This is a genomic window from Streptomyces sp. NPDC031497, assembly GCF_055580905.1.
This window is the reverse complement of the sequence record NZ_JBVIKO010000004.1, coordinates 358,891-581,415: the sequence shown is the minus strand read 5'-3', so window position 1 is coordinate 581,415 and position 222,525 is coordinate 358,891. Positions and strand designations below refer to the sequence as shown.

Genomic DNA, 222,525 nt, shown 5'->3' with positions numbered 1-222,525 from the left:
GGTTCTCCGAGAGGCGGCCGGATGAGCGGGGGCGTGGACTTCGCGCTCGACGGGCGTACGGCCCTGGTGACCGGCTCCGTGCGCGGACTGGGCCTGGAGATGGCCCGGGGACTGGCGGGCGCCGGCGCGCGGGTGATCCTCAACGGCCGTGACCCGGCGACGCTGGAGGCGGCGGCCGGGGCGCTCCGCGACGAGGGGCTCGACGTGGTGGGCGCGGCGTTCGACGTGACCGACCGGGAGGCCGCCGAGGCCGCGGTGACCGGCCTCGGCGCGATCGACATCCTGGTCAACAACGTGGGCCAGCGCGACCGGCGCGGGGTCCACGAGATGACTCCGGACGAGCTGTCCGCGCTGCTCGACGTCCACCTGACCTCGGCGTACGCGCTGAGCCAGACGGTCGCCCGGGGCCTGGCGGCCCGTGACACCCCGGGCCGCATCGTCAACGTCTCGTCGGTCGTCGGCCAGTTGGGCCGCACCGGGGACGTCGCCTACGCCACGGCGAAGGCGGGCCTGGACGGTCTGACCCGGGCCCTGGCGGCCGACCTCGGACCCAGCGGCACGACGGTGAACTCGGTGGCCCCGGGCACGTTCGCGACGGACGTCAACGCGGAGCCGGCCGAGGACCCGGAGTGGGCGCGATGGCTGCGTACCCGCACGGCCCTGGGGCGCTGGGGCCGCCCCGCCGAGATCGCCGGCATCGTCGTCTTCCTGGCGAGCGACGCGGCGTCCTTCATCACGGGCCAGACGATCGCGGTGGACGGCGGGATGACCACGACGTTCTGAGCGGGGTGAGGTGAGCGCGGTTCACAGAGAAATCTCAGTTAAGTGGGGAACCGTTTCTCACCTTTGTGGGACACAGTGGAGCCCGATGAAGCGCACCTCACGCATCTCTTCAGCCTCGCGCCGTGTCGCGCTCGGCGTGGCGGTCGTGCTTGCCGCCACCTCGGCCTCCGTGGCGGCCGCCGATGACGGGCCCGGCCCGTTCGGGGTGACCGCGGTGGTCGGACCGACCGCGGAGAGCGCGCGGGTCGGGGCGCTGTTCACCGCCGACGAGGCCGGGAGCCTGGCCGGCCACCACTTCTGCACCGCCTCCGTCGTGCACAGCCCGCGGCGGGACCTGATCGTCAGCGCCGCGCACTGCGTCGACGGGGACGACGCCACGGGGCTCGTCTTCGTGCCGGGGTACCGGGACGGGCAGGCGCCGTACGGGGTGTGGAAGGTGGGGAGGCGGTATCTGCCCGACGGGTGGGCGAAGGGGCAGGACGAGGACAGCGATGTCGCCTTCGCCGTCGTGGACGAACTGGGCGGCAAGCGGGTCGAGGAGGTGACCGGCGCCAACCGGTTCGTCAGTGGCGTGGCCACCGGGGCCACCGCCGTCACCGTCACCGGGTATCCCGACTCCCGTGAGGTTCCCATCAGTTGCACCAACAAGCCCGTCGCCCACAGCGCCACTCAGCAGCGGATCGACTGCCCCGAGTTCACGGGGGGCACCAGCGGGAGCCCCTGGGTGAACGGGGACCATCAGGTGGTCGGGGTGCTGGGCGGCCACGAGCAGGGCGGTTCGACCGCCGACACGTCCTACAGTGTCGTGCTCGGGAGCGAGGCCGGCGAGCTGTACAAGGACGCCGTACGCGGTTGAGACGGCGTCATGTGCGCCGTCCTGCTGTGAAATAGCGCCACTCTCGGCCGAAATGGCGTTGAACAGCCCTGACATGGGGGAGGGTTGGGGCGTGCGGAAAGTATGGGTGATCGGCGGTGCGGCGGTCGGGCTCGGGCTGAGCTTCGTCATGCTGCTCGTCGTCGGGGTGTACGTCGTCGCCGGGAACCTGCTGGGCGGCGCCGGCGGTGCCGGCAAGGCACTGGCCAAGGGAGCCGTGCCGGCCGCCTACTCCACACTCGTGCAGAAGTGGGGCAATCTCTGCTCCGCCATCAACCCCGCCCTGCTCGCCGCGCAGCTGTACCAGGAGAGCGGGTTCAACCCGAAGGCGCAGAGCGCGGCGGCCGCGCAGGGGATAGCTCAGTTCATCCCGGGGACCTGGGCCACCCACGGCATCGACGGCGACGGCGACGGGGACCGCGACGTCTGGGACCCGAATGACGCGATTCCGTCGGCCGCCTCCTACGACTGCCAGCTCGCCTCGTACGTCAAGGACGTTCCCGGCGACATCTCCGACAACATGCTCGCCGCCTACAACGCGGGCGCGTACGCGGTCATCAAGTACAAGGGTGTGCCGCCGTACAAGGAGACCCAGAACTACGTCAGGACGATCACCACTCTCGAGGACAGCTTCGCCGCGCCCGTCAGCCGGCTCTCCCCGACCAAGCAGGCCGCCGGCGCCATCGAGTACGCCCAGACCAAGCTCGGCACCCCCTACCTCTGGGGCGGTAACGGCACAGCTCAGGAGGGCGGCCGGTTCGACTGCTCGGGGCTGACCAAGGCGGCGTACGCGCATGTGGGGATCACGCTGCCGCGCGTCGCCAACGATCAGTACAACGCCGGTCCGCACCCCTCGCGCAAGGAACTGCTCCCCGGAGACCTCGTCTTCTTCTCCACCGACCTCTCCAACTCCCGCGCCATCCACCACGTGGGGATCTATGTCGGCGGCGGGTACATGATCGACGCGCCGTACACCGGGGCGGTCATCCGGTTCGACCCCATCGACAGCGCCGACTACTTCGGGGCCACCCGGGTCACCGAGGATGGCGCGAAAGCGCTGCCCACCTCGGTGTGAACGGAGCGTATAACCCACCCCCTGAGCTGGGGCTTTGTGTCTCTCTTCGATAACGTCTGCGTGATCATTCGGTGGAACCTGGAACGTAGTGATGGGGACCGTGCGTTCCTGTTGACGAAGCCGACCACGGGGGTGGCAGCGAGCGGCGCACACGAGGTGCGTCCGGGACGACGACGAAGGGGCCGCAGGCACGATGGCTGTACTCGCCGAATCCGGATCCAACCCCGACGTCGACCTGCTCTACGACATCAACGGCCTGGCCAAGGACGCACCGCACTGGTTCGACCGCGGCATGGAGTTCGTCGGTGAGTACGGGCTGCTGGTCGCGATGGTGCTGCTGGTGGTGTGGTGCTGGTGGTCCGTGCGGCGCCGAGGGGACGAGGACGCCGCGGCCACGACGGCCGCGCTGGTGTGGACGCCGCTCGCCGCCGCGATCGCCGTCCTCGTGAACATCCCCATCCGTGGGTTCGTCGAGCGGCCCCGGCCGTTCCTCACCCACCAGGGGCTCGACGTCCTGGTCTCCGGCAAGACCGACTACTCGTTCGTGAGCGACCACGCGACGATCACCATGGCCCTGGGCGTCGGACTCTTCATCGCGAACCGCAGGTTCGGGCTGGTGGGCATCGGGCTGGCGCTGGTGGAGGGGTTCTGCCGGGTGTACATGGGCGTGCACTACCCGACGGACGTGGTGGGCGGCTTCGCGCTGGGCACGGCGGTCGTCCTGCTCCTCTCCCCGCTGGCCACGGCTGTGCTGACGCCGGTGATGAAGGCGGTGGAGGGGTCGCCGAGGGTGGGATGGATCGTGCGGAGGCGGTCGGTGACGGTGGGGTTGGTGCCGGGAGCTCGTACGCCGATGGACCCTGAGGAACGGGACCTGGCGGCGTAGCCGGGACGCGGGGAACTGCGTGATCAGCCCCCACGCTCCCGCGCACTGAAACGACTCCCTACAACCCCTGCGGAGAAGAGAAGAACCGATTCGGGTCGTACTGCTTCTTCACCTTGCCCAGCTTCGTCACGGCGTCGCCGAAGTACGCCTTCTTCCAGTCCGTGAGCGTCGGGTCCGTGTAGTTCTGGTAGGCCGCGCCGGAGGCGTACGGCTTCATCGCCGTGTGCGCCCCGTTCAGCCACGTCTGGCCCGTACCGCCGGAGGCACCCGCTCCCCACGACACGATGTACTGCGCCAGCATCCGCGACCGCCGGTGCACGAACGCCGTCGCCGTCGGCGAGACCCGGTTCACCGCGCCGCCGAGCGCCGTGAAGGCGATGCTCCCCGCGCCGCCGCGCACCGCGCCGATCTGCCGCAGGGCCGTCTGGATGCCGGCCGCCGAGAGCGAGCGGTCGAAGAAGTCGGAGCGGGCCGCATAGGTCTCCCGGCCCAGCTTGCCCGCCGTGGAGCGGCCCGGCGTGGACCCGGGCAGGTGGCACTGGGGCTCGGTGGCGAAGGAGGAGCAGCCGGCGTAGCTCTCCATCGCCTCCTCGTAGCCGTGGCGGCGCAGCGAGACGGAGGAGGCGTTGGCGCCCGCCTTGTGGGCGAGGGCGTCCACCGCGTTCTGGAGTTCGCCGTACGTGCCCATCGAGAAGCAGGCGACGGAGACGCGCGGGCCGCTGCCCGAGTTCTCCAGGTGCAGGGAGGACCAGATCTCGTCCGGCTGGGAGGGGCCCCACTCCTGCCAGGCCTTGAGGACCTGGGCCGCCTTCGACCAGGGCCAGGTCAGGTACGCGGTCACGGCCTGCGGGGTGGGGTGGGTCTTGAACTGGAGTTCGGTCACGACGCCGAAGTTGCCGTTGCCGGCTCCGCGCAGTGCCCAGAAGAGGTCCTTGTTGGTGCTCGCGTTGGCGACCACCTGCGTGCCGTCCGCCGTGATCAGCGTCGCCTGGGTGAGGCTGTCGCAGGTCAGGCCGTACGCGCGGGACGCCACCCCGTGGCCGCCGCCGAGGACCAGGCCGGAGACACCGACCGTGGGGCAGGAGCCCGCCGGGATGGTCACGCCCTTGGCCGCGAGGCCGCGGTAGACGTCGATCAGCTTGGAGCCGGCGCCGACGACCGCCGTGCCGCCGCTGACCCGGATGCGGTTGAGCTTGGAGACGTCGAGGATCAGGCGGCCGTCGCCCGAGGAGTAGCCCGCGTAGGAGTGGCCGCCGTTGCGGATCGAGATCTTCAGCCCGTGGGCCTGGGCGTACGACAGTGTGGTGCGGATGTCGTCCGCGTGGGCCACGTACGCCACCGCGGACGGCTTCAGTCCGTCGAAGCGGGTGTTGTAGAGCTGGTGGGCCGTCGTCCAGTTCGCGTCGCCGGGGCGGACCAGGGTGCCGTCCAGGGTGTGGGCGAGGGCGGTCCAGCCGGCCGGGGCCGCTGCGCTGGTGGTCTTCAGCGCCGTACGAAAGGATGTGGACGCGAGCGGCGCGCCGGTCGTGTGGGACGCGGTGGCGCCGCCGGTGCTGCACCCCGTCAGTGCGGTCGCCGCGAGGGCGGCCGCCCCGCCAGATATGAAGGTACGCCGTTCCATGCCCGTGCCTTTCGTCGGCTTTCGTGGGACGAGACGGCGTCCGTCGCACACGGGTTCCCGTGCGGTGTAACGAACGCTGTGACGTCGTAACGACTGCGATGGCGAACGGCGAATAAATGTTCGCGCAACCCGGCGGTCGGAACCGACGCGTGCCCTCACCGTGAGCATTCCGTGACCTAACCGGGTCGACGGCAGGGGTTCACCCTCCGTTTACCTATGGCCATCGGCGGCTTCACCTGTTCTGCCTAATTTCGGCCGTACCCGATGCGGTGAGCGGTCCTAAATGCCCAGTCAGGAGGCCCTCACCCCATCACGACTACTTCGCACGCCGCCGAAGGTGGCGCCTCTGGAAGGAACCCCCGAAAGTGAAGCTTCAGCGCAAGAACCGGCTGCGCGCCCTGTCTCTCGGTGCTGTCGCTGTCTCCGGCGCCCTGGCCCTGACGGCGTGCGGCTCGGACGACAACGGTGGCGCCAGCGGTTCGAGCACCTCCTCGGCCTCCGCGAACGCCAGCTCCATCAAGTGCGACGACGCCAAGGGCCAGCTGCTCGCCGACGGCTCCTCCGCGCAGAAGAACGCGATCGACGCCTGGGTGAAGGCCTTCTCGCAGGCCTGTGGCGTGCAGATCAACTACAAGGGCTCCGGCTCCGGCGCCGGTGTGACCGCCTTCACGCAGGGCCAGGTCGCCTTCGCCGGTTCCGACTCCGCGCTGAAGCCGGAAGAGGTCACCGCCTCCAAGAAGATCTGCTCCGGCGGCCAGGGCATCGACCTCCCGATGGTCGGCGGCCCGATCGCCCTCGGTTACAACGTCCCGGGTGTCGACAACCTGGTCCTGGACGCGCCGACGATCGCGAAGATCTTCGACAGCAAGATCACCAAGTGGAACGACGCCGCGATCAAGAAGCTGAACCCCGACGCGACGCTCCCCGACCTCAAGATCCAGGCGTTCCACCGCTCGGACGAGTCGGGTACGACGGACAACTTCACCAAGTACCTGATCGCCGCCACCCCGGACAACTGGAAGTACTCCGGCGGTAAGGCCTGGCAGGCCAAGGGCGGCCAGTCCGCTCCGCAGTCCGCGGGTGTCGCCCAGCAGGTCAAGCAGACCTCCGGCGCCATCGGCTACTTCGAGCTCTCCTACGTCGCGGACGGCGTCAAGGCCGTCTCCATCGACACGGGCGCCAGCAAGCCGGTCGCCCCGTCCACCGAGTCCGCCACCGCCGACATCGCGGCCGCCAAGATCGTCGGCACCGGCAAGGACCTGGCGCTGCAGCTGGACTACAAGACCAAGGCCGAGGGTGCGTACCCGATGACCCTGGTCACGTACGAGATCGTCTGCGACAAGGGCAACAAGGCCGACACCCTCCCGGCGACCAAGGCGTTCCTGCGCTACATCGCCTCCGAGGACGGCCAGAAGGTCCTCTCCACGATCGACTACGCCCCCGTCCCCGACGACATCATCGCCAAGGTCCGCACCACCATCGAGGGCCTGAGCTAAAGATCCGCGAGTGCGGCCGAGCTCCGTAAGGAGCCCGGCCGCACCGTCCGGTGCACCGCCGCCCGGAGCCGTACGCCCACAAGCCGGGGTGTACGGCTCCTCCGAGCCGCCCCTCAGGACGGCTCCGCAGACCGGAGAACCCGATGGACATATCCACGCAGACGACAGACGCATCTCCCCCCACCCCACAGCCAGGCACGGCCGAGCAGAAGCGCAACGCCCGCGGTGCCACCCGGGCGGGTGACCGGGTCTTCCTCGGTCTCTCCCGCGGATCCGGCATCCTGCTGCTGGTGATCATGGCCGCGATCGCGGTCTTCCTCACCTACCGTGCCGCCCTCGCGATCAACCGCGACCACGGCAACTTCCTCACCACGTTCGAGTGGAACACCAACCTCATCCCGCCGACCTTCGGCATCGCGGTCCTGGCCTTCGGCACGGTCGTCTCCTCGATCATCGCCATGGCCATCGCCGTCCCGATCGCCGTCGCGATCGCGCTGTTCATCACGCACTACTCGCCGCGCAGGCTCGGCGGCACCATCGGCTTCGTGATCGACCTGCTCGCCGCGGTGCCGTCCATCGTGTACGGCCTGTGGGGCGCGCTGGTCCTGGTACCGCACATGACCGGCCTGTTCGGCTGGCTCGACAAGTACTTCGGCTGGACCGGGATCTTCTCCTGGGACGGCGGTGCCCCCCGCTCGATGCTGACCGTCGGCGTCCTGCTCGCGATCATGATCCTGCCGATCATCACCAACGTGAGCCGCGAGGTCTTCCGCCAGGTCCCGCAGATGCACGAGGAAGCGGCACTCGCTCTCGGCGCCACGCGCTGGGAGGTCATCCGCATGTCGGTGCTGCCCTTCGGCCGCTCCGGCGTGATCTCCGCCTCGATGCTCGGCCTCGGCCGCGCGCTCGGCGAGACGATGGCCGTCGCCACCGTGCTCTCCCCGGACTTCTCGATCCACGCCAGCCTGCTCAACCCGGGCGGCGGCACCTTCGCCCAGAACATCGCCAGCAAGTTCAGCGAGGCGACCGCGGACGGCCGTGACGCGCTGATCGCGTCGGGTCTGGTCCTGTTCGTCATCACCCTGCTGGTCAACGGCGCGGCCCGCGTGATCATCCAGCGCCGCGCGGAGTACTCGGGGGCCAACGCATGAGCACCGCAGCAGTCAAGCGCCCCAGCACCCTGCAAGGCGCCACCCTCCCCAAGTGGTCCCCCTACGCCATCGTCGGCGGGTCCATCGTCCTCGGCGTGGTCATCGGCCTCGTCGGCGGCCTGGACAGCAAGATCCAGTGGGGCCTGATCGCCGCCCTCCTCTACGTCCTCGGCACCTACGGCATCGCCGCCCGGGTCGAGGGCCGCCGCCAGGCGAAGGACCGGGTCGCGACCTCGCTGGTCTGGGTCGCCTTCATCGTCGCCGTCGTCCCGCTGGTCTCCCTGATCTGGGTGACCGTCTCGCGCGGTGTGAAGGTCCTGGACTTCTACTTCCTCAGCCACTCCATGGGTGTGGTCGCCGACGCCCAGCCCGGCGGTGGTGCCTACGCGGCCATCATCGGCTCCCTGGAGCAGGTCGGCCTCGCCACCCTGATCGGCGCTCCGATCGGCATCCTCACCGCGGTCTACCTCGTCGAGTACGGCCGCGGCCGGCTCGCCAAGGCGGTCACCTTCTTCGTGGACGTGATGACGGGTATCCCGTCGATCGTCGCGGGTCTGTTCATCCTCAGCCTCATGCTGATCTTCGACATGCAGCCCTTCGGCTTCGCCGGATCGCTCGCCCTGGCCATCCTGATGATGCCGGTCGTGGTCCGCTCCACCGAGGAGATGCTCAAGCTCGTCCCCAACGAGCTGCGCGAGGCCTCGCTGGCCCTGGGCGTGCCGAAGTGGCGCACCATCCTGAAGGTGGTCCTGCCGACCTCCATCGGCGGTATCACCACCGGTGTCATGCTGGCCATCGCCCGTATCGCGGGTGAGACGGCGCCGGTGCTGCTGCTGGTGTTCGGCAACCCGTTCATCAACAACAACCCCTTCGAGGGTGCGCAGTCGTCGCTGCCGCTGTTCATCTACCAGCAGTACGCGAACAGTGCCGGTGCCAGCGCAGGCTACGACCGTGCCTGGGCGGCCTCGCTCACGCTGATCGCCTTTGTGATGATCCTGAACCTGGTGGCTCGCGGCATCGCCCGCTGGAAGGCCCCGAAGACCGGTCGCTGACCGGCCTGCAGCGACCGACTCCCTGGAAGTGAAGAAGTAATGTCCAAGCGAATCGACGTAAGCGGGCTCACCGCCTACTACGGCTCCCACAAGGCCATCGAAGACATCTCGATGAACATCGAGCCGCGCACCGTCACGGCGTTCATCGGCCCCTCCGGCTGCGGCAAGTCGACGTTCCTGCGCACGCTCAACCGCATGCACGAGGTCACCCCCGGCGGCCGCGTCGAGGGCAAGGTCCTCCTCGACGACGAGAACCTCTACGGCGCCGGTATCGACCCCGTGTCGGTGCGCCGTGAGATCGGCATGGTGTTCCAGCGTCCGAACCCCTTCCCCACCATGTCGATCTTCGACAACGTGGCCGCGGGTCTGAAGCTGAACGGCAACTACAAGAAGAGCCAGCTCAACGACATCGTCGAGAAGTCGCTCAAGGGCGCGAACCTCTGGAACGAGGTCAAGGACCGCCTGAACAAGCCGGGCTCCGGCCTCTCCGGTGGTCAGCAGCAGCGTCTGTGCATCGCCCGCGCGATCGCGGTCGAGCCGAAGGTGCTGCTCATGGACGAGCCCTGCTCCGCCCTCGACCCGATCTCCACCCTCGCCATCGAGGACCTGATCGGTGAGCTCAAGGAGCGCTTCACGATCGTCATCGTGACGCACAACATGCAGCAGGCCGCGCGTGTCTCCGACCGCACCGCCTTCTTCAACCTGGCCGCCGTCGGCCAGCCCGGCCGGCTGATCGAGATCGACGACACGGAGCGCATCTTCTCCAACCCGTCGGTCCAGGCGACCGAGGACTACATCTCCGGCCGCTTCGGCTAAGCCCTTCGGCCGAGCCGGAACCGACCCCTCGCGGTGCTGCATGGCGGTGCCACCGCGAGGACGCAAAAGGGCCCGCCCCTGGCTCCCGGGGGCGGGCCCGTATGCGTGTTCCGGCGGCGTCCGGCGGCGGGCGTTCACACCGTTGTTCACACCCTGTGGACGGGGAAGGCGACCGGTTCCGCTCCCGACGCCAGCATCTTGTCCACGGCCTGTTCGACCGCCCGGGGGCCGGTCAGCCCCATGGTCTGCGCCAGCCGCCGCCAGGTCACCGCGTCCGGGCGGCCGCCGGTTCCGCCCCGGTACGGTCGTCCGGGCGCCGGCTCGGCGGCGCACTCGTGCGGCACCAGGGCGAGGGGCTCGTCCGCCGCGGCGAACCGCACCACCGAGGCCGCGCTCCGGTCCACGGGCACGATCTCCCCGTCCGGAAAGGTCGCCACGTCCCCCTCGAAGCCCAGCGCCCCCGCGCAGACCAGCGCCAGGGCGTCCGAGCAGTCGTGCACGACACACGTGCCGAACTCCCGGGCGACGTCCTCCTCGATCCGCGTCCCCTCGGCCGAGGTCAGCCCGGACACGAACGCCCAGTAGTCCCCGGCCGACCCGCACCCCACCAGACAGACGGTGAAGTGCCGCAGCGGTGCGAACAGCGCCTGCACGCCGTCCCCGGCGGGGCCGGGCGGCAGCAACCGCACCGCCGACCCGCAGGAACACCGGAACGGTCCGCCGACGGACACCACCTCGACCACCGGCTCGCCGAGCTCCCGCCGGAGCCCGGCCAGCATGTCGAGGACGGCCGCGGTCGGCAGCTCCTGATCCACCAGCACCAGCTCGACGGGCGCCGCGTACGCTGCCCGGACCCAGTCCAGGTCCTGCGGGAGCGCGCCGAGCAGAGCGGGGGTGAGGCGTACGACACCCTCCTCGCCGCCGGCCGCCTCGCGCACGGCCCGGCCCTCGTCGCCGACGAGCACGACGGTCGACACCCGCTCCGCAGCGCCCGGCCGCCGCGCCATCGCCGCGGCAACGAAGTCCCCGAGGCCGTTGCCGGCCATGACATGAATCGTCCCTGCCCTCAGACCCACCGAAGCCTCACTGGTCCGTTCCGAAGCCGCACAGGCCGCACGACTTCCCACCAGCCATGATCACACCGAACCCCGGAGGAGAGGCCCACGACGGGGCAAGGGTGCGGGTCGGAGGTTCGGGGGCGGGGTCGTGGTGGGTGCTGCCGTTACAGGAACGCCAGGTCCACGAGGCCGAATGCCGCTGCTGCCACCAGCGCCGCCGCCGGCATCGTGATGAACCAGCCCAGGACGATGTTCTTGGCCACCCCCCAGCGGACCGCGTTCACGCGCTTCGTCGCACCGACGCCCATGATGGCCGAGGTGATGACGTGGGTCGTGGAGACCGGCGCCTTGAAGAGGTACGCCGTGGTGAACATGATCGAGGCCCCCGTCGCCTCGGCCGCGAAGCCCTGCGGGGGGTCCAGCTCGATGATCTTGCGGCCCAGTGTGCGCATGATGCGCCAGCCGCCGGCGTAGGTGCCGAGGGAGAGCATCACGGCGCAGGCGATCTTGACCCAGGCCGGGATCGGGTCGCCGTACGTCTCATGGCCGGAAATCACCAGTGCCATGACGACGACGCCCATCGTCTTCTGGGCGTCCTGGAGGCCGTGGCCGAGGGCCATGCCGGCCGCGGAGACGGTCTGGGCGATACGGAAGCCGCGCTTGGCCTTGTGCGGGTTGGCGCGGCGGAAGATCCACATGATGGCCGTCATGACCAGGTAGCCGAGGACCAGGCCGACGACCGGCGACAGGAACATCGGGATGATGACCTTGTCGACGACGCCGTTCCAGAGGACCTCCGTGCCGCCCGCCAGGGCCGCGCCCACCAGACCGCCGAACAGGGCGTGCGAGGAGGACGAGGGCAGACCGAAGTACCAGGTGACGAGGTTCCAGACGATCGCGCCGACCAGCGCGGCGAAGAGGATGCCCATGCCCCTGGAGCCCTCGGGCGTCTCGATCAGGCCCTCGCTGACGGTCTTGGCGACCCCGGTGCCGAAGAACGCGCCGGCCATGTTCATCACCGCGGCCATGGCGAGCGCCGCCCGCGGGGTGAGCGCGCGCGTCGACACGGACGTCGCGATCGCGTTCGCCGAGTCGTGGAAGCCGTTCGTGTACGTGAAGAAGAGCGCGACCAGAATGGTCACGACGAGCGCGAAGGTGTCCATCGACGCCTCAGGACTCCTTGACGGCGATGGTCTCCACCGTGTTCGCCACGTGCTCGAACGCGTCCGCCGCCTCTTCCAGGACGTCCACGATCTGCTTGAGCTTCAGCACCTCGATCGCGTCGTACTTGCCGTTGAAGAGGTGGGCGAGAAGTTTGCGGTGGATCTGGTCGGCCTGGTTCTCCAGGCGGTTGACCTCGATCCAGTACTCGGTGAGGTTCTCCATCGTGCGCAGGTTGGGCATCGCCTCGGCGGTCAGGTCGGCGGCCCGTGCCAGCACCTCGATCTGCTGCTCGACGCCCTTCGGCAGCTCCTCGACGTTGTAGAGGACGACCAGGTCGACGGCCTCCTCCATGAAGTCCATGATGTCGTCGAGGGAGGACGCGAGGGAGTAGATGTCCTCGCGGTCGAAGGGCGTGATGAACGAGGAGTTCAGCTGGTGGAAGATCGCGTGCGTGGCGTCGTCACCCGCGTGTTCCGCTGCCCGCATACGCTCTGCGATCTCGGCCCGGGCAGACGCGTCCGCCCCGAGCAGTTCCATCAGGAGTTTCGAGCCCGTGACGATGTTGTCCGCGGACGCGGCGAACATGTCGTAGAAGCTCGTCTCCCTGGGGGTCAGACGAAAGCGCACGTGGGGTCCTCGGTATGCATGGGTTTCGGTCAGGCTGATGCTAGGCGCATCATCCGGCCACGGCTAATGGGCCGTCCTCCAGTGTCGCCCATCGGGCTTGGTGATCAGTACGGGGGCGTCCCGAGGGCCCTATACCCAGCAAAGTTCGTTACCATATACCCACTAGGGGTATATGTATCGGCAATGCGGAGGACGCGATGACGACCACCGAGGCCGGCGCCACGAAGCCCTCCGGGAACGGGGCTCCGGCGACCACGCACGGCTACCACAAGCAGAAGGACGAACACCTCAAACGGCTGCGCCGGATCGAGGGCCAGATCCGCGGGCTGCAGCGCATGGTCGACGAGGACACCTACTGCATCGACATACTCACCCAGGTCTCCGCCTCCACCAAGGCCCTGCAGTCGTTCGCCCTGCAACTCCTTGAGGAACACCTGCGGCACTGCGTCGCCGACGCTGCCGTCAAGGGTGGTACGGAGATCGACGCGAAGGTGGAAGAGGCCACCCAGGCCATCGCCCGCCTCCTCCGCACCTGAACCGGCGCACCTGAACCGGCGGATCAGAACCGGCGGATCAGAACCGGCCGACCCGAACCTGCGGACCTGACCTGCGGGCCTGGCCGAAGTCAGCTGTCCTCGCGCTCCTCGGCCACGCGCAGCACCTCGTCGATGCTCTCCAGACTGAGCCGATCCTCGGCGGCCGACGCCGCGATGATCAGCTCCCCGCACAGCTCGATCTCGGCGAGGGCCACGTGGTCCTGAACTGCCGTACCGCCGACCGGAGCCACGTGCATCACCTCTTCTCTGCCGTCACCGACTTCCTAGAGTAGGGAGCGGTCTACACAACGCGCATGGCACGGACGGGCTAGTTCACAGGTTGTACAGAGCCGGTCCCGGACTAGTGCGCTGGCTGGTTTTCGGCGATCCGGCCCGCGTAGATGTCCCGGGAACGCGGCAACTTTACGTCCACCGGAGTACCGAAGTCGTACAGCAGGGTCGTCGAGGCGACCGCGACCGTGCCCTTGCTGCTGTCGTTGACGAAGCTGAACCGCTGCCGCAGCTTGCGGATCCGGCCCTGGTCGTCGAGGTACGCGTCGAACGGAACCTCGGCCGTGGCGAACCCTTTCGCTGCGGCGGCGAGGGCCGGCCGGTTGCCGGCGGAGGCGGCGCGGGCCGCGGCCGCGAGGTCGGCGGTGCCCCGGTAGTGCCGGACCTCGGCCCCGGCGACCTCGGTCCTGCCCAGGTAGGTCGCGGTGCGGGTGCCGAGGAGCAGCTCGGCCGCGGCGAACGGGTCGGTCGCGCCGCCGGTGACCAGGTTGCCGTCGGAGAGGCTCGCGGTCTCCACGCGGACCCATTTGTCGGCGGGTACCCCGGCGCCCCTGTTCTTCATGAACAGCGCGCCCGGGGCGAGGAGTTCGGTGATCGGCCGGTGCTCGGCGGTGCCGGCGGGGTCCTGCGGGAGCACGACCGTGAGTTCGCCGAGCTGGTTGCGGTAGTCGTAGCGGCCCTTGCCGCGGATGGTGACCCGGGTGCCGCCGGTCGCCATCTCCATCGACGTCGTCGCTCTGGAGGTGGCGGCGGCGCGCAGGGTGTCCGCCGCGCGCTTCAGGACGGTGACCGTGTTGTCGCCGGGGCCGCCGCCCGCGCCTTCGGCGGTGGCGCCGCCGCAGGCGGTGGCGCATGCGCCGAGGCCGACCATGAGCCCTACGGTGACGGCCGTCTTTCCAGCGCGCCTGTGCTGCCGCCGATCCATCGCCTGCCTACCCCCAGCCGGTACGTCCGTCACGGGCCCCCTGTCGTTCCGCTTAACGAGGGGTAAGTGGGGCCGTCACGCACACCGGCTCTTTACCGAGCGTGGGTAACGTTGTCGGAGTGGCGGAAAAGGACGGTTCCGGGTGGGGCGTGCAGGGGCAGCGGCACGATACGAGGCTGGTCGAGCACGGGCCGTTCTGTTACGCCCGGTGTACGTGTGGGTGGCGGGGGCCGGCGCGCAGGGCTCGGAGCCTTGCGCGTACGGATGGGGCAGGACACAGAGCCGAGGGGTGAGTGGCAGTCGTACGGTGACTGCGGGCCGGTCGGGGCTGGTCGCGCCCGCGCGGCGGTAGCCGCACATGGACACAGCCCCGCGCCCCTGAGGGGGCGCGTTTCCCCTACGGCGTGTGCAGCGAGGTCAGCAGTTCGTCCACCAACTCGGCGTCTCTCGGCTGGGTAAGCCGTTGCCGGGCGTCCGGCGGGCGGAGCCACAGGATCCTGTCCACCTCGTGGTTCGGGGTGAAGTGGCCCTCTGTTGCTTCTCCGGACCAGTAACGGACCTGCTTGGGGCGGTCGTTGGCGTAGTAGAGGGCCGTGGAGAGTTCGTTGCCGGGCAGGGCCGTGTAGCCGGTCTCCTCGGCCACCTCGCGCAGGGCGCCCGTGATCGCGTCCTCGCCGCGCTTGAGCTTGCCCTTCGGGTGGGACCAGTCGTCGTACTTGGGGCGGTGGACGAGGCAGACCTCCAGGTCCCCGTCCACCGGGGAGCGGCGCCACAGGACGCAGCCGGCCGCCAGGACCGGGGTGTCGTTCACACCGCCTCCAGCCGCTGCTTCTGCCACGCCTGCTGGAACGCGAACCGGGCCGCCTCCACCTCGTGCCGCTGGTCGGCGTGGAGGACGCCGAGGGCGTAGGCGGTCGCCGGGGCGATCCGCGGGGTGCGGGCGGCGGACGCGGCGGCCGCCGCCGCTTCGGAGGCGTCGCGGTGCCGGTTCAGGGCCTGGCCCGCCGAGAACAGCCGTACGTCCACGGGCGCGCCCGCGCCGCACAGCACCTCACGGGCGTAGCGGTGCAGGCGCAGCAGGAGGCGGACCTGGTGCCAGGGGCCGTCCTGGGGGTGCGGGGCCGGGTCCGGGGACAGGCCGTGGACCAGGGCCTCCGCGTTGTAGGGGTGGCCGGCGGTGACCAGCGGGAGGGCCGCGATGGCGTCGGTGAGGCGTTCCTCGGCCGCCGCGGCGAGCGGGCGCAGGCCGGTGGTGGGCGCCGCGGGGGTGAGCGGGACCTCGCTGGCCAGCACCGCGACCTTGTCGGCGACCGCGTGGAAGCGGGAGGAGCCGAGCGCCTGGAGGGCGGTGGAGTGGGCCCTGGTGCGGGCGAGGGTGAGCTGGCGGTCGAGCAGGGCGCCCGCCTTGGCGGCGCCGACGGTGAGGTTGCCGCGCTCGGCCGTGGCCTCCGAAGTGGCCTGACCCGGCAGGGTCGTCGAGCCGGAGAGCCGGTGGAGGGCCAGCAACAGGCGCTCCAGTCTTGCCTCGTAGGCGTGCTCAAGTCCCAACGTGCCCGACAGCCAGGCCAGTTCGGGGCGGATCTCCTCCGACCAGTCGGCCTCGAGCAGGGGGCGGAAGGTGTGCAGGCTGCCGCTGATGCGCCGGGCCGAGCGGCGCAGCGCGCGGGCCGCGTCGACGGACTCCTCCGCCGCGCTCGCCGTCCCGGTCTCCCGGTGCAGACGCAGCGCGCGGAGGAACTCCGTGGCCTGGGCGCGCAGGTAGCCCGCGAGGGCGTCCCCGGTCACCACCAGGGCCGTCGGGTCCGTCGGTTCAAGGTGTTGCTGTGCCACGCCGGCGCCTCCGGGCGTCTATGAGCATCTCCTGGATGTTGCGCAGGGGCTGTCCGTCCGCGTCGGTCGCGTGCCGGGTCCACTCGCCGTCCGCACCCAGGTGCCAGGAGGAGGTGGAGTCGGACATACCGGTTTCGAAGAGCCGGGTGAGCGCGGCCCGGTGGGCCGGGTCGGTGACCCGGACCAAGGCCTCTATCCGGCGGTCGAGGTTGCGGTGCATCATGTCGGCGCTGCCTATCCACACCTCGGGCTCGCCGCCGTTGCCGAAGGCGAAGACCCGGGAGTGTTCCAGGAAGCGGCCGAGGATCGAGCGGACCCGGACGTTCTCCGACAGGCCCGTGACGCCCGGCCGGATCGCGCAGATGCCGCGGACCCAGATGTCGACCGGTACGCCCGCCATGGACGCGCGGTACAGGGCGTCGATGATCGCCTCGTCGACCATCGAGTTGACCTTGATGCGGATGAACGCGGGACGGCCGGCCCGGTGGTGCTGTACTTCCTTGTTGATCCGCGCGATCAGTCCGTCGCGCAGCGACTTGGGTGCCACCAGCAGGCGGCGGTAGGTCTCCCGGCGCGAGTAGCCGGAGAGCCGGTTGAACAGGTCGGACAGGTCCGCGCCGACCTGGGTGTCGGCGGTCAGCAGGCCGAGGTCCTCGTAGAGCCGCGCCGTCTTCGGGTGGTAGTTGCCGGTGCCGACATGGCTGTAGCGGCGGAGCGTCTCGCCCTCCTGGCGGACCACCAGGGACAGCTTGCAGTGCGTCTTCAGGCCGACCAGGCCGTAGACGACGTGGCAGCCGGCCTCTTCCAGGCGCTTGGCCCACTTGATGTTGGCGTGCTCGTCGAAGCGGGCCTTGATCTCGACCAGGACGAGGACCTGCTTGCCGGCCTCGGCGGCGTCGACGAGCGCGTTGACGATCGGGGAGTCGCCGGAGGTGCGGTACAGGGTCTGCTTGATGGCGAGGACGTCCGGGTCCTCGGCGGCCTGCTCGATGAAGGCCTGCACGGAGGTGGAGAAGCTGTCGTAGGGGTGGTGCAGCAGGACGTCCCGCTCGCGCAGGGCCGCGAAGATGTCGGGCGCGGACGCCGACTCGACCTCGGCGAGATCACGGTGGGTGCCCGCGATGAACTTGCGGTACTTCAGCTCCGGCCGGTCGAGACCGTGGATGCGGAAGAGCCCGGTCAGGTCGAGCGGGCCGGGCAGCGGGTAGACCTCGGCCTCGGACACCTTCAGCTCGCGGACCAGCAGGTCGAGGACCTCGCGGTCGATGGACTCCTCGACCTCCAGGCGCACCGGCGGCCCGAAGCGGCGCCGCATGAGTTCCTTCTCCAGGGCCTGGAGCAGGTTCTCGGCGTCGTCCTCCTCGACCTCCAGGTCCTCGTTCCGGGTGAGGCGGAAGGCGTGGTGCTCCACGACCTCCATGCCCGGGAACAGCTCCTCCAGGTGGGCGCCGATGACGTCCTCGATGGGGACGTACCGGCCCGGGCTGCTCTCCAGGAAGCGGGACAGCGACGGCGGCACCTTGACCCGGGCGAAGTGCTTGTGGCCGCTCACCGGGTTGCGTACGACCACGGCCAGGTTCAGGGAGAGGCCGGAGATGTACGGGAAGGGGTGCGCCGGGTCGACCGCCAGCGGGGTCAGGACCGGGAAGATCTGGTGCCGGAAGAGCGTGAAGAGCCGCGCCTGCTCCTTCTCGGTCAGCTCGGCCCAGCGGACCAGGTGGATGCCCTCCTCCGCGAGCGCGGGGGCGATGTCCTCGTGGTAGCAGGCGGCGTGCCGGGCCATCAGCTCACGGGAGCGGGCCCAGATCATCTCCAGCACCTCGCGGGGCTGCAGCCCGGAGGCGGACCGGGTGGCCACGCCCGTCGCTATCCGGCGCTTCAGGCCTGCCACCCGGACCATGAAGAACTCGTCCAGGTTGCTCGCGAAGATCGCCAGGAAGTTGGCCCGCTCCAGCAGCGGCGTGTTCGGGTCCTCGGCGAGTTCGAGCACCCGCTCGTTGAACGCGAGCCAGCTGCGCTCCCGGTCGAGGAAGCGCCCCTGGGGCAGTTGCGGCCCGTCGTACGGTGACTCCTCGTAGGCGTCGAGGTCGGCATCGATGTCGGGTTCGAGGTCGGAGACCGCGGCGGCCACGGTGTGCGGGCGGTGCGCGGCGATGGAGCCTACGGAGGGCTGGGTGTGCTGGACCTCGGCTGCCTGGGCGTTCTGCTGACTCATGACCCCATTGTTCCGCGCCCGGGGCGTGACAAGCGCGTCGGAACGTGCGGGTGGGAGCTGAACGACCCCGTTCCCCGCGGACCCCTGAAGGGGCGGCGAAGGCTCTGGCACGGCGGGCTTCATTGGCTGAGCGTCGCAAGACAGCCTGAACCAATGGTTACGAAGACATGGCGTATGGGATAGCTGCGGGAGGCTCGCGGACGTCGAAGATCAGGCCGCGGCCGCTTTCGGGATCACGAAAGCGACGTTCGTGTACGACCTTCCCAGGGGTCCCGTACGCCTTTCCGCCGACGGGGGGACGCACGGGTCCGACGGTTCCTCAGGGTGTGCGGTGGCGCAAGAGGGAGAACGCGCCGGCGACGGCCGCCGCGGCCAGGGCGAGCACCATGGCGGTGGCCGTGAGGTGGAGGGCCCAGAAGCCGTGCAGGGGGCCGTCCAGCGGCTTCCACGCCGCGCGCAGGTACAGCCTGACCACCAGGGTCACGGCGGCGGCCACGGCGAGCGCGGGCAGGGTGCGGCGCAGGGCGATCCCGGCGAGCGCGCCGACGGCGAGGCCGAGCAGCAGCAGGGCGGGCAGCAGCGGGCCGCGTGGGATGAAGACGCGGTCGTAGGTCCAGTTGGTGACCAGGGCGGCCCGGTCCGAGGTCCACACCCAGCCGTAGGCCAGCGCCAGCACGCCGCCCCCGGCGAGCAGCGGTACGGCGGCGGCGATCAGCTTCCCCGCCAGCCAGCGGGCCGGGGAGACCGACTGGGTCCAGGCCAGCTTGGCGGTGCCGGACTCCAGCTCCCGGCCGATCAGCGCGGCGCCCGCCCAGGCGGCGACGGCGACACAGGAGTAGCTGAGGGCCTCGCCGAGGAAGTTGAAGAGGTTGTTGGCATCCGTGAACGCCGAGTAGGTGCAGATGGGGAGGTTGCCGTCGGCGGAGTAGCGAAAGCCCAGGCAGGCCTGCTCTGCGGGCACCTCGGAGAAGTGCAGCCAGAGCAGCCAGCCCGTCACCAGCAGCCCGAACGCGGTCCAGACGAGCAGTGCCGGGCGGTGCAGCCGGCGCAGGGAGCGCTGGACGGCCGCGGGGCCGGGGGCGGAGGCGGCGGACAGGGCGGTCATCAGGCGGTCGTCTTTCCGGTCAGGCGGCGCAGCGCCAGGAAGCAGCCCAGGGTCAGCAGGGCCGTGACGGCGAGGAGCAGGGCGGTGGTGGTCAGCTGGAGCGGCCAGTAGTGCGAGGCGGGGTGGTAGTCGCCGTAGGGGACGTCGGCGTGCTTGCCCGTCCGCACCGTCCAGGAGCTGTTGGGGAGGGCGAAGAAGGCCTTTCCGGTGCTGGTCCTCGTCGGCCACAGGAGGGGCATGAGCAGCTGGGCGGCCACCCAGACCGCGCCGGTGAGGAGCAGGCCGAGGCCCAGGGCGGGCAGGGTGCGGCGGGACAGCAGGCCCGCCAGCGCGCCCGCCGCCAGGCCGCACAGGGCCAGGGCGACGAGGGTGGGGCCGTTGGTGTGGAAGGTCCAGACGTCGTACCACTGCTTGGCGGTGTCGATACGGCCGTTGCCCGCGGCCCAGGCCAGGTGGTGCAGCCAGACCAGCAGCGCGGTTCCGGCGGCGACGGCGGCGGCCGGTACCGCGAGCCGGACGGCCAGCCAGCGCACGGGGGTGCTGGACTGGGTCCAGGCCAGCCGGGCGGTGCCGGACTCCAGCTCCTTGCCGAACGCGCCGCCCGCCCAGCCGGCCGCCAGGAGGGGCACCGCGGCCACGGCCAGGGTGGCGTAGGTGTACCAGTCCTTGTAGCGCAGGATCGCGTTCTGGTCGTACGAACAGTTCCGCCAGTCCGTGCAGCTGTCGTACTGGCGCCAGGCCTCGGCCGCCGCGTCGGACAGCGGGCCGTACAGGAGCAGGAGCACGGCGGCGGTCACGAGGACGAGGGCCGCCCAGACGGACAGCGCGGGGCGGTGCAGGCGCAGCAGCCAGCGGGTCAGGCGCGGCCGGCCCGGTGCGGTCGGTGCGGTCAGGGCGATGGTGGTCATACGGCGGCCTCCGCGGCGGTCAGGACCGGGGCTTCGGGGTTGCGGAGATGGGCGAGGACCAGCTCCTCCAGGGAGGGGGCGCCGGTGCGCCAGTCGGCGGGCAGCGGGCCCGCCGGGCGGATCAGGGCGCTGAGCTGCCGTCCGGTGGTCCGGGAGTCCACGACGGTGTGCGGGGTGAGGTCGGCGTCGGCGGTGGCGCCGACCCGGGTGTGGGCGGCCAGCAGGTCGTCGATCTCGCCGGCCAGCCGGACCCGGCCGCCGCCGATCAGCAGCAGGTGGTCGCAGGAGTCCTCCAGTTCGGCGACCACGTGCGAGGACATCGCGATGGTGGTGCCGTGCTGGGCGGCCTCCACCATCAGCAGGGCCATCAGCTCGTGCCGGGCCAGCGGGTCGAGGTCGGCCATCGGCTCGTCCAGGAGCAGCAGTTCGGGCCGCTTGCCGAGCGCCAGGGCGAGCGCGACCCGGGTGCGCTGGCCGCCGGAGAGCGAACGGATACGGGACTTCGGGTCCAGACCGCCGCCGGCCACGACGTGCTCGGCGGCGGCCGTGTCCCAGCGCTCCGGGTTGAGGTCGGCGCCCATCCGGAGCGTCTCGGCGACCGTGAGCTGCGGGTACAGCGGCTTGTCCTGGGCGACGTAACCGACCCGGCCGCGCGCCTCGGCCGGGGTGGCACCGAGGACGGTCAGCTCGCCCTCGGTCGGGCCCAGCAGACCGGCGGCGAGGGCGAGGAGCGTGGACTTGCCCGCCCCGTTGGGGCCCACCACGGCACACACCCGGCCGGCCGGCAGCCGGAAGCTGCACTCGCGCAGCGCCCAGCCCCCGCGCCGGCCGAAGCGCTTGCCGAGCGCGGACGCCGCTATCGCGGTGTCGGTCATGAACTCTCTCCTTGCAGGTGCTTCTCGTGTACGGCGAAGTGTGTTTCGAGTACGGCGGTGAAGAGTGCGGCCACGTCGTCCCGGTCCAGGCCGGCCGCACGGGCCCGGACGGCCCAGTCGTCCAGCTCCCCGTGCAGGGGGGACTCGGCCGGGGCGGTGCCCAGGGCGCGTTTGACGAAGGTGCCGAGGCCGCGCCGGGCCTCCACCAGCCCCTCCCGCTCCAGCTCCCGGTAGGCCTTCAGCACGGTGTTGGGGTTGATCGCGGTGGCCTCGACCACCTCGCGGGCGGTGGGCAGCTTGTCCCCCGGCCGCAGATGGCCCAGCCGCAGGGCCTGCTTGGTCTGCTGGACTATCTGGACGTAGGTGGCGACGCCGGAGCGCCGGTCGATGCGGTACTCGACCACCCGTACAACCACCCTTTCACTAATTGAGTAGTGAAAGGGTGGTGCAAGGGTGGGCCGAAAGTCAATCCCGGAAGATTTCCGAACCGGCCCCGGAGTCCGTGAACCGATCGGCCGGGCTCGTGCGATGAGGAGACGTGAGCGGAACGAGAAGCGACGGGGAGCTGCTGCGGGCGATCGCGGCGGACTCCGACCGGCGCGCCTTCGAGGAGCTGTACCGGCGGTACGCGCCGTGGCTGACCGCGCGGCTGCGCGGCCGGTGCGCGGACCCCGCGGTCGTCGACGACGTCGTGCAGGAGACGTTCCTCGCGGTGTGGCGGGGGACCGCCCGCTACCACGAGGAGGGTGACGCCGCCGGCTGGCTGTGGCGGATCGGTTCGCGGCGGCTGGTGGACGCGCTGCGCGGCGACGGCGCCCGGGGCCGGCTGCGGCAGGCGCTGGCGCGGCTGCGGCACCGGGACGAGGCCTCGGCGGAGGAACGCGTGCTCGCGGGGGTGGAGCACGGGGACCTCGCCGGGGCCCTGGTCCGGCTCTCGCCGGAGCTGCGGGCGGTGCTCCAGGCGACGGTGATCGACGGACTGACCACCCGGGAGGCGGCCGTCCTGCTCGGCATCCCGCCGGGGACGGTCAAGACACGGGCGATGCGGGCCCGTAAGCAGCTGCGGGAGGAGTTGGCATGACCTGGCATGTTGCCGAAGAGGATCTGCGGGCCTACGCGCGCGGCGAGCTGGCGGCGCCGCTGCTGTGGTCGGCCGACGCCCACGTCGGCTCCTGCGCACACTGCCGGGAGGTGCTCGCGGCGGTGTCCGACCCGGTCGCGCTGGACGCCGGCTGGGACCGCCTGGACGCCGAACTGGACGCCCCCCGGCCCGGGTCGGGCGAACGGCTGCTGACCCGCCTCGGTGTCGCCGAGCACACCGCACGGCTGCTCACCGCGACCCCGGTGCTGAGCCGCTCCTGGCTGGCGTCGGTCGTGTTCGTGCTGGCGGCGACGGTCGTGGTGGTGCACGAGGTGGACGCCCCGGCCCTGTTCCTGGCACTGGCCCCGCTGCTCCCGCTGGGCGCGGTGGCGCTGTCGTACGGACCGGTCCTCGACCCCACCCACGAGATCGCCGCGGTCGCCCCGACGCACGGCTTCCGGCTGCTGATGATCCGCACGGTCGCCGCGCTGACCGCCTCCCTCGGCCTCAACTGCCTTGCCGCGCTGGCCCTCCCGGGCTACGGGCTGCTCGCCTTCGGCTGGCTGCTGCCCGCCCTCGCGCTCACCGCGGCCGGTCTCGCGCTCTCCGCCCGGCTGGGCCCGCTGCTGGGCCCCGGCCTGGTCGGCGGCGCCTGGACGCTGCTGATGGCGGTGGCCGCGCTGCACCCCGCGGACACGCCGGTCGCGTTCACGACGGCGGGACAGTCGGTGGCCGCGGCACTGGCCGCGCTGGCGACGTTCCTGCTGCACCAGGCGCGCGACCGCTTCGACGCCAAGCCCTTCTGACCTTCTGACCCGCTGATCCTGATCGCTGGAGCCCTTACGTGAACACCACTGTCTCCGCCGCAGGCCTCACCGTGCGCTACGGCGGCACCCGGGCCCTGGACGGCGTCTCGCTGCGCCTGACGGACGGCGTGACGGGCCTGCTGGGCCCGAACGGCGCCGGCAAGACCACCCTGCTGAAGGTCCTGGCCACGGCCGTACCGCCGGACAGCGGCGGCTTCACCGTCCGCGGCGCGGACCCGTCGGCGCAGGCGGGTCGCCTGGCCGTCCGCCGCACGCTCGGCTACCTGCCCCAGACCCCCGGATTCCACCCGGACTTCACGGCCTTCGAGTTCGTCGACTACGTGGCCGTCCTCAAGGAGCTGACCGGCCGGACCGAACGCCACCACGAGGTACGGCGCGTCCTGGACCAGGTCGGGCTCGCGGACGTACGCGCCCGGCGCATCAAGCGGCTGTCCGGCGGGATGCGCCAGCGGGTCGCTCTGGCGGCGGCCCTCGTCGGGGACCCCGGCTTCCTGGTGCTCGACGAGCCGACCGTCCATCTGGACCCCGAACAGCGCATGCGGTTCCGGGAGTTGATCGCGGAGGCGGGGGAGGGCCGCACGGTGCTGCTCTCCACCCACCAGACCGAGGACGTGGCGATGCTCTGCCATCACGTGATCGTCCTGGCGGGCGGCCGGGTCCGCTTCGACGGCACCCCCGCCGAGCTGACGGCGCGGGCGGCCGGCCGGGTGTGGAGCAGTACGGAACGCGCTCCGGGCGCCCGGGCGGGCTGGCGCACCGGCACCGGCACCTTCCGCAACGTGGGCGACCCGCCGACCGGCGCCGACCTGCTCGAACCGACCCTGGAGGACGGCTACCTGCTCGTCCTCGACGACGAATCCACGGAGGTGGCGGCGGCATGACGACGACGCTCGTGAAGCCGGAGGCGCCGGTGGCGCCCGAGAACAGCCGCCGCAGCGCGTCGGTGCTGGCCCTGGCGCTCTTCGAGGCCCGCCAACTGGCCCTGCAGATACCGATGCTGGTCTTCTCCCTCCTCTATCTCGTCTTCGTCGGCTACGAGTTGTTCGGCCGGGACGAGGGCATGGACGCTTACCCGGTCCTGCACGACGCCGACCGGGCCACCCAGGGCGGCCCGGTGCTGCTCTGCATCGCCCTGCTGGTGTGCGTGAACCGGGCCGCGCTGCTGAACCGGCGGCGCGGCCTGGACGAGCAGTTCTCGGTGCTGGTCATGTCGGTGCCGCGGCGCACGCTGGCGCACGCCCTGTCGGTGGTGCCGTTCGCCGCGGGGGTGGCCCTGGTGGTGGGCGTCCAGTTCGGCTGGGCGGCGCTGCGGCCGGGCGCGGTCGGTCACGGCTCGCTCGCCGAACTGGCCGTCGCCCCGCTGACGGCGCTGCTCTCCGGGGCGGTCGGGGTCCTGCTGGCCCGGGTCCTGCCGTATCCGGCGGTCCCGCTGCTGTTCGTGGTCCTCCTGGCGGTCGTGGCCAGCCTCGTCGGCGGGATCACGGGCGGCACGCACGGCGTCCAGTGGCTCTGGCCGACGGTGATGGAGAACGGCGGCACCCCCGTCCCGGGCGAACTGCTGGGCCGCCCGGCGGGCTGGCACGCGCTGTACCTGACCGGTCTGACGGTGCTGGCGGCGGGCGCCGCGGTGCTGGTGGCGGGCGGCCGGACGCGTGCGCTCAAGGCGGTGACGGCCCTGGCCCTGGCCGCCGCGGTGGCCGGCGTGGCCGGGCAGACCCCGGGCGAGTCCGCCGCGCTGCGGGCCGCGCGCACGGCGGAGGCGGACAGCCCGCAGAAGTTCCAGGTGTGCGTCGAGCGCGACGGCTCCCGGTACTGCGCCTACCCCGACTGGAAGGGCTGGACGGCCGACTGGGCGGGAGTGGTGCGCCGGGTGCGGTCGGAGGCGGGCGGCGACGCGGCGACCGCCCGGCTCACCGTCCGCCAGCGCATCGAGGCGGTCACCGACCTGACCACGGACGCCACCCTGCCGTCCAGTTCGACCCGGGGCACGGTGACGGTCGGCACCCAGTGGGGCGGCAACCGGGTCCCCGAGTTCGCGGTCGGGGTCGCCAGGGTCCTGGTCGCGGGCAGCGAACAGGCGTCCTTCGAGATGTGCGACGCCCGAGCGGTCACGACGATGTGGCTGGCCCTGGCCACCGACCCCACCCCGACGGACACCTTCCGCCACCTCCGCATCGGCGACAGCCTCACCGGCCCGGCCGCGGTCCTCACCCCGGACGGCGGCAGCATGAGCGTCTCGGCCCAGGAGACCCAGGTCGTACGCGAACTGCTCCGCGAACCCCACGACACGATCGCGGCGCGGGTGAAGGCCCACTGGGCGGAGCTGACATCACCGGACACGACGGCGACGGAGGCGGCCCGCCTGCTCGGCGTGACGGCTCCGCAGGGGGCGGACGACTGCGGGGAGGGCTGACCGGGGCCCCCTCTCCGACGGCGCTGCCGGGAGGGCTGACGCGGGTCCCCCTCCCCAGCCTTCCCTGCCGGCCTGGCCCGCCTGGCCTGCCGTCAGCCCTGCCCGCCGCTCACGTCTCCGTCCGGTACATCAGGTCCGTCTCGTGGGTCGTGAAGCCCAGGCGCTCGTAGACCGCCACCGCCGCCGTGTTGTCGGCGTCGACGTAGAGCATCGCCGTCGGCAGGCCCCGGTCGGACAGGTGGCGCAGGCCGATGGTGGTGAGGGACTTGCCGAGACCGCCGCCCTGGGCGGTGGGGGAGACGCCGAGCACGTAGACCTCGCCCAGGCGCTCCTGGTCGTGGACCTTGGTCCAGTGGAAGCCGAGCAGCTCACCGTCCCGCTCCGCCAGGAAGAAGCCGGCCGGGTCGAACCAGGGCTGGGACTTGCGGTCGTCCAGGTCGCGCTGGGTGAGCGAGCCCTGTTCGGGGTGGTGGGCGAAGGCGGCCGCGTTCAGGGCGAGCCAGGCCGTGTCGTCCTGGCCGGGGACGAAGGCGCGGACCGTCACGCCCTCGGGGAGCTTCGGGTCGGGCAAATCCAGGTCCGTCAACGGGCGCCGCAGCTGGCGCAGTTCGCGGAACAGCGTGAGACCGAGGACCTGGGCGAGGTGGCGGGCCGCCGAGTGGCCGCCGTGGGCCCAGACGCGCAGCCGCTTGCCGGAGGCCGCGAGGAGGGCGGAGCCGAGGGCGCGGCCGTGGCCGTGGCCCCGGTGGGCGGGGTGCACGACGAGTTCCGCGGCCGGTGCCTCCACCGGGTCGGTGTCCTCCAGCTGGGCGTAGCCCACGAGTTCGTCGCCGACGGTGAGCAGCAGATGGGAGACGCCCTCGCGGGCGCCGCCGCGGATCTGGATACGGCCCTGCTCGGACACCGGCTGCTGGCCGTCGGTACGGGCCGCCTCCGCCAGCAGCCCCAGCACGGCCTCGGCCTGGTCCGGGGCGAGCGCGGAGTAGGTGTCGATGGAGCGGGAGTACATGGGCGGCCGTGCGGTGTCGTCGCTGGTCATGCGTACGAGGGTACGGGTCCTGACGGACAAAGTGGGGGCAAGGGCGAAGGTAAAGGGCGGGGCAAAAGGCAACCAGGATGTAACCATGAACCCCCTGTTGCGCTACGCGCGTTGATCCTAGGCTGCGCCGGACCGGGCCACTTCTCAGCAGACCCACAGGGGGGTTCCATGCAAGCGAAGTCCAGACCGTCCAGACGCCGTGCGTACGCGCTGCTCGCGTCCGCCGCGACGCTCGCCACCGCCGCCGCGCTGGCGAGCGCGCTGCCCGCCGACGCGCACACCGGCAAGGGGCACGGGCACCACGGCCCCAGCCGCTACCAGGACGTCCAGCTCCTCTCCTTCAACGACCTGCACGGCAACCTGGAGCCGCCGTCCGGCTCCTCCGGCCGGGTCACCGAGACCCAGGCCGACGGGACGACCAAGACGATCGACGCGGGCGGTGTCGAGTACCTCGCAACCCACCTGCGCCAGGCCCGCAAGGGCAACCCGTACTCCGTCACGGCCGCCGGCGGTGACATGGTCGGCGCCTCCCCGCTGATCTCCGGGCTCTTCCACGACGAGCCCACCATCGAGGCGCTCAACAAGCTCGACCTGGACGTGACGACGGTCGGCAACCACGAGTTCGACGAGGGCGCCAGGGAACTCGCGCGCCTCCAGAACGGCGGCTGCCACCCCACCGACGGGTGCTACACCGACAAGAAGTTCAAGGGCGCCGACTTCCCCTACCTGGCCGCCAACGTCCTCGACGACAAGACGGACAAGCCGATCCTGAAGCCGTACTGGGTCTGGAAGAAGAAGGACGTCAAGATCGGCTTCATCGGCGTCACCCTGGAGGGCACGCCCGGCATCGTCTCCGCCGACGGTGTGAAGGGGCTGGCCTTCAAGGACGAGGTCGAGACGATCAACAAGTACGCCAAGGTGCTCCAGCGCCAGGGCGTCCAGTCGATCGTGGCGCTGGTGCACGAGGGCGGCTTCCCGGCCTCGTCCAGCTACAACTACGACTGCGACTCCGCGGGCGCCGGCAGTGGCATCTCCGGGCCGATCGTCGACATCGCGAAGAACGTCACCCCGGCCGTGGACGCGCTGGTCACCGGGCACACGCACACCGCGTACGTCTGCACGATCGACGACCCGGCGGGCAACCCCCGCATGGTCACGTCCGCCGCCTCCTTCGGCCGCCTCTACACCGACACCACGCTGACGTACGACCGCCGCACCGGCGACATCGCGCGGACGGCCGTGAAGTCGGCGAACCACGTGGTCACCCGGGACGTCGCCAAGGCGCCCGACATGACCGCGCTGATCGGCAAGTGGAACACCCTCGCCGCCCCGATCGGCAACCGCGCCATCGGCTACATCTCCGCCGACGTCAACAGCACCGGCACCGAGTCCCCGATGGGCGACCTGATCGCCGACGCCCAGTTCGCGTACGGCAAGGAGCTGGACCCGGAGACCGACCTGGCCCTGATGAACCCGGGCGGGGTGCGGGCCGGACTGACGTACACGGCCAAGGGGAGCGAGGGCGACGGCGTGGTGACCTACGCCGAGGGCTTCACGGTCCAGCCGTTCGCCAACACCGTGAACCTCCAGGACTTCACCGGGGCCCAGGTCATCCAGGTGCTCAAGGAGCAGGTGAGCGGCGGCAACGCGGCCGCGCCGAAGATCCTGCTGCCGTCGAAGAACCTCACTTACACCCTGGACCTGACGAAGACCGGCGCGGACCGGGTCGTCACCGACTCCATCCGCCTCAACGGCACCGCCATCGACCCGGCGGCCACCTACCGCGTCGCCACCAACTCCTTCCTCGCGGGCGGCGGCGACGGCTTCACCACCCTCGGCCAGGGCACCGGGGACGTCGTCGGCACCGACGACCTGTCGGCGCTGGCGGAGTACCTGACGGCCAACTCCTCGGCCACGGCCCCGATCGCACCGCCGGCCGCGGACCGGATCACGATCGTGCAGTAGCCACCCCACACCAGCCCTCGGGCCCGGTGCGCGCACCCGCGTGCACCGGGCCCGTTCTGTTTTATAAAACCTGTGTGAAGCGGTGTTTGGTTCCACGTTGCTCCTGAAAATTCATCTCAGCCGCAATTCATCGAGGTCTAAGTGAAAATGGCTTTCTTCGGCTCGCGGATCACGTAATGTTTTCCATGTCGAAAGCGAACGGCGCAGACGACAGAACGAAGGAGAACAGCATGAGCTTCCACAAGATCGCCCCGGTCAAGAAGCACCACAAGCCCGCTCCGGCCCCCAAGAAGCCCGCGCCGAAGAAGCCGGAGCCGAAGCGCCGCCCGGTCGGCGACCAGCGCTGACAAAGAATTTACAGACGTAATTCAAATCAATTCACAGGTCATTGCAGCAGGGCGGTAGAGGAACTGTTGCAGAACCACGACAGAGGCCCCGGCAGAGGCCACGACAGAGAGGAACAGCATCATGAGCTTCCACAAGATCGTCCCCGTCAAGAAGAACCACAAGCCGGCCCCGGCCCCCAAGAAGCCCGCGCCGAAGAAGCCGGCCCCCAAGCGTCGCCCGGTCGGCGACCAGCACTGAGGCACGCGGCGAGGCGGGGTCACCGGTCAAGCGTGGTCGCAACCGGTGGCCCCGCCCGGCCATGTCCGCCCGGACTGGCCCGGTCCCCCCACCGATACCCCTGAAGGGAGTTGTCGACCATGAGAGAAGCCCGGCTGGCCTTCCGCCGCTTCTGGCCGCTGACCCGCGGCGACCGCAGATGGCTCGGCGCGATCATCGCCTGCGTGGTGGTGTCCGCGCTCGCCGAGACCGCCGCGATCCTGCTCTTCGCCGACCTCACCGACAACGCCCTCAAGGCCGGTTCGCTCTCCGCCTTCTGGGGTCCGGCCGGCGCCTGGCTCCTGGTCGCCGCGGTGGGCGCGTTCGTCGGCTACCTCGGCAACTCGCTGGCCACCTGGACCGCCGAGCGATTCGTGCTCCGGCTGCGCGCCAAGGTCTTCCGGCACGTCCAGGACCTGCCCCCGCACTTCTTCCAGCGGCACCGCCAGGGCGACCTGGTGGAGCGCCTCACCGGTGACGTCGAGGCCATCGAGCAGATGGTCGTCTCGGGTGTCGTCGGCACCGTCGCCGCCGCCTTCTCCGCCGTCTTCTACGCGGCCGCCGCCTTCTGGCTGCGCTGGGACCTGGCCCTGGTCACCTTCGTCCTCGCACCCCTGTTCCTGTTCGCCGCCCGCCGCTTCTCCGGCCGGATCAGAACCGCCTCCCAGGACGAGCGGGTCGCCGACGGCGCCATCACCTCCGTGGTCGAGGAGTCCCTGGGCAACGTCGTCCTCACCCAGGCGTACAACCGCCGCCGGGACGAGGAGAAGCGCCTCGACGTCGAGGCCCGCGCCTGGATGCGGGCGAGCGTGCGCGGGGCCCGGCTCAGCGAGATGTACGCGCAGTTCGTCGAGGTCGTCGAGACCCTCTGTGTGCTCGCCGTGATCGGCCTGGGCGTCTGGGAGATCTCCGCCGGCCGCATGACCCTCGGCCAGCTCCTCGCCTTCGCCGCCTTCCTCGGCTACCTCTATCCGCCGATCCGCAACCTCGGCCAGCTCGGCCTCACCCTCACCGCGGCCACCGCGGGCGCGGAGCGCATCGGCGAGATCCTGGACGCCGAACCCGCCGTCACCGACCCCGCCCGGCCGGTCGGCCTCTGGCCGGTGCGCGGCTGGGTCAGCTTCCACAACGTCTCCTTCCGCTACCCGGAGTCCCGCCGCGCCTCCCTCCGCGACGTCGACTTCGCGGCAGGACCCGGCGAACTGGTCCTGGTCACCGGCAAGAGCGGCGCCGGCAAGTCCACCCTCTCCAAGCTCCTCACCCGCTTCTACGACCCCTCGGCCGGCGTGATCTGCCTGGACGGCGTCCCGCTCACCGACGTACCCCTGGAGTTCCTCCGCGAGAACGTCGCCCTGCTCCCGCAGCAGACCCTGATCCTCAACGGCACGGTCCGCGAGAACATCGGGTGCGGACGGCCGGGCGCGACCGACACGGAGATCGAGCAGGCGGCCCGGGACGCCGCCGCCCACGACTTCGTCGCCGCGCTCCCCGAGGGCTACGACACCCACATCGCCCCCGGCACGGCCGCCCTCTCCGGCGGTCAGCTCCAGCGGATCGCCATCGCCCGCGCGATGCTGCGCGCCGCCCCGGTCCTCGTCCTCGACGAGCCGACGGCCGGCCTCGACGCGATCGCCGCCCGCCAGGTGGTGACCCCGCTGCGCAGGCTGATGGCGGGCCGTACGACCATCATGATCACGCACGACCTCACCCTCGCCCCCGACGCCGACCGCATCCTGGTCGTCGACCACGGCCGCCTGGTGGAGGCGGGCACGCACGCCGAACTCCTCGCCCGCAACGGCGCCTACGCCGCCCTGGCCCATCCGCTCCCCGAGGCCATCGCGGCGGCACCGGCGACGGCCCCGGACGAGACGATGATCCTCAGGTGGTAGCAGCGCTCCTGAGCGTGTACCCCGTCCCGCGCACGGTGTGGATGAGCCGCGGTTCGCCGCGGCTCTCCAGTTTCCGCCGCAGGTACATGATGTAGACGTCCAGCGTGTTGGAGGCCGGCTCGAACTCGAACCCCCACACGTCCCGCAGGATCCGCTCCCGGCTGAGCACCCGCCCCGGGTGCCGCAGCAGGAACTCCAGCAGCGCGTACTCGGTCCTGGTCAGATCCAGCGCCCGGTCCCCGCGGCGCACGGTCCGGCTCCGCTGATCCATCGAGACGTCGTCATGGGCGAGGAACCGGTTCCCGGCCGGCACCGTCTCCCGCCGCGGACTGCGCCGCAGCAACGCCCTTACCCGGGCGAGGAGTTCCTCGGGTGCGAAGGGCTTGGCCAGATATCCGTCCGCGCCGTTGTCGAGGGCGACGATGCGGTCCCCCACCGCGTTCCGCCCGGTGATCATCAGAATCGGCACGGTGGACCCGGAGGCCCGGATCCGCCGGGTGGCCGCCAGCCCGTCCAGCTCCGGCATCTCGACGTCCATCAGCACCAGGTCCGGCTCGCACTCCGGGGCCCCGAGGAGATCGAGGGCCACTCTGCCGTCCCCGGCGAGGAGCGTCTCGTACCCCTCGAACCTGAGCAGCCGGCCGATCCCGTCCCGCACGGCCGCGTCGTCGTCGGCCAGCAAAATCTTCCTCGCCAGTTGACTCGCCATCCGACAAAAGTGTGACGAGGCGCTGTGACGGGGCTGGGGGTGGGATGTGGATGGGCTACGGCTGCCGGGCGGGCGGTCACAGCGGGTTCAGGGCGAACACGGCCGCGATGATCAGTGCCACGGTTGCCAGGGTCGTCACCCTGATCCACGTCTTGCGAACCGGTGCGCGGCTGAGGAGAGGATAGGACCGCTCGCTGTGGCGTCAGTCGGGCAGCCGGTGCAGGGAACGCGGCGGCCGGGTGCTCCAGTACCACTGGAGTACGAGGCTCAGCGCGACGCCCGAGGCCAGCGGCACGCACACGATCAGCAGGAAGGGATGGTCCGCCCCGTCCGTGAGCACCAGCGCCAGGGAGACCACGAACATCACCACCATCATGGCGACGGCTCCGTACGTGCCCCACAACCGCGCCTTGCGCCGTACGGCTCCCCGCAGGATCCGCTCCTCGACGTCCGGACGACGCTGCCAGCCGAGGCTGCGCTGCGGGTCGGCGGCCAGGCACAGCTCCGAGACCTCGGCGTAGGGGTCGGCCAGCTGCCAGTCGTCGAGGTACCGGAGCAGGAAGCGGCGGCCGTCGAAGTCGTACAGGTAGGTGAGCCACTGGGGACCGTCCCGGCCGGAGCCTGGCGGGACCGGCTCGACCCGGATGTCGTACACCTCGGACCAGGCCCAGGTACGGGTCCGCAGCGGTCCCCGCGCGGTGATTCCGGCGCTCGTGACCCTGGTGTACGCCCGGTACTGCTCCAGCAGGACCCGCGCCAGTGTCACGGCGATCAGCAGCATGATGAACGGCGGCCCCCACCAGTGCCGGTCGCCGTCGTCGCCGAAGAAACGGCCGGTCTGCAGGAGGGCGTTGAGCAGCACCGCCCCCAGCAGGAAGAAGTACGACCCGGGCGGTCTTCGCCGCTTCCGGTACTCCCTTTCGAACCCGCCCTCGTCCATCTCCCGAGCCCCTCCCCAGACGCACCGAACGAGTGCGCGACTGGGGAGAGGATAGGCCGCCTCGTTGTGCGGTCCCCGTGCAGGCCGGGAAGGGGGTGCGGGGGGTGGGTCGGGTCCGCGGTCGGGGGTGTCCGAGGATCTACACGTCTCCCGACTCGGGTGGCGGTGTCGGTGCCCCCGGCAGACGCACGGTTGCCACCGTGCCGCCGCCGTTCGCGCGGGCCAGGGTGACGTCGCCGCCCGCCTGCTGGACGGTGCGGGCCACGATGGAGAGGCCGAGGCCGGAGCCGGGGAGGGCACGGGCGGACGGTGAACGCCAGAAGCGGTCGAAGACGTGGGGGAGTTCGTCCTCGGGGATGCCGGGGCCGTGGTCGCGGACCGTGAGGACGCCGCGGTCCAGGGCGACGTCGATCGTGCCGCCCTCGGGGCTGAACTTCACCGCGTTGTCGAGGAGGTTGACGATCGCGCGTTCCAGGGCGGAGGGCTCGGCGCGTACGAACCACGGCCGTACGTCCGCCGTGATCTTCAGCTCCGGGCCGCGCAGCTGGGCGCGACGCAGGGCCGCCTCGACCGTGTCCTGGAGGGCGACTACCTGGACGCGTTCGCCGCGCTGGCCCTCCGACCGGGACAGCTCCTGGAGGTCGCCGATCAGCGACGCCAGCTCCGTCATCTGCGCCTTCACCGAGGCGAGCAGCGCCTTGCGGTCGGCCGGGGGGATCGGGCGGCCCGTCTCCTCGCTGCGGGTGAGGAGCTCGATGTTCGTGCGGAGGGAGGTGAGGGGGGTGCGAAGCTCGTGGCCGGCGTCGGCGATGAGCTGTTGCTGGAGCTCTCGGGAGTTCGCCAGGGAGCTGGTCATGCTGTTGAAGGAGCGGGACAGACGGGCGATCTCGTCGTCCGACTCGTCCTCCACCGGGATGCGGATGCTCAGGTCCTCGGTGCGGGCGACGTGTTCGACGGCTTCGGTGAGCTCGTCGACGGGGCGGAGACCGGCGCGGGCGACCGCGAGGCCGGCGGCTCCGGCGCCGATGACTCCGATGCCGGAGACGAGCAGGAGGATCAGGGCGAGGTCTTTGAGGGTGTCCTGGGTGCTCTTCAGGGGAACGGCGGTGATCAGCCCGACGTAGGAACCGCTCTCGGTGGGGAACACCTGGGTCATCACGCGCAGCGGGTTGCCGTCCTTGTCGGTGCCGTTGCGGAAGTAGAGGGTCCCGGTGCTCCCGGCCTTGATGACGTCCTTGTCGGTCTGAGCGACCTTGATCACGCCCGTGGAGTCATGGTCGAGGCAGATCGAGCCGTCGGCCTTGACCACTTGGCCGTAGCTGATCCGAAGGCCGTTGGAGTCCGCAACCGTCGGGGAGCAGTCGAAGAGGATCCGCTGGGCGACGGCCACTTGCGCCTGGGTTGCGTTTTGCACCGGTCCGCGTACCTTCTGCAGGTCCGCCTCCAACTGGCCGTACAGCTTCCCCTGCACGATGAACCAGCAGGTCACCGAGACCGCCGCCACCGCGAACGCCACCGCTGCCGCGACCAGCATCGACAGACGGGCGCGGATCGGGAGGGTGCGGAAGCGGCGGGCGAGCCTGTTCACTCCGCGCCGCCCTGGCGCAGGACGTACCCGACGCCGCGCACGGTGTGGACGAGGCGGGGTTCGCCGCCCGCCTCGGTCTTGCGGCGGAGGTACATGACGTAGACGTCGAGGGAGTTGGAGGAGGGCTCGAAGTCGAAGCCCCAGACGGCCTTGAGGATCTGCTCGCGGGTGAGGACCTGGCGTGGGTGGGCCATGAACATCTCCAGGAGCGTGAACTCGGTGCGGGTCAGCTCCACCTGGCGGCCGGCCCGGGTGACCTCGCGTGTCGCCAGGTCCATGCGCAGGTCGGCGAAGGTGAGCGCCTCGTCCTCCGAGCCCCCGTCGGTCACCGTGCCCGTGTAGGAGCTGCGGCGCAGCAGGGCACGGATGCGGGCGAAGAGTTCGTCGAGTTCGAACGGCTTGACCAGGTAGTCGTCGGCCCCGGCGTCGAGGCCGGTGACGCGGTCGCCGACCGTGTCGCGGGCCGTCAGCATCAGGATCGGGGTCGTGTCGCCCGCCCCGCGGATGCGGCGGGCCGCGGTCATGCCGTCCATCCGTGGCATCTGGATGTCGAGGACGATCAGGTCCGGCTTGTAGGCCGTGGCCTTCTCCAGCGCGTCCGCCCCGTCGACCGCGACCTCGGTCTCGTACCCCTCGAAGGCCAGGCTGCGCTGGAGGGCTTCGCGTACGGCCGGCTCGTCGTCGACGATCAGGATGCGCTGGGGGTCACGGTCGCCTTCGGCGGGGCTCATCGCTCGCGGTTCCTCGGGGTGTGATGGATCGGGGTGCGGTAGTTCGTGGTGGGACGCCTCTCAGCCTCGCATGTTTCCGGGCTGTCGGGTATGCGTGCTGGTGGGGTGGAACACACCCCTAGCCGCGTACCAGGGTCATCCGGCTCAGCGGCACCTTGCGCTGGTGCGGGCGGGCCGCGGACATGCGCAGCCCCATCAGCTCAGGGGCCGGCGCGACCTCCGGGGCGCGCGGGGCCGGGGCCGGGGCCACCGCCGCCTCGGTCGGTGCGTGGAGTTCGTACGCCACGTCGAGGGCCAGACCGAGAGAGGCCGGGCTGGTGCCGGTCGTCTTGTGCGAAACCTGCTTGATCATGACGTACTCCCTTGCGCTCGGTGTGCTCGTGGTGCCGTGCTTCAGCTGGTGGAGCCCGCCCGCAGCTTGGCCAGGTCGGACTTGACGGTGTTGATCGGGATGGCGAAGCCGAGGCCGACGCTGCCCGCGTCCGAGGAGGACGACGAGGAGTCCGAACTGGCCGAGTACATCGCCGAGTTGATGCCGATGATGTCGCCACTGGCGTCGATCAGCGCGCCGCCGGAGTTGCCGGGGTTCAGCGAGGCGTCGGTCTGGATCGCCTTGTAGGTCGTCGTCGACGAGCCGGTGTCGCCGTTGAACTGCTGGCCGCCGAAGGAGAACGGCCACTGGCCGTTGCCGCCGCCCTGGCTCTGCTGGTCCTGGCCCTCGTCGGTGGAGACGGTCACGTCCCGGTTGAGCGAGGAGACGATGCCGCTGGTGACGGTGCCGCTGAGGCCCTCGGGGGAGCCGATCGCGACGACCGTGTCGCCGACCTGGACGCCGTCGGAGTTGCCGAGGGTGGCGGGCTGAAGGCCGGACGCGTCCTGGAGCTTGACGAGGGCGAGGTCCTTGGCACTGTCGGTGCCGACGACCTCGGCGGTGTAGGACTTGCCGGTGCTGGTCGTCGCCTTGATCGACTGGGCGCCGGAGATCACGTGGTTGTTGGTGACGATCTCGCCGTTGCTGCTGATGACGACGCCGGAGCCGGTGGAGGTGCCGTTGCTGAGGGTGGCGGTGATCTCGACGACGCTCGGGCTGACGGCGGCGGCGATCGTGGCGACGTCGCCCTTCTTGCTGGAGGGCACCACGCTGGTGGTGGTGGAGCTGGAGACGACGTCGTTCTTGCCGGTCAGCTCCTGGAAGGCGTACGCCGTGCCGCCGCCGACGGCCGCCGCGACGATCGCGACCGCGGCGAGCAGGGCTATCGGGCCCCGACTGCGCTTCTGCTTCGCGTGGGCCGAGTGCTCCGGGTGCTCCGCCGTGTGCAGCGGCGGCTCCGCCGAGTACTCCGGGAGCTGCGCGGTCTCCGGCCCCATAGTGACCTGCGGGGCGGCCTGCTGCATCGGCTGGTGGGCCGGCGGGGGCGGCCACTCCGGGTTCACGGGGGTGGAGGCGTGCTGCTGCTGGGGGTACGCGCCCTGGTAGGCGTCACCCTGGGGACCCTGGGGGTTCTCGTACTCGCCGCTGCGGCGGAGGCTCTCGGTCATGACAAGTAGCTTGTCCCGTGACCATGAGAGCTACCTGAGGGCCCGCTGAGAACGCCGCGAGAAGCGCGTTTGCCCGATATAAGGAACCTTCTCGCAGGTCGGGCGGGGTTCTCATGAACCGTTCATGAAGGGTTTCCTGTGGGGCCTGTGGGGCCTTGTGGCTCCTACGGCCGCGGCCCCGCGCCCCTTCAGGGGCGCGGGGAACTGCGCGGGCAACCACGACGAGCCCGCGGCCGACGGATCACCGGCACCCGCAGGCAACGAACTACCCGCACCCGCAGGATCCGCGCACCACCAGCCGCGAGGGAAACGTCTTCAGGCGCTCTCTCCGCGACCCCGCCACCCGCAGCCCGTCGTCGAGGACCAGGTCCACCGCCGCCCGTGCCATCGCCGGGCGGTCCGATGCGATCGTTGTCAGCGGCGGGTCCGCCAGCGCCGCCTCCTTGATGTCGTCGAAGCCGGCCACCGCCAGCTCCCCCGGCACGTCGATGCGCAGCTCGCGGGCGGCCCGCAGCAGGCCGATCGCCTGGTCGTCGGTGGAGCAGAAGAACGCCGGCGGGCGATCGGGCCCCGCCAGGACCTCCAGCGCCACCCGGTACGCGTCGTACCGGTTGTACGGCGCCTCGAACAGCCGGCCCTCCGTGGTCAGGCCCGCCTCGTCCATGGCCCGCTTCCAGCCCTCGACGTGGTCGGAGACCGGGTCGCCGACGGCCGGGGTGTCCGCCGTACCGCCCATACAGGCCACGTACTCGTAGCCGTGCTCCAGCAGATGCCGGACGGCGAGCTGGGCGCCGCCCAGGTCGTCCGTCACCACCGCCACGTCGTCGATCGCCTCCGGCCGCTCGTGCAGCAGCACCACCCGGGCGTCCCAGGCGTCGATCTCGGCGGCGGCCAGATCGTTCAGCGCGTGCGAGACGAGGATGAGGCCCGAGACCCGCATCCCCAGGAACGCGCGCAGGTAGTGGACCTCGCGTTCGCCCACGTAGTCGGTGTTGCCGACCAGCACCATCTTTCCGCGCTCGGACGCGGCCTGCTCCACCGCGTGCGCCATCTCGCCGAAGAAGGGCTGACGGGCGTCCGGGATGATCAGGCCTATGAGGTCCGTGCGCCGGGATGCCATCGCCTGGGCCACCCGGTCGGGCCGGTACCCCAGTTCCTTGATCGCGGCGAGGACACGCTCGCGCGTGGCCGGTGCGACCGGCCGGGGTCCGTTGTTGATGACATAACTGACCACGGCGGTCGAAGTCCCCGCCAGCCGCGCCACATCATCCCGAGTCACCTTGGCCACGCGCGGAGTCTACGCGGATGGACCCGCTCTGGGCAGGGCGTATCGAAGCTTCGCTTGCGGAAGCAATGCCCTGTCCGGGCGACGGCCATGCCTCGCCCGGACCACCACTACGCCTCCGCCGGTACCTCGACCGCGTCCAGGGCCGCCGAAGCGTCCGCATCCTCCGGCTTTGGACCCTCCGCCCGCGCCCTGGTCTCGTCGCTGACGCGCTCGCCCCGCTCGCCCTTCTCGGGGGTAACGAATCGATAACCGACGTTCCGGACGGTTCCGATCAAGGACTCGTGCTCCACGCCGAGCTTGGCGCGCAGCCGCCGTACGTGGACATCGACGGTCCGCGTGCCGCCGAAGTAGTCGTAGCCCCAGACCTCCTGGAGCAGCTGTGCACGAGTGAACACGCGGCCCGGGTGCTGGGCCAGGTACTTGAGGAGCTCGAACTCCTTGAAGGTGAGGTCGAGGACCCGTCCCTTGAGTTTGGCGCTGTACGTCGCCTCGTCCACCGAGAGGTCGCCGTTGCGGATCTCCATGGGCGAGTCGTCGTTGACGATCTGCTGGCGGCCCATGGCGAGCCGCAGCCGGGCCTCGACCTCGGCCGGGCCGGCCGTGTCGAGGAGTACGTCGTCGATGCCCCAGTCGGCGGTGACGGCGGCGAGGCCGCCCTCGGTGACGACCAGGATGAGCGGACAGCCGGGGCCCGTGGAGCGGAGCAGCTGGCAGAGGCTGCGGACCTGCGGGAGGTCGCGGCGGCCGTCGATGAGGATGACGTCGGCGCCCGGGGTGTCGACGAGGGCGGGGCCTTCGGCCGGAGCGACCCGCACGTTGTGCAGGAGCAGCCCGAGGGCCGGCAGCACCTCCGTCGACGGCTGGAGGGCGTTGGTCAGGAGCAGCAGAGAACTCATATGTCTGGTTCCTCCTCGGTCCCTGCGAGGACTGTGTGCAATGACACTGCGCTGCGCTCCCGAGCCTCCGTACATCCGCGGTCACCTGGAGTTTCCCGCTTCGTATACAGAGCTTCCGAAAGCACAAAAGGACCCGGTGGCGGCGCTGCCCGAGTCCTCTGCCCAGCAGAATAGCCCACATGAGCATCGGTCCGGCAGGTCGTGCGGCACGTTCCATCGTTCGTCCGACATATGAGACGAGCAGAAACGCCTCTATGCGGACGTTTCTGCGCACGGACGACGGGGTTTCCATTGATTCCGTATACGATCCCGCCTCCGTCGTATACGACGGCTCCCGGTCACCCTCCCGTGATCTCGTGTTCGTCCTGGCCCACGGCTTCACCGGCGACGTGGACCGGCCGCATGTACGACGGGTGGTGGCCGCTCTGACGGATTACGCCCCGGTGGTCAGCTTCTCCTTCCGGGGCCACGGCCGCTCCGGCGGGCGCACCACCGTCGGCGACCGTGAGGTCCTCGACCTGGCGGCGGCGGTGCGCTGGGCGCGCCGCTTCGGGCACACCCGCGTGGTGACCGTCGGCTTCTCGATGGGCGGCTCGGTGGTGCTGCGGCACGCGGCGCTGAACGCCGGGGTGGACGCCGTGGTCTCGGTGTCGTCCCCGGCCCGCTGGTACTACCGGGGCACCGCCCCGATGCGCCGCGTCCACTGGCTGGTCACCAGACCGGAGGGCCGGCTGGTCGGCCGCTACGGCTTCCGCACCCGTATCCACTACCGCGGCTGGGACCCTGTGCCGCTGTCCCCGGTGGAGGCGGTGCCGAAGATCGCCCCCACCCCGCTGCTGATCGTGCACGGCGACAGCGACGGCTACTTCCCGGTCGACCACCCCCGGATGCTCGCGGACGCCGCCGGTGGCGCGGTCGAGCTCTGGCTGGAGCCCGGCATGGGCCACGCCGAACACGCCGCGGACGACCGGCTGCTGGCCAGGATCGGCGACTGGGCGGCTTCCCGGGCGGGCTAGCCTGAGCCTGTACAACAGCCACACAGGTACACAGCCACACACAGGTACACAGCCACACAGTTACACAGCCGACCGAATTGTTCTTGCTGAGTCTCTTGAGGAACCTGATGCCCAAGGTCACGGTGCGCTACTGGGCCGCCGCGAAGGCCGCGGCCGGGATCGCCGAGGAGCCGTACGACGCGGACACCCTCGCCGAGGCGCTGGACGCGGTGCGTGCGCGACACCCCGGGGAACTCGCGCACGTCCTGCGGCGATGCTCCTTCCTCGTCGACGGTGACCCCGTGGGGACGCGCGAGCATGAGACGGTACGGCTGGCCGAGGGCGGCACGGTCGAGGTGCTCCCGCCGTTCGCAGGAGGGTGAGCGAGACCGATGACCAACCAGCCGTACGAGGACTACGACCCGTACCAGCAGCCCCCCGCACAGCCCCAGTGGGGGTACGAGGAGCAGCAGTACGCCACCCAGCAGTGGCAGGGGCAGACCTGGGAGACGCAGACGCACGCGCCGGTGCAGGCGGCCCAGCCGCAGGCCCCGGCGGCGGAGACGGCGTACATGCCCCAGCAGGCGTACGCACCGGCACAGCAGCAGGCACAGCAGCAGCCGCAGCCGCAGTCGGCGTACACACAGCAGCCGCAGCACCCCCAGCACCCGCAGGTCCCCCAGCACCCGCAGCAGGCACCGCACCCGCAGCAGGCACCGCAGCCGCCGCAGTCGGCGCACACGCCGCCCCCGGCGCCCGCGCCCGGCTCCGGCCCTGCCGAGCCCGGCTCAGGCTCCGGCCCCGCGGAGCCCGGCTCCGGCTACGGTCGCGCGACCCTCGCCGGCAACGCGCGCATCACCGACGCGCAGCGCGCCCGCCTGGAGGGACGCTCGCCGATCATCGAGCCGGGCATGCAGCCGGCGCTGCTGACGGGCCTGCTGGGCCTGCTGCTGGCGGTGGCGGCCCCGATCTCCTCGTACGCCCTGGTGGTGCCCCTGGTGATCCTCCAGGCGGTGACGGCGGCGGGCTGGTTCCGGCTGAACGGCATGTGGCCGGCCCGCCAGGGCATCGCCCTCGCCTTCCTGGGCGCGCTCGCGGCGGATGCCGCGGTACTGGTGGCGGGCCGCGACCAGGCCCCGGCGGCGATCCTCGGCCCGCTGGGCATCTGGGTCCTGCTCTCCCTGGTCCTCCAGCTCCGCTCACACGCGGACCCGGACACCCGTATGTACGGCCTGATGGCCACGGTCGCCGCCTCCGCGCTGGCGATCATCGCGACGGGCTTCCTGGGCGCGGACCCGGACGCGGCGTCGGTGGGCGCGGCGGCGGTCGCGGTGGCGGTGGTGGCGCGGGCGCTGCCGCTGCCGACGGTGGCGTCGGTGGTCGTGTCGGTGCTGGCCGCGGCCGGGGCGGGCATCGCGGTGGGCGGCATGACCGGAGTGGGCACCAAGGGCGCGCTGATCGGTGCGGGGGCCGCGCTGTGCGCGCTGGCCGGGCACCGGGCGGCGAGCTACGACTACCCGTCGAGGTTCGTCCACTTCACGGCGGGCGTGGCCCTGCCGCTGGCCGCGGCGGCACCGGCGGTGTGGATCCTGGGGCGCTGATCGCGGCGGTCCGTCAAGGGCACCGGGCGCCTCCACTGTCACAGGTGGTCGACAATCTCCGGTGGGATCGCTCCCACGGGGCTAGCGTGAGATCACCGACGTGCACAGCCGACTCGCCGACCCGGGGGAACCCATCACATGCGCGCCCTGCGAATATTCCTGATCGTCGTCGTCATCCTCGGCGTGCTCTTCGTGGTCGTCGACCGCGTCGCCGTGCACTTCGCCGAGGGTGAGGCCGCCGGCAAGCTGAAGACGACGGAGGGCCTCGCGAGCAACCCGGACGTCTCCATCAAGGGCTTCCCGTTCCTGACCCAGGTCGCCGGCGGCACGCTGGACGACGTGGAGGTCGGCATCAAGGACTACGACGCCACCACCGGCACCGCCGGCAAGACGATCCGTATCGAGGATCTGAAGGCCGACATGAAGGGCGTCACCTTCAGCGGCGACTACAGCTCGGCCACCGCGCAGACCGCCACCGGTACCGCGCTCATCTCCTACGGCGAGCTGCTGAAGAACGCGAACGCGCAGCCCACCGACCTCGGCCTCGGCTTCACCGGCAAGGTCATCGGCCTCGCCGACGGCGGCAACGGCAAGATCAAGGTCACCCTCGACGTGACCGTGCCCGGTGTGGACGCCCATCAGAAGGTGACCGTCCTCAGCACGGTCACCGTCAAGAACAACACCGTGCAGGTGCACGCCGACAACCTGCCCAAGCTCGCCGGCGTCAGCCTCGTCGAGGACCGGTTCCGGCAGGCCTCCGACTTCCAGCAGGCGATCAGCCAGCTCCCCGGCGGTATCCAGCTGGACAAGGTGGAGGCGGCGGCGGACGGTGTGGAGATCGGGGTGAAGGGTTCGAACGTCCGGCTGGCCGGGTAGAAGGCGCCACGGCGGCGGCCGACGGGCCCAGGGCCGGCGCATCGGCCGGACGGGACGGCGGAGGAAACCAACCCGTCCGTAACCCGGACGGCGGACCGGATCTGTCCGTCACCCGGACGGCGGACCGGATCTGTTCGTCGCCCGGACGGTGGGCCCGACCCGTTCGTCAGCCCGGGACGGCAGACGGACCCCGTCCATCTGTCGAGACGGCGGCGTCCGCACCGTAGATGTGGCGACGACCGCGGCAGGGCGGCCGCGGCCTGATCACGCCTCGGACCCCCATCCCGTCCCATAATCCGGACGATCGCGTCTCATCATGCGACATGCCGGTGACATGCCCGGTCATCCGTCCCTACGATCGAGCCCATGAAGCGTCAGGCGGATCTCACGAAGCGGCGGGCAGTCGACCTGTGCCGCGTGGCCGCCATGCTCTGTCGCCCCTTCTGACGGTGGAGGCCCCTGCCTCCGCATCCCCCCAGCCCTCCCCTGCCGAGGGCATCCGTGCGCGCCCGCGCGCACCCACCCGCACTCGCACGCCCCGCCGCAACTGCCCCGGAGGAGAAAGAGCATGAGCCGCAGCGACGTCCTGGTCGACGCCGACTGGGTCCAGGACAACCTGGACAACGCCGACATCGCGATCGTGGAGGTGGACGAGGACACGTCCGCCTACGAGAAGAACCACATCCGCAACGCGATCCGCATCGACTGGACCAAGGACCTGCAGGACCCGGTCCGCCGCGACTTCATCGACCAGGAGGGCTTCGAGAAGCTCCTGTCGGCGAAGGGCATCGCCAACGACACGCTGGTGATCCTGTACGGCGGCAACAACAACTGGTTCGCGTCCTACGCCTACTGGTACTTCAAGCTCTACGGCCACGACAACGTCAAGCTCCTCGACGGCGGCCGCAAGAAGTGGGAGCTGGACGCCCGCGAGCTGGTCGAGGAGGTCCCGGAGCGCCCCGAGACCACCTACACGGCCAAGCCGCAGAACACCGCGATCCGCGCCTTCCGTGACGACGTCGTCGCCGCGATCGGCTCGCAGAACCTCGTCGACGTGCGGTCCCCCGACGAGTTCTCCGGCAAGCTGCTCGCCCCGGCCCACCTGCCGCAGGAGCAGTCGCAGCGTCCGGGCCACGTCCCGTCCGCCCGCAACATCCCGTGGTCGAAGAACGCCAACGACGACGGCACCTTCAAGTCGGACGACGAGCTCAAGGAGCTCTACGCCGAGGAGCAGGTGGACCTCGCCAAGGACACCATCGCCTACTGCCGTATCGGCGAGCGCTCGGCCCTGACCTGGTTCGTCCTGCACGAGCTGCTCGGTGTCGAGAACGTCAAGAACTACGACGGCTCCTGGACCGAGTACGGCAGCCTCGTCGGCGTCCCGATCGAGCTCGGCGCCAACAAGTAGGACCCCGCAAGACCCCGTAGGACTTTGGCAAGTCCCCAGACCGACCTTTCAAGACCTCAACAGGAGTACGACATGTGTGGAGCGAAGGCCGGCGGCCCGGACAGCTCGACGATCAAGCCCGGTGAGACCACGATCCAGGGTCAGGTGACCCGCGACGGCGAGCCGGTGACGGGCTACGTCCGCCTCCTCGACTCGACCGGCGAGTTCACCGCGGAGGTCCCGACCTCCGCCACCGGACAGTTCCGCTTCTACGCGGCGGAGGGCACCTGGACCGTCCGAGCCCTCGTCCCCGGCGCCACCGCCGACCGCACGGTCGTCGCCCAGCAGGGCGGCCTGGCCGAGGTCGCGATCGCGGTCTGACCAGCTGGACGCAAGGGCCGCGCCCCCGGATCGAAGACCCGAGGCGCGGCCCTTCGCCGTACCCCGGATCCACCCCGCGGCGGGGTCGTGCTCAACCTTCGTGGTCGACCTACTCTTGAGTCATGCTCGCCCGGCGTCGTCGCGTGTACTTCGTCATGATGGGGATCTGTATCGGTCTCTTCGTCCTGGCCTGGGGGGTCGTGCGTATCTGGTCCGTGCCCGCCGCGGTGGGGATGTGTGTGGTGGCCATGGTCATCCCGCCCGTCGCCGCGATGGTCGCGAACCGGCGGGGCCCCGACGACCGCTGGTGGGACGACCCCTCCGGTGACCCCAAGTCCGACGAGTGGTGGGACGAGCTGGACGGGAAGAAGCGTCCCCGGCCCTGACACCCGACGTGCCCGCCTGCTACCGGAACGCTTCGACGTTGCGCAGGGCCCACGCGGCGAAGGTCCGGGGCGGACGGCCGAGCACGCCCTCGATGTCCGGGCTGAGCCGCAGCTCGGCCGCGTTGGGCTCGCCGAGGACGGCCAGCGTCGTCGCCACCACCGGCTCCGGCATGAACGCGGCCATCCGGGCGTGCGCCGCCGCCCGGGTCAGCTCCACGAACCGCACCGGCTCACCGAGCGCCGCACCGATGGCCGCCGCCTGCTCCCGGGGCGTGACGGCCGCCGGACCGTTCAACTCGTAGATGCGGCCGGTGTGTTCGTCCTTGCGCAGGGCCACCGCGGCGACCTCCGCGAGGTCCGCCGGATCGACTACCGGGATCCCGACGTCACCGAACGGCGCGGCGACCGTCCGCTCGGCGCGCACCGACTCCGCCCAGGCGTAGGCGTTGGACGCGAAACCGCCGGCCCTGAGGATCGTCCAGGCCAGACCCGACCCGCGCACCGCGTCCTCGACCGCCCGCATCGCTCCGCCGTGCGAAGGCGACTCCGGCCGGGTCGCCACGCCCTGCGAGGAGAGCAGCACCACCCGCGTCACCCCGGCGTCCTCGGCCACCGCCAGCACGGCCCGTGCGTCGAGTCCGTGGCCGCCCGTGCCGCCGTCGTGCAGGAACAGCGCCCCGGCACCGTCGAGCGCCGGCCGCAGACTCTCCGGCTCGGCCAGGTCGGCCCGCACCTGTACGACCCCGTCCGGCAGGTCCATGGGGGCGATCCCCCGCGACACCGCCGTCACCCGTTCCCCGGCCGCCGCCAGGGCCGCCACCAGCGGCCGGCCCACGTTCCCGGTCGCACCCGTCACCACGATCATGCTCAACTCCCTTATTCTCCGGTGTTCTTCCGCGATGACAGCGACGCTAACAGCGTCGGTATAGTAGGTACCTAGAGGAAAGTGACTACCTCAGAGGGGTGTGGCTCATGACGACCGCGACACGACGGCCCGTGCCCGACCCGCTGTCCGACCCCGAGCTGGCCTGCCCGGTCTCCCCGGTCGTGGACATCGTCTTCAGCCGGTGGACGACACCGATCCTCTGGTCCCTGCACACCTTCGGCCGCCAGCGGTTCGTCCAGCTGGAGCGCCGGATCAAGGGCATCACGCCGAAGGTGCTCACCCAGCGGCTGCGCCAGCTGGAGCGCGACGGCCTGGTCGTGCGCACCTACCACCCCGAGGTACCGCCGCGCGTCGAGTACGAGATCAGCGACCTCGGCACCACCCTCGCCCCGCTCTTCGCCCACCTCGCCGACTGGGCCGGCACGCACCTCGACGACGTCGAGACGGCCCGGCAGCGCTACGACGAGGCGGGATCCCCGCGCCCCTGAAGCGCGCTTACGGAACCGCGTTCTGGTACTGGAAGCGCGGTTCCAGGGTCCGTCTTCAAACGGAGGCGGCGGTTCCTCAGGTTGCCCGTTCCGGGTCCGCCACTGGCGAAGGGGCGCCGCCCGCCACGGACGGCGCCCCTTCGTCGCCGGTCTCGCTCCGGCGTCCTGCTCCTAGTGGTCGGAGCGGCGGTCGTGCCGTTCGTGCTCGCGCCCCGGGCACAGGTCGAGCGTGGTGCACAGCATGATCTCCTGGCAGGAGCCTGCTGCGGGCTCCGCGTCCGCCTCGTCGTCGGCATGGGGCACGAACCGCCACTGCGACGCCTTGGTGTGCCGGGTCCCGTCCGCCCTCTCGACGTGAGCGTGCAGCGTGCGGGCCTCGGGGTCGTTCGTCTCCACCAGCACTTCGTCCGCGCGGAGCGGGAAGTGGTCGTGCAGCAGGCACAGGCCGAAACGGTTCAGATTCCCGTGCTTGGTCAGCACCGCCACCAGGTCCGCGACGAACTCGGCGTCCTGGGGGCCCAGCCCTTCGGCCTCCTCGAACCGGGGAAGCGGCTTGCGTGGGACGTCCACCGGGATGTCGGTCATGGGTCCTCCGTCAATCGGCTGACTCTCACCGGCTTCCATTGTCAGGTGCCGAACCAGACCCCGCAAATGCCAATGGCACACCCAAGAGGGTGCGTGTCAGGGGTCCGACGTGTGTCTGTTCATGACAGATACGGCGCTTTGTCTAGATTCGCCGGGGAAGGGAGAGGTGTCGGTCCTATGGCGATGACTCGATGGTGGCGGTTGCTGTCACTCGTGGTGCTGGTGTCATGCGGGTGGATGTGCGACCCGGCGTCGGCGCAACAGCGGCGGGACCCCGGTACCGGCTGCCAGTCGGAACGCCTCAAGGACAGCACCGTCGAGGCCACCTTGCGACTGCAGCAGCACAAGCAGCCGCACCCCCGGGTCGTCTCCGACATGACGGTGCGGGTGCCGAGACGGTGGCCGCTCGCCAACCAGCTGACGTTCAGCGTGCGGTCCACGCAGTACCGCATGGCCATACGGTGCCTGCTGCTCGGCGACGAGACTCCCGGGCCGCGCCACGAATGGCATCCCCGCGATCCCGTGGTGACCGCCACCGACTCCATGGTCGAGGTGCACTACGTCGCGTACAACTGGATCACCACGGACGAGCCCTTCCTCGTGGGCCCCTGGGAAATCGTCCCCACAGGGAGAACGTGGATGGTCTACCTGTGGCCGCCGACACTTCAGACCATCCGGTGGAAGCGGATCGAGGCCGATCTGGGCGGCCTCGGCTTCAGCGACCTCGTGGAACGGGCGTCGTCCTCCACGGAGCACGCGCTGGTGTGGACGAACAGGTTTCCCCAAGAGGTCCAGGTGAAGGTCGATCCGCCCTGGCAGCGCCGGCTGGCGGCGACGCTCACCCAGTCGCTCTGGGGCACCGCGGGCGTCGCCTCGTGGTGGGTGTGCGCCTCGGTCCTGATCGCTGTGGCCGCACTCCGTGCCCGGCGCACCGGAACAGCCGCCGCGCACGGGACGCCGCCCCCACCACCGGTCGGGGACGTGGCCCGGCGACAGGCGGCGGATATCCCCGACACCGACACCGGACACAGCACGAGCTTCACGCGAACGCTGCTGGAGTGGGCCGTACTCAGCGGGGCGATCGCCCTGGCGCTGCTCGTCCCACAGCAGGGAGCCACACCCCGGTCGTACGCCGTCCTCTGCATCTTCGCGGGCCTGGCCCTGGTGCTCGTCGCCCGCCCCTGGGTCCTCGGCGCGCCACCGACCGCACCTGGCGCCGGCCCTGACGAGCCGGCCCGGTCCGGCGGTGTCCTCGGCATCCAGCGCCGTCAGGCTCGCGCCGTCACGACAGCCACGTGTGCGGTCGCGGGGATCGGCCTGCTGGTGATCGCGGCCCATGGTGTCCTCGGTCTTCCGGAGAGCCTGGAGCCGAAAACGACAACCGTCCCGGGCCGCACCGGGCTTGTCCTGGTCGGCCTGGCGACCGTGTGGCTGTGGCTGGCCGCGATGCTCGCCTGGGCCTGGCGGTTCGCGCACGAAGGAGGACTGCTGCGCGAGCGCTGGACCCGGCAGTGGGACAGGGCCCCGGCGCAGTGCGTGGCCGTCGTCGGATGTCTGCTGGCGGCCGTCGCCGGGATTCTGCTCGCATTCGCCTGGCAGGCGAGCGGGAAACAATGGGAGCGCGTCAACTGGCTCGCCGAGCAGGACGACCCTGCCGCGTACAACGCGCACCAGAGCAAGCTGCTGGAGAACTTCTTCTTCAGCGACCTGAAATGGATCTTCGCCTACAGCTGGGTACTGACCGGCATCGCCCTGCTGGCGCTGCTGCGTTACCGCACCAGGCCGGCCCGGGCACAGGGCCGCCGCCGAATCGAGCGGTTCTCCCCCGGGCCGAGCACGTTGGATCTCCTGCTGACCGTCTCCTTGTTCGCCCTCTTCGTCGGACTGCGGGCGGCGAAGTTCGCGGGTGCGAGCGCGCTGTACGGCGTCTGGCTGGTGCTGAACATCGCCGCCGTGTACGTCGTCCTCGGCGTCGGGCGCCGCTGGTCCGTGTTGAGCCGGATGGGCGAGAGTTTCTATGCGAAGAGGCTGGGCACCGAGCCGCACCGGCACGAATTGCTGGAGAAGGCCCGCCACTACCTCAACGTCAACCACCAGATGCGCCTGCTGAACCAGGGTCATGCAGGCGGGCTGACCTACGAGGGGCTGGAAAAAGAGCTGGAAGACCTGCGCAATTGGCTGGTCACCGCGTGCGGGGGAGCCGATCCGCCGGAGCAGATCTCGGTGCTGGACATCGCCCTGGCCTGGGGACCGGACGGGCGCTGGTGGTCCAATGCGGTCCGCGCGGCGCGTCTGGCGTTCCGGTTCGGACTGCCGGCCACCGGGCTGCTGCTCTACTACCAGGCACAGGATCCCTACGGGCGAGCGCAGATTCTGTTCACCCCCGTCGGCATTCCGGAATTCATCACCGACCTGATCCTCTACCAGATGGCATGGGCGGCGGCCGGCTTCACGCTCGGGGCTCTGTGGCGTCTGCTGCCGGGACGCCGCAGCCAGGCGCGGGCGTGGTTCCTCACCGCCGCCTTCGCCGTCCCCGTGGTACTGGCCGCCGCGTTCATCCATGTCATCGACGCGGATCCCGGCCAGCTGATCCTGTACGCCACGCTCCTCCTGTGCGTCCTGACGTTCACCAGCATCTGGATGGACCTGGCGACCTTCCGCAATGGCTGGCAGTACCTGCCCAGCCGTGTCGCCCTGCTGCTGTTCGTCTACCAGCTGCGCGGCCTGTCCGTTCAGATCGCCTGGGTCCTCGTCCAGACGGGGGCCATCGTGGGGATCTGGGTCAGCCTGACGCGCTGAGGGGACCAACCACCGACAGGGCCCGCCCTCTAGTAGACGAGCGCCTGCGTCCCCTCCGCCATCGCCTCCTGCACGAAGACCTGCGCACCCGCGATCCGTACGCCCTCGATGACGTCCTTCTCCGTGATGTCCCGGCGGGCCGCGCACTGCGTGCAGAGCGTGAGCGTGCCGCCCGCCAGGATCGAGTCGACCAGGTCCGGCAGCGGAGCGGCGTGCGGCAGCTCGAACTCGGCGGCCCGCCCGGGCAGCGCGAACCACGCGGACTCGCCGGTCAGCCACATCGACACCTCGACGCCGCTGGCGACGGCCACCGCCGCCACCGTGAACGCCTGCGAGCACCGCTCCGGGGCGTCCGCCCCGGCCGTCACCTTGATCACGAGCTTCTTCGCCATGCGTGCAGCGTAATCGGGTGGCGTCATGGCTGGTGCTCCGCGCGCTGGTGCTGGCGCAGCAGCACGTTCACGTCGGTGGCGGCGCTGTGGTCGTACGCGACCAGCGCGGTCTCTCTTCGATCACCGAGGTCCGCGCACTCGGCGCAGCCGGGGACGGGCCGGGGTGGTCGGCTCAGGTCGTCGGGGGACGACGGTACGGCCCAGGTACTTCGGTCGTTCGCCGCGCGTACTCCGGCACTGAGCCGCTCTCTGTCGGTAGCGGGGCGTAGCGTCGCCGGGTCGGCCTGCCACTCCCTGCCGCCGCCGACGGGACGCAGTATCGCGTACGGCCCCGACTGGTCCCGGTACTCGCCGACCTGGTCGGTGGCGGTGTCGTAGAACAGGGTTCCGGGCTCCATGGCATTTGCTCCTTTCGTCCAACATCTATACGAAATGCGTGAGTTGGACTACTCTGGGTACCGAGGCTGCTACGAGCATGGCCCGGAGGTGGCGTCGGCGCGCCGATGGCGAGCGGTTCTTCCCCGTCTGGCGGCGCTAATTCCACAAATTCCATGGCGTACCAGGGAGGGGTGCGGTGCCGCAGAGGCGCGTGGTGACGGGGCGTAGTCAGGAGCCCAGGCAACGGTTCGCGGAGGAGTTACGGCACCTGAGGGCCGAACGGGGGGTGAGCCTGAGGGAGCTGGCCGAGGAACTGGGCTGGGACGCCTCCAACTTCGGCAAGATGGAGAGCGGGCGGAGCCTGGGGAGCCCGGAGGTCGTGGAGGCGCTGGACCAGTACTACGGGACGCCGGGGTTGCTGCTGGCCATGTGGGAGTTGGCGGTTGGTGACCCGTCGCAGTTCAAGGAGCAGTATCGGCGGTACATGGTGCTGGAGGCCGAGGCGGTGAGCCTGTGGCAATACTCAGTGAGCAGGCCCCCAGGGTTGCTTCAGACGGGCGGGTACGCACGCGAGGCGCTAACGGCTGGTGGCCTGATGGACGAGGAACTGGACCAGCAGGTCGAGGCGCGAATCGGGCGTCGAAGTGTGCTGGAGGGGCCAGACGCACCGCACTTCCGAGTCATCCTCTTCGAGGCGGTGCTGCGCAACTCGCTTCGCGATCCCCGGGATTGGCGAGTGCAACTGGAGTACCTGGCGGAGGCTGCGGGGCGCCCGAACATCACCCTTCACGTACTGCCGTTCGGTACGGGCCTGCACGGCTTGGACAGCACCGACACCATGTTCCTCCGGCTGTCGGACGGCCGTACCGTTGCGTACGCCGAAAACGACGTACGGGGCGAACTCCTCGAAGAATCCGGCAAGGTTGAGCGCCTGCACCGCACATATGATGACGTACGTGACCTGGCTCTGACGCCTGCCGAGTCACGGACATTCATATTGCGGATGTTGGAGGAACTGCCGTGCGAGCCATCGACCTGAGCAACGTGACGTGGCGCAAGAGCAGCTACAGCAACTCTGACGGCGGCAACTGCATCGAAGTCTCCGACGACCTCCTTCGTATCGCCACCTGGTACAAGAGCAGCTACAGCAACTCGGACGGCGGCGAGTGCCTCGAAGTGGCCGCCGGTCTCCCCTCCCTCGTCCCCGTCCGTGACAGCAAGGACCCTTCTCGCGGCGCCCTTCTCTTCGACGCCTCCGCCTGGGCGGCTTTCATCGACGGAGTCAAGCACTGACGTTCGTTGCCCGGCCGTCGCACAACGCGTGGTCGATCAGCGTGCTCGCCGCGTTCTCCTGGGCCAGGATGTGGGCCGGGGTGTCGCCGCGTGCCTCGGACATGGAGACCACCGCGCTGCGCCTGCCGTCGTCGGTGACGCCGTTGAGGGTGATGTAGCCGCCGTCCCCGCCCTCATGGCTCCAGTAGCTTCCGCCGCAGCTCAGGGGGCGTTCGACGAGGCCGAGCCCGTACCGGCCGCCGGGCCACAGCTGGTGGACCTCGGCGTTCACGGGGACCGTCCGCTTCATCTCGGCCAGTTGGCGTGCCGGGAGGAGGCGGCCCGCGAGCAGCGCGCGGAGGAGGCGGTTCTCGTCGTGGGTGGTCGTGACCCAGGAGAGGTTCTCGGGGTCCACCGGGATCTGGTCGGTGACGTCCACCCGGGAGCCGGGGCCGAAGTACTGGTAGGCCTGGGCGTGCGGCCGGGGCAGGGCGGGCGAGGTGCCCAGCCAGCGGGTCCGGTCGAGGCCGAGCGGGCGCAGGACGCGGTCCTCGATCTCCTGGTGGGCGGGGTGGCCGGTGGCCTTCTGGATGATCAGGGCGAGCAGGACGTATCCGGTGTTGGAGTACGCCCAGCCCTTGCCGGGCGGGAAGTCCGGCGCGTGGGCCATGGCGCGGGCGACGAGTTGCCCGGGGCCGTAGACGTCGTGGCGCTGCTGGTAGTACTCCTCCGGCGTGGTGTATCCGGGCAGGTCGTCGTGGATGCCGCTGGTGTGCTGGAGCAGCTGGCGGACGGTGATCCGGCGGCCGTCGTTGCCGTTCCCCCGGACGACTCCCGGCAGCCAGTGGTCGACCGTGTCGTCCAGGGACAGCCCGCCCTCGGCCTCCAGTTGGAGGACCACGGTGGCGACCAGCGTCTTGGCCGTGCTGGCCATGCGGAAGTAGCCGTCGGCGGCGACGGGGCGGCCGGTGTCCAGGTCGGCGGTGCCGCTGGCGGCGACCGACTGCCGGCCGTCGGGCGCGATCACACGGGCCTGCACACCGCTGACGCCGAGGGCGTGGATCGCGTCGGTGTCCCGCTGTAACCGCCCCACCGGGGACGCGGTGGCGGTGGTCGTCGCGGTGGAGAGCAGAGCGGCGACACCGAGCGCCATGGCGAGGTACTTGCGCGGAGTCGACATCATGACTGAACGCTAGGTTTGCCCCTCCTGGGGCGCGATCCGGTCCACCCCAGGATCCGAGTGGGGGATATCCCCCCGGTCCCGGTCCCGGTCGTGGTCGCGATAGGCCTCGATCGCCACCCGCACGAACGGCCGGAGCAACGGATTGGCGTCTCCCTCGACCCACGCCACCACCACCCGGCTCGGCCGCATGTCCGCGACCGGCACCGTCACGAGGCCGGCGCCCGGATCGTGGTCGGTCGTCGTCATGCCCACCGTGCCGTTCCACAGCACCGCCTGACGGCATTCCTCGATCGCCCGTACCACCGGCCCCTCCCGCACCGCCCCGCCGTTCCAGTACGACTGCCAGCGGCCGTCCGTGCCCGTCGGGAACCGGAACCACTGCCGGTCGGCGAGGTCGGCCAGCGTCAGGCTCTCCCGGCGGGCCAGCGGATCGTCGGCGCGCAGCAGCGCGCCCACCGGGTCGGCCCGCAACTCCCGTACCACCAGGCCGGTTTCGTCGAAGGGCGCGCGAGTCAGGGCGATGTCCACGAGCCCGGCGTGCAGCCCGCAGGTGGGATCGGTGAGGTCGGTCTCGCGGATCCGGATCCCGACGCCGGGGTGGCGTTCGCGGTAGGCGCGGGCCAGCCGGCGCACGCCGGGATCCGTGCTGTCGCCGAGGAGGCCGACGGTGAGGGTGGTGGCGCCCGCCGCCGTGGCGACCCGTACGCGCAGCCGGTCGGCCCGGTCGAGAAGGGCACGGGCCTCGTCGAGGAGCACGGCTCCGACGGGGGTGAGCGCGACACCGGCCGAGGACCGCTCGAAGAGCGCCGCGCCGATCTCGCCCTCCAGCCCCTTGATCGCCCGGCTCAGCGGGGGCTGGCTCATGTGGAGCCGTGCGGCGGCCCGGCCGAAGTGGAGTTCCTCGGCGACGGCCACGAAATAGCGCAGCGTCCGCAGCTCGATCCGCTCGATCCGCTCCATGCAGCCACGATACCGATCGGGTATCGAGGCGGCGGAACAGGTCTTGGACAGCCGTACCGTCCCGGCCGTGGAATCGAGGCATGACGACCCACGACCACCACGATGAGCCCGCCGTATCCGTCGTCGGCCCGGACGACGGCGAGGTGCTCGTCCTCGGCACCACCCGGATGCGCGTCCTGGAGGACGGCCGTACCACCGGCCACCGGCTCGGCATCGCCGAGTCCGTGCTCGCGCCGCACACCCCCGGCCCGCCGCAGCACCGGCACGCCGGGCACGACGAGGGCTTCTACGTCATCTCCGGTTCCGTGCGGTTCACGGTCGGGGAGGACGACTACGACGCCACCGCGGGCACCCTGGTGATGGTGCCGCCCGGCGCCCCGCACACCTTCGCCAACGTCACCGACGCACCGGCGGTCATGCTCAGCACGTTCACGCCCGACCTGTACGTGCAGTACTTCCGGGAGCTGCGGGACCTGTTCGAAACCGGAGCGGCACCGACCGCGCGGGCGAACGCCGAGGTGATGAGCCGGTACGCCACCGAGCCCGCCTCGTGAGCGTCGCGTACTGGGTCGTCGCCGGTCTCCTCGCCCTCTTCCACCTCTACGCGGGCGGGCTGAAGGTGGTCCGGAGCCGGGAGCGGCTGCGGCCGATGATGGCGTGGGTGGACGGCATGCCGATGCCGGCCGTGCGGGCGATCGGGACCGTGGAGCTGCTCGGCGCGCTCGGCCTGGTGCTCCCGCGTCTGACCGGTGTCGCGACCTGGCCGGCGGTCGCCGCCGCTGCCGGGTTCGTCGTCCTCCAGGCCGGCGCGATCCGGGTGCACCTGAAGATGGGGGACCGTCAGGTCGCCCTCAACGTCACGGTGTTGCTCGCGGCGGCGGTGGCCGGCTGGCTGGCGGCGGTGTCCTGATCGTAATTAATCGTTGTACAACTCAGTGAGTCGGCCATGAGTCTCCTGTGGCGCGCGGATCACGGAATTCGCGCTCCCGTTTCCACAGGGGGATCCATTGGACGAGCCAGAGATACCAGAAACACCACCGGAAACACCGCCTGAAAGACCGAGGAAACGCCGTCGTACCGGCGTACTGCTCGCCACCGCCGCCGTGCTCGGCGTCGTCGCCGGCACCTGCGTCGGCTACCTGGTCCAGGCCGACCGCGAGCCCACCGCCCTGCCGTCCCTCTCCCAGCCGTCCCTCGCCCAGGCGAAGGGCGCGGGCCCCGAGCCGCTGTCGGCCGCCCAGGACCGGCAGGTCAAGGTGGACGGCGACCTGCGCGAGCTGCTGCTGAGCAAGCCGAGGGATGCGCGCAAGGGGCTGTACGCGGTGGGCAGCGACGGGTGGCTGGACGTCTCCGCGTACGCGGAGACGTACAAGTACCCGGCCGGTGCCTTCCGCAGCCTGGTCGGCAAGAACGAGTTCCGCCGGGCGGCCGTCACCGACTGGCGGGAGGGCGACGACTTCAACGTCGAGATCCGGCTGGTCCAGTACCGCCAGGAGGAAATGGGCACGGAGGCCGCCGACGCGGCGGACAGCGCCTACTACTACGCAAATCCGGACGGTGGCTACGACACCGACAGCTGGCCGGTACCCGGCACGGGCGACGGCATGGCGTACGTCCACAAGAAGCCCGACACCTCCTACGGCGTGGGCGTGTACTCCGCCGAGGCGCACGCGTGGCGCGGGGACATCGCCATGGAGATCTGGATCTACGACACGAAGCCGATCCCGAAGGCCAAGGTGCTGGATCTGGCGAAGCGGCAGATGGAGCGGCTGTGACCGAGAACCCGGAAACACCCGTAAGCCCCGAGCCGACGCCTGTTGAGCCGGCCGTCGTCGAGCCGACCGCCGCCGAGCCGCCGCCTGTCGGGAAGTGGCCGCGTGGCCGTCGGCGTATCGCTGTCGTCGGTGCCGCCGGTGTCCTGGTCGCCGCGGTGCTGGCCGGGGCCGCCTGCACCGTCGTCACCGTCCAGGGCGCGGACCGCGACCCCGGTGCTCCCGTCTGGAGGCTGCCCAAGGCGGCCGAGGAGACGAAGGCGGCCGGCGGCAGCGGTCTCCAGGGGATGCTGCTGCCGTACGAGGGAGACACGTACGGGCGGGGTCCGGACATGGCCGGGTACGGGTCGGACGCGGCGTTGTCCGGCGAGCAGGCGACCCTGCTGCGCAAGGAGTCGATCAAGGACCTGCCGCGTTCGCAGCGGCGGCAGCTGGAGCGGCAGATCGACCGGAACCCGGTCAAGGGCATGGCGATGCGCAGCTATGTGAACACGGCCGGGACGCCGGGCTCCGAGTACACGATGGAGATCGTGCTGGCGCGGATGGGGAACCAGCGGACGGTCCGTTCCATGGCGGCCGTCCAGAAGGAGCTCATCGACGCCCTGAAGGTGTTCCGGAAGGGCCCGGAGATCGAGGGCTACAAGGACTCGGCCTCGTGCTTCCTGCCTCCGACCGACTCGGCCCAGAAGCTCGACACGATGTTCTGCACCGGCTACGTGGGCGACGTCCTGGTCACCGCCACGGCGACCGCGGGCAAACCGCTGGACAAGAAGAGCGCGGCGGCCATGCTCCGCACACAGCTCGACCGCATCAAGGAGCCGGGGGCGTCGGTATGACCGTGAACGAGTCGCAGCAGGCCGTCTCGGGGGCGGAGGAGACCGCCGCACCGGAGGCCGAGGAGATCTCGGCACCGCCGAGAACCGCCGTCATGGTCGCAGAGCACGGTGGCGGCGGAGAAGAGATCGGCGGCGGCGAAGCCGAGGGCGCCGGAGGGGGTGAAGGCGGGCGCCGGCGGGTGAAGCTCGGGGGTGCCCTCCGCTGGATCTCCGCCGTGGCCGTCTTCGCGGTCGTCGGGGCCGGGACGGCCTACGGCGTCACCCGGGCCGACCGGACCGACGTACCCGGGCTCGGCACGCACACCGACGGCCGCTGGACGTACCCCACCCTCGTGCGGCCGCCGCTGCCGTCCGGGAGCCCCGGACCGAACGACGATGCCCGCAACCCGGCCGGTACCCACTTCGCCGACCTGCGGAAACTCGTGCTCCCCGCGCCGGCGGGGGCCACCGCCTACGCGGCGCTCAAGGGGACGGACGGCTGGCTGGCGACCGGGACGTTCCTCAAGGAGTTCGCCCTCGCCTCGGAACGCGAGGACATCGCACAGCTGCTCACCGACAACGGGCTGCGGCACATCGCGGCCCGCGGCTGGACGACCGCCGACGGCACGCACACCCGCGTCTACCTGCTGCAGTTCGACACCGCGGCGGTCGCCGACCACCTGCTCAGCGACGAGCTGACGGGGTACGAGGCGCCGAAGTACCGGATGCGGGGCGGCGACGTCTACGAGCGCGACCTGGACTTCCCGGTGGCCGCGCGGGCCAAGGACGTACACACGGCCGCGATCCGGGAGGTCAAGCCGTACGGCGCCGAGCAGGTCCGGGAGGCCTACCTCACCTCCGGCGACGCCCTGGCCGTGATCGTCCAGTCCAGGAAGGGCCGGGCACTCGCCGTCCCCTTCCAGCAGACGGTGACCCTCCAGGGCGAACTGCTCGACTGACCTCGCCAAGAGCCCCGGGCCCCGGCCGCGTAAGCTGGGGGCCGGCTCTTGTACGTACGCCCACCCCCGCTCAAGGAGCACCCGTGGAGATCTTCTTCGAAACCCTGCTGGTCCTGGTCTGCGTCGGCGTCATCGCCTTCGCCGGACTGACCGTGAAGAAGCTTTACCAGGGCCAGCGCTGATCCCCACCGCCTAGGAAACCGCCGTCATGATCGAGATTCCGTCCGACCTGCACAAGGACCTGGTTCCGCTCGCCTTCCTGCTGGGCAAGTGGGCCGGCGCGGGCGTCCACGACTTCCCGGGCTCGGAGAAGTGCAACTTCGGCCAGGAGGCCACCTTCAGCCACGACGGGCGTGACTTCCTGGAGTACCACTCCCAGACCTGGGTGCTGGACAACGACGGGAACAAGGTCCGCCCGCTGGAGACCGAGCACGGCTTCTGGCGCATCGACGCCAACCGCAGGGTCGAGGTCACGATGACCCGCGACGACGGTGTGATCGAGATCTGGTACGGCGAGATGGCCGACAAGAAACCCCAGATCGACCTGGTCACGGACGCCGTGGCCCGCACCGCCGCCTCCGCCCCGTACAGCGGTGGCAAGCGTCTGTACGGCTACGTCAAGAGCGACCTGATGTGGGTGGGGGAGAAGCAGACCCCCGAGGTCGAGCTGCGCCCGTACATGTCCGCGCACCTGAAGAAGGTCGTCACCCCGGAGGAGGTCGAGCGCTGGGCCAAGGCCCTGCCCGCCGATATGCCGGACGACGGCATCGCCTTCTTCAAGTAGTTCCCGCAGAGTAGTTCTAGACTTTCGGTGTGGTGAGCACCGACTGGAAGAGCGACCTAAGGCAGCGCGGCTACCGGCTGACGCCGCAGCGGCAACTCGTGCTCGAAGCCGTGGACACCCTTGAGCACGCGACCCCCGACGACATCCTCGGTGAGGTGAGGAAGACCGCGTCGGGGGTCAACATCTCCACGGTCTACCGGACCCTGGAGCTCCTGGAGGAGCTGGGGCTGGTCAGCCACGCCCACCTCGGGCACGGGGCGCCGACGTACCACCTCGCCGACCGGCACCATCACATCCACCTGGTCTGCCGCGACTGCGAGAACGTGATCGAGGCGGATGTGGCGGTCGCCGCGGAGTTCACCGCCAAGCTGCGGCGGGAGTTCGGCTTCGAGACCGACATGAAGCACTTCGCGATCTTCGGCCGCTGCCAGGACTGCGCGCGCAAGACAGCCAAGGCCGCAGCCGTCCAGACTTGAATTACCGAGTCGTAGGCTTACTCATATGAAGAGCCCCCTGCTGACCCTGCCCGGCGCCGTCCCCGCCGAGGGCGTGGACGAAGGTGTCGCCGCCCACTACGGCGACCTGTTCCGCGAGCAGCGCGCCCTCGCCGACGGCGCCGGTTTCGTGGACCTCTCGCACCGCGGTGTCGTCACCGTGACCGGCGACGACCGGCTCGGCTGGCTGCACCTCCTGCTCACCCAGCACGTCAGCGAGCTGCCCGTCGGCGAGGCCACCGAGGCGCTGGTCCTCTCCGCGCACGGCCACATCGAGCACGCGCTGTACCTGGTCGACGACGGCACCACGGTCTGGGCCCATGTGGAGCCCGGTACCGCGGAGGCGCTGATCGCCTACCTGGAGTCGATGAAGTTCTTCTACCGGGTGGAAGTCGCCGACCGGACGGGCGAGTTCGCGGTCGTGCACCTGCCGGCCGGCTCGATCGCCGAGCCCCCGGACGGTGCCGTCGTACGCGAGACGGCGTACGGCCGTGATCTCTTCCTGCCCCGCGCGGACCTGGAGTCGTACGCGGAGAAGGCGGGGCCGCCGGCCGGCCTCCTCGCCTACGAGGCCCTCCGGGTGGAGAACCACCGGCCCCGCCTCGGCTTCGAGACCGACCACCGCACCATCCCGCACGAGCTGGGCTGGATCGGCAGCGCGGTGCACCTGCAGAAGGGCTGTTACCGGGGCCAGGAGACGGTGGCCCGGGTGCAGAACCTCGGGAAGCCGCCCCGCCGCCTGGTCTTCCTGCACCTGGACGGCAGCGACGTGCACCTGCCGCCGCCCGGCACGGAGATCCGGCTGGCCGACGACGGCGAGGACGGCCGCAGGATCGGCGTCGTGACGACGTCGGCACGCCACCACGAACTGGGTCCGGTGGCCCTGGCGCTGGTCAAGCGCAACGTCCCGGTGGACGCCCGGCTGATCGCGGGGGACACGGCCGCGGCACAGGAAGTGATCGTCGAACCGTAGGAAGCCGGGATTCCGGATCTTCCCGGGGTTCTCCGGATTCCGGGAAGCACCCTGCGAGATATGCCGGTGACACTCATAATTGGCAACGGGCAGCGACTTCCTGAACACGGCGTGCACGTGTTCGACCCGCCGGTCGGCGTGCCCCCGGGGGAGGCGCCTTGACACCGCAGGAGGAGTTCGCCGAGGCGCTGCGCGTACGCCGGGAGGCCGCCGAACTCTCCCTGGCCGAGCTGGCCAGACGGGTCCACTACAGCAAGAGCTATCTCAGCCGGGTGGAGAACGGCCTCCGGCCGCCCGGCCGGCTGCTCGCCGAGCGCTGTGACGCCGCCCTGCGGGCCGACGGCGCCCTGCTCGCCCTGCTGCCGCCCGGACCCGAACAGCACGAGCGACGGGACGACGGACGGGACGGCGCCGACCGGCCCGTACGCCGGCCGCGCCCCGACCCGGCCCCGCACGCCCGGCCGGGCCCCAGCGGCTACGGCGCCGAGTTCGACCAGCACATCCGGCGCGGCGACACCCGCCACCTCCTCGGCGAGATGTACGAGGCGGGCCGGCACTACCAGGCCGCCTACGAGGCCGCCGGCGGCGACGAACAGGCCCGTGCCCACGCCGTCGTCCGCAGCGCCCGCCGCTGGTCGGACCCCGGCCAGGTCGACCGCGACCTGCTCTTCCGTATCGACGCCTGCCTGGCCGCGCTGGCGGACCGCGAGGACGCGCCCGCCGTGGAACTGCGCCTCCAGCTCACCGCCCACCGGGCCAAGAAGCTCGCCATGGCCATCGGCTACGACACCGCGATGACCGGCGCCGAACCCCGCACCGGCGCCCGGCTGGCCCGCCAGACCCTCGCGGAGCTGCGCGAACTCGGCCGCCGTGCCCCCGGCCTGATCGGCGACGAGGCCCGCTGCGAGGTACTGACCGAGACCCGCTGGGCCCTGTACGACTTCGCACCGGCCCGCGAACTGCTCGCCCTCTCCAGCGAACTCCGCGATCTCGCCGTACGCTCCCACTCCGCCTACTTCCAGGGTGAGGCACTGGTCGCCCTCGCCATCGACCAGCTCCGCACCGGCCGGGTGCCCGCCGCCGAGGCCACCGTCAACCTCCACCGCGCGTACGCCGCCCGGCACCGCAGCCGGCTCGCCTACTGGCAGCAGCACACCCTGGACGCCCTGATGAGCCTGTGGCGCGGCGAGTTCGCCGCCGCCGCGCAGTGGATCCTCGGGGAGGCCGGGGAGGTGGCCGCCGCGATGGAGGCCGGGCTGTCGATGCCCGCCGACACCCTCGGCCAGACCGTCCTCGGCCAGGAGTTCTGGCTCTGGCACGAACAGGGCCGGCTGGCCGAGCTGTTCGCCTCCCCGCGCATGGCCGGCGTGCAGCGGCGCGGCTACTTCCCGGTGTGGCGGGCGGGCCTGGCCCTGGCCCTGTGCGAGGCCGGACGGTACGAACAGGCCGTCGACCAGTTACGGGCGTTCGCCGCCGACACCGACGGGTTCACCCTGTTCCCGCCGAGCGGCTGGGCCCTGCCCACCGCGGCGGTCCTCGCCCAGGTCTGCGCCGAACTGGCGGAGCGCACCGACCGCCACGGCGAACTGTCCGCGTACGTACCGCCGTTGCGCGCCCTCCTCGACGCGCACGGCGACGAACTGGTCCTGGCCGGCTGGCCCACCGTGCTGCTGGGCCCCGCCGCCCGCTTCAGCGCGCTGCTCGCCCTGGTCGCCGGCGAACCGGAGACGGCCCTCGGGCACCTGGGCCGGGCCGTACGCCTCGCACAGCGCTATCCGGCCCAGATGGCCCGGCTCCGCCTCGACGAGGCCCGCGTCCGGATCCGCACCGGCTCCCCGGCCGCCCGGGCCACCGCCCACGACCTGGCCAGGACCGCGCTGGGCACGGCGGAGGAACTCGGCATGGCGGGCCTGGCCCGCGACTGCCGGGAGCTGCTCACATCTCCAGCAGAACGGTGAACGGCCCGTCGTTCGTCAGCGACACCCGCATCTGCGCCCCGAACCGCCCGGTGGCCACCGTCGCCCCCAGGGCCCGCAACTGCGCCACCACCTCGTCCACCAGCGGCTCGGCCACATCGCCCGGCGCCGCCGCGTTCCACGTCGGCCGGCGGCCCTTGCGCGCATCGCCGTACAGCGTGAACTGGCTGATCACCAGCAACGGCGCGTCGATGTCACTGCACGACCTCTCCTCGGTCAGCATCCGGACCGACCAGAGCTTCCGAGCCAGTTGGGCCGCCTTCTCCTTGGTGTCGTCGTGGGTCACGCCCACGAGCACACACAGCCCCTCGCCCTCGATCGCGCCGACCGTCTCGCCGTCCACGACGACACTGGCGCCGTCCACCCGCTGCACCACAGCTCGCATGCGGACCATCATGCCCGGTGCCCCGGCGGCCCCCGCGGGGGGTCCACTATTGATCCTTAACCTCACATCTAGGGCCGTTCGGGGGCACTCGGTCACATTGCGGCCACTTGGGGTGACACCATGCTTCCACACGCCGGTCGAGGGGACGGTAGAGGCGTATGAGCACACCGAGTACCGGGCGACTGAAGACGCAGGGCGCGCAGAGCGCGAGCCTGCCCCGGCCGCCCGCACAACGCGGCGAGGGCATCACACTGCCCGCGGAGCCGCCGGAGCACGACCTGGCCCGCCTGAGCCTGCCCGAACTGCGCGTCCTGCGCCGGGACGCGCAGCGCGACGAGGCCGACCTCAGCTACGTACGACGGCTGCTCCAGGGCCGTATCGACATCCTGCGGGCGGAACTGGCCCGCCGCTCCCCGGCGGGCGCGGCCGCCGTCGTGGACCGCCTTCCGGAGATCCTGACCGACGCCCCGGCCCGCCACCGCTCCTCGGCCCGCCACGTCACCCTGGGCACCCCGCACAACGAGGAGTACGGCCGCCTGGCCGCCGACATGCTGGCAGAGGTCGAGCTGTCCGACCTGGCGGCTCGCACGGACCCGGAACTGACGACGGCGATGGGGAGGCTGGTCCGGTACGAGCAGGAGGTGTCGAGACGGCGACAGCGGCTGCAGCGGACGGCCGACGACTCCAGCGGGGAGATCGCCCGCAGGTACCGGGAAGGCGAGGCCCAGGTCGACGATCTGCTGACGTAGGGCTGAGCGCCCCTGTCCTTCAGGGGCGCGGGGCTGTGTCGACGGGCGGCTACCGCCCCGTGGGCGCGATACAGGTCCCCACCGGCCGCAGCCGAAAATCAATCGGCACCACCCCGATCGAACACTTACCGTGCTGTCATGACCGACGCCGTCGAAGTCCGCCCCATAACCGAACCCGAGTTCGGGGACTGGCACCGCGCCCTGGCCACCGGCTTCCTCCGCCAACCGGTGCTCTCGGCCGACCAACTCGACGCCCGGCGGAGGCAGTTCGTGCCGGGCAGACTCCTCGGCGCCTTCGACGGCCCCCGCTGCGTGGCGACGTTCCGCTCCTTCGCCCAGGAACTGACCGCCGTCGGCGGAGCGACCGTCCCCGCCGACGCCATCTCCAACGTCACGGTCACCGCCACCCACCGCCGCCGCGGCCTGCTCACCCGCATGATGAGCCAGGACCTCGCCGCGGCGAAGGAGCGCGGAGACGTGGTCGCGACCCTGATCGCCGCCGAATACCGGATCTACGGCCGCTACGGCTTCGGCCCGGCGACCACGATGACGGAGTGGACGGTCGAGGTCATGCGGGCCGGCCTGGACCCCCGCTGGTCGCGCCCCGAGGACGGCGGCCGGATCGACCTCGTCGACGCCGACGACGTCCGCAAGCTCGGCCCCGAACTGCATGAACGCCTCCGCCGTACGCAGCCCGGCGCGGTCAGCCGTGACTGGCTGTGGTGGCGGGTGAACACCGGCGAGATCCGCTTCGACACCGACTGGACCGAGCCGTACTACGCGGTGTACCGGGCGCCTGGCGGCGAGGTCGAGGGCATCGTGTCGTACGAGTCGGACGACAACTGGCAGGACAACCAGCCGCACAACACGGCCGAGGTGAACTGGCTGCTCGCCACGGGACCCGCGGCCGAGCGTGCTCTGTGGCACTACCTGTGCTCGATCGACTGGATCACCAGGGTGAAGAGCGGCTGGCGGTCGCCGGACGACCTGCTGCCGCACTACTTCCCCGATCCGCGTGCCGCGCGGATCACCAGGCAGGTGGACTGGCTGTGGGTGCGGATCCTGGACGTCGTTCGGGCCCTGGAGGCGCGGACGTACGACACGGCGGGGTCGCTGGTGCTTGAGGTGGTGGACCGGCAGGGGCTGGCCGGCGGCCGGTTCCGGCTGGACGCCTCCCCCGAAGGGGCGTCCTGCGTCCCGACCACCGACACTCCCGAACTCACTGTCGACATCGCCGAGTTGGCGAGCGTCTGGCTCGGTGACCAGTCCGTGGCGCGGCTGCACGCCCTCGGCCGGGTCCAGGAAACGCGAGTGGGCGCCGCCCGGAAGGCCGACGCCCTGCTGCGTACATCCGGGCGTCCCTGGTGCCCGGACATCTTCTGAGACGGTCTCCTTCCTTCCGGCGACGGTGCCTGAATCACCTTGTTCACTTGTTCAGATGTGCTCATCCGTAGCGAGCCGTTCGAGCTGTGAAGTTGTGGCTGTGCGGATCTGCGGGTCTTCAGTTGTCGGTGTTCAGTTGTGACTGTGCTCAGGTGCTGTGCGGTGGTCGTGCGCCTCGGCGGCCGCCCTGGTTGACCGGGCTCCCGGCTCCCCTCCGGAAGGGAACCCTGTCGGCCAACCACCGAGGAAGTATGACCATGTTGCAGAAGTTGGTAGCCAACTTCTCTGTACTTATCTCCACTTGGAAGCGACTCATAACCACCTTCCCGAGAACTGCCGGAAGATGGCGGGAAGTTGTACTGTTTGTCCGTGGACCCGGAACGCGCCTCCGCCAGTGAGCGAAAGAGGCCACAGCGGCCTCTGGCGTCACACCGCACGGTGGCCGACGCGCTGCGCACCCAGATCAGGTCAGGGGTGCTGCGGCCGGGCCAGCGCATGCCCACCCAGGCCAAGCTGGCCGACGAGTTCGGCGTCGAGCGTGGGGCCGTACGGCAGGCGCTGCGCATCCTCCAGTCGGAGCATCTGCTCACCAACGCGTCGAAGGGCGCGCCGGCGACGGTTGCCCCTGATCCGGGCCCGATCCGGCCGGCCGGGGGCCCGGAGGCGCAGCCGCAGCCCACCATGGTGGCCCTCGCCTCCCGGATAGAGGAGGCCTTCGCGGCCCCGCAGGTGAGGATCGACGCGCTCTGTCTGACCTCGGTCTCCCTCAACCTCGCGCTCGGCGAGCCGCTGCGGCTCATCCACGCGGGGCGCCTGGAACCGGCCAAGATCGACGTCCGGGTGCTGCTGCCCAGCCGGAACATCGACCTCGCGTTCCCGACGGCGCTGGACGCCTCGGCCGAGGAGGCGGTGCACAACCGCTGGCTGGCCCAGCGCAACGCCCAGGGCCAGGTGCTCCAGCACAACCTGCTGGCGCTGCGCGCGACGCACGGCATCGACGTCCAGGTCACCTTCCGGGCCCTGCCGTTCACCCCGCCGGTCAAGCTGTACCTGCTCAACGGGGTGGAGGCGCTGTTCGCGTACTACACGCTGGGGCGCCACGAGCGGGAGATCGGCCACGAGCACCTGCAGACGTACGACGCCGAGGGCACGCGGTCGATGCTCTTCGCGTTCGAGCAGGGCGCCGGCCCGCGGGACACCGTGTTCGTGGACCAGTCCAAGCGGTGGTTCGACGCCCTGTGGGAGACGATCAGTTCGGAGTTGCAGCTGACGGCGTAGTCCGCGCCGAGCTGGTTCTCGCCGAACCGGTCCTCAGAGCGCGGGACCGGTGAGCAGCAGGGCGAGCAGGACCGCGCCGACGGAGCTGACCGCCGGGCTCTTGGCCTTGATGCCCACGGTGAGCAACAGCAGACCGATAATGCCAGTGGCACCGTACTTCGACTGGACCATCTGTTCGAAGCCGACGACGAAGACGGCGGAGACAAGTGCGAGGGCGGCAGGCATGGCGGTTCCCCCATCGTCGGGAAGCAAAGCTTCCACCAACTCGACCAAGTTGGTAACCAACTATGCTTAAGTTGTCCCCAGTTGGTTGGGACTTATAAACAACTTCCAAACAACTCCCGCCAAATAAATCGAAGTTGTAGCGTTTGGTCGTGACTCAGGAGAACGTGGCAGTGAACGGCGCAAGCAGACTCACCCCCCAGGAGATCGCCGACGCCCTGCGCAAGCGCATCCGCAGCGGTGACCTCAAGGCGGGCGACCGGCTGCCCACCCAGGCCGAGTTGGCCGACGAGTTCGGCGTGGAGCGGGGCACCGTACGCCTGGCCCTGCGGGTACTGCAGGACGACGGCCTCCTCACCAACGTCACCAAGGGCAGCCCGCCGCGGATCGCCCTGCCCGGACCGCGGCCCCATGACGAGCCCCAGCCGACGATGGTCGGCCTCGGCCCCCGCATGACGGAGGCGTTCGCCGCCCCGCACGTCCGCATCGACGCCGCTTGCCTCACCGCCCAGAGCCTGCTGCCGGCGCTCGCCGAACCCCTGCGCCTGATCCACGAGGGCCGGATCCGCCCCGAGAGCATCGACGTCCGCGTCCTGCTCCCCGGCCGCGACATCAACCTCGCCTTCCCGGTCCCGGTCGAGGGCGACGACGACGCCGTCCACAACCGCTGGCTCGCCATGCGCAACGCCCAGGGCCAGGTCCTCCAGTACAACCTCCAGTCCCTGCGTTCCACCCACAAGATCGAGGTCAACGTCACCTTCCGGGCCCTGCCGTTCACCCCGCCGGCCAAGCTGTATCTGCTCAACGACGCGGAGGCGCTGTTCGGGTACTACATGGTCATGCGCCGCGAGGAGCTCACCGACAGCGGAATGCTGGACATGTACGACGCCGTCGGCTCCGAGTCGCTGCTCTTCTCCTTCGAGAAGCGGGCAGGTCACCGGGACGCCGCGTTCGTGGAGCAATCGCAGAAGTGGTTCGACGCCCTCTGGGAAACCATCACCACGGACCTGACACTCTCCTAGTGACTCCTGATACGACGCAGACTGAACCAGTGACGGAAGAGACGGCGCGCGAGACCGAGCAGCTGCGAGAACTGATCATGCGTGCCCAAGTGGTCCTCTGGGACTTCGACGGGCCGATCTGCCGGCTGTTCGCCGGCCACTCGGCGGACCGGGTGGCCGCGGACCTGGTGCGCTGGCTGGAGGGCCGCGGCCTGCGGGGCCTGGTCACCGGCACCGAGCGGGACTCCCTCGACCCGCACCTCGTGCTGCGCGCGGTGGACCGCCGGCGCCGTGGCAGCGACCTGGTCGCCGAGTTGGAGGAACGTCTCACCAACGAGGAGCTGCGGGCCACGTCGACCGCGATGCCCACCGCGTACGCGGACGTCCTCATACAGACCTGGCGGGCGCACGGCGCCCGGATGGCGATCACCACCAACAACTCCCCGCGGGTGGTCCGGGCCTACCTGGAGGAGCGCGAGCTCATCTCCTGCTTCCACCCGCACCTCTACGGCCGTACCGAGGACCTCCAGCACCTCAAGCCCGACCCGCACTGCCTCAACCGCGCCCTCAACGCGATGGGCGCCGCCCCCGGCGCGGCCCTGATGATCGGCGACTCCCCCTCGGATCTCGAGGCGGCCCGGAGGGCCGGGGTGCCGTTCCTGGGCTACGCGCGTAACGAACGGAAAGCCAAGCTTTTGACCGAGGCCGGGGCGGAGTGCGTCGTGGGCTCGCTGGAGCCTCTGCTGGCGATCCTGCGGGACTAGCCGCAAGTTCGCGCGCCCGCTGCCGGCGCCTGCGGACCCATGCCGTCAGGGACACCAGTAAACCCGTTGCCCAGAAGGCCAGTTGAATGAGGTCGTCGATCGGCACGCCGATCCCGAGCATGTGGATACTCATGACTTTCCGTCCCCTCGTGTCGCGCAGCTCGGACAACCCCTCAAGACGGCAAGTTGACTGAAGAGTTTACTGCTCGGGGTAGGCATGTCCCAGCAACTGAAGCCAGCGGGACGTGAGTTGACTGATCGTTCAACTCTTTGCCTGACCGGAAGTTGTTTGCGGAGGATTTTCGCGAGGCACGTACGGCAGGTGGCTGAGGAAATGAACGCCGGCAGCAGTGCGGTGCAGCGGGTCGCGGAGGAGCTGCGGGTCCGGCTCTCCGACGGCGGCTATCCGCTGGACTCCTTCCTGCCGTCCCAGGAGACGCTCGCGCAGGAGTTCGGCGTCTCCCGCGACACCGTGCAGCGGGCCCTGCGCGAGCTGGGCAGCGAGGGGTGGATCGAGGGCGGCCGGGGCAAGCGCTCCAGGGTCGTCATGCGGCAGCACATACAGTCCTCGGCACCCCGGGCCAGCCGGTCCCGGCACCACCCGATGACGCTGGGGCCGCTGATCGGCGAGGCCTTCGAACGGGACGACGTCACCCTGGACATCTCCACCCTGACCTCGGAGAGCCTGGACGCCCACATCCGTATCCAGGCCGAGCGGATCCGGGCGGGCGACATCTCGCCCCGGCGGATCCACCTGCGGATGCTGCTTCCGGCCGAGACCCAGAACATGCCGTACCCCCGGGCGAGGGACAACAAGGACGACCCGCGGCTGCCGGCGCGGCTGCGCGCCATCACCGAGGCCCACACCGCGTCCCTGCGCACGGTCCTCGACCAGCTGCACACCGAGAACCTGGTGCCGGACGTGCGGCTGGAGGTCCGCCGCACCGAGCTCACCCCGACCTTCAAGCTGTACGTCATCAACCACGACGAGGTGCTGCACGGCTTCTACGAGCCGACCCTGCGCACGGTGATCCTGACGGACGGCACGGAAGTGGAGGCCGTGGACGTCCTGGGCTTCGGCGCCACCCTCACCCACCATGTCGGCGACTCGGACCCCAAGTCACCCGGTTCGGTCTTCGTCGCCAACACGACCAGGTGGTTCAACTCGGTGTGGGACCTGCTCACGGTCTAGGTGTGCTGTCCCGGGACGTTGGTGACACGCGGGCTGGGTTCTTGAATGGGTGAGGGCCTTCTGGGTTCGGTGGGGATTGCGACATCTACCGCCGAAGCTCAGGAGGCCCTCGTGTCCCACCGTAATGCCCCGCTGACGCCGACCGGCAGGCTGCGTCTGGCCCGGTGCGTCGTGGACGACGGCTGGCCTGTGCGGCGGGCCGCGGAACGTTTCCAGGTCAGCCACACCACCGCCGCCCGCTGGGCAGGCCGCTACCGGCAACTGGGCCCTGATGGCATGCACGACCGCTCCAGCCGACCCCACCACTCACCACGACAGACCCACGCCGACACCGAAGCGGAGGTGGTGCGGATGCGGCACGAACACCGCATCGGACCGCTACGGCTCGCCGCCCGCGCCCGGATCGCCACCTCCACCGCCCACCGCATCCTCAAACGCCACGGCATACCCGCCCTGGCCGCCACCGACCGGGCCACCGGCAAACCCGTCCGCCGCTACGAACGGGCCCGCCCCGGCGACGTCAAGAAACTCGGCCGCATCCCCGACGGCGGCGGCCACAAAGCCCTGGGCCGGTCAGCCGGCCGCAAGAACCAGGCCCGCACCGGCCGCGGCTACCTCTACCTGCACACCGCCCTGGACGACCACACACGCCTGGCCTACACCGAAGACCTGCCCGACGAGACAGCTGCAACCTGCGCCGCCTTCCTGGCCCGCGCCACCGCCTGGTTCGCCGCCCGCGGCATCACCATCGAACGCGTCCTGACCGACAACGCCTGGGCCTACACCAAAACCACCTGGCGCCAGACCGGCCACCAACTGGGCATCAGCCCCCGCTGGACACGGCCCTGGCGCCCGCAGACCAACGGCAAGGTCGAACGCTTCCACCGCACCCTGCTCGACGAATGGGCCTACCAGCGGCCCTACACCTCAGAGGCAGAGCGGCAGGCAGCGTTTCCCGACTGGCTGGACTGGTACAACTACCACCGACCCCACACCGGCATCGACGGCCTCACACCCGCCAGCCGCGTCACCAGCCTGCCGGGACAGCACACCTAGGGCCTGCTAGGAGGGCGCGTTCTGGCCTGTCGGGCGTGTCCACTGAGGGTCGCTGATCACGGGGCGCTCCGGTTTGTTCTCGGCGAGCTTCATCCACAGATTCCGGTGGCACTCCATGTGCAGCTCTGCGATCTGTTTGGTCTGGCGGGACTTCGAGCGCAGGTCCCAACCGGCGTAGCGGGCCTCGCCATAGAGCTGTGCGAAGGCTTTTGTGTCGAGGATGTCGTAGTCGTTGTCGTCCCACGCGATTCTGTTGCGCTCGATCCCGTAGGGAGTGGTGAAGACCTTCTCCTGGTTCAGGATGTACAACTTCCACCCGGGTGTCTGCGGCGACTCCCGTAGCTCGCAGGATATGGCCATATGAGGATTTTTCTGCTGTACGGCGTCGAGCATTTCCTTAAGCTTCGACCAATTCCGCTTCGTGAACTGCTCCCGCATGCGTTCACGGTTCTCCGGAGAGTCCTGGAAATAGTATCGCGTGGTATCGGAGTTGCCGTTCCGTGGGGCGGGTATGAGGCCCCCCGGAAGCCCCATCGGAAGGTTCAGGTGGGCGATGATCAGGCACAGCTTCAGCTCTAGCGTATGTACTTCCCGGTCGGCCATTCTCCCCAGCGGCACGGCGAGTGCTTCGAGGAGGGTCTCCATGGTGAAACCCGAGAAGTCGACCCGTACGCGGCGGGCTTCGAACGCCTCCCTGAACTCGTCATGCAATTGGTCCCGGCCGGCGAACACGTAGACGCCCGGGATCTCCTTCGGCTCTGACTCCGACTCGCTGATGGCGTCGAAGAGGATGAAGGCGACCAGTGCCGCGAAGGAGCCCCCCAGCAGCTGTTGGCCCTTGAGAGTGTTGCCGAGAGGCTCGATGAGTTCGGCGGCGACTCCGAGGACGGCGATCAACGCGAGCACTGACTTGACCAGGCGGGGTTTCCAGTCGCTCAGCGTGTGCCGGATTCGATCGAGCCTGTTGGGGCCGTTGCCGCCCGGACTGCGAGATGACACCCATACCCCCTGTACGCGCCGCTCATGCGATCTGGCGGCGTGGCGCGGTAGTTCCCCTGGCGGCCATCATGCCCGGGGCTACTCCCTAGCACCAGAAGGTCAGTTGGGGCTCGACAAGCTCTCCACAGCCTCGATGAGGGGTTCGTGCGAGGAGACGACACAGTAGGCGCCGAGGCTCAGCATCAGTGCCTCGCGTTCGGGTGACTGCGTGTATCCGAGGAAGGGCGTGCCGGCTCTCTGGGCGGCCTGGAGATCCGTGATCTGATCGCCGACGAGAAGGCAGCGCTCGGGCCGCGTCCCCAGGAGATCCACGGCACGGCGCACGGAATCGGGGTCGGGCTTCATGTTCCGCAGTTCGAGCGGGTCGCGTCCCACGACAGCTGCGACCTTCTCCTGCCGTTGGACCTTCTCGCTCTTGAAGAACTCCCAGATGGGACCGTCGGCGTTGTTGCTGACGATCACAAGCGGCAGCTTGTGGTCAGAAAGTACGTCGACGAGGCGGAGTACGTGGGGTGCGGGATCGGCCGACTCGACGACCTCGTACTCGTAATCGGTGACGATTTTCTCAGCCGCGACGAGGGCCTGCGGATCGCGTGGCTCCCGGGCCGGTCGGTCGTACATCTCCCTCAGGCGGCGCAGAATGCCATGGGAGTCGTCGCACGCCTCGACATCGCGATCGAGCGGTTCCCAGAATGCCCGCACGGTTTCCTTGATCCTGCGTGCCACAGGAGCTGTCGACTCATCGCGGAAAAGATCGGTGACCGGTCCGTCGAAGTCGAGCAGCACGGCACCCACTCGCATGTCCTCGTCCGGGTGCGTCAGTAGCCGCTGCAGAGCCGCACGTTGATCGACTGCGCCGCCCATGGGGCTCCTCCTGTCGCCTCGGTCAGTGTGGACCACGCCGGACGCGGCGGCCAGTACCGCAGGTCGTGGGGCGTGCTGCGGACACGAAGGGATACGTCGTTGCACACGTGTGCGTTCAGTCGTCCTCCAGCGGGACCGAGTTCGACGAGTCGTGGCCGTCTGGCACGATGCACGCCAGCACAGGAGTACCGTGCTCCCACTTCTGCACCCTCTGGAAGGGTCACGGCGAAAGAAACGGGCGATGTCACCCGAACCAGCTTCCCTTGCTCGGCTGCACGCAGTCGACGTGAGTGGTGACGAGAGCGTGGTCGAAGGCCCGCTCCACGGATACCACCATGAGACTTATGTGTTTCCGCTGTCCGGGGAGATGGACGGTGAGTGGTCGGGGCGATGGAAGTGCCGGGAGCCACGGGCCGACCTGCTGTGGTTCGACCGCCGGTGCTTTGATTCCGAGGAGCAACTGCTGAGATCTCTCAGTGGCCGTATCGCGGGAATCCCGGACATCATCGAGGTGGGCGGCATCGGACTACAGCGTTTCATCGAGGGAGATACGCTCGCCTGTTTTCATAGATCGGGAACCGCGGTTCCCGATGCATTTCTGGACCAGATTATTAACCTATTCAGACAGATGGTCGAGGTGCAGCCCGCAGATCTCTCCGTCGAACGGCGCTGTGAGGCCGAGGACCGTCCCGAGGACGGTGACACGGACGGGTTTCTGGAGCGCCTCGTCCTGTTCACCGAGCAACGCGTCTATCGAGCGAACCTGGAAAGGTTCGCAGGGCTTTTCGAGGATCTGTGGCTGGGTGAAGAGTCGTTCAGGCACCTCCGAAAAAACGTCTCTGGCCTCAAGGAACGCCCCTTCTGCCTGTTGCATGCCGATCTGCATCGCAAGAACTTCATCGTCGACACCGACCAGCGGCTGTGGACGATCGACTGGGAACTCGCGATGGTCGGGGATCCGCTGTACGACCTGGCGACCCATCTTCATCTGATGCGCTATCCGGCACGGCAGGCGCGTGCCGTCGCCCGGCGCTGGTGCGAAACCGTCGAAGGGGTCCGTACCGGCACCACGAAGGGCTGGGAGCAGGACCTTGGGCGTCTGCTCGCCTACAAGAAGGCCCAGTCCGTCTTCACCGATGTGATCCGCACCGCCCTGGAACTGGACGCGGGCCCCGAGGTGGGCTGGCGCCAGATCGCACCCGCCGCGTTCAAACTGCGCAGGGTTCTGGCCGACGCCGCGCTGTCGCTGGGGCTCGACCAGGTTCCGGGAACTCGTAGGGTCGGGACGGCACTTGTGCGTTGGTGCCGCGAGCACGGGAGCGCGAGCGGCGTCGCTTCGCCGTGATTCCGGATGGGCCGTGGGGCCCCGGTCGTATGGTGTTGATGCTTGGTCCGTTCTCCACCTGAGTATGAGGAGCGGCCTGTGGGCGTACCGCCGCAGCAGGACTTGCGGGTATACCGGTGGATCGAGATCGTCCGCTCGGCCTACGTCGATCTGGACCGCCTGGTCACCAAGGCGAGCCTGGACGGACCGGACATGCGGCGTGTGCTGGACTCATACCCTATGACCCTGGCGGCCGCCACCGGCGCCCTCGGCCTCCCGGCCCACCGCGCCAACCCCTACCTCACCCGCACCCTCGCCTGACGTCCGCTGCGTAGGCTCGGTCCCATGGGTGAGACGGGCCTGCGCGCGCGCAAGAAGCGGCGGATGTACGAGGACGTGTCGGACATCGCCGTACGGCTGTTCCTGGCGAAGGGGTTCGACGCGGTGCCGGTCGCCGAGGTGGCCGCCGCGGCCGGCATCTCCAAGCCGACGCTGTTCCGGTACTTCCCGGTCAAGGAGGACCTGGTGCTGCACCGGATCGCCGACCACGAGACGGAGGCCGCGCGGCTGGTCGCGGGAGCCGAGTCCCCGGTCGGCGTGCTGAGAGCCCACTTCCTGGACGGCCTCCGGCGCAACGACCCGATCACCGGGCTCAACGACCACCCCCAGGTCCTCGCCTTCCACACCCTCCTCAACAGCACCCCCACCCTGGTCGCCCGCCAGCACACCTATCTGGAGCGCTCCGAGGCCGCGCTCGCCGAGGCCCTCGGCGGCACCCTGGACGCCCGGCTGGCCGCCGGCCAGATCATCGCCGTGCAGCGGATCCTCGCGCAGGACAACTGGCGGCGGATCGTGGCGGGGGAGCGGGTGGAGGAGGTGCGGGAGGACGCGGTGCGGGCGGCGGAGCGGGCCTTCGAGCGGCTGGAGCGGGCGCTGCCGGAGCTCAGGGATCCCGGTTAAAAATTTAACCGGGTTACGTTTTCTCGCTTACGCTGTTCCCCATGCAGCAGGAACTCGCCCCGCAGAAGCCCGCCCAGCGCGAACTCGACCGTGAACGTGCTCACCACGACATCTGCCGGGCCGCCCTCGCCCGCATGGTCGAAGGCGCCGCCGAGCACGTCGTGACCGGCGAGGACGTCTCCGCCTCCGGCGCCGACGCCGAGGTCCTCGGGTACCGGCTGCGCAGCCGGGCCAAAGAGATGCGGGAGCTGCCCCAGGGCCCGCTGTTCTTCGGCAAGCTGGATTTCGAGTCCGGCGAACACGCCGGCCAGAGCTACCGCATCGGCCGGCTGCGGATCAGCGAGGAACCGACCGCCCCGCCCCTGGTCGTCGACTGGCGGGCGCCCGTCTCCCGCGCCTTCTACCAGGCCGGACCCGACGAACCGCAGGGCGTCGCGGTACGGCGCCGGTTCGGCTGGGCGCCGGGCAGCCGCGGCGACTCCGCCGACCTCACCGGATGGGAGGACGAGAGGCTGACCGCGGGCGAGTCCGGCCCCGGCACGCTCCTCGCCCAGGAGATCGAACGGCCCCGCGTCGGCCCCATGCGGGACATCGCCGCCACCATCCAGCCCGACCAGGACGACCTGGTCCGCGCCGACCTCACCGCCTCCGTCTGCGTCCAGGGCGCCCCGGGCACCGGCAAGACCGCCGTCGGCCTGCACCGCGCCGCCTACCTCCTCTACACCCACCCCCAGCGCATCCGCCGCTCGGGCCTGCTGATCATCGGCCCCAACCGCACCTTCCTCTCCTACATCTCCGAGGTCCTGCCGGCCCTGGGCGAGACCGGCGTACGCCAGACCACCCTCCCCGACGAGATCGCCCGCCACCCCGCCACCGGCACCGACTCCGCCCGGACCGCCGCGCTCAAGCACGACCCCCGGATGGCCGAGGTCCTGCGCCGCGCCCTGTACGCCCACGTGTCCGCCGAGGCCGTCCACCCGCTCACCCTCTCCGACGGCACCTACACCTGGCGGGTGTCCGCCGCCGCGCTGACGGAGATCGTCGCGGCGGTACGGCGCGAGGAGCCGCCGTACGCCGTCGGGCGCGAGCGGGTGCGGGGGCGGGCGATGCGGGCCGTACAGCTCCAGGCCGAACGGCGGGCGGGGCCGCAGCCGGCCGCCTGGACCCGCCGCCTCGAACGGTCGCGGGCGATGAGCGCCTGCCTCGACACCGTCTGGCCCAAGGTGCGCCCGGAGGAGGTGCTGGCCGCACTCCTCACCGACGCCGAGGTGCTGGCGCGGGCGGCCGAGGGGCTCCTCGACCCCTTGGAACAACAGACCCTGCGCTGGCCCCGCCCCCCACGCTCCTACAAGTCCGCCCGCTGGTCAGCCGCCGACCTGGTGCTCCTCGACGAGATCGCCGGACTGGTCGAACACCCCGAGGGCTACGGCCACATCGTCGTCGACGAGGCCCAGGACCTCTCTCCCATGGAGTGCCGGGCCATCGCCCGCCGGGCCGTCTTCGGCTCCCTCACCGTCCTCGGCGACCTGGCCCAGGCCACCACGCCGTGGTCCGCGCGGAGCTGGGACACCGTACTGCGCCACCTGGGCAAGCCGGACGCGACGGTCGTCCCGCTCACCACCGGGTTCCGCGTCCCCGCCGCGGTCGTGGACCTGACGAACCGGCTGCTGGAGCGCCTGGACACGGACGTGCCCCCGGCCCGGTCCTACCGCGCGGACGGAGAGCTGACCCTCCGGCCGACGCGGGACGTGCCGGCCGCCACGGTCGCAGCGGTACGCGAGGCCCTGACCCGTGAGGGGTCGGTGGGCGTCGTGGCGGCGGACGCGCAGGTGGCGGACGTACGCGCCGCGCTCACCGCCGCGGGCATCGACCCGGCGGAGGCGGACCGGCTCGGCGCCAGGGTGGCCGTGGTCCCCGCGAGCCTGGTCAAGGGCCTGGAGTACGACCACGTGGTCGCGGTGGAACCGGCGGCGGTGGCGGAGGCCGAGGAGCGCGGGCTGCACCGGTTGTACGTGGTGCTGAGCCGGGCGGTGTCGAGGCTGGACGTGGTGCACGCGAGGCCGCTGCCGTTCTGAGGGATCCTGTCCCCGATGCTTCTCTTCCTGGACATCGACGGTCCCCTCATCCCCTTCGGCGCCCCGGAGGGCCACGCCTACCCGGTCTACGAGACCGCGCACGCCGCCCCCTCCAACCCTCTCCTCACCCGTATCGACCCGGCACTGGGCCCGCGCCTCGCCGCCCTCGGCTGCGAACTCGTCTGGGCCACCACCTGGATGGACGACGCCAACACCGCCGTCGCCCCCTGGCTGGGCCTGCCCCCGCTGCCCGTGGTGCGGTGGCCGGACGAGGACGAGCCGCCCGCCCTGCTGCACTGGAAGACGCGGCCGCTGGTGGAGTGGGCGGGGGAGCGGCCGTTCATCTGGATCGACGACGAGATCACCGAGGCCGACCGCGCCTGGGTCGCCACCCACCATCCCGGCCCGGCCCTGCTCCACCGGGTCGCCCACGAGTTCGGCCTGACGGACGCGGACTTCAGGGCCCTGGAAACCTGGCTGGCGAGCCTTCCTGGCTGACGGGCCTTCCTGGCTGACGGGCCTTTCCTGACGACCGGCCGCCAGGGACCGCGCCGTCGCGGCGGGCGAGCCATCGCGGCGGGCGTGCCGAGAACCGGGGCACCGGCGCGGGTGCGGGCCCCAGCGTGGGGAGGGATTCCGGGCGCGGGTGCGGGCCCCTGTGCGGGGGAGGGATTCCGGGCACGGGTGCCGGTCCCCGCGCCGGGGAAGGATCCCGAGCATGCCCGATCTCCCTGCCGCCGCCGCCTCCGCCCGGGCCGTCGCCCTCCTGGACGATCTCGGTGCCGCCGGGATCACCCACCCCGGAGGGACTCTCCTCGCGCACCTCCAGCGCGTCGAGGAGCAGCTCGCCGTATGGGGTGCCCGGCCCGCCCTCCGGCTCGCGGGCCTCTGCCACGCGTTCTACGGCACCGACGGCTTCCCCACCGCGCTGCTGCCCCTGAGCCGCCGTGCCGAACTCGTCGCGGTGATCGGCGCCGAGGCCGAAGCTCTGGTGTACCTCTACGGCTCGTGCGACCGGAAGGCCACCTACCCGGCGCTCGCGCAGGCCGACGCCGCCGTCCACGACCGGTTCACCGGCCGCGCCCGCGTCCCCGGCCCCGGGCCGTGCCGGGACTTCGCCGAACTGACGGCCGCCAACGAACTAGACCTCGCCGTCATCGACCCGTCCTTCCGCGAGCGGTGGGGCGCCGGCCTGCTCGCCCTGTTCACCCGCTTCCGCCCCCTGCTGAGCCAGCCGGCCTGGGAGTCCTGCCGGAGCGTGCTGGGGGAGAGGTGAGCGCGGGCGCGGTCCAGCCACCTGGGCAGGGCCCAGGCGTGGCTGCCGAGCAGGCTCAGGACCGCCGCCACGAGTGAGCCGAGGGCGAGCGCGAGCACCACGAAGGCCCACGTCTCTCTCGTTCGGGGTCCGGTCGTTTCGGGGTGCGGCAACTGCCGGACGAGGTGTTCCCTCATCCTGTTCCGAACAGCCGTGGCCGGCCACCCCTAGGCTGTTCGGCGCGGAAGTCCCCTGGCCGGCCGGAGGTGCCATGTCCCTGCAGATGAAGCTGGTGGCGATAACGCTCGACTGCCCCGACCCGCCGGCCCTGGCGGCGTTCTACCAGCAGGCCACCGGTCTTGAACCGCACCCGAAGTCCGACGCCGACTTCGCGGGTCTCAACGGTGAGCATGGCCTCTTCATCGGTTTTCAGCGGGTCGACGACTACCGGGCGCCGCGCTGGCCCGAGCAGACCGTTCCCCAGCAACTGCACCTGTGCTTCGACGTCGTGGACCTGGACGAAGCCGAGACCCGGCTGCTCGCGCTGGGCGCGGGCAAGCCGGAGCACCAGCCGCATGAGGCCGCCAGGGCGCGGGTTCTCACCGATCCGGTCGGCCACCCCTTCTGTATCTGCCGAGGTTGACCGGATGTCCTGTCCCGGCGCCGGCATGCCCACGCGAACGTCGCCCAGGCCATCGTCGATCCGCAGACGTGGCGGAAGACCCTGCGAGGAGCATACGAAGCACTGCGACCCGGCGGGCATCTGGTCTTCGAGACCCGGGACCAGGCCGGGCGCGCCTGGGAGGAGTGGAACCGTGAGGCTTCGTACGCGGTGACGGAGATCCCGGGCGTCGGCGCTGTCGAGAGCCGGGTGCGGTTGACGGAGGTGAGCGAGCCGCTGGTGACGTACGTACGCGACGCCCCTGACAGGCCGGGAAGGGAGTTCGTCTTTTGGCGTCTGCCGCGCCTATTGCAGGCAAAAACAAGCAAGGTCAGGACTGCGCGGTCCGGAACGCGAGATACCGGCTGAAGGCTTCGTGGCTGTCGGGGGTGAAGCGCCACTCCAGCAGGGCTGACCGCAGCTCCGGCTCCGTCAGCCAGCCATGCCAGGCGACCTCATCGGGATCGGGGACCACGGCATCCGGCACCACGGCTTCGTGCACGCCGAGCCAGTGAGGGCTCAAACCGCTGCGGTTGATGAACGTGAACAGCAAGCGCGGCAGCACACGAATGCCCAGCTCTTCAGCCAGCTCCCGCGCAGCGGCCTGTTCATAGGACTCACCGACATCCACGGCGCCACCGACCACGACCTCGTAGAGCCCGGGGAAGCGCGACAGCTGCTCCGACCGCCGGTGGACGAGGATCCGCCCACTCTCATCACGACACACCGTCACGGCGACCCGGTGCAGCCAATCCTCCCGGATGGCCTGCCGGCGACTGACCACCACCCCCAGCACACGATCTTGATCGTCAACACGCTCCACCAGTTCATCCACGACGCAGAGCCTGGCAGAGCCCACCGACAACGCCGTTTCCCGGCGACCCGTGGAGGGCGTCCCGAGAGCACCCGCACCGGGAGGTCGGACGCGGATGACGACAGCCGTCGCGCTCAGGCTCAGGGCCGTCCGGATACGGCGCGACACACTTTTGCAAGCGGGTGCTTGCAATTGTTAGCGAGGGTGAGGCAGGCTGGGTACATGGCATCGCTCAACGTCGGCAATCTCGGTGAGTATCTGCGCGAACAGCGGCGCAACGCGCAACTGTCGCTCAGGCAGCTCGCCGACGCCGCCGGGGTGTCCAATCCGTACCTGAGCCAGATCGAGCGCGGACTGCGCAAGCCGAGCGCGGAGGTACTCCAGCAGGTCGCGAAAGCCCTGCGGATCTCCGCCGAGACGCTGTACGTCCGCGCCGGCATCCTCGACGCCGAGCGGGATCTGAACGAGGTGGAGACCCGTGCGGTCATCCTCGCCGACCCCACCCTCGACGAGCGGCAGAAGCAGGTGCTGCTTCAGATCTACGAGTCGTTCCGGAAAGAGAACGGCTTCGGGTCGGGCGAGGAGCGCGCGAGTGCCGCCGGCGGCGAGGCCGACGGCGTGCGGGGCGACGGCAGCGAGGCCGGCAGTGACATCGGCGGTGACGCCGACAGCGACACCGGCAGTGATGCCGGCAGCGAGACCGATCCGCGGCGGACGGCCGGATGAGCCGGCCAAGCGCGCCGACCGCCGCGCCGCGGACCACAAAACCCTCAGCCGAAACCGAATCCGGGAGGACCATCACCATGGCCATCACCGACGACCTGCGCAAGACCCTCAGCGACCCGACTCCGTTCTACTTCGCCGCCGGCACCGCCGACCTCGCGCTCCAGCAGGCCAAGAAGGTCCCCGGTCTGGTCGAGCAGCTGCGCGCCGAGGCCCCGGCCCGCATCGAGGCCGTCCGCAACGCCGACCCGAAGGCCGTGCAGGAGAAGGCCGCCACCCGCGCCAAGGAGGCCGGTGCCAAGGCCAAGGAGGCGCAGGCCAGCCTCCAGGCCAGGGTCAACGACTTCATCGTCTCCCTCGACGGAGACCTCAAGAAGCTCGGCGAGTCCGCCCAGGACTTCGCGCTGCGCCAGGTCGGCGTGGCCGCCGAGTACGCCGTCAAGGCCCGCGAGACCTACGAGAAGGTCGCCGAGCACGGCGAGCAGGCCGTGAAGACCTGGCGTGGCGAGGCCGCCGACGAGATCGAGGACCTGGCCATCGCCGTCGAGGGCAAGCCCGAGCCGGTCGAGGTCAAGGCCGACGAGAAGAAGGCGGAGCAGCCGAAGGCCGCCGAGGCCAAGCCGGCCGCGGTGAAGAAGGCCCCGGTCGCCACCGCCAACGCCAAGAAGGCCCCGGCGCCCCGCAAGGCCACCCCGGCCAAGAAGACCACCCCGCCGGCCAAGTAACCGGCAGGGCGACGGGACGCACGGGTCGGGCACTCCTCGGGTGTCCGGCCCGTTATCGGGGTAGCGGGAACGGGCCGGCGGGTACGGTGGCCGGGTAAGAACAAGCCGAAACGGGTGGTGGACGTTGTGCTGATGCAGGGCTTCTCAAGTTTTCTGGGGCTGCTCTACCTCGCCATGCTGGTCCTCGCCGTGGTGGCGCTGGTCATGGCCGCGGTCTTCCGGAACGACGCGTACCGGGCCGCGGACAAGCAGAACAAGGGCTTCTGGCTGATCATCCTCGGCATCGCCGTCGCGGTGAACCTCCTGGTGCCCATGCTCTTCCTCCAGCTGGCGGGCCTGGTCGCCACGATCGTCTTCTTCGTCGACGTCCGCCCGGCCCTCAGGCAGGTCTCCGGCGGTGGCTTCGGCCGCCGAGGCGGCGGCAGCAGCAGCGACGGCCCGTACGGCCCGTACAACGGCGGCCGGTGACCCCGCGGGGCCGCGCCCGCTGAGCCCTCGCCCACGGACGCGCCCCAGAGGCAGGCCTACGGCACCCCCAACAGGCCCCCACGGCGGGCCCCCACGGCGACCGACCGAAGGCCTACGGCACCCCCCCACGGCCCCCCCCACGGCGAGCGGCCGATCAGGCCTGCCGATCCAGCAGCACCAGGGCGACGTCGTCGGTCAACTCGCCCCCGTTCATCTCCCGCACCTCGTTCACCGCCGCGCGCAGCAGCGCCTCGCCGCTGAGCCCCTCGCCCAGCTGCCGGCGCACCATCTCGACCATCCCCTCCTGACCGAGCCGCTCCCCGCCCGAGCCGATGCGGCCCTCGATCAGCCCGTCGGTGTAGAGCATCAGGCTCCACTCGGCGCCCAGCTCCACCTGCATCCGCGGCCACCGAGCCCCCCGCAGCAGCCCCAGCGCCGGCCCGTTGTTGTCGTACGGCAGCAGCTCCGCCGGCCGCCCGGGCCGGGCGATCAGCGGTGCCGGGTGACCGGCCAGGCACAGCCCGGCCCGGCGCCCGTCCGGCGCTATGTCGACCGTGCAGAGCGTCGCGAAGATCTCCTCGTCGGAGCGCTCGTGCTCCAGCACCTCCTGGAGCGTGCCCAGCAGCTCGTCGCCGCACAGCCCCGCCAGGGTCAGCGCACGCCAGGCGATCCGCAGCTCCACACCGAGCGCGGCCTCGTCCGGGCCGTGCCCGCAGACGTCACCGATCATCGCGTGCACGGTCCCGTCGGGCGTGCGCACGGTGTCGTAGAAGTCACCGCCGAGCAGCGCGCGCGAGCGGCCGGGACGGTAGCGGGCCGCGAAACGCAGCGAGGAGCCGTCCAGGAGCGGCGTGGGAAGCAGGCCCCGCTCCAGGCGACGGTTCTCCTGCGCCCGCATCCGTCCCTCCGCGAGCTTGCGCTCGACCGTGAGGGAGCGTTTGCGCTCGACGGCGTACCGGATGGCGCGGCTCAGCAGCCGGCCGTCCAGCTCGTCCCGGAAGAGGTAGTCCTGCGCGCCGACGCGCACGGCCTCGGTGCCGCGCTCGGCGTCACCGGAGGCGGTGAGCGCGAGCACGGCGTGCCGGGGCGCGAGCTGGAGCACGTGCCGGAGCACGGCGAGCTCGTCGGCGTCGTCGTCGACGCGGCCCGGCGCCGGCAGCGCCAGGTCCAGCAGGATGCAGTGGACGTCGTCGGTCAGCAGCCGCTCGGCCTCGGTGAGGTTGCGGGCGGTGCGGACGCGGATCGAGTTGCCGGACGCGTCCCGCAACTCGGGCAGCACCGGCGAACCGGCCGGATCGTCCTCGATCAGCAGCAGGGTGAGAGTGGTGCCGCCGCTGTTCGGGGCGACGGCATCCGTGCGGTTGGCCTCTTCCTTGAGGGGGCCGCCGCCCTGTGCGGGTATGGCGACCGGCGCCTGACCACTCTCCACGGCCGGGATCGCTCTCTGCCGCGGTACGGGTACGGGCATCGTGTTGGGTCCTTCCCTCCCCCCGAGGGCATGGCGGGGCGAGGGACCTCGACCCACCCGAACGGGGACCATAGCGGTACTGGCCGCCGCAACGGAATGGTGTGAGCCGCGTCGCTCTGTCTCAAGCCATTGGCATATGCCGCGTGCCGTAACGCAGTTGGACAAGAAGGCACCTCGGCGGGGATGACGAAGGTCACGTGGTGCCCGGGTTTCGAAGGGTGTTGGCGTGCACTGGGTCACATGGCACAGCTCACGAAAGGGACATCACACCCAAAGTGCATGGACGCCGGGAACGCACAGCGGGGACGGTCAGGCGTCCGGCCGTACCACCCCGAGGATCGGCATCGTCCCGGCGCCGCCGACCGACACCGTCCGCCCCGGGCGCGGGGCTTGGATGATCGCGCCGTCACCGACGTACATCGCGACATGGCTGGCGTCGTCGAAGTAGATGATCAGGTCGCCGGGGCGCATGTCCTTGACGTCGACGTGCTTGAGCTGCTTCCACTGCTCCTGCGAGGTGCGCGGGATCGGCCGCCCGGCGCTCGCCCAGGCCTGCGAGGTCAGTCCGGAGCAGTCGTACGAGTCCGGGCCCTCCGCCCCCCATACATAGGGCTTGCCGATCTGGGCGGTGGCGAACGCGACCGCCTTCCTGCCCGCCGCGGACGCCTTGCTGTGGATCTCGTCGAGTATCCCGGTGTCCAGCCAGGCGGTCTGCGCCTGGTAGGCGGCCTCCCGCTCCAGTTCGGCGAGCCGCGCCTTCTGCTTCTTCTCCAGCGTCGACTGGAGCTTCTCGGCGGCGGCGATCCGCTGCGTGATCTTCTTCTTCGCGGCGGCCTTCGCCTTGCGCCCCGCCTCCAGCCTGTTCCACTGGTCGGCCGCGTCCGCCGCGTACTGCTTCAAGTCCTGCTGGGTCTGGGTCAGTTCGCTGATCAGGCCCTTGGTGGCGCGCTCGCCCTGGAGCACCCGCCCGGCTCCGTCCAGGAACTGTGAGGGGTTGTCGCTCAGCAGCAGCTTGGCGCTGTCGGGCAGCCCGCCGGTGCGGTACTGGGCGGCCGCCGCCCGGCCCGCCCGCGCCTTCAACCCGTCGAGCTTCTGCTGCCCCTTGACGATCTTCTTGGCCAGGTCGACGATCTCGGAGGACTGCTTCTCGGCGGCCTCCTCGGCGGCGTTGTAGGCGTCGGTGGCGACGGCCGCGTCATGGTAGAGATCGTCCAGTTTCTCCCGTACGGCCTCAAGGTCCTTGTCGGGCGGGACAGTCACGGAGGCGCTGGGGGAACCGCTCGGGGAGGGCGTGGGGCTCGGTGCCGCGAACGCCGCGCCGGGGGCGGCCAGTACGGTCACCGCGCAGACCACGGTCACGGCCACTGCCAGGATGCCGCGGCGCCCACCCGCCCGGACGCCGTACTTGTCCGGTCCCATGACCCGACCCCCCCCCAAACCTGATTAACCGTCAGTAACTTCCGACACGGGGAGGATCGTGCCATGTCACGCCGCAAACCGACAGAGGTAGTGACGGGTGGGTTCCTCCCCTGTTTCCCCCCGGGCATGACGATCTCCCCGCCTGTGTGACGAACACCTCACCGAGATCGTTCCCGGCGCTCGCCGGCGTCAGGCCGAGGGCGCCAACGCCTCCCATGCCACGGTCACTTCCCCCTGCCGCCAGCGCACCGCCGAGTCCGTCACCGGCCAGTCGCCGGTCAGATCCCGCACCGCCCGGATCCACCGCTGCCGGGCGCCGTACGACGCGTAGGGCGCGGCGGCCGCCCAGGCGCGGTCGAAGTCCCGCAGGAACGCGTGCACCGGCTCGCCCGGCACATTGCGGTGGATCAGCGCCTTCGGCAGCCGTTCGGCGAGGTCCGACGGCCGTTCCAGGGAGCCGAGCCGGGTCGCGAAGGTCACCGTCCGGGGCCCCTCGGGCCCGAGCGCGACCCACACATGGCGTCGCCCGATCTCGTCACAGGTCCCCTCGACCAGCAGCCCGTCCGGCGCGAGCCGCGCACGCAGCCGTGCCCAGACGGCGGCGACCTCGCGCTCGTCGTACTGCCGCAGCACGTTGGCCGCGCGAACGAGCAACGGCCGCCCGGGGACCGGGATCTCGAACCCGCCGTGCCGGAAGACCAGCCCGTCCCGCTCGTACGGCCGCGCGGCGGCGACCCGGTCGGGCTCGATCTCGATCCCGACGACCCGCGCGCGCGGCGCGACGGTACGCAGCCGCCCGAGCAACTCGACGGCGGTCCAGGGCGCGGCGCCGTAACCGAGGTCGACGGCCACGGGGTCGACGGCGCGACGCAACGCGGCCCCGTGCGTGGCGGCGATCCACCGGTCCATACGGCGCAGCCGATTGGGGTTCGTGGTCCCGCGCGTCACCGTTCCCACGGGGCGGGAGGCGCGGGTAGTCATGGAGACGAGGGTAAGCGTGAGCGCCCCTTCAGGGGCGCGGGGCTGTGCTCATGTGCGGCTGCCGCCGCGTGGGCGCGCTCAGCCCCCACCGGCCCGCGCCCAGGCCCGCAACCGAACCCCTACGCATCCCACCCTCGAACGGTTGAGCGACCGCGGGCAACGTGTCGGTAAAATCGACCACCCCTGGAATGGGAATACTCCCCTCCGCGTTGCATCCCGTTGGAGGGCAGTCGATGTCCTCCCACCGGCATGCCCGCACCGAGAGAGGACCGCCACGTGAGCCAGTACGTCAGCAGGCTCGGGCGCCGCTCCCCGTCGACTGCCTCCCGGCTCCGCCGGGCCCGTAGGCCCCGCCGCGTCGCCATGCTCTCCGTGCACACCTCACCGCTCCACCAGCCCGGCACCGGCGACGCCGGCGGCATGAACGTCTACATCGTCGAGCTCGCGCAGCGCCTCGCCGCGATCAACATCGAGGTCGAGATCTTCACCCGGGCCACCTCCGGCGGCCTCCCGCCGACCGTCGAACTCGCCCCCGGCGTCCTCGTCCGGCACGTCGACGCCGGCCCCTACGAGGGCCTCGCCAAGGAGGACCTCCCGGCCCAGCTGTGCGCCTTCACGCACGGCGTGATGCAGGCCTGGGCCGGCCACCGCCCCGGCTACTACGACCTCGTCCACTCGCACTACTGGCTCTCCGGCCACGTCGGCTGGCTCGCCGCCCAGCGCTGGGGCGTCCCCCTGGTGCACGCGATGCACACCATGGCCAAGGTCAAGAACGCCAGCCTGGCCGACGGCGACACCCCCGAGCCCGCCGCCCGCGTGATCGGCGAGACCCAGATCGTGTCCGCGGCCGGCCGCCTCATCGCCAACACCTCCGAAGAGGCCGACGAACTCGTACGCCACTACTGTGCCGACCCCGCCAAGGTCGCCGTCGTCCACCCCGGCGTGAACCTGGAACGCTTCCGCCCCGCCGACGGCCGCGCCGCCGCCCGCGCCCGCCTGGACCTCCCGCAGGACGCCCTGATCCCGCTCTTCGCGGGCCGCATCCAGCCCCTGAAGGCCCCCGACGTGCTGCTCAGGGCCGTGGCCGTGCTCCTCGACGAGCGGCCCGAGCTGCGCTCCCGGATCGTCGTGCCGATCGTCGGCGGCCCCAGTGGCAGCGGCCTCGCCAAGCCTGAGGGCCTGCAGAAGCTGGCCGCGCGGCTCGGTGTCGCGGACGTCGTCCGCTTTCGGCCGCCGGTCGGCCAGGAGCAGCTGGCGGACTGGTTCCGGGCGGCCTCCGTGCTGGTCATGCCGTCCTACAGCGAGTCCTTCGGCCTGGTGGCGATAGAGGCGCAGGCGGCCGGCACCCCCGTACTCGCCGCCTCGGTCGGCGGGCTGCCGGTTGCCGTACGGGACGGCGAGACCGGCTTCCTGGTGCGCGGTCACGATCCCGCCGACTACGCGCGCGTGCTGCGCCGTTTCGCCGACGACCCGTCCCTGGCGGACCGTTTCGGCAACGCCGCCGCCCGGCACGCCCTGTCGTTCGGCTGGGACACCGCGGCGGCCGCCACCGCCGACGTCTACATGGCCGCGACCCAGTCCCACCGCCGTCGCGTACGCTCGGCCCATGGGTGATGTGGACAAGGCCGCGCAGGTCATCGAGGGGGTCCTGAAGGACGCCGAACTGGAGTGGGAGAGTCCCGGGCCCGGCAACTACGTCGTACAGCTCCCCGGCACCCGCAAGCTGAAGACGACCCTCTCCCTCCTGGTCGGCCGCCACTCCCTCTCCCTGAACGCCTTCGTCATCCGGCACCCCGACGAGAACGAGCCGGCCGTCCACCGCTGGCTCCTGGAGCGCAACCTCAAGCTGTACAGCGTGAGTTACGCCGTCGACCGCCTCGGCGACATCTACGTGACCGCCAGGCTGCCGCTCGCCTCCGTCACCCCCGACGAGATCGACCGCCTGCTCGGCCAGGTGCTGGAGGCCGCGGACGGCGCCTTCAACACCCTCCTGGAGCTGGGCTTCGCCGCCGCGATCCGCAAGGAGTACGCGTGGCGTGTGTCCCGGGGCGAGTCGACGCGGAATCTGGACGCGTTCACGCACCTGATCGAACGCCCCGCTGACTGACTTCAGGTCCAGACCTGATTGACCCCTGCACGACTCTTTCGAGGTGACAGGGTGCCATGGCATGCTCACCGCCGACGCACATATGAACGTCGTTCACAACCATGAAACGTGGCCAGGAGAACCGGCAGGAAAGTCGCCATGGGAAGGACGTACGGAATGAGCACCGCCGGAATGAACAGCGCGCACCACGGCATGACAAGACGGAGCCTGCTCGCCGGTGCCACCGCGGTCGCCGCGACCGCCGTCGTGGGCATCCCCGCCCGGGCGTCGGCCACCACCGTCGGGGCCTCGGGCGGCGAAGTCCCGTCCCTCTGGCGGGAGTTCACCCACACCCCCTTCACCCACCCGCAGATCCCGTACGTCGGCCGGGCCGGAGCGGCACGGATCCGCCGCCTTCCCGTGGTGGCCGACGTCCGCGCGTACGGCGCGGTGGCCGACGGCGTCACCGACTGCGCCCCCGCGATCAACCGTGCCATCGCCGCTGCCGCCAGGGCCGGCGGTGGCACGGTCACCATCCCGCCCGGCACCTTCCGCATCGACGGCCTGGTCCACCTCGCCTACGACCACGTGGTGCTGCGCGGCGCCGGCAGCGGCCGTACGACGCTGTACGCGACGAAAAACCTCACCGAGCTGATCGGCCCGTACGGCTCCCGCTACGGCGGCACGAAGTCGGCCTGGTCCTGGGCGGGCGGCCTGATCTGGCTGGCGCCCAAGGCCCGTTGGGACTCCCTGACCGCCGCGATCGAGGCGCAGGACTGGCCGTTCGAGGGCTGGACCGGCAACAAGCGGGACGAGTGGGAGCAGTTGACGCCGGTCGCCCCCGCCCGCCGGGGCGAGTGGACGGTCACCGTCACCGACCCGTCCCGGCTGCGCCCCGGCCGCCTGGTCCTGCTGCGCGTCTCCGACGACTCCGCCCACACCCTCCTCCAGCACATGTCCGGCGACGGCCCGGGCCCGGCCGCGTACTACTGGGAGGACAAGACCAAGCTGCTGTCCTACGTCCCCTACGAATGGCCCGTCCGCGTCACCGCCGTACGGGGACACCGGGTGACGCTGGAGCGCCCGCTCCCGGTCGACCTGCGCCCCGAATGGAACCCGCAGCTCACCACCCACGTCCCCGAACTGACCGGATCCGGGGTCGAGGGGCTCACCCTGGACGTGGTCGAGACCCCACAGTCCCCGCACCTCCTCGACAAGGGCTACAACGGGGTCGTCCTGCAGTGCGCGTACGACTGCTGGGTGGACGACGTCACGGTCCGCAACGTCGACAACGGCTTCGGCCTGGTCGCCGCCTCCGCCTGCACCCTGCGCCGCACCCGGGTCGGCGGCCGGGGCGAACACCACCCCTACTTCTGCCGCGAGGGCTCGCACGACAACCTGATCGAGGACTTCACGGTCGAACAGCGCACGGTCCCGGCCCCCTCCGACACCCAGCTCCACGGCATCAACGTCGAGGGCCTGTCCTCGCACAACGTGTGGTCGCGCGGCGAGATGCAGATGGGCACCTTCGACTCCCACCGCGGCCTGCCCTTCGCCAACGTCCGCACCGACATCACGGTGGACAACAACGGCCGGCACGGCGGCGACGCCAACGCGGGGCCGCTGTTCGGGGCACGGTTCACGCACTGGAACGTCCGCGTGACCAACGGGCGCGCGGGCCTGATGCGCCTCGACGGCCTCGCCCCCTGGTCCGCGACGGTCGGCCTGAACGAGGTGACCGACTTCGACCAGATCGACGTACCGGACTTCACCGGCGACCTGCACTCCCGCCTTGAGCTGTACGGGACGTGGGACGCGGTGCGGCCGCGGAACCTGTACGAGGCTCAGCGCGCGCTGTCCCGGTAGCGCCCCGGGGTCACCCCCACCAGCTTCCTGAAGTGCCGGGTGAGATGGGCCTGGTCGTAGAAGCCGGTGACGGTCGCCGTCTCGCCGGGCGGGACGCCGTCGAGCAGCAGCCGGCGGGCGCGGCCGACCCGGCGGGACATCAGGTACTGGTGCGGGGCGATGCCGTACGCGCCGCTGAACGCCCGTACCAGGTGGGCCGGGTGGGCGTGCAGCAGCCGTGCGGCCTCGTCCAGGGCGAGCCCCTCGCCGACCCGCTCGTCGAGGAGTCCGCGCAGGGCGCCGGCGAGGGCCGGGTCGGGGGGCCTCGGTGATGCCGTGAGCCGCGGGCGGAGCAGGGTGCGCAGCCGCTCGCCGATGAGGGTGAGCCGGCTCTCGGCCTCCAGTTCGTCGCCGGGGCGGGCGAGCGAGGCGTGCAGCTGGCCGACGCGGCGCCGCAGCAGCGGGTCGCGCAGGTCGGGTCCGTCGACGGCCGCGCCGATGAGCTCGTCCCCGAGGAGGGTGCCGTCCAGGTAGACCACGCGCTTGCGGAAGCCGTCCGCCGTGGCCGGGGAGCCGTTGTGCGGGACGTGCGGCGGCAGCAGGGACACGGTGTCGTCCGGGGTGCCGTGCTCATGCCGTTCGAGGTCGTACCGTACGGCGCCGTCGTCCACGATGAGCAGCGTCCAGGCGTCATGGACGTGCATCGGATACGCGTACTCGGTGAAGTGCGCGTGGAAGACCTCGGTGACGCCCGGGACACGGGGGCGCCAGGCGGTGACTTCCTCCGTGAGGTGCTGCCGGGCGGCCATGCAAAGAACGTACAAGACGAAGCCGTACGACGATCGGCAGTCTCATGGCATGAGCACTGAACCCATCGCGCCGCCCACCCCCTCCGACGTCCCTTCCGACGTCCGTTCCGAGGTCCGCTCCGACGTTCGCTTCGACACCAAGATCGCTGTGCTGCTGCGGGACGACCTGGAGCCCTGGCAGCGTCTCAATGTCACCGCGTTCCTGGTCAGCGGCCTGGGCGCGACGGTCCCCGAGGTGATCGGGGAGCCGTACGAGGACGCCGACGGGGTGGCGTACCTGCCGATGTTCCGGCAGCCGGTGCTGGTCTTCGAGGGCACGAAGGAGACGATGAAGGCGGCGCACGAGCGGGCGCTGAGCCGGGCGCTGCCCCGGGCCGTGTTCACCGCGGACCTGTTCGCCACCGGCAACGACCGCGACAACCGAGCGGCCGTCCGGGCGGTACCGACGGCGGAGCTGGACCTGGTGGGGCTCGCGGTGTACGGGCCGCGGAACGGGGTGGACAAGGTACTGAAGGGGGCGCGGATGCATCCGTGAGGCCGGAGGTATCCGTGTGGCCGGAGGTATCCATCCGTGTACCGGCGGACTGGGCCGGTTGGAGGAATCACATGGCGTGACCGGGTGATCTGATCATCACACTCGGCCCCTTCCCCTGACGAACGACGCATCTGACTGTCATGCGACTCATCAGATTCAGCGGCATGGCAGCGGTGGCGGCGGCGGTCGTCACGAGCGTGACGGGCGTGACGGCCGGGGCGGCGATCGCCGGGGGCCAGGATGACGGGACGCAGGTTCCCTGTAGCACGACGGCACTGACCACTGCCATCGTCGCGGCGTCACCGGGCGAGACGCTCTCCCTCGCCCGAGACTGCACCTACCATCTGACCTCTGTCTTTGACAGCAGCGGTGAGGGTCTGCCACCCATCGCCCAGAGCCTCACGATCCGGGGCAACGGTGCCACGATCGTCCGCGACGGACTCGGGACCGCCTCGTTCCGGATCTTCCGTGTCACTTCCGGCGGCAACCTCCGTCTGGAGGACCTCACCGTCCGCGGCGGGCGCACCAGCGGCAACGGCGGGGGCATTCTGGTCGACTCCGGCGGCAGACTCACGCTGGTCGGCGTTCAAGTGATCGACAACACTTCCTTGAACAACAGCGGTGGTGGTGTGGCGGTGTCGACGGGCGCCACGGCGGTCGTACGGCGTGGCTGGCTCGCCTTCAACAACGCCATCAGCGGTGCCGGGCTGTACAACAGGGGCACGCTGAGCGTGGATGACTCCGAGTTCAGCCGCAATCACGCCCGGACCGTCGGCGGAGCTCTCTTCCTGGACGCCGGCAACGCCTTCGTGCACGCGAGCGTCGTCAGGCGCAACACCTCGGCGACCAGCGGCGGCGGCCTCACCAACAGCGGCACCGCATCGCTGGAGGTCAGCGAAAGCAAGATCACGAACAACACGACCACCGGTGACGAGGGCGGCGGAATCCAGAACCTGTCGAAGCTGAGGCTGGAGAAGACCGAGGTCAGCGGCAACGTCGTCGGAGGCACGGCGGGCGTCGGCGGTGGTGTCTACAACGCCACCGGCAGCGCCGTGCTCGTCCTGAAGGGCAGCGAGGTCCTCCGCAACAGCGCGAACGGCCCCGGCAACTCCCAGGCCGGCGGCATCTACAACGACGCCGGATCGGTCACCCTCGACCACACCAACGTCCGCAACAACGCCTCCACGACGGCCCCCGGAGGCGTCTTCACGACCAACCCGTTCACGGTCATCGCATCGAGCATCACCCGCAACATCCCGACGAACTGCGCGGGAAGCCCCACCGTGGTGACGGGCTGCACGAACTGAGGCGGCCGGGTCGGGCCTTGTGGACCGGGCCTTGTGGACCGGGCCTCTTGGGCAGGGGCGAGGACAGGGCGCGTGCCGGTCAGGCGCGCGCCTCGACCTCGACCGCGCCCTTCGTGACCGGGGCGCGCTCCTCCGGCCCGTGCTCCTCCGGCAGCCGCCGCATGAGAACGCCGTACCCGACCGCCGCCGCCGTCCCCACGACCGCGCACACCCCCCACAGCCACCCTGCCCCGAACCGGTCGATGACGACACCGGACATCAGCGGCGCGATGAGCGCGGCGGCGGACCAGGACAACGAGTACATGCCCTGATAGCGCCCCCGCCCGTGCACCGGCGAGAGCCGTACCACCAGCCCCGTCTGGGTCGGCGCGTTGACGATCTCGGCGAGCGTCCACACGCACACGGTGAGCGCGAAGACCCCGACAGATCCGGCGAAGGCGGTGAGCCCGAACCCGTACCCCGCGAGGAGGGAGGAGACGACGAGCAGCGACCGCGGGTCACGGTGCTCGATGACCCGCGTGACGGGAATCTGGAGTACGACGATCAGCACGCCGTTCACCGCGATGGCCATGCCGTAGTCGGCGGGCGAGAACCCGGCCTCGCCCATCGCCACCGGCAGTCCGACGGACCCCTGCTGGAAGACCAGGGCGACAAGGAAGGACAGCCCGACGACGGCCATGTACCGCCCGTCACGCACCACGGTCCCGAGACTGACCGCGCCGCCCTTGGTGCCGCCCCGCTTGGCGCTGCCCTCCTTGGCGCTGCCCTCCTTGGCGGCGAGCTCCGGCCGTGACTCGGGCACCTTGGCGAAGACGAGGACGGCACAGACGGCCGTCATCCCGGCCTCGATCAGGAACCCGGCGCGGTAGCTGACCTGGGCGATGAACCCGGCCCCCATGGACGACACGGCGAACCCGAGATTGATCGCCCAGTAGTTCAGCGAGAACGCCCGCACCCGGTCCTGCGGCCGCACGATGTCGGCCATCATCGCCTGCACGGCCGGCCGGGACGCGTTGGAGGCCATGCCGACGAGGAAGGCGACGCCGGCGATGGCGACGGGATCCTGCACGAACCCGAGCAGCGCGACGGCCCCCGCGGTGGAGCCCTGGGCGAGAAGCATGGTCGGCCGCCGCCCCAGCCGGTCGGCCATCACCCCGCCACCCAGGGCGGAGACCACCCCTCCCAGTCCGTGCAGGGAGGCGACGAGCCCGGCGTAGGAGGCGCTGTACCCACGGTCCAGCGTCAGATAGAGGGCCATGAACGTGGCGACGAAGGCGCCCAGCCGGTTGACGAGGGTGCTGGTCCACAGCCACCAGAACTCACGGGGCAGACCGGAGACGGTCTCCCGGACGGCGCGCCGCAGGGCGACGGACGGCATGGCTCCCCCAGGACAAGGTGTAAGTGACGCAAGGAATGATCGGACATTACTTAAGCGGCGCTCACCTGAGCCACTCAATTAACAAAAGCAGTCAACTGTCCGACGTCTGGGACGCCCTCCGGGCGCGGGCACTCCGCCCCGAACACGTGGATTACGCTCTGACCCATGGCCGACGCACCGTACAAGCTGATCCTCCTCCGCCACGGCGAGAGCGAGTGGAACGCGAAGAACCTGTTCACCGGCTGGGTGGACGTCAACCTCAACGAGAAGGGCGAGAAGGAGGCGGTCCGCGGTGGCGAACTCCTGAAGGACGCCGACCTCCTCCCCGACGTGGTCCACACGTCGCTCCAGAAGCGCGCGATCCGCACGGCACAGCTCGCCCTCGAGGCGGCCGATCGCCACTGGATCCCGGTCCACCGCAGCTGGCGCCTGAACGAGCGCCACTACGGCGCCCTCCAGGGCAAGGACAAGGCGCAGACCCTCGCGGAGTTCGGCGAGGAGCAGTTCATGCTCTGGCGCCGCTCGTACGACACCCCGCCCCCGCCGCTGGACCGCGACGCCGAGTACTCCCAGTTCGACGACCCGCGCTACGCCACGCTGCCGCCGGAGCTGCGCCCGCAGACGGAGTGCCTGAAGGACGTCGTCGTCCGCATGCTCCCGTACTGGTTCGACGGCATCGTCCCCGACCTCCTGACCGGCCGCACGGTCCTGGTCGCCGCCCACGGCAACAGCCTGCGCGCACTGGTCAAGCACCTCGACGGCATCTCGGACGCCGACATCGCGTCCCTGAACATCCCGACGGGCATCCCCCTCTACTACGACCTCGACACCGACTTCAAGCCACTGACCCCCGGCGGCCGCTACCTTGACCCGGACGCGGCGGCAGCAGCGATCGAGGCAGTCAAGAACCAGGGTAAGAAGAAGTAACCCGCCACAATCAAGGCCCCTGCCTGCGGTTTCTCCGCTGGAAGGGGCCTTGTCCGTGTGCTGGGGCCGCATCTTCCCGGGGCACGCCGTCGAGAATCAGGGCAGGAACCTGCGCTGCCAGAGCAGGCCAGGGCATTGATCGATTGGGCGGCCGCAGGTCATGGCAGCCGGTGACCAGTTGTCAGCGCACTGATCGCGCCCGCCGCCTACGGCACGCCGTCGAAGAAGCCGGATTTCAGGTCCCCGATGATGGCGTCGAGCGGATGCCCACTGACGATGAACGGGCCGCTCCAGGGCGCGCTGAGTGCGAAGAGCAACGCCAGGCTCAGTCCGACCACACTCGCAACCCCTACGATGAGCAGCGACGTTCGCAGACTGCTGCGGAAGACCAGTGCGCCGGAGTTCACGATCAAGGCCAGTCCGCTGACCACAAGCGTGACGATGTAGAGCGCTGGAACTTCGCGCGAGGCAGCCGCAACGCGGGCGCGACGACTAGTGGTGACGCCGTCCAGGGAAGCCACCAGCTCCGTGCCTGTCGGGATTCCCACCTCGGGCCGGGCCGCCTCGGTGCGCACACTGCGCTCCAACCGGGCGATCGCATGGGCGGTGGCAGGGTCGTCACCGGACGCCGCTTCTGTACCCTTCCACTCTCTGGCACGCGTGGTCTGCAAGTAGTCCAGCAGTGCCGCATGGATCGGCTCCGACTGGACTTGCGGACTTGTCGCCGCCCATGCCAAGCGGGAGGACGCGGCCGCCTCATCGCTGACCAACCCCTCGGCTGCCCGTAGGTAGCCGGCCTCGCTGGCCAGTGAGAGTGCTGCGAAGATCGCGAAGGCGGCGCCGAGTGTCGGCATCAGGGGCGTCGCGATCTGCGGCACCCGATCCCGTTCACCGGCCGGTACGAGCGCCCGGACGCCGACCCGCGCCACTGCCGCAACCAGCAAGGCAAGTAGGAGACCGCCCACAACCAGCACCACCGCCGGCAGCGAGGTCAACCAGTTCACCACATCACCTACAGGCGTTCCCGCGAGCGCCCCACGGCGGCGGCATATCGGGCCCCGCGACCTGAAGCTCCTCGTCGATCACTTCTCATGAACGCTCCATGATCACAGGTCGAAGACCTCTGACCCTCGCGACGCCCGGCACGACCTCTCTTTTCATTTGTCAAACAGCCGAATTCGACTCAGCACGAGGCCGTATCGACAACGACCGTCGTTCAGCCGAAACCGGAAGCCCACACAGTTGGAAGCGGCTGAGGCGTTGCACGGCCTGCGCCCGCCCCGTCGTATTGCGGAGCTACGGATCAGAAGGTGCCCGTGCCGGGCGAGCAGCCGGCTTACACAGGCGCCTGCTCGCCGCGGCTGCGCAGAAGGTCCGCAGCAGCCAGGCGCATGTCTCGTTCGATGGCGGCACGCTCGTTTGGCCAGTCTTCCCAGTTGCTCCACAGCCCACAGAAAAGGTCGACCAGTTCGATCGCGGCATCCGTTCGTTCCAGATGGCAGGCGCACCAGTAGATCTCATTGCTGGCCTCGTAATGGGTCAGGGAGCCAGTCAGCATCCCCCGCGCCGCATCGAGCATTCGCTCCCACCAGGCGTCCGAGACTCCGGGAACGGGACGGCCCAGCTCGGCCATGGCCTGTACGAAGAGATCTCGGATGTCGGCCGGGGGGTCCCGTCGAGAGAAGCCTGCCAGCTCGACCAACGCGGGGCTGTCGAGGCCATCAGCCACCGCCAGTGCAGCGATCATCGGCAGGTCCTCGGTGGGCTGCTCTCCAAGGGCCATGTTCACCGCTGCACGGCCTAGGCGATCCATGGGGGCACGCTAGCGCTCCCCCCGATACGGCTGCCAAGAGGTTTCCAGGTAGGACGCCAACCGAGGTACGCCACGGGACTTGCCGCCCTTCGGGGGCACTCGCTCAGACTTCGATGAGACGTGACCAGCCCGGGACGCCCAGGTTGGGGGCCAAGCAGAGTGAGGCACCGGTCAGCGGCAGAGCTGCATGATGGTGTCGTCGAAGCCCGGGAACTCTCGGGTCGCCTGCTCGATGACGGCGGCCGCGGGCTGCCTGTGGTCGGCCGCGAACAGTTCGGCGACGGCCGCCAGTTCCTGGTTGTGACGCGGGGTCCAATCGGGCTCGTACGAAGTGGCCGCCTCCCAGGGGCCGTACCCCCCGGCCAGGAGCCACAAGAAGGCACCCAGATCGCGTGCTACGACGCCGGTCTCGCCCTCGGAACCGAGAAAGACCACAGGCTGGTCGACGAGCGGGCGGTCCGGGCGGATGAGCCACAGGGCCGCGTATCCGCCCGAGCCGTCCTTGCCGAACACACGGAAACTGTCCCCATCCAGCTCCGCGTTACCCGTCCAGGCGCGGAACCAGTCAGTGGTCTCCTCACCGGTCAGGAAGGCCGGGAAGGGCTCGAAGTCCACACCGTTGCCGTCGTCATAGTCGAACGGGAGCACGAGTGCGGCGGCGAGGGCCTCAGGGAATCGTCGATCGTCGGTAGGAGTCACGCGGTCACGCTAGCGACCACCACTGACACGAGGCCCGGAGGCACCACGTCTGCTGATCTGCCCCACCGCCGACCGAACATCTCCCGTGGCCGAGCGCAATCAAGGCCCCTGCCTGTGGTTTCCCCGCTGGGAGGGGCCTTGTCCGTGTGCCGGGGCCGTCAGTGGGTCGATTTGGCAGCGGAGCCGGTCGTTCGGGCTTCCCCTTCAGGTCAGCGAACTTCGTCGCTCTTCGGCCCGATGCCTTTGATCCTGGTCGGAGTTCCCTCCGGGGCGAACGAGTGGTGGAAGGTGAAGGCGTGCGGCGCGGAGCCGTGGTCATGGAGGTGCTCCAGCCTGGAGACGCCGTCCTGCCAGGTGGGTATCACGCCGTCGGAGACCCACCAGCACACGTAACTCGGGTGCCCTGTCCTCTCGAACCAGTCGTAACGTCTGTTCAGCGCCTCACGGTGCAGACCGGTGTAGACGGCGTCGAAGGCGGGGCGCAGGTCGGTCCAGAGTGAGAGGGTCGCGGCCAGGGCGGTGGTTTCCACCGTCTGGCCCTTGCCGTACCAGGCCGGTACGGCGAACTCTCCCCACGCACCCCAGTCCGCCTCGAAGAGCATGCCCCGGTCACCGTCTGCCGCTTCAGCCCGAGCGACATACCCGGGGTGCTGACTGATCTTCCGGTAGACGGCCTCACCGATGTCGTAGAACTCGCGCGTGAGAGGCGCGGGATCGGCGAGAGGTGACTTCAGGACGCCGAATGTGTACAGCGCAAGATGGGGCATGTGCCTCTTCCTGGTCGGGGCTGCCTGGTGTGGACCCGGTTCGGTGGCCTACGCGCGGGGGCGAGGGTTCGTGGGGCATGCCCGACTCATCCCGTCGCGGGTGGCTCAGCCTGAAGGAACTGGTGTGCGGCCGTGGGCGATCGCCGAAGACCAGGTGAAGGTAGCTGCCTCTGCGGGCTATGTCGAAGTTGCGTTTTCCCTGTCCAAGTGGCCTCTTGCAGCGGTCATCACGGGAGGCTGGGGCGGTGATGGGCGGGCCATGTCGAGAACCCGCCCACCTGCCGTACGGTCGCCGCATGACTGAACTGGTGTTGCGGGGACGCCGGGTCACGGCGCGCTTCAAACGGGACGCCGTGCTGTTGGAGCGGGCGTGGAGGCGATCGGGGATCCGTATTCCGCTCGCCGCCATAGAGACGGTCCGTACGCGAGAACGTGCCGGACAGGGCTCGCGAGCAAGTACGACAAGTGGGCTCAAGCCGCGCGTCACTGAGATCGTCCTGACCTCCGCCTCCGCGAGCACGGATCCCGTTGTCTACACCCTCAGCTCACCGAGCGCCGAGGCCGCCCAGGCCTTCGCCTCGGCGGTCACGGCGGCGCTGCCGGTACGCGATGCCACGCAACCGCGCGCGGAGGGCGTGGAGTTGGTGACGACGGAGCCCCGGCTCTCCGCCAGGAAACGCAAGGACCGCCGGCTGACGGTGAGCCAGGACCGGGCGCGTCTTCTGGCCTTGGGCGCTCTGTTCGTCCTCGGGCTCGCGCTGGCTTCGGCAACCGGCGACTGGGGACTCGTTACGTTCTGGGGGGTCTTCTTCACACCGTTCCTCGTCGGGTGCGCGATCGTCCTGATCGTGTACCGAACCACGGTGGACTGGTGGCTGCTTCGCCGCCGGGGAATCACGGTCGTGGCCACCTTCAAGGAGAAGGCCTACAGGACCGGGACCGACGGCGAGACCACGGTCACCAAGGTCTACACATTCACCGACGCTGCGGGCACCAAGCGGACGTACAGGGGTGGCGGTGGCAGGCTGATCGCCACAGAACCGGACCGCATCGAGGTGACGTACGACCCGTATGATCAAGATCGGATCGCCGCCCGCAACGGACCCGCAGTCCGGGCCCTCCTGTTCCTCGCGTACGCCCTCCTCGGCCTGCCCGCCAGCGCGCTGACCGTCGCATATCCGCTTGTTTTCTTCGCCGTCATCCTCATAAACCTCTGAGGTCCGCGTGCAGCCGGTACCTCCGGATGCGCGTACGGCATCGCACCACAAGCGCACCACAAGCGCACCAGAACGAGCGCGGAACAGCGGGAACCATGGTGAAGGCGGCCGGGCCCGACGAGGCCGCATCACCGCCGTTCGCCCAGTTCAGCGCCCGAACCGGCCGCACATGACCGCAGCTTCCCCAGCTGACGGTTCTCTGGATCGTCCGTCCTCCGAAACCGCCTGGGTGGATCATGGAGTGATGACGACAGCTCCCTGGAGGTGTTGAGTGACGCTCTCGATCCGGCCTGCTCAGGATGAGGAAGCGAGCTTCTTATCTGATCTGGCGCTTCGCTCGAAGGCCCACTGGGGGTATGACACTGAGTTTCTTGAGGCGTGTCGCGAGGAACTCACGCTCAGAGGTTCAGAGCTCGCCGTCCGTCGGACGGCTGTTGCGGAGCGCGACGGCAGCATCGTGGGCTTCATGACCCTGGAGGGTGAGCCGCCGCAGGGTGTCCTCGGCATGATGTTCGTCGATCCGGATTCGATCGGGCAGGGCATCGGCCGTGTGCTGTTCACGCATGCGGTGGAGAGTGCCCGGGCGCTGGGGTTCACGCGGTTCACCATCGATGCGGACCCGAACGCTGAGCCTTTCTATGAGGCGATGGGAGGAATCCCCGTCGGCCGTGTGCCCTCCGGGTCGATTCCTGGCCGGACCCTCACCCAGTACCTGCGCAGGATTCCGGGCTGAAGTCCTCACGCGTGTTGCCGGATCGGCAAACGCGGTCGTGGTCCTGGACCCGGTGCTCGCATGATCCTCGGTAAGGCGCTGAGGCCGAGACCGAGGAGGGCTCATGGACGGTACGCATCGGGTTGTTTCCGGTGGTGGACGGCGGATTCATCTTGTCGAGCAGGGGGCCGGGCCCCTCGTGCTGCTCGTGCACGGGTTTCCCGAGGGCTGGTACTCCTGGCGGCATCAGTTGCCGGTGCTCGCCGCGGCGGGATACCGGGCCGTCGCCATCGACGTGCGCGGGTACGGACGCTCCGGCAAGCCGGCCGCGCCGGACGCCTACCGGATGGGCGAGCTCGTCGAGGACAACGTCGCCGTGGTCCGTGCGCTCGGCGAGGAGTCGGCCGTGGTCGTCGGCCATGACTGGGGCTCCACCATCGCCGCGAACTCCGCGCTGCTCAGGCCCGACGTCTTCCGGGCCGTGGGGCTGCTGAGCGTGCCCTACGCCCCGCGCGGCGGCCCCCGGCCCAGTGACGTCTTCGCGCGGATGAGCAGCGCTGGTGGAGACGGGGAGTTCTACGTCTCGTACTTTCAGGAGGCGGGGCGGGCCGAGGGGGAGATCGAGCCCGATGTACGGGGGTGGCTCGCGGGGTTCTACGCCGCCTTCTCCGGCGACACCATGCCCGGCCCCGACGCTCCCGACCCGCACTTCGTCGGTGCGGGGGGCACCCTGAGGGACCGGTTTCCCGTCGGCCGGCTGCCCGGCTGGCTCGGTGAGCGGGATCTCGACGTCTACGCCGGGGAGTTCGAACGCACCGGGCTCACCGGCGCGCTCAACCGGTACCGGAACATGGACCGCGACTGGGAGGACCTCGCCGCCTACGACGGTGCCCCGATCACCCAGCCCTCCCTGTTCGTCGGCGGCAGCCTCGACGCCTCCACGACCTGGCTGGCCGCCGCCATCGAGGCGTACCCGGTCACCCTGCCCGGCCTGGTCTCCTCGCACCTCCTCGACGGGTGCGGGCACTGGATCCAGCAGGAACGGCCCGACGACATCAACCGGCTGCTCGTCGACTGGCTGGCCGGCCTGCCGGCCTCCTGACCGCTCCACCGGCCTCCTGACCGCTCCGCCGGCCTCCTGACCGCTCCGCCGGCCTCCAGCCGGCGGCTCCGCCCCCTGCCAAGACCACTCGACCCTCCACCGACGCAAAGGGCCCCCGACCGAAGCCGGGGGCCCTTACGGGTACGTCGGGTGGCTCAGCCGCACTGGCAGGGGCTGCCCGACTGGCAGCCGCAGCCGCAGCCCGAGCCGCACCCGCATGCGCCGACGACCAGAAGGTTCTTGATCTCGACGGGCTGCTCGGTCTCGCGCTGCTGTGTGGGGTCGGGCGTGGTGCTGGGGGATTCGGCCATGGATCCCTCCTAGGGGTCCCTAGAGGTAGGGCGAGGTAGGGCGTGGTGCATTTTGCCCGTTCCCCGCCCATTCCATACCTGTTCCGCTGGGCGCATCAACGGCGCACAGTGGCGCCCACGCGCCCGCTCCGCACGACCTCGCGAGCCCGAGCTCACCTGGCGGGATCAGGCCCACCTGGCGGGATCAGGCCCACCGGCGGATCAGACGCCCTCGGTGCCCGTCACCGGCTGGATGTCCGGCTGCAGGTCGTCCGCGTGCTCACCGGTGACCAGGAAGACCACGCGCTTGGCGACGGCGACCGCGTGGTCGGCGTACCGCTCGTAGTAGCGGCCGAGCAGCGTCACGTCGACCGCCGTCTCGATGCCGTGCTTCCAGCGGTCGTCCAGCAGGTGCTGGAAGATCGTGCGGTGCAGCAGGTCCATCTCGTCGTCGTCCTGCTCCAGCTGGAGGGCCAGGTCGACGTCCTTGGTGATGATGACCTCGGCGGCCTTGGCCATCAGGCGCTGCGCGAGCTGACCCATCTCGAGGACGGTCGCGTGCAGGTCCTGGGGGATGGCGTTCCCCGGGTAGCGCAGCCGGGCCAGCTTGGCGACGTGCTGCGCCAGGTCGCCGGAGCGCTCCAGGTCGGCGGACATGCGCAGCGAGGTGACGACGATCCGCAGATCGGTCGCCACCGGCTGCTGGCGGGCCAGCAGGGCTATCGCCCGGGCCTCCAGGTCGTGGTGGAGCTCGTCCACCTTCTGGTCGGCCTCGATGACGCTTTCGGCCAGCTTCAGGTCGCCGTCGAGGATCGCCGTCGTGGCGCGCCCGATGGCCGATCCGACCAGCCTGGCCATGTCGACCAGGCTGACGCCGATCGAGTCGAGTTCCTCGTGGTACGCGTCCCGCATCAGGGTTCCCTCTCGTACGTTTGTTCTAGTGGGGGTCGGGAGCCGGGGGCCGTGGCCGAAACCAGCTGCGAACCCCACGCTCCCATGTTCTGGTCCCCGCGCGTCCGTTTCTGCCATCGCAAATGAACCAATACTGGCTCCAAGGTGAACTTCGGGCGACGAGTGTTCGAGCTGACACCTCGCGGACTGTGGGGATGTCGTACCCCCTGCTTAACCTGTTTGCATGGACGTGAACGCGGCGGTCGCCGCAGCGGCAGCGATCGCCGGGGTACTTACCGGTGTCATCGCCATGCTGGCGTTCCGCTGGAGCGAACGCGACCAGAAGCGACCGACCAGGACTTCTCTGCACACCGACCCCGTACTGCCCCCGGGCGTGGACACCGTACTGAGCGTGCTGCGCTCCTCCGCGGTCGTCCTCGACGAGGGCGACATCGTGGTCAAGGCGAGCTCGGCGGCGTACGCCCTCGGACTGGTGCGCGGCGGCAAGCTCGCCGTCGAACCGATGCTCCAGATGGCCCGGGACACCCGGCGCGACGGCGAGATACGCCAGGTCGAGCTGGACCTGCCCCGGCGCGGCACCGGACGCGGAGAGGCGCTCGCCGTCTCCGCCCGGGTGGCGCCCCTCGGCTCCCGGCTCGTACTGCTCCTCGTCGAGGACCTCACCGAGGCCCGTAGGATCGAGGCGGTACGACGCGACTTCGTGGCGAATGTCAGCCACGAGCTCAAGACCCCGGTCGGCGCGCTCTCCCTCCTCTCCGAGGCCGTCATGGACGCCTCGGACGATCCGGAGGCAGTGCAGCGCTTCGCCGGTCGTATGCAGATCGAGGCCACGCGCCTGACCAACCTGGTCCAGGAGCTCATCGATCTGTCGAGAGTGCAGAACGACGATCCGCTGGAGGACGCCGAGCCCGTCCGGGTGGACGAACTCGTCGCCGAGGCGATCGACCGGTGCCGCCACCAGGCCGGCACCAAGCAGATCACCATGGCCGCCGGTGGCACGGCCGACCTGCACGTCTGGGGCAACCGCGGCCAGCTGGCCGCCGCTCTCGGCAACCTCGTCGAGAACGCCGTCAACTACTCCCCGGCCCGCACCCGGGTCGGGATAGCTGCCCGCCGGCTCAGCGCACCCGGCGGCGACATGATCGAACTTGCCGTGACCGACCAGGGCATCGGCATCACCGACAAGGACAAGGAGCGCATCTTCGAGCGCTTCTACCGCGTCGACCCGGCCCGCTCGCGGGCCACCGGCGGTACCGGTCTCGGTCTCGCCATCGTCAAACACGTGGTCGCCTCGCACGGCGGGGAGGTCACGGTGTGGAGCGCCGAAGGTCAGGGCTCCACGTTCACCCTCAGGTTGCCGGAGGCGGGCGCGGCTCGCGACCGCGCCTCGCAGCACCCCGACCCCGACCTCGATGACGAGGCCGGCACCACCGAGTCATCCCCGTACGAACCGCTTCCCGCCCCGGAGGTCCTTCCGTGACCCGAGTGCTCGTCGTCGAGGACGAGGAGTCCTTCTCCGACGCCCTGTCGTACATGCTCCGCAAGGAGGGCTTCGAGGTCGCCGTGGCGGCCACGGGCCCCGACGGACTCGACGAGTTCGAGCGCAACGGCGCCGACCTCGTCCTCCTCGACCTGATGCTGCCCGGCCTGCCGGGCACCGAGGTCTGCCGCCAGCTGCGCGGCCGGTCCAACGTCCCCGTCATCATGGTGACGGCCAAGGACAGCGAGATCGACAAGGTTGTCGGTCTCGAAATAGGAGCCGACGACTACGTCACCAAGCCCTTCTCCTCCCGCGAGCTGGTCGCCCGTATCCGGGCCGTCCTGCGCCGTCGCGGGGAGCCGGAGGAGGTCACCCCGGCCGCGCTTGAGGCCGGTCCGGTCCGCATGGACGTCGACCGCCACGTGGTGACGGTCTCCGGCTCCAAGGTCGACCTCCCGCTCAAGGAGTTCGACCTGCTGGAGATGCTGCTGCGCAACGCCGGCCGCGTCCTCACCCGTATGCAGCTCATCGACCGGGTCTGGGGCGCCGACTACGTCGGTGACACCAAGACCCTCGACGTCCACGTCAAGCGCCTGCGCGCCAAGATCGAGCCGGACCCGGGCGCCCCGCGCTACCTGGTGACGGTCCGCGGTCTCGGCTACAAGTTCGAGCCGTAAACCGCTGACCTGGTCCACGACCGTACGGCCGAGCCGAGCCGCGGTCACGACCGTACGACCGGCGCACCGTGACGACCGCGGGGCTGACGGCCGTGCGGTGATGACCGCGGGGCAGCCTGCCGTGCGGTGACGACGGCAGAGCCGGTCGCCGTGCGGTGACGGCCGTGATCACGACCGTACGGCGAAGGGCGGCCCCCCTCGGGGGTACCGCCCTTCTCGCGTTGGCCGTACGGCGGTGCGACCGCTCAGCCCACGTTCGCCGACTCCGACGCCGAGTCGCTCGGGGTGGCGCTCTCGGACGCCTTGTTCTTGGCCTTGGCGCTCTCGCTCGCCGTGGCGCCCGCCGCCGGAGAGCCGGAGGCCGAGGAGGAGGCGGACGAGGAGGCGGAGGAGGAGGCCGACGGGACCGTGCTCGGGCCCCAGCCCGTGAAGTAGCCCTCCGCGGGGACGACGAACGCGCGCAGGCTCACGTCACCCGTCGTGCTGAAGGTGAACGTGACCTTCTGCGCGTTGCCGTCCTTGACCGCCTCGCGGCTGCTGCCCAGCACCGCGGAGGCGTTGCCCTTGCCGCCCAGGATCAGCCGGCCGCCGCCCGGGATGGTCAGCGGCTGGGACTTGGTGGCGTGCAGCTCGGCGGTCTTGTTGGTACCGGCGACGACGATCGACTGGAGCGTCTGCGGCTCGGTGCCGGTGTTGAAGATGGTCGCGGAGACCACGGCCGGGCCGGTCGAGGTGAGGTCGGGCTGGGTGATCACGGTCGCGTTCTGGACCTTGATGTCACCCACGCTCGTCGCGGCGTTGTCCGGCTTGATCTCCAGCGTCTGGGAGTTGTTGCCGGCACCGCATGCGGCGAGCGAGGCGACGGAGACGGCGATGGCGGAGGCGGCGAGGGCGCCGCGTCGAAGGCTGCTGCTCACGGCGGCGGCTACTCCTTGAACGCGCGGGCGGCCCCCTGTAAAGCCGCCCTAAGTGTCTGTCAGCGGCCTTAGGTTACCGAGCCGTTCCCGCGTGACCGCACCCGACCCTCCCCAAGCCCCTCGCTTCTCTCGAGCGGCGGTACCCCCAGAGCTCCACAAGTGACTCTCCGGTCACTTTGGGGGGCGCTCGTCAGGCATTCACATAACTCGCTCGCAACACCGCGCGCAAAATTTCCGTGAAGGAATGCGCGAAGGCCGGGGAAATGGATCACGTACCGTTCGGTCGGACGTCCGTGATCAATTCCGGAAACGTCTCCGATCCGACATCGGCAGCCGAACGGAGTAGCGCAAGTCGTACGCTTGCAAGGGGACATATGGGGACGTTCGGCCACTTGGGCGGGTGTCCGGAGGTGTGTAACGTACGCGTTTCACCTCGCCCGAAGAGCCGCTCCGACCTGCGAATACCTGCTTCCGGACGGCTCGCGAAGCACGTTCCTGTTGCTGTTGTCAAGCCCCGAGATATGCCCTGACCTGCGAAAACGCCATTCAGAACCGCCCGTTTCCGTGTTACCCTGGATAGCCACGGAAGGGGTACCTGTCACATGACGTTCAAGGTTGGCGACACCGTGGTCTATCCCCATCACGGGGCCGCGCTGATCGAGGCTATCGAAACTCGCCAGATCAAAGGCGTGGACAAGACCTACTTGGTGCTGAAGGTCGCCCAGGGTGACCTGACGGTACGTGTGCCAGCGGACAATGCGGAGTTCGTCGGCGTGCGTGATGTGGTCGGTCAGGACGGGTTGGACCGGGTCTTCGAGGTGTTGCGCGCGCCGTACGCCGAGGAGCCCACGAACTGGTCCCGTCGTTACAAGGCAAACCTGGAGAAGCTCGCCTCCGGCGATGTCATCAAGGTCGCGGAAGTCGTGCGTGACCTGTGGCGTCGTGAGCGCGAGCGCGGACTCTCCGCCGGTGAGAAGCGGATGCTCGCCAAGGCCCGCCAGATTCTGGTGAGCGAGCTCGCCCTCGCGGAGAACACGAACGAGGACAAGGCCGAGGCCCTGCTCGACGAGGTCCTCGCGTCCTGACGCGATCCAGCTCGGCACACCGAAACTCCGCACACTGAATGCCGCGGTGCCCGATGACACACTCTGTCGCCGGGCGCTGCGGCATGTCCGTGCCCGGAACCCGCGCACTCGGAACCCCGCTCCGGCGGAGACCCCCGATACTAGGCGTGCCGGGCCCGGGCTGCTGGCTCGACCAGTGTCACGGAAGGGTCCGGTCAAGGCGTCGCGCCCGGCACTTCCCAGGCCATACCCACGCCAGGCCCGCACACAAACCTGACAGGAACCGATGTCTGACGATTCGCGTCCTTCGCGTACGGAACTGCGTACCGCCGCCGTGATTCCCGCCGCCGGCCGGGGCGTACGGCTCGGTCCGGGCGCCCCCAAGGCGCTGCGCGCGCTGAACGGCACCCCCATGCTCATCCACGCCGTGCGCGCACTGGCCGCCTCCCGCGCGGTCTCCCTGGTCGTCGTCGTGGCCCCGTCCGACGGCGCGCCCGAGGTCAAGTCCCTCCTCGACGCGCACGCGCTGCCCGACCGCACCGACTTCCTCGTCGTCCCCGGCGGCGAGTCCCGCCAGGAGTCGGTCAAGCTCGGCCTGGACGCGCTGCCCCCCGACTACGACATCGTCCTCGTCCACGACGCGGCCCGCCCGCTGGTCCCCGTCGACACCGTCGACGCCGTGATCCAGGCGGTCCGCGACGGCGCCCCCGCGGTCGTCCCCGCCCTTCCCCTCGCCGACACGGTCAAGGAGGTCGAGCCTGCGACGGTCCAGGGCGACCCCGAGCCGGTCCTCGCCACCCCGGACCGCGCCCGCCTGCGCGCGGTCCAGACCCCGCAGGGTTTCGACCGTGCGACGCTGGTCCGCGCCCACGAGACGGTCACCGACAACGTCACCGACGACGCCAGCATGGTCGAACAGCTCGGCGAACGGGTCGTGGTCGTCCCCGGCCACGAGGAGGCCTTCAAGGTCACCCGCCCCCTGGACCTGGTCCTCGCGGAGGCGGTCCTGGCCCGCAGGAGGCTCAACGATGGCTTCTGACCAGCCGCTCCTGCCCCGCGTCGGCATCGGCACCGACATCCACGCCTTCGAGGAGGGCCGCGAGCTGTGGTGCGCCGGCCTGAAGTGGGAGGGCGAGGGCCCGGGCCTGGCCGGCCACTCCGACGCGGACGTCGTCGCGCACGCCGCGTGCAACGCGCTGTTCTCGGCGGCGGGCCTGGGCGACCTCGGTCAGCACTTCGGCACGGGGCGGCCGCAGTGGTCGGGCGCGTCGGGCGTGACCCTCCTGACGGAGGCGGCCCGGATCGTACGCGACGCCGGATTCCTGATCGGGAACATCGCCGTGCAGGTCGTGGGCCCGCGCCCGAAGATCGGCAAGCGCAGGGACGAGGCCGAGAAGATCCTTTCGGATGCGGCGGGGGCTCCGGTTTCGGTTTCGGGGGCTACGACGGACGGTCTCGGATTTCCCGGCAGAGGAGAAGGCCTTATGGCTGTTGCAACGGCGCTGGTCGTCAAACAGGCGTGACTGGCCCGACCTTCTTTCAGGGGTGCGGGGCTGTACCCGATGTGCGGCTCCGCCGCGGGGCGCGACCAGCCACAACGCACCCGCGCCTGACAAGGGTCCCGCGCACATCCGTCGGCCCACTACCCTAGGTCTCGTGACGATTCGCCTGTACGACACCAACGCCCGGCAGATCCGTGACTTCGCCCCGCTCGCCCCGGGCTGTGTCTCGATCTACCTCTGTGGTGCCACCGTGCAGGCGGCACCGCACATCGGTCATATCCGCTCCGGCCTCAACTTCGACATCATGCGCCGCTGGTTCGAATACCGCGGCTACGCCGTGACGTTCATCCGCAACGTCACGGACATCGACGACAAGATCATCGCCAAGTCCGCCGACCAGGGCCGCCCCTGGTGGGCGATCGGCTACGAGAACGAGCGCGCGTTCAACGACGGTTACACCGCGCTCGGCTGCCTCCCGCCGACGTACGAGCCCCGGGCGACCGGGCACGTACCGGAGATGATCGAGATGATGCGCGGGCTGATCGAGCGCGGACACGCCTACGAGGCCGACGGCAACGTCTACTTCGACGTGCGCTCCTACCCGGACTACCTCCAGCTCTCCAACCAGGAGCTGGACAACCTCCGCCAGCCCGAGGGCGAGGGCGAGACCGGCAAACGGGACCAGCGGGACTTCGCGCTGTGGAAGGCCGTGAAGCCGGGCGAGCCCAGCTGGGAGACGCCGTGGGGCCGCGGCCGGCCCGGCTGGCACCTGGAGTGCTCGGCGATGGCACACAAGTACCTCGGCGAGGCCTTCGACATCCACGGCGGCGGCCTCGACCTGATCTTCCCGCACCACGAGAACGAGATCGCCCAGGCCAAGGCCTACGGCGACGACTTCGCCCAGTACTGGGTGCACAACGCCTGGGTCACCATGAGCGGCGAGAAGATGTCGAAGTCCCTCGGGAACTCGGTCCTCGTCTCCGAGATGGTCAAGGCGTGGCGCCCGATCGTGCTCCGCTACTACCTCGGCACCCCGCACTACCGCTCGATGATCGAGTACAGCGAGGAGTCGCTGCGCGAGGCCGAGGCCGCGTTCGCCCGGATCGAGGGGTTCGTGCAGCGCGTGGTGGAGCTGGCCGGGGGAGCGGTGGAGCCCTCGTCCGAGGTCCCGCCGGCCTTCGCCGAGGCGATGGACGACGACCTGGGCGTCCCGCAGGCGCTGGCCGTCGTGCACACCACCGTCCGGCAGGGCAACAGCGCGCTGGCCGCCGACGACAAGGAAGCCGCCGTCGCCCGCCTCGCCGAGGTCCGTGCCATGCTCGGCGTCCTCGGCCTCGACCCGCTCGACGCACACTGGTCCGGCGGGGTCGAGAAGGGCGAAGACCTGCACGGGGTCGTCGACAGTCTCGTACGGCTCGTCCTCGACCAGCGCGAGTCCGCCCGCGGCCGCAAGGACTGGGCGACCGCCGACGCCATCCGCGACCAGCTGAACCAGTCCGGGCTCGCGATCGAGGACAGCCCCCAGGGCCCGCGCTGGACCCTCAAGTCCTGACCACCGGTCAATCAAGATCGACTGTGCCGCCCGGCCCCCCGGGCGGCACACTGCATAAGACGTACAACACCGCATCAGTACGACGCCGAACGAGACGTACGTACGAAACGAAGCTTACGGAGACGGGTAACCCATGGCAGCCAACAACCGCCGCATGTCCGGCAAGAAGGGCGCGCAGATCGGCAGTGGCGGCCAGCGGCGCCGGGGCCTGGAGGGCAAGGGTCCGACCCCGCCCGCCGAGATGCGCAAGGGACACAAGAAGAACCGCATCGCCAACGCCAAGACGAAGCAGACGGTACGCCGTCCCGCGCCGCGCGGCCGGGGCGGCAAGGGCACCTCCGAGCTGGTCGTCGGCCGTAACCCGGTCGTCGAGGCGCTGCGCGAGGGCGTTCCCGCGTCCACGCTCTACGTCCAGCAGTTCATCGACAACGACGAGCGGGTCCGCGAGGCCCTCCAGCTCGCCGCCGAGCGCGGTGGCATCAACCTCATGGAGGCGCCGCGCCCCGAGCTGGACCGGATGACGAACGGCCTCAACCACCAGGGCCTGGTCCTCCAGGTCCCGCCGTACGAGTACGCCCACCCCGAGGATCTGGCGGAGGCCGCGTACGACGGGAGCGAGGACCCGCTGATCGTCGCCCTGGACGGGGTCACCGACCCGCGCAACCTCGGCGCGGTCGTCCGCTCCGTCTCCGCCTTCGGCGGCCACGGCGTGGTCGTGCCCGAGCGGCGCGCGGCCGGTATGACGGCGGGCGCCTGGAAGACGTCGGCCGGTGCGGCGGCCCGTACGCCGGTGGCCCGTGCCACGAACCTCACCCGGGCCCTGGAGGCGTACAAGAAGGCCGGCATCGTGATCGTCGGCCTGGCCGCCGACGGCGAGCACGCGATCGGCGACCTGGAGGCGCTCTCCGGCCCCGTCGTCATCGTCGTGGGCAGCGAGGGCAAGGGCCTGTCCCGGCTGGTCGGCGAAACGTGCGACTACCGGGTGCGGATCCCGATGCCGGGCGGCGCGGAGTCGCTCAACGCCGGTGTGGCGGCGGGGATCGTGCTGTACGAGGCGGCTCGGCGACGGGCCTGACGGCGGTACCCGGCGGCACGCCGCCGGGACTGGACAAACGTCCGCGACCTCACCCGTGCGGGGTAATTCCGGCGTCCTGCGCATCCTTGACGGGGTCCGGACACTTCGGGGCGGTCAAAGCAGTGTCCTAACTCCACGTCACTCGGTTAGATGAGTGTGGACACCAGAACACCCCGCACACCCACGGGGGACCGCTCGCCGGGATTCCGCTCCGGATTCACTTCCGGGCCCGACGACGCTCCCGCGCTGAGCATGGTGAAGGTGCCGAGCGATCCGGCGCAGGTCATCGTCAACCACGCGAGTTTCCGCGTGCAGTTGGGCGTATCGACACGGCGCACCCAATCCCCCCGGGTCGCACGGAACCTGAGCGCCACCGAGGACATCGCGCGCATTCCGGTCGCCGGCACGGCGGGCAGAGCGGGGGCGGCGCCCGGTCGTCGCCGCCCGGTCGTCTGGAGCGGCAAGTCCGCGCCCGACGACACCGGAGCCCACCGGCTGCTCCAGGCCGTCCGCGGCGGCAGCGTCCGGTACGCCGAGGAATCCGCCGAACCGGCCGGCGCGACCCAGGTCATCCCGCGCGTCGACGACGGCTACGGCGACTTCGAACAGACCGTCGAGACACCGCTGGTCGGCCATCCGCGCTCCCCGGCCTCGGGCGAGTCCCGGCTGCTGCCCCCCATGCGCACGACGGGCAGCGCCTACGACGAACCGGCCTACGGCGAACCGGCCTACGACGACGACGAGTTCGAGGACTTCGAGGAGCCGTCGTCGACCAGACGGCACGGCGACGACCCGGCCCGGCACGCCTACTATCCGGGCCGCCGGATGAACCTGGGCGTGGTCCTGCTCCCGCTCCGGATCTTCCTCGGATTCATCTCCATCTACGCCGGCATGGGCAAGCTGTGCGACCCCGTCTACTTCGACGGCGGCAAGCGCGGCTCCATGGTCACCTGGCTCAACACGCTGCACCCCTGGGATGTCGCCGAGCCGCTGCGTCAGTTCGCCCTCCAGCACCCGGTCGGCTCCGGCCTGGTCATCGCCTTCTTCCAGGTGATCGTCGGCGTCCTGACCGTCCTCGGCTGCTGGCAGCGGGTGGCGGCGGTGGTCGGCGCCCTGCTCTCCGCCGCGCTCATCGTCACCGTCAGCTGGAAGACCGTCCCGGCGTACGACGCCCCCGACATCATCTATCTCGCCGCCTGGTCGCCGCTGATCATCGCCGGCGCCCCCGTCTACTCCGTCGACGGCCGCCTCGCGGGCAGCGCCTGGCGACGCCTGGGCCCGCACTCCGACATCTGGGACCTGCGCGCCTACGTGCTCCGCCGCGGCGCCCTGATCACCGCCATCACCATCGGCCTCACCCTCCTCGTCGGCTCCCTCCTGGGCGGCGCGGTCCGCGACTCCAGCCGCGTGGTCGTCCCCGGCCCCGGCGAGGCCCCCCGCAACAACCTCCCGGGCTCCCCGCTGCCGGGCGAGACGGCCAAGCACCGGAAGCAGACCCCGTCGGCCTCCTCGGCCCCCTCGGGCGGCGCCACGGCGAGCCCTTCGCAGGCGGCGACCACCCCGGGCGCCGCCCGCACCACGAGCGGTGCCACCACCACGACTCCGAGCCAGACCCAGGGCACCACGGGCCAGGCCCCGCCTCAGCACACGGCTCCCGCACCGACCACGGCCGGCCCGACCTCGGGCGGCACCGCGACCGGCGGCACGGCCTCGACGGGCGGCACGGGCAGCGGTACGGGCAGCACCGGCGGCGGCTCGACCTCATCGGGCCAGCCGGGCCTGGTGGGCGGCCTGCTGGGTTAGCACGGCCACCTCATGGTGATGGGCCCCACGCCTTGCGGCGTGGGGCCCATCACCATGAGGAAAGAAGGAGGGCGAGGGGGAGGAACGGCTGTCCCCCTTGTCGGTCTACCGACCCAGCGCCGCCAGTTCCTTCGCCGCCTCCGTCAGGTCCTTCGCCGTGTCGATCGCCCGCCAGTACGCCCCCTGCGGAAGCGGGAACCCGGCCAGCCGCCGGCTCCGGGCCAGGTGCGGGAAGGTCGTCCGCTCGTGGTCCCCCCGCTCGGGAAGCATCTCGGCGAACTCGGGCGAGAAGACGTACACACCCGCGTTGATCTCGAACGTCGACGGCGGCGCCTCGATGAAGTCCGTGATGTGCCCGAAGCCGTCCGTCTGCACCGCGCCCCACGGGATCCGCGGCCGGGCGAGCGCGAGCGTCGCCACCGCGTCCCGCTCCGTGTGGAAGTCGGCCATGTCGCGCAGCGAGAACCGCGTCCAGATGTCGCCGTTGGTGGCGTACCAGGGGCGGTCGGTGTGCGGCAGATGCGCGGCCGCGTACCTCAGGCCGCCGCCCCGGCCCAGCGGCTCGCTCTCCACCACCGTCGTGACGGAGAGGGGCAGGTCGGTCGAGTCCAGCCACTTCTGCAGGACGTCGGCGAGGTGGCCGCAGGAGACCACCACGTCCGTGACGCCCTCCTCGGCGAGCCAGGTCAGCTGGTGGCCGATGATCGGCGTGCCCGTACCCGGGATCTCGACCATCGGCTTGGGCCGGTCGTCGGTGTACGGACGAAGCCGTGAGCCCTGGCCACCGGCCAGGACCACGGCTTGAGTGGGGCGCAACGCGGCGTTCGGATGGGTCATGACCCGAACTGTACGACGCGCCCCGGGGGCTCCTTGAGCGCCGTAGGACGGCCCTTAAGGAGCTGTTACCCGCTTACCGTCCGGTGTTCAGCTGTGCGCGGCCAGCACGCCGGACGCGAAGGACGTGTCGCAGACCGGGCGCGCGTAGGACTGGGCGCGCGAGGCGCCGTAGATGCGCACCGCGGCCCGGCCCAGCGCACGCGCGATGGACGAGCAGTGCTGGGCCAGCGACGGGTGGCCGTTGACCGCCTGCTGGAGGTGGGTGAGGACCTGGCCCGGGTTCTTGTCCTGGAGCTCGGTCATCAGCTGCTCGCGCAGGACGTCCTGGGGGGCCCGGGAGACGGCCTTGGAGGAGACGTCGGCGTCGGTCACGTCGGTCGCGGTGAGCACCGAGTTCCGCGGGCTTCCCGTCCAGTTGACGCGGGTGACGGCGAGGGTCCCGGAGAGCACCAGGACGACGGGCAGGACGAGGGCGAGAGTGCGGCCGATCCGGCGGGCAGGGCCGCCCCGATGGCCGCGTCGCGTCTGAGGGGTGGTGGAGTGCTTCACGCGTGTGAGGGTAGCGTGCGGTAATGATTTGGCGACATTTAGTCACCGGTTCGGGGGATGGAGAAGTGCCCTGTTTCGGGTACGAGGTTGACGTACACGGCTCGAAAACCACCCGCTTGCCGGGGTAAATCGGGGCAACGAAAAGGGCCCCGCAGCAGGTCGCGGGGCCCTCTTCGTCAACCTGGGGAAGTTCACCCTGGTCAGAGGTTTCTCTTCTTGATCGGCCCGTCGGATCAACCCGTCGGATCGCGCCGTCGGACCGGTCGGATCGGTCAGTCGGAGAGACGCTCGCCCGTGGACGTCGAGAACACGTGGGTCTCGCCCGGCCGCGGCACGACGTGCAGCGTGGCGCCCTTCTCCGGGACCGCACGGCCGCTGACGCGGACGACCAGGTCCTTGAGGTCGTCGCCGACCTTGGCGCTGCCGTAGACGTAGCCGTCGGCGCCCAGCTCCTCGACGACGTTCACGGAGACCGCGAGGCCCGCCGGGGCGTCCTCGGTGTCCTTGGTGAGGGCGGACGCGGCCTCGCCGTTGTGCTCGACGATGTCGAAGTGCTCGGGACGGACGCCGACGGTCACCGTGCGGTCGCCCTTGTCCGTGGCGGCCTGGAGCGCCTCACGGTTGACCGGGACCACGCTGTTGCCGAACTTCACACCGCCGTCGGTGATCGGGACCTCGACCAGGTTCATGGCGGGGGAGCCGATGAAGCCGGCGACGAAGAGGTTGGCCGGGCGGTCGTACATGTTGCGCGGCGAGTCGACCTGCTGGAGCAGACCGTCCTTGAGGACGGCCACCCGGTCGCCCATCGTCATGGCCTCGACCTGGTCGTGGGTGACGTAGACGGTGGTGATGCCCAGGCGGCGCTGGAGGGACGCGATCTGCGTACGGGTCGAGACACGGAGCTTGGCGTCCAGGTTGGACAGCGGCTCGTCCATGAGGAAGACCTGGGGCTCACGCACGATGGCGCGGCCCATCGCGACACGCTGGCGCTGACCGCCGGAGAGGGCCTTCGGCTTGCGGTCCAGGTACTCGGTGAGGTCGAGGATCTTCGCGGCCTCCTCGACCTTCTGCCGGATCTCCGCCTTGTTCCGGCCGGCGATCTTGAGCGCGAAGCCCATGTTGTCGGCGACCGTCATGTGCGGGTACAGGGCGTAGTTCTGGAACACCATGGCGATGTCCCGGTCCTTGGGCGGCAGGTGCGTGACGTCGCGGTCACCGATGCGGATGGCGCCGGCGTTGACGTCCTCCAGGCCCGCGAGCATCCGCAGCGAGGTGGACTTGCCGCAACCCGACGGGCCGACCAGGACGAGGAACTCGCCGTCCTCGATCGCGATCTCGAGGCCGTCGACGGCGGGCTTGGTGGAACCCGGGTAGATCCGGGTCGCCTTGTCGAACGTAACAGTGGCCATGGCTCAGAGGCCCCCTTCTACCGGCAGGAACGTGCCGGACGATCCGTTGTAGGAAGGTGGTTGGTGTAGTCCACGCGAGTGAACTGGCTCTGGACGGTACCCGGCGTTCACCCCGTATGTCAGTACCTGGACCCCTGTGAACTTCGCGGAAATTTTCGACAGGGCCGACTCGGGAGCTGGGTACACTGCACTGGCACGCATCCCACGGTGCCTGCACGCCTCCTTAGCTCAGCTGGTCAGAGCGCCGCTCTTGTAAAGCGAAGGTCGTCGGTTCGAATCCGACAGGGGGCTCATTTCCTTCCCGGCTCGGACAGCCCTCGGGGCGATCGCAAGATCACTCCGAGGGCTTCTGCGTGAGCGGTGCGTGAGCGACAGTGTTTTTCCGGGCCCTCGGGACGACCGTCGCACCGACCGTCCGATCATCGCAGTCCACGCAGTCTCCGACCGAGCCCATGGAGGGCGGGGATCTCGGAGGCCGCATCCGACTCGGGCGGTGCTTACTGCCTGGAACGTCGTTTGGCATGGCGGGGGATCACCAGGGTGACGCAGGTTCCCTCACCTGGGGCCGAACCAACGCTGAGGTGTCCGTTCAACAGGTGACCGCGCTCGCGCATGGCCGACAGCCCGGTACCTGTGGAGACCACCGTGCGGAGAGCGGATCGGTTGACCGGTGCCGAAGGTGGCTGGTCCATCCCGCGGCCGTCGTCCCTGACCGCCACGCTGATCGCGTGGTCGTCGCTGTCGAGTTCCACGAGAAGGCGGCTTGCCTGAGCGTGCTTGACCGCGTTGTTCACCGCTTCCTGCACGATGCGGTAGACGTGAGCCTGGGCCTCCGGCGACAGTTTGTCCTCGAACCCGTGCCACTCCGTCCCGACGCGCAGTTCGACGTTCAGCCCGAAGGTGTCCTCGGTGCGTCGGCACAGCGTCTCAAGAGCGGGCGCGAGTCCGAGCTGATCGAGGGCGAGAGGCCGCATTTCCACGATCAGGTGCCGCAGGGACGTGATCTGGTTCGCGATCAAGCTCTGTGCCTGGTCGATGGCCTCGTTCATGGCGGCGGACTGGGCCGTGCCGGCGGCGGCGGACAGAACCATCTGAACAGCGGCCAGTTCCTGAAGGGTCTCGTCGTGCAACTCACGGGCCCAGCGCCGACGTTCCCGTTCTTCGCCGTCGCTACGGGCGTGAGCCCGCTCCCGCGCGAGACTGTCGCGACGCGCTACCGCACTGCGGCCGAGCATGACGGCGCAGCCGATCAGCAGGAGAGGCACGATGTTCAGGCCGTTGAAAAGCGGCTCCTTCGTCATGCGAACCAGCTGTGACACGGCGAGTATGAGTGCGAGCCCGCACAGGGCCGCCAGCCATGCCCGCCGGACGGCGTTGCTCAGTGCCGCTGCGACGATGAGGACGACGGCGGCGCCGAGGGAGAAGCGCATCACCCAGCGAGGCTGCTGCTGGAGGACCTCGATCGCGAAGGCGATGACGAGCAGCGTGGCGCCGGTGGCCTCCATGACCGGGCCGGCCTTGGCGCGCAGCGTGCTGTTCATCCCAGCAGCCCGCGCTCGCGGGCGGCGGCGATGAGTTCCGCCCGTGTCTCGGTCCCGAGCTTGTCCCGAACCCTGGCGCGGTGGGTCTCCACTGTCCGAACGGAAACGTGGAGACGTCGGGCGATGTCCTGGTTGGTGTGGCCCAGGGCGAGGAGTGAGAGAACCTGAAGCTCGCGAGCTGTCAGAGCGGCATCCCCATCGGCACCGTGAGCGCCGACGTCCGCGATGGCCAGTCGGGCGCCCATGGCAGGTTGGAGGTATATGGCTCCCCGTGCGACCTGGCGAGCCGCAGCGACCAGTTCCTCCGCCGCCGCCTCCTTGAGCAGATATCCGGCCGCTCCGATCCGCAGGGCCGCGCGTGCGAACGCGGGGTCCTCCTGCATCGTGAGGACCAGAATGCGAGTGCCGGGTGACGCCGCGAGCAGGTCAGGGACCGCGGGCAGGCTGGATTGGCCCGCCATGGTGAGGTCCAGGACCAGTACGGACGGTTTCTCCTCTGTCACGGCCTGTACGGTCTCCGGGACCGTCGAGCTCTCGGCGACGATCTCGAAGGACTCGTCCCGGGACAACAGCGCGCGCATGCCCGCACGGACCACCGGATGATCGTCGGCGATCACCACGCTGAGACGAGACAAAGCCTTCACCCCTTGCTCGGCGCGGTCGCGTTCATGGGGGCAAAGGTACTGCGTGCGGCCGGTCGGTCCGGGCCTCAGGGGATGTGCGCAGCGCTCGGGTGAACCCCTGAAGCGCCGGGTGCCGAAGCGGCCGGTGCGGGAAACCCGAAGGACGACTGCGGACGGACACTGAGGCCCCGAAGGGTGTCGGAGCACCACGATGGCTGTGAGAGACCTCGGTCGGGCGCGAAGCGCCGGCCGGCCGACACGGACAGAACGGTGCACAGATGATCGACAGGCGTACCTTCGGCAAGGTCATCGGCGCGGGCGCAGTGGGCACGGCTGCGGCATCACTGGTCGGCCTGAGCGGCCCCGCGGCAGCGGCGTCCTCGTCGTCCGGGCCCAGCGCCGAAAAGACGGCGACGGCGCTGACACCGAACTCGGGCGACAGGTCCTTCCCGATGCTGAAGCAGGTCAGGGCGGGCGAGCTCATCGTCGGCTACGCCGAGGCCGGCCCGGCCGACGGACCCGCCGTCATCCTCCTGCACGGGTGGCCGTACGACATCCACAGCTACGTGGATGTCGCGCCTCTGCTGGCGGCCCAGGGCTACCGAGTCATCGTTCCCTACCTGCGCGGACACGGCACCACGACCTTCCTCTCGGCGACCACGTTCCGTAACGCGCAACAGTCGGTGATCGCCTACGACATCATCGCCCTGATGGACGCTCTCAGGATCAAGAAGGCTGTGTTCGGGGGCTTCGACTGGGGATCGCGGACCGCCGACATCATTGCCGCCCTCTGGCCGGAGCGGTGCAGGGCCCTGGTCTCCGTGACCGGTTACCTGATCACCAACCGGGAGAAGAACAAGCTGCCGCTGCCACCTGCGGCCGAATGGGCATGGTGGTACCAGTACTACTTCGCGACCGAACGCGGCGCGCTGGGCTTTGAGAAGTACCGGCACGATTTCGCGAAGCTCATCTGGCACAACGTCTCCCCGTCGTGGAACTTCGACGACGCCACCTTCGATCGCGCGGCGGCGGCATTCAACAACGAGGACTACGTCCCCATCGTGATTCACAACTACCGCTGGCGGCTGGGACTGGCCCAGGGAGACCCCCGCTACGACGGTATTGAGGCACGCCTCGCGGCAGCGCCCGCCATCGCGGTGCCCGCCATCACTCTCGACGGGGAGCTGGACCCCTTCACCCCGGCCGGCGACGGCGCGGCATACCGGGGCAAGTTCACGGGCCCCTATGACCACCGGACGCTCAAGGGAATCGGCCACAACGTGCCACAGGAAGCCCCCGAAGCATTCGCCCGAGCCGTCCTCGACGTCGACCGATTCTGACCAGCGGTGTCGCTTCTGCCGCGGCACAGGTCGTCTGACAAGGAAGGCGAAGTCCGCCGGGCCACCCGATGCGGAGCCAGGCCGCCGAGCCGTGGTGTCTCACAACTGAGGAGGACGAAATGGAACCTGAAAAGACAGGCTTCTCGCATGCCGCCGATACCGGGCAGCGTCCCTGGTTCGGTAAGTTGCCGGAGCGCATTCGCCCGGAGCAACTGGTGGCGGTACAGCCTGCCACGGTGCCGGATCCAGTCAGGGATACGTACAGCTCCGACGATTGGCTCACCCGTACCTGTCTGTAGACGGGCGTCACGCCTGGCCGGTCGGTCACCTGCCACTCGCCACGTGCCGAACGCCGTTCCCACGGGGCAGACCACTGACGTGCGTTGGAAGGAGGGGGTTATCAACAGAGAGGAAGCTGGTCCGAGGATCGCTGCAAGGTCGAGGCCGAAAAAGCCGTCGGCGACGATGACGCTACCGTCCATGTCGGGATCGCTATCATTCCTGTCGGGTTCGCCGCTGATCTGATAGTGCCTGACGATTTAGATTCTTTCTCACGCCGGACATATGGCGGTGCGGATATAGGAGACGGTCACGTGAGGACACCAGGATCTTCCGCGTTTCGTCCGGACCGAACGGTCACTCAAGGAGAAAGAAATGCCACTGCTCACCGCGTCGAAGATTCCTGACGGGTTCGTTGAGAAGACGAGTCAAGTCAATGGAATCACGGTCAACTATGCCGTAGGCGGCACCGGCCCTGCGGTTGTTCTGCTGCACGGATACCCGCAGACCTGGTACTCGTGGCGGAAAATCATGCCGGCGCTCGCGGAGCGGTATACCGTGATCGCGCCCGACCTCCGCGGTTCCGGCGGCTCGGACGCTCCCGAGAGCGGATACGACAAGGCAACCCTCGCGGAGGACGTGCACCAGTTGCTGGTTGCGCTTGGGCTCGATGAACAGGTCAATGTCGTCGGACACGACATCGGGACCATGGTTGCGTACGCTTACGCGGCCGCTCACCGAAGCTCAACTCGGAGCCTGACGCTGCTGGAGGCCCCTCAGGTCGATGAGATCGCGTACGAGTTGCCCGCGTGGACCGAGGCCGGACCCGGCTTGTGGAACTTCGGTTTCTTCACGCTCGACAACGGGCTGCAGGAGAAGATCGTCGCCGGACGCGAAGACATCTGGATCGAGGGTTTCATCGGCTGGATGGAACAGGTGAAGGGCGGAGTGGACGCTCAGGCACTCGCCGAGTATGCGCAGTCTCTGCGACGTCCTGGATACCTGCGAGCGTCCTACGAGTACTTCATGACGTTCCCCCGTGACGTCCAGGACACGATCCGCAACCGCGGCACGGCGCTGACGATGCCGGTGCTGGCCATTGGCGCCGACGGCGCGCTTGGCGAACTCGTCCCTGAGCAGGCCCAGAAGTACGCCGACGACGTGACCGGTGCTGTGGTTGCGAGCGGGCACTGGATCCCGGAAGAGGCTCCTGAGATCCTGCTCGAACATCTGCTGCCGTTCCTTGGCAAATAGCGTCCCAGGGCTGCGATTCCGGTGATTTAGAGGACGTCTCGATGGGTGCACGCGTCCTGTTGGCGATGCCTCCGCGGTCTTGGCCCGCGAGCCTGTCATGATCATTTCGTCATGTTCCACGGTGGGAGGCAGGAGATGGCGATACCGCTGCCCGATGGGCTGGCTACCCCGGCGCTCGTGGTCGATCCGGATGTGCTGGACAGGAACATCTCGCGGATGGCTGAGGCTTCGCGGGCCCAAGGGTTCGCCTTGCGTCCGCACGCCAAGAGCCACAAGTGCGCGCAGATCGCGGAGCGTCAGCTTCGGTCCGGCGCGCGCGGGCTGTCGGTGGCCACGATCGGCGAGGCCGAGGCATTCGCCCGGTCCGGCGTGGACGACCTGTTCATCGCCTACCCCCTGTGGCTCGATGCCGACAAGGCGCGGCGGCTGCGCCGGTTGGCGGACGACGTTGCCCTGAGAGTCGGCGTGGAGTCGGTCGAAGGCGCGCACCGGCTGGGTAACGCCGTGCGTGGCAGCGCCCGGGCGGTCGAGGTGCTCGTCGAGGTCGACAGCGGGAGCCGCCGGACGGGAGTGCAGCCGCACGCTGCTGGTGAGGTCGGGAAGGTGGCCGCCGACGCGGGTCTGGATGTTGTCGGTGTGTTCACGTTCCCGGGGCACGGCTACGGTCATGACACTCGGGCACGCGAGCGGGCCGCACGAGACGAGGAGCGCACGCTGGGCGAGGCCGCACAGACGCTGCGGGACCTTGGGCTCGGCGTCCGTGTGATCAGTGGCGGGTCGACTCCGACGGTGGGGCAGTGGCGGCCGGGCGCGGTGAACGAGTTGCGGCCCGGTGTCTACGTCTTCAACGACGCTACCCAGCTGGCCATCGGCACCTGCGGGGTGGGGGATCTCGCGCTGGTCGCCGCGGCGACGGTGATCAGCGTTCCCTCCCCGGACCGCTTTGTGCTCGATGTCGGCAGCAAGGTCCTCGGCTCCGACCGGTCGTCCTGGGTGACGGGCCACGGCTACCTGCCCCAGTTCCCACAGGGAACCATTACCGAGTTGTGGGAGCACCACGCCGTGGTCCGGCTTCCGGAAGGGGTGCAAAGGCCACGCCTCGGATCGTTGGCCGCTGTCGTCCCCAACCACGTGTGCACGCCGGTGAATCTCGCCGATCAGCTGCTGGTCGTCCGGGACCGCGAGGTGATCGACCGCTGGCAGGTGACAGCACGAGGTGCCAATACCTGAACATCACCTCAGGCGTGAAAGGCGATGGGCGGCCCTTCTCCGTCCCGGCCTCAGGGCCGTCGTGATGCTTGTCGACGCCGAGGGAATCCGTGTCGAGGAGTTGGTCGGCACACTCCGGCCCGGACGTGGCTGTCGTCGCGTTGGCCCGCCGGCTCCCCACCGGTGCCGTCCTGAGGTCGTTGCGCCGCCGCGCCCCTCTCGACTCGGCCGCGCGGCGCGACGCCCTGGTGACCGAGGACGACCATGACTCGGAGTTCCGCAGGCCGCCACATCTTCCGGAAACCGGGAGTGGTCTCGGGCGTCGCGCTCGGGGACGCGATCAGCCGCGCATGTCCCCGAGCAGGCGGACGGGGATCGGCCGAGGCGGCGGCGCGAGACATGACCCGGAAAGGAATCACCTGCTGCGCAGGGCTGATGTGGTCTTGCCGGTACGTTCGCGCAGGAGTACCCGCAGGGTGTTGGGGTGTTCGTAGCCGACTTTCCGGGAGATGGTCTCCAGGGACATGTCGGTGGAGCGCAGCAGGTGACAGGCGCGTTCGATTCTCAGGTCCTGGACGAACCGGATGGGAGATGTCCCGACGGTGCGCTGCACCGCGCGCTGCAGGGTCCGCTCGCTGACACCGATGGCTTTGGCCGCTTCGGGAATGCTGACGGGTCCGGCCAGATGCTCGCGGGTCCAGAGTTCGAAGGCGGCGACGGTGGGATCGCTCTGGGCCAGAGCGCTGGGGATGGTGTACGCCGCCTGTGACGGGCGTTCGTCGGTCACGAGGTAGCGGGCGACGATGTCGGCGAGCGCGGGGCTGCCGGCCCGGACGATCGCCAGTGCGAGGTCGACGTGACCGAAGGCCGCGCCGGCTGTGGTGATGCCCTCGCTGCCGATGACCATCTGGCTGTGATCCAGGTGGACCTTGGGATACCTGTTGCGGAATGCCGGCGACAGCCACCAGGTGGTCGTGGCGCGAAGTCCGTCCAGCACTCCCGCCTCGGCCAGGAGAAAGGTGCCCGCGCACGCGGAGGCGATGGTCGTACCGCGGGCACGGGTTCGGGCGATCAGGTCGCGGACGGGCCGGGACTCGTCGCCGCCGACATGGTCGAGCAGCGCCGAAGGATCGCTCTCCGCCGGCGCCGGTACGACCAGCAGGTCCGTCGTCTCCGCGTGCGCAAGTGGTCTGGGCGCCGCGAGGAGCCCGGCCCCGGTCCGCACGGACGAGGCGGCGCCGACCATGGTCACGTCCCAGGTCGGCGGTCGGTGGATCTGGCCGCCCAGCGCGTTGGCGTTGCTCAGTACGTCGAGGATCGCTGCGAGCCCGGAGTCGAAGACCCCGTCATAGACGACGACTGCTACTTGCATGGCGGGAACTCTGTCCTTTGCGATGTTCCTGAACCGCACATTCCACGACCACTACCGCACCGTCCGGGAGGAGCCGCCGGACACTGCCGAGGGCCGCCTCCCGGACGAGGACGGAGATGAAGTCAGGGTGTGGGCTCGGCTTCGATGACGGCGAACGCCCCGGCCGCACTCACCTTGACCCGCCGCAGGCCGGCCGCGGTGAACAGGGAGTCGAATTCGGTGATCTGGCGTTCCCTGCCGCCTGTCATGTCGAGCATGTTCATATCCATCAGAGGGGCCAGCCCAGGCTCTCCGGCCTCGCCGACCAGGTGGTCGACCACGGCGATGCGGCCGCCGTCGGCCAGCGATGCCCGGCAGTTCCGAAGGATGCGGACGCAGCTCGCGTCGTCCCAGTCATGGAGGATGTATTTGAGTACGTAGAGGTCCGCGGCCGGAACCGAATCGAAGAAGTCTCCGCCGACGGCGGTGAAGCGCCCCTCCAGTCCCTCGGCCTTGGCCGCTTCCGCGGCGGCGGGGACGATGTGGGGCAGGTCGAAGACCCCGCCGTCGAGTTCGGGGTTGGCCTTCATCATGGCCAGGATGACGTCACCACCGGCTCCGCCTATGTCCAGGGCGAGGGTGACGCCCTTGGTGTCCAGCACGGCGGCGATGTCGAGGGCGGAGGCGCGTGACAGGTTGCTCATCGACTCGGTGAACGAAGATGCTTCGTCGAGGTGCTTGGAGAAGTAGTCGAAGATGTTCTCCTCCCCATGGGCCGCGGTCACCTGGTGCCGACCCGTACGGACGGCATCGGGGAACCTGCCCCACGGCTGCCAATGGCCCGGTGCGGACTGGGAGATGGCGAAATGCCGCAGCGAGTGGGGGTCGTCGTGCCGCAGCGTGCTCAGCAGCGACGTGCCGGTGAAGTGATGCCCGTCCTCGGAGGTCATCAGGCCCAGGGACGCGCAGGTGCGCAGCAGGCGGCGGGTCGCATCGGGATCGGTGGACTCCGCTTCGGCGATCGCTTCGGCGGTGTCGGCTCCGGCCGCGAGGTGGTCCGCGAGGTTGTACAACGCGGCAGCCCGAACCGTCTGGGTGACCCAGAAGCCCGTGACCATGCCCATCATGCGCTCATAGTCCTGAGCCTCCGCCGAGCGGGCCGGCGACGGTTGTGCGCTGGTCAAATCAATCTCCTCTACTGGGCGACGGCAGGATGCCGCCGCGAACTGGAGCCCGGCACCGTCGGTTTGTGCCGGGCCCCGTGGCCTGCGATCCGGAAGTGGGTCCGGTGCAGCGGCTGATTGGTGTCGTGTACCGGGCGGGCCGCTATTCCACGATGAGTTCGACCGGGATGTTCCCGCGGGTGGCCTTGGAGTACGGGCACCCCGCGTGTGCCTGTTCGACCAGCTTGCGGCCGGTCTCGTTCCGCAGGTGTTCGGGCAGCTTGACGCGCAGCACCGCGGCGATCGCGAAGCCGCCGTCCGTGTCGTCCTTGGCGAGGCTGATCTCCGCGGTCACCGAGATGTCACCGGTGCGGATCCTGGCTTCCCGGCCGACCGCGCCGAGGGTGCTGGTGAAGCAGGCCGCGTAGCCGGCCGCGAAGAGCTGTTCGGGATTGGTGCCCTGGCCGTCGCCGCCGAGTACCGGCGGAAACGCGAGGCGGACATCGAGGTGTCCGTCGGTGCTGGTGGCGCGGCCGTCCCGGCCGTTGGCGGTGACGACCGCGGTGTAGACAGCGTTCATGGTTCCCACTACTTCCCTTGACTGTTCAACTGCTGTTCGCGGGTGTGGATGTGGCGTCCGCGTCGATCAGGAGACCTTGGTTCCCAGCAGGTCCACCGGGGCGACCACCGGGGGTGCGCTGAGCTTCGTCTGTGCGGCCTCGCCCAGTGCGTCGGCGATCCGGCCCGTCAGGTGTGCCTGGCGTCCCTGCTCGTCCTCGAAGGTGTCGAACACCCCGAAGGTGGTGGCGTTCTCCCGGAACGAGAACCACGTCACCGTGCCCTGCTCCTGCTCGGCCAACTCCTGCGCGCCGCGCAGCAGCGCCTCCACCTCGTCGGCGTACTCCGGCTTCGCCTCGATGCGTACCAACAGACCGACCTTCATGTGACCACTCCTCGCTCACGAACTGCCGGGCTCCCGGCGCACGACGAACGTACGGTGACGGTCCGTCACCACGTCAGCGGCAGAAACGACAGGTTTGATAGGGTTTCCGTCGCGCGGACAGGGGTGTCGTCGCCTCCGAGATCCGCGATCTGCCGGACCTGCCGAGCACGGCCGACCAGGCCATGGGACGAGGCGCCGTGCAAGGAATTCCTCTGCTCACGGTCCGGCCAGGCGGCGCGCGTACTCCCTCAGGGATCGTGGTGATGATCTCGACCGGGGTTCCTTTATGGTCCGTCTCCGCCTCTGCGCAGGGCCTCTGGTTGTGGTGCCTTCCCGTTCACCGTGGTGCCCGCCGCACTGCGCTCGCCAGGACGGCCTTTCTCTCTTCTGATAGGTGCAGGCTTCCACCGCAGGTAGTGGCGGTGGACGTCTCCGCATCAGACAGAACGGCCCTTTGACGTGGGCGAACCCGGCCGCTTAACGTCAATTAGGCGACCGGTTGCCTATTTACGCCGGGCAGCCGAGGACGCTGCCGCGGTGGCCTTGCGCACACGCCGCCAAGGAGTTCCATGAGTAAGACATTCCTCGGGCCCCCATCCGTATCGCGTTCCTGAGCGGGTTCGCCGAAGGCTGGTACGAGCTCCACCACGCGAGCGGGAGGGCCGATCGCGTGATCTGGGATGCCCGCGAACTCCCGTTCCTGTGATCTACGGCGAGTTCGGCGGCACGAACGAGACTCCGTACCAAAACTGGTTCTGCACGCCCGCGCCGCAGCTGCTGTCCCGCAATCCGTACTCCCGCAACGCCCGGATCCGCTAGGAGCACCATGTCCCACCATTTCGACTACCCGGAAGACGAAACGCTGGACATCACCGACGCCTACTGCTTCGCCGGTGCGGGCGACCGCCATGGCCCCCGCACGGTCTTCGGGATGAACACCTCGCCGACGTACGGCAAGCCCTGGAACCCCTCCGGCCTCTACGAGCTCAGGATCGACACCAACGGCGATCATGTCGAGGACATCACGTATCGGGCCACTTTCCCGATCGGCTCCGACGGCACGCAGTACGTACAGGTGGAGCAGCTCACCGGTGCCGCGGCCACCGACCGCACCGCCTCGGGCGCGATCATCACACCCCCCGACGCCCCCGTCGGGGAGGTCGTCGAATGCCGCCACGGCATCAAGCTCTTCGCCGGGCAACGCCGGGATCCGTTTTACAACTTCATCCCTTTTCCCGTGGCGACGGCCGAGGCACTGGCGGCCGGCACTTTCCCCGACTACGACGCGTTGCGTCCCGCCCACGACGATTTCGCGAACACCAGCGTCAGATCCTTCGTGCTCGAGGTGCCCGTCGAAATCACGGGCAGCGGCCGGGTGCACTTCTGGGCGACCACCGCGTACTTCGACACGGGGCACCGCACCTGGGTCCAGGTCCAGCGCGCCGCGGAGCCCAACATGACCACCTTCTTCGACTTCGCCGGCGGCCCGGCACACGTCGACTACAACGCATCCGTCCCCACGGACGACCTGGTGGGCAGGCCCGCCCACCCCGCGACCCAGGCCGCCTCGGGGATCTGGGGTCAGGTCAGGGACAACATCGCGGCAGTCGTCGAGGCCGGCGGAGCGTACGACAAGGGCCCCCACGGATTCCCCACCGCGCTGGCTTACGGTGCGTGGGCGGCGGACATGCTGCTCCCGAACGTCCTCACGTTCGCACCGGGCTCCGTCGCCCTCTGGGACCCCTGGTGCGACATGCGTAACGGCAGGGGCGTGAGGGAGGACGGCGCCTCCAACATCATCAAGATGATCGTGAACCAGGACTTCTCCTCGGGACTTGAGCACGGTCCGCTCCTCGACCACTTCCCTTACTTCTCCGAGCCGCCGGTCTCTTGACCCGTCGCGGTGGTCGCTGAGTACCGGTACTCCTTCCCATCGCTGGATACCGGTACTGCGGTGCCGTTGACGAATGCGACTCCGTGCCACGCCGGCGCGCCTCGCCAGGCCGGTCATCGAGGCCGGACCGTTGTGGGTGATACCGGATCTTCGCGCGGGCGATTGCCATGTCAAGAAACGGCTTGAGACGCCGGCGCTCGGTGGCCGGCGCCTGTCCGGTGGGGCCCTGTCGTCGTCACTCGTCGCCGGCGGTCGGACATGACCTTTGTTTGCATCTCATGACAAAATGCATGGAAGTGGCTGAAGAGGTTGTTCCGGCATTTGCCAGGGGGTCACAGATGGACGCCTCGGACGAACTCCTTCGAGGGGCTGACCCTGCGGCTCTTCTGACGCTGGACGGTGTCATGCGCAGCCTCAACACTGCGATGGTCACCGCGCTGGGCAGGTCGGCGGAGCAGTGCCTGGGACGTGACTTCCGTGATCTGTGGCCCGCAAGCCAGCGGATGTCGGCCGAGAGCCTCGTGGCTCACGCCGCCGAGACGAAGGCGGTCGCGATGCGGGTGCTGGACTTCCCCGGGCGAGGCGGAGTACCCGTTGCCTCCTTGATCGAGGCGCGGCAGGTGAAGGATCCCGCAAGTGACGAGCAGCTGGTCTGGGTGCACGCACTGGACGCGCGAAACGACCTGGCCAGCCTGCTGATCCCGTTCCGGCTGGCCACCACGGCCGCCCACCTCGGCCTGTGGATGTATTCACCCGAGGACCACCGCCTGGAGTGGCTCGGTGGCGCACCCGCCCTGGTCGCGCTCTTTCCCGACCTCACCGTGTCGCTTTCCAGACTGATATCGGCAGTGCACCCTGACGACCGGGAGGCCTTGCGGAAGCTCCTGCGCTCGGCATCCGCCCAGAAGTCCCCTTGGGTGAGGGTGCGGTACCTCCCCGAGCGCGAGGGCTGGCACCAACTGGCCGCCCAGACCCGTCGGATCCAGTTGGGATATGGCGGCCCCGAGCGGATCTTCGGAATACTCCGCGACGACACCAAGCAGGAGAAGCGCAAGGAGAAGGCGCAGGCCGCACTGACTGCCGAGCGACAGCGCGCCAAAGACATCGCCGACTTCTCCTCCGCCTTGATCACCGCAGCCACGGAGCAGGAGCTGCAGCAGATCGTCCTGACCCGGCTCGCCGCCACCTTCGGCGCCAGCGGTGCCCTGCTCGCACTCGTCGACGAAGGCCGCCTGCGCGTCACCACCGATGCCGGGATAGCCATGTGGGAAGTCGACGTCCTGCACGGCCTGCCGCTGGAGCATCCAAGCGCCTTGCCCGAGGCGATCCGCACCGGCAAGCCGCAGCTCATCCTCGACCGGGAGGATTACATCCGCCGCTGGCCACACGGGGCAGAATTTCCGCGGCTCGGCCGACTCGGCTCCGATTACGCCACCTCGATCACCCCCCTCAGCGAGGCCGGTAACCAGCCGCTCGGGGCGTGGCTGGTGACCTACGGCAGCGGATACCAGCCTTCCTTGGACGAGCGGACCCTCATGGGCACGCTGGCCGACCTGGCAGGCCAGGCACTGAGGCGCATCAGGTTGCAACAGGCACGGGTCGAGCTGGCCACGGCACTGCAGCGGACCATGCTTCCCACACTGCCCGGGCACCTCCCGGGCCTGGAGGTCTCCGCCCGCTACCGACCCAGCCGGGACGGGCTGGACATCGGCGGAGACTGGTACGACGTCTTCGTCATGCCCGACGGCGCGATCGCCCTGGAGATCGGCGACGCCCAAGGGCACGACGTGGACGCCGCCGCAGCCATGGGGCAGATACGCGCCTCCATGCGCACGATCGCCGCCCACGAACCGGATCCCGCGACCGTACTGACGCGCGCCAACGACCTGCTCGTCACGATGGGCGCGACACGATTCGCCAGCTGCACCTTGCTGCATATCGACCCGGACAAAGGACTGGTCACCGGCGCCAGCGCCGGCCACGTGCCGTTGCTGTGCGCGCGCAAGGACGGCAGCCACAGCATCCACGAGCTGCCGGGCGGGCCGGTCCTGGGAGTCATGCCCGACACCGAGTACCGCGAGGAGACCTTCACCCTGGACAAGGACAGCACGCTGATCATGGTCACCGACGGCGTGGTCGAAGGACCGGGCCTCACGTTGGACGCCGGACTGGAGCGAGCCGGAACACTGGCCGGCATGGCCCTCCACGACGGACTGAACGCCGAGGAGACCGCCGACCGCATCCTTGACGCCGCGGTCGTGGTGGACCACCTCGACGACGTGGCCGTGCTGGTCATCCGACGCGCATGAGGGCGCCCACGTCCTCACGACCTCGCCCTGGGAGGGGAGTGGCACGCGGCGCGCACAGCGCCTCTTCGTCCTGACCGGGGCGGGCGCCGCGGATGCCGTCGACGACGGCCGGTGTCCGTGAACTCGACGCCCTCAGCGGCGACGCCGAGGACTCCCACCGCGCCGGCGTACCTCCGTGCCGCCTCCGGGCGGCTGTATGACCGTGGAGCCGAGGTACCGGACGGCGAGCAGGGCGACCTCGAGATCAGTACGTCCTGCCTGGACCGAGTGGCCCATGATCTCCTCGGCCTTGCGGATGCGGTAATGCACAGTGTTCTTGTGCAGGATTTCGTTGTTCGCCGTGGCGGTGTAATTACATCCGGTCATCAGGAAGTCGTGCAGGGTCTCCCGCAACCGTGCGCACTGCTCGTCGTCGACGGCCAGCGGCCCGAGGACTCGCCCCACCCAGGTGCGCAGATCCGGGAGGTTCTTGCACATCAACGCGATGGGAGCGACCTGGGAGTACGCGGTGAACCGGCGGCCGGGACTCGCCGCCGTGGCAAGCTCCTGTGCGCGGAGCGCCTCCCTGTTCGTGCTGCGGAACCCCTCGACCCCGTACTGCACGCTTCCGGCGCACACCTGCACGGAGGGTTCGCCGCCTTCGACCACGCCGGACAGCCGTTCCAAGGGGACCTCGCCGTGTGAACCGAAGGGCAGCCAAGCCCAGGCCACTCCTTCGTCCCGGGGTACGAACAGCGGCCTGGCAGGACAGTCGAGTTCTTCGGCGATCTCGTGGGTGAGCCGGTCGAGCCGGACCAGTCCGGCGCCGTCACCGGTCAGCGCCGGCAACCAGGACACCAGTCCGAGGTGATGCTGTCGCAGGCGGTAACCGAGAGCGGCTTCCGCCGAGTCTAGGTCTGCCTCTTTCTCGGCCAGGATCTCCCGCACACGCGCGGCACGCGTGGCGTTCTGGCTCAGCATCCAGTGTTCTTGCTCCAGGTGGTACACCTCGATGACATGCTCGGTGATGCTGTCGATGTAACCGAAACTCACTTCCAGCATGCGCCGGTTTACGTCGGCGGAGACGACGTCGCCGACGTCCCGGCGGGCAAGCTCGTCCAGGCACCATTGCAGGAAACGCCAGTGCCCGATCCTGTAGGCCCGGATCAATGCGCTGGCAGGGATATTCCTCTGAGCCAGCCTCCTGGCATGCTCATTGGCCGCGGCAAGACCCTCAAGATTTTCCAGAGGGATGTCATTCTCAAAGATGTGCAGCAAAGTGGCAACATTTTCCTTGACGCTCGCCAGCAGGATCCCTTCGACGGCGTCATCCCCGCTGACCTGCGGGATTTCATTGAGCAAGTGTTCCCATACGTCATGGGAGATCTCCGTGAGGCGTGACTCTATGTTTGCCGCACTCACGGACAGTTCCCGTGTGGCTTCCGGACTGTCCATGCCCATGCTCTGAAGGTTACAAGGTATCCATTTCCGCACCCGGGTGATTCGGCGGCGCCGAGCGGTGAGCTATTTGTTTCCCTGGCACAAACCGCGGCCAGAAGATGGTGACTCGTGGCTGGCGCCTGTCCCGCTTTCCACTTCTACGCTCGTTCCTGCTGTCGCGGTCCGGACGGCGCCACTCCGATCCCGCGGACGGTGTGGAGCGGCGGCGTCCCATATCAGCGTCGGCCGGTGCGGGAACGATCGTCCCGCTGTCTTCGGCGCGTTCCTTGGAAATCCACGTGATGGGGAGAAACCCGGTGACCGAGATGCTTCAGGGCAACCTCTGTGAGCGACTGGCCCCCCGAGAGGCGCCCGACGCCGCCATCGCGATGATCGACGCCGAGGGGACGGTGGTGGGATGGACGAGTACGGCGCAGCGGCTTGTCGGTTACGCGGCCGCGGAAGTGGTCGGCCAGGCCGTCTCCACGATCCTGCCCCTTACCCGTCAGACACTCCTGGACTGGGCGTCAACCGAGGAGTGCCTTGCCCGGGGTGGCTGGTCCGGCACCGCGACCGTCCGCCACCGCGACGGCCGTACCCTCAAAGCGAGCCTGCAGTTCTCGCTGCTGTGGGGGCAGGACCGAGAAATCCATTGGCTCATCTCCGGTACCGACATCGCTTCGCTCTCCCTGGTGGCGACCACCGGTTGGGTACGGGACTCACTTCTCACCCGTACGCCGATCGGCGTCGTGGTTCACGACCGGGACCTGCGCTGTGCCTGGACCAACGACGCGATGGAGCGGCAGGACGGCATTCCTCCCGATGAACGGCTGGGACGCAGTCTCCCGCAGGCGCTGCCCGGCATCGAAGCCGAAAGGCTCGACGGGGTCATGCGACAGGTCCTGGACAGCGGCATCACCGTGGTCCATGAGTACCGGGCGTGGCCGGCGGCGGATCCGCTCCGTGAGCACGCGATCGCGGCCTCGTACTTCTGCCTGCAGGGCGCCGACGGGCGGGCCATGGGGGTGTGCTGCATGAGTGTGGACGTCACCGTCAGCCGGCGGGCGCGCGAGCGCCTGGCCATCCTCAGCGAGGCCAGCATGTGCATAGGCAACAGTCTGGACGTGATGCAGGTGGGTCAGGAGCTGGCGGACCTTGCTGTACCCCTGCTGGCCGACTACGTCAACGTCGACCTGGCCGAGTCGATCCAGTTCGGCGAAGCACCTTTCGCCCGCATCGGCCCGTCGGACGACCGCTGCCGCGTCCTCAGGCGCGCGGGCTTGGCCTCGATCCACCGTGGGGTCCCTGAGTCCCCGTGGGCCCGCGGTGAGCTGGTCGCCCTGCCACCGAACTCGCCCTTCACCAAGGTTCTGTCTTCCGGCCGCCCCCATCTGGAACCGGTCCTGGACGGCTCTGCCGGCACCTGGTTCGACCGAGACCCCGACCGGGCACGGACCATGCGTGAGAGCGGTATGCACTCGCTGATGGTCGTCCCCATCCGTACGCGGCACGCCTTCCTCGGTATGGCGGTGTTCATCCGCACCGAGGAACTCATGCCGTTCCAGGAGGACGACCTGCTCCTCGCCGAGGAACTCGTCAGCCGGACGGCGCTTTCCCTGGACAACGCTCGCCGGTTCGCACGGGAACGCAGCGCGGCCCTCACCCTGCAACGCAACCTGCTCCCACAGCGCTTGGTGGAGAGCACGGCCATCGAGACGGCCTCGCGCTATCTGCCGGCCGATGCGGACAACGGCGTCGGCGGCGACTGGTTCGACGTCATCCCGCTGTCCGGCGCCCGGACGGCGCTCGTCGTGGGCGATGTGGTGGGACATGGCATCAACGCCGCGGCGACCATGGGCCGGCTCCGCACCGCGGTACACACGCTCGCGGACCTCGACCTGCCCCCCGACGAGCTACTGGCCCACCTCGACGACACGGTCCGGCGAATGGCCGAAGAAGACGCCGACTCCCAGGACCCGACCCGCGTCACCGGTGCCACCTGCCTGTATGTCGTCTACGACCCCGTCACCCGGAAGTGCACCATGGCACGGGCCGGGCACCCCCCGCCCGCGATCATCGACCCGCACGGCAAGGTCACCTTCCCCGACCTGCCCTCTGGAACACCGCTCGGCGTCGGGTTGGGGGTCTCTTTCGAAGCCGTCGAGCTGGAACTGCCCGAGGGAAGCCGGCTCGCCCTCTACACCGACGGCCTGATCGAGACCCGCGACCACGACATCGACGCAGGCATGAAGCACCTGGGCGGCGCCCTGGCACATCCCGGCCGTTCCCTGGAAGACCTCTGCTCCTCGGTGATCGAGACCATGCCGACTCAGTCACCGTGCGACGACGTCACCCTGCTCGTCGCGCGGACCCATTCGCTGAGCCCGAGCCAGACCGTGTGCTGGGAACTGCCCAGCGACCCGGCCGTCGTCCGCCACGCCCGCACCTTGGTCACCCGACGACTGGCCCAGTGGGGATTGGAACGTCTGGAGGCGCCCACCCAGCTGATCATCAGCGAACTGGTCACCAACGCCGTCCGCCACGCCACCGGCCCGATCCGCCTCCGCCTGATCCGGCACCAGGTCCTGACCTGCGAAGTCTCCGACAGCAGCGACACCCTCCCCCGGCTGCGCCACGCGTGCCCCAGCGACGAAGGCGGCCGCGGCCTCTACATCGTCGCGCAGCTCTGCCGGCGCCACGGAGCCAGGTGTCTGACGCGCGGTGGCAAAACTGTGTGGGCCGAACAAGAACTGGACCCCGGCATCTGAGACGAGGACCGCGACATGCCTCACCTGGTCTCTCCTGGCCGTCCGGGCCTGGGCGGTCCCTTTCCCACGTGTGCGGTGGGGTGGTGGGGCGCATCTCCAGGCCCGGCGGGTGTGACCTGTCAGGTCAGGCGGTGACCGTCTTCGTCGCCTTGCTGGTCGCCGTGCCGTCCTTGTGGCCCGTGCGGCGGGCCGTGACCTTCACGGTGATCTTCTTGCCCTTCTGGGCCGACTTCAGGGTCAGCGTGGACTTGGTGGCCCCGCTGATCGCCTTGCCGTTCGCGTACCACTGGTACGCGTACGAGGTCGCCGCCGGACTCCAGGTGCCGTGCGCCGCCGTCAGCTTCTTCCCGACCCTGGCCGTGCCGCTGACCGTCGGCTGCTTGGTCGCCTTCGGCGCGTCCCCCTTCGCGACCGTCACCGCGGCGGAGGTCGCCGACCCGCTCACCCAGCCGCTCTTGACGGCCGTCACGGTCACCGTGAGCTTCTTGCCGAGCAGGGCCGCCGGGACGGTGAACGCAGCGGCGGTCGCGCCGGAGATCGCCTTGCCGTCGGCGTTCCACTGGTACCGGTAGGACGACGGTGCCGCCGACCAACTCCCGGTCGTGGCCGTGACCTTGGCGGCGACCTTGGCCGTGCCGGTGATCTTCGGTGCGGCCGTGCCGGTCAGCTGGGGCTGCGTCACCGTGAAGGAGCCGAGCGGGTACTCGCAGCACGTGGTGAACACGCTGGTGTTCCAGGTGCCGGCCGCCGCGCCCGTCAGGTCCAGGGTGACCGTCACGGAGCGGTTGTCGGCGGCGACCGAGTCGGCCTTCGCGGAGACGGTCTTGCCGGCGAGGCTCAGCCGCACCTCCGTGTTCGGGCCGAGGGCCGTACCGGTGACCGTGACCTTGACCTTCGTGCCGCTGACCCCGGTGGCCGGGCTGATCCCCGTGACGCTCACCTTGTCGGTGCCGCACAGGGTGGAGGAGCAGGCCAGCCGGGCGCTGTAGGCGGTGCCTGACGCGGTCTCGGGGAGGCCGAGCAGGAACACGGTCGGGGTGAGCGCCGTGGACGAGCCGAGCGTGGCGCAGTCGTAGCCCTCGCCGTCCTCACCGAGGTAGCGGGTGCAGCCGTTGCGCCAGGACGTCGTGTTGTACAGCGCCGGTACGGCCTTGGCGATCGCGCCGGTGGTGTCCTTGATGTCGGCCGAGAAGCGGTCGAGACCGGCGGTCGGCAAGACCGCGCAGACGGCGCTGTGCGCCTCGTCGAGGGTGCCGGTGACCGGGCCGTACCCGTAGGACACGGACGGGACCCTGGTGCACTCGGGTGCGGGGCCGTCGGCGGTCGCGATGCGCAGGGCGTCCAGGTGGTACTCGGGGGCGGCCTTGAGGTCGGCCGGGGTCTGGACGAGCACCTGGTGGGTGGTGGAACCGGTGACCGCGCAGGAGCTGTTGCGGTAGGAGCACTCGACCTTGCCGTCACCGCCGAGCACCGCGATGTTCGCCGTGCCCAGCGCGTCCCGCACGTTGACGTGGAGGACGTCGGTGGCGGCCGGGGTGGTGACCTGGACGCAGTCGACGGTGCCGGCGGCGCCGGCCGTGCCCTTCACCGAGGGGCCGCCGACCTTGGCAGCCGCGGTCCTCGTGCAGCCCGCCGAGGCGGCGGTGGCGGTGACGTCCCGGCGGGTCAGGGAGTAGACGGCCGCCTGGTCGCGGCCGGTGACCAGCACGGTGTGGGCCTTGCCCGGGGTGAGCGAGCACACCGTCCAGCCGCTGGTGGCGGGGATGTGGTCGCAGACCTTCTTGCCGGTGGCGTCCAGCACCGAGAACCTCGCCGGTACGGCGCCGGAGGTCGCGGTCAGCTGGAACAGCTCGGTGCCGGTGTGGGCGTCCGCCGGGATGCTCAGGCACCGGGAGAACACGCCGTCGCCGGTGGCGAAGGTGGCCTTGGCACCGTCGGCGGTGAAGCTGCCGGCGGGCAGGACGGGGCAGTCACCCGCGGCGTCGGTGCGGTACAGGGCGAGGGCGTAGGGGCCGGTCGCGCCCTCGGCCTGGTTCTCGGTGTGCACCAGCGTCCGGTAGGGCGCGGTGCCGGTGACCGCGCAGTTGCCGTCCGAGATCTCCTGCGCGGTGCACTGGGCGGTGCCGTCCCGGTCGAGGACCTCCAGGTCGGCCTCGACACCGGAGGAGGCCAGCGGCCTGAGGACGGCGATCCGGGCGTTCTGCGGGGCGGGCAGGGTCAGGCAGTCGTACTGGCCGGGCGTGCTCAGCTCACCCTGGTGCGGGCCGTATCCGGTCGCCGTGCAGCCCACGTCGGAGGCGCGGTCGAGGACGACCACGCCCTGGCGGGCGGAGCCCTCGGGGATCGCGGTGTAGGTGCCGGCCGCGGGCACCCGGCACGGGTCGGTGCCAGGGCGGCACACGGTCTTGCCGTCCGTGCCGTAGACCTGGACCGGGCCGGTGGCGCGGTCCTCGTTCACGTAGTGGACGGTGTACAGACCGGCCTTGTCGGTGGTGAAGGTGTAGCAGCCGCCGACGGTGAGGTCCTGCGGGTCCAGGGCGCCGTAGGGGCGCACGGAGGTGGTGGTGCAGCCCTGGGGGTCGTTCAGGCGGCGGGCGGTGACCGTGTAGTCGGCCGGGAAGCCGCCGTCCGTGGAGGCCACCTGGGAGATCACCCGGTAGGGGCCGCCGCCGGGCAGCACACAGCTGGTCTCGCCGTCCTCCGGGAAGTGCGGGCAGATCCGGGTGCCGGTCGCGTCGGTGAGCCACGCGGTCGCGTCGCCGTAGACCCTGGTGACGGCGGTGAGCCGGATGCGGTCGCCGGGCCGGGCGTCGATGCCCTGGCAGTCGACCTCGATCGGGCTCACGCTGGTGCGCGTGGTGAGCGGCTGGTCCCAGTCGGTGCCGGCGGCCTCGAAGCAGCCCGGCGTGGCCGAGCCGAGCGGAACGACGGTGACCTGGGCGTCCTCCGGGTCCACCCAGCCGCTGTTGACGACCGTGAGGGTGTAGGTGCCGGCCGCGGGCACCTGGCAGCGGCCCTGCTCGGAGTACTCCTCGTCGTAGCAGTCCACCGGGGTGCCGTCCGCGGCGGACAGCTGGGTGTACGCCTCGTGGTGGCTGTCCTTCAGCGACACCATGTACAGGCCCGCCTCCGGGGCCGTCACGGTGAAGCAGGCCGTCTCCTGGGCCGGGACGGTCGCCCTGCCGACGGCGTCCCCGGGGTCGCCGAAGGGCGCGAGGGCCAGTGGCGCGCACACCGGGTCGTCGGCGCGGGCGGACCCGGCGCCGGTGAGCGTGAGCAGCGAGGTGAGCAGCGATACGACGAGGACCGTCACGGCGGTGAGCCGCCCGGGTCTCGCCGACGGACCGAAACCGGAGTCGGGCACGGGGTGCGCCATCAATTCCCCCCTGGAATACGAATGTTGGGGCGATGGTCGCACACAGGTGTGACACAGCCTCAAGGGGTTTCCAGGGTTTCCAGGGTCGCCCGCGCCCGCCGGCGCGTCAGTGCCGTCCCGCCACCCGGTCCGCGACCCGGGCCAGCCGGGACGACTCGGCGCTCGGGCGGAGCCGTTCGCGCTGGTCGGCGGCGCGGTAGGTGGCGTACATGCCCTGCACGCCGAGCCACCGGAAGGGCTCCGGCTCCCACTTGCGGACCTTGTGGTTCACCCACGGCAGCTCGGTCAGCCCGGTGCGCCCGCCCTGCCCGGAGTCGAGCTGGACGAGGTCCCGCAGCGTCCGGCCCGCGAGGTTGGTGGTGGCGACACCGGAGCCGACGTACCCGCCCGCCCAGCCGAGCCCCGTCGCACGGTCCAGGGTGACGGTCGCGCACCAGTCACGCGGCACCCCGAGCACCCCGGACCAGGCGTGCTCGATCCCCACCCCCGCCAGGTTCGGGAAGAACCGCACGAGAATCTCGCGCAACGCCTCGATCGTCGCCTGCTGTGTCCGCCCGTCGTTGTCCGTCCGGGACCCGAACCGGTACGGCACCCCACGGCCGCCGAGCGCGATCCGGCCGTCGGCCGTGCGCTGGGCGTACATGTAGGCGTGCGCCATGTCGCCGAGGGTCTCCAGCCCGCGCCATCCCACCGACTCCCACTGTTCCTCGGTGAGCGGCTCGGTGGCGATCATCGAGGAGTTCATCGGCAGCCAGGTGCGCCGCTGCCCCTTGAGGTTCGCGGTGAAGCCCTCGGTGCAGCGCAGGACGTAGGAGGCGCGGACCGTGCCGTACGGGGTCACGGCGTGCCTGGGCCTGATCTCGGTCACCGGGGTCGACTCGTGGATCCGCACCCCCAGTCCCTCAACGGCCGCCACCAGCCCCTTCACCAGCTTCACCGGGTGCAGCCGGGCGCCGTGCGGGGTCCAGGTCGAGCCGACCGCGTCGGCGATCCGGATCCGCTCCCGGGTCTCCCCCGCGCCGTACAGCTCGCGGTCCTTCTCGCCGTACGACAGCTCGTGCTCGTGGAAGGCCCTGAGACGGGCCAGCTGGGCCGGGGTGGTGGCCACTTCCAGCACCCCGCCCCGGTGCAGATCGGCGTCGATGTCCTCCGCCGCCGCGACCGCGAGGACCTCGTCGACCGTCTCGTTCATGGCCTTCTGGAGACGCACGGCGGCCTGGTGGCCGTGCAGCGCGGCGTACCGGTCGCGGCCGGCGATGCCGTTGTAGAGCCAGCCGCCGTTGCGGCCGGAGGCTCCGTAGCCGCAGAACTTCTGCTCCAGGACCGTGATCCGCAGGAAGGGGGCGGCCTTCTTCAGGTAGTACGCGGTCCACAGTCCCGTGTACCCGCCGCCCACGATCACCACATCCGCGGTGGCGTCCCCGTCGAGCGGCTCCCGTACCGCCGGGAGGCCGTCGTTCGCGTACCAGAAGGAGATGCCGCCGTTGACGACACTGCTTGCCGAGCTGCTCATGGCCGGACGTTAACTCCTGAGGGCGGCCAGTGTCTCCTTCGGATTCCATGCTTTTCCACGGCCCCTGACCAGCGGATAGCAGGCCAGACCGATCAGCGTGGCGACGAAGTGCCCGAGGTCGGTGAAGGTGGGCGACTCGGTCAGCGGCAGCCCGTAGACGAGCAGGACGACCGCGACGTACGCGTACCGCCAGGGCGTCGCGATCCGGTACGCGAGCACCGCCATCACCCCGGCCAGCGCGTAACTCACCCCGATGTCCAGGGTGTTGACCGCGGTGTACGGGGCGATGCCGTCATGGATCCCCTTCAGCAGCGCACCCTCGCTGATCAGGGTGGCCAGCACGTGCGCGGCCACGCACACCACCAGCCACCGCGCCGTCCCCAGCCAGCGTTCCGCCGGCGCGTGGAAGACGGTGTACAGGAAGGCGTACGGCACCCAGTGGCCGCCCTCGATCCACATCGCACTGGCGACCAGTACCCGCACCGGGTTGTCCGACAGCTCACGGATGTTGGTGGACCGCTGCCGCAGGAACTGCTGCTCGAACTCGGGTGACATGTGGTGCAGCGCGACGGTCGTCACGAAGAGAATCGCCAGCCAGACGTACGTGCCGGGAGCGCTGCGGACGTACGCCCACACCCTGCTGCCGAGGTCCCGGAAAATTCGCATGAGGCGATTTATGCATGGCCGTAACGTCGTGTGGGTGATTGACATTCCGGATGAGCTGATCGCCCGGTACGAAGGCGCGGCGGGCCGCGCCTTCGTCGCCGCGCTGCCCGGGCGGGCCGAGCGGTTCCTGGACCACTGGGGGCTGCGGCTCGACGGGCCCTCGATGTACGGCCGCTGCGCGCTGGTCCTGCCGGTGTTGCGGGCCGCCGACGGCGCACGGGCCGTGCTGAAGCTCCAGGACGTCGACGAGGAGACCGCGGGAGAGCCGCTCGCGCTGCGGGCCTGGGGCGGGGACGGGGCGGTCCGGCTCCTCGACGCCGACGACGAGACCGGCACCCTGCTGCTCGAACGGCTCGACGCGGGACGGCACCTCGCGGATCTGCCGGACGCCCGCGAGGCGACCCTGGTCGTCGCCCGGCTGCTGGCCCGGCTGACGGCCGCCGAGCCCCCGGCGGGGCTGCGGCACCTCGGCGACATCGCGAAAGGGCTGGCGGAACGGGCCGCGGCGGCACTGCCCCGCCACCCCGACCCGGCCGAACGCCGGCTGCTCAGGGACTGCGCGGCGGCGCTGCGCGAGGTGGCCGGTGAACCCGGTGACCGCCTGCTCCACTGGGACCTCCACTTCGAGAACGTGCTCGCCTCCGACCGGGCGCCCTGGCTCGCCATCGACCCCAAACCGCTCGTGGGCGACCCCGGCTTCGAGCTCTTCCCGGCGCTGTGGAACCGCTTCGACGCCGGGGAGGTGCGCCGGCGCTTCGACGCCATGACGGATGTCCTCGGGCTCGACCGGGACCGGGCCCGTGCCTGGACACTGGGCCGGGTCCTGCAGAACGCGGTCTGGACGATCGAGGCCGGCGGGCGGCCCGGCGAGGAGCAGCTGGAGATCGCCCGCCGGCTGCTCAGCTGACCGGCTCCGCCACCGGGGTCTCCGCAGGGGCGCCCTGCCTCGGGCTCCGCCGCCACCGGCAGCGCCGCGAACGGGCCGCGCTGTGCGGCGGGGACGGCGATGTGCGCTTGAGGTCAAGGCCCGGCCGGTCCCGGGGCCGCCTTCCGTTGTCAGTGGCGGGTTGCAAGATGGGGGCATGGTGAGGACAGCGGCCGGTGGGTCCGGCGGTGGCAAGGTGAAGGGCGCGCGGCGGCCGGAGGTGCGGCTGCCCGAGCTGGAACCCTGGAGCGGCGGCGGCCTGGAGCCGGACGGGGACTACGACGGGCTGGAGTTCCGGGAGGCGGACTTCGTCGGGCAGGACGGCGCGGGCGCCCGGTTCATGGACTGCGCGCTGACGGGCTGCGCCTTCGACGAGACGGGGCTGCGCCACGCCCGCCTGCTGGACACGGTCCTCACGGGGCCGAGAGGCGTCGGCACCGACCTCTCCGACGCGACCCTGCGCGACGTCGAACTGGTCGACGCCCGCCTGGGCGGCACCCAGCTGCACGGTTCCGTACTGGAGCGCGTGGTGATCCGCGGCGGCAAGATCGACTACCTCAACCTGCGCACGGCCAGGCTCAGAGACGTGGTCTTCGAGGGCTGCGTCCTGGTGGAACCGGACTTCGGCGACGCCGTCCTGGAGCGGGTGGAGTTCATCGACTGCACCCTGAAGGGGGCCGACCTCACGGGGGTGACGATGAAGGACGTCGATCTGCGGGGCGCCGCGTCCCTGGACATCACCAGAGGCGTGGAGCGACTGGCCGGCGCGGTGATCAGCACGTCCCAGCTGCTGGACCTGGCACCGGTGCTGGCCGTGCAGCTGGGGATCCGCGTGGAGGGGTGAGCCCGGCCGGCCGCGGTGCTCAGTCCGAGGGCGTGGCCGCGGCCGCCTTCCGCAGGCCCAGGTGGTCGTCCGGGTCCTGGAGCCGGTCCGGTTGGGCGGCCAGCATGCGGCGGACCGCCGGTTCCGGCATGCGGATCACCACCGGCCGGGGCAGCGTCAGCTCCCGCACGGCGGTGCCGGTACGGCCGGGGAGCATCCGGTTGCCCACCCTCGCCACCACCCGCACGTCCAATGTGAACTGCACCAGGACCGACGCGGACTTGGGCTTGTGCAGCGGCATCGAACCCGACGCGTTCACCGCCGCGTCGGCCGCGCCGCCGGAGCCACCGGCGTTGCCCATCAGCTGGTTCAGGCGGAACTCGTCGGCGTTGAGCAGGCCCGCGCCCGCCAGGCCGCGCGCCGACCTGCCGTGCTCGGCTGAGCTCTGGCCGTCCGTCTGGGTGGGCCGGGGCGCGTCCAGGTGGCTCTGCCCCACCGTCTCGAAGGTCATCTTGTCGCCGACGCCCAGCACCCGCCCGTCCCGCAGCCGCGCGTGCAGGGACGCCCGCAGGTCCTGGCCTGCCGCTCCGGTGGCGTGCACCGGCGGCAGCTCCGCCCCGGCGGAGGTCAGCAGCGGCAGCGCCGCGATCAGCCACTCGGTGGAGACGGCCTCGTTCAGGGTGTACGCGGCGGCCTGGCCCTTGGTCCGGAAGCGGTCGCCGCCACCCGCCTCCCCGACCGCGGAGCTGACCAGCTCCCGTATCTGCGGGGCTCCCTGGAAGCCGTTCACCTGCGCCTCCATCGGCAGCCGCACACCCCCGGAGCGCCAGGCGCCCAGCGCGGCCGGGCGGTCGCCCCGCGGGCCGGGAGCGGGCGCCACCGGCTGGTGGCGTGGCGCGGTCAGCCGGCCGAGGGCGGCCAGGTCCTTCTCCAGGACGCGGTGGGTCAGCGCCTGGCGGCCCAGGGAGACCAGCGCCAGCCGGCGGTCGCCGCGGTGCAGTTCGAGGGTCGCCTCGATCGGCACCCGCACCTTCGACGACTTCGCGGTCTTCGCCTCCGCGACCGTCTTCATGCCGAGCTGGCCGCGGCCGACCGCGCCGGAGCGCCGCGAGCGGCCGGAGCCGACGCCGAGGCCCGCCGCCCCGCCCATGCTCTTCAGCTGCCCGGCGCCGCCCTCCGGTTTGCCGGAGCCGGCGAAGATCCCCTCCGCGCCGGTCGTCACGCCCTCGTCGTGGGAGGTGGCCTGCTGGGCGACGGCCGCGGTGATGTACTCCAGGTCCCGGCCGTCGTCCGCCGCACCGTCGGGGGCGCCGTCGGCGAGCCGGTTGACCTTGAACACCGCCCAGTACGGGGTCTTGCGGCCGTCGAACAGCTCGACGGTGACCCCGCCGTCCATGGCGCCGGAGAGCAGCCCGGCGCTGCCGTCGCGGTCCAGGACGCGCAGCAGCCGTTGCACGTTGTCGTTGCGGTCCGCCAGTTGCCGCCGGGGCAGCAGGTCGTCGGCCAGGCCCTGCTGTCCGCTCTCCGCGAGGCGGGTGCGCAGCCGGGCCAGCAGCGGCACGAAGTTCGGCAGGTTCTCGATCATGCCGAAGCCGAGGGGCAGCGTACGGGCGAAGGCCGGACCGGTGGCGCGCGGCGGCACGGCGGCGGTGGTGGAGCCGGCGGTGGTCGAGCCGGCGGTGGTGGAGCCGGCCGTGTCCGTCGTACCCGTGGTGCGGGTCTCTCCCCGGGGCCCTTCCCGGGTCTCTCCCCGGGTCTCTCCCCGGGTCCCTTCCCGGGCCTCGCGTTCGGCGCCCGCGCGGGAGCTCTCCGCCGGTCGCCGCCCCTGCCGGGACGGCGACGGCACCGTCATCGGCGCCGGTTCGGGGTCGAGCTTCAGCTGCCTGCGGATCGAGGCCGGCAGCTGCGCCTCCGTCAGCCACACCGCCGCCTCGGCCGGCAGGGTGCGGCCGGCCGTCGCCACGTAGGGGCCGCCGCCGGTGACCTTGACCTCGGCGACCATGGTGACGAGCAGGTCGCACTGGACCAGATAGAGCGGCGCCTTCTTCGGGGTGTGGGCGTTGCGCTCGACCGTGCCGGACAGCGCCGCGGACCGGGTGTCGCCCTCGCTCGTGGTGCGGCTCCCGGACAGGCCCTGGCCCATGCGCCACTCGGGGCCGTTCTCCGAGCCGGTGGCGCCGACCTGCCAGGTGCTGGTGGTGCCCTGCCCCTCCTGTCCTGCGGCCTGGTGGCCGCCGAGTACGAAGGTCTCCGTGCCGGGACCCGCGCCCCGGTGCAGGAACTTCGGGTTGGCCAGCGTGAGCCGGGTGCCCACCGCCCCGTTCAGCGCGGCGAGCCGCCGCGGATAGCGCAGGTTTTTCACCACCCACCCGGCGGACGCGGCCTGCCGCAGCGCCGCCGTGATGGCCTGCGGCCCGAACCGCTCCTCGATCGCCAGCCGCGGCGCGAGCCCCTCCGCCGCCAGCGCGGGATCCTCGCGGACGCCCTTGTTCCGGGCGGCGGCCCGGGACAGCAGCTGGAAGGCGAGGTCCCGGACGGCCTGTCCGTCGCCGACCGTCTCCACCAGCTGCCAGTCCCGCAGCGCCTGTCCGGTGGACGGCCGGGGCACGAGCGTGGCCAGGTCGCCGATGCCCTCGGCGGTGACGGCGTGGTCGGGCCGCGGGGTCTGCCCCCGCCGCCGGTCGCGCACCGCGTCCTGCCGACGCTTGCCCTCCTCGTCGAGGGTGAACTCGGTGGGGGTGACCAGCCGTACGTCCTGCTCCTCCAGGTGCAGCCCTGCCATCGGCCTGGCCTCCGGCGCGTCCTGGCCCGGGGAGCCGGGGGTGAGGGCACGGCCGAGCTTGCGCTGCCGGGAGGTCATGGTGACGTCGACGTCGAGGCGCAGGGTCGCCCCGAAGGTGCCGGCCTTCTCGGAGCCGTTGGTGAGGACGTCCGTGCGGGTGGTGGCGCCGGCCTGGTTGCGGCGGGTGCCGGTGCGGTGCCTCTCGTAGCGGGCCGAGCCGGTCAGGATGCCGGGGACGATCCTGGCCTGCCCGAGCACGAGACCGCCGATCGAGCGTGAACTGCTGCGTCCGCTCTGCGCGTTGCCGGTGACACCGGAGTGGCTGCGGACCAGCCAGTTGTCGGTGTCGCCGAGGTAGCCGGTCTCGCGGAGCTGCCCTCGGACGCGGAGCTGTACGTCGTGCGCGTGCAGGGTGGTCTTGCGGCGCAGCCGCACCCGGATGCCGGTCGTGGTCAGCTGGTCCTTGTTGACCCGCAGGTTGGTCTCGGACAGGGCGGCCATCAGCTCGCGGTGGTTGCGTCGCTGGAGCGCGGCCTCCTCCTTGTCCGGCGCGGAAGCCACCGCATCCGTGCCGAAGGAGGGCAGGTAGCCGGCCAGCCGGGGATCGGTCGCGAACAGTTCCTGTACGGCCCGGACCATGGGGCCGGTGTCGAGCTGGCTGAGGGTGACGCTGGAGCCCATGGCGCCGAAGGGGAGGTGCCGCTCGACGTCGACCTCGTTGCCGTTCTCGTCGGTCCGCCTGGGCTTCTCGATGAACTCCTTGGCCTCGGTGCCGGGCGGCAGCGGCAGCCCGAGCGACTGTGCCTCGTCGGCCCGCAGGCTCATCCACACCCGCATCGAGTGCCGGGCGACCCGGGTCCCGGGGCGCAGGATCATCTCGGCCGAGCGCGGCCCCGTGCCCTCCGCGGTGAACTGGACGGTCGTGAGGTAGAGCACCTTGTCGCCGCGCACCTCCGCGCCCTGGCGGCTCGACACGGTCTGTTCGGCCACCGTGAACCGTGCCTTGCGGGCCGCCGCGACCGGCATGGCCGTGGCCCGCACGACGGCGGCGTTCCCGACCGCTCCGACGCCGATGGCCGGGCCCAGGCCGCCGGTGACGGCACGCCCCTTGCCCGCGCTCTCGGTGACCGTGTGCTGGGTCTGCTGATGGGTGCGCAGCTGGGTCCCGCCGGTGCCCCAGGCGGGCGACATGCCGGAGATCTCGGCGTGCAGGCGGTAGCTGCCGACGCTGCTGCCGTCCTTGGACGCCAGGTCCTCGCCGGTGACGCCGTCGCGCAGCAGCCGGGGCATGTCCTCCAGGACGGTCGCCGTGGAGGTCGCCTCGTAGAGCCGGGCGCGGCCGGGCGCGCCGGGCGCGGTGAGCGAGGGGTGCAGGACGGCGGCGACCGCGTCGAACAGCCCGCCGCCGCCCTGGTGCGGGGCCGCGCTGTCGGTCACCGCGACCGGGGCCATGGAGTCGGCGAGCGAGACGCGCCGGGCGGTGTCGGCCTGGAGGGGCTGCGGAGCGGCGGGCGTCGCGGTCCCGGCCGGGACGAGGTGTTCGGTCGGCACGCGCTGGGTGAGGGCGCCCGAGCCGTGGAAGACCTGCTCGGCGGGGGCGCCGTGCTTCTTGATCCGTACCCCGTACCGCACCTTGCGCGGCGCCTCGACCGAGCCCTTCTCGCTGCGCAGCACCCGCGGTTCGGCCACGTTGCGCTGGCTGCGGGACTCCCGCGAGGACTGCCAGGGCTGCGCGTTCGCCAGGCCGGCGCCACCCAGCCACAGCCCCGGTACGACGGGCGCGAGCCCGAAGGCCATGCCGCCCAGCCCCTTGCCGGCCCCGCCGCTCGCGGTGGTCGCGACGGTGGTGGCGGTGTTGTGCTGGACGTCGACCTTGGTGTCCTTGCCCTCGGCCTCGTCCACCGCGGCGAGCGGCGCTCCGTCCGGGCCCGGCACGGTGTTCGCGAGCAGGTCCTTGGGATGGAAGGCCGGCGGCCGGTCGTCGGGGGCGCGGGAGATGCTGACGGTGACGTCGAACCAGTCCTTGCCGGTCCTGCCCTGGACGGCGAAGGCGCGGCCCTGCCCGTAGAACGATTCGGGGCGCCCGGCGAGCTCGGCGCCGATGTCGGCGACCGCGCCGTCGCCGTGTCCGACGACGGCGGCCACCGCGTTCCGTACGAACTCGTGCCCGGTCAGCCCGTACGCCGTGGACAGCCCGGCGGCCTGGAAGTCCATCAGGTACGGCGGCAGCACGAGCCCCGGCTCGGTGCGTTCCTCCTCGACGGGGGCCACGGGCGCCACCGGCCGGCTGCGTACCGCCGCCGGCCGGGAGACGCCTTTCCCCTTCGCGTCCCGTAGCGCCTGCGTGGTGGCCGCGTTCCCCGCGGTCCCCATGAAGGCGAGCATCGCGTGTTCCGTGGGCCCGACAGACGTGGTCGGCCCGACAGCCGGCCCGACAGACGTGGTGGGCCCGACAGGCGCGGTGGAGCCGATGGGCTTGGCGGTGACCGGTACCGGTGCCGGGGGAGAGGCGTCTTTTCCGCTGTCGCCTGCCTGTCGCTGCGTCCGCACGGAGTCAACGTAAAGGCGCCCGGGCCAGGCGGAACGTCTTCCGTCGACTCCCGCCCCACTTGTCACTCCCGGCTCTTCGGGCGGTCAACGTCCGTACACCCGGGCGTCGTTCGGCGGCCCAGGAGGTCAGGAGAGTCTCGGGAAACGGGCCTGGAGCGTCCAGATCGCCGGGTTGTCGGCCAGGCCCTCGTGCATGTCGGTCAGGTCGGCGATCAGATCGTGCAGGAAGTCCCGTGCCTCCCGGCGCAGTTCGGCGTGGGAGAAGCTGAGTGGAGGCTCCTCGGCCGGCATCCAGTCCGCCTCGACGTCCACCCAGCCGAAGCGGCGTTCGAAGAGCATGCGGTCGGTGGACTCGGTGAAGTCGAGTTCCGCGTGCTGGGGCCGGGCGGCCCGGGATCCCGCCGGGTCGCGGTCGATCCGCTCCACGATGTCGCACAGCGCCCACGCGAAGTCGAGCACCGGCACCCATCCCCAGGCTGTGGACAGCTCCCGGTCCGCCTTGGTGTCCGCGAGGTAGACGTCCCCGCAGAACAGGTCGTGGCGCAGCGTGTGGACGTCCACCCGCCGATAGTCGGTCTGGGGCGGGTCCGGGAACCGGTTGGAGAGGGCGTAGCCGATGTCGAGCACGTCGTCGATGGTGTCATGGCGTCCTACGATCACGTGCGTGCCCCGATCCGCGCTCGCATTCCCGTCCGCCATCCCGTCCGTCCTGCCGTCCGTCCTGCTCTGCCTCACGCTGGCCGCGTGCGACGGCGGGGTCCACGGCACCCCGGGCGGCACGGGCGTCCACGACCCGTACTTCCCGAAGGCGGGCAACGGCGGTTACGACGTGAGCCACTACGCCCTGGACCTCGGCTACGACCCCGGCACCCGCCGCCTCACCGGCACCGCCGTGATCACCGCCCGGGCCGGCCAGGACCTGTCCGCCTTCGACCTCGACCTCCGGGGGCTGCACGTCGACTCGGTCACCGTCGAGGGCAGGGCGGCCCGCTGGAACCGGGCCGGCCAGGAGCTGACCGTCCGCCCGCACGACGACCTGGACAAGGGCGAGACCTTCGCCACGACCGTGCGCTACTCGGGCCGCCCCGAGACGATCACCGACCCCGACGGCTCCAAGGAGGGCTGGCTGCGCACCGCGGACGGTGCGCTCGGCCTCGGCGAGCCGGTCGGCGCCATGGCCTGGTTCCCCGGCAACCACCACCCCTCCGACAAGGCGTCGTACGACATCACGGTCACCGTGCCGAAGGGCCTCCAGGCCGTCTCCAACGGGGAGTTGAAGAGCGAGACGACGAGGAACGGCCGTACGACCTTCGTCTGGCACACCGCCGAGCCGATGGCGAGCTACGTCGCCACGGTCGCCGTCGGCCACTACACGGTGACCCGCTCCACCCTCTCCGACGGCCTGCCGGTGTACACCGCCGTCGACCCGACGCAGGTGAAGGCGAGCCGGGCGGTACTGGCGAAGCTCCCCGAGATCATCGAGTGGGAGGCGTACAACTTCGGCCCCTACCCGTTCTCCTCCACCGGCGCGATCGTCGACCGCCCGGCGGACTCCGGGTACGCCCTGGAGACCCAGAACCGGCCCGTCTTCCCCGGCGCCCCGGACACCGCGACCCTCGTCCACGAACTCGCCCACCAGTGGTACGGCGACTCCGTCACCCCGAAGACCTGGCGGGACATGTGGCTCAACGAGGGCTTCGCGACCTACGCCGAGTGGCTGTGGGACGAGGACCACGGAGGCCCGAGCGCCCAGGAGACCTTCGACAAGACCTACGCCACCCCCGCGGACGACTCGACCGTCTGGGGGTTCCCGCCCGCGAAGCCGCCGAGCGCCGCGTACGTCTCGGAGCCGCCGGTGTACGACCGGGGTGCGATGGTCCTCCAGAAGATCCGCCAGAAGGTCGGCGACGACACGTTCTACGACATCATCCAGGGCTGGGCCGCCACCCACCGCCACGGCAACGCGAACACGGCCGAGTTCACCGCGTACGTCGAGAAGAAGGCCCCCGGCAAGGACTTCGGCGCGATCTGGAAGGACTGGCTGTACGGCGACGGCAAGCCGGCCCGGCCGTAGCTCTCCTCAGGCCCCCGGCGTACCCAGCTCCTTGCGCAGCACCGCACACGGCCGCCCCAGCTGACGGTCCGGGCGATGGCCGATCACCTCGTACCCGAGGGCCGTCCAGAAGGCGAGCCCCTTCGGGTTGTTCTCCAGCACGGCGAGCCGTAGGGCGTCCCGCCCCGCCGCCCGGAACCTCTCCTCGACGCCCTCCGCGATCCGCCGCCCGTATCCCCGCGCCCGCGCCCCCGCGTCCACCATCAGCAGCCCGATCCACGGATCCGGGTCGGCGGGGTCGGGGTGCCGGGCCAGCGTGACGGCCATCCCGACCAGCCGCCCCTCGGCTCGCGCCAGCAGTACCTCCACGTCCGGGTTCGCCAACTCGTCGGCCAGCGCACCGGCCACCTGCTCCGGCCGGATGTCGTCCGGATCCGGAAAGTCCCCGCTGAGCGCCTGGAACTCCCGATCGGAGGCGTACAGCGCGGTGAGCTCGGTGAGGAGCGGGCCCGGGATGTCGTGGTCGGGGGTGAGGGGGAGCGGGGCGAGGATCATGTCGGCAACCTATCCGGCCGGTCCGGGCCTCAGCTGGACATCGGAGAGACATGCCCCGGCTCAGGTGCGGCCGTCCGTCGGCGAGTTCGCCCCGTGAGGCCGGGCAGTCGCGTGCGGGTCGTCTGTCAGCGGCGTCGGGCGATGGTCACCCCGTCGCGTACCGGCAGCATCACCGAGTCCACCCGTTCGTCGATCGCGATCAGGTCGTTCAGCCGCCGCACCGCCAGGTGGTCCGCCCGCTGGTACGCGGGGTCGAGGACGCGGCCGCCGAGGAAGACGTTGTCCAGCACCACCAGCCCGCCGGGGCGCAGTCGGCGCACGACCTCCTCGTAGTACGCCGGGTAGTGGTCCTTGTCGGCGTCGATGAACGCGATGTCGATGACCGGCTCGGCGTCCAGCGCGCGCAGCGTCTCCAGCGCGGGGGCTATACGCAGGTCGATCCGGTCGGCGACGCCCGCGCGCTCCCAGTACGGCCGGCCGATCGAGGTCCACTCCTCGCTGACGTCGCAGGCGAGCAGCCGGCCGCCGTCGGCCAGGCCGCGGGCGATACAGAGGGTCGAGTAGCCGGTGAAGACGCCGACCTCGACCGCGAAACGGGCGGTGGTCAGCCGGGTCAGCATGGTGAGCAGCGCGCCCTCGTCGGAGGAGACCTGCATGTGCGCGGCACCGGCGGTGGCCTCGCGGGTGGCGACGGCCAGCTCCCCGAGGACGTCGTCGGCCGGTGTGTGGTGGCTGAGCAGGTACGCGTCGACGGCGGGGGCGATGGGCTCCAGCTCGCCGCCGTCGATGGGGGCGGTCCACTCGACGGCGAGCTCCTCCTGGGCGGCGAACCGCACCAGGTGACGGGAGATCACGTCCTGTACCCGGGCCAGCGACTCGGCGTCGACCGCGGAGGCGGTCAGCTCCAGCCGGTCCGGGGTGGTCGTGAGGGTGCAGGTCCCGGAGGCGACCGTGATCGTGCCGCGTCCGTCGGGGGTGAGCGCGGTGGTGGCCTTGTGGCCCATGTGCGAGACGAGCTGCTTGAGGTAGCGGGCGGAGCGGGTGGTGGTGACACGGGCCGTGGCGAGGGGCATCGGACTCCTTGGGTTCCCGGTTAAGCGACGAGATTCCTCGCCACTTTCTCGACACTGGATTCTGTGCCGACGCGGCGAGGTTGTCAAAAGCGTTTAGATTCGTGGACACTTTCGCCATGCCAGAAGATCAGCCACCACCGCGCGGGACCGCCGCCGACCGGGAGCAGGGCCTCCACGGCGAGGAGGGCCACCTCGTGCTGAGCTCGGCCGAGCAGTTCAAGGCCCTCGGGCATCCCGTGCGCCACCGCATGGTCAACGCGTTCCGCCAGCGCCCCGCGACGCTGCGCCAGCTCGCCGACGCGCTGGGGATGAGCAAGGGGACCATCGGCTACCACGTACGAGTGCTTCGCGAGGCCGGACTGGTCAGGCTCGCCGAGACCCGCCAGGTGCGCGGCGGCACCGAGCAGTACTTCGCGCTGGTCAGCAAGAGCTTCAAGTTGCACCAGGACGCGGCGGCCGGCCCGGAGTTCCTCATCAACGCCGCGCTCGGCGAGATGCTGCCGGACGGGCCCGGTCAGGCCTCGCACACCACGCTGCGCCACCTCTGGCTCACCGAAGCCGAAGCGCGCGCCCTTGAGCTCCGACTACACGCGATGGCCGCCGAGCCGCATCCCACGGACCCGGCACATGGCGAGCCGTACGGGTTGCTGGTCAGCCTCTTCCGCGCCGACGTGCCCAGCCTGCCGCCGGACGACTAGCACTGACCGCACGCGGGTGCCGGCTGTCGCCGGTCACAGTCGCACCCGCTCAGTGCTGCTCGCCAGTCCTGTCCTTGTAGCGCGGCAGGTTGTCGGTCGGGATGGTCCAGTCGGCGATGGTGACGTCCTCGCCGTAGACGAAGTCCTGGCGGGTGGCGTAGCGGGGGCCTTCAGGGGTGGGGCGGATGTCGGTGAGGACGGCGCCGGTGCCGGTGCGGGGGTCGAAGACCGCGTAGACGGGGATGCCGATCAGGGGGTAGTCACGCATCTTGGTGACCCAGTCGTTCTCAGGGTTGGAACGGGAGACAACCTCGATGGCGGCGATGAGGGTGTGCGGATCGATGGAGCCCTCGACGTTCAGGTCTTCCCACGCGATCACCATCACGTCGGGGTGGCGCATGATCCCTTCTGGCGCGTCCTCCACGTCCGGTGTGCCGTTGTGCGCCAACAACTCGTCCGGCATGGTCCTCTCCAGGCGGCGGCTGATATGGGCTGCCGTCACTTCGTGTGGTCCCCCCGGAGACAACATGTCGTGGACGATTCCTTCCTTGGTGATCTCGAATTTGCCAGGCAGTGAGTCGTCCATGGACTGAACGAGTTCCCGCATGGCTCGATAGACATGGGAGGCGCCCTGCTGCGCGTCGTCCGGTGCGATGGTCATGGCGCTCGCTCCTCGTCGTCTGCGCCCAGGGGCAAGGATCGTCGCTTTCATGCTAGGTCTCCTCCGGGAGATCGGTTCGGCAGTCACGGCAGAGTCCAGGTGCCGGCGAGCGGAAGCCTCGGTCGCAGCTGTCGCAGTTGTGGATCCGGGTGGGCACGGCTGGTGGCGGAGCCGGTGCGCGGAAGGGCGGTGGCGCGGGCAGCCGGTCCGTCAGACGGTGGGCCAGGAGGGCGGCGGGCCTGTGGAGCGGCTCGGTCGGCAGGTCTGCGGTCAGGGCGTGCCGTACGGCGCTGGGGGCGACGTCGCGTTCCAGCCAGGCGGCGACTCCGGGGGCCAGGTGGGCCGCGTCGACGGCCGACAGCAGTAACCGTGAGTCGTGGCGGCGGAGGGCCGCGAGTAGATCCAGGGCCTGCTGGAGCAGCGCGGGGGAGGGGCAGGCCGGGCGTGGCACGGGTGGGAGGGCTTTGCGGGCGGGCTTCTGCGGTGCCTTCGGTCGTACCGACGCTTCGGTCTGGCGGGCGCGGCTGCGGTGGCCGGGCTGGTTGCAGGAGATCGTGCGGGTGATGATGCGGCCGTCGGGCACGCGCTCGCGTTCGCGCCGGAGATAGCCCTCGGCCTCCAGCTCGCGCAGCGCGGCGCCGATACGGTCCCTGCCCTCCGGGAAGCGGGCCGCCAGGCTCTTGATGTCCACCCGGGCGCCCTTGGGGAGCGACTGGATGTGCACGCCGAACCCGATGGCGAGCGCCGAGAGGGTGGGGTGCTGGGCGAGGTGGTTGCCGATCACCACGAAGTGGGAGGTGTGGCGGGAGTTGTCGTGCATGAGGCCGCCGGACCCCCGGTTCGGGTGCTTCTTGGCGGCAACACGGGACTCGGCGCACGAGGGCGCGCTAGGGTTTTTCGTATCCATCGGGAAGGGTTCGTCTTCCTGGGTGGTTAGGCCCTCGCACTGGGATTGCCCGTCCCGGCGAGGGCCGAAGTTTTTCTGCGGTTGTTGCGCCGAGCGTAGGGCACGCAACCCTCCTCAAATCCAGCCGAGTTGGGCATATTCACTCGCGGGAGTGACTCTGCGCGACGGGCGGGAGGGGTGGGGCTTGGCGGGAGTTCTTTCTCCCCGTCGTTCCTTAGGTGGTGACGTCCCTCGGGACCGAAGCCCGCGTTTCCGGGCTACGGCGACACCCCGATCTCGGCCCACACCGTCTTGCGCGGCGACAGCCCCGGGGCCACGCCCCACTTGTCGGCCAGCGCCTCCACGAGGACGAGACCTCGGCCCGACTCGGCGTCCGGTGAGGGGGGTCGGGTGTGCGGCGTGCGGTCACCGCGGGTGTCCGTGACCTCGATCCGCAGGGTGTCCCCCACGACGTAGAGCGTGAGGCCGAAGTCGCGTCCCGGCACCCGCCCGTGCGTCGCCGCGTTCGCCGCCAGCTCGGCCACGATCTGCCTCGCCGGATCCAACGGCAGCCCCCAGGCACGCAGTTGCTCGGCGGCCAGCAGTCGTGCCAGGCGGGCGCCCCGGGGCGTGGACGAGAGCCGCAGGCTCATGTTGCGGACGGGGGTGGAGATTTCATCGTTCACGTCACTCAGCGTGGCCGGGCATGCATACCGTGACCAGTGACGAAGCCCTTGCGTACGGTGACTGTCCGGTGCTTGTCCAGTGCTGTCCTGGCTGTCGGTCGCGGTCGTACGGGTAGGGGCGGTCGCGGGTACGGGCGTACGGCACAAAGGGGTTGAGGGATGAGCGTGGACAGTGGCGAGGTGACCGAGCCGGGCTGGGAGGTCGACCCGGACGACGACTGGGGCGTGGCGGTCATCGCCACCGTCGGGCGTCAGCTGAAGCTGCGGCGGGAGGCGGTGGGGATGCGCGCCGCCGAGTTCGGGGAGGTGGTCGGCTACGGCGAGGACATGGTCTACAAGGTCGAGGGCGGGAAGCGGATTCCCCGTCAGGAGTACCTGAACCGGGCGGACGAGGTCCTTGGCGCGGGCGGGCTGATCTCGGCGACCTGGGAGGACGTGAAGAGGGTCCGGTATCCGAAGAAGGTGCGGGAGCTTGCCAAGTTGGAGGGGCAGGCGGTGGAGATCGGGGTGTATGTGTGCAACAGCATCAGCGGGCTGTTGCAGACCGCTGAGCATGCGCGCGCCCTGATCGAGGCAGCCCAACCGCCGTACTCGCCGGACGACGTGGAGCGCATGGTGACCGCTCGCTTGGCTCGGCAAGCGGTCTTGGAACGGGACCCGGCTCCGTCGCTTCACTTCGTGCTGGAAGAGACCGTGCTGCGCCGACCGGTCGGAGGCACAATGGTTCAACGGCAGCAGCTCGAACGCCTGCTGGAGGTGGGGCGCTTGCGAAACGTCACCCTTCAGATCATGCCGACGGTCACCGATGCCCATCCTGGGCTGGACGGCAGGATCGAGCTACTGAAGTTCCCCGACGGAACGGCTGTAGGACGCGCTGAAGGCATGTTCAACGGGCGCCCGACCACCGATCCGAAACAGCTTCGTGTCATCGAGCTGCAATATGGCACCATCCGGGCGCAGGCGCTCTCCCCTAGGGAATCGTCGGCCTTCATCGAACAACTGCTGGGAGAAACATGATCCGCAAGGCCTCCGCCGGGGACATCGCCGACCTGGCGTGGTTCAAGAGCAGCTACAGCGACGGCACTAACGGAGAGTCCTGCGTAGAAGTAGCCCTGGCCTGGTTCAAGAGCAGCTACAGCGACGGCCCCGAGGGCGACAGCTGCCTCGAAATAGCCCCCACCCCCACCACCATCCACATCCGCGACTCCAAGTACGCGTACACGCACACGCCCACCACCCCCGGCCCCCGGCTCGCTCTCGCCCCCTCCGCCTGGGCGGCCTTCGTGTCGTACGCGTCCGCGCCCGTGAAGTGAGCGGAAGCCGGGAGCCCCCGGCCGCAACCACCCGGCCAGGGGCTCCCGCCAAGCGCAGCGACCGTCAGACGTTGACGCCGAAGTCCTGGGCGATGCCGACCAGGCCGGACGCGTAGCCCTGGCCCACCGCGCGGAACTTCCACTCCGCGCCGTTGCGGTACAGCTCGCCGAAGACCATCGCCGTCTCCGTCGCCGCGTCCTCGGAGAGGTCGTAGCGGGCGATCTCGGCGCCGCCGGCCTGGTTGACGATGCGGATGTAGGCGTTGCGGACCTGGCCGAAGTTCTGCGAGCGGGTCTCCGCGTCGTAGATCGAGACCGGGAAGACGATCTTGTCGATGTCGGCCGGGAGGGCCGCCAGGTTGACGTTGATCGCCTCGTCGTCGCCGGCGCCTTCACCCGTGCGGTTGTCGCCCGTGTGGACGATCGTGTTGTCCGGGGTCTGCTTGTTGTTGAAGAAGACGAAGTGGCCGTCGGAGTAGACCTTGCCCTGCGTGTTGACCGCGATCGCCGAGGCGTCGAGGTCGAAGTCCGTGCCGGTGGTGGTGCGGACGTCCCAGCCGAGGCCCACGGTGACGGCGGTCAGGCCTGGAGCCTCCTTGGTGAGCGAGACGTTGCCACCCTTGGACAGGCTTACAGCCATGGTCGGGAGTCCTTTCCCTCGTTTGCGTACGGCCGTGCGGCGTACGGGCTTGAAGCTACAGCTACCCCTATGAACGCGACGAGGGGTACCGAAGGTTCCAGGTCGCTTTACTTTCTTTGCCAAACGGGTGATGCGCGATAATCGCGTGACGTGCGCCGGTCAGACGCGCGACCATGGGGGCATGTCCGGTCCGTATGTCATCCGTGGCTCCGTCTCGCTCCCCGAGGCCGAGCTCAACTGGCGTTTCTCGCGGTCGTCCGGGCCGGGCGGGCAGCACGTCAACACCAGTGACTCGCAGGTGGAGCTGCGCTTCGACCTCGCCAACACCGAGGCCCTGCCACCGGTGTGGAAGGAGCGGGCGCTGGCACGGCTGGCCGGGCGGCTCGTCGACGGCGTGGTCGTCGTGCGGGCGTCCGAGCACCGCTCCCAGTGGCGCAACCGTGAGACCGCCGCGGTGCGTCTCGCGACCCTCCTTGCCGAGGCCAGCGCACCCCCGCCCAAGCCCCGCACACCGACCCGCATCCCGCGTGGCATCAACGAACGCCGGCTGCGCGAGAAGAAGCAGCGCTCGGACACCAAGCGGGGCCGCTCGGGCCGCGACTGGTCTTGACGGCCACCCTTTGAACTTTCCCCAGAACTTCCCCGCGGTGAGATCAACATGAGCTCACCGGGATTCTCGGTCGCGACCAGCCGGCCATCGCCCGGCACGGGTCATGTCTTTCACATTCGTTCGCGATCGCATCGCATCGCATCGCTTCGATCGCTTCGCATCGATCGCGGCGTCTCGCATCGCGTCCCGGATCGGCCTTTCGGCACGTGCCCGCGGAAATTGAAAAACAGACCGCGCGGTTTCATTCCAGCTGCCGGTATCGGCCCCGGAAATACATCAGCGGTCCGCCTTCCGCGCTCGGCAGTTCGGCGGTGAGGACGCGGCCGATCACAAGGGTGTGGTCCCCGGCCGCCACCCGCTGCTCGGTGCGGCACTCCAGGGTCGCGAGGGCGCCGCCGACCAGGGGCGCGCCCGAGGCCTCGCCGCGCACGTACGGAATGTCCTCGAAGAGCAGGCGGTCGCTGATGCGGCCCTTCATCGCGAAGCGGCCGGCGATGTGGCGCTGGCTCTCGGTCAGCACGGAGACCGCCCACCGCGGCTGTTCGTCGAGCAGGTCGTCCATTCGGGAGCCCTCACGCAGGCTGACCAGCACCAATGGCGGGTCGAGCGACACCGACATGAACGCCGTGGCGGTCATGCCGACGTCCTCGCCGGTCGGCGCCAGCGGGTCGTCCGGGTCCAGCGACGGCTCCTGCGCGGTCACCAGGACCACGCCCGCGGCCAGCCGGGCCAGGGCCGCCTTGAACGCTTCGTTGCTCACCCCCACAGCATGCCCGGTGGCTTCTGCGGCGGTGAGGGAGGGAGTCTTCAGCACGCCGGAAACGCTAATCTCGGCTCTTGCGCGCCCGCATCGGCCATCGGCCCGAGCCGGGTCCTAGGACCAAGGGCGGGGTGAAAGCTCGTAACGTGCATCATGTGCACACACCCACAAAGGCTGTGTTCAGTAAACGCACAGGGAAAACGCAGAAACTCCACGCAATTGCTCACGTTCTCCTGTGACTTGAGTCACAAGGGGCATTTATTGTTGACCCTGTGTACCGAGTGGGCAGCGCGCTGTGATTCAGTGGCAGGGAAAAGTAGCGCCGAAGCAGACCCTTGATTCGCTGCGAGGTCTCGGGGGGAGGGCGAACATGGAGACCGAGTCGGAACCCTACGTCCGTCTTGCGTCCCTGCGACAACTGCATCAGGTCATGGCCGACATGAACACGGCCCGCAGCCTGGCGGACACCCTGCAGACCGTCGCCGACGGCGTGATCACCGCCCTCGGGTTCGAGATGGCGTGCGTGAACCTCGTACGCCCCGACGGCGATCTCGTGGTCGCGGCCCTCTCCGGCAACTCCGCCGCCGAGGCCCTGATCACCGGCCGGGTCGGCTCCCGTGACTCCTGGGACCGGCGGTTGAACATGGGCGAGAAGTGGGGCGACCTCGTCTTCATACCGCACACCGAGGGCTGGGTCCTCGACGACGACGACGTCCCGCAGTGGTACACCGACGGCCCCGCGCCCCGCTTCGAGGACGAGTGGCACCCCTCGGACCGGCTCTTCGCCCCCATGTACACGCCCGGCATCTCGGGCAGCTCCTGCGGCGAACTGCTCGGCGTGATCTCCGTGGACCGCCCGCGCAACGGCCGGCACCCCGGCGCCTGGGGCCGCGAGGCCCTGCAGATGTACGCCTTCCAGGCCGCGATCGCGATCAGCAACGCGCGTCTACGTGCGAACATGCAGCGGGCACTGGTCAGGCTGGAGCGCGAGCAGCAGGCCCTGCGCGCCAGCGAGGAGTCCTTCCGGCAGGCCTTCGAGTACGCCCCCTCCGGCATGGCGATAGCCGAGATGGGCGGCGACCAGCACGGCCGAATACTCCGCACCAACGACGCCCTGTGCCGCCTGCTGGGCCGCCCCGCCTCCGCGATGCGCCGCTACTCCTTCTCCGACCTGGTCCACCCCGAGGACATCGGCACCCTGCTGCGTACGTCGGCGGAGGGCGGCCGCGCGGAACTCCGCCTCGGCCGCCGCGACGGCACCTACGTCTGGGTCTCGCTCCGCAACTCCGTGGTCGCCGACGCGGCCGACGGGCCCCGTTTCCTCCTCACCCACGTCGAGGACATAGAGGAGCGCAAGCGCCGCGAGCTCCAGCTCGCCCACCGCGCCTCCCACGACTCCCTCACCGGCCTGCCGAACTCCGCCGAGCTCCGCTCCCGCCTCGCCTCCCGGCTCTGCCGGCGCGCCGACAGCGACGGCCTGGAGTCCCTGGACGCGGCCTACGGCCACCCCGCCTACGACGCCAACGGCCACGGCTTCGACTTCGCCGCGTCGACCCAGTCGTACGACGGCTTCGACCACCATGTGCACACCGTCGCCCCCGAGGACGGCCGAGACGACGGCGCCAAGGGGCTCGCGGTGCTCTTCTGTGACCTCGACGGCTTCAAGTCGATCAACGACCGGTTCGGGCACAACGCGGGCGACGCGGTCCTCATCGAGGTCGCCCGGCGGCTCAGCCGGGGGGTGCGCGACGGGGACACGGTGGCCCGTCTCGGCGGCGACGAGTTCGTGATCCTCGCCGACGGGCTCGGCAAGGCCGACGCCCAGGACCTCGCCGTACGCCTGCGCAACGAGATCATCCAGCCGATCCGCGCCGAGGGCCGGGCCGTCCGGGTGGGCGCCAGCTTCGGCATCGGGTGGGCGCACTGCGGCATGACGGCGGACGAAGTCCTGAAATCCGCCGACGAGCGGATGTACGTAGAGAAACGATCTCGTCCCAAACAACATCGCCGCGCCGGATGATCCGCAGGTCATCGCATTGATGCGGTCTGAGTCACCCGTTTGGCTCAGTCAGACCGGGTAGGCTCGACTCTCAATACCTGTACCGCATCCGCCCGCACCTGTTGAGGAGTACCAAGGGATGACGCCCGGCGACAACGGCGCGAGCACGCCCGAGGACGACGACCCGTTCGGCTACCTGTACGCCGACGGCCAGGCCAGAGGGGCCCAGCCGCCGTCCGGCTCCGGTGGCTACGGCTACCCGAACGCGGTCAGCAGAGTGCGCTCGGTCGGTGAGCGCACGTACGGCGGACAGCAGCAGGCACCGCAGTACGGCGGCGGCCAGACCATCCCGCAGCAGCAGCCCGGCGCCGGCGGCTACGGGCAGCAGCCGTCCGCGGCCTACCAGGCCCCGGAGACCTTCCCGGGCGGCGCGCCGACCGGCCGCCAGCAGATGCCGTCCTCCGGCCGCGGCCGGGGCCCGAACACCAAGGGCCTCCTCATCGGTGCCATCGCGGTGGTCGCCGCGGTCGTCATAGGCATCAGCGTCGCGATGATGAACGGCAACTCGGACGACGACAAGGCGAGCGGCGACGCCTCCCCTTCCGTGTCCGCGTCCCAGAGCGCCTCACCGTCGCCGTCGAGCACCAGCTCGGCGTCGACGTCCGGCGATATCGCGCCGGTCGACGCGAAGACCTTCCACCTGGACGGCGGCGCGAGCACGGCCTCGGACGTCAAGGGCGCGAAGTCCGACGGCGGCATCTACGTCACCAACTTCAGCCAGACCGGCGCCGGCGTCACCTGGACGGTCAACGGCATCCCGTCGGACGGTCTCTACACCGTCTACGCGCACTACAGCGCCGTACAGGACGAGAGCATGACGCTGTCCATCAACGGCAAGACGTTCGGCAGCAAGTTCCCCCTGGACAACTACACGGGCCAGAGCGACCCGACCAAGGCCTGGACGACCAGCTACACGTACCCCACCCTCACCAAGGGCACCAACGTCATCTCCCTGTCCTGTCAGAGCGGCGACAGTTGCGACGTCCTGCTGGACCAGATGTGGCTGAGGCAGGGCAAGCACACGAACAAGGACTAAGCGGCCGCAGGCCCACCGGTCACCGTGACCTGGCCGAGCAGCTTCTCGTAGGTCGTGCGGTCGAACTCCCCGGCCGCCGGGGCCCGTACCGTCGCCGCCGACAAGGCCACCGCGCGGGACAGGCGGTCCGGCCAGGGGAGTTGCCCGACCAGGCCGGACAGCAGGCCGGCGACCGCTGAGTCACCCGCGCCGGTCGGGTTGCCGTGCTCCCGGGCGGGCGGGACGGCATGCCAGCGGCCCTCCGGGGTGAGCGCCAGCAGGCCCTGCGGGCCCAGTGAGGCGACGACCGTCCGCGCCCCGCGTCGGCGGGCGTCCTGGGTGGCGCGTGCCGGGTCGTGGGATCCGGTGAGTTCGGCCAGTTCGACGGCGTTCGGCTTGACCAGGTCCGGGCGGGCGGCCACCCCGCGCCGCAGCGGCTCCCCGCTGGTGTCGAGGAGGACGGGGACAGCGGCGGCCCGCGCGCTCTTTATCAGCCCCGCGTACGCGCCCACCGGCACTCCCGGCGGCAGGCTCCCGCACAGCGCCACCGCCGAGGCGCCGGGCAGCAGTTCCTCATAGTGGTCGAGGAAGGCGCCCCATTCGGCGGGGGTTATCTGCGGGCCCGGCTCGTTCAACTGGGTCGTGTCACCGGTCAGTTCGTCCACGACCGCGATGGTGCGACGGGTCGGCCCGCTGACCGTCAGCAGCGCGTCCCGCACCCCCGGCACCCCGGCGAGCCGCTCCCGTACCGTGTGTCCGGTGGCGCCGCCCGCGAAGCCGGTGACCGTCGTCTCGTGCCTCAGCGCGGCCAGCACCCGGGCCACGTTCACGCCCTTGCCGCCCGGCCGTTCGGTGACGTCCGAGACGCGGTGCGAGGTGTGCGGGCGCAGTGCGCCGACCCGGTAGGTGATGTCGAGAGCGGTGTTCAGCGTGACCGTGAGGATCACCGGGGGACCTCCCTCGCGCGTGCCCGTGCCGTCCGTCGGGGGCCTCGATCATGCCAAACAGACGGCGACCGGCCTAGAGTTGCCGTCCCTCGGGGGAGGTTGCCCCGGGTTTGGTGTGGAGTACCTCGCGGGCCTGTTCCGCGGCGCGGGCGATGCTCTCACTGACGAAGTCGAGGAAGCGGGCGACGTTCTCCAGGCGGGTGGCGGCCGGGGTGCCGGGGACGAGGACGCCGACGCCCTGCCGTGCGATCTCCACCATCTGGGCGGTGGAGCGGGCGCTGGCCATCATCGACTGGTACCAGATGTCGTCGTCGACGATGTAGCGCTCCCGGCGTCCCTCGCCCTGTTCCCGGCGGGCGAGGCCTTGGCTCTCCAGGAACGCGATCGCCTTGGAGACGGACGCCGGGCTGACGTTCAGGCGCTCGACGAGTTCGGCCGCGGTGAGGCTGCCGGTGTCGGTGAGGGTGAGGGAGGCCATGACGCGGGCGGGCATCGTCGTCATGCCCGAGGCCATCATGACGGTGGTCAGGGTCTCCTCGTACGCGCGCACGGCCTCGGGGTCGCGTCCGTGGGCCGGCAAGGGCGCCTCGGTCCCTCGGGGCGCGGTCTGCCCGCGTCGGTGGGCGCGGCGTTCGGTGGCGCGGTGGGCCAGGTCGGCACGGTAGTCGGTGGGACCGCCATTGCGCATGACCTCGCGGGTGACCGTCGAGGTCGGGCGGTCGAGGCGTCGGGCGATCTCGGCGTAGGCGAGGCCGTCGGCCAGTCCCAGCGCGATCTGCTGGCGTTCCTGCTGGGTGAGCCTGCCTCCCGGCATCGCGGTCTCCTTCGTGCCCCTCGACGGTCCCTGTGGCCTCCAGCATAGCGTTCACTTCCAGGTCATTGCAACGAGCGCATGACCATCGTTGCATTCATCTCGAAAGCCAATGCAACACTTTCCCGGCTCTGACCTGTATTTATGGCGATTGCGCGCAACGAGTCTGTTGCCTGAGCAGTGAATGCAACGTAGCTTTTCGTTCATCGGAAACGACGAGTCACAGGAGAGCGTGATGCAGAAGTTCGCCACCCCCGCCACCATCTCGGCCGTCCTGGAGATCCCCGCCGGACGCATCCAGTTCATCGCCGCGGACCGCGCCGACACCACCGTCGAGGTCCGGGCCGCCGACCCCGCCAAGAGCCGTGACGTCAAGGCCGCCGAGCAGACCACCGTCGCCTACGCCGACGGCGTCCTGCGGATCACCGCCGCGGCCTCCGGCAACCAGCTCTTCGGCCCGTCCGGATCGGTCGAGGTCACCGTCCAGCTGCCCGCCGGCTCCCGTGTCGAGGCCAAGACGGCAGGCGCCGAGCTGCGCGGCGTCGGACGCCTCGGTGACGTCGTGATCGAGGGCGCGTACCGGCAGATCAAGATCGACGAGGCCGCGGACGTCCGCCTCACCGCACTCGACGGCGACGTCGAGATCGGCCGGCTGGGCGGTCCCGCGGAGATCAGCACCACGCGGGGCGACATCCGGATCGCCGAGGCCGTACGCGGCGCGGTCGTGCTCCGCACCCAGGACGGCGACATCTCGGTCGGCGCCGCCGCCGGCGTCTCGGCCGCCCTGGACGCCGAAACCGGCTACGGCCGCGTCAGCAACTCCCTCAAGAACGACGGCACCGCCGAACTCGACATCCGCGCCACCACGTCCCGCGGCGACATCACCGCCCGCAGCCTCTGAGGAAGCTGCACCAGGACCACCCCGGCAGGGCCCCGCCGCCGATCCACGTGCGGGGCCCGCGGGAGCCGTACCCGACACGCTCACACGAACAGGGAGCAGACATGGCGAAGAACAGCACTTCCGCGGCCGGTTCGCAGTGGACCGGCATGGTGCCGGTCGACGACACGGCCCTGGCCGTCACCGACAGCGGCGGCAGCGGTATCCCGGTGGTCTACCTCAACGGCCAGTTCGCCACGCAGGGGTACTGGCGGCGGACCGTCGCCGCACTGGGCCCGCAGTGGCGGCACATCACCTACGACGAACGGGCTCGCGGCAGGAAGTCGGGGCGCTCGGCGGACTACTCCTTCGAGGCCGCCGTGCGGGATGTCGATGCAGTGCTCGCGGCCAGAGGTGTGGACCGCGCGCTGGTGGTGGGCTGGTCCTACGGGGCGGTCGTCGCGGCGCACTGGGCCGCCCGTAATCCGGCACGTGCCCTGGGCGCGGTCCTGGTCGACGGAGCCGCACCGCACGACTGGCTCGACGAGGCCATGGAGCAGCGGATCCGGAAGCTGTTCCGGCGGATGGGCTGGTTCATGCCGCTGCTGCGCCCGACGGGCCTGACCCCGCGGATGAACCCCGCACAGATGGCGGACTCCAACATCGAGCTCGGCAGGCTCTCCCGCGCACGCGAGCTGGGCCCCGTGCTGGACGGCATCACCGTCCCGGTGCGGTACGTGCTTGCCTCCGGGTCCTCCCTCGGCAGCAAGGGCGACGAGCAGGAAGAGATCCGCGCCAGCCTCGACCAGGTGTTCGAGCGCAACCCGAACCTCCGGCTGAGCGCGAAGGTCGCCAGCAATCACGGCGCGATCCTGAAGAAGGACTTCCAGGCCGTCGCCGACGCCGTGCGCGAGGTCGCCGCCCTCGACCACGAGGGGCGCTGACGGTGCGATCAGCGGCTTGACCCGGACGGCCCCGCCACCACATCGAGGTGGCGGGGCCGCCGCTTCAGCGAACGGCGACCGACGGCAGCTCCGGTACGACCACCCACGCGCCCTGCCGCATCACGCCCTTCAGCGTGAAGTCGGCGTCCAGGACGAGCAGGTCGGCGTCCTTGCCGGGCTCCAGGGAGCCGACGCGGTCGTAACGGCCCAGCAGCCGGGCCGGGTTGGCGGACAGCGCGGCGACGGCGTGCTCGACGGGCAGCCGGTCCACGGTCACCGCCCGCCGCAGCGCGCGGTCCAGGGTCAGCGTGGACCCGGCGATGGAACCGCCCTCCACCAGCCGGGCGACCCCGTCGGTGACCTCGACCTCCAGCGGGCCCAGGAGGTAGCGGCCGTCACCGCTGCCGGCCGCGTCCATGGCGTCCGTGATGAACGCGACCCGGTCGGGGCCCGCGTGATGGAAGGCCAACTGCAGGGCGGCCGGGTGGAGATGGGTGCCGTCGTTGATCAGCTCGACGGTCACCCGCTCGTCCTCCAGGAGGGCGGCGATCGGGCCGGGGGCGCGGTGGCCGATCTGCGGCATCGCGTTGAAGAGGTGGGTGGCGACCGTGGCGCCCGCGTCGATGGCCTCCAGCGTCTGCTCGTACGACGCGTCCGTGTGGCCGACGGCGGCGATCACGCCCTGCTCGGCGAGCAGCCGTACGGACTCGATGCCGCCGGGGAGTTCGGTGGCGAGCGTCACCATGCTGGCGTGGCCGCGCGCCGCGTCGACCAGCTTGCGGACCTCCGCCGGGTCCGGGTCGCGCAGCAGCGCCTCGGAGTGGGCGCCCTTGCGGCACGGGGAGATGAACGGGCCCTCGAAGTGGATACCGGCGATCTCCCCCTGCTCGGCCAGCTCCGAGAGCAGGCCGGCCTGGCGGGCGAGGACGTCCATGTCGTCGGTGACGGTGGAGACGACCAGGGTGGTGGTGCCGTGCGCGCGGTGCGTGTGGACGCCGGTGAGGACCTGCTCCGCGGTGCCGGAGCTGAAGGAGGCTCCGCCGCCGCCGTGGTTGTGGATGTCGACGAATCCTGGCAGGAGCCAGTGGCCGGTGACGTCGATGACCTGGGCGTTTTCCGGGGCGGTGGCGGCGATTTTCGTGCCGTCGACGACCACTTGGCCCTTGTCGACGACTCCGGTCGGGAGGACTACGCGGGCGCCGTCGAGGACCAGGCCGTTCGACCCCGGCTGCGGGTGCGTGGGGGCTGGTCGCGCCCACGCGGCGGTAGCCGCAGATTCAGCACTGCCCCGCGCCCCTGAGGGGGCGCTGTTGTGCGGCTCGTTGGCGGCCATCAGGGGGTTACCTCCGGAGTTGTCGTCGCTAGTAGGTCCTGGGCGAGCAGGCCCGCCCCCAAACAGCCGGCCGTGTCTCCCAGTGCCGCCGGGACGATCGCCGGCAGTTTCTGGAAGGTCACCCGGCTCTGTACGGCCTCCCTCAGGGGCTCGAACAGCACATCCCCGGCCTCCGCCAGGCCGCCGCCGATGATCAGGACACGCGGGTCCAGCAGGGTCAGGGCCGTGACGAGGCCGTCGGCCAGGGCGGCCACCGCCTCCCGCCAGACCCGGACGGCGTTCGGGTCGCCGGACGTGACGGACTTCGCGCAGTCGGCCGCGTCCGCGTCCGGGTCACCGGTCGCCCTCGCCCACGCCTCGCTCACCGCGGCCGCCGACGCGTACCGCTCCAGACAGCCGCGCTGCCCGCACGGACACGGCGCGCCCTGCGGTCGTACGACGATGTGGCCGATCTCGCCCGCGAAGCCGTGCGCGCCCGACTCCACCCGGCCGTCCAGGCCGAAGCCGCCCGCGATACCGGTGCCGAGCGCCACGAAGAAGAAGCGGTCCGCACCCTGGCCCGCACCGAGCCGGCCCTCCGCCAGGCCGCCGGTGCGCACGTCGTGGCCGAGGGCGACCGGGATGCCGAGGCGCTCGGCGAGGAGGGCGCGCAGGGGTACGTCGCGCCAGCCGAGGTTGGCCGCGTAGACGGCGATGCCGTTCGGCTCGTCGACTATGCCGGGTACGGCGAGGCCGGCCGCGGCCGCGCCCTCGCCGAAGTGCTTCTCGCCGTACGCGTACAGGTCGGCGGCGAAGTCGAGGATGGCGGCGACGACGGCCTCGGGGCCGCGGTCGCGGCCGGTCGACCGGCGGTCCTGGTGGAGCAGCTCGCCGTCCGGCCCGACCAGCGCGGCCTTCATTCCGGTGCCGCCCACGTCCAGGGCGATGACATGTCTCACGGGAACAGTGTGGCCCGCCGACCCGTAAGAGGTCTAGTCCACTTGCGTGGTGTAGACCTTGTGGTTCGAGATATTGAACGGCGAGACAGTTGGACAGGGGTAGTTCACGTGCGGCGGCGTAGGGCAGGAATGATCGCGGTGGTGTCCGCAACGGGCATGACGGCGGTTCTTGGTGGCTGTGGGACGACCGGATCCTCGGACGTCACCCTCAGACTCGTCGCAGCCGACTACGGAGACTCCGCCGCCAACAGCTCCCAGAAGTACTGGGACAAGCTGGCCAGGGCGTACGAGGCCAAGCACTCCGACGTGAAGGTCGACGTCACCGTCTACTCGTGGAACGACGTCGACCGCAAGGTCAAGGACATGGTCGCCGCAGGGAAGGCGCCCGACCTGGCGCAGATCGGCTCGTACGCCGACTACGCGGCCGCCGGCAAGCTGTACGAGGCCGGGGAGCTGCTCTCCATCCCGGTGCAGGCCGACTTCCCCTCCCAGCTCGCCGAGGCGGGCCAGTGGAACCACGCGCAGTACGGCATACCCTTCGCCGCGTCCACGCGCGTCCTCTTCTACAACAAGACCCTCTTCACCGAGGCCGGCATCACCCCGCCCACCACGTGGAAGGAGCTGGCGGCCGACGCGCAGGCGCTCAAGGAGCACGGGGTGAAGTACCCGTACGCGCTGCCGCTCGGCCCCGAGGAGGCGCAGGCGGAGACCATGCAGTGGCTGCTCAGCGGCGGCAGCGGCTACACCGACGACATCGGCACGTACACGATCGACTCCGCGCAGAACATCGACACCTTCACCTGGCTCAAGGACGAGCTGGTGGGCAAGGGCCTGACCGGACCGACGGCGCCCGGAAAGCTGAACCGCGCGACCGCGTTCGCCGCGTTCGCCGACGGCCAGGTCGGCATGCTCAACGGCCACCCCACGCTCATCAAGCAGGCCGAGAAGAAGGGCGTGAAGTTCGGCACGGTCCCGATGCCGGCCCGCGCAGGCCAGACCGCCACCACCGCCTCCATGGGCGTCACCGACTGGATGGTGGCGTTCAGGCAGAACGGCCACGCGGAGCAGGTCGGCGACTTCCTCGACTACGTCTACAACGAGAAGAACGTCCTCGACTTCTCCCGCGAGTACGGTCTGCTGCCGGTCACCACGTCCGCGTCCCAGACGATGACCGACTCCCCGACGGCCCAGGACAAGCAGCTCCTCCCCTTCCTGGAACAGCTGCCGACCTCCGAGCTCTACCCGGCCGGCAAGACCTCCTGGGCCGCGATCAGCGCCGACGTCAAGAAGCAGATAGGGACCGTGGTCACGTCGACGGGCGACCCGACCGCGGTGCTCACCCGGATCCAGTCCGAGGCCGCGGCGGCGGACAGCCGTACGACGACGGGCTGAGCGTTACGGTTCTCGGCATGGACCGGCAAGAACTGGGCGCACGCGAGCAGACGATCCTCGCCCTGGAACGCCGGGGCTTCCCGAGCCCCGGCGCGAAGGAACGGGCGATCCGCGAGGAACTGGACCTGGCGCCGGTCCGCTACTACCAGCTCCTCAACGCCCTCCTCGACGACGAGCGGGCGCTGGCCCACGACCCGGTGACGGTGAACAGGCTGCGGAGGGTGCGGGACGCGCGGCGGGGGGACCGCTGACGGGGGCTGTGGGCCGCTGGGATCTGCGGGCCGGTGGGGGCTGGGCGCGCCCACGCGGTGGAGCCGCATATGGATACAGCCCCGCGCCCCTCAAGGGGCGCTCGGATACTGTCGGCCATATGGGCACCCACTCCACGGAACCCCTTCCGACCCCTCGCACCCCCGCCGGTCGCGACGGCCTCGCCGCTCTTCTCTCGCGGCCACGCTCCGCGCTGATCGGCCTCGACTTCGACGGGACCCTCGCGCCGATCGTCGCCGACCCGGAGCAGGCGCGGGCTCACCCGGACGCCGTACCGGCCCTGGCCGCCCTCGCGCCGAAGGTGGCCGCCGTCGCCGTCATCACCGGCCGCCCCGCCGAGATCGCCGTCCGCTACGGCGGCTTCGCCGGTGTCCCCGGCCTGGACCACCTCGTCGTCCTCGGCCACTACGGCGCCGAGCGCTGGGACGCGGCGACAGGCGAGATCACCGCGCCCCCGCCGCACCCCGGCATCGCCGCCGTCCGCGCCGAACTCCCGGCCGTCATCGACGGCGCGGGGGCGCACGGCACCTGGATCGAGGACAAGGGCCGTGCCGTGGCCGTCCACACCCGCCGGGCCGACGACCCCCAGGCCACCTTCGAGTCCCTCCGCGCCCCCCTGACCGACCTGGCCACCCGCCACGCCCTGATCGTCGAACCGGGCCGCCTGGTCCTGGAACTGCGTCCCCCGGGCATGGACAAGGGAGTGGCACTGCGCGAGTACGCGAGGGAGATCGGCGCGGGCACGGTCCTCTACGCAGGCGACGACCTGGGCGACATCCCGGCCTTCGCAGCCGTGGAGAAACTACGGGCGGAAGGCGTCCCGGGCCTCCTGGTATGCAGCGGCAGCGAGGAGGTCACCGAGCTCGCGGAGCGGGCCGACCTGGTGGTGGACGGCCCGGAGGGAGTAGTACGGCTCCTGAAAGGCGTAGCTGAGCAAAGCGCCCCGTAAGGGGTGCGGGGAACTGCGCGGCAAGCCCCCACCGGGCCCGCGCGTGCCCCTCATTCCCGCAGTGCCCCCAACTGCTCAAGAAACCAGGCCGCCGGCGGCAACGCCGTAGCCGCCGCAGCGAGCCGCTTCGTCCGCTCCGCCCGCTCCTCCACCCCCATGGCCAACGCCTGCTGCAAAGCCTCGGCCGTCCCCCCGATGTCGTACGGGTTCACAACGATCGCGTCCTCGCCCAGCTCCTCGTACGCCCCCGCCTCCCGCGAGAGCACCAGCACGCACCCCTCGTCCGACACCACCGGCATCTCCTTGGCGACCAGGTTCATGCCGTCCCGGATCGGGTTCACCAAGGCCACGTCGGCCAGCCGGTAGGCCGCCAGCGAGCGGGCGAAGTCGTCCTTCACATGCAGCACCACCGGCGTCCAACCTGCCGTCCCGTACGCCGAGTTGATCTCGTCCGCGACCCGCTGCACCTCGGCCGTGTAGTCGCGGTACACCGCGAGGTCCTGCCGCGACGGATACGCGAACGCGACGTGCACCACCCGCTCCCGCCACTCGGGGTGGTCGTCGAGCAGCTGCCGGTACGCCAGCAGCCCCCGCACGATGTTCTTCGACAGCTCGGTCCGGTCCACCCGGACGATCGTCCTGCGGCCCTCGCCGATCTCCTCCCGCAGCGCCCGCATCCGCTCGTCCACGTCCGGCTCGTGCGACCGCTTCCGCAGGAACTCCGCGTCGGCCCCCAGCCCGTGCACCCCGATCCGGGTATCCCCGGCCGCCGGGATCCCCGGGCCCAGCACCGCGTGACAGCAGGCCACGAACGCGTCCGCCCACCGCCGGGTCAGGAACGCCGCGTGATCGGCGCCCAGGATCCCGCCGAGCAGCTCCGCCGCGATGTCGTCGGGGAGCAGCCGGAAGTAGTCCGGCGGGGCCCACGGGGTGTGGGAGAAATGGCCGATACGGAGATCCGGCCGCAGCCGCCGCAGCATCCGCGGGGCCAGCGCCAGGTGGTAGTCCTGGATGACGACCACCGCACCCTCGCCCGCCTCCTGCGCCAGCGCCTCGGCGAACGCCTGGTTGTAGGCCTGGTACGACGCCCACCGCCGCCGGAACTCCGCGTCGAAGACCGGCTCCAGCGGGGTCTGGTAGAGCATGTGGTGGACGAACCAGAGCACCGAGTTCGCGATGCCGTTGTACGCGTCGGAGAACACGTCCGGGTCGATGTCGAGCATCCGGACCTGCTGCCCGCCGGTGTCCCCGGCCGGCAGCCGGCCGCCCTCGGCCCGCCGTACCGCCTCCCGGTCTCCGTCGCTCAGCGCCGCGCACACCCACACCGCGTTCGCGTCCGGCCCGATCGCCGACAGCCCCGAGACCAGCCCGCCGCCACCCCGCTTGGCGTGCAGCGCACCGCCTTCGCCCACTTCATACGAAACCGGGCCGCGGTTGGACGCGACCAGCACCTCAGCACCGCCGGTGAAAGCCATACGCCACAACCTAGCCCGGCCCGGAAACGCTCAAACGTACGGCCGTGCCCGACGCGCCGCCGTATACGGCCGTACGTAGAAGTCACGCCACCCGGCGCTCGGCGTACTCGGCGATCTCCGCCATCGGCGGTCGTTCCTCGGTGTCCACGGAGTAGGTGCGCGGCTCGAAGCCGTCCTCGCCCCGTTCGAACTGGGTCAGGGCGGGCCGGATCAGATGCCCGCGGGCCAGCCGCAGCTGGGCGGTGCGGTAGATCGCGGCGGACATCCGGCCGAGGGCCTGGCCGTCCTGGTGGCGGTGTTTGCGGACCCCCACGTCGACCTGCGCCAACGCGTTGAGCCCCACCAGGTGCAGGGCGTCGACCAGCATGCCCAGCTCCACGCCGTAGCCGACCGGGAAGGGGAGCTGTTCGAGGAGCGAGCGGCGGGCCGCGTACTCGCCGCCGAGCGGCTGGACGAACCCGGCCAGCTGCGGCCAGTGCATGTTCAGCAGCGGGCGGGCCATCAGTTCGGTGACCCGGCCGCCCTGTCCGGCCGAGCCGGCGAGCGGGCGGTCGTACATCGCCTTGACCAGGTCCACGTCCGGGTCGGTCAGCAGCGGGCCGACGATCCCGGTGACGAAGTCGGAGGAGAAGTCACGCAGGTCGGCGTCGATGAAGCAGACGATGTCGCCGGTGGTGACCAGGAGGGAGCGCCAGAGGACCTCGCCCTTGCCGGGGACGGCGGGGATGCGCGGCAGGATCGTGTCGCGGTGGACGACCCGGGCGCCGGCCGCCGCGGCCACCGCCGCCGTACGGTCGGTGGAACCGGAGTCGACGACCACGATCTCGTCGACGAGCGGCACCTGCCGCATGAGGTCGTGACGGATGATCGCGACTATGTCGCCGACCGTCTCCTCCTCGTTGAGCGCGGGCAGCACGACGGAGACGGACTGACCGGTGCGCTGCTTGGCGGCGAGTATCCGGTGCAGCGGGCGGTCGTTCATGGACCAGGAGCGGGTGGCCAGCCAGCGCTCGACTTCTTCCAGCACAGTCAGCGGCTCCTCACTGTCACGGTCACACTGCGAGGTGTGATCCATCTCGCGGTTCGGACGACTATCTCAACTGTCCTGGCCTTCGGTTACAGTCTTGAACAACGCCGATGACCATCGCATGTCCTGAGGTCACCGAGCGTTGACAACTGCATACCGCTCATCCAGAGGGGCAGAGGGATACGGCCCGATGAAGCCCCGGCAACCCTCCAGTCGGTTACTCGTGGATCGCTGATCAATGTCGATCACTCGCGAGGCTCCCGACTAGGGAAGGTGCCAAATCCGTCTCACGGCGAGATGCGTCGTGAGGAAGATGAGGAGAAAGGGCCTCGCCTCACATGGCTGTGCAGACTGCTGCGACCACCACCGACTCCACGACCGTCGACCTTGGTCCCGCCACCGCCCTGAGCTGCCGCGAGTGCGGCCACCGCGTGCCGCTCGGCCCGGTGTTCGCCTGCGAGGAGTGTTTCGGCCCGCTCGAAATCGCGTACGACTTCTCGGCCTACGACACCGAGGAGCTGCGGAAGCGGATCGAAGCGGGTCCCGCGAACATCTGGCGCTACGCGCCGCTGCTGCCCGTCCCCGCGGACGTGGCGACCAAGCCGAACATCAACCCGGGCTGGACCAAGCTCGTCCAGGCCGACAACCTGGCGAAGGAGCTGGGCGTCACCGGCGGCCTGTACGTCAAGGACGACTCCGGCAACCCGACGCACTCCTTCAAGGACCGGGTCGTCGCCCAGGCCGTCGAGGCCGCGCGCGCCTTCGGCTACACCACGCTCTCCTGCTCCTCCACCGGCAACCTGGCCGGCGCGGTCGGTGCCGCCGCCGCCCGGGCCGGCTTCCGCTCCTGCGTGTTCATCCCGCACGACCTGGAGCAGGGCAAGATCGTCATGGCCGCGATCTACGGCGGCGAGCTCGTCGGCATCGAGGGCAACTACGACGACGTGAACCGTTTCTGCTCCGAGCTGATCGGTGACTCGGCCGGTGAGGGCTGGGGCTTCGTCAACGTCAACCTGCGGCCGTACTACGCGGAGGGCTCCAAGACCCTGGCGTACGAGATCTGCGAGCAGCTCGGCTGGCGGATCCCCGACCAGCTGGTCGTCCCGATCGCCTCCGGCTCGCAGCTCACGAAGATCGACAAGGGGCTGCAGGAGCTGATCAAGCTCGGGCTCGTCGAGGACAGGCCGTACAAGATCTTCGGCGCGCAGGCCGAGGGGTGCTCGCCGGTGTCGGTGGCCTACAAGGCGGGCCACGACGTGGTGCGGCCGCAGAAGCCGAACACCATCGCCAAGTCCCTCGCCATCGGCAACCCGGCCGACGGGCCGTACGTCCTGGACATCGCGCGCCGTACCGGCGGTGCGGTGGAGGACGTGACCGACGAGCAGGTCGTCGACGCGATCAAGCTGCTCGCGCGGACCGAGGGAATCTTCGCGGAGACCGCCGGCGGGGTGACGGTCGGAGTCACCAGGAAGCTCATCGAGAATGGGCTGATCGATCCGGCGAAGTCGGTCGTTGTACTCAACACGGGTGACGGACTGAAGACACTGGACGCCGTGGCGGGGACCGGGCTCACGGCGACTATTCGCCCGAATCTCGAGTCTTTCCGCGAGGCCGGGCTCGCCTGAGCCAGCCGTAAAAAACCAGGGCGTTGTCCCGATCGGAGGTTCACACGTGAGCGTCACCGTTCGCATCCCCACCATCCTGCGTACCTACACCGGTGGTCAGGCCGAAGTCAGTGCCGAAGGAGGCACCCTCGGCGAAGTCATCTCCGATCTGGAGAAGAAGCACACCGGGATCGCCGCCCGCGTTCTCGACGACGAGGGCAAGCTGCGCCGGTTTGTGAATGTGTACGTCAATGATGACGATGTGCGGTTCGAGCAGGGCCTGGAGACGGCCACCCCGGACGGTGCCGGCGTCTCCATCATCCCGGCCGTCGCCGGCGGTTGACCTGCTGACAGGCTGATCGAATGACCGAACATTACCTTCGGTAACGCCGATCACCGACTGTTCACCCGATTGCCCCCTCCGCGAGAGAAGCGGAGGGGGCAATTCTGTGTGGTTGAGCGCGGTACAGTTGGGGAACGCGGTTCCGATCTCCAGGTCGGGAGCCCCGTATTCGATACCGCTGACCCGATAAGAAGTAGCCAAAGTGCGCGGGTTATATGCGGCTTTTGTGGCTTTTATGGGGCCCGACTTGCCCTGAATTCGGCCGAATTCTTGCTACATTCCGGACCCTTCCCGTCCAGAATTCTCGTCCGATTGACCTGTTGCAGACGGCAGTTGGACAGATACATTCAGCCGCGGTCGACGCGTTCCGGCGCACGCCCCCAAACCTGTGGGGGGTGAGGTCTGACCCGGATCCGCGAAGTGTGGATCTGTGCAAGGGCCAGTAATAGGGGAGTTAGGCATGGCTCAGGGCACCGTCAAGTGGTTCAACGCGGAGAAGGGGTACGGCTTCATCGCGGTCGACGGTGGTGCGGATGTTTTCGTCCACTACAGTGCGATTCAGATGGACGGCTACCGCACCCTGGAGGAAGGTCAGCGGGTCGATTTCGAGATCTCGCAGGGCCAGAAGGGGCCGCAGGCGGACATGGTCCGGCTCGCGACCAGCTGAAGCACGCGCCGACTGACAGCGTCGTTCTTCTTTCTTTGTCGGAGGGCTCGTATCCCATGGGGAGTCATGGGTTACGAGCCCTTTGGCATGCCCGGGGCGAGTGGGCCGGCGCACCCCGCGGGTGCGGCCCGGTGCGCCGCCCTGCGCGCGGCCCAGTCTCCCGGAGGCGCTTGCACTCGGCATGGGCGAGTGCTAATCATTGGCGTTAGCACTCTGAAGGTGAGAGTGACAAAAATGGACCGGGTCGGTGAGGCCCGCAGGCCGGGTGGGGCAAGGAACCCACGGGTCGGCGAGCCGTCCGTCGCGGGCGCGGGCGCGGTCCGAAGACTCACCCCCAGTCCTGGAGGGACCACTTCACATGGCCAAGATCATCGCGTTCGACGAGGAGGCGCGGCGCGGCCTTGAGCGCGGTATGAACCAGCTCGCCGACGCCGTCAAGGTCACCCTCGGCCCCAAGGGCCGCAACGTCGTCCTTGAGAAGAAGTGGGGCGCCCCCACGATCACCAACGATGGTGTGTCCATCGCCAAGGAGATCGAGCTGGAGGACCCGTACGAGAAGATCGGCGCCGAGCTGGTCAAGGAAGTCGCCAAGAAGACGGACGACGTCGCCGGTGACGGTACGACCACCGCGACCGTGCTCGCCCAGGCCCTGGTCAAGGAAGGCCTGCGCAACGTCGCCGCCGGCGCCAACCCGATGGCCCTGAAGCGCGGTATCGAGAAGGCCGTCGAGGCCGTCTCCGGTGCCCTGCTCGAGCAGGCGAAGGATGTCGAGACCAAGGAGCAGATCGCCTCCACGGCCTCCATCTCCGCCGCCGACACCCAGATCGGCGAGCTCATCGCCGAGGCGATGGACAAGGTCGGCAAGGAAGGCGTCATCACCGTCGAGGAGTCCCAGACCTTCGGTCTGGAGCTGGAGCTCACCGAGGGTATGCGCTTCGACAAGGGCTACATCTCGGCGTACTTCGCCACCGACATGGAGCGTATGGAGGCGTCCCTCGACGACCCGTACATCCTGATCGCCAACTCGAAGATCGGCTCCGTCAAGGACCTGCTCCCGCTCCTGGAGAAGGTCATGCAGTCGGGCAAGCCGCTGCTGATCATCGCCGAGGACGTCGAGGGCGAGGCCCTGTCGACCCTGGTCGTCAACAAGATCCGCGGCACCTTCAAGTCCGTCGCGGTCAAGGCCCCGGGCTTCGGCGACCGCCGCAAGGCGATGCTGAACGACATCGCCATCCTCACCGGTGGCGAGGTCATCTCCGAGGAGGTCGGTCTCAAGCTGGAGAACACGACCCTCGACCTGCTGGGCCGCGCCCGCAAGGTGGTCATCACCAAGGACGAGACCACCATCGTCGACGGCGCCGGCTCCACCGAGCAGGTCCAGGGCCGGGTCAACCAGATCCGCGCCGAGATCGAGCAGTCCGACTCGGACTACGACCGCGAGAAGCTCCAGGAGCGCCTGGCCAAGCTCGCCGGTGGCGTCGCCGTCATCAAGGCCGGTGCCGCGACCGAGGTCGAGCTCAAGGAGCGCAAGCACCGCATCGAGGACGCCGTTCGCAACGCGAAGGCGGCCGTCGAGGAGGGCATCGTCGCCGGTGGTGGCGTGGCCCTGCTCCAGGCCTCCCAGGTGTTCGAGAAGCTGGAGCTCGAAGGTGACGAGGCGACCGGCGCCAACGCCGTGAAGCTCGCCCTGGAGGCCCCGCTCAAGCAGATCGCCGTCAACGGTGGTCTCGAGGGTGGCGTCGTCGTCGAGAAGGTGCGCAACCTTCAGGTCGGCCACGGCCTGAACGCCGCGACCGGCGAGTACGTCGACATGATCGCCGAGGGCATCATCGACCCGGCGAAGGTGACGCGCTCTGCCCTGCAGAACGCCGCCTCCATCGCCGCGCTGTTCCTGACCACCGAGGCCGTCATCGCCGACAAGCCGGAGAAGGCCGCCGCGGCCGCTCCGGGCGGCATGCCGGGCGGTGACATGGACTTCTGATCGACCTCTGGCCGATCGCTCGTCCTGACCGAGGGCGGCACCCCCTGTTCGACAGGGGGTGCCGCCCTCGGGCGTTTCCGCCTCGATGGCGGCCGTGAATCCGTGTCCGGGGTCACACGGCTTTCGGGCGGGGGCGGGAATGGGTACGTACGGGCAGGCCGTTGTGCACGTATGTGCACTCAATGCGTGTGCACATACCGTCCGGTCTACGACTTACCATGAGGAGCCCCCCACGTGACCGTCTCCACGCCTCCCGCCTCCCGCGCGGCCGAGATCCTCTCCCGTCCGATCACCCTGAACGGGCTCACGGTTCCCAACCGGATCGTGATGGCGCCGATGACCCGGCAGTTCAGCCCGGGCGGCGTCCCCGGCGAGGACGTGGTCTCGTACTACGCCCGCCGGGCCGCCGCCGGTGTCGGTCTGATCGTCACCGAGGGCACGTACGTCGGTCACGACTCGGCCGGGCAGAGCAGCCGCATCCCGCGGTTCCACGGCGAGGAGCAGCTGGCGGGCTGGGCGAAGGTCGCCGAGGGGGTGCACGCGGCCGGCGGCACCATCGTCCCGCAGCTGTGGCACATCGGCATGGTGCGCAAGCAGGGCCAGCCCCCGTTCGCGGACGCCCCCGCCGTCGGCCCCTCCGGCATCCGCCTGGACGGCACCGAGGGCGAGGGCAAGGCGATGACCGGCCAGGACCTGGACGACGTCATCCGCGCGTTCGCCGAGGCCGCGGCCGACGCCGAGCGCATCGGCTTCGACGGCGTCGAGCTGCACGGGGCCCACGGCTACCTCCTCGACCAGTTCCTGTGGGCGGGCACCAACCGCCGTACCGACGCCTACGGCGGTGACCCGGTCGCCCGCACCAAGTACGCGGCCGAGCTCGTGGCCGCCGTACGCGCGGCGGTCTCCCCGGAGTTCCCGGTGATCTTCCGCTACTCGCAGTGGAAGTCGGACAACTACGACGCCCGTCTCGCCGAGACCCCGGAGGAGCTGGAGGCGATCCTCACCCCGCTGGCGGCGGCCGGTGTCGACGTCTTCCACGCCTCCACCCGGCGCTACTGGCTGCCCGAGTTCGAGGGCTCCGACCTGAACCTGGCCGGCTGGACCAAGAAGCTCACCGGGAAGCCGACCATCACCGTCGGCTCGGTCGGCCTCGACGGCGACTTCATCAAGGGCTTCGCGGGCGAGGGCTCCCCGGTCCGGGGCATCGAGGACCTCCTCGACAGCCTGGAGCGCGAGGAGTACGACATGGTCGCCGTCGGCCGCGCCATCCTCCAGGACCCGGAGTGGGCGGCGAAGGTGCTCGCCGGGCGCACGGAGGACCTGAAGTCGTACGACGCGACGGCGCTCAAGAGCCTGAGCTGAGAGCTTGAGCCGAGAGCCTGAGCTGAGAGCTTGAGCCGAAGGCTTGAGCTGAGAGCTTGAGCCGAAGGCCTGAGCCGAATCACCCCGTTCGCCCTCGGTCCGGCCGGCGACCAGCCGGCCGGACCGAGGGCGTCGGCGTCGCTGGTGGAGCTGGGAGGGTCGGCCGGTCCGCCGTGCCACACCTTCCATGCGCGCGATCCGTGGGCCCATGAGACCGTGGACGAGATCGACGAGGCGCAGGCCAGGGCGTTCTTCGCCCGGCATGGCTGATGGGTTCACCCATACGGGTGAGGGGTGTTCGGCACTCGTGCGAAGTGCCGGACGTTCCACGAGTGACCGGCCGTGATGACGGCAGCGCCCCCACCGAAAGCGAGCGAGCATGACGACAAGTCAGTCTCCGCAGCCGCCCCACGCCGCCGAGGGACCGATCGTACGCACCGCGGCGGGCGCCGTCCGAGGGTTGCGGGAGGACGGGCTGGCGGTCTTCCGGGGCATACCGTTCGCCGAGCCCCCGGTGGGGGAGGCGAGGTTCGCGGCGCCCCGCCCGGCACGCGCGTGGGACGGGACGCGCGACGCGTACGCGTTCGGGCCGCCGCCCCCGCAGGACCTGGGCGTCCAGGGACGCACGGGTGTCCTGGAGGCACCCGAGGGCGACGACTGGCTGACGGTGAACGTCTGGACACCCGACCCGGACCCGGCGGCCCGCCGCCCGGTGATGGTGTGGATCTACGGCGGCGCCTACAAGCTGGGCCACTCCGGCAGCCCCGGCTACGACGCCCAGCACATCGCACGTGACGGCGACGTGGTCGTGGTCTCCCTCAACTACCGCGTGGGAATGGAAGGTTTCGTCCAGATCGAGGGGGCGCCCGCCAACCGGGGCCTGCTGGACCAGGTGGCGGCGCTGGAGTGGGTGCGGGAGAACATCGCGGCCTTCGGCGGCGACCCCGACCAGGTCACGGTCTTCGGGGAGTCGGCGGGCGGCGGGTCGGTGGCCGCGCTGCTGGCGATGCCCAGGGCGCGGGGCCTGTTCCGGCGGGCGATCGCCCAGAGCGTGCCGGGCACGTTCTTCTCCACCGAACTGGCCGCGGACATCGCACAGGCCCTGGCGGCGGAGGCCGGCCTGCGCCCCACGCTGGCCGACCTGGCGACGACCGATCCGCGCCGGCTGACGGAGGTGGGCCAGTCGCTGGGCGTCAAGATGCCTCAGTACATGGGCCGTTGGGGGCAGATCGCGCCGACGGTGACACCGTTCTCCCCGGTGGTCGACGGTGAGGTGCTGCCCACCACCCCCTGGCAGGCGCTGGCCTCCGGTTCCGCCCGGGACGTGGACCTCCTCGTGGGCCACAACCGCGACGAGTACCGCCTCTTCCTGGTCATGGGCGGGATGTACGGCAAGATCACGGAGGAGCAGGCGACCGGCGCCCTGCGGCTGTTCGCACCGGGCGGCGAGGCGGGAGTGCAGGCCTACCGCGAGGCCTTCCCCGAGGCGTCGCCGGACGAGCTGTACGAACGGGTGCAGACCGACTGGCTCTTCGGCATCCCGTCACTACGCCTGGCGGAGGCGCACACCGCGGCCGGCGGCCGGGCCCACCTGTACGAACTGACCTGGGGCGCCCCGGGCAACGGCGGCCTGCTGGGCGCCTGCCACGGCCTGGACATCCCGCTGCTGTTCGGCACGTTCGAGGCGGACCTCGCCAACCTCCTCTTCGCGGGCACGGACGTCACCCCCGAGGCCAGGGCCCTGTCCACCCGCTTCCGCACGGCATGGACGGCGTTCGCGAGGACGGGAGAGCCGGGCTGGGCGGAGTTCGACGTCCAGGACCGCCTCACCCAGGTACTGGACACCACACCGACGGTGACGTCGTACCCGGAGGAGCGCAGCCGAAAGCTCTGGGAGGGCCACGAATTCACCCCCTCCCCGTTGCTCGGCTGACCCGGGCGGCCCGGGGGCAGAGGTCGGTTCAGAGGTTGCCGAGAGGCTCGATGTCCATGTGGACCGGGGTGCCCCAGACCCGGAGCACCTCGTAGTCGGTGAACTCGTGGACGAGCCGGTAGGCCATGGCCGGCCGGGACCCGCGGCGCTGGGCGTTGAGGTAGAGCTCGGCCTCGCGCCGGTCGCGGCGGGGGGTGCCGCACAGCTCCCACTCCCGGCCGTTCCACGCCTCCGGCAGCCACCGCTGCTGGGCCTGCGGCCGGTCGGCCCGCACCCCGTACCGGGACATCGAGGGCCCCGCGGCCGCCTCGCCCTGCACCGGCCGGGGCCCGCCCGCGAACTCCGACCGCCGGGCGGCCCGCCGCCGCGTCTCGCACAGCAGACACAGATCCGGGGCGCTCTCGTCCACGGGCCCCTGCGGATGCTCGGCACACCGGGTGGTGGGCGCGGCGGCGCTGACGCTCTCCTCCAGCAGGTCGAGAGCGCGCCGCAGGTCGTCCTTGACCTCGTGCAGCTTGGCGTCGGGCGTACTGCCGGTCAGGGCCTCCCCGTGCTCGCCGAGCAGACGAAGGGCACGACCCAGGGCGGTGAGCTGGGAGTGGTTCATACGTTCCAGCGTGGCACACGGCGCTGACAACACACCGGGGAGCTCAGTCGGCGTACCGGTGCCCGGCCGTGCGCAGGGTGTCCAGTCTTTCGGGGGTGTCCGTTTCGGTGGCGGGGGCGTAGACGACGATGCGGAGGTCGGAGCCGGGGACCGTGAGGACGTCGAGGTCGAGGGTGAGGTCGCCGACCAGGGGGTGTTCGACGGTCTTGCGGTCGCCGGTGTGGAGGCCCGCGGTGCCGTTCGACCACAGCCGGGCGAAGCGGGGGCTGGTGTGCAGGAGCCGGTCGACGAGCAGGGAGAGGCGGGCGTCGTCGGGGTGGGCCACCGCCGTCACCCGCAGGTCGGCGACCAGGGACTCCTCCTCGGCCTCGTCGCCGGCCCAGGACCGTACCGGCCAGGCGGCAATGGCGTCGACCCGGTGGCCGCCGGGGGAGCGGAACATCCCGGCGACGAGATTGCCCTGGTCCCAGCCGTAGGCGCGGGGGTCCCCTATGACGGCGGTCCACATCCGGTTCCAGCTGAGCAGCGTCCAGTCGGCGGCGTAGACCGCGACCGGCGCGTCGCCCAGTTGCCGGACGAGCCGGTGGACCCTCGGCGGCACCTGCCGCGGTACCTCGCCGGTGGCGGGCGGGGTGAGCCTGGCGCACCGGAACAGGTGGTCGCGCTCCTCGGCGTCCAGGCGCAGCGCCCGGGACAGGGCGCCGACGACCTGGGCCGAGGGGTTTCGGGCGCGGCCCTGTTCGAGCCGCACCACGTAGTCGACGGACAGCCCGGACAGCCGGGCCAGTTCCTCGCGGCGCAGACCCGGGATGCGCCGGTCCGCACCGGATTGCAGCTCGCCCGTCAGGGGTGAACGGCGTTCCCGCCAGCCTCGCAGGGCGATGCCGAAGTTGTTCGTCGTTGCCATGCGGGCATCATCGTGCGCAGATGTTTGGATGATCTGCGCGTGATGGAACTCTTGTGCCACATCTGGGTAAAGGCCTGCCCGGGGCAGCGGTCAGGAGCTGAGCGCGGCCTCGGCGGAGGTCCGGGCGGCCGCCCAGTGAGCCCGGGTGAAGGCGGCGGCGGACTCCAGAGCCTCGTCGGCCTCGTCCAGCATGACGGCGAACGACTGGAAGACGTGCGGGACTTGGGGCCAGACCTGGAGGTCGACGCGGACGTCGTCGGCGGCGGCGCGAGCGGCCAGCCGCACGGCGTCGTCCAGCAGGATCTCGTGCGAGCCCACCTGGACGAGCAGCGGCGGCAGTCCCGTCAGGTCGGCGAAGACCGGGCTGGCCAGCGGTTCGGTGCCGGGCGTCGTACCGAGGTAGTCGCGGGCCCGGGTGCGCAGGGCCTGCGGGGTGAGCGCCGGGTCCAGGGCGGCCTTGGTGGTCGCGCCGGCGCCGGACACCGTGAGGTCGGCCCAGGGCGAGAACACCGCGGCCGACGACGGCTGGGGCAGTCCCGCCGCCTTGAGGGCGACCAGCGTGGCGACGGCCAGGCCGCCGCCGGCGGACTCGCCGACGAAGGCGGTCCGGGCGGCGGGGACGCCCTGGTCGAGCAGCGCGCGGTACGCGGCCACCGCGTCCTCGACGGCCGCGGGGAACGGGTTCTCGGGCGCCAGCCGGTAGTCGACGCAGACGGCACGGGCGCCGACCCGCCGGGACACGTCGGCGGCCAGGCCCACGGCGTCGGCGGCGGAGCCGATGGCGTAGGCGCCGCCGTGGAAGTACAGCACCACGTCGGACGGATCGCCGCCGGGCGTCTCGACCGTGACGACGGGGACACCGCCCAGCCGGCCGGGGGTGGTCGTGACATCGGGCGGCAGCGGTATCGAGGTCGTCATCCCGTGGAAGACCGCGCGCGCCTCCGCCACGTCGCCTCCGACGTCGAGCGGGGCGTGCCGGAGCATCTCGTCGAGGTCGCGGCGTTGCTGCCCGGACATGGCTGTGCCTTTCGTAGCGGGGCGGGTGTAAAGGTACCGACGGTGCCGGTGTTCAGCGCGGCGGGCCGACGATGATCTGGCCGTACTTGTCGGCGGCCTCGGCCATCAGGTCCTTGGATATCTCGAACCCCTCCGGCCGGGGGGTCGACATGTCGCGCCCCGCGTGCCGGAACATGCCCTCGATGCCGCCCGGAGTGCAGATCATCAGCAGGTCGGCGGTGTCGGAGGTGATCCGGTAGCCGTGCGGGACGTTCTTGGGCAGGTAGACGATCCCGCCCTCCGACAGCTCCAGCTCCTGGTCGTCCGACCACACCAGCGCGGTGCCCTTGATCAGCATGAAGATCTCGTCCTCGCGGGTGTGCATGTGGTACGGCGGCGCCTCCCCCCTGGCGACGCTGAACCGACCCACGGTCAGCTGTCCGTCGGTGGCCGCGCTGTCCAGGAGGACGGCGAACTGTCCGCCGTCGAGCCATTCGAGTTTCTGCTGCTGGTCGGGCTGGGCGAGGTACATCATGCTCACGGCGATGTCCGTTCGGTGTGGGTGACCGGTGTGGGGTGACCATCCCGCGCCGATGATCCTCTTCCGGAACCGGCCGCCGCCAGATGCGGGGGTGGGACCAGCAGTACCACCGGCGGGGCCGCCGGGCGGTCGGCCCGTTCACCTGGCCGCGGTTCCGGGCAACGCCGATCGCCCGGATTCGCGGCGTTGTCGCACGACGAGCCTTACCGGTACGGCCAGTTGTGGCTCGCCGCGCTGGAAGACGTGCGTGTCGGCGTCGCCGCCGCGTCCCCGCCTCCAACTGCCCGGTGCCGCCTTGGGCAACTCCCTGTTCCACGGCCGAGGTTGTTGGGACGTCGTATCTAGTGCTGTGACCGCGTGGGTTCGCCGGATCCGGTGTCGGCGTCCGTGGTTTCAAGATCTGCGGATGTCGTCTGGCGTCGGTAGGCGCCGGGGGTCAGGCCGTGTTCCCGCTTGAAGGCCGTGCTGAACGCGAACTCGGATGTGTATCCGATCCGGTTGGCCCGATATCGCCGCACGGCGTACGGCACTCACCTTTCCGGACGGCCCCGACCCGGTGCCGGTGGCGAAGTTCCCTCTTCCGGCGGTGGTCACGGTTCCCCGCCACGTCACGGCACGCCGGGTCGAGGGTGTGGTCCGTTCGGAACTGGCGGCCGCATTCTCCGGCATCACCCCCACGCTCATCGACAGCGTTCCCGAAGGACCGCCCGCGGACAGCCGCCGCACTGCGCGCTGGATCATCGTTGTCGAGGCGACAAGCGAGGACGGCCGGCACGCTCGCGGCGTCGTTCACGGCATCGACATGCAGGGAAGCACAGCGGTCATCGCGGTCGAAAGCGCGCGTCGGCTCGTTGCAGACGGTGCCAAGCCTGGGGTCCTTGCCCCGGCCCAGGCCTACTCACCTGCCGACTTCCTGGATTTCCTCGTCCAGCACGGCGTGCATTGGAGAGTCGATGTCCGCCATGTGCCGTGACCGCTAGGCTCGCCGAGCTACGTCAGGCTACGGCTTTGAGGGGGCGTCCGCCCCAGCGGATGCCTTCTCGCTGCGGATGCGGGGCCGTTCCCTGCGTTCGGCAGCCAGGACGTCGCGGTGGCGGGCATGGGCGTTGCGCCACCGCAGGTAAGCGGGCAGGGCCCGGGTCTGCACGGCGTGGTTCGAGTTGGTGATGTGAACTGCCGCAGCGGCCCGAAATGCGCCTCGACCGGGTTCGCCCAGACGAGGTGCAGTGGATCAACGGGGCGCGGCGGCTGCCCTGCTGAGGGCCGGTCAGTCCGGTTTCACGCTGCGTGTCCTGGAGAGCAGTTCGGCGGCCTGCCGACGGTGTCTGCGTCCGAGGGTGGTGTCGTCGAGGAGTTCGCCGAGGACTGTCCGCGCTCGCTGCGGGTCGATCCCCGAGAGTGACCGTGCGGCCTCCAGGCGCTGGGCGGCCTGCGCCGCGGGGTCCCGGGCGATCTTCTCGTGCAGTGCGGAGGCCGTGTCGTGGTCGGCGTCGTGCAGCAGCCATCCCACTGTGATGCGATGGCCGATGGGCAAGGTGGTGTCGTCGGCGAGGGCGTGCAGTAGTTCCGCCTGGCCGGACTGCCCGTCGAGCATCCGCAGCACGATTGCTGCCCGCATCCGTTCCGGAAGCAGCACGCTGGAGTCGCGGGCGAGTTCGTGCAGTCGTTGGAGGCCGGCTGCCATATCGAGTTCGGTCAGAGCCAGTGCCGCTCCCAGCCTGTTTGGCGGCTCTGCGCCGCCTGGCGTGTCCTCGGCGAGATCGCCGAGGAATCGGGTGGGTTCCGCCGGTGAAAGTCCGCCGAGCGTGATTGCCGCGACCGTGCGGGCGTAATTGTCCGCAGTGGGGTCCGCGGCGAGTTCCCGGAGGGCTTCGGTTTCGAGCGCCGTGTCGATGCTGCTCACCACTGCGATCAAGCGCAAGCGCTCGAATCCGTCCAGCGACCGGTCGCGGCTGAGCCCGCCGAGCATTTTCACGGAGTCCTTGATCACGCTTTCGGGCAGCCAGGTTCCCGAACGGGCCTGCTTGATCAGGAACTCGTGGCCCGCGAGACCCGCACGCCCCGAGGTGATCAGGGCCAGGAACTCGGTCCTGAGCGGGTGGTCGTCCGGCGTGATGTCCAGGAGGAAGCCGCCGAACGGGTCGTGGTCGGGCGGTGTCCAGCGCTTGCCGAGCCGCCGCCGTGGCCGGGTCGTACGCAGGAACATCTTCCGGAAGGCGACCTGAAGTCTCTTCTCGTCGCTGACGGCATGGCGGGCGGCGAAGTACTCCAGGAAGGTCTGGTGGGTGAAGACCAGGTCGTCCGAGCGCCGGATCAGCAGCCCGGTGCCGCACAGGACCGACTCCAGGAACTCCCGCCAGCGTCTTTCCGGCACCGCCGTCGGCCGTTCGGCGCACTCGTGATCCTGTACGGCGTCGAGGACGGCCCGGCCTTCGTGTTCGTCGGCGAAGAGCAGCCGGTGGGCGAGGTCGGCGAGGATCGGCCGGAGGTTCTGGAGGGTCCGTTCCGCCCCGGCCTCGGCGTCGGAGCCGTACTGCCGCAGGGCGGCCCGGGCCTGTTCCACGGCGCCGGCGACGTACTGGCGCTCGTGCAGCAGGTCCACGAAGCCGCGGTAGATCTCGCCGCGCCCCCGGGGGAGCGGCTCCGTCGGGACTTTGGCGTGGAGCTGGCAGAGCATGGACATCGTGAGCGGGACCCGGGCGAGGTCGATCAGGCCCATCGCGTGGAGCGTGCCGAGGAACCGCTGTGCGGTCTGCTCGGGTTGGGTGACATCAAGGGCGCGGAACCAGCCGGTCGCGACGCGTTCCAGCTCGTCGGTGCGGAAGGGTTCCAGCTCGTAGCAGGGGACCTGCGGATCGAGGATGCCCTGTTCGGCTTCGCGCACGGGGCGGGTGGCCACGACGAACGCGTACTGGTCGCCGGCGTGGGCCACGGTCCTGAGGACGTCCTCCCGGCCGGAGACGCTCGTGATCTCGTCGAGGCCGTCGACCAGCACCAGCCAGCCGTGGCCAGGGGCCGGAGGATCTTCGAAGAAGCTGTCGGGGAGGGGGGACGTGAGGCCGTACCGGTGGAGCTGGGCGTTGACCGTGCCGGCGAGGGCTCTGCTGAGGGGAGCGCCGACCAGGGCGGCGGCCGGCACCAGGACCGGCGCGGGGCCCCGGTCGGCGGTGCCGTCGAGCCACTGTGTGGCGCCGTGGGTGAGGCGGGTGCGCAGCAGGCTGGACTTGCCGCCGCCCGGTCCTCCGACGACCAGACAGACCCCGTCACCGGTCAGGACGTCGTCGGCCGGCTGTGGCGGCGAGGCGGGGAGCAGGCCGCTCGCCATGAGTCCGGCGTTCCCGGTTCTCTCCCCGGCGGGCGAGTTCCGGCTCACGATCTGCTGGCGCACGTAGATGTGGGACAGCGGCGGCATGGTGCCGGGCATGACCCCGGGGTACGGGTGCTCGGTGGCGGCGAGCCGGGCGGCACGCAGATAGCGTTCCAGATCCGTGCCGACCTGGCTCAGCCGGGGACGGCCGCCGCCGTGTCGCTCCAGTACGTCGGCGAAGCCGGGGTCGTCCACGAACGACCGGGCCGGACACGCGTGCAGCCGGCGGTTCCTGAACGCCTCGTCGTCGTGGATGACGACCCCGACGAGATGGTCCCGGCAGAAGACCGCGCTGCCGGAGGCGCCGGACCAGGCCCGGCCGCCACTCCTGGAATCCGCTTCCGGTGCGGGGCCCTGGTCGAGGACGTAGCGGTCCAGGTCGCCGGCGCCCCCGCCCAGCACGGGCAGCTCTCCCCGCAGGTGCTCGACGCCGTACTGCCCGTTGCTCGTCGTCGCGGCCGGGAAGCCGAGCGCCTCGTAGGGGAGGGGGCCGTTGCCGACCGGGCGGCCCCAGCGGACCGTGCCCGGTGCCTCGACGGACTCGTCGAGCAGGAGCAGGGCGACATCGCGACCGTCGGGGTGGGTCCAGCAGACCTGTGCCGCGCAGCGCCGTGTGTCGTCCTGGGGGTGCCCCACGCGTACGTCGACGCGTGGCCAGGCGGCTCCCGGGTGCTCCTCGACGACGTGGCGGGCGGTCAGTACCAGGCGCGGTGCGATCAGGTACCCGCTGCCGATGCGGCGGAACCCGGTGTCCGCTCCGCCCCTGACCAGGGTGAGACGTCGGCGGTCCACCTCAGCCCTCGTCGTCCCAGGAGCCGGACCGCGACCCGCCGATCTCGGGGCTGCCGCCGCCCGTCGCCCGGTCCCTGACCCGGAGCTTCAGCGTCAGCTTGTGCGACCGGGCCGACGAGTGTCCGGCGCCCGCGCCCGCCGTGGCCACCCCGAACTGGAGTTTCCCCTCGCCCTTGACGTCGTCGCGCAGTTCCAGCAGCAACTCCAGCTGGGCTTCCTGGATCTCGAAGGCGAACTGTTCGTGCGTGCCCCGGTCCTGGGCCTCGTACAGTTCCTGCCGCAACTCCTCGATGGCTGCGGCCAACCCGATCGTCGCCATGGCAACTCCCCCTGATTGCACGCCTCGTACCCGGAAGTGTGCCCTCACCCTGTCAGGGACCGCTGATACTGGCCAACTTCCGTGTCGCGACTCCCTCCCGACCAGGCATTGTTGACCATTTTGGCGGCAACTCATCGACTTCACAGGGAGTCTTCAGAAACCGCTGCTGCACTCATGCCCGCACGAGCCGCCCAGAGAAGAGACGGAAGTGAAGCGAGTGAAGCGCAGAACTGTGGTCATGGGGCTCACCGCGGCCGCCGCGGTTCCGGCGGTCGGGTTCGGTTCCGGGGTCGCGCAGGCCGCGAGCCGGGCGGGGGATACGGACGCCTCCCTGGTCTTCGACCCCAGCACCTACACCGAGCTGACCACCAGCATCACCGACACCGAGGGCACCGCCCACGAGGTGACGTACCACTTCTACAAGGTCGCCAGTTATGTGGCGAACCCGGTGGACGCCACGTACCAGGGGCTCAACGTCAGCGTTCCGGTGACGGTCGACGGGACGGCCGTCGACGCCACCGACGCACCGATCCTGTTCGCCAACTCGGTGGGCGGCTACATGCCCTCCTCGGTGGCCGACGCGACCGGCATCGGGGCCGGTGGGGGCGCGGGCGGTCCCGGGGGACCTGGGGGGCCGGGCGGACCCGGCGGGCCCGGGGGCGGGGACAGCGGGCCGAGCCGGACGCTGCTGGCGCTGCTCGCCGGGTACGTCGTCGTCGAGCCGGGCGCCCGCGGTCGTACTCTCGTCGACGCGTCCGGTGTGTACTACGGCACCGCGCCCGCCGCGATCGTCGACCTCAAGGCGGCCGTGCGGTACGTGAAGTTCAACCGGGGGCGGATACCGGGGAACGTGGACCGGATCGTCTCGTCCGGTACGAGTGCCGGTGGCGCCCTCTCCGCGCTGCTCGGCGCCTCGGGCGACAGCCCGCTCTACGCGAAGGACCTGGCGGCGCTGGGCGCGGCCGAGGCGAGCGACGCGGTCTTCGCGAGCGGTGACTGGTGCCCGATCACCGACCTGGAGCACGCCGACGCGTCGTACGAGTGGTGCTGGGGCGGCAACCCGCTGGCCGACGGCTCGACGGTGGACGCGACGATCTCCGCCGACCTGAAGGCGGAGTTCACCGACTACCTGGCCTCGCTGCGGCTGAGCGCACCCGGCTTCGGGCGGCTCACCGACCGCAACCTGGACGAGTACCTGGTCAAGACCCACCTGGAGCCGTCCGCCACCGGCTACCTCGCCGCCCTCTCGGACACGGACCGTGCCACCTACCTGGCCGCGAACACGTTCATCGGCTGGGACGGCACGAACGCCACCTTCTCCTGGGCGGACTTCCTCACCCATGTCGGCGCCCGGAAGAAGGGCGCGCCGTCGTTCGACGCCTTCGACCTGTCGACGCCCGAGTGCAACGAGTTCGGCACCGGCACCACCGCCGCCCGCCACTTCACCCTCTACAGCCTGCGGCACGCGGAGGGTGCCAGTGCCCGCCTCGACAGCGACATCCCCGAGCGGCTGCACCAGATGAACCCGATGTTCCACCTGGTGGAGCAGGTGAACCCGAACCGGGCCAGGCACTGGTGGATCCGGCTCGGCACGAAGGACAGCGACACCTCGCTGACCGTCGCCGCCAACCTCGCCGCCCGGCTGAAGAACCTCGGCGACGACGTGGACATCACGTACTACTGGGACGCCGGGCACGGCGCCGACAACGACCCCGCGGACTTCATCACGTGGATCGCGCAGGTGTCGGGTCACCGGCCCGTGAGCCGTCGGCGCTGAAACTCAGGTAGGTGGCCAGGAAGCCGACGGCGTAGCCGGTCAGCAGGCCGCCCGCGTAGACCGCCGCCGCCAGGGCCGGGCCCCTGTTCCCCGTCAGCAGGGGGAACAGGGCCCAGCCCGAGGGGCCGATGGCGGTGGCCCCGACGCGGTCGCCCAGTACGGCGAAGAAGCCGACGAAGGCCCCACCCGCCGCGCCGCCCGCGCAGGCGGTGAGGAAGGGGCGGCCGAGGGGGAGGGAGACGCCGTAGATCAGGGGTTCGCCGACGCCCAGCAGGCCGGCCGGGAGGGCGGACCTGATGGTCGTACGCAGTGAGGTGTCGTGGCGGAGGCGGACGTACACGGCCAGCGCGGCACCCACCTGGCCGGCGCCGGCCATGGCCAGGAGGGGGAGCAGGACGGTGTAGCCCTGCTGTTGGATGAGGGTGGTGTGGATGGGGATCAGGGCCTGGTGGAGGCCCAGCATCACGAGGGGGAGGAAGAGGCCGCCGAGGATCAGCCCGGCGAGGGGGCCGGTGGTGGCGAGGAGCCAGTCGGCGGCGGTGCCGATCGCGGAGGAGACGAGACCGGCGCCGTACATCAGGCCGTACAGGGTGGCCAGTCCGGCGACGAGGACGGTGACGGTGGGGGTCAGGAGGACGTCGAGGGCGTCCGGGACGCGGCCCCGGCACCACCGCTCGACGCGGACGGCGAGCAGGGCGGCGGCCAGTGCGCCCAGCACCCCGCCCTGCCCCGGCGCGAGGGCCACGCCGAAGGCGGTCACCTTCGCGACGCCCGGGTAGACGACGATCGCCGCGACCGCACCGCCGAGCACGGGCGTCCCGCCGAACACCTTCGCCGTGTTGTAGCCGACGAAGACGCTGATCAGGGCCATGAAGCCGGAGGCGATGGCGGCGAGGGCGGGGGTGAGAGAGGGCAGCAGCCCCGCGTTGACGAGAAGCCCGTTGAGACCGGCCAGCACCCCGCAGCCGATCAGGGCGGGAATGAGCGGCACGAAGACGTCGGCGACACGGCGCAGGACGGTCTTGAGAGGAGTCGCGTTGCGCCGGGCCCGGGCGACGCGCATCTCGGCCCCGCGAGCGGCGAGCTGCTCGGCTCCGGGGGCGGCGGGCTGCTCGGCTCCGGGGGTGGCGGGCTGCTCGGCTCCGGGGGTGGCGGGCTGCTCGGCTCCGGGGGTGGCGGGCTGTGCGGTTTCGCGGGTGGCGGGCTGCTCCGCCGCCCCCAGCAACCGCTGGAACTCGGCGGTCACCGTCACCACCGCCCCCGGTCCGATCACCACCTGGAGGCTGTCCCCGTCGGTCACCACCCCCAGCACCCCCGGCACCGCCCGCACCGCTTCCCCCTCCACCAGCGAGGGATCGCTCAGCCCCAGCCGCAGCCGGGTCATGCAGTGGGCGACGGAGGTGATGTTCGCGGGGCCGCCGACGAGGGGCAGCAGGGCGGCGGCGGTGTCGTACGGCGATCTCTGCACACCCCGAGCGTGCGGGTCAGCCGGCCGCCGTGGCGAGCGCGGCGCGCAGACGGCCGCCGGACTCCTCCAGAAGGCGGGCGGCGGTGGGCCCGTCGACACCGGCCAGGATCACCAGAATGGCGTTCTTCACCTCGCCGCCGGTGGCGGTGAGCGCCTGCTCGATCTCCTCGTCCCCGGCCCCGGTCGCGAGCGCCACGATCCGTCTGGAACGGGCGCGCAGCTTCTCGTTCGAGGCCCGGACGTCGACCATCAGGTTCCCGTAGGTCTTGCCGAGCCGGATCATCGTGATCGTCGACAGCATGTTGAGGACGAGCTTCTGGGCGGTGCCGGCCTTCAGGCGGGTGGAGCCGGTGAGCAGCTCGGGGCCGACGATCACCTCGATGCCGTGCTCGGCGGCCGCCGCGAGCGCGCTGCCCGCGTTGCAGGAGAGGCCGACGGTGAGGGCGCCGAGGGTGCGGGCGTGCTCGACGGCGCCGACGGCGTAGGGGGTGCGGCCGGAGGCCGAGACGCCGACGACCGAGTCGAGGGCGTCCACCCCGAGGGCGTCGAGGTCCTTGCGGGCCAGCTCGGCCGAGTCCTCGGCGCCTTCCACGGACGTGACCATGGCCTCCGGCCCGCCCGCGATGACACCGACGACCTGACCGGGAGCGGTGTTGAAGGTGGGCGGACACTCGGAGGCGTCGAGCACACCCAGCCGCCCGGCGGTCCCGGCACCGGCGTAGACGAGCCGCCCGCCCTGGGCCATCCGGGCGGCGACGGCATCGATGGCCCCGGAGATCTCCGGCAGCCGCAGCGCCACAGCGGCGGCGACCCCGGCGTCCTCCCCGTTCATGAGACGCGCGATGTCGAGGGTGGGAAGCGTGTCGATCTCGGAAAGCTCCGGCCGAAACGCCTCGGTGGTGAGCGCCTCCAGCTCGGAGCGGAGGGCGCGGTGTTCGGTGGCCATGGAGAACGGTTCTTTCTGACTCGGTCGAGTGCACCCACCAGGGGTGCGGGGCCGTATCGGCATGCGGCTCCGCCGCGTGGGCGCGACCGGCCACCACGCAGCCGCAGCCGTCACACCGCACGCACTCCTACGGTCTATCGCGGCACATTCCGGTGCCGATGAGCCAACGCCTCGTACGACGCCGCCAACGCCGGAGCCGCCGCCTCGTACGTCCGCTGGGCAACGCCCACGAACAGGCAGTCCACCACCAGCAACTGACTGGTCCGCGAGGACATCGCGGCCGGCCGCAGCTCACTCTCCCGCGAGGTCGAGGTCGTCAGCACATGGTCGGCGTACTGCGTCACCGAGGAATCCGGCCGCCCGGTGATGGCAACGGTCGTGGCCCCTCGCTCGAACGCGACCCGCAAGGGCTCTATGACATCCCCGGTGGACCCGGAATGCGTGATGGCGATGGCCACGTCACCCGCCCGCAACTGCACCGCGTTGGTGACCGCCAGATGCGGATCGCTGTGCGCGTGCGCTATCAGCCCTATCCGCAGCAGCTTCTGCGTGAGGTCCTGGGCGACCAGCCCGGACGCCCCGATGCCGTAGACGTCGGTCCGCCGGGCCCCGGCGAGCGCGCTCACCGCGGCCCCCAGCTGGACGGTGTCCAGGCCGGCGGCCGTGTCCGCGAGGGTCTGCTGCTCGTCGTAGGCGAGTTTCGCGACGACGTCGGCGATCGGATCGTCGACGGCTATGTCCGTGGTGATCGCGGGCGCCCGCCCCGACTGCTGGTGTGCGGCGAGCCCGGCGAGGGCGAGCCGCAGATCGCGGTAGCCGGGGTAACCGAGCAGCCGGGCGGTGCGCACGACGGTCGCCTCGCTCGTGCCGGTGCGCTCCGCGAGCCCGGTGACCGTGAGGGCCGCGCAGCCGGCGGGGTCGCCCGCGACGGCTTCGGCGACACGCTGCATGGAGCGGGTCATGGAGGGGGCGAGGGTACGCACCTTGGCCGCGAGGGCGGCCGGAGCCGGCGGTGCTTTGCCGGGGGCCGGGGGCCCGCCCGGACTGTTGCCGAAAATTTCCTTCACGTTCTCGGTCACAACTGAAAGATATTTTCGTTTCGGGTGGCTGGTCAAGACCGCGCACAATAGGACCATGGAGCCCGTAAGCCCCCTGGAACAGGCGCTGCACGCAGCCCGCGCCCTGGTGCTCGCCGACCTGGTAGCGGGCGAGGTCGCCGAGGCGGACGTCGTCTCGCTGGTGGAGGACTCCGTCGTACAGCGGCGCTGGTGGGTCCAGCAGTGGCCGGACGGGGCGGAGTACGTGGCGGGGCTGGTCGCCCAGGACGTACAGGACGCGCTGCTGGAGCGGTACGGCCGCTGGCCGCTGTGCCCGGTGTGCGGCACCGGCGACCCGCACGCCCTGGACGTCGAGCCGGAACTCGGTCCCGACCCGCACTGGGTGTGCCACCAGGCGGGCGTGAAGGTCGCCTCCGTCGGCTCCCTGGGCCGGGCGACGGGCGGGATGGCGTCCTCATGACGGTGCTCTCATGACGGTGTACATCGACCCGCCTACCTGGCCGGGCCACGGCCGCATGTGGTCCCACCTGGTCAGCGACGTCTCCTACGCCGAACTGCACGCCTTCGCCGAGGGCTTGGGCGTCCCCCGGCGCGGCTTCGAACGCGACCACTACGACATCCCGTCCCACCGCTACCCGGACGCGGTACGGGCGGGCGCGGTGGAGGTCAGCAGCCGCGAGGTGGTACGGCTGCTGCACGGGGCGGGGCTGCGCAGACGCAAGAGCGACGTGCCCCGATAGCGGCCCCTACCGCGCCGAACCCGACCACGGCCCCTACCGCGCCGCCCGCAGTTCGAAGGCCAGGCCCTCCCCGTCCTCGCTCACCCTGGTGAAGCCGGCGCGGGTGACGACCGCCTGGGAGGGGAGGTTGGCGGGTTCGACGGTGGCGAACAGGGAGCGTACGTCGGTGCGGGGCAGGGCCCAGTCGGCCAGGGCGCGCAGCGCCTCCGTCGCGTAGCCCTGGCCGCGGGCGGACTCCGTCAGGTCGTAACCGATCTCCACCCGGCCCTCCTCGTCCGGTGCGGAGTGGAAGCCCAGGCCGCCGACCGCGCGGCCGTCCTCCCGGCGGACCAGGGCGAAGACGCCGAACTCCGGCCGGTGCACGCCCCCTTCGTACGCCTTCAGCAGGAAGCCGGCGGCCTCCCGGGTGCCCTCGTAGGGGCCGCCCTCGGTCCACTCGAAGCCGCCGTCGCCGCCGAGGCTCAGGTCACGGGCCTCGGCGGGGCGGATGCCGACGAGGTCGAGGCGGTCGGCGGGGATGACGAGGTTGTTGTGCCAGCGCCACTCGGTGACCGGGGCGCGGCCGGGCAGCTCGCCGCGGCCGGTGGCCCACAGCAGGGTCTCCCAGGGCGTCGGACCGGGCTGGACGTGCGGGAAGAGCAGCGCCAGCACGGACTCGGCCAGTTCGGCGGAGGGCTGGTAGGGGATCTCCAGGCCCGCCGCCATGTCGTGCGTGTGGAGCAGTACTTCGGCGACGCCCATCGCGGCGAAGCCGACCCGGTCCGCGCTGCGGAAGGGGTACGGGTGGAAGGCGCGGATCGCGCGCGGGGTGGTCCGGACGGTGGCGGCGAGCAGCGCGCCGGTCGTCTCGATCACGTGCAGCAGGCCGGAGTTGTCGGTGCCGTCGTCGAGCCTGAGCTCGAAGGGCACGTACGCGTCCTGGGCGCGGCCGGCGAGATTGGCGGCGTACGCGAGGAGATCGTCGGCGACATGGACCGCCGTCTCGTGGCAGTTCCAGTCCAGGCGCCCCGCCCTCACCTCCGTCCAGTCCCGTGCCACCGCCGGCCGCAGCGCCGCGACACAGCCCGCGACGGCCTCTATGACCTGATCCCCGCCCATTTCACGCATGAGGCGCACCCTAGGACGCCGGGTCCTCCGCGGTCGACAGCATTTCCAGCTCGGCGGCGAGGTTGTAGCGGGCGGTCGGCTCCCATTCCGCCCGGCCGTGCGGGGTTCTGAAGAGCCTTGGCAGGTCGAGGAGTTGACGCAGGATCGCGGAACGGCCTTCGCGGAAGGCGTCGTTCGGGACGAAGTGGTACTCCTCGCGCACCTCGGCGGTGTAGGCGGCGTACGCGGCGGGCGGGGCGGCGAGGATCGCCAGGTCGGCGTCGCACAGGACCTCGCCGTTGCGGTCGCCGGGGGCCGGGTCGTGGGTGACGGTGAGCCGGACCAGGCGGGCGACCTCGGCGGTCCCGGCCGCGGAGACCCCGGCCTCGGGGAGGGCGCGTTCGGCGAGACGGGCCGAGCGCTCCTCGTTCTCCGACCGGTCCGGCAGATACACCGCGTCGTGGAACCAGGCGGCGAGCCGCACCAGATCGGGGTCGTCCGCGTACTCCGCCAGTACGTCGACGTGGTCGAGGACCGCCGTGAGGTGGGCCAGGGTGTGGTACCGGCGCTGCGGCTCCTGCCAGCGACGCAACAGCTCGTCGGCGTACGGGTCGGTGTCGGGGTAGGAGGTGTCTTCGTCCCGTGCCATCTGCACGGCGCGCCGCCAGCGGACGCTCAGTTCCTGGAGATCGGCCATGCGCCCATTCTCCCGCGCGCCACTGACATGCCCCCAGCGTGGACGCCGTGACGCTCGTACGGCTGTACACGGGCCGGGCGGTCGACGGGGCGGCGTACGAGCTGACGGGGCAGCGGTGGAGGGGCTGGATCTGTCCCGGTGAGCGGCTGGATCTGTCCGGGTGAGCGGCTGGATCTGTCCGGGTGAGCGGCCGGGGGCGGTCTCGCGTCCGTATACGGTCCCCCCTTACGCTTGGATTGGACTAGACCTCCTGTGGTCGGCCGGTCAGCCCTGCGGATCGGCCGACCGCGCCAGGGGTACACGGGGAACACCACGGAAGGGGCCCTATGAGCACGCGTGCAGTCCTGGAGGTGATCGCCCTCGACGCCGAGGACGCGGTCGCCGCCCAGGCCGGAGGCGCGGACCGCCTCGAACTGGTCACCGACATGGCGGCCGACGGGCTGACCCCGCCGCCGGGGACCTTCACCGCGATCCGGGCCGCCGTCGACCTCGACCTGCGCGTGATGCTGAGGCTGGCGGACGGGTTCGCCGCGGGGGACGTCGACCGCCTGGTCGGGGTGGCCGGGGAGCTGCGGGCGGCGGGGGCCGACCAGTTCGTGCTCGGGTTCCTCGGCGCGCACGGGGATGTGGACCTGGCGGCCGTGGAGCGCGTGGTGGCCGAGCTGGCGGGCTGCCGCTGGACCTTCCACCGGGCCATCGACCGCGCCGCCGACCGTGACGCGCTGCGCAAGCAGCTCGCCGACCTTCCGGGCCTCGACGCCTACCTCACCGCGGGCGCGGCGACGGGTGTGGACGAGGGGCTGCCCACCCTGCTGGCCGAGGCGCGGCGCCGTGGTGAGCCGGGGTACGGGCAGACGCTTCTGGTGGGGGGAGGCCTGCGGCTCGACCATGTGCCGGGGCTGCGGGCGGCGCGGATCGACGCGTTCCACATCGGCGGCGCGGCACGGCCGGGCGGCTGGGACGGACCGGTCTCGGCGTCGGCCGTACGGGAGTGGCGGCGGGTGCTGGACGAAGGGTAGGCGCCCTCCCGTCCCTGGTGTTCATTTAAATGAACACCAGGTTCGCCAGATCGGTATGGCCTGTTATAGTGAACGTATGGTTCACTCAAACGACTTCCGGGGCCGTGGATGGGCCCGCAGACCGGGCCCGGGACCGGGCGGCAGCCGGTGAGCAGTACCGCGGCCGCGGTCGGCGCGAAGATTCGCCTGCGCCGTCAGCAGCGCGGCATGAGCGCGGCGGAGATGGCCCGGCGCGCCGGACTGAGCAAGGCCACCCTGTCCCAGCTGGAGGCCGGCCGGGGCAACCCGACCATCGACACCCTGGACGCCATCGCGATCGCCCTGCGCATCCCGATCGCGGACCTGCTCGCACGTGACGCCGACACCGGCCCGGTCTACCGGGCGGGCACGGAGGCCGAACCCGGCGAGGTCACACGCGAGTTGCTGCGCCGTATCAGCAGCGGCAACAGCCTGGAGATCTGGCGGCTGCGCATCCGGCCCGAGACCGAGCTGGCCGGTGTCCCGCACGCCACCGGCACGATCGAGCACCTGATCATCTCCACCGGCCACGTCACCGCCGGACCGGTCGACGCCCCGCACGACCTCGGCCCCGGCGACATGCTCGCCTTCGCCGGCGACGCCCCGCACTTCTACCGCACCGGCGCCGAGGCGGTGGACATCACCGTCGTCTTCGCCTCCCCCATCAGCGCCTGAGAACGGGACCACCCCTCATGAGCACCGTCACCCTCGCCACCACCCCGTCCGGCCTGTCCTTCGTCAGCGACAACATGGCCGGCGCCTCCCCCCGCATAGCCGCGGCCGTCGCCGACGCCGCGGCGGGTCAGGTCCTGCCCTACGGAAACGACCCCTTCACCGAGCGCGCCCGCGGCAGGCTCGCCGAGATCTTCGAACGGGACGTCGACGTCTTCCCCGTCTCCACCGGATCCGCCGCCAACGGCCTCGCCCTGGCCGCCCTCACCCCGCCGTGGGGCAGCGTCCTCGCCCACCAGGACAGCCACATCCACCACGACGAATGCGGGGCACCCGAGTTCTTCACCGGCGGCGCCAAGCTCGTCGGACTCCCCGGCCTCGACAGCAAGATCGACCCCGAGGCGCTCCAGGCCGCGGTGCGCCGCCGCGCCGGCGACGTCCACAGCGTGCAGCCGTCCGTGGTGAGCATCAGCCAGGCCACCGAGAGCGGCAGCGTCCACACCGTCGAGGAGATCCGCCGGCTGTCCTCGATCGCCAAGGGCGCGGGCCTGCGCGTCCACATGGACGGCGCCCGCTTCGCCAACGCCCTGGTCCACCTCGACGCCACCCCCGCCGAGATGACCTGGAAGGCGGGGGTCGACGTGGTGTCCTTCGGCGCCACCAAGAACGGCGCGATGACCGCCGACGCCATCGTCTCCTTCGACCCCGCCCTCGCCGCGGAACTGGCCTTCCGGGCCAAGCGCGGCGGTCAGCTCACCTCCAAGATGCGCTTCCAGACGGCCCAGCTCGACGCCTACCTCACCGACGACCTGTGGCTGGACAACGCCCGCCGGGCCAACGCCATGGCCACCCGTCTCGGCACCGGCCTCAAGGCCATCCCCGGCGTCGGCCTGCTGGCCGCCCCGCAGGCCAACATCCTCTTCTGCCGCCTGCCCCAGCACGTCACCGACGGCCTCCTCGCCGAGGGCTACGCCTTCTACCACGACCGCTGGGAGCCGGGCATCGTCCGCTTCGTCACCGCCTTCTCCCACCAGGCCGACGACATCGACCAGCTCCTCGACGCGGTCCACCGCCACAGCGCCTGAACCCCGCGACGGCGTTGAGGACCGGGCCGAGTGCGCCGAACCGGCCCGCCACGCCCTCGCGTCGTGCCTGCCGGACGGTGCCGCGCCACCGGGTCGCCCACCTCGTGTCGCGACCGTCTCCCGTCCCCGGCTCCATCCCGCCCCGCACGGCGGTACCGATGTCCCCGAAGTCCGCTGCCGGCGGGCCGGGACCGTCTGCGTCAGGTCAGCTGGGGCGGGAGCGGGGCCGTGTGCGTCACGATCAGGCCGGAGACGGCGCGGGTGAGGGCGACGTAGAGGCGGCGCAGGCCCGTGCGTTCGTCGGGTTCGCCGTCGACCACCGCCTGCGGTTCGTCCAGGACCACGTAGTCGTACTCCAGGCCCTTCGCCAGTGACGCCGGGACCAGGGTGAGACGGGTCTCGGCCGTCGTCTCCTCGCCGGGGGAGAGGTATCCGATACCCGCCGCCGTCAGGGCTTCCGCCAGCGCCGGTACGCGCGCGTCCGCCGCGATCAGGCCCGTCGATCCCTCGTTGCGCAGCAACTCCGCACAGGCGGCCACCACTTCGGCGGTGTCCGTGATCTGCCGGAGCGCGAAGAAGCCGGGGTTCTCACGGACCGACGCCACCGGGGTGAGGCCGGGGGCGATGTGCGGGAGGAGCCGCGAGGCGTACGTGATGACGTCCGTCGGGACGCGGAAACCGGCCGTCAGCTCCTCGATCACGCCGTCCGACTTGCCGAGGTGGGACAGGGCCTCGTCCCAACTCCGGGTCGCCCAGGGCGTGGTGCCCTGCGCCAGGTCGCCGAGGATGGTCGCCGAGCCGGTGGTGCAGCGGCGGCCGACCGCGCGGTACTGCATGGGCGACAGGTCCTGCGCCTCGTCCAGGACCACATGGCCGAGGGAGTGCGTCCGCTGGACGAGATCCGTCGTCTCGTCGATCAGCACGGCGTCCGCAGGCGACCACCTGGCCGCCTTGACGCTGCGCACCGGCTTCGCCCAGACGATCGTCTTCTGCTCGTCGTCGGTGAGGATCCCGTCCGCGTGTACGGCGAGAAAGTCCGCGTCCGTGAGCAGGCGCAGCACGAGTTTCGCCGGGTCGACCGGCGGCCAGACCTGCTTGACGGCCGCCTTCACCGCCGCGTTGCGGGCCACCGAGTCCTGCACGCGGTCGTCGGGAGCCTCGCCCGAGCGTTCCATCTGGACCAGCACGGCGTGTGCGATGCGCTGCGGCAGGGCCTCGCGCGCCGCGCCGTACCGGATACCTCGGTCCAGCAACTCCCCGACGATGCCCTCCAGTTCGTACGCCGGGACGCGCCAGCGGCGGGAGCCGCGGACCACCACGACCGGCTCGGTGGGCATCGTGACGTGCGCGTACACGGCTCTGCGCAGCACCTCCGCCATCCGGGCGTCGCCCTTGATCACGGCGGCGGGCGCGGTGTCGGTGCCGCGCGCCTCGACGCCGTTCGCCACCAGGTCGTCCACCGTCGCCTGCTGCACCGTCAGCTCGCCCAGCGCCGGGAGCACCTGCTCGATGTAGTGGAGGAAGGAGCGGTTCGGGCCGATGACCAGGGTGCCGGTGCGGGCGAGGCGCTCGCGGTGGGCGTACAGGAGATACGCGACCCGGTGCAGGCCGACGGCGGTCTTCCCGGTCCCCGGCCCTCCCTGCACGCACACGGTTCCGCCGAGGCCGCTGCGCACGATCTCGTCCTGCTCGGGCTGGATGGTCGCGACGATGTCCCGCATCGGTCCCACGCGCGGACGCTCGATCTCCTGCTGGAGCAGCTTGCTGGTCCGGGTGGCCTCGGCCGGGTCGGACAGGTGCTCGTCCTCGTACGCCGTGATGTCGCCGCGGGTGTACCCGAAGCGGCGGCGCAGCGCGACGTCCATCGGGTCCTTCTTCGACGCGCGGTAGAACGGCTGCGAGACCGGGGCCCGCCAGTCGATGACCATCGGGTCGCCGTCGTGGTCGTGGACGTGCCGGCGCCCGATGTAGAAGCGCTCGCCGTACGCGCCCTCGGCCTGGTCGGCACCGGGGGCGTGCAGGTAGTCGAGGCGGCCGAAGAACAGCGGGGTGTCGCTGAGGTCGGCCAGCGCCTTGATGCGCTCCTCGATCTGGCGGGCGAGCACCTCGGCGTTGACCCAGTTCGCGGTGACGTCACGGATGTCCAGCGACTCGGCGTCCTCCCGCATGGCCCGCAGAGCGGCCCGGGAGCCGGTGAGGTGGGCGCGCTCGCGGGAGAGGGGGTCCGTGGCGGGTTCGGTGCCCGGATCGGCTCCGGGGCCGGCTCCGGGGGCGGCGGGCGAGTCCGTGAGGGGGTCGTGGGCGGGCGTGGACAAGGGGGTGCCTCCGAAGGCCTGCGAGTGGGTGGCGCTCAGGTGTGAGTGGCGCACAGGTGGCGATCAGCCGACCGGTTTCCGTCCGGGCGGCGGCACTCCGGGGAAGGAGGCGGGCAAGAGCGGAGATTCTAGTGAGCCGAGGGCGAGGGAGGCCAATGGATTTCCCCCGGATGCGCCGAGGGGGGTGGGGCGGGCGCCGGGGCGGGGGGCGCCGAGAAGGGGGTGGGGTGTGCCGAGGGGGCGTGGCGTGCCGAGGGGGTGGGAGTGGGGCTTGTCCTGTGAGGTGGGTGGGGCGGCGGCGGTGAAGGGGGCGTGGCGTGCGCTGGGCGGAGGGGCGTGGCGCCTGGCGGGGGGACGTGGGCGCGCCTGGCGGGGCTGGCGTGGCGCCGGGCAGGGGGCCTGGTCCGCGTGCCGGGCGGGGTGGGCGGCGGGCGTGTCTCCGGGGCGGAAGGCCGGGTCCCCTAGGGGGCGTGTCCCTCGTGGGGTGGGGCGGAGGTGGGGGGTGGCGTCCATCGACGGGTGGACTGGCGGAAGCCGGAAATTGGACCCGTGGACCGATGCCGTGTTTGGGCCCGAAGTTCCACCATTGAGGCATGAGCGCAGCAACCATCCATCCAGTCCCCTCCGGTCCACCGGGCGCCACCGCCCTGGACGGAGTCCCGCACCCCCAGCACCGTCTGGGCGACGCCCTGCGTGCCGTCAAGGTCTTCGTCAGCGCGGCGTTCAGCGTCGTCATACTCGGCGAATACGGCGAGGAAGCAGGCATACGCCGTAAGTAACGGCATAGTGTCGCCTCCGTGCCGAACCGGACGGTGACGTCATTCCCCCTGCTCTCCCTCTCCCTCCCCCGTTCCCTCCCTCTCCTGGCAGTTTCCCTTTCCTCCTTCGCCGCCCTCTGCGTCCTGCTGCACGCCCCGATGGCCGATCTGCTGGTCTACCGGGCCGAGGGCGAGGCCGTGGTCCACGGCGGTGACCTGTACGGCTTCACGGTCACCGAGTGGCGGCTGCCGGCGACGTACCCGCCCTTCGCGGCGGTCCTGTTCGTCCCGACGACCTGGATCCCCGTCCCGGCCCTCAAAGCGGCGTTCCTCGCGGGCAACGCGCTCCTGCTCGCCTGTCTCGTCGCCCTGTCCGCCCGCCTGGCCGGCCGCACGTCATCCCTCCCCGTGCTGTGCACGGCCACCGCCCTCGCCCTCTGGCTGGAGCCGGTCTTCCAGACTCTGCTCTTCGGTCAGATCAACCTGGCGATCGCCTGCCTGGTCCTCTGGGACCTCACCAGGCCGCCCGGCGCCCGCGCCAAGGGCCTGGCCCTGGGCATCGCGGCGGGCGTCAAACTCACCCCGGCGATCTTCATCGCCTACCTGTTGCTCACCGCACGCAGAAAGGAGGCAGGCGTCGCGACGGCGTCCTTCGCCGGTACGGCACTGCTCGGCGCCCTGTTCCTGCCCGCGGCGACCGTGGACTTCTGGACGCGGCGCCTGTTCGAGACCGGGCGGGTCGGCAAGGCCTGGATCGTCGACAACCAGTCGCTCCAGGGCCTGATCGCGAGGGTGACGGGCACGGAGGCGCCAGGCCTGGCGTGGGCACTCCCGGCGGCCGTGCTCGCGGCGACGGGCCTGTGGCTGGCGGCCCGCGCCCACCACGCCCATCGCACCGACCGCACCGACCGCACGCACCGCACGCACCGCGTCGACGGCGACAGCTGGGGCATCCTGCTCACCGCGTTCACGGCCCTGCTGATCAGCCCGATCAGCTGGTCCCATCACTGGGTGTGGTGCGTCCCGCTGCTGGCGGTGCTCCTGGCGGAGACCCGCACGGCCCTGGCGCTCACCGCCGCCGCCCTCTTCACCGCCCGCACGATGTGGCTGCTGCCGCACGAGGGCGACCGGGACCTGCGCCTCCCGTGGTGGCAGCAGCCGTGCGCGGCGCCGTACCCGCTGCTGGGGCTGGCGCTGCTGGCGGGCACGGCCGTAGCCCTACGACGGCACAGCCGCGCCCTGCCGGGTACTCAGCCCTGCGTGCCCTCCACACCCTCGACGCCCCCGGAGCCCTCCGTGCCCTCGGCGAGGAGCTCGTCCGCGTCCACGATCCGGTAGGCATAGCCCTGCTCCGCCAGGAACCGCTGCCGGTGGGCGGCGAAGTCCTGGTCGATCGTGTCGCGGGCGACGACGGAGTAGAAGTGGGCCTGGTGGCCGTCGGCCTTGGGACGGAGCACCCGGCCGAGGCGCTGGGCCTCCTCCTGGCGGGAGCCGAAGGTGCCCGACACCTGGATGGCGACCGTGGCCTCCGGCAGGTCGATGGAGAAGTTGGCGACCTTCGACACCACCAGCACGCTGATCTCGCCCTGGCGGAATGCCTCGAAGAGCTTCTCGCGCTGGGCGTTGGAGGTCTCGCCCTTGATGACGGGGGCGTTCAGGTGCTCGCCCAGCTCGTCGAGCTGGTCGATGTACTGGCCGATGACGAGGATCTGCTGGCCCGCGAAGCGACGCACGATCGCCTCCGTGACCTTCCGCTTGGTCGCGGTGGTCGCGCAGAAGCGGTACTTCTCCTCGGTCTCGGCGGTGGCGTAGGCGAGCCGCTCCGAGTCCGTGAGGTTCACCCGCACCTCGACACAGTCGGCGGGCGCGATATAGCCCTGCGCCTCGATCTCCTTCCACGGGGCGTCGAAGCGCTTGGGCCCGATGAGAGAGAACACGTCCGATTCCCGGCCGTCCTCGCGCACGAGGGTGGCCGTCAGCCCCAGCCGCCGGCGCGCCTGCAGATCGGCGGTGAACTTGAAGACAGGAGCCGGCAGCAGATGGACCTCGTCGTAGACGATCAGACCCCAGTCCCGGGAGTCGAAGAGTTCGAGGTGCGGGTAGACACCCTTCCGCTTGGTCGTGAGCACCTGGTACGTCGCGATCGTGACGGGCCGGATCTCCTTCCGGGTCCCGCTGTACTCCCCGATCTCGTCCTCGGTGAGACTCGTCCGCTTCACCAGCTCGTGCTTCCACTGCCGTGCGGAGACGGTGTTGGTGACGAGGATCAGGGTCGTCGACTTGGCCTGTGCCATGGACCCGGCACCGACCAGCGTCTTGCCCGCCCCACAGGGCAGTACGACGACGCCGCTCCCGCCGTGCCAGAAGTTCTCCACGGCCTGCTTCTGGTACGGCCGCAGCGCCCAGCCGTCCTCGGCGAGCTCGATCGGGTGCGCCTCGCCGTCCACGTATCCGGCGAGGTCCTCGGCGGGCCAGCCCAGCTTCAGGAGCGTCTGCTTGATCTGCCCGCGCTCGGAGGGATGCACGGCCACGGTGTCGGGGTCGATCCGCGCGCCGACCAGCGGGATGATCCGCTTGGAGCGCAGGATCTCCTCCAGGACCGGCCGGTCGGTGGTGGTGAGCACCAGCCCGTGCGCCGGGTGCTTGGAGAGCGTCAGGCGGCCGTAGCGGTCCATCGTCTCGGCGATGTCGACCAGCAGCGCGTGCGGCACCGGGTAGCGGCTGAACTCCACCAGCGCGTCCACGACCTGCTCGGCGTCGTGTCCGGCCGCCCGCGCGTTCCACAGGCCCAGAGGGGTCACCCGGTAGGTGTGGATGTGCTCCGGCGCCCGCTCCAGCTCGGCGAAGGGCGCGATCGCCCGACGGCAGTCGTCGGCCCGCTCATGGTCGACTTCCAGGAGCAGCGTCTTGTCGGACTGGACGATCAACGGACCATTCACGCGCGGCACCCTTTCTCTTTCGGCCCATGCGGCCATCGCCTTGGCGGCCATCGTCGTGGGCCAAAGTTCCAGTGTGCCTCATGGGTGAGCGATCACTTCCGCCGATCGGCGCGACGTACACCGTCCCTGCCCGGCTTGTGGGGGTGTCTGATCGTCCCGTGCAACCTTGAGCCCGTTTCGGCTGTCTTATCCCGGGGGGAGCAGCGCAAGGCGTGTGGCTCGGGGAGGAGCTGGTGGGGTGACGTCCGTACGTATCTGGGGGGTAGGCGCCGGGGCGGTGGCGGTGCTGGTGGTGACGGCGGTGTGGGCACAGGGGTCGGCCGGTGTGGACGCCGGTCTGTGGGCCCAGGTGCGCCCCGCGATAGAGGCCCGGCTCGTGGCACAGGCCGCCGGCACCGGTGCCGGGGAGAGCGAGCCCGCTCTCCGGTCGCGGTGGTTCTGCCGGGCGGAGGCCCTGGACCTGATGGAGAGCGGGGGCCAGGTGCGGGCCGGGGTCGACACGCTGTGCCTGGAGTACGGCGAGCGTGCCGGAGCCCTGGTGGAGTGCGGCGGTGCGCAGATACCGCAGGTGGTCCGGCTGGAGCGGGACTCGGCGCACGGCGGCTACCGCGTCGTCTCCGAGGAGGAGCCGCCGGACGGCGAGGGCTACGGCTCGTGGACGGCCGGCCACTTCAGCCGCTACGGCGAGTCCCGCCTCGACGAGGAGATGGAGTCCACCGCACTGGAGACCGTGGCCCGTACCCACTTCGCCCTGCCGGCGGACGCACCGGTGCGGTACTGCTGAGGTGCTGAGCACTTCGCGGTGAGCGCCGTGACAGGCAGCTCCGCGCCCCTTCACGGCGCTGCCGAACTGCGGCCGACCCGTCGCGGCGCTGCCGGACCGCAGCCGGCCTCGCTCGGCCCGCTCAGCCACCCGCGCCGCTACTCCTCCGCGAGTTCCGCCACTCCCGTCACCCGGTGCAGCGGGTAGGTGCGTACCTCGTCGGCCGTGTGGTCGTATGCCGTGACGAAGCCGCCCTCGACGCGGATCGGGGCGATGACGCGCTGGCTGGCGGTGCCCTCGGCGTTGACGTAGCCGATCCACAGGGTGCCGCCGGTGAGGACGGCGGCCTGCATGGTGGCGAGGGTCTCGGCGGGGGTGGTGCGCGGGAGTTCGCCGCCCTGGACGGCGGTGCCGGCGGGCTTGCGCGGGGTGGTGGCGGCCAGGTCGCCGGCGCGGATCGCGCGGATCGCGGCGGCCAGGAGGGTGCCGTCCGGCGGTGGCGGGCCGTCCGGGACCGGCTCGGGGGCCGTGCGCGGCGGCGTGCGGTGGGCGTGGGCGCGGGTGATCAGGACGTCGCCCTCGGCGGACTCGGCGGCGGGCGCGTAGCCCATCGCGCGCAGGCCCTCCAGGAGGGCGGCCGGGTCGGCCTGGGTGGCGAGGACGGTCGGGGCGAGGCGGCGCAGGCGCAGGGCGGCGGCCCGCTTGTCGGCCATGATCTCGTTCAGGACGGTGTCGTCGTCGCAGCGGACGTACGCCGAGGCCGCCCCCACCCGCAGATGGCCGTGCTTGCGGGCCACGTCGTCGATCAGGTAGGCGAGCGGCTGCGGGACCGGTGTGCGGGAGTGGGTGGTGAGGAAGGTGTGCAGGTCGGTGGCGGTGCGGCCGGCGTCCAGGGCGCGGCGGACCGAGGCGGGCGTGAAGCGGTAGACGGTGGCGCCGCCCTTGGACTCGACGTCGGCGAGTACGCCCAGCGCGTCGGCGAGCGGGCGTTGCAGCGGGCCGGGGGCGACCGCCGTCAGGTCGGCCTGGAGCAGGACGTGGTCCAGCGGCTCGGGCAGCAGTGGGGCGAGGAGACGGCCGGCGGCCGCGGCGGCGACGGCCTGCTCGGGCGGGGAGAGGGGTTCGAGGACGGCGGCGGGACGGTGGTGGTGCACGGGGAGCTTGCCGCCGGGCCCGGCGGCCGCCAGCTCCTTTTCCACCGAGGGCGCCACCAAGGGCTCCACCGGTGGCGCCCCGAGGAGCGCCCTGCCGTGCGCCGACAGCGCCCCGCGTCCCGTCACGCCCAGCAGCTCGGCCTCCGACAGGGTCCAGCGGGCCAGGCGGCCGCGCAGGTCGTCGCCCTGCTGCTGGGGGCCGCGCAGGGGGCGTTCCCAGCGCAGCCGGGCCAGTACCGAGGCGGCGGCCGGGGCGGTGCCCTCCGGGAGGCCGGCCAGCAGGGCCAGGACCCGGTGCCGTACCTCGGTCGCGGCCGAGCGGTCGAGGCCGGGGCCGAGCGCCGACAGCGCGCGGTCCTTGGCGTCCCGGCCGCCGACCAGACCGGAGGCGCGGGTCGCGGTGAGCCAGGCCTGGGCGAGCTGGGACCAGCGTTCGGCCGGGGGGAGCTCCAGCCACTCGTCGTAGGCGGGGGTGGCCGCGTAGCGCTCGTCGGCCTCGCCGTCGGAGGCGAGCAGCCCGGCCGCGTACGCCAGCTCGACCCAGAAGGCGGTCACCGGCTCGGGCAGGTCCAGGGCCACGGCCGTCCGCTTGAGGTCCCGGACGCTGAGGCCGCCGGCCCGCAGCACGGTGGGCCCGCCCTCGTCCCAGTCCTTCAGCAGCTCCTCGACGGTGGCGAGCGCGGTGTACGCCTGCCCGGCCGCCGTCGCGTCCACAACCTGTGGACGGTGCGTCGCCGTCGGTTCGACCGCGGGCGGCACCGGTTCCGGCTCGCGGTGCGCCCGGCCCTCGCGCAGGTGCAGGGCGACCTCGCGGGGGAGGACGACCGTGCCCGGCCCGGTCGGCAGCAGCAGGCCGCGGTCGAGGAGCCAGCGCAGATGGGCGGCCGGTTCCGGGGTGACCTGGCCGTACGGCGGTCCCCAGACCAGCCGGGAGAGGACCTCGCGGGACTCAGCGGGCGCGGCGGCGAGCAGCTTCGCCATCTTCTTGCGGTGGCCGAACAGCCGGCCGAGCGCGTCCGCCGCGGACACCGAGTCATGGGTCGAGGGCAGCCCGGCGGTGGTGACGATCTCCTGGATCCGGCCCGGCGACATCCCCGAGGTGGCCTCCCGCACGGTCGGGCCCAGCCCGGTCGGCGAGGGGTACTGCGGGGACGGGGCGAGCACCTCGCGCGCGGTCCGCACCAGCCGCAGCCGGTCGTCGTCGCCCCACACCAGCGCCTGGTCGCGGAGCGTGGTGACGGCACGCGGCAGGGCGGCGGCGACCGACGGGTCCCCGCCGTCGCCGGCCATCAGGCCCAGCAGTTCCCCGTACGACGCCGGGTCGCCGGCCACCGCGAGCGCTTCCGCGGTCTGCAGGGCGAAGCGGTCCAGGCGTTCCAGGGCGCGCAGCACCGAGGCGCGGGTGCCGGCCCGGGTGGCCAGCTGGGTGAGGTCGGTGGGGACGGGGGTGATGAGGTCGGGGCGGGCGCGCAGCAGTACGGCCAGGGACGCGTCGTCCTTGGCGCGAAGCGCCTCCGCGAGGGAACGCGGCGGGGTGGCCGGGTTGCTCATCCGACCCACGGTAGCGGGTGCGGGGCGGGGACCGGGATCACCTGTCCCACGGCCTCTTCTGTGTACAGGGCAGCCACCGGGCGAACGGAACGTTTCACAGATGTCCCCCACATGAACTTCAGCGGGAGGATCACGGCAGTTCCGGCAAGACTCGCCGCGCACTCGTCACCCTGGGCTCCCTGGCCACCGCGTGAAGTCAACTGTGCGACCGGTCACGGGGATTCGGGAGGATGCGGTCGTGAGAGCGTTCGGCGCCGAGCTCGATTTCAACAACGTCGTCGCGATCGTCAGCGTCGCGATCCCGGTGCTGGCGTTCTTCTGGGAGTTCGTCGTCATCCGCCGCAAGCGGCTCGGCTACCGGCTCCAGATGGACACCCTGGCCACGGACACCGCGCACGCGCCGAGCGCCGACGTGCTGGCGCGGATGCGGGACGACGGCCACGAGTTGGTGGAGCCGTCGTTCGTGCTGGTGCGGATCGAGAACGCCGGCTGGCGGGAGATCGTCCCCGGCGACTATCTGACCCCGCCCGACGACAAGACCGGTATCCGGGTGATGTTCCGGGACCGCCGGGTCGTCGGCATGGCGGTGACCGAACTCAGCCAGCCCACACTCCGGCACTTCTTCGTCACCACCCGGGACGGCACCACCCAGGAGACCGACGGCTTCGGGAAGGACTGGGAGGACGGCACCGGTGTCATCCGGCTGCCCAAGGTGACGCTGAACCCCGGCGCCCACTACAAGGTCCTCGCGGTGCTGGAGCGCCTGGGCGGCAGCCCGCACGCGCCCTTTCCGCAGCCCGAGTTCCAGGCGGCGGTCACCGGGGGCATGGACCACTCCTTCGCCTGGCTGCGCTGGCTGCCCCGGCTCAAGATGGCGCACACCGAGAGCCACACCTTCGCCTCCGGGGCGGCGCTGGCCGGCATGGGCCTGCTGGCGGCGGCGGTCGTGCTCCAGGCCAGCCTGACCCTGTTCTTGCCCGCCAGACCCGCGCCGCTGGACTGCGTCGGCGGCACCCTGCACCTGTCGGGTTCGACCGCCTTCGAGCCGGCGGTGACGGCGGCGGCCAAGGAGTACACCCGGCTGTGCTCGGCCAAGGGCGCCCGCATCCCGGTCGATGACGGGGTGTTCCGCGGCAGCGGAGCGGGGCTCACCACGCTGGAGAAGGCCGGCCGGGACGCCGGGATCTCCGGCAACGAGGGGCTCGGCGACCACATCGCCTTCACCGACGGCCCGGCCGGCAAGGGACACCCCGAGGATCTGCCGCGCCCGGTGGTCTACTCCCTGTTCACCCTCGTCGTGAACAAGGACGCGCACGTCAGCAACCTCTCCCTCCAGCAGATCCGCGACATCTACGCCAGGAAGATCACCAACTGGTCCGCGGTGGGCGGCGCCGACCTCCCCATCCACCTCGTCAACCGCTACTCAGACTCCGGCACCCGCAACGCCCTCGAGGAACGCGTCCTCGCGGGCAAGCCGGTGCCGGGCGCCGCGAACGGCGACTGCGCCTCCCTGGACCCGGCCAGGCCCGGCGTCTGCGAGGTCGACAGCACCGACACCATGCTGGACACCACGGCCGCGCAGCACGGCGCCCTCGGCTACAGCGAAGCGGCCGGCGTCACCTCCGCCGACCTGGTCAAACTGAACATCGGCGACATGCCGCCCACCCTCGAAGGCGTCGAGCACGGCACGTACCCGTTCTGGCAGACCGAGTACGCCTACACCTTCGGCGAACCGCCCGCCGGCTCCATCGCCGCGGCCTTCCTGCGCTACCTCACCGACCAGGGCGGCAAGGACATCCTCCGCGAGTACGGCAACCGCCCCTGCTCGGAGACGCGTTACCCGCTGGTGTGCCGGCCGACGTGAACCGTGACCTGCGCTACCGTCGTTCCGACGGGTTATTCAACGCAGCGGCCCCGGAGGGGACTTCGTGGGTATCGAGAGTGATCAGGTCGTCTACGAGTATCTGAGCCGCGTCGGGGACATCGCGCACCAGCGCCAGTTGTCGTCGTCCGACCGTATGCGGCTCGTGTCGGGGCTGCGCAACGAGATCGACCGGCACCGGGCGAAGGCCACCGTCGACAGTCCCGCCGCCGTGCGGCGCATCCTGGACCGGCTGGGCTCGCCCGACGAGGTCGTCGAGGCTGCCGGGGGTACGACGGAGACCGCGCCGCCACCGCCGCCGGCCGCGGTTCCCGTCCAGCGGGAGGCCGGGGCGGCCGCCGGGGGCGAGGACCTGCGCCGCGTCGTACCGCGTCCGCGGCCCGCCGAGCCGGAAGACGGTCCGATGCCGCCCGACTGGTGGCGGGTGGACAGCAGCCCGTTCGGGGACGGCGACAGCGTGCCGGGGTTCGTGGGCGGTGTGGAGATCCCGGAGCTGCTCAGGAAGCCGCGGCTGCGGAAGGAGGAGCCGGAGGAGGCGGCCGGGGAGCCGGAGGCGGCCGTCGAGCCCGCCCCGAAGGCCGAGGCGGCCGAAGCCGTGCCGCCCGCCCGCCGTCGCTTCCGCGTGGTCCCCCGGCCCGCGGTCGGCTGGAGCAACCCCCTGCTGCTGCTCGCCGCCGCCGCGCTGGTCGTGGGCGCGGTGCTCGGCAACTGGTTCGCGCTGCTCCTCGGCTGGCTCATCGCCTACGGCTCCCGCCGGCTCAGCCCCACGGAGACCAAGCTGGCCGTGATGTGGGTACCGGGGCTTTCGGTCGCAGCCGGCGTGGTCTGGCTGTGGGGACGGAGCGCCGGCCGCTGGGGCGCCCCGATAGCCCAGGGCCACATGAGCGGTGCGGTGGGGGAGACCTGGCCGTGGGTGGTGCGGGGGGCGGCGGTGGCGTCGGCGCTGTATCTGGTGTGGCGGTCGCAGAGAGCGCGGTAGGGGGTGCCGGGTGCGGTTGTCGGGCGACTGCGGGTGGGTGGGGGCGGTTCGCGCAGTTCCCGGCGCCCCCAAGAAGGTGGGTCCACTGGTCCCACCTGAAGGGGCGCGGTGCTGTGTCCGATATGCGGCTCCGCCGCGTGGGCGCGACAAGCCCCCACGCCCCCGCACCCGCCCCCGCACCCGGACAGCGTCCCAAGGCGTCCGGGCACAATGGCCCATATGACTTCTCGCGCCCTCACCGTCGGCTTCGACCTCGACATGACCCTCATCGACTCCCGGCCCGGGATCCACGCCTGCTACACGGCCCTGGCCGAGCGGACGGGGACCTTCATCGATGCCGATCTGGCGATCACCCGGCTGGGGCCGCCGCTCGCCGAGGAGTTGATCAACTGGTTTCCGGCCGAGCGGGTCGCGGAGATGAGTGATCTGTACCGGGCCATGTATCCGGAGATCGCGATCGCCGCGACGCCCGCCATGCCGGGCGCGCGGGAGGCGGTCGCGGCGGTGCAGGGCGCGGGGGGCAAGGCCGTCGTGGTCACCGCGAAGTACGAGCCCAATGCGAAGCTGCATCTCAGCCACCTCGGCATAGTCCCCGACGCGGTGGTCGGCGACCTCTGGGCCGAGCAGAAGGCCGTCGCGCTGCGCGAGCACGGCGCCGTCGTGTACGTCGGCGACCACGTCGGCGACGTGCGCGGGGCACGGACCGCCGGAGCGCTGTCCGTCGCCGTGGCCACCGGGCCGTGCGACGCGGAGGAACTGCTCGCGGCGGGCGCCGACGTGGTCCTCGGGGACCTCACCGAACTCCCGGCCTGGCTGTCGGCCTACCGCGAGGACGCCTCCCGGGCCTGACGGCGCCCCGCCGCGATCGACTGGAGCACTCCGGCGCCGGCGACCAGGAAGCCGACGCCCATGAGCATGCTCAGCACGTACATGTAGGTCGGAAAGGGCTTCGCGCCGAGGAACAGCGGTATCACGGTGACGAGAGTGGCCACCGTGCCGATGAAGAAGAGCACGGCACCGGCGCGGATCAGTCGGTCACCGGGTCCGGCGGAATTCGCTTGGGTTTTGTCACGCACTCGACCAGGGTAGTTCCCTGCCCGAAGGAACAACCGGGCGACGTCTTGTCACGCGCCCGAAGACCATTAGCCTTGGTACCGGCGGGTCATGGTCGACCCGCCCGAGTGCTATCAGGGCCCGTTCCAGAGCTGTTGCATTCAGAAGTTTCCCGAGCAGTTTCCGACGAGATACGAGGACGAGGACAGACGTGCCTACCGGCAAGGTCAAGTGGTTCAACAGTGAGAAGGGCTTCGGCTTTCTCTCCCGTGACGACGGCGGTGACGTCTTCGTCCATTCCTCGGTTCTCCCCGACGGGGTCGACGTACTGAAGCCCGGCCAGCGCGTGGAGTTCGGCGTCGTCGCCGGTCAACGCGGCGACCAGGCACTGTCGGTGGTCCTGCTCGACCCCACCCCGTCGGTCGCCGCCGCCCAGCGCAAGAAGCCGGACGAACTGGCCTCGATCGTGCAGGACCTGACGACCCTGCTCGAAAACATCACGCCGATGCTGGAACGCGGCCGTTACCCCGACAAGGCCGCCGGTGCGAAGATCGCCGGGCTGCTGCGCGCGGTCGCGGACCAGCTCGACGTGTAAGCGGGTAAGAGACAGGCAAGTCGCGTAAGCGTGCAAGTCCCGTAAGGGCTTTTACGGGAAATCGAGTGCGTGCGGACCGAGGGGCGGTACGAGTCCCTCGGCCGCCGCCCGGGTGAGCAGTCCGCGTACCGCCGCGTAGCCGTCCTCGCCGAGTTCCGAGGTGAACTCGTTGACGTAGAGCCCGATGTGCTGGTCGGCGACGGCCGGGTCCATCTCCTGGGCGTGCGCCATGACGTACGGCCGGGAGGCCTCGGGGTCGTCCCAGGCCGCGTGGACGGACGTACGGATCGACGCGGCGAGACGGGTGAGCGTCTCCGCGCCCAGCGAGCGCCTGGCGATGATCGCGCCGAGCGGGATGGGCAGGCCCGTCGTGTCCTCCCAGTGCTCGCCCATGTCGGCGAGCTTGTGCAGCCCGTAGTTCTGGTAGGTGAAGCGCGCCTCGTGGATCACCAGCCCCGCGTCGACCTTCCCGTCCCGTACGGCCGGCATGATCTCGTGGAAGGGCATGACCACGATCTCGCCGACGCCACCGGGGAGCGTGTCCGCCGCCCAGAGGCGGAACAGCAGGTACGCCGTCGACCTCTCGCTCGGTACGGCGACCGTACGGCCCGTGAGGTCCGTCCCGGCCTCCCTGGTCAGCACCAGCGGCCCGCAGCCTCGGCCGAGCGCGCCCCCGCAGGGCAGCAGCGCGTACTCGTCGAGGACGTACGGCAGCACGGCGTACGACACCTTCAGCGCGTCGGACTCGCCGCGCTCGGCCATGCCGTTGGTGATGTCGATGTCCGCGAAGGTCACGTCGAGCGCGGGTGCGCCCGCGACGCGGCCGTGGGCGAGGGCGTCGAAGACGAAGGTGTCGTTCGGGCAGGGCGAGTACGCGATGCGCAACGAGTCAGCGGTGGTCATGTGGGTTCCAACTCTCCAGGACGGGCGCGAGCTTCCCGAAGGCCTCGGTCAGGGCGGCCAGGGCGTCCGCGATGCGCCAGGCGGCGCGGTCGCGGGGACCGACGGGGTTGGAGACCGCGCGGATCTCCAGCACGGGCACGCCGTGCGCGGCGGCCGCCTCGGCCACGCCGAAGCCCTCCATGGCCTCGGCCAGGGCGTGCGGGTGCCGGGCGTGCAGTTCGGCCGCGCGGGCGGCCGAGCCGGTCACGGTGGACACCGTGAGTACCGCTCCGGGGCGTGCTCCGGTCGCCTCGGCGGTGGCTCGTACGAGTGGATCCGGCGGACGGTGGCTGACGGTCCCGAATCCCAGTCCGGTCACCGGCACGAACCCGTCGGCCGTCTCGGCGCCCAGGTCCGCCGCGATGATCTCGTCGGCGACGACCAGGGAGCCCACGGGGGCCGCCGGCCGGAAACCGCCGGCGATCCCGGCGGAGACGACCAGGGCGTAGGGGCGGCCGTCGAGGGCGGCGGCGGTGAGGGCGGTCGCGGTGCCCGCGGCGGCCAGGGCGGGTCCGACTCCGGCGGCCAGCAGGTCGTACCCCGCGTCTCCGGCGCGCGTGCGGTGCAGCAGGGCCGAGCCCGGCAGCCGTACCTCGGTCGTCCCGTCCGTGAACGCACCTGCCACCGCGTCCCGTTCGGCCGGGACCGCGGTGGCGACGAGGATGCGTACGGTGGACGTGGTCAGGCGTCCTTCTTGAGCTTGAAGGACCACAGACCCAGCACCGACTTGTCGCCCTCCTTGATGGAGACGAGGGTCGAGTCGCCGGAGGCGCCGTACTGGGCGTTGAAGAACACGCTGCCCGGGATGGTGCGGTAGGTCTTGGTGCTGGACTCGGTGAGCGCCTGACCGTTCATCAGGATCGTCCAGCCGTTGTCCGCGATCTTCGGGTCGACGCCGAAGCGGACGGTGTCGTCCGGGTCCACCTTGATGGACTTGATCCCGGTGTCCTTCAGGCAGTTCGCGAGGGAGGCCGTGTTCAGGGCCTTGCCGTCGTTGTAACAGGTGGCCTCGGAGTTGACCGAGCTCGTACCGACGGTGATCGTGGCGATGGGCGAGGGCTTGTCACAGGCCGACAGGACGAGCAGTCCGGCGGAAACGGCGCCGGCGGCGGCGACGACGCGGCGGCGTCGCGAGCGGGATTGCAGCGTGGTCATGGCCGAAGGCTATCGGGACCGCCCCGCCCGCCCCCCACGTGGGGTGCGGCGTGCCCGGTTCGTTACGCCAGGTGCGTTTCTCAGGCCACTCTCGGCCGCGAGCGTGTGCCGTGGCGGGCCGAGGTGAGCAGGCCGCGCAGGGTGGCCAGCCAGCCCGCTGCCACGATCACGGCGGCCACCACCAGGCCCAGGGTGCCGTTCAGCGGCATCACGATGCCCACCGCGCCGCCGAACACCCAGGCCATCTGGAGCAGCGTCTCCGAGCGCGCGAACGCCGAGGTGCGCACCTGCTCCGGCACGTCCCGCTGGATCAGCGCGTCCAGGCACAGCTTGGCCAGCGCCTGCGCGAACCCGGCCACCGCGGCCAGGACGGCCACCAGGAAGGCGCCGAAGAACAGGGCCGCGACGATCGCCGTCCCCAGCACCACGGCGACCACCGTCACGATGATGATCTCCGGCGCCCGGGAGCGCAGCCAGGCCCCCACCGCCGTACCGAGCGCGTTGCCCGCGCCCGCGGAGACACCCACTATCCCCAGCGACACCGCCGCGCTCTCGCCGGTCAGCGGGTGCTCGCGGAGCAGGAACGCCAGGAAGAAGATCAGGAAGCCGGAGAGGCAGCGCAGGGCCGCGTTCGCGCCGAGCGCGTGCGTGACGGCGGGCCCCACCGTCCGCAGCCCCGGCCGCTTCGCCTCCTTGCGGAGCGGGCCGTGCAGATGCTCCTCGTCGGCGGCGAGCAGCGCCACGTCCTCGCCCTTGGCCGAGTCGACCTTCGTGGGCAGGGTGAAGGAGAGAAACGTCCCGGCAACGAAGATCACGAAGGCGCCGTAGAGCGGCCAGGGGTCGCCGATGGCATGCAGCCCGGCTCCGATCGGAGCGGCCACACCGGTGGCGAGCAGCCCGGCGAGGGTGACCCGTGAATTGGCCTTCACGAGGGAGAACCGGGGCGGCAGCAGCCGGGGCACGACGGCACTGCGCACCACGCCGTACGCCTTCGACGCCACCAGCACCCCGAGCGCGGCCGGATACAGCTCCAGGCTGCCGCTGGCCACCGCACCCGAGATGATCAGCGCGAGCAGCGCCCGGGCGAGCATCGCGCCGGCCATCGCGGCGCGCCGGCCGTGCGGAAGGCGGTCGAGGAAGGGACCGATGACCGGGGCGAGAACGGTGAAGGGCGCCATGGTGATGGCCAGATAGAGCGCCACCCGCCCCCGGGCCTCGTCGGTCGGCACGGAGAAGAACACGGTGGAGGCCAGCGCGACGGTGATCATGACGTCGCCCGCGCCGTTGACCGCGTGCAGCTCGATCAGCTTGCCCAGGCCGGACTCACCGGCGCCGTGCGCGTGCGTGGCCTTGCGGATGCCCCGGGCGGTACCGGTCACCGGGAGGTGCAGGGCACGCCCGACCGAGCGGACGGCACCGCGCATCCGGCCCGCACCGCTACCGACCCCGACGGTCTGTTGGGGGGACTTCGCGGTTGCCACGTCGTTCATAGTGCCCTGAGACGACAGTTCCTAGTGCACTTTGTGACCAAGCGAGTCGGAGGGGACCGCGGCGCCCCGTAGGCTCACAACCCCGTGCGGCACCCCCCGCTGTCGGCCCCCCGCCGCCGCGCAGGCATCGCGGCGGACTGTCCCCCACTACCGGCGACGGGGTAGCGTGCCTATCTCAGCCATAAAGCACAATGGATGGCAGAGGTGCGCCCGAGCGCGATCGGACGCGGACGTCGATGCGGCCCACAGGTCCGCTCCGTTCGCCCCACCGCCGGAGGCAGCCGCACTCGTGAGACGGCGTAGGAGAGAAGCGATACCTGTGAGCGCAGCGACAACGCGAAGCCGCACCCCCGACCGTCTGTGCGCCGAGGCCGTCGACCTCGCCCGGACCGCCGCCGAGGAGGCCGCCGCACCCGGAGTGGTGGGCGAGCACGCCGGAGCGGTGGCGGAGGGCGACCGCGTCGTCACGCACTATTTCGAGTGCAAGGAACTCGGGTACCGCGGCTGGCGCTGGGCGGTGACGGTGGCCCGCGCCTCCCGCGCCAAGATCGTCACGCTGGACGAGGTGGTCCTCCTGCCCGGCTCCGACGCCCTCCTCGCCCCCGAGTGGGTGCCCTGGAGCGAGCGGCTGCGCCCCGGCGACATGGGCCCTGGCGACCTGCTCCCCACCGAGGCCGAGGACCTCCGTCTGGAGCCCGGCTACACCGGCGAGGACGGACCGGAGCCGAACTCCCCGGTCTCGGCGGAGATGGAGGAGCTGGCGGAGGCGGAGGACGCCGAGGTCACCGCGGGCACGCCCGCGCATCTGCCCACCGTCCCCTCCCGGGGCACGATCGCGTCGGTCGCCGAGGAACTGGGCATGCGCCGCGCCCGGGTCCTGTCCCGCTACGGCCTGCACATCGCCGCCGACCGCTGGGAGGAGTCGTTCGGCGCGAAGACCCCGATGGCCCAGGCGGCCCCCGCGACCTGCGTCAGCTGCGGCTTCCTCACCCCCATCGGCGGCTCCCTGGGCCAGGCCTTCGGCGTCTGCGCCAACGAGTTCTCCCCGGCCGACGGCCGGGTCGTCTCCTTCGCCTACGGCTGCGGCGGTCACTCGGAGGCCGCGGTCATGCCGAAGCCGCCGGTGGTGGCCCCCCCGGTGATCGACGAGACCCGTGTCGACCCCTTCCCGCTCCGCCCCGCCTCCGACTCCGGATCGGTACCGGCGACGGAGGACGAGACGTCGGCGGAGCTGGGTCACTCGTAACGCGAGGCGTCCATGAGCATGGGCCGTCTGCGTACCGCGGGCGGCTCGGACCCGCTCCCTCCGGGAGCCCAGCCGTGGACATATGACTGCCGGCACGCCGGAGTGCGAGCTCTGCCGCCTCTGACAGGGGGCTTCGACCGAGGCGGCTGCGCAACCGCGGCTCCGCGTGACGCGCGTCAGCTCCCTGTCGTCCTCACGCCGACCGCTCGGACGTGGTGTGCGGCGTACGCCTCCGAGCGGTGGTCTTCTGCCAGAACGCGACGAGGGCGCGGGCCGTCTCGGCGGGACGGTCCACATTGGGGGAGTGGTCCGCGCCCTCGATGATCGCCCGGTCGGCGGCGAGGCGGGTCGCCATGGCGCTCTGCCAGGCGACGGGCCAGGCGTAGTCGGTGCTCCCGGACAGCACCAGCTTCGGTATCGGGACGGCTGCCAGTTCGGTCACCCGGTCCGGTTCCGTCAGGAGCCGGCGTCCGGTCGCGGTGAGCTGCTCGGGCACGGTGTTCAGCCAGCGGCGGTACAGGAACTCCGCCACGTCGGCGGGAAGCCCGGCCATGTCCCGTCCGGGACGGGCCGTGGTCCGCATCTCCTGCCACACGGTTTCCTTCCCGAGCACCGGCAGCCAGTCGACGAGCAGCTGAACGTACCGCTGCTGCTCGGGCTGGATGGCCGCCGGGCCCGAACCCATCAGGGTCAACGACGCCCAGGGGCAGGCGGGCGCGGTGGCCAGCACGGCCGCGCGGGCGACGAGGGCGCCCATGGAGTGACCGAGCAGGTGCAACGGGGTGGCCGCCGTCTCCTCCAGAGCGGCCGTCTGAGCCCTTACGTCGGCGGCGAGTTCGTGTTGCGCGTACGCCTCCTCGTCGGCCGGTCCGGGGCTCTCGTGCTGTCCGCGTCCGTCGACCGCCACCGCACGGAAGCCCGCTTCGCTCAAGGGCCGGAGCAGGGGCAGGAAGTCCTCCTTGCTGCCGATGAAGCCGGGCACCAGCAGCACGGTTCCGGTGTGCGGGACCTCGGCGGGCGGGGCGCAGTCGAGGGCGGCGAAGACACCTCGGGCGGTTTCCAGACGTCGTACGCGGGTCCGGGGCGGGAGAGCGAGGCTCGGAGGTCGACTCATGGCGGGAGGCTACGCGAAGCGACGGGAGCTCACAGGAGGTCACGGAAGGAGCGGGAGCCGCCCAGGCCGCGCCCGCCCGGTTCCGCGGATCCGGTTCACCCGGCGCGGCCGTTCAGTTCCTGCCGTACCCGGGTGAGGAAGGCGTCGACCAGGCGCAGATCACGATGCGGGGTGAGGCCGGTCACCAGTCGGTGGACGTAGCCGTGGGCGCGGTGGGAGTCGACCCGCTGGAGGATGTCCACCGAACGGTGGCCGAAGACGAGGCTCTGCTCCAGGTCTCCTGCCGTGAGGTGGGCGGTGGCGACGACGGCGAGCCGCATCCCCACCGATCGGGTGAAGGCGTTCGGCGCCATCGGGGCCGCCTGCTCGTGCCAGGCGAAGCAGGCGCGGGGGTTGCCGAGGTCGCGGTGGATCTCGGCGGCGTCGGCGGCGAGTCGGGGGTGGGTGAAGAAGTCGATCCACTCCGGTCCGTCGCCGGGCCGCACGGCGTCGAGGAGACGCTCGGCGGTCGCGAGGGCGGTGCCCGCGGCGCGGGCGTCACTGGCCCGGGCGTGCGCGCGGGCCTTGATGAGCCAGGTGAACGCCAGTACCCGGGTGTCGGCGTGGTGCTGGGCCGGGCCGAGCGCACCCTCGATCATGTCGAGCGCGGTCGCGGGACGGCCGTAGAGGGCGACGTGCAGGGCCATGGTGGTCAGGACGTAGGCGGTGGCGTCGGGGTCGCCCGCCGCGCGGGCCCAGTACAGGGCACGGCCGAAGTGGCGGCGGGCGTCGACGTGCCGTCCGGTGTCGAGCGCGGCCCATCCGGCCAGGCGGGCCAGTTCGGCGCAGACCGCGCACAGTTCGCGCTGGCGGCTCTCGGTGAGCGGCCGGCCGAAGAGCGGCAGCGCCCACTGGTCGAGCAGGTGGGCGGCGGCCCGCGCCTGGGCGCTGCCTCCGCCGTGGCGCGAGTCGCCGTGCCGGACGGCGGCGACGGCGCGGTGCAGGGCCGCGACCTCTTCCTTGCCGACCTGATGCCGGTTCTCCCGGCTGAAGGGCGGGAACGCCGGGGGCAGGGTGGCGGCGAGGGCGCTGCCACCCGCCACGGACAGGAGTATTCGGCGGTTCAGGCGGTTCAGGCGATTCGAGCGGTCCGGATGGTTCGAGCGATTCAGGCGGTTCGGTTGGCTTCGATGGCTCGGTTGGCTCGGTTGGCTCGGTTGGTTCATGGGGGCGACCTCCATGGGTCTGCCGTCGGTTCGGCCTCGGTTCAGCCGGCCAGGGCCAATTGCCCGGCCAGGTCCCGTACGTCCTTCAGGTAGGCCACGACGGTCGGCTCGCGGCGCCAGGGGGTGAGCGACTCGGTGTAGATCTTCAGGTAGTCGAGTCCGCGCACGCTTTGCAGCCGGGCGAAGAGCCGCAGCGATTCTCCGCCGAGGCGCAGTGAGTGCTCCAGTTCGCCCGACTGCGCGTGGGCGGTCGCCAGGACCGACAGCCGGATGCCACGAGAGCGCGCGTACGCGTCGCCGGGCATCGATCCCAGTGCGTGCCAGGAGAAGGTGGCCTCGGGGCGGCCGAGGTCGCGGAAGATCTCCGTGGCGTCGGTGACGATCCGTTGCCGGGAGAAGAACTCGATCCAGGGGCGCTCTCCGGGCCCTTCGGCCGCACCGCGCTCCTGAAGGCGTTCGGCGGCGGCCAGGCAGGAGGCGGCGGCCCGCGCGTCCTTCTGCCGGGCATGGGCGCGCGCCTCGATGAGCTTGGCGAAGCCCAGGACCCGCGGGTCGGCGGAGGGCACCCGTTCGTGGGCGCCCTGGGCCATGTCGATGGCCTGGGAGGTGAAGCCCCGCATCAGTGCCTGCATGGCCATGGTGCTCAGTACGTACGAGCCGAGGTGTACGTCGCTGCCCGCCTTGGCCAGTCGCAGCGCCTGGATGAAGTGCCGTTGGGCGACCTGGTGGTGGCCCGCGTCGAATGCGGTCCAGCCGGCCAGCCGGGCCATCTCGGCGGTCACCGAGAACAGTTCGCGCCCGTCGCGCTCGGAGTACCGCCCGTCGAGCAGTGGTGTGACGCGCTCGTACAGGTAGGCGGTGAGCGACCGGGACTTCCACGTCGCGCCGCCGAACCGGGAGTCCCACAGCCGAGCCGAGTCGGCGGCCTCCCGCAGTTCCCGGATGTGCTGCTGGTCGACCGTGATCCGTCCGGAGGGGGGTGACAGGGACTCGGTCGGGTTGACCAGCCACCGGGTGACGGGTTCCGAGAAGGCCGAGATGACGAAGGGCGAGCTGGCGAGGAAGGTCCGCCGGTTCACTGTGCTCCAATACGACGATGCTTCGCTGATCGCGTCGCGCTGACCCCTCGGGAACTCCAGACCGGCGTCACGGTCCAGATGCCCTGGCCGCTCCATGCCGATCTCCCCCAACCCGACCGGCCTGCCCAGTGCTTCGGACAGGGCGGCGCACATGTACTGCGGCACGGGCCAGCGCGGACGCACGCCACGGCGGCACCAATTGGCCACGGAGGTGTGCGTGTACTCGCTTTTTATTCCGTGCGACAGGCAGATCCGGTTGAGATGGTGGGCAAGTCTCTTGTGACTGATACCGGATTCCTCGATCAGGCTCTCCAGCCGGACGTTCCGTTGCGGCAGGGGTTTCCTCTCCGCTGTCACGTCAGTCACGTGCGCCCACCTCCTCATGGGGCCGACTCCGCGTGAACACCAGCATAGCCATGGTGAGTTGGCGTGAGCAGCGGTCGCGATCCATGAGCCCCCTCATGAGCCCTGCCAGGGTTCCGCGCGGCCTGATCTCCTGATGAAAAGAAATCCGGACACGGAATGGAGAGGTACGTGCGAAAGAACGGAAAGAGGAATTCCGCGCACGTCAGGAACTGGGCGGTGCTCTCGGCCCGATGGATTGCCGCGCTGGTCTGTGCCTATGTACCACTGGCCGGCCAGCTGCCGCCTCTGCTGCCCGCCCCGCTGCTCAACGCCCTCGCCCTGCTCACCGCGTTGCCCGCGCTTCTCCCGGTCCCGACGGCGGATTCCCGGCCGATGGCCGGTCCTGGCACGCAGCGCACCGCACGTCCGGCGGCAGGCGCCGACGCCGTACGTCGTCCGGGGCGTACGCGCGGCGCCTCCTGGACGGTCGCGGCCCACCGCAACCGCAGCCGACTCAGGCAGCGCAGACACCTTGAGCACCAGGAACTCCACACGCCCCGCACGCGGGGCCCGCACCGCCCGAATCGCCGCCACGTACGGACGCCCGAGGGTCCCGCCCCGCACGGAACGGCGCGATCCGGGCACCGCGCGGGCAGGCGGGCACCGTCGGCCGCGCGGGAGGTACCTTCGTCCTCACGCCGATGAGGAGAGAAAACGTGAGCAAGTTCGTGCGGCCGGCCGCCGAGGGCGCCGACCCCTTCGGCACCGCCCGCCTGCGCCGCGGTGTCCTCGACGCCTGGGCCACCAGTCCCGCCCGGTTCCGTGAGGACGCCAACGCCGAGGAGGACCTGGTCCTCGGCGGCTACCGGGACCGGCTCGTCGTGGAACTCGCGCAGAACGCCGCCGACGCGGCCGCCCGCGCCGGTGTCCCCGGCCGGTTCCGGCTCACCCTCCGCGACGGCGTCCTCTTCGCCGCCAACACCGGCGCCCCGCTGGACGCGGCCGGCGTCGAGTCCCTCTCCACCCTGCGTGCCTCCGCGAAGCGGGAGGAGACCGAGAGCGCCGTCGGCCGGTTCGGGGTCGGCTTCGCCGCCGTGCTGGCGGTGACGGACGAGCCCGCGGTGGTCGGCCGGCACGGCGGCGTGCGGTGGTCGCTCGCCGAGGCCCGGGAGCTGGCCGAGGAGACCGCCCGGCAGAGCGGCGGGCTCGGCGACGAGATCCGTCGCCGGGACGGCCATGTGCCGCTGCTCCGGCTCCCGTTCGCCGCCGAGGGCACCGCCCCGGACCCGTACGACACCGTCGTGATCCTGCCGCTCCGGGACATCGCCGCCACCGATCTCGCCGAACGGCTCCTCGCCGCCGTCGACGACGCCCTCCTGCTCGCCCTGCCGGGGCTGGAAGAGGTCGTGATCGAGAGCGGCGACACCGTACGCACCCTGCGTCGGGGCACCGACGGCCCGCTCACCGTCGTGGACGACTCCCAGGAGGGCACGACCCGCTGGCGCACCGTCTCCGCGCACGGCCCGCTCACCCCGGAGCTGCTGGCCGGCCGGCCGGTGGAGGAGCGGCTGCGCCCGCACTGGTCGCTGACCTGGGCCGTGCCCACGGACGGCGCGGGTGCTCCGGACCGCCCGCGCACCGCCGCCGTGCTGCACGCCCCCACCCCCAGCGACGAGCCCCTCGGCGTCCCCGCCCTGCTCATCGCGTCCTTCCCCCTCGACACCACCCGCCGGCACGCGGCCCCCGGCCCGCTCACCGACTTCCTGGTGCAGCGCGCGGCCGACGCGTACGCCGAACTCCTCGCCGGCTGGCGGCCGGTGGGGGAGGGGATCATCCATCTGGTGCCCGGCCCGCTGGCCAAGGGCGAGCTGGACGGCGCGCTGCGCCAGGCGATCCTGGAGCGGCTGCCGCGCACCGCGTTCCTGCCGCCCGCCGTCGAGGCAGGCGACGACAGCGAGCTCCCCGAGGCGCTGCGGCCGCGGGACGCCGAGATCGTGGAGGGGGCGGGCGCGGACACGGTCCGGGTCCTCGCCGAGGTGCTCCCCACACTGCTGCCCGCCGGTCTCGAACGCCGGGTGGAACTGCGCACGCTGTCCGTCACCCGCCTCCCGCTCGCCGACGCCGTCGACCGCCTCGCCGGCCTGGAGAAGGACCCGGACTGGTGGTGGCGGCTCTACGACAGCCTCGCGGGCGTCGACCCGGAGCGGCTGTCCGGGCTGCCGGTGCCGCTGGCCGACGGGCGGACCACCATCGGCCCGCGCCAGATCCTGCTCCCCACCCCGGACGCGGCCATCGACCCCGAGGTCCTGGCCCGGCTCGGCCTCAAGGTCGCCCACCAGGACGCCGCCCACCCCCTCCTGGAGAAGCTCGGCGCCCTGCCCGCGACCCCGCGCGCGGTCCTCACCACCCCGCAGGTACGGGCCGCCGTGGCCGCCTCCCTGGACGACGAGGGAAGCGTGAACTGGGAGGAGGACACCCCGGACGCCGAGGAGCTGGCGGACACGGTCCTCGCCCTGGTCCGGGACGCCGGCCTGGAACCCGGCGACGAGCCCTGGCTGGGCGCCCTCGCCCTGCCCGACGAGGACGGCGAGTTGGCCCCCGCCGGTGAACTCGTCCTCCCCGGTAGCCCGTTCGCCCGGGTGATCAGGGAAGGCGAACTCGCCGCCGTGGCCGCCGACCTGGCGGAGAAGTGGGGCGAACAGCCGCTGGCCGCGTGCGGGGTGCTGGCGAACTTCGCCCTCGTCCGCGCCACCGACGTCGTCCTGGACCCGGACGAACTGGAGCCGCGCGAGGGTGACTTCGCCGAACCCGACGACGCCGGCCTGCTCGACGCCGTCGACGTCTGGTGCGAGGACATCCTCGACCGCTTCCCGGACACGCCCGTACCCCCGGTCGCCACCGAGCTGATCGCCGTCCGCGACCTGGACCTCGTCGACGAGGACCAGTGGCCCGAGGCGCTCGCCCTGCTCGCCAGGCCGCCGCTGCGGGACGCCCTCACCCAGCCGGTCCGCATCCTGCTGCCGGACGGCACCCACGAGGTCGTACGGCCGTACACGGCGTGGTGGCTGCGCGGTCACCCGGTGCTCGACGGCCGCCGCCCCGCCGGTCTGCTGGCCTCCGGCGGCGACCCGCTGCTGCGCGGCCTCTACGAGGAGGCCGACGCGACCGGCTTCGAGGACGAGCAGGTGCTGCGGGCGCTGGGGGTGCGGACCTCGGTCGCCGCCCTCCTCGACGAGCCGGGCGGCGCCGCCGAACTCCTGGACCGCCTCGCCGACCCGGACCGCTCCGTCACCGGCGCCCAGCTGCACGCCCTCTACGGCGCGCTGGCGGACCTGGACCCCGAGCAGGTGACCCTCCCCGACGAGCTGCGGGCGGTGATCGACGGCCGGGTGGAGGTGGTGGACGCGGCGGACGCGGTGGTCGTCGACTCCCCGGACCTGCTGCCGTTCACGGCCGGTGTCCCGCTGATCCCGGTACGGCCCGCACGCGCCGCCGAACTGGCCGAACTGTTCCAGGTGCGGAGGCTGAGCGAGTCGGTGACGGGGTCGGTCGACTCGGCGGGCACCGAACACGACGTCCCCGAGCCGGTCCGCGTCCTGCTCGGTCCGCGCACCCCGGAGACCTACGTCGAACACGAGGAGCTGCTGGTCGACGGCGTCGAGATCGACTGGCGGCTCACCGGGGACGGCGTCCTGCACGCCGCCACCCTGGAGGGCGTCGCCGCCGGACTCGCCTGGGCGGCCGGTCAGTGGCCGCGCCGCTTCGAGGTGGCCGCCCTGCTGGAGGACCCGTCCCGCACGGAGGAACTGGCCCGGGACCGCTGGTTCGACTGAGGGCCGAAAGGCGATGGCCCGGGACCGCTGGTTCGACTGAGGGCCGAAAGGCGATGGCCCGGGACCCCGGCAGGGGCCCGGGCCATGTCTGATCGGCCAGATCGGTCAGGCTTCCACTTCCAGGAAGTACTCGAAGCGGTCCAGGTCGAGTGCCATGCCGGTCAGACGGTGGAAACCGGAGACGTGCTCCGGCCCCAGCGGATACACGTCGGTGAGCCGGTCCGCCGGCATGGCCAGCAGCCCCGCGAACGCGTCCGCGCCCACGGACGAGACGTCGGTGACCGACTCGGGGGTGTCCTCGTCCTTGGAGTAGCGGGCGACGAGGTATCTCATGGGGCACCTTCCGGGCTGGTGAGAGCGTGTGGCCGGCGGTTCGGGCAACCGCCGGAAGGAATCTCTCACACAACTTTTCGTTTATCGCACAACCTTTCCCCTTGCCGGCGGATCTGATCGGGCGAGTCAACAGACTCCCTGGTCACTTCCATGCAGGGGAACGCATGCGCATACGCGCCACCACGGTCGCCGTCTCCGGCGTCCTGGCCCTTTCCGCCCTCGCCGTGCCGGCCGCACAGGCCGCCGGCGGTTCTTCCTACAGCCCCTCCGGCCTGGCGAAGCTCGCCCAGGCGCACCAGGGCACCGCCGGCCGGTCGGCGTACACCGCCTCGACCGCGGACGACGCGGGCGACCCCTACGCGCTGGACCTGTCCTTCTCCAACGTCCAGGTCAACAAGGGCAAGCCGATCGTCGCGGGCACCACCACCCACGGCACGTTCCCGGTCACCTACACGGTGACGCACGGCGCCGACGTCGACATCCACGCGGACGACTTCCTGATGGACGTCGAGATCTACCGCGGCGCGACCATCGACGACCCGGCGAACGAGCTGTTCGGCGTGGACTGGCCGTCCTGCACGGACACCTCGACGACCACCGCCAGCTGCAAGGGCACCATCGACGTCTACGCGGACGAGGAGCTCACCAACTCCGACGCCACCACCTGGAAGGCGTTCGGCTTCGCGCTCGCCCTCAACGGGCAGGACCCGACGGGCGACGACTGGAGCAAGATCGGCTACGCCGAGGGGGACAACCTGGCCACCACCAAGCTCCAGCGCCTGTCGAAGCTGACGGTGAACGCCGCCCCGGAGCCGGTGAAGAAGGGCAAGACCGTCACGGTCACCGGCAAGCTGTCCCGCGCCAGCTGGGACGACGGCCAGTACCACGGCTACGCCGGCCAGTCCGTGCGGCTGCAGTTCCGCAAGAAGAGCTCCAGCACCTACACGAACGTCAAGGGCATCAAGTCGTCCTCGACCGGCACCCTGAAGACGACCACCCCGGCGACGGTGGACGGCTACTACCGCTTCTCCTTCGTGGGCACCGCCACGACCCCGGCGGTCAACGCGACGGGCGACTACGTCGACGTGAAGTAATCCCATGGGGACGTAATCCGGTCGCAAAGGAATCAAAATCTGATCGGATTACGTCCCGCTCGTACAACCACGCTCGCCCCTCGTGGATCTGATCACTGAGTCAACAGACTCCCTAGATCACTTGGGCCTCGCGCCCACTGTTCTCCACTTGGGGAATCCATGCGCATTCGTGCCACTGTGGCCGCCGTCTCCGGCGCCCTGGCCATCTCCGCGTTCGTCGCCCCGGCCGCGCACGCCGCCGGCAGCACCACGCTGGACGTCACCTTCTCCAGCGTGAAGGTCAACAGCGGCAAGGCCGTTGTCGTGCCCGCCACGGGATCCGTGAAGTTCTCGATCACCTACAAGGTGACCCATGCCGCCAGCCTGAAGAGCAGCGACTTCGACACCATCCCGGTCATCTACCACGGCTCCGACATCAAGTCGTCCCAGTACGGCGTCGCCCCCTCCGACCTGCCGACCTGCACGGACACCTCCTCGACCGTCGAGAGCTGCAAGGCCACCCTCAGCGCCAGCCACAAGGACATGGTCAACAGCATCGCCGGTACCTGGCAGGCGGGCGCCATCGCCTTCGACAAGGACGGCAACCCCACCTTCGGGAACAGCCTGGGCAAGGTCTCGGTCCAGCGTCTGTCCAAGCTGACGGTGAACGCCGCCCCGGAACCGGTGAAGAAGGGCAAGACCATCACGGTCACCGGCTCCCTGACCCGCGCCAACTGGGACGCGGCCAAGTACTCCGGCTACGGCAGCCAGTCGGTCAAGCTGCAGTTCCGCAAGAAGGGCTCCAGCACCTACACCACGCTGAAGACCATCAAGTCCTCCTCGACGGGCGCCCTGAAGACGACGACCA

General features: G+C 70.8%; 212 protein-coding genes, 1 tRNA gene, 3 pseudogenes and 1 riboswitch. Of the genes and pseudogenes, 118 read left to right on the top strand and 98 right to left on the bottom strand.

Annotated features, from left to right (window positions below):
* Positions 1 to 21 precede the first annotated feature (21 nt).
* The 4 genes from ACZ5K7_RS11340 (at position 22) to ACZ5K7_RS11325 (ending at position 3,618) form a co-directional block, all read left to right on the top strand.
* On the top strand, positions 22 to 783 hold the full coding sequence (locus ACZ5K7_RS11340) for an SDR family oxidoreductase (protein WP_468912575.1): 762 nt from the start codon (positions 22 to 24) through the stop codon (positions 781 to 783).
* A gap of 85 nt (positions 784 to 868) precedes the next feature.
* Complete coding sequence (locus ACZ5K7_RS11335; RefSeq protein ID WP_351708816.1) at positions 869 to 1,639, top strand: trypsin-like serine peptidase; 771 nt, start codon at positions 869 to 871, stop codon at positions 1,637 to 1,639.
* Positions 1,640 to 1,712: 73 nt separating this feature from the next.
* Positions 1,713 to 2,732 (top strand): C40 family peptidase, encoded by a 1,020-nt coding sequence (locus tag ACZ5K7_RS11330; protein WP_351709196.1) that lies wholly within the window; start codon positions 1,713 to 1,715, stop codon positions 2,730 to 2,732.
* A gap of 193 nt (positions 2,733 to 2,925) precedes the next feature.
* The gene (locus ACZ5K7_RS11325) at positions 2,926 to 3,618 is read left to right on the top strand and encodes a phosphatase PAP2 family protein (RefSeq protein WP_468912572.1); all 693 of its coding nucleotides are present in this window, start codon (positions 2,926 to 2,928) and stop codon (positions 3,616 to 3,618) included.
* A 58-nt stretch (positions 3,619 to 3,676) separates the two neighbouring features.
* Here the strand turns inward: ACZ5K7_RS11325 and ACZ5K7_RS11320 are convergent, their stop codons facing one another.
* Positions 3,677 to 5,239 carry an FAD-binding oxidoreductase gene (locus tag ACZ5K7_RS11320; protein WP_468912571.1) on the bottom strand — a complete coding sequence of 521 codons (1,563 nt, stop codon included), beginning with the start codon at positions 5,237 to 5,239 and terminating at the stop codon, positions 3,677 to 3,679.
* A gap of 365 nt (positions 5,240 to 5,604) precedes the next feature.
* On the opposite strand from ACZ5K7_RS11320, the gene pstS reads away from it, so the two are divergent.
* The 4 genes from pstS to pstB all read left to right on the top strand — a co-directional run bounded on the left by pstS (position 5,605) and on the right by pstB (position 9,754).
* A complete protein-coding gene (gene pstS / locus ACZ5K7_RS11315) occupies positions 5,605 to 6,735 on the top strand; it encodes a phosphate ABC transporter substrate-binding protein PstS (RefSeq protein WP_351708825.1) in 1,131 nt (376 codons plus the stop codon).
* 143 nt (positions 6,736 to 6,878) lie between these two features.
* Positions 6,879 to 7,886 carry a phosphate ABC transporter permease subunit PstC gene (gene pstC / locus ACZ5K7_RS11310; protein ID WP_351708828.1) on the top strand — a complete coding sequence of 336 codons (1,008 nt, stop codon included), beginning with the start codon at positions 6,879 to 6,881 and terminating at the stop codon, positions 7,884 to 7,886.
* Positions 7,883 to 8,938, top strand: coding sequence for a phosphate ABC transporter permease PstA (gene pstA, locus ACZ5K7_RS11305; protein ID WP_351708831.1), 1,056 nt, complete (start codon positions 7,883 to 7,885; stop codon positions 8,936 to 8,938). The genes pstC and pstA overlap by 4 nt, the downstream gene beginning before the upstream one ends.
* Before the next feature lie 39 nt (positions 8,939 to 8,977).
* Entirely contained in the window at positions 8,978 to 9,754 is a 777-nt protein-coding gene (pstB, locus tag ACZ5K7_RS11300) for a phosphate ABC transporter ATP-binding protein PstB (protein ID WP_351708834.1), read from the top strand.
* A gap of 146 nt (positions 9,755 to 9,900) precedes the next feature.
* On the opposite strand, the gene ACZ5K7_RS11295 is transcribed toward pstB, so the two are convergent.
* The 3 genes from ACZ5K7_RS11295 to ACZ5K7_RS11285 all read right to left on the bottom strand — a co-directional run bounded on the left by ACZ5K7_RS11295 (position 9,901) and on the right by ACZ5K7_RS11285 (position 12,603).
* Positions 9,901 to 10,800, bottom strand: a complete 900-nt coding sequence (locus ACZ5K7_RS11295) for a hypothetical protein (protein WP_468912569.1) — start codon at positions 10,798 to 10,800, stop codon at positions 9,901 to 9,903.
* 176 nt (positions 10,801 to 10,976) lie between these two features.
* Positions 10,977 to 11,975 carry an inorganic phosphate transporter gene (locus ACZ5K7_RS11290; protein ID WP_351708840.1) on the bottom strand — a complete coding sequence of 333 codons (999 nt, stop codon included), beginning with the start codon at positions 11,973 to 11,975 and terminating at the stop codon, positions 10,977 to 10,979.
* Between the two features lie 7 nt (positions 11,976 to 11,982).
* A complete protein-coding gene (locus tag ACZ5K7_RS11285; protein ID WP_351708843.1) occupies positions 11,983 to 12,603 on the bottom strand; it encodes a DUF47 domain-containing protein in 621 nt (206 codons plus the stop codon).
* Positions 12,604 to 12,800: 197 nt separating this feature from the next.
* On the opposite strand from ACZ5K7_RS11285, the gene ACZ5K7_RS11280 reads away from it, so the two are divergent.
* A complete protein-coding gene (locus ACZ5K7_RS11280) occupies positions 12,801 to 13,139 on the top strand; it encodes a metal-sensitive transcriptional regulator (RefSeq protein ID WP_351708846.1) in 339 nt (112 codons plus the stop codon).
* Positions 13,140 to 13,228: 89 nt separating this feature from the next.
* On the opposite strand, the gene ACZ5K7_RS11275 is transcribed toward ACZ5K7_RS11280, so the two are convergent.
* The 9 genes from ACZ5K7_RS11275 to ACZ5K7_RS11235 form a co-directional block, all read right to left on the bottom strand.
* A complete protein-coding gene (locus ACZ5K7_RS11275; RefSeq protein ID WP_351708848.1) occupies positions 13,229 to 13,396 on the bottom strand; it encodes a hypothetical protein in 168 nt (55 codons plus the stop codon).
* 104 nt (positions 13,397 to 13,500) lie between these two features.
* Entirely contained in the window at positions 13,501 to 14,355 is an 855-nt protein-coding gene (locus ACZ5K7_RS11270; protein ID WP_351708851.1) for an SCO4651 family lipoprotein, read from the bottom strand.
* Positions 14,356 to 14,752: 397 nt separating this feature from the next.
* Entirely contained in the window at positions 14,753 to 15,166 is a 414-nt protein-coding gene (locus tag ACZ5K7_RS11265) for an NUDIX hydrolase (RefSeq protein WP_351708854.1), read from the bottom strand.
* Entirely contained in the window at positions 15,163 to 16,185 is a 1,023-nt protein-coding gene (locus tag ACZ5K7_RS11260; RefSeq protein WP_351708857.1) for a CHAD domain-containing protein, read from the bottom strand. The genes ACZ5K7_RS11265 and ACZ5K7_RS11260 overlap by 4 nt, the downstream gene beginning before the upstream one ends.
* Complete coding sequence (locus tag ACZ5K7_RS11255; RefSeq protein ID WP_450971983.1) at positions 16,166 to 18,400, bottom strand: RNA degradosome polyphosphate kinase; 2,235 nt, start codon at positions 18,398 to 18,400, stop codon at positions 16,166 to 16,168. The genes ACZ5K7_RS11260 and ACZ5K7_RS11255 overlap by 20 nt, the downstream gene beginning before the upstream one ends.
* A gap of 319 nt (positions 18,401 to 18,719) precedes the next feature.
* The gene (locus ACZ5K7_RS11250) at positions 18,720 to 19,505 is read right to left on the bottom strand and encodes a hypothetical protein (protein WP_468912565.1); all 786 of its coding nucleotides are present in this window, start codon (positions 19,503 to 19,505) and stop codon (positions 18,720 to 18,722) included.
* Positions 19,505 to 20,413: an ABC transporter permease gene (locus ACZ5K7_RS11245; protein WP_468912563.1), complete on the bottom strand. Its 909-nt coding sequence runs from the start codon at positions 20,411 to 20,413 to the stop codon at positions 19,505 to 19,507. The genes ACZ5K7_RS11250 and ACZ5K7_RS11245 overlap by 1 nt, the downstream gene beginning before the upstream one ends.
* Positions 20,410 to 21,288 (bottom strand): ABC transporter ATP-binding protein, encoded by an 879-nt coding sequence (locus ACZ5K7_RS11240; protein WP_468912561.1) that lies wholly within the window; start codon positions 21,286 to 21,288, stop codon positions 20,410 to 20,412. The genes ACZ5K7_RS11245 and ACZ5K7_RS11240 overlap by 4 nt, the downstream gene beginning before the upstream one ends.
* Entirely contained in the window at positions 21,285 to 21,692 is a 408-nt protein-coding gene (locus ACZ5K7_RS11235; RefSeq protein WP_351708872.1) for a GntR family transcriptional regulator, read from the bottom strand. Before ACZ5K7_RS11235 ends, ACZ5K7_RS11240 begins: the two co-directional genes overlap by 4 nt.
* 134 nt (positions 21,693 to 21,826) lie before the next feature.
* Here ACZ5K7_RS11235 and ACZ5K7_RS11230 point away from each other — a divergent pair, with 134 nt between their 5' ends.
* Genes ACZ5K7_RS11230 through ACZ5K7_RS11215 form a run of 4 tightly spaced genes read left to right on the top strand, consistent with a single transcriptional unit; the run spans position 21,827 to position 25,609 of the window.
* Positions 21,827 to 22,369, top strand: a complete 543-nt coding sequence (locus ACZ5K7_RS11230; RefSeq protein WP_351708875.1) for an RNA polymerase sigma factor — start codon at positions 21,827 to 21,829, stop codon at positions 22,367 to 22,369.
* On the top strand, positions 22,366 to 23,175 hold the full coding sequence (locus ACZ5K7_RS11225) for a zf-HC2 domain-containing protein (protein WP_468912560.1): 810 nt from the start codon (positions 22,366 to 22,368) through the stop codon (positions 23,173 to 23,175). The genes ACZ5K7_RS11230 and ACZ5K7_RS11225 overlap by 4 nt, the downstream gene beginning before the upstream one ends.
* Before the next feature lie 38 nt (positions 23,176 to 23,213).
* A complete protein-coding gene (locus ACZ5K7_RS11220; protein ID WP_468912559.1) occupies positions 23,214 to 24,077 on the top strand; it encodes an ABC transporter ATP-binding protein in 864 nt (287 codons plus the stop codon).
* Positions 24,074 to 25,609: an ABC transporter permease gene (locus ACZ5K7_RS11215; protein ID WP_468912557.1), complete on the top strand. Its 1,536-nt coding sequence runs from the start codon at positions 24,074 to 24,076 to the stop codon at positions 25,607 to 25,609. The genes ACZ5K7_RS11220 and ACZ5K7_RS11215 overlap by 4 nt, the downstream gene beginning before the upstream one ends.
* 109 nt (positions 25,610 to 25,718) lie before the next feature.
* Here the strand turns inward: ACZ5K7_RS11215 and mshD are convergent, their stop codons facing one another.
* Complete coding sequence (gene mshD / locus ACZ5K7_RS11210) at positions 25,719 to 26,648, bottom strand: mycothiol synthase (RefSeq protein WP_351708886.1); 930 nt, start codon at positions 26,646 to 26,648, stop codon at positions 25,719 to 25,721.
* Between the two features lie 168 nt (positions 26,649 to 26,816).
* Between mshD and ACZ5K7_RS11205 the strand changes: the two genes are divergently transcribed.
* Both ACZ5K7_RS11205 and ACZ5K7_RS11200 read left to right on the top strand, forming a co-directional pair.
* Positions 26,817 to 28,613: a bifunctional metallophosphatase/5'-nucleotidase gene (locus ACZ5K7_RS11205; RefSeq protein WP_468912555.1), complete on the top strand. Its 1,797-nt coding sequence runs from the start codon at positions 26,817 to 26,819 to the stop codon at positions 28,611 to 28,613.
* A 704-nt stretch (positions 28,614 to 29,317) separates the two neighbouring features.
* Entirely contained in the window at positions 29,318 to 31,105 is a 1,788-nt protein-coding gene (locus ACZ5K7_RS11200) for an ABC transporter ATP-binding protein (protein ID WP_351708895.1), read from the top strand.
* On the opposite strand, the gene ACZ5K7_RS11195 is transcribed toward ACZ5K7_RS11200, so the two are convergent.
* From ACZ5K7_RS11195 to ACZ5K7_RS11160, 8 genes are all read right to left on the bottom strand, one after another.
* Positions 31,095 to 31,814 carry a response regulator transcription factor gene (locus ACZ5K7_RS11195; protein WP_468912553.1) on the bottom strand — a complete coding sequence of 240 codons (720 nt, stop codon included), beginning with the start codon at positions 31,812 to 31,814 and terminating at the stop codon, positions 31,095 to 31,097. The two genes, ACZ5K7_RS11200 and ACZ5K7_RS11195, sit on opposite strands and share 11 nt — an antisense overlap.
* A 202-nt stretch (positions 31,815 to 32,016) precedes the next feature.
* On the bottom strand, positions 32,017 to 32,754 hold the full coding sequence (locus ACZ5K7_RS11190) for a PH domain-containing protein (protein WP_468912551.1): 738 nt from the start codon (positions 32,752 to 32,754) through the stop codon (positions 32,017 to 32,019).
* 139 nt (positions 32,755 to 32,893) lie between these two features.
* A complete protein-coding gene (locus ACZ5K7_RS11185) occupies positions 32,894 to 34,342 on the bottom strand; it encodes a HAMP domain-containing sensor histidine kinase (RefSeq protein ID WP_351708904.1) in 1,449 nt (482 codons plus the stop codon).
* A complete protein-coding gene (locus ACZ5K7_RS11180; RefSeq protein ID WP_351708907.1) occupies positions 34,339 to 35,073 on the bottom strand; it encodes a response regulator transcription factor in 735 nt (244 codons plus the stop codon). Before ACZ5K7_RS11180 ends, ACZ5K7_RS11185 begins: the two co-directional genes overlap by 4 nt.
* A 118-nt stretch (positions 35,074 to 35,191) precedes the next feature.
* Complete coding sequence (locus ACZ5K7_RS11175; RefSeq protein WP_468912549.1) at positions 35,192 to 35,425, bottom strand: hypothetical protein; 234 nt, start codon at positions 35,423 to 35,425, stop codon at positions 35,192 to 35,194.
* A 41-nt stretch (positions 35,426 to 35,466) separates the two neighbouring features.
* Entirely contained in the window at positions 35,467 to 36,612 is a 1,146-nt protein-coding gene (locus ACZ5K7_RS11170) for a S1C family serine protease (protein WP_351708913.1), read from the bottom strand.
* Positions 36,613 to 36,877: 265 nt separating this feature from the next.
* Positions 36,878 to 37,900, bottom strand: coding sequence for a LacI family DNA-binding transcriptional regulator (locus ACZ5K7_RS11165; RefSeq protein ID WP_351708916.1), 1,023 nt, complete (start codon positions 37,898 to 37,900; stop codon positions 36,878 to 36,880).
* Positions 37,901 to 38,007: 107 nt separating this feature from the next.
* The gene (locus ACZ5K7_RS11160) at positions 38,008 to 38,796 is read right to left on the bottom strand and encodes a response regulator transcription factor (RefSeq protein ID WP_351708919.1); all 789 of its coding nucleotides are present in this window, start codon (positions 38,794 to 38,796) and stop codon (positions 38,008 to 38,010) included.
* 179 nt (positions 38,797 to 38,975) lie between these two features.
* Between ACZ5K7_RS11160 and ACZ5K7_RS11155 the strand changes: the two genes are divergently transcribed.
* The 8 genes from ACZ5K7_RS11155 (at position 38,976) to ACZ5K7_RS11120 (ending at position 44,422) form a co-directional block, all read left to right on the top strand.
* Positions 38,976 to 39,812 carry an alpha/beta hydrolase gene (locus ACZ5K7_RS11155; protein WP_468912547.1) on the top strand — a complete coding sequence of 279 codons (837 nt, stop codon included), beginning with the start codon at positions 38,976 to 38,978 and terminating at the stop codon, positions 39,810 to 39,812.
* A gap of 107 nt (positions 39,813 to 39,919) precedes the next feature.
* Positions 39,920 to 40,174, top strand: a complete 255-nt coding sequence (locus tag ACZ5K7_RS11150) for a MoaD/ThiS family protein (protein ID WP_351708925.1) — start codon at positions 39,920 to 39,922, stop codon at positions 40,172 to 40,174.
* A 9-nt stretch (positions 40,175 to 40,183) separates the two neighbouring features.
* Entirely contained in the window at positions 40,184 to 41,392 is a 1,209-nt protein-coding gene (locus ACZ5K7_RS11145; protein ID WP_468912545.1) for a hypothetical protein, read from the top strand.
* 138 nt (positions 41,393 to 41,530) lie between these two features.
* Positions 41,531 to 42,268 (top strand): LmeA family phospholipid-binding protein, encoded by a 738-nt coding sequence (locus tag ACZ5K7_RS11140; RefSeq protein WP_351708931.1) that lies wholly within the window; start codon positions 41,531 to 41,533, stop codon positions 42,266 to 42,268.
* A 366-nt stretch (positions 42,269 to 42,634) separates the two neighbouring features.
* Entirely contained in the window at positions 42,635 to 42,715 is an 81-nt protein-coding gene (locus ACZ5K7_RS11135; RefSeq protein WP_350751515.1) for an Ms5788A family Cys-rich leader peptide, read from the top strand.
* A gap of 121 nt (positions 42,716 to 42,836) precedes the next feature.
* Positions 42,837 to 43,676, top strand: coding sequence for a sulfurtransferase (locus ACZ5K7_RS11130; protein WP_351708934.1), 840 nt, complete (start codon positions 42,837 to 42,839; stop codon positions 43,674 to 43,676).
* Between the two features lie 72 nt (positions 43,677 to 43,748).
* Positions 43,749 to 44,036, top strand: coding sequence for a DUF1416 domain-containing protein (locus ACZ5K7_RS11125; protein WP_351708937.1), 288 nt, complete (start codon positions 43,749 to 43,751; stop codon positions 44,034 to 44,036).
* A 122-nt stretch (positions 44,037 to 44,158) separates the two neighbouring features.
* A complete protein-coding gene (locus ACZ5K7_RS11120; RefSeq protein ID WP_351708939.1) occupies positions 44,159 to 44,422 on the top strand; it encodes a DUF3099 domain-containing protein in 264 nt (87 codons plus the stop codon).
* A 19-nt stretch (positions 44,423 to 44,441) separates the two neighbouring features.
* Here ACZ5K7_RS11120 and ACZ5K7_RS11115 read toward each other — a convergent pair whose 3' ends face one another.
* Positions 44,442 to 45,287, bottom strand: a complete 846-nt coding sequence (locus ACZ5K7_RS11115; protein ID WP_468912541.1) for an SDR family oxidoreductase — start codon at positions 45,285 to 45,287, stop codon at positions 44,442 to 44,444.
* A 107-nt stretch (positions 45,288 to 45,394) separates the two neighbouring features.
* Between ACZ5K7_RS11115 and ACZ5K7_RS11110 the strand changes: the two genes are divergently transcribed.
* The gene (locus ACZ5K7_RS11110; protein ID WP_468912539.1) at positions 45,395 to 45,796 is read left to right on the top strand and encodes a winged helix-turn-helix transcriptional regulator; all 402 of its coding nucleotides are present in this window, start codon (positions 45,395 to 45,397) and stop codon (positions 45,794 to 45,796) included.
* 171 nt (positions 45,797 to 45,967) lie between these two features.
* Here ACZ5K7_RS11110 and ACZ5K7_RS11105 read toward each other — a convergent pair whose 3' ends face one another.
* Positions 45,968 to 46,381 (bottom strand): hypothetical protein, encoded by a 414-nt coding sequence (locus ACZ5K7_RS11105; protein ID WP_468912538.1) that lies wholly within the window; start codon positions 46,379 to 46,381, stop codon positions 45,968 to 45,970.
* A 177-nt stretch (positions 46,382 to 46,558) separates the two neighbouring features.
* On the opposite strand from ACZ5K7_RS11105, the gene ACZ5K7_RS11100 reads away from it, so the two are divergent.
* On the top strand, positions 46,559 to 49,180 hold the full coding sequence (locus ACZ5K7_RS11100; protein WP_468912536.1) for a DUF6185 family protein: 2,622 nt from the start codon (positions 46,559 to 46,561) through the stop codon (positions 49,178 to 49,180).
* Positions 49,181 to 49,209: 29 nt separating this feature from the next.
* Here ACZ5K7_RS11100 and ACZ5K7_RS11095 read toward each other — a convergent pair whose 3' ends face one another.
* Both ACZ5K7_RS11095 and ACZ5K7_RS11090 read right to left on the bottom strand, forming a co-directional pair.
* The gene (locus ACZ5K7_RS11095; protein WP_046732507.1) at positions 49,210 to 49,572 is read right to left on the bottom strand and encodes a DsrE family protein; all 363 of its coding nucleotides are present in this window, start codon (positions 49,570 to 49,572) and stop codon (positions 49,210 to 49,212) included.
* Between the two features lie 23 nt (positions 49,573 to 49,595).
* Positions 49,596 to 49,970: a hypothetical protein gene (locus ACZ5K7_RS11090; protein WP_351708954.1), complete on the bottom strand. Its 375-nt coding sequence runs from the start codon at positions 49,968 to 49,970 to the stop codon at positions 49,596 to 49,598.
* Between the two features lie 176 nt (positions 49,971 to 50,146).
* Between ACZ5K7_RS11090 and ACZ5K7_RS11085 the strand changes: the two genes are divergently transcribed.
* Both ACZ5K7_RS11085 and ACZ5K7_RS11080 read left to right on the top strand, forming a co-directional pair.
* Positions 50,147 to 50,989, top strand: a complete 843-nt coding sequence (locus ACZ5K7_RS11085) for a helix-turn-helix domain-containing protein (protein WP_468912534.1) — start codon at positions 50,147 to 50,149, stop codon at positions 50,987 to 50,989.
* Positions 50,971 to 51,243: a DUF397 domain-containing protein gene (locus tag ACZ5K7_RS11080; protein ID WP_468912532.1), complete on the top strand. Its 273-nt coding sequence runs from the start codon at positions 50,971 to 50,973 to the stop codon at positions 51,241 to 51,243. Before ACZ5K7_RS11085 ends, ACZ5K7_RS11080 begins: the two co-directional genes overlap by 19 nt.
* On the opposite strand, the gene ACZ5K7_RS11075 is transcribed toward ACZ5K7_RS11080, so the two are convergent.
* Positions 51,233 to 52,405 (bottom strand): serine hydrolase domain-containing protein, encoded by a 1,173-nt coding sequence (locus ACZ5K7_RS11075; RefSeq protein ID WP_468912530.1) that lies wholly within the window; start codon positions 52,403 to 52,405, stop codon positions 51,233 to 51,235. The genes ACZ5K7_RS11080 and ACZ5K7_RS11075 overlap by 11 nt on opposite strands.
* Before the next feature lie 9 nt (positions 52,406 to 52,414).
* Positions 52,415 to 53,347, bottom strand: coding sequence for a LysR family transcriptional regulator (locus ACZ5K7_RS11070; protein WP_468912615.1), 933 nt, complete (start codon positions 53,345 to 53,347; stop codon positions 52,415 to 52,417).
* A gap of 98 nt (positions 53,348 to 53,445) precedes the next feature.
* Here ACZ5K7_RS11070 and ACZ5K7_RS11065 point away from each other — a divergent pair, with 98 nt between their 5' ends.
* The 9 genes from ACZ5K7_RS11065 to ACZ5K7_RS11025 all read left to right on the top strand — a co-directional run bounded on the left by ACZ5K7_RS11065 (position 53,446) and on the right by ACZ5K7_RS11025 (position 61,120).
* A complete protein-coding gene (locus ACZ5K7_RS11065) occupies positions 53,446 to 53,919 on the top strand; it encodes a cupin domain-containing protein (protein WP_468912528.1) in 474 nt (157 codons plus the stop codon).
* Positions 53,916 to 54,275: a DoxX family protein gene (locus ACZ5K7_RS11060; protein WP_468912526.1), complete on the top strand. Its 360-nt coding sequence runs from the start codon at positions 53,916 to 53,918 to the stop codon at positions 54,273 to 54,275. Before ACZ5K7_RS11065 ends, ACZ5K7_RS11060 begins: the two co-directional genes overlap by 4 nt.
* Positions 54,276 to 54,468: 193 nt before the next feature.
* On the top strand, positions 54,469 to 55,140 hold the full coding sequence (locus ACZ5K7_RS11055) for a hypothetical protein (protein WP_468912524.1): 672 nt from the start codon (positions 54,469 to 54,471) through the stop codon (positions 55,138 to 55,140).
* The gene (locus ACZ5K7_RS11050; RefSeq protein WP_468912522.1) at positions 55,137 to 55,973 is read left to right on the top strand and encodes a hypothetical protein; all 837 of its coding nucleotides are present in this window, start codon (positions 55,137 to 55,139) and stop codon (positions 55,971 to 55,973) included. Before ACZ5K7_RS11055 ends, ACZ5K7_RS11050 begins: the two co-directional genes overlap by 4 nt.
* Positions 55,974 to 55,975: 2 nt before the next feature.
* Positions 55,976 to 56,911, top strand: a complete 936-nt coding sequence (locus ACZ5K7_RS11045; protein WP_468912613.1) for a hypothetical protein — start codon at positions 55,976 to 55,978, stop codon at positions 56,909 to 56,911.
* 208 nt (positions 56,912 to 57,119) lie between these two features.
* Complete coding sequence (locus ACZ5K7_RS11040) at positions 57,120 to 57,695, top strand: heme-binding beta-barrel domain-containing protein (RefSeq protein ID WP_351708981.1); 576 nt, start codon at positions 57,120 to 57,122, stop codon at positions 57,693 to 57,695.
* 29 nt (positions 57,696 to 57,724) lie between these two features.
* On the top strand, positions 57,725 to 58,171 hold the full coding sequence (locus ACZ5K7_RS11035; RefSeq protein WP_351708984.1) for a Fur family transcriptional regulator: 447 nt from the start codon (positions 57,725 to 57,727) through the stop codon (positions 58,169 to 58,171).
* 25 nt (positions 58,172 to 58,196) lie between these two features.
* Positions 58,197 to 59,162 carry a CAF17-like 4Fe-4S cluster assembly/insertion protein YgfZ gene (ygfZ, locus tag ACZ5K7_RS11030; protein ID WP_351708987.1) on the top strand — a complete coding sequence of 322 codons (966 nt, stop codon included), beginning with the start codon at positions 58,197 to 58,199 and terminating at the stop codon, positions 59,160 to 59,162.
* A 158-nt stretch (positions 59,163 to 59,320) separates the two neighbouring features.
* Positions 59,321 to 61,120 (top strand): helix-turn-helix domain-containing protein, encoded by a 1,800-nt coding sequence (locus ACZ5K7_RS11025; RefSeq protein ID WP_468912519.1) that lies wholly within the window; start codon positions 59,321 to 59,323, stop codon positions 61,118 to 61,120.
* On the opposite strand, the gene dtd is transcribed toward ACZ5K7_RS11025, so the two are convergent.
* Positions 61,098 to 61,523 (bottom strand): D-aminoacyl-tRNA deacylase, encoded by a 426-nt coding sequence (gene dtd, locus ACZ5K7_RS11020; RefSeq protein WP_468912517.1) that lies wholly within the window; start codon positions 61,521 to 61,523, stop codon positions 61,098 to 61,100. The two genes, ACZ5K7_RS11025 and dtd, sit on opposite strands and share 23 nt — an antisense overlap.
* A 158-nt stretch (positions 61,524 to 61,681) precedes the next feature.
* On the opposite strand from dtd, the gene ACZ5K7_RS11015 reads away from it, so the two are divergent.
* The 3 genes from ACZ5K7_RS11015 (at position 61,682) to ACZ5K7_RS11005 (ending at position 64,933) form a co-directional block, all read left to right on the top strand.
* A complete protein-coding gene (locus ACZ5K7_RS11015) occupies positions 61,682 to 62,272 on the top strand; it encodes an RsiG family protein (protein ID WP_351708996.1) in 591 nt (196 codons plus the stop codon).
* Positions 62,273 to 62,410: 138 nt separating this feature from the next.
* Positions 62,411 to 63,655: a GNAT family N-acetyltransferase gene (locus ACZ5K7_RS11010; protein ID WP_351708999.1), complete on the top strand. Its 1,245-nt coding sequence runs from the start codon at positions 62,411 to 62,413 to the stop codon at positions 63,653 to 63,655.
* 363 nt (positions 63,656 to 64,018) lie between these two features.
* Positions 64,019 to 64,933 carry a GntR family transcriptional regulator gene (locus ACZ5K7_RS11005; protein ID WP_351709002.1) on the top strand — a complete coding sequence of 305 codons (915 nt, stop codon included), beginning with the start codon at positions 64,019 to 64,021 and terminating at the stop codon, positions 64,931 to 64,933.
* Between the two features lie 33 nt (positions 64,934 to 64,966).
* Here the strand turns inward: ACZ5K7_RS11005 and ACZ5K7_RS11000 are convergent, their stop codons facing one another.
* Positions 64,967 to 65,158 carry a hypothetical protein gene (locus ACZ5K7_RS11000; protein WP_351709005.1) on the bottom strand — a complete coding sequence of 64 codons (192 nt, stop codon included), beginning with the start codon at positions 65,156 to 65,158 and terminating at the stop codon, positions 64,967 to 64,969.
* 143 nt (positions 65,159 to 65,301) lie between these two features.
* Here ACZ5K7_RS11000 and ACZ5K7_RS10995 point away from each other — a divergent pair, with 143 nt between their 5' ends.
* From ACZ5K7_RS10995 to ACZ5K7_RS10980, 4 genes are all read left to right on the top strand, one after another.
* Complete coding sequence (locus tag ACZ5K7_RS10995; protein WP_351709008.1) at positions 65,302 to 66,177, top strand: GntR family transcriptional regulator; 876 nt, start codon at positions 65,302 to 65,304, stop codon at positions 66,175 to 66,177.
* A complete protein-coding gene (locus ACZ5K7_RS10990) occupies positions 66,126 to 66,920 on the top strand; it encodes an HAD family hydrolase (RefSeq protein ID WP_351709010.1) in 795 nt (264 codons plus the stop codon). Before ACZ5K7_RS10995 ends, ACZ5K7_RS10990 begins: the two co-directional genes overlap by 52 nt.
* 334 nt (positions 66,921 to 67,254) lie before the next feature.
* Entirely contained in the window at positions 67,255 to 68,112 is an 858-nt protein-coding gene (locus ACZ5K7_RS10985) for a winged helix-turn-helix domain-containing protein (RefSeq protein WP_468912513.1), read from the top strand.
* A 111-nt stretch (positions 68,113 to 68,223) separates the two neighbouring features.
* The gene (locus ACZ5K7_RS10980) at positions 68,224 to 69,168 is read left to right on the top strand and encodes an IS481 family transposase (RefSeq protein ID WP_468912512.1); all 945 of its coding nucleotides are present in this window, start codon (positions 68,224 to 68,226) and stop codon (positions 69,166 to 69,168) included.
* Between the two features lie 6 nt (positions 69,169 to 69,174).
* On the opposite strand, the gene ACZ5K7_RS10975 is transcribed toward ACZ5K7_RS10980, so the two are convergent.
* Positions 69,175 to 70,167, bottom strand: a complete 993-nt coding sequence (locus ACZ5K7_RS10975; RefSeq protein ID WP_468912511.1) for a hypothetical protein — start codon at positions 70,165 to 70,167, stop codon at positions 69,175 to 69,177.
* Between the two features lie 99 nt (positions 70,168 to 70,266).
* Positions 70,267 to 71,031: an HAD family hydrolase gene (locus ACZ5K7_RS10970; RefSeq protein WP_468912510.1), complete on the bottom strand. Its 765-nt coding sequence runs from the start codon at positions 71,029 to 71,031 to the stop codon at positions 70,267 to 70,269.
* A gap of 286 nt (positions 71,032 to 71,317) precedes the next feature.
* Here ACZ5K7_RS10970 and ACZ5K7_RS10965 point away from each other — a divergent pair, with 286 nt between their 5' ends.
* The 8 genes and pseudogenes from ACZ5K7_RS10965 to ACZ5K7_RS10930 form a co-directional block, all read left to right on the top strand.
* Positions 71,318 to 72,376, top strand: coding sequence for a phosphotransferase (locus ACZ5K7_RS10965; protein ID WP_468912509.1), 1,059 nt, complete (start codon positions 71,318 to 71,320; stop codon positions 72,374 to 72,376).
* Between the two features lie 78 nt (positions 72,377 to 72,454).
* Positions 72,455 to 72,676, top strand: a complete 222-nt coding sequence (locus ACZ5K7_RS10960; RefSeq protein WP_468912507.1) for a hypothetical protein — start codon at positions 72,455 to 72,457, stop codon at positions 72,674 to 72,676.
* A gap of 24 nt (positions 72,677 to 72,700) precedes the next feature.
* Positions 72,701 to 73,315 (top strand): TetR/AcrR family transcriptional regulator, encoded by a 615-nt coding sequence (locus tag ACZ5K7_RS10955; RefSeq protein WP_468912506.1) that lies wholly within the window; start codon positions 72,701 to 72,703, stop codon positions 73,313 to 73,315.
* A 41-nt stretch (positions 73,316 to 73,356) separates the two neighbouring features.
* Positions 73,357 to 75,390, top strand: a complete 2,034-nt coding sequence (locus ACZ5K7_RS10950) for a HelD family protein (RefSeq protein WP_468912505.1) — start codon at positions 73,357 to 73,359, stop codon at positions 75,388 to 75,390.
* A 15-nt stretch (positions 75,391 to 75,405) separates the two neighbouring features.
* Positions 75,406 to 75,888, top strand: coding sequence for an HAD domain-containing protein (locus ACZ5K7_RS10945; RefSeq protein ID WP_351709022.1), 483 nt, complete (start codon positions 75,406 to 75,408; stop codon positions 75,886 to 75,888).
* 220 nt (positions 75,889 to 76,108) lie between these two features.
* Entirely contained in the window at positions 76,109 to 76,666 is a 558-nt protein-coding gene (locus tag ACZ5K7_RS10940; RefSeq protein ID WP_468912502.1) for a DUF6817 domain-containing protein, read from the top strand.
* A gap of 250 nt (positions 76,667 to 76,916) precedes the next feature.
* A complete protein-coding gene (locus ACZ5K7_RS10935; protein WP_468912500.1) occupies positions 76,917 to 77,288 on the top strand; it encodes a VOC family protein in 372 nt (123 codons plus the stop codon).
* Between the two features lie 33 nt (positions 77,289 to 77,321).
* Positions 77,322 to 77,675 (top strand): annotated as a pseudogene (locus ACZ5K7_RS10930) (hypothetical protein); the annotation flags it as partial.
* Here the strand turns inward: ACZ5K7_RS10930 and ACZ5K7_RS10925 are convergent.
* A complete protein-coding gene (locus tag ACZ5K7_RS10925) occupies positions 77,638 to 78,141 on the bottom strand; it encodes an NUDIX domain-containing protein (RefSeq protein ID WP_468912498.1) in 504 nt (167 codons plus the stop codon). The pseudogene ACZ5K7_RS10930 and the gene ACZ5K7_RS10925 overlap by 38 nt on opposite strands.
* 201 nt (positions 78,142 to 78,342) lie before the next feature.
* Here ACZ5K7_RS10925 and ACZ5K7_RS10920 point away from each other — a divergent pair, with 201 nt between their 5' ends.
* The 3 genes from ACZ5K7_RS10920 (at position 78,343) to ACZ5K7_RS10910 (ending at position 80,036) form a co-directional block, all read left to right on the top strand.
* Complete coding sequence (locus ACZ5K7_RS10920) at positions 78,343 to 78,846, top strand: helix-turn-helix domain-containing protein (protein WP_351709037.1); 504 nt, start codon at positions 78,343 to 78,345, stop codon at positions 78,844 to 78,846.
* A gap of 77 nt (positions 78,847 to 78,923) precedes the next feature.
* The gene (locus ACZ5K7_RS10915; protein WP_351709040.1) at positions 78,924 to 79,568 is read left to right on the top strand and encodes a hypothetical protein; all 645 of its coding nucleotides are present in this window, start codon (positions 78,924 to 78,926) and stop codon (positions 79,566 to 79,568) included.
* A 132-nt stretch (positions 79,569 to 79,700) separates the two neighbouring features.
* Positions 79,701 to 80,036, top strand: a complete 336-nt coding sequence (locus tag ACZ5K7_RS10910) for a DUF2516 family protein (protein ID WP_468912496.1) — start codon at positions 79,701 to 79,703, stop codon at positions 80,034 to 80,036.
* 154 nt (positions 80,037 to 80,190) lie between these two features.
* Here the strand turns inward: ACZ5K7_RS10910 and ACZ5K7_RS10905 are convergent, their stop codons facing one another.
* The 3 genes from ACZ5K7_RS10905 to ACZ5K7_RS10895 all read right to left on the bottom strand — a co-directional run bounded on the left by ACZ5K7_RS10905 (position 80,191) and on the right by ACZ5K7_RS10895 (position 83,904).
* Complete coding sequence (locus ACZ5K7_RS10905) at positions 80,191 to 81,504, bottom strand: PP2C family protein-serine/threonine phosphatase (protein WP_351709043.1); 1,314 nt, start codon at positions 81,502 to 81,504, stop codon at positions 80,191 to 80,193.
* Between the two features lie 309 nt (positions 81,505 to 81,813).
* Positions 81,814 to 82,923, bottom strand: a complete 1,110-nt coding sequence (locus tag ACZ5K7_RS10900; RefSeq protein ID WP_351709046.1) for a C40 family peptidase — start codon at positions 82,921 to 82,923, stop codon at positions 81,814 to 81,816.
* Between the two features lie 189 nt (positions 82,924 to 83,112).
* Complete coding sequence (locus ACZ5K7_RS10895; RefSeq protein ID WP_351709049.1) at positions 83,113 to 83,904, bottom strand: class I SAM-dependent methyltransferase; 792 nt, start codon at positions 83,902 to 83,904, stop codon at positions 83,113 to 83,115.
* 276 nt (positions 83,905 to 84,180) lie between these two features.
* Between ACZ5K7_RS10895 and mshA the strand changes: the two genes are divergently transcribed.
* The 3 genes from mshA to ACZ5K7_RS10880 all read left to right on the top strand — a co-directional run bounded on the left by mshA (position 84,181) and on the right by ACZ5K7_RS10880 (position 87,856).
* On the top strand, positions 84,181 to 85,518 hold the full coding sequence (gene mshA / locus ACZ5K7_RS10890) for a D-inositol-3-phosphate glycosyltransferase (RefSeq protein ID WP_450971994.1): 1,338 nt from the start codon (positions 84,181 to 84,183) through the stop codon (positions 85,516 to 85,518).
* Positions 85,511 to 86,011, top strand: a complete 501-nt coding sequence (locus ACZ5K7_RS10885; RefSeq protein WP_351709055.1) for a type III secretion system chaperone family protein — start codon at positions 85,511 to 85,513, stop codon at positions 86,009 to 86,011. Before mshA ends, ACZ5K7_RS10885 begins: the two co-directional genes overlap by 8 nt.
* Before the next feature lie 156 nt (positions 86,012 to 86,167).
* Positions 86,168 to 87,856: a glycosyl hydrolase family 28-related protein gene (locus ACZ5K7_RS10880; RefSeq protein WP_468912492.1), complete on the top strand. Its 1,689-nt coding sequence runs from the start codon at positions 86,168 to 86,170 to the stop codon at positions 87,854 to 87,856.
* Here the strand turns inward: ACZ5K7_RS10880 and ACZ5K7_RS10875 are convergent.
* Positions 87,835 to 88,644: an AraC family transcriptional regulator gene (locus ACZ5K7_RS10875; RefSeq protein ID WP_468912490.1), complete on the bottom strand. Its 810-nt coding sequence runs from the start codon at positions 88,642 to 88,644 to the stop codon at positions 87,835 to 87,837. The genes ACZ5K7_RS10880 and ACZ5K7_RS10875 overlap by 22 nt on opposite strands.
* A 49-nt stretch (positions 88,645 to 88,693) precedes the next feature.
* Between ACZ5K7_RS10875 and ACZ5K7_RS10870 the strand changes: the two genes are divergently transcribed.
* Both ACZ5K7_RS10870 and ACZ5K7_RS10865 read left to right on the top strand, forming a co-directional pair.
* Positions 88,694 to 89,179: a DUF2000 family protein gene (locus ACZ5K7_RS10870; RefSeq protein WP_468912488.1), complete on the top strand. Its 486-nt coding sequence runs from the start codon at positions 88,694 to 88,696 to the stop codon at positions 89,177 to 89,179.
* A 140-nt stretch (positions 89,180 to 89,319) separates the two neighbouring features.
* Entirely contained in the window at positions 89,320 to 90,486 is a 1,167-nt protein-coding gene (locus ACZ5K7_RS10865; RefSeq protein WP_468912486.1) for a hypothetical protein, read from the top strand.
* A 79-nt stretch (positions 90,487 to 90,565) separates the two neighbouring features.
* Here ACZ5K7_RS10865 and ACZ5K7_RS10860 read toward each other — a convergent pair whose 3' ends face one another.
* Positions 90,566 to 91,864, bottom strand: a complete 1,299-nt coding sequence (locus ACZ5K7_RS10860; RefSeq protein ID WP_468912484.1) for an MDR family MFS transporter — start codon at positions 91,862 to 91,864, stop codon at positions 90,566 to 90,568.
* Between the two features lie 165 nt (positions 91,865 to 92,029).
* Between ACZ5K7_RS10860 and ACZ5K7_RS10855 the strand changes: the two genes are divergently transcribed.
* Complete coding sequence (locus ACZ5K7_RS10855) at positions 92,030 to 92,791, top strand: phosphoglyceromutase (protein WP_351709070.1); 762 nt, start codon at positions 92,030 to 92,032, stop codon at positions 92,789 to 92,791.
* Positions 92,792 to 92,997: 206 nt separating this feature from the next.
* Here the strand turns inward: ACZ5K7_RS10855 and ACZ5K7_RS10850 are convergent, their stop codons facing one another.
* The 4 genes from ACZ5K7_RS10850 to ACZ5K7_RS10835 all read right to left on the bottom strand — a co-directional run bounded on the left by ACZ5K7_RS10850 (position 92,998) and on the right by ACZ5K7_RS10835 (position 96,070).
* Complete coding sequence (locus ACZ5K7_RS10850; RefSeq protein ID WP_351709078.1) at positions 92,998 to 93,795, bottom strand: bestrophin-like domain; 798 nt, start codon at positions 93,793 to 93,795, stop codon at positions 92,998 to 93,000.
* A gap of 332 nt (positions 93,796 to 94,127) precedes the next feature.
* On the bottom strand, positions 94,128 to 94,604 hold the full coding sequence (locus ACZ5K7_RS10845; RefSeq protein ID WP_351709081.1) for a hypothetical protein: 477 nt from the start codon (positions 94,602 to 94,604) through the stop codon (positions 94,128 to 94,130).
* Between the two features lie 171 nt (positions 94,605 to 94,775).
* Positions 94,776 to 95,303, bottom strand: a complete 528-nt coding sequence (locus ACZ5K7_RS10840) for an SMI1/KNR4 family protein (protein WP_468912481.1) — start codon at positions 95,301 to 95,303, stop codon at positions 94,776 to 94,778.
* 209 nt (positions 95,304 to 95,512) lie between these two features.
* Positions 95,513 to 96,070, bottom strand: a complete 558-nt coding sequence (locus ACZ5K7_RS10835; protein ID WP_468912479.1) for a DUF3291 domain-containing protein — start codon at positions 96,068 to 96,070, stop codon at positions 95,513 to 95,515.
* 296 nt (positions 96,071 to 96,366) lie between these two features.
* Between ACZ5K7_RS10835 and ACZ5K7_RS10830 the strand changes: the two genes are divergently transcribed.
* The 3 genes from ACZ5K7_RS10830 (at position 96,367) to ACZ5K7_RS10820 (ending at position 99,101) form a co-directional block, all read left to right on the top strand.
* Positions 96,367 to 97,287: a hypothetical protein gene (locus ACZ5K7_RS10830; RefSeq protein WP_468912477.1), complete on the top strand. Its 921-nt coding sequence runs from the start codon at positions 96,367 to 96,369 to the stop codon at positions 97,285 to 97,287.
* A 271-nt stretch (positions 97,288 to 97,558) separates the two neighbouring features.
* On the top strand, positions 97,559 to 98,020 hold the full coding sequence (locus ACZ5K7_RS10825) for a GNAT family N-acetyltransferase (protein ID WP_351709096.1): 462 nt from the start codon (positions 97,559 to 97,561) through the stop codon (positions 98,018 to 98,020).
* Positions 98,021 to 98,123: 103 nt separating this feature from the next.
* Positions 98,124 to 99,101, top strand: a complete 978-nt coding sequence (locus ACZ5K7_RS10820) for an alpha/beta fold hydrolase (RefSeq protein ID WP_468912475.1) — start codon at positions 98,124 to 98,126, stop codon at positions 99,099 to 99,101.
* 155 nt (positions 99,102 to 99,256) lie between these two features.
* Here ACZ5K7_RS10820 and ACZ5K7_RS10815 read toward each other — a convergent pair whose 3' ends face one another.
* Both ACZ5K7_RS10815 and phoU read right to left on the bottom strand, forming a co-directional pair.
* Positions 99,257 to 99,412, bottom strand: coding sequence for a hypothetical protein (locus ACZ5K7_RS10815; RefSeq protein ID WP_351709102.1), 156 nt, complete (start codon positions 99,410 to 99,412; stop codon positions 99,257 to 99,259).
* Positions 99,413 to 99,613: 201 nt separating this feature from the next.
* Positions 99,614 to 100,303, bottom strand: a complete 690-nt coding sequence (phoU, locus tag ACZ5K7_RS10810) for a phosphate signaling complex protein PhoU (RefSeq protein WP_468912473.1) — start codon at positions 100,301 to 100,303, stop codon at positions 99,614 to 99,616.
* A 223-nt stretch (positions 100,304 to 100,526) separates the two neighbouring features.
* On the opposite strand from phoU, the gene phoR reads away from it, so the two are divergent.
* Positions 100,527 to 101,783: a two-component system sensor histidine kinase PhoR gene (phoR, locus tag ACZ5K7_RS10805; protein WP_351709108.1), complete on the top strand. Its 1,257-nt coding sequence runs from the start codon at positions 100,527 to 100,529 to the stop codon at positions 101,781 to 101,783.
* Between the two features lie 5 nt (positions 101,784 to 101,788).
* Entirely contained in the window at positions 101,789 to 102,460 is a 672-nt protein-coding gene (phoP, locus tag ACZ5K7_RS10800; protein ID WP_018568744.1) for a two-component system response regulator PhoP, read from the top strand.
* Positions 102,461 to 102,705: 245 nt separating this feature from the next.
* Here phoP and ACZ5K7_RS10795 read toward each other — a convergent pair whose 3' ends face one another.
* Positions 102,706 to 103,377: a copper chaperone PCu(A)C gene (locus ACZ5K7_RS10795; RefSeq protein WP_468912472.1), complete on the bottom strand. Its 672-nt coding sequence runs from the start codon at positions 103,375 to 103,377 to the stop codon at positions 102,706 to 102,708.
* Positions 103,378 to 103,979: 602 nt separating this feature from the next.
* Between ACZ5K7_RS10795 and ACZ5K7_RS10790 the strand changes: the two genes are divergently transcribed.
* The 6 genes from ACZ5K7_RS10790 to ACZ5K7_RS10765 all read left to right on the top strand — a co-directional run bounded on the left by ACZ5K7_RS10790 (position 103,980) and on the right by ACZ5K7_RS10765 (position 110,373).
* The gene (locus tag ACZ5K7_RS10790; protein ID WP_003953493.1) at positions 103,980 to 104,462 is read left to right on the top strand and encodes a CarD family transcriptional regulator; all 483 of its coding nucleotides are present in this window, start codon (positions 103,980 to 103,982) and stop codon (positions 104,460 to 104,462) included.
* Between the two features lie 265 nt (positions 104,463 to 104,727).
* On the top strand, positions 104,728 to 105,480 hold the full coding sequence (gene ispD, locus ACZ5K7_RS10785; RefSeq protein WP_351709114.1) for a 2-C-methyl-D-erythritol 4-phosphate cytidylyltransferase: 753 nt from the start codon (positions 104,728 to 104,730) through the stop codon (positions 105,478 to 105,480).
* Positions 105,470 to 105,964, top strand: a complete 495-nt coding sequence (gene ispF, locus ACZ5K7_RS10780; RefSeq protein ID WP_351709117.1) for a 2-C-methyl-D-erythritol 2,4-cyclodiphosphate synthase — start codon at positions 105,470 to 105,472, stop codon at positions 105,962 to 105,964. Before ispD ends, ispF begins: the two co-directional genes overlap by 11 nt.
* Positions 105,965 to 106,097: 133 nt before the next feature.
* Positions 106,098 to 107,495 (top strand): cysteine--tRNA ligase, encoded by a 1,398-nt coding sequence (gene cysS, locus ACZ5K7_RS10775; RefSeq protein WP_351709120.1) that lies wholly within the window; start codon positions 106,098 to 106,100, stop codon positions 107,493 to 107,495.
* Between the two features lie 133 nt (positions 107,496 to 107,628).
* Positions 107,629 to 108,570 carry a 23S rRNA (guanosine(2251)-2'-O)-methyltransferase RlmB gene (gene rlmB / locus ACZ5K7_RS10770; RefSeq protein WP_351709123.1) on the top strand — a complete coding sequence of 314 codons (942 nt, stop codon included), beginning with the start codon at positions 107,629 to 107,631 and terminating at the stop codon, positions 108,568 to 108,570.
* Between the two features lie 150 nt (positions 108,571 to 108,720).
* Entirely contained in the window at positions 108,721 to 110,373 is a 1,653-nt protein-coding gene (locus ACZ5K7_RS10765) for a DoxX family protein (RefSeq protein ID WP_351709126.1), read from the top strand.
* Positions 110,374 to 110,478: 105 nt separating this feature from the next.
* Here ACZ5K7_RS10765 and ACZ5K7_RS10760 read toward each other — a convergent pair whose 3' ends face one another.
* The 3 genes from ACZ5K7_RS10760 to ACZ5K7_RS10750 form a co-directional block, all read right to left on the bottom strand.
* Positions 110,479 to 111,210, bottom strand: a complete 732-nt coding sequence (locus ACZ5K7_RS10760; protein ID WP_351709129.1) for a nucleotidyltransferase family protein — start codon at positions 111,208 to 111,210, stop codon at positions 110,479 to 110,481.
* 87 nt (positions 111,211 to 111,297) lie between these two features.
* Complete coding sequence (locus ACZ5K7_RS10755; RefSeq protein WP_351709132.1) at positions 111,298 to 111,759, bottom strand: hypothetical protein; 462 nt, start codon at positions 111,757 to 111,759, stop codon at positions 111,298 to 111,300.
* Positions 111,760 to 112,031: 272 nt separating this feature from the next.
* Complete coding sequence (locus ACZ5K7_RS10750) at positions 112,032 to 113,168, bottom strand: ABC transporter ATP-binding protein (RefSeq protein WP_351709134.1); 1,137 nt, start codon at positions 113,166 to 113,168, stop codon at positions 112,032 to 112,034.
* A 217-nt stretch (positions 113,169 to 113,385) separates the two neighbouring features.
* Here ACZ5K7_RS10750 and ACZ5K7_RS10745 point away from each other — a divergent pair.
* Positions 113,386 to 113,459: transfer RNA gene (locus tag ACZ5K7_RS10745), tRNA-Thr, on the top strand.
* Positions 113,460 to 113,665: 206 nt separating this feature from the next.
* Here ACZ5K7_RS10745 and ACZ5K7_RS10740 read toward each other — a convergent pair.
* On the bottom strand, positions 113,666 to 114,709 hold the full coding sequence (locus tag ACZ5K7_RS10740) for a sensor histidine kinase (RefSeq protein ID WP_468912468.1): 1,044 nt from the start codon (positions 114,707 to 114,709) through the stop codon (positions 113,666 to 113,668).
* The gene (locus tag ACZ5K7_RS10735) at positions 114,706 to 115,344 is read right to left on the bottom strand and encodes a response regulator (RefSeq protein WP_468912466.1); all 639 of its coding nucleotides are present in this window, start codon (positions 115,342 to 115,344) and stop codon (positions 114,706 to 114,708) included. The genes ACZ5K7_RS10740 and ACZ5K7_RS10735 overlap by 4 nt, the downstream gene beginning before the upstream one ends.
* Before the next feature lie 266 nt (positions 115,345 to 115,610).
* Here ACZ5K7_RS10735 and ACZ5K7_RS10730 point away from each other — a divergent pair, with 266 nt between their 5' ends.
* From ACZ5K7_RS10730 to ACZ5K7_RS10715, 4 genes are all read left to right on the top strand, one after another.
* Complete coding sequence (locus ACZ5K7_RS10730) at positions 115,611 to 116,672, top strand: alpha/beta fold hydrolase (RefSeq protein ID WP_468912464.1); 1,062 nt, start codon at positions 115,611 to 115,613, stop codon at positions 116,670 to 116,672.
* Between the two features lie 119 nt (positions 116,673 to 116,791).
* Positions 116,792 to 116,971, top strand: coding sequence for a hypothetical protein (locus ACZ5K7_RS10725; protein ID WP_351709146.1), 180 nt, complete (start codon positions 116,792 to 116,794; stop codon positions 116,969 to 116,971).
* A gap of 355 nt (positions 116,972 to 117,326) precedes the next feature.
* Positions 117,327 to 118,205, top strand: a complete 879-nt coding sequence (locus ACZ5K7_RS10720; protein ID WP_468912462.1) for an alpha/beta fold hydrolase — start codon at positions 117,327 to 117,329, stop codon at positions 118,203 to 118,205.
* A gap of 135 nt (positions 118,206 to 118,340) precedes the next feature.
* Complete coding sequence (locus ACZ5K7_RS10715; protein WP_468912460.1) at positions 118,341 to 119,435, top strand: alanine racemase; 1,095 nt, start codon at positions 118,341 to 118,343, stop codon at positions 119,433 to 119,435.
* 394 nt (positions 119,436 to 119,829) lie between these two features.
* On the opposite strand, the gene ACZ5K7_RS10710 is transcribed toward ACZ5K7_RS10715, so the two are convergent.
* The 4 genes from ACZ5K7_RS10710 to ACZ5K7_RS10695 form a co-directional block, all read right to left on the bottom strand.
* Entirely contained in the window at positions 119,830 to 120,786 is a 957-nt protein-coding gene (locus ACZ5K7_RS10710; RefSeq protein WP_468912458.1) for a GlxA family transcriptional regulator, read from the bottom strand.
* A 122-nt stretch (positions 120,787 to 120,908) separates the two neighbouring features.
* Positions 120,909 to 121,949 (bottom strand): methyltransferase, encoded by a 1,041-nt coding sequence (locus ACZ5K7_RS10705; protein ID WP_468912456.1) that lies wholly within the window; start codon positions 121,947 to 121,949, stop codon positions 120,909 to 120,911.
* 142 nt (positions 121,950 to 122,091) lie between these two features.
* Entirely contained in the window at positions 122,092 to 122,508 is a 417-nt protein-coding gene (locus ACZ5K7_RS10700) for an organic hydroperoxide resistance protein (RefSeq protein WP_351709161.1), read from the bottom strand.
* A gap of 66 nt (positions 122,509 to 122,574) precedes the next feature.
* Complete coding sequence (locus tag ACZ5K7_RS10695; protein WP_351709164.1) at positions 122,575 to 122,871, bottom strand: putative quinol monooxygenase; 297 nt, start codon at positions 122,869 to 122,871, stop codon at positions 122,575 to 122,577.
* Positions 122,872 to 123,697: 826 nt separating this feature from the next.
* Between ACZ5K7_RS10695 and ACZ5K7_RS10690 the strand changes: the two genes are divergently transcribed.
* Positions 123,698 to 124,765, top strand: coding sequence for a DUF4331 family protein (locus ACZ5K7_RS10690; protein WP_468912453.1), 1,068 nt, complete (start codon positions 123,698 to 123,700; stop codon positions 124,763 to 124,765).
* Positions 124,766 to 124,932: 167 nt separating this feature from the next.
* Positions 124,933 to 127,074 (top strand): SpoIIE family protein phosphatase, encoded by a 2,142-nt coding sequence (locus ACZ5K7_RS10685; RefSeq protein WP_468912451.1) that lies wholly within the window; start codon positions 124,933 to 124,935, stop codon positions 127,072 to 127,074.
* Positions 127,075 to 127,206: 132 nt separating this feature from the next.
* Here the strand turns inward: ACZ5K7_RS10685 and ACZ5K7_RS10680 are convergent, their stop codons facing one another.
* Positions 127,207 to 128,514 (bottom strand): PucR family transcriptional regulator, encoded by a 1,308-nt coding sequence (locus ACZ5K7_RS10680; protein ID WP_468912449.1) that lies wholly within the window; start codon positions 128,512 to 128,514, stop codon positions 127,207 to 127,209.
* Positions 128,515 to 128,819: 305 nt separating this feature from the next.
* Here ACZ5K7_RS10680 and ACZ5K7_RS10675 point away from each other — a divergent pair, with 305 nt between their 5' ends.
* On the top strand, positions 128,820 to 131,261 hold the full coding sequence (locus ACZ5K7_RS10675) for a SpoIIE family protein phosphatase (RefSeq protein WP_468912611.1): 2,442 nt from the start codon (positions 128,820 to 128,822) through the stop codon (positions 131,259 to 131,261).
* Between the two features lie 124 nt (positions 131,262 to 131,385).
* Here ACZ5K7_RS10675 and ACZ5K7_RS10670 read toward each other — a convergent pair whose 3' ends face one another.
* The 3 genes from ACZ5K7_RS10670 to ACZ5K7_RS10660 form a co-directional block, all read right to left on the bottom strand.
* A complete protein-coding gene (locus ACZ5K7_RS10670) occupies positions 131,386 to 134,637 on the bottom strand; it encodes a Tat pathway signal protein (protein ID WP_468912447.1) in 3,252 nt (1,083 codons plus the stop codon).
* A 106-nt stretch (positions 134,638 to 134,743) separates the two neighbouring features.
* On the bottom strand, positions 134,744 to 136,150 hold the full coding sequence (locus ACZ5K7_RS10665) for an NAD(P)/FAD-dependent oxidoreductase (RefSeq protein ID WP_450972009.1): 1,407 nt from the start codon (positions 136,148 to 136,150) through the stop codon (positions 134,744 to 134,746).
* A gap of 9 nt (positions 136,151 to 136,159) precedes the next feature.
* Positions 136,160 to 136,816 (bottom strand): rhomboid-like protein, encoded by a 657-nt coding sequence (locus tag ACZ5K7_RS10660; RefSeq protein WP_468912444.1) that lies wholly within the window; start codon positions 136,814 to 136,816, stop codon positions 136,160 to 136,162.
* Positions 136,817 to 136,826: 10 nt separating this feature from the next.
* On the opposite strand from ACZ5K7_RS10660, the gene ACZ5K7_RS10655 reads away from it, so the two are divergent.
* Complete coding sequence (locus tag ACZ5K7_RS10655) at positions 136,827 to 137,723, top strand: aminoglycoside phosphotransferase family protein (RefSeq protein ID WP_468912442.1); 897 nt, start codon at positions 136,827 to 136,829, stop codon at positions 137,721 to 137,723.
* Between the two features lie 175 nt (positions 137,724 to 137,898).
* Positions 137,899 to 138,585, top strand: a complete 687-nt coding sequence (locus ACZ5K7_RS10650) for a pentapeptide repeat-containing protein (RefSeq protein ID WP_468912440.1) — start codon at positions 137,899 to 137,901, stop codon at positions 138,583 to 138,585.
* A 19-nt stretch (positions 138,586 to 138,604) separates the two neighbouring features.
* Here the strand turns inward: ACZ5K7_RS10650 and ACZ5K7_RS10645 are convergent, their stop codons facing one another.
* Positions 138,605 to 143,719 (bottom strand): hypothetical protein, encoded by a 5,115-nt coding sequence (locus ACZ5K7_RS10645; protein WP_468912438.1) that lies wholly within the window; start codon positions 143,717 to 143,719, stop codon positions 138,605 to 138,607.
* Between the two features lie 303 nt (positions 143,720 to 144,022).
* Positions 144,023 to 144,523, bottom strand: coding sequence for a hypothetical protein (locus tag ACZ5K7_RS10640; RefSeq protein WP_351709213.1), 501 nt, complete (start codon positions 144,521 to 144,523; stop codon positions 144,023 to 144,025).
* Positions 144,524 to 144,560: 37 nt separating this feature from the next.
* On the opposite strand from ACZ5K7_RS10640, the gene ACZ5K7_RS10635 reads away from it, so the two are divergent.
* Positions 144,561 to 145,970 (top strand): M1 family metallopeptidase, encoded by a 1,410-nt coding sequence (locus ACZ5K7_RS10635; RefSeq protein ID WP_468912436.1) that lies wholly within the window; start codon positions 144,561 to 144,563, stop codon positions 145,968 to 145,970.
* A gap of 6 nt (positions 145,971 to 145,976) precedes the next feature.
* Here ACZ5K7_RS10635 and ACZ5K7_RS10630 read toward each other — a convergent pair whose 3' ends face one another.
* Positions 145,977 to 146,504, bottom strand: a complete 528-nt coding sequence (locus ACZ5K7_RS10630; protein ID WP_351711291.1) for a GNAT family N-acetyltransferase — start codon at positions 146,502 to 146,504, stop codon at positions 145,977 to 145,979.
* Positions 146,505 to 146,629: 125 nt separating this feature from the next.
* Positions 146,630 to 147,577 (bottom strand): DUF2218 domain-containing protein, encoded by a 948-nt coding sequence (locus tag ACZ5K7_RS10625; RefSeq protein WP_468912434.1) that lies wholly within the window; start codon positions 147,575 to 147,577, stop codon positions 146,630 to 146,632.
* Between the two features lie 116 nt (positions 147,578 to 147,693).
* Here ACZ5K7_RS10625 and ACZ5K7_RS10620 point away from each other — a divergent pair, with 116 nt between their 5' ends.
* The gene (locus ACZ5K7_RS10620) at positions 147,694 to 148,275 is read left to right on the top strand and encodes an ArsR/SmtB family transcription factor (protein WP_468912432.1); all 582 of its coding nucleotides are present in this window, start codon (positions 147,694 to 147,696) and stop codon (positions 148,273 to 148,275) included.
* 49 nt (positions 148,276 to 148,324) lie between these two features.
* Here the strand turns inward: ACZ5K7_RS10620 and ACZ5K7_RS10615 are convergent, their stop codons facing one another.
* The 3 genes from ACZ5K7_RS10615 to ACZ5K7_RS10605 form a co-directional block, all read right to left on the bottom strand.
* Positions 148,325 to 148,936, bottom strand: coding sequence for a Uma2 family endonuclease (locus tag ACZ5K7_RS10615; protein ID WP_468912430.1), 612 nt, complete (start codon positions 148,934 to 148,936; stop codon positions 148,325 to 148,327).
* A 52-nt stretch (positions 148,937 to 148,988) separates the two neighbouring features.
* Positions 148,989 to 149,843, bottom strand: coding sequence for a helix-turn-helix domain-containing protein (locus ACZ5K7_RS10610; RefSeq protein ID WP_351711295.1), 855 nt, complete (start codon positions 149,841 to 149,843; stop codon positions 148,989 to 148,991).
* A 257-nt stretch (positions 149,844 to 150,100) separates the two neighbouring features.
* Positions 150,101 to 150,475 (bottom strand): ATP-binding protein, encoded by a 375-nt coding sequence (locus ACZ5K7_RS10605; RefSeq protein WP_351711446.1) that lies wholly within the window; start codon positions 150,473 to 150,475, stop codon positions 150,101 to 150,103.
* A gap of 192 nt (positions 150,476 to 150,667) precedes the next feature.
* Between ACZ5K7_RS10605 and ACZ5K7_RS10600 the strand changes: the two genes are divergently transcribed.
* Both ACZ5K7_RS10600 and ACZ5K7_RS10595 read left to right on the top strand, forming a co-directional pair.
* Positions 150,668 to 151,525: a helix-turn-helix domain-containing protein gene (locus ACZ5K7_RS10600; RefSeq protein ID WP_468912427.1), complete on the top strand. Its 858-nt coding sequence runs from the start codon at positions 150,668 to 150,670 to the stop codon at positions 151,523 to 151,525.
* Positions 151,522 to 151,821, top strand: a complete 300-nt coding sequence (locus ACZ5K7_RS10595; RefSeq protein WP_468912425.1) for a DUF397 domain-containing protein — start codon at positions 151,522 to 151,524, stop codon at positions 151,819 to 151,821. The genes ACZ5K7_RS10600 and ACZ5K7_RS10595 overlap by 4 nt, the downstream gene beginning before the upstream one ends.
* Before the next feature lie 64 nt (positions 151,822 to 151,885).
* On the opposite strand, the gene ACZ5K7_RS10590 is transcribed toward ACZ5K7_RS10595, so the two are convergent.
* Complete coding sequence (locus ACZ5K7_RS10590; RefSeq protein ID WP_351321485.1) at positions 151,886 to 152,461, bottom strand: TerD family protein; 576 nt, start codon at positions 152,459 to 152,461, stop codon at positions 151,886 to 151,888.
* Between the two features lie 181 nt (positions 152,462 to 152,642).
* On the opposite strand from ACZ5K7_RS10590, the gene arfB reads away from it, so the two are divergent.
* Complete coding sequence (gene arfB / locus ACZ5K7_RS10585) at positions 152,643 to 153,071, top strand: alternative ribosome rescue aminoacyl-tRNA hydrolase ArfB (protein ID WP_351711301.1); 429 nt, start codon at positions 152,643 to 152,645, stop codon at positions 153,069 to 153,071.
* Positions 153,072 to 153,312: 241 nt separating this feature from the next.
* Here arfB and ACZ5K7_RS10580 read toward each other — a convergent pair whose 3' ends face one another.
* A complete protein-coding gene (locus ACZ5K7_RS10580) occupies positions 153,313 to 153,885 on the bottom strand; it encodes a flavin reductase family protein (RefSeq protein ID WP_468912422.1) in 573 nt (190 codons plus the stop codon).
* A 316-nt stretch (positions 153,886 to 154,201) separates the two neighbouring features.
* Here ACZ5K7_RS10580 and cdgB point away from each other — a divergent pair, with 316 nt between their 5' ends.
* Complete coding sequence (cdgB, locus tag ACZ5K7_RS10575) at positions 154,202 to 155,851, top strand: diguanylate cyclase CdgB (protein ID WP_351711306.1); 1,650 nt, start codon at positions 154,202 to 154,204, stop codon at positions 155,849 to 155,851.
* A 118-nt stretch (positions 155,852 to 155,969) separates the two neighbouring features.
* Complete coding sequence (locus ACZ5K7_RS10570; protein ID WP_351711308.1) at positions 155,970 to 156,926, top strand: carbohydrate-binding protein; 957 nt, start codon at positions 155,970 to 155,972, stop codon at positions 156,924 to 156,926.
* Here the strand turns inward: ACZ5K7_RS10570 and ACZ5K7_RS10565 are convergent.
* Together ACZ5K7_RS10565 and ACZ5K7_RS10560 are read right to left on the bottom strand one after the other, a co-directional pair.
* Entirely contained in the window at positions 156,923 to 157,852 is a 930-nt protein-coding gene (locus ACZ5K7_RS10565) for a 1-phosphofructokinase family hexose kinase (RefSeq protein ID WP_351711310.1), read from the bottom strand. The genes ACZ5K7_RS10570 and ACZ5K7_RS10565 overlap by 4 nt on opposite strands.
* 73 nt (positions 157,853 to 157,925) lie before the next feature.
* Entirely contained in the window at positions 157,926 to 158,666 is a 741-nt protein-coding gene (locus ACZ5K7_RS10560; RefSeq protein WP_351711312.1) for a GbsR/MarR family transcriptional regulator, read from the bottom strand.
* 232 nt (positions 158,667 to 158,898) lie between these two features.
* Here ACZ5K7_RS10560 and ACZ5K7_RS10555 point away from each other — a divergent pair, with 232 nt between their 5' ends.
* Together ACZ5K7_RS10555 and ACZ5K7_RS10550 are read left to right on the top strand one after the other, a co-directional pair.
* Positions 158,899 to 159,564, top strand: coding sequence for a DUF4097 family beta strand repeat-containing protein (locus ACZ5K7_RS10555; protein ID WP_468912418.1), 666 nt, complete (start codon positions 158,899 to 158,901; stop codon positions 159,562 to 159,564).
* A 101-nt stretch (positions 159,565 to 159,665) separates the two neighbouring features.
* Entirely contained in the window at positions 159,666 to 160,484 is an 819-nt protein-coding gene (locus ACZ5K7_RS10550) for an alpha/beta fold hydrolase (protein WP_351711316.1), read from the top strand.
* 64 nt (positions 160,485 to 160,548) lie between these two features.
* Here ACZ5K7_RS10550 and nagA read toward each other — a convergent pair whose 3' ends face one another.
* Positions 160,549 to 161,817 carry an N-acetylglucosamine-6-phosphate deacetylase gene (gene nagA, locus ACZ5K7_RS10545; protein WP_351711318.1) on the bottom strand — a complete coding sequence of 423 codons (1,269 nt, stop codon included), beginning with the start codon at positions 161,815 to 161,817 and terminating at the stop codon, positions 160,549 to 160,551.
* Positions 161,817 to 162,755 carry an ROK family protein gene (locus ACZ5K7_RS10540; protein WP_351711320.1) on the bottom strand — a complete coding sequence of 313 codons (939 nt, stop codon included), beginning with the start codon at positions 162,753 to 162,755 and terminating at the stop codon, positions 161,817 to 161,819. Before ACZ5K7_RS10540 ends, nagA begins: the two co-directional genes overlap by 1 nt.
* 108 nt (positions 162,756 to 162,863) lie before the next feature.
* Here ACZ5K7_RS10540 and ACZ5K7_RS10535 point away from each other — a divergent pair, with 108 nt between their 5' ends.
* From ACZ5K7_RS10535 to otsB, 3 genes are all read left to right on the top strand, one after another.
* Positions 162,864 to 164,147, top strand: a complete 1,284-nt coding sequence (locus tag ACZ5K7_RS10535) for an ABC transporter substrate-binding protein (RefSeq protein WP_468912415.1) — start codon at positions 162,864 to 162,866, stop codon at positions 164,145 to 164,147.
* Between the two features lie 17 nt (positions 164,148 to 164,164).
* Entirely contained in the window at positions 164,165 to 164,398 is a 234-nt protein-coding gene (locus ACZ5K7_RS10530) for a DUF3263 domain-containing protein (protein ID WP_468912413.1), read from the top strand.
* 119 nt (positions 164,399 to 164,517) lie between these two features.
* Entirely contained in the window at positions 164,518 to 165,366 is an 849-nt protein-coding gene (gene otsB / locus ACZ5K7_RS10525; protein ID WP_468912411.1) for a trehalose-phosphatase, read from the top strand.
* A gap of 50 nt (positions 165,367 to 165,416) precedes the next feature.
* Here the strand turns inward: otsB and ACZ5K7_RS10520 are convergent, their stop codons facing one another.
* Positions 165,417 to 166,841 (bottom strand): alpha,alpha-trehalose-phosphate synthase (UDP-forming), encoded by a 1,425-nt coding sequence (locus ACZ5K7_RS10520; RefSeq protein ID WP_468912409.1) that lies wholly within the window; start codon positions 166,839 to 166,841, stop codon positions 165,417 to 165,419.
* 82 nt (positions 166,842 to 166,923) lie between these two features.
* Complete coding sequence (locus tag ACZ5K7_RS10515) at positions 166,924 to 167,868, bottom strand: glucosyl-3-phosphoglycerate synthase (protein ID WP_351711330.1); 945 nt, start codon at positions 167,866 to 167,868, stop codon at positions 166,924 to 166,926.
* A gap of 157 nt (positions 167,869 to 168,025) precedes the next feature.
* Positions 168,026 to 168,188: riboswitch (SAM riboswitch) on the top strand.
* Between the two features lie 18 nt (positions 168,189 to 168,206).
* On the opposite strand from ACZ5K7_RS10515, the gene thrC reads away from it, so the two are divergent.
* From thrC to ACZ5K7_RS10485, 6 genes are all read left to right on the top strand, one after another.
* The gene (thrC, locus tag ACZ5K7_RS10510) at positions 168,207 to 169,493 is read left to right on the top strand and encodes a threonine synthase (RefSeq protein WP_351711332.1); all 1,287 of its coding nucleotides are present in this window, start codon (positions 168,207 to 168,209) and stop codon (positions 169,491 to 169,493) included.
* A gap of 46 nt (positions 169,494 to 169,539) precedes the next feature.
* Entirely contained in the window at positions 169,540 to 169,815 is a 276-nt protein-coding gene (locus tag ACZ5K7_RS10505; RefSeq protein ID WP_351711334.1) for a MoaD/ThiS family protein, read from the top strand.
* Between the two features lie 460 nt (positions 169,816 to 170,275).
* Entirely contained in the window at positions 170,276 to 170,482 is a 207-nt protein-coding gene (locus ACZ5K7_RS10500) for a cold-shock protein (RefSeq protein ID WP_019057200.1), read from the top strand.
* Between the two features lie 358 nt (positions 170,483 to 170,840).
* Entirely contained in the window at positions 170,841 to 172,463 is a 1,623-nt protein-coding gene (gene groL, locus ACZ5K7_RS10495) for a chaperonin GroEL (RefSeq protein WP_351711336.1), read from the top strand.
* 234 nt (positions 172,464 to 172,697) lie between these two features.
* Entirely contained in the window at positions 172,698 to 173,825 is a 1,128-nt protein-coding gene (locus tag ACZ5K7_RS10490; protein WP_450972019.1) for an NADH:flavin oxidoreductase, read from the top strand.
* Between the two features lie 379 nt (positions 173,826 to 174,204).
* Positions 174,205 to 175,758, top strand: a complete 1,554-nt coding sequence (locus ACZ5K7_RS10485; protein WP_468912405.1) for a carboxylesterase/lipase family protein — start codon at positions 174,205 to 174,207, stop codon at positions 175,756 to 175,758.
* A 28-nt stretch (positions 175,759 to 175,786) separates the two neighbouring features.
* On the opposite strand, the gene ACZ5K7_RS10480 is transcribed toward ACZ5K7_RS10485, so the two are convergent.
* The 5 genes and pseudogenes from ACZ5K7_RS10480 to ACZ5K7_RS10460 form a co-directional block, all read right to left on the bottom strand.
* Positions 175,787 to 176,365 (bottom strand): hypothetical protein, encoded by a 579-nt coding sequence (locus tag ACZ5K7_RS10480; RefSeq protein ID WP_468912403.1) that lies wholly within the window; start codon positions 176,363 to 176,365, stop codon positions 175,787 to 175,789.
* 43 nt (positions 176,366 to 176,408) lie between these two features.
* The gene (locus ACZ5K7_RS10475) at positions 176,409 to 177,272 is read right to left on the bottom strand and encodes a helix-turn-helix domain-containing protein (RefSeq protein ID WP_351711346.1); all 864 of its coding nucleotides are present in this window, start codon (positions 177,270 to 177,272) and stop codon (positions 176,409 to 176,411) included.
* Between the two features lie 90 nt (positions 177,273 to 177,362).
* Positions 177,363 to 178,289, bottom strand: coding sequence for an alpha/beta hydrolase (locus ACZ5K7_RS10470; protein ID WP_468912401.1), 927 nt, complete (start codon positions 178,287 to 178,289; stop codon positions 177,363 to 177,365).
* A gap of 52 nt (positions 178,290 to 178,341) precedes the next feature.
* Positions 178,342 to 178,803: a cupin domain-containing protein gene (locus tag ACZ5K7_RS10465; RefSeq protein WP_468912609.1), complete on the bottom strand. Its 462-nt coding sequence runs from the start codon at positions 178,801 to 178,803 to the stop codon at positions 178,342 to 178,344.
* Positions 178,804 to 179,150: 347 nt separating this feature from the next.
* Positions 179,151 to 179,312 (bottom strand): annotated as a pseudogene (locus tag ACZ5K7_RS10460) (helix-turn-helix domain-containing protein); the annotation flags it as partial.
* On the opposite strand from ACZ5K7_RS10460, the gene ACZ5K7_RS10455 reads away from it, so the two are divergent.
* Complete coding sequence (locus tag ACZ5K7_RS10455; RefSeq protein ID WP_468912619.1) at positions 179,291 to 179,782, top strand: saccharopine dehydrogenase family protein; 492 nt, start codon at positions 179,291 to 179,293, stop codon at positions 179,780 to 179,782. The pseudogene ACZ5K7_RS10460 and the gene ACZ5K7_RS10455 overlap by 22 nt on opposite strands.
* A 22-nt stretch (positions 179,783 to 179,804) precedes the next feature.
* Here the strand turns inward: ACZ5K7_RS10455 and ACZ5K7_RS10450 are convergent.
* The 3 genes and pseudogenes from ACZ5K7_RS10450 to ACZ5K7_RS10440 form a co-directional block, all read right to left on the bottom strand.
* A pseudogene (locus ACZ5K7_RS10450) lies at positions 179,805 to 180,039 on the bottom strand (IS630 family transposase); the annotation flags it as partial.
* Between the two features lie 37 nt (positions 180,040 to 180,076).
* Complete coding sequence (locus tag ACZ5K7_RS10445; RefSeq protein WP_468912400.1) at positions 180,077 to 182,968, bottom strand: trypsin-like peptidase domain-containing protein; 2,892 nt, start codon at positions 182,966 to 182,968, stop codon at positions 180,077 to 180,079.
* Between the two features lies 1 nt (position 182,969).
* Positions 182,970 to 183,287: a trypco2 family protein gene (locus ACZ5K7_RS10440; protein WP_351711356.1), complete on the bottom strand. Its 318-nt coding sequence runs from the start codon at positions 183,285 to 183,287 to the stop codon at positions 182,970 to 182,972.
* A gap of 238 nt (positions 183,288 to 183,525) precedes the next feature.
* Here ACZ5K7_RS10440 and ACZ5K7_RS10435 point away from each other — a divergent pair, with 238 nt between their 5' ends.
* Entirely contained in the window at positions 183,526 to 185,064 is a 1,539-nt protein-coding gene (locus ACZ5K7_RS10435) for a subtype B tannase (protein WP_468912608.1), read from the top strand.
* On the opposite strand, the gene ACZ5K7_RS10430 is transcribed toward ACZ5K7_RS10435, so the two are convergent.
* From ACZ5K7_RS10430 to ACZ5K7_RS10420, 3 genes are all read right to left on the bottom strand, one after another.
* Positions 185,012 to 186,532, bottom strand: coding sequence for a PTS transporter subunit EIIC (locus ACZ5K7_RS10430; protein ID WP_468912397.1), 1,521 nt, complete (start codon positions 186,530 to 186,532; stop codon positions 185,012 to 185,014). The genes ACZ5K7_RS10435 and ACZ5K7_RS10430 overlap by 53 nt on opposite strands.
* Positions 186,533 to 186,548: 16 nt before the next feature.
* Entirely contained in the window at positions 186,549 to 187,478 is a 930-nt protein-coding gene (gene murQ, locus ACZ5K7_RS10425; RefSeq protein ID WP_468912396.1) for an N-acetylmuramic acid 6-phosphate etherase, read from the bottom strand.
* Positions 187,479 to 187,612: 134 nt separating this feature from the next.
* On the bottom strand, positions 187,613 to 188,557 hold the full coding sequence (locus tag ACZ5K7_RS10420) for a MurR/RpiR family transcriptional regulator (protein ID WP_351711364.1): 945 nt from the start codon (positions 188,555 to 188,557) through the stop codon (positions 187,613 to 187,615).
* 55 nt (positions 188,558 to 188,612) lie between these two features.
* Here ACZ5K7_RS10420 and ACZ5K7_RS10415 point away from each other — a divergent pair, with 55 nt between their 5' ends.
* Both ACZ5K7_RS10415 and ACZ5K7_RS10410 read left to right on the top strand, forming a co-directional pair.
* Complete coding sequence (locus ACZ5K7_RS10415; RefSeq protein ID WP_351711366.1) at positions 188,613 to 188,996, top strand: hypothetical protein; 384 nt, start codon at positions 188,613 to 188,615, stop codon at positions 188,994 to 188,996.
* 10 nt (positions 188,997 to 189,006) lie between these two features.
* Positions 189,007 to 189,276, top strand: a complete 270-nt coding sequence (locus ACZ5K7_RS10410) for a DUF4031 domain-containing protein (protein ID WP_468912394.1) — start codon at positions 189,007 to 189,009, stop codon at positions 189,274 to 189,276.
* A gap of 33 nt (positions 189,277 to 189,309) precedes the next feature.
* Here the strand turns inward: ACZ5K7_RS10410 and ACZ5K7_RS10405 are convergent, their stop codons facing one another.
* Both ACZ5K7_RS10405 and ACZ5K7_RS10400 read right to left on the bottom strand, forming a co-directional pair.
* Entirely contained in the window at positions 189,310 to 190,383 is a 1,074-nt protein-coding gene (locus ACZ5K7_RS10405; protein WP_468912393.1) for a GNAT family N-acetyltransferase, read from the bottom strand.
* Between the two features lie 10 nt (positions 190,384 to 190,393).
* Positions 190,394 to 191,059 carry an HD domain-containing protein gene (locus ACZ5K7_RS10400; protein WP_468912392.1) on the bottom strand — a complete coding sequence of 222 codons (666 nt, stop codon included), beginning with the start codon at positions 191,057 to 191,059 and terminating at the stop codon, positions 190,394 to 190,396.
* Positions 191,060 to 191,097: 38 nt separating this feature from the next.
* Between ACZ5K7_RS10400 and ACZ5K7_RS10395 the strand changes: the two genes are divergently transcribed.
* The 4 genes from ACZ5K7_RS10395 to ACZ5K7_RS10380 all read left to right on the top strand — a co-directional run bounded on the left by ACZ5K7_RS10395 (position 191,098) and on the right by ACZ5K7_RS10380 (position 193,853).
* Complete coding sequence (locus ACZ5K7_RS10395) at positions 191,098 to 191,223, top strand: hypothetical protein (RefSeq protein ID WP_468912390.1); 126 nt, start codon at positions 191,098 to 191,100, stop codon at positions 191,221 to 191,223.
* 162 nt (positions 191,224 to 191,385) lie between these two features.
* The gene (locus ACZ5K7_RS10390) at positions 191,386 to 192,078 is read left to right on the top strand and encodes a copper homeostasis protein CutC (RefSeq protein WP_351711380.1); all 693 of its coding nucleotides are present in this window, start codon (positions 191,386 to 191,388) and stop codon (positions 192,076 to 192,078) included.
* 147 nt (positions 192,079 to 192,225) lie between these two features.
* Positions 192,226 to 192,771 (top strand): helix-turn-helix domain-containing protein, encoded by a 546-nt coding sequence (locus ACZ5K7_RS10385; RefSeq protein WP_351711382.1) that lies wholly within the window; start codon positions 192,226 to 192,228, stop codon positions 192,769 to 192,771.
* 17 nt (positions 192,772 to 192,788) lie between these two features.
* Complete coding sequence (locus ACZ5K7_RS10380) at positions 192,789 to 193,853, top strand: threonine aldolase family protein (RefSeq protein ID WP_351711383.1); 1,065 nt, start codon at positions 192,789 to 192,791, stop codon at positions 193,851 to 193,853.
* Between the two features lie 200 nt (positions 193,854 to 194,053).
* Here ACZ5K7_RS10380 and ACZ5K7_RS10375 read toward each other — a convergent pair whose 3' ends face one another.
* A complete protein-coding gene (locus ACZ5K7_RS10375) occupies positions 194,054 to 196,168 on the bottom strand; it encodes a HelD family protein (protein WP_468912388.1) in 2,115 nt (704 codons plus the stop codon).
* A gap of 593 nt (positions 196,169 to 196,761) precedes the next feature.
* Here ACZ5K7_RS10375 and ACZ5K7_RS10370 point away from each other — a divergent pair.
* Both ACZ5K7_RS10370 and ACZ5K7_RS10365 read left to right on the top strand, forming a co-directional pair.
* Entirely contained in the window at positions 196,762 to 196,947 is a 186-nt protein-coding gene (locus ACZ5K7_RS10370) for a hypothetical protein (RefSeq protein ID WP_351711384.1), read from the top strand.
* A gap of 138 nt (positions 196,948 to 197,085) precedes the next feature.
* Entirely contained in the window at positions 197,086 to 198,264 is a 1,179-nt protein-coding gene (locus ACZ5K7_RS10365; protein ID WP_468912606.1) for a glycosyltransferase 87 family protein, read from the top strand.
* Here ACZ5K7_RS10365 and ACZ5K7_RS10360 read toward each other — a convergent pair.
* Entirely contained in the window at positions 198,177 to 199,865 is a 1,689-nt protein-coding gene (locus ACZ5K7_RS10360; protein ID WP_468912386.1) for a DNA repair helicase XPB, read from the bottom strand. The genes ACZ5K7_RS10365 and ACZ5K7_RS10360 overlap by 88 nt on opposite strands.
* 238 nt (positions 199,866 to 200,103) lie before the next feature.
* Between ACZ5K7_RS10360 and ACZ5K7_RS10355 the strand changes: the two genes are divergently transcribed.
* Entirely contained in the window at positions 200,104 to 200,649 is a 546-nt protein-coding gene (locus tag ACZ5K7_RS10355; RefSeq protein ID WP_468912384.1) for a hypothetical protein, read from the top strand.
* 137 nt (positions 200,650 to 200,786) lie between these two features.
* Here ACZ5K7_RS10355 and ACZ5K7_RS10350 read toward each other — a convergent pair whose 3' ends face one another.
* Complete coding sequence (locus ACZ5K7_RS10350) at positions 200,787 to 203,333, bottom strand: helicase-associated domain-containing protein (protein WP_468912382.1); 2,547 nt, start codon at positions 203,331 to 203,333, stop codon at positions 200,787 to 200,789.
* A gap of 238 nt (positions 203,334 to 203,571) precedes the next feature.
* On the opposite strand from ACZ5K7_RS10350, the gene ACZ5K7_RS10345 reads away from it, so the two are divergent.
* The 3 genes from ACZ5K7_RS10345 (at position 203,572) to ACZ5K7_RS10335 (ending at position 207,043) form a co-directional block, all read left to right on the top strand.
* Positions 203,572 to 205,197: a PstS family phosphate ABC transporter substrate-binding protein gene (locus tag ACZ5K7_RS10345; protein WP_468912380.1), complete on the top strand. Its 1,626-nt coding sequence runs from the start codon at positions 203,572 to 203,574 to the stop codon at positions 205,195 to 205,197.
* Between the two features lie 64 nt (positions 205,198 to 205,261).
* A complete protein-coding gene (locus tag ACZ5K7_RS10340) occupies positions 205,262 to 206,194 on the top strand; it encodes a hypothetical protein (protein ID WP_468912379.1) in 933 nt (310 codons plus the stop codon).
* A gap of 210 nt (positions 206,195 to 206,404) precedes the next feature.
* Positions 206,405 to 207,043: an HAD family hydrolase gene (locus tag ACZ5K7_RS10335; protein ID WP_468912377.1), complete on the top strand. Its 639-nt coding sequence runs from the start codon at positions 206,405 to 206,407 to the stop codon at positions 207,041 to 207,043.
* Here the strand turns inward: ACZ5K7_RS10335 and ACZ5K7_RS10330 are convergent.
* A complete protein-coding gene (locus ACZ5K7_RS10330; protein ID WP_468912375.1) occupies positions 207,016 to 207,270 on the bottom strand; it encodes a hypothetical protein in 255 nt (84 codons plus the stop codon). The two genes, ACZ5K7_RS10335 and ACZ5K7_RS10330, sit on opposite strands and share 28 nt — an antisense overlap.
* A gap of 188 nt (positions 207,271 to 207,458) precedes the next feature.
* On the opposite strand from ACZ5K7_RS10330, the gene ACZ5K7_RS10325 reads away from it, so the two are divergent.
* A complete protein-coding gene (locus ACZ5K7_RS10325) occupies positions 207,459 to 207,842 on the top strand; it encodes a cold-shock protein (protein ID WP_351711400.1) in 384 nt (127 codons plus the stop codon).
* A gap of 51 nt (positions 207,843 to 207,893) precedes the next feature.
* Here the strand turns inward: ACZ5K7_RS10325 and ACZ5K7_RS10320 are convergent, their stop codons facing one another.
* From ACZ5K7_RS10320 to ACZ5K7_RS10305, 4 genes are all read right to left on the bottom strand, one after another.
* Complete coding sequence (locus tag ACZ5K7_RS10320) at positions 207,894 to 208,745, bottom strand: 1,4-dihydroxy-6-naphthoate synthase (RefSeq protein WP_468912372.1); 852 nt, start codon at positions 208,743 to 208,745, stop codon at positions 207,894 to 207,896.
* Positions 208,732 to 209,496, bottom strand: coding sequence for a futalosine hydrolase (locus ACZ5K7_RS10315; RefSeq protein WP_351711404.1), 765 nt, complete (start codon positions 209,494 to 209,496; stop codon positions 208,732 to 208,734). Before ACZ5K7_RS10315 ends, ACZ5K7_RS10320 begins: the two co-directional genes overlap by 14 nt.
* Entirely contained in the window at positions 209,466 to 209,939 is a 474-nt protein-coding gene (locus ACZ5K7_RS10310; protein WP_351711406.1) for a DUF2771 domain-containing protein, read from the bottom strand. Before ACZ5K7_RS10310 ends, ACZ5K7_RS10315 begins: the two co-directional genes overlap by 31 nt.
* An 80-nt stretch (positions 209,940 to 210,019) precedes the next feature.
* Entirely contained in the window at positions 210,020 to 211,363 is a 1,344-nt protein-coding gene (locus tag ACZ5K7_RS10305) for an MFS transporter (RefSeq protein ID WP_351711454.1), read from the bottom strand.
* Between the two features lie 385 nt (positions 211,364 to 211,748).
* On the opposite strand from ACZ5K7_RS10305, the gene ACZ5K7_RS10300 reads away from it, so the two are divergent.
* A complete protein-coding gene (locus tag ACZ5K7_RS10300) occupies positions 211,749 to 212,675 on the top strand; it encodes a DUF3027 domain-containing protein (RefSeq protein ID WP_468912370.1) in 927 nt (308 codons plus the stop codon).
* A gap of 193 nt (positions 212,676 to 212,868) precedes the next feature.
* Here the strand turns inward: ACZ5K7_RS10300 and ACZ5K7_RS10295 are convergent, their stop codons facing one another.
* The 3 genes from ACZ5K7_RS10295 to ACZ5K7_RS10285 form a co-directional block, all read right to left on the bottom strand.
* Entirely contained in the window at positions 212,869 to 213,789 is a 921-nt protein-coding gene (locus ACZ5K7_RS10295; protein ID WP_468912368.1) for an alpha/beta fold hydrolase, read from the bottom strand.
* 95 nt (positions 213,790 to 213,884) lie between these two features.
* Positions 213,885 to 214,871, bottom strand: a complete 987-nt coding sequence (locus tag ACZ5K7_RS10290) for a sporulation protein (RefSeq protein ID WP_468912366.1) — start codon at positions 214,869 to 214,871, stop codon at positions 213,885 to 213,887.
* Between the two features lie 164 nt (positions 214,872 to 215,035).
* The gene (locus tag ACZ5K7_RS10285) at positions 215,036 to 216,439 is read right to left on the bottom strand and encodes a sporulation protein (protein ID WP_468912365.1); all 1,404 of its coding nucleotides are present in this window, start codon (positions 216,437 to 216,439) and stop codon (positions 215,036 to 215,038) included.
* A 695-nt stretch (positions 216,440 to 217,134) separates the two neighbouring features.
* Between ACZ5K7_RS10285 and ACZ5K7_RS10280 the strand changes: the two genes are divergently transcribed.
* Positions 217,135 to 220,251, top strand: a complete 3,117-nt coding sequence (locus tag ACZ5K7_RS10280) for a sacsin N-terminal ATP-binding-like domain-containing protein (protein ID WP_351711416.1) — start codon at positions 217,135 to 217,137, stop codon at positions 220,249 to 220,251.
* A 105-nt stretch (positions 220,252 to 220,356) separates the two neighbouring features.
* Here ACZ5K7_RS10280 and ACZ5K7_RS10275 read toward each other — a convergent pair whose 3' ends face one another.
* Positions 220,357 to 220,584 (bottom strand): DUF7683 domain-containing protein, encoded by a 228-nt coding sequence (locus tag ACZ5K7_RS10275; RefSeq protein WP_468912363.1) that lies wholly within the window; start codon positions 220,582 to 220,584, stop codon positions 220,357 to 220,359.
* A gap of 164 nt (positions 220,585 to 220,748) precedes the next feature.
* Between ACZ5K7_RS10275 and ACZ5K7_RS10270 the strand changes: the two genes are divergently transcribed.
* Together ACZ5K7_RS10270 and ACZ5K7_RS10265 are read left to right on the top strand one after the other, a co-directional pair.
* Positions 220,749 to 221,678, top strand: coding sequence for a hypothetical protein (locus ACZ5K7_RS10270; protein ID WP_468912361.1), 930 nt, complete (start codon positions 220,749 to 220,751; stop codon positions 221,676 to 221,678).
* A 159-nt stretch (positions 221,679 to 221,837) separates the two neighbouring features.
* Positions 221,838 to 222,525, top strand: a 688-nt coding sequence (locus ACZ5K7_RS10265) for a hypothetical protein (protein ID WP_468912359.1), incomplete at its 3' end; no start/stop codon positions are given.

Excerpts from the sequence above, each read along its gene's own strand:
- ACZ5K7_RS11205 (WP_468912555.1), top strand. The coding sequence starts at position 26,817 with ATGCAAGCGAAGTCCAGACCGTCCAGACGCCGTGCGTACGCGCTGCTC.
- ACZ5K7_RS10485 (WP_468912405.1), top strand. The coding sequence starts at position 174,205 with ATGACGACAAGTCAGTCTCCGCAGCCGCCCCACGCCGCCGAGGGACCG.
- pstA (WP_351708831.1), top strand. The coding sequence starts at position 7,883 with ATGAGCACCGCAGCAGTCAAGCGCCCCAGCACCCTGCAAGGCGCCACC.
- ACZ5K7_RS10650 (WP_468912440.1), top strand. The coding sequence starts at position 137,899 with ATGGTGAGGACAGCGGCCGGTGGGTCCGGCGGTGGCAAGGTGAAGGGC.
- ACZ5K7_RS11040 (WP_351708981.1), top strand. The coding sequence starts at position 57,120 with ATGATCGAGATTCCGTCCGACCTGCACAAGGACCTGGTTCCGCTCGCC.
- ACZ5K7_RS10350 (WP_468912382.1), bottom strand. The coding sequence starts at position 203,333 with ATGAGCAACCCGGCCACCCCGCCGCGTTCCCTCGCGGAGGCGCTTCGC.
- ACZ5K7_RS10685 (WP_468912451.1), top strand. The coding sequence starts at position 124,933 with ATGTCAAGAAACGGCTTGAGACGCCGGCGCTCGGTGGCCGGCGCCTGT.
- ACZ5K7_RS11295 (WP_468912569.1), bottom strand. The coding sequence starts at position 10,800 with ATGGCCGGCAACGGCCTCGGGGACTTCGTTGCCGCGGCGATGGCGCGG.
- ACZ5K7_RS10680 (WP_468912449.1), bottom strand. The coding sequence starts at position 128,514 with ATGGGCATGGACAGTCCGGAAGCCACACGGGAACTGTCCGTGAGTGCG.
- ACZ5K7_RS10835 (WP_468912479.1), bottom strand. The coding sequence starts at position 96,070 with ATGCCCCATCTTGCGCTGTACACATTCGGCGTCCTGAAGTCACCTCTC.
- ACZ5K7_RS10660 (WP_468912444.1), bottom strand. The coding sequence starts at position 136,816 with ATGCGAATTTTCCGGGACCTCGGCAGCAGGGTGTGGGCGTACGTCCGC.
- ACZ5K7_RS11015 (WP_351708996.1), top strand. The coding sequence starts at position 61,682 with ATGAGCACACCGAGTACCGGGCGACTGAAGACGCAGGGCGCGCAGAGC.
- ACZ5K7_RS10690 (WP_468912453.1), top strand. The coding sequence starts at position 123,698 with ATGTCCCACCATTTCGACTACCCGGAAGACGAAACGCTGGACATCACC.
- ACZ5K7_RS10865 (WP_468912486.1), top strand. The coding sequence starts at position 89,320 with ATGCGACTCATCAGATTCAGCGGCATGGCAGCGGTGGCGGCGGCGGTC.
- ACZ5K7_RS11130 (WP_351708934.1), top strand. The coding sequence starts at position 42,837 with ATGAGCCGCAGCGACGTCCTGGTCGACGCCGACTGGGTCCAGGACAAC.
- ACZ5K7_RS11000 (WP_351709005.1), bottom strand. The coding sequence starts at position 65,158 with ATGCCTGCCGCCCTCGCACTTGTCTCCGCCGTCTTCGTCGTCGGCTTC.
- ACZ5K7_RS11170 (WP_351708913.1), bottom strand. The coding sequence starts at position 36,612 with ATGACCGAGAGCCTCCGCCGCAGCGGCGAGTACGAGAACCCCCAGGGT.
- ACZ5K7_RS10670 (WP_468912447.1), bottom strand. The coding sequence starts at position 134,637 with ATGGCGCACCCCGTGCCCGACTCCGGTTTCGGTCCGTCGGCGAGACCC.
- ACZ5K7_RS10380 (WP_351711383.1), top strand. The coding sequence starts at position 192,789 with ATGAGCACCGTCACCCTCGCCACCACCCCGTCCGGCCTGTCCTTCGTC.
- ACZ5K7_RS11215 (WP_468912557.1), top strand. The coding sequence starts at position 24,074 with ATGACGACGACGCTCGTGAAGCCGGAGGCGCCGGTGGCGCCCGAGAAC.
- phoU (WP_468912473.1), bottom strand. The coding sequence starts at position 100,303 with ATGCGGGACGCGTACCACGAGGAACTCGACTCGATCGGCGTCAGCCTG.
- ACZ5K7_RS11280 (WP_351708846.1), top strand. The coding sequence starts at position 12,801 with ATGACGACCACCGAGGCCGGCGCCACGAAGCCCTCCGGGAACGGGGCT.
- ACZ5K7_RS11100 (WP_468912536.1), top strand. The coding sequence starts at position 46,559 with ATGGCGATGACTCGATGGTGGCGGTTGCTGTCACTCGTGGTGCTGGTG.
- ACZ5K7_RS10590 (WP_351321485.1), bottom strand. The coding sequence starts at position 152,461 with ATGGCTGTAAGCCTGTCCAAGGGTGGCAACGTCTCGCTCACCAAGGAG.
- ygfZ (WP_351708987.1), top strand. The coding sequence starts at position 58,197 with ATGAAGAGCCCCCTGCTGACCCTGCCCGGCGCCGTCCCCGCCGAGGGC.
- ACZ5K7_RS10440 (WP_351711356.1), bottom strand. The coding sequence starts at position 183,287 with ATGGCGACGATCGGGTTGGCCGCAGCCATCGAGGAGTTGCGGCAGGAA.
- ACZ5K7_RS10435 (WP_468912608.1), top strand. The coding sequence starts at position 183,526 with ATGGGGCTCACCGCGGCCGCCGCGGTTCCGGCGGTCGGGTTCGGTTCC.
- ACZ5K7_RS10815 (WP_351709102.1), bottom strand. The coding sequence starts at position 99,412 with ATGGCCGAATCCCCCAGCACCACGCCCGACCCCACACAGCAGCGCGAG.
- ACZ5K7_RS11275 (WP_351708848.1), bottom strand. The coding sequence starts at position 13,396 with ATGCACGTGGCTCCGGTCGGCGGTACGGCAGTTCAGGACCACGTGGCC.
- ACZ5K7_RS10715 (WP_468912460.1), top strand. The coding sequence starts at position 118,341 with ATGGCGATACCGCTGCCCGATGGGCTGGCTACCCCGGCGCTCGTGGTC.
- ACZ5K7_RS11330 (WP_351709196.1), top strand. The coding sequence starts at position 1,713 with ATGGGGGAGGGTTGGGGCGTGCGGAAAGTATGGGTGATCGGCGGTGCG.
- ACZ5K7_RS11095 (WP_046732507.1), bottom strand. The coding sequence starts at position 49,572 with ATGGCGAAGAAGCTCGTGATCAAGGTGACGGCCGGGGCGGACGCCCCG.
- ACZ5K7_RS10310 (WP_351711406.1), bottom strand. The coding sequence starts at position 209,939 with ATGACCACGCTGCAATCCCGCTCGCGACGCCGCCGCGTCGTCGCCGCC.
- ACZ5K7_RS10365 (WP_468912606.1), top strand. The coding sequence starts at position 197,086 with ATGGCCGATCTGCTGGTCTACCGGGCCGAGGGCGAGGCCGTGGTCCAC.
- ACZ5K7_RS10320 (WP_468912372.1), bottom strand. The coding sequence starts at position 208,745 with ATGACCACCGCTGACTCGTTGCGCATCGCGTACTCGCCCTGCCCGAAC.
- ACZ5K7_RS11190 (WP_468912551.1), bottom strand. The coding sequence starts at position 32,754 with ATGGACGAGGGCGGGTTCGAAAGGGAGTACCGGAAGCGGCGAAGACCG.
- ACZ5K7_RS10765 (WP_351709126.1), top strand. The coding sequence starts at position 108,721 with ATGAGTGTGGACACCAGAACACCCCGCACACCCACGGGGGACCGCTCG.
- ACZ5K7_RS10870 (WP_468912488.1), top strand. The coding sequence starts at position 88,694 with ATGAGCACTGAACCCATCGCGCCGCCCACCCCCTCCGACGTCCCTTCC.
- ACZ5K7_RS10695 (WP_351709164.1), bottom strand. The coding sequence starts at position 122,871 with ATGAAGGTCGGTCTGTTGGTACGCATCGAGGCGAAGCCGGAGTACGCC.
- ACZ5K7_RS10465 (WP_468912609.1), bottom strand. The coding sequence starts at position 178,803 with ATGATGTACCTCGCCCAGCCCGACCAGCAGCAGAAACTCGAATGGCTC.
- nagA (WP_351711318.1), bottom strand. The coding sequence starts at position 161,817 with ATGGCCGCCAACGAGCCGCACAACAGCGCCCCCTCAGGGGCGCGGGGC.
- ACZ5K7_RS11065 (WP_468912528.1), top strand. The coding sequence starts at position 53,446 with ATGACGACCCACGACCACCACGATGAGCCCGCCGTATCCGTCGTCGGC.
- murQ (WP_468912396.1), bottom strand. The coding sequence starts at position 187,478 with ATGGCCACCGAACACCGCGCCCTCCGCTCCGAGCTGGAGGCGCTCACC.
- ACZ5K7_RS11090 (WP_351708954.1), bottom strand. The coding sequence starts at position 49,970 with ATGGAGCCCGGAACCCTGTTCTACGACACCGCCACCGACCAGGTCGGC.
- otsB (WP_468912411.1), top strand. The coding sequence starts at position 164,518 with ATGGGCACCCACTCCACGGAACCCCTTCCGACCCCTCGCACCCCCGCC.
- ACZ5K7_RS11335 (WP_351708816.1), top strand. The coding sequence starts at position 869 with ATGAAGCGCACCTCACGCATCTCTTCAGCCTCGCGCCGTGTCGCGCTC.
- ACZ5K7_RS10880 (WP_468912492.1), top strand. The coding sequence starts at position 86,168 with ATGAGCACCGCCGGAATGAACAGCGCGCACCACGGCATGACAAGACGG.
- ACZ5K7_RS11270 (WP_351708851.1), bottom strand. The coding sequence starts at position 14,355 with ATGGATCGGCGGCAGCACAGGCGCGCTGGAAAGACGGCCGTCACCGTA.
- ACZ5K7_RS10985 (WP_468912513.1), top strand. The coding sequence starts at position 67,255 with ATGAACGCCGGCAGCAGTGCGGTGCAGCGGGTCGCGGAGGAGCTGCGG.
- ACZ5K7_RS11175 (WP_468912549.1), bottom strand. The coding sequence starts at position 35,425 with ATGATCAAGCAGGTTTCGCACAAGACGACCGGCACCAGCCCGGCCTCT.
- ACZ5K7_RS10740 (WP_468912468.1), bottom strand. The coding sequence starts at position 114,709 with ATGAACAGCACGCTGCGCGCCAAGGCCGGCCCGGTCATGGAGGCCACC.
- ACZ5K7_RS11240 (WP_468912561.1), bottom strand. The coding sequence starts at position 21,288 with ATGACCGACACCGCGATAGCGGCGTCCGCGCTCGGCAAGCGCTTCGGC.
- ACZ5K7_RS10295 (WP_468912368.1), bottom strand. The coding sequence starts at position 213,789 with ATGAGTCGACCTCCGAGCCTCGCTCTCCCGCCCCGGACCCGCGTACGA.
- ACZ5K7_RS11010 (WP_351708999.1), top strand. The coding sequence starts at position 62,411 with ATGACCGACGCCGTCGAAGTCCGCCCCATAACCGAACCCGAGTTCGGG.
- rlmB (WP_351709123.1), top strand. The coding sequence starts at position 107,629 with ATGGCAGCCAACAACCGCCGCATGTCCGGCAAGAAGGGCGCGCAGATC.
- ACZ5K7_RS11320 (WP_468912571.1), bottom strand. The coding sequence starts at position 5,239 with ATGGAACGGCGTACCTTCATATCTGGCGGGGCGGCCGCCCTCGCGGCG.
- ACZ5K7_RS10900 (WP_351709046.1), bottom strand. The coding sequence starts at position 82,923 with ATGGGACCGGACAAGTACGGCGTCCGGGCGGGTGGGCGCCGCGGCATC.
- ACZ5K7_RS10820 (WP_468912475.1), top strand. The coding sequence starts at position 98,124 with ATGGACGGTACGCATCGGGTTGTTTCCGGTGGTGGACGGCGGATTCAT.
- ACZ5K7_RS10500 (WP_019057200.1), top strand. The coding sequence starts at position 170,276 with ATGGCTCAGGGCACCGTCAAGTGGTTCAACGCGGAGAAGGGGTACGGC.
- ACZ5K7_RS10610 (WP_351711295.1), bottom strand. The coding sequence starts at position 149,843 with ATGGATACGAAAAACCCTAGCGCGCCCTCGTGCGCCGAGTCCCGTGTT.
- ACZ5K7_RS10595 (WP_468912425.1), top strand. The coding sequence starts at position 151,522 with ATGATCCGCAAGGCCTCCGCCGGGGACATCGCCGACCTGGCGTGGTTC.
- ACZ5K7_RS10570 (WP_351711308.1), top strand. The coding sequence starts at position 155,970 with ATGACGCCCGGCGACAACGGCGCGAGCACGCCCGAGGACGACGACCCG.
- ACZ5K7_RS10620 (WP_468912432.1), top strand. The coding sequence starts at position 147,694 with ATGCCAGAAGATCAGCCACCACCGCGCGGGACCGCCGCCGACCGGGAG.
- ACZ5K7_RS11255 (WP_450971983.1), bottom strand. The coding sequence starts at position 18,400 with ATGAGTCAGCAGAACGCCCAGGCAGCCGAGGTCCAGCACACCCAGCCC.
- ACZ5K7_RS10940 (WP_468912502.1), top strand. The coding sequence starts at position 76,109 with ATGCCCGATCTCCCTGCCGCCGCCGCCTCCGCCCGGGCCGTCGCCCTC.
- ACZ5K7_RS10665 (WP_450972009.1), bottom strand. The coding sequence starts at position 136,150 with ATGAGCAGCTCGGCAAGCAGTGTCGTCAACGGCGGCATCTCCTTCTGG.
- ACZ5K7_RS10710 (WP_468912458.1), bottom strand. The coding sequence starts at position 120,786 with ATGCAAGTAGCAGTCGTCGTCTATGACGGGGTCTTCGACTCCGGGCTC.
- ACZ5K7_RS11075 (WP_468912530.1), bottom strand. The coding sequence starts at position 52,405 with ATGATGTCGACTCCGCGCAAGTACCTCGCCATGGCGCTCGGTGTCGCC.
- mshD (WP_351708886.1), bottom strand. The coding sequence starts at position 26,648 with ATGACCAGCGACGACACCGCACGGCCGCCCATGTACTCCCGCTCCATC.
- ACZ5K7_RS11115 (WP_468912541.1), bottom strand. The coding sequence starts at position 45,287 with ATGATCGTGGTGACGGGTGCGACCGGGAACGTGGGCCGGCCGCTGGTG.
- ACZ5K7_RS10895 (WP_351709049.1), bottom strand. The coding sequence starts at position 83,904 with ATGACTACCCGCGCCTCCCGCCCCGTGGGAACGGTGACGCGCGGGACC.
- ACZ5K7_RS11125 (WP_351708937.1), top strand. The coding sequence starts at position 43,749 with ATGTGTGGAGCGAAGGCCGGCGGCCCGGACAGCTCGACGATCAAGCCC.
- ACZ5K7_RS10455 (WP_468912619.1), top strand. The coding sequence starts at position 179,291 with ATGTGTATCCGATCCGGTTGGCCCGATATCGCCGCACGGCGTACGGCA.
- ACZ5K7_RS10415 (WP_351711366.1), top strand. The coding sequence starts at position 188,613 with ATGGAGCCCGTAAGCCCCCTGGAACAGGCGCTGCACGCAGCCCGCGCC.
- ACZ5K7_RS10615 (WP_468912430.1), bottom strand. The coding sequence starts at position 148,936 with ATGACCATCGCACCGGACGACGCGCAGCAGGGCGCCTCCCATGTCTAT.
- ACZ5K7_RS10725 (WP_351709146.1), top strand. The coding sequence starts at position 116,792 with ATGGAACCTGAAAAGACAGGCTTCTCGCATGCCGCCGATACCGGGCAG.
- ACZ5K7_RS10630 (WP_351711291.1), bottom strand. The coding sequence starts at position 146,504 with ATGATCCTCGCCCCGCTCCCCCTCACCCCCGACCACGACATCCCGGGC.
- ACZ5K7_RS11200 (WP_351708895.1), top strand. The coding sequence starts at position 29,318 with ATGAGAGAAGCCCGGCTGGCCTTCCGCCGCTTCTGGCCGCTGACCCGC.
- ACZ5K7_RS10875 (WP_468912490.1), bottom strand. The coding sequence starts at position 88,644 with ATGGCCGCCCGGCAGCACCTCACGGAGGAAGTCACCGCCTGGCGCCCC.
- ACZ5K7_RS10480 (WP_468912403.1), bottom strand. The coding sequence starts at position 176,365 with ATGAACCACTCCCAGCTCACCGCCCTGGGTCGTGCCCTTCGTCTGCTC.
- ACZ5K7_RS10950 (WP_468912505.1), top strand. The coding sequence starts at position 73,357 with ATGCAGCAGGAACTCGCCCCGCAGAAGCCCGCCCAGCGCGAACTCGAC.
- ACZ5K7_RS10410 (WP_468912394.1), top strand. The coding sequence starts at position 189,007 with ATGACGGTGTACATCGACCCGCCTACCTGGCCGGGCCACGGCCGCATG.
- pstC (WP_351708828.1), top strand. The coding sequence starts at position 6,879 with ATGGACATATCCACGCAGACGACAGACGCATCTCCCCCCACCCCACAG.
- ACZ5K7_RS10335 (WP_468912377.1), top strand. The coding sequence starts at position 206,405 with ATGGCCCATATGACTTCTCGCGCCCTCACCGTCGGCTTCGACCTCGAC.
- ACZ5K7_RS10275 (WP_468912363.1), bottom strand. The coding sequence starts at position 220,584 with ATGAGATACCTCGTCGCCCGCTACTCCAAGGACGAGGACACCCCCGAG.
- ACZ5K7_RS10475 (WP_351711346.1), bottom strand. The coding sequence starts at position 177,272 with ATGGCAACGACGAACAACTTCGGCATCGCCCTGCGAGGCTGGCGGGAA.
- ACZ5K7_RS11340 (WP_468912575.1), top strand. The coding sequence starts at position 22 with ATGAGCGGGGGCGTGGACTTCGCGCTCGACGGGCGTACGGCCCTGGTG.
- ACZ5K7_RS11160 (WP_351708919.1), bottom strand. The coding sequence starts at position 38,796 with ATGAGTTCTCTGCTGCTCCTGACCAACGCCCTCCAGCCGTCGACGGAG.
- ACZ5K7_RS10885 (WP_351709055.1), top strand. The coding sequence starts at position 85,511 with ATGGGTGATGTGGACAAGGCCGCGCAGGTCATCGAGGGGGTCCTGAAG.
- ACZ5K7_RS11325 (WP_468912572.1), top strand. The coding sequence starts at position 2,926 with ATGGCTGTACTCGCCGAATCCGGATCCAACCCCGACGTCGACCTGCTC.
- ACZ5K7_RS11110 (WP_468912539.1), top strand. The coding sequence starts at position 45,395 with ATGACGACCGCGACACGACGGCCCGTGCCCGACCCGCTGTCCGACCCC.
- ACZ5K7_RS10560 (WP_351711312.1), bottom strand. The coding sequence starts at position 158,666 with ATGCCGGGAGGCAGGCTCACCCAGCAGGAACGCCAGCAGATCGCGCTG.
- arfB (WP_351711301.1), top strand. The coding sequence starts at position 152,643 with ATGTCCGGTCCGTATGTCATCCGTGGCTCCGTCTCGCTCCCCGAGGCC.
- ACZ5K7_RS10645 (WP_468912438.1), bottom strand. The coding sequence starts at position 143,719 with ATGGGGACCGCGGGGAACGCGGCCACCACGCAGGCGCTACGGGACGCG.
- ACZ5K7_RS11140 (WP_351708931.1), top strand. The coding sequence starts at position 41,531 with ATGCGCGCCCTGCGAATATTCCTGATCGTCGTCGTCATCCTCGGCGTG.
- ACZ5K7_RS11245 (WP_468912563.1), bottom strand. The coding sequence starts at position 20,413 with ATGACCACCATCGCCCTGACCGCACCGACCGCACCGGGCCGGCCGCGC.
- ACZ5K7_RS11120 (WP_351708939.1), top strand. The coding sequence starts at position 44,159 with ATGCTCGCCCGGCGTCGTCGCGTGTACTTCGTCATGATGGGGATCTGT.
- ACZ5K7_RS10520 (WP_468912409.1), bottom strand. The coding sequence starts at position 166,841 with ATGGCTTTCACCGGCGGTGCTGAGGTGCTGGTCGCGTCCAACCGCGGC.
- ACZ5K7_RS10860 (WP_468912484.1), bottom strand. The coding sequence starts at position 91,864 with ATGCCGTCCGTCGCCCTGCGGCGCGCCGTCCGGGAGACCGTCTCCGGT.
- ACZ5K7_RS10915 (WP_351709040.1), top strand. The coding sequence starts at position 78,924 with ATGGCCATCACCGACGACCTGCGCAAGACCCTCAGCGACCCGACTCCG.
- pstB (WP_351708834.1), top strand. The coding sequence starts at position 8,978 with ATGTCCAAGCGAATCGACGTAAGCGGGCTCACCGCCTACTACGGCTCC.
- dtd (WP_468912517.1), bottom strand. The coding sequence starts at position 61,523 with ATGCGAGCTGTGGTGCAGCGGGTGGACGGCGCCAGTGTCGTCGTGGAC.
- ACZ5K7_RS10760 (WP_351709129.1), bottom strand. The coding sequence starts at position 111,210 with ATGACCCATCCGAACGCCGCGTTGCGCCCCACTCAAGCCGTGGTCCTG.
- ACZ5K7_RS10605 (WP_351711446.1), bottom strand. The coding sequence starts at position 150,475 with ATGAGCCTGCGGCTCTCGTCCACGCCCCGGGGCGCCCGCCTGGCACGA.
- ACZ5K7_RS10855 (WP_351709070.1), top strand. The coding sequence starts at position 92,030 with ATGGCCGACGCACCGTACAAGCTGATCCTCCTCCGCCACGGCGAGAGC.
- ACZ5K7_RS10945 (WP_351709022.1), top strand. The coding sequence starts at position 75,406 with ATGCTTCTCTTCCTGGACATCGACGGTCCCCTCATCCCCTTCGGCGCC.
- ACZ5K7_RS10970 (WP_468912510.1), bottom strand. The coding sequence starts at position 71,031 with ATGGGCGGCGCAGTCGATCAACGTGCGGCTCTGCAGCGGCTACTGACG.
- ACZ5K7_RS10720 (WP_468912462.1), top strand. The coding sequence starts at position 117,327 with ATGCCACTGCTCACCGCGTCGAAGATTCCTGACGGGTTCGTTGAGAAG.
- ACZ5K7_RS10830 (WP_468912477.1), top strand. The coding sequence starts at position 96,367 with ATGACTGAACTGGTGTTGCGGGGACGCCGGGTCACGGCGCGCTTCAAA.
- ACZ5K7_RS10790 (WP_003953493.1), top strand. The coding sequence starts at position 103,980 with ATGACGTTCAAGGTTGGCGACACCGTGGTCTATCCCCATCACGGGGCC.
- ACZ5K7_RS11290 (WP_351708840.1), bottom strand. The coding sequence starts at position 11,975 with ATGGACACCTTCGCGCTCGTCGTGACCATTCTGGTCGCGCTCTTCTTC.
- ACZ5K7_RS10550 (WP_351711316.1), top strand. The coding sequence starts at position 159,666 with ATGGCGAAGAACAGCACTTCCGCGGCCGGTTCGCAGTGGACCGGCATG.
- ACZ5K7_RS10700 (WP_351709161.1), bottom strand. The coding sequence starts at position 122,508 with ATGAACGCTGTCTACACCGCGGTCGTCACCGCCAACGGCCGGGACGGC.
- ACZ5K7_RS10905 (WP_351709043.1), bottom strand. The coding sequence starts at position 81,504 with ATGCCCGTACCCGTACCGCGGCAGAGAGCGATCCCGGCCGTGGAGAGT.
- ACZ5K7_RS10370 (WP_351711384.1), top strand. The coding sequence starts at position 196,762 with ATGAGCGCAGCAACCATCCATCCAGTCCCCTCCGGTCCACCGGGCGCC.
- ACZ5K7_RS10470 (WP_468912401.1), bottom strand. The coding sequence starts at position 178,289 with ATGTCCGGGCAGCAACGCCGCGACCTCGACGAGATGCTCCGGCACGCC.
- ACZ5K7_RS10530 (WP_468912413.1), top strand. The coding sequence starts at position 164,165 with ATGGACCGGCAAGAACTGGGCGCACGCGAGCAGACGATCCTCGCCCTG.
- ACZ5K7_RS10625 (WP_468912434.1), bottom strand. The coding sequence starts at position 147,577 with ATGCCCCTCGCCACGGCCCGTGTCACCACCACCCGCTCCGCCCGCTAC.
- ACZ5K7_RS11105 (WP_468912538.1), bottom strand. The coding sequence starts at position 46,381 with ATGACCGACATCCCGGTGGACGTCCCACGCAAGCCGCTTCCCCGGTTC.
- ispF (WP_351709117.1), top strand. The coding sequence starts at position 105,470 with ATGGCTTCTGACCAGCCGCTCCTGCCCCGCGTCGGCATCGGCACCGAC.
- ACZ5K7_RS10675 (WP_468912611.1), top strand. The coding sequence starts at position 128,820 with ATGCTTCAGGGCAACCTCTGTGAGCGACTGGCCCCCCGAGAGGCGCCC.
- ACZ5K7_RS10400 (WP_468912392.1), bottom strand. The coding sequence starts at position 191,059 with ATGGCCGATCTCCAGGAACTGAGCGTCCGCTGGCGGCGCGCCGTGCAG.
- ACZ5K7_RS10920 (WP_351709037.1), top strand. The coding sequence starts at position 78,343 with ATGGCATCGCTCAACGTCGGCAATCTCGGTGAGTATCTGCGCGAACAG.
- ACZ5K7_RS10405 (WP_468912393.1), bottom strand. The coding sequence starts at position 190,383 with ATGCGTGAAATGGGCGGGGATCAGGTCATAGAGGCCGTCGCGGGCTGT.
- ACZ5K7_RS10955 (WP_468912506.1), top strand. The coding sequence starts at position 72,701 with ATGGGTGAGACGGGCCTGCGCGCGCGCAAGAAGCGGCGGATGTACGAG.
- ACZ5K7_RS10390 (WP_351711380.1), top strand. The coding sequence starts at position 191,386 with ATGAGCACGCGTGCAGTCCTGGAGGTGATCGCCCTCGACGCCGAGGAC.
- ACZ5K7_RS11180 (WP_351708907.1), bottom strand. The coding sequence starts at position 35,073 with ATGAGCCCCGCCGAAGGCGACCGTGACCCCCAGCGCATCCTGATCGTC.
- ACZ5K7_RS10270 (WP_468912361.1), top strand. The coding sequence starts at position 220,749 with ATGCGCATACGCGCCACCACGGTCGCCGTCTCCGGCGTCCTGGCCCTT.
- ACZ5K7_RS11250 (WP_468912565.1), bottom strand. The coding sequence starts at position 19,505 with ATGACCGCCCTGTCCGCCGCCTCCGCCCCCGGCCCCGCGGCCGTCCAG.
- groL (WP_351711336.1), top strand. The coding sequence starts at position 170,841 with ATGGCCAAGATCATCGCGTTCGACGAGGAGGCGCGGCGCGGCCTTGAG.
- ACZ5K7_RS10910 (WP_468912496.1), top strand. The coding sequence starts at position 79,701 with ATGCAGGGCTTCTCAAGTTTTCTGGGGCTGCTCTACCTCGCCATGCTG.
- ACZ5K7_RS11155 (WP_468912547.1), top strand. The coding sequence starts at position 38,976 with ATGAGCATCGGTCCGGCAGGTCGTGCGGCACGTTCCATCGTTCGTCCG.
- ACZ5K7_RS10730 (WP_468912464.1), top strand. The coding sequence starts at position 115,611 with ATGATCGACAGGCGTACCTTCGGCAAGGTCATCGGCGCGGGCGCAGTG.
- ACZ5K7_RS11225 (WP_468912560.1), top strand. The coding sequence starts at position 22,366 with ATGACCTGGCATGTTGCCGAAGAGGATCTGCGGGCCTACGCGCGCGGC.
- ACZ5K7_RS10750 (WP_351709134.1), bottom strand. The coding sequence starts at position 113,168 with ATGGCCACTGTTACGTTCGACAAGGCGACCCGGATCTACCCGGGTTCC.
- ACZ5K7_RS10600 (WP_468912427.1), top strand. The coding sequence starts at position 150,668 with ATGAGCGTGGACAGTGGCGAGGTGACCGAGCCGGGCTGGGAGGTCGAC.
- phoR (WP_351709108.1), top strand. The coding sequence starts at position 100,527 with ATGGACGTGAACGCGGCGGTCGCCGCAGCGGCAGCGATCGCCGGGGTA.
- thrC (WP_351711332.1), top strand. The coding sequence starts at position 168,207 with ATGGCTGTGCAGACTGCTGCGACCACCACCGACTCCACGACCGTCGAC.
- ACZ5K7_RS10935 (WP_468912500.1), top strand. The coding sequence starts at position 76,917 with ATGTCCCTGCAGATGAAGCTGGTGGCGATAACGCTCGACTGCCCCGAC.
- ACZ5K7_RS11135 (WP_350751515.1), top strand. The coding sequence starts at position 42,635 with ATGAAGCGTCAGGCGGATCTCACGAAGCGGCGGGCAGTCGACCTGTGC.
- ACZ5K7_RS10305 (WP_351711454.1), bottom strand. The coding sequence starts at position 211,363 with ATGCGCGGTGCCGTCCGCTCGGTCGGGCGTGCCCTGCACCTCCCGGTG.
- ispD (WP_351709114.1), top strand. The coding sequence starts at position 104,728 with ATGTCTGACGATTCGCGTCCTTCGCGTACGGAACTGCGTACCGCCGCC.
- ACZ5K7_RS11150 (WP_351708925.1), top strand. The coding sequence starts at position 39,920 with ATGCCCAAGGTCACGGTGCGCTACTGGGCCGCCGCGAAGGCCGCGGCC.
- ACZ5K7_RS11145 (WP_468912545.1), top strand. The coding sequence starts at position 40,184 with ATGACCAACCAGCCGTACGAGGACTACGACCCGTACCAGCAGCCCCCC.
- cdgB (WP_351711306.1), top strand. The coding sequence starts at position 154,202 with ATGGAGACCGAGTCGGAACCCTACGTCCGTCTTGCGTCCCTGCGACAA.
- ACZ5K7_RS10555 (WP_468912418.1), top strand. The coding sequence starts at position 158,899 with ATGCAGAAGTTCGCCACCCCCGCCACCATCTCGGCCGTCCTGGAGATC.
- ACZ5K7_RS10845 (WP_351709081.1), bottom strand. The coding sequence starts at position 94,604 with ATGGATCGCCTAGGCCGTGCAGCGGTGAACATGGCCCTTGGAGAGCAG.
- ACZ5K7_RS10655 (WP_468912442.1), top strand. The coding sequence starts at position 136,827 with ATGCATGGCCGTAACGTCGTGTGGGTGATTGACATTCCGGATGAGCTG.
- ACZ5K7_RS11195 (WP_468912553.1), bottom strand. The coding sequence starts at position 31,814 with ATGGCGAGTCAACTGGCGAGGAAGATTTTGCTGGCCGACGACGACGCG.